Consider the following 228,395-nt stretch of genomic DNA (forward strand, 5'->3'; position numbering starts at 1 on the left):
ATGGCCGAGCCGACGTTGTTGAACGACGAAGCTCCTACCGCGTACGCGGGCGCCGTGACGGTGCCGTCGGCGGCAACGGCTGCGCCTCCACCGAGAGCCGCGGCCAGGCCGGCGCCCTGGTTGCCGACCCGCGTCTCATTGGCCGTGACCCGGCCGTCGAGCGCCGTGATGCTGCCCTCGGCGGCGCTGACCCGGCCATCGAGCGCCGTGACGCTGCCCTCGGCGGCGCTGACGCGGCCGTCGAGTGCGGTGATGCCGCCTTCAGCGGCCGTGACCCGGCCGGCCAGCGCGGTGACGTTCTGATTGGTGGCGTTCAACTGCGAGCCGTTGATGGCGTCGGTGCTGGTGGCCGAGATATCGCCAGCGGCAACGTTCACCACCTGGCGCTCGAGGCCCACGGCGCCCACGGAGACGGTATTGGTTTCGTTGGCCACGGAGCCGGCACCCAGCGCGACGCTGTTGGCAGCCGTCGCCGAGGCGCCGGTGCCCATTGCAATGGCGTCGACACCGCCGGCAGCGACGAACGCGTTGCGACCGATCGCGATGCCGTTGGTGGCTCCGGCCGCGACGGTCGTGCCGGCCTCGGCATCGCCGGAGTTTCCGAGCGTCAGCGAGTAGTCGCCCAGGGCGTTGCTGTTGGCGCCGAGCGCGGTGCTGTGGTTGCCGCTGGCCAGATTCTGGTAGCCCAGCGCAGTGCTGGCCGTGCCGCTGGCCTGGTTCTGGTGACCGATGGCGCTGCTGTCGATGCCGCTGGCCTCGTTGTCGAAACCGATCGCGGACGAGTCTTCGCCGGAAGCGACGTTGCGTACGCCGACAGCGCTGGAATCGTTGCCGAGCGCCTCGTTACCGTTGCCCACGGCAACGGCGTTTTCCTCTTCGGCCGTATTCTCGTGGCCCACGGCGACGGAAGCCGTGCCCGACGTGTAGTTCTGGTAGCCGACCGCCGTGCTGTCCTCGCCGTTAGCCTCGTTGTAGTTGCCGATCGCGATGCTCTCGTCTGCAATGGCGTCGTTGAAATGACCCACGGCGGTGCTGTTCTGGCCGATAGCGTAATTGTCGAAGCCGACTGCCGTGCTCTCCACGCCGGCTGCGTAGTTCGAGGTGCCCAGGGCGCTGCTGCGGTCTCCCTCGGCCACGTTCGCGAAGCCGATTGCGTTGCTGTCTTCTCCGGAAGTTTCGTTTGAGTACCCGATCGCGCTGCTGCTGCCTCCGATGGCGAGGTTCGAGAAGCCGATCGCACTGCTTTCCACGCCGTCGGCGCCATTGTCGTAACCCACGGCGGTGGTGAAATCGTTCCGCGCGCCGTTGAAATAACCCATGGCGCTGCTGTAAGCGCCGCCGGCGTAGTTGTCGTGGCCCACCGCGCTGCTGCCTTCGCCCTCGGCTTCGTTGCTGCTGCCCAGTGCATTGCTGCTGAGACCGTTTGCGAGATTTCCGCTGCCCAGCGCGCTGCTCGAGACGCCGCTGGACGTGTTGTACCTGCCGACCGCGCTGCTGTAATTGCCGCTCGCCGTATTCGAATAACCCAGAGCGCTGCCCTCGGTGCCGCTCGCACCGTTCCTCAGGCCGAATGCGTTGCTGCCGCTTGCGCCTGCACTGTTGAAAGCGCCGACCGCGGCGCTGTCGCTGCCGCTCGCAGTGTTGAAGCTGCCGACCGCGGAGCTCGAACCGCCGAGCGCCTGATTGTTGTAACCAAAAGCAGAAGAGAAAATGCCGGCGGCCGCGGTGTTGATGCCAACAGCGGTCGACGAGTCGCCGCTGGAGGTGGCGCTGATGCCGCAGGCGAGGCGGAAGGCGGCTCCGCCGGCGTCGTCGTTGCTGCCGCCAGTATTGCCGCCGTCGAGGTCGCAGATCGCAGCCAGCGCAGCGGGCGACGGCATCATCAGGACCAGTGCCAAGGCCATCGGGGACAGCGCCCACGACAGGGACCGACTCGGGCGGCTCCATCCATCGGCGTGCGAGCCGACCTCGAAATCACGGAGCGAGACACGACGGAACGAACGGTTGCGATTCATGACAGGCAGTCCCCTGGGAGAGGTGGGTTCAGGCTCTGGAACGACGTCCGCGCAGACTCGGCCTGGCTGCCTGCGGCGGGTTGAAGAAAAGGAAGCCGGCGCCGGGCGTGCGGCGCACTCGGCGCGGGACGCGAACTCGGTTCGGAGGTGAAGCAAGAGGGACAGGCAGTGGAGGCCGGGGGGATCGGCCCTGCGTGTCCCGGCGCGCGTCGCGCTGGTTCTTCATGTGTTCCCCCTCCCCGTGTAAGCGGCGCCTCGTGGCGAGAGGAAGACTAGTTACAAGATATTGTTATTACTAATAAATAATTGTTTCTGATTGTTTCTCGTCTGGCCCGGTTTCTTGCATTTCTTGCAATAACTGACAACCGAGTCGGCATGATTCGGGCTGATTGCAAGATGGAGCGCGCCATGGAAAACCGCAGCCCGGGTGAAACCCGGGGCTCATCTCGTAGTACGGGCGGGCATCCCGGGTTTCACCCGGGCTACCGGGGGCGTGCCGTCTTGCGGGTCGTCAGAAGCGGTAACTGACGTCTACGCCGACCTGCCTGTCGGGTTGCGGAAACCGCACGGCGATCCCCAGGCCGTTGAACCCGAGGCCACCGGTGGCGTATTCCTCGTCGGTGAGATTTCTCCCCCAGATCGCGAGGCCCAGACCGTTGCGGAATTCGAGCGCGCTGCGGGCGCCGAGCAGGCCCAGCGAAGGCTGCGTGAGCGCGCGCTCGGCGGCGTCCTGCTCGTTGGGTGCGAAGCCGCGGATGTTGGCCTGGGCGTTGTAGACCTCGTCGCGCCACGACCAGTTGAGGCTGTTGCGCCAGTCGGCGTGCGCCAGCCTGCGGGTGTGCGCGACGCTCAGCGTGTAGTGGGCCTGCGGAATGCCGGCGAACTCTTCTCCGGAGCGATCGATGCCGGTGAAATCGACATAACGTTCGTACCGGGGCCGCACGATGCCGAGCGATGCGCCCAGTTCGAGCGAGGGCAGCGGATACGCGCTCAGCTCGAGTTCGCCGCCGTGGGTGACGACTTCGGCGATGTTGCCGGTGAAGGTCGACGTGAAGCCATCCACCCGCAGCAGGATCGAGCGCTGGACGTCGTCGCTGTGCGTGCGATAGAGCGCGAGGTTGGCGCGCAGCTTTCCGCGCAGGAATTCGGTCTTCGCGCCGATCTCGATCTGGGTGACGTCCTCGGGCTTGAACGGCGCGAACGTCTCTTCCGACAGGCCGCGCAGGTTCTGTCCGCCGGCGCGGTATCCGGTCGTGAGCGTGGAATAGAGCATCACGCCGTCGTGCAGCCGGTAGTCGAGTCCCACCAGGTAATTGAGGCGATCCGAGTCGTTGTCGAAGCGACGCGCGCAAGGGGCATCGACCGCCACGCCCGGGACTGCGCAGCGCAGGCCCTCGGGCGCGTTGCCGACGCGATTGCGGGACAGCAGTGATTTGTCGTCGGAGGAATACCGCAGTCCCAGCGTCAGTCCGAGCTGATCGGTGAACCGGTAGCTGCCCTGCGTGTAGACGCCGAAGCTTTCGGCGCGCGCGTCGCCGTTGAAATCCGAGACGTTGGCGCTGCCGGTGATGCGGCTGTCGGTGGACTCCGATGCCTTTTCCTTGAATCCGTAGACGCCCGCCGCCCACTGCAGATGCTCGAACGCCTGGCCGGTGAGCTGGAGTTCCGCGCTGTGTTCCAGGTAGTCCGCGAGCAGTTGCGTTCCGATGATCGGGTACGGCGTGCTGTCGAAGTCGATCGTGTTGGCGACGTCGTCGGTATCGCGCCGGCCGAGGATCAACTGGATGCGGCCCCAGGCCCGTTCCCATTTCGCGATGGCGGACCACAGGCGCACACGCGCGGACGATTCCAGATCGGTGCCGGGATCGTTCTGCGCGCGGTAGGGCGCGCCGACGTAGTTGTCGATGGTGTCGGCGCCCTGCGACGCGCTGGCCACGATCAGCCGCGCGATGCCGTCGACCGGTGTCTCGGGCGTGCCGTCGCCGTTGGTGTCGGCGAATCGCGTCTGTGCGGCGAAGGCCAGTTCCGCCGGCCCGTTGCGTTCGTCGATGTCGATGACCTCGCCGGTCAGCGCAAGGCTGAAGCTCGCGTTGGGACGCCACAGCGATTTCACGCGCAGGAGTTGGTTGTGCTCGTTCCCCAGATCCTGATCGTTGGTCTGGTCCACCGCGTAGCCGTCGGCACGTGTGCGCTGGCCCACGACCCGCAAGGCCCAGTGGTCGCGCTGCAGCGGCACGTTGACGATGCCGGTTGCCGTGATGCGATCGTCGCTGGAAATCCCGGTGCGGATGCTGCCGCCCCAGGCCGAGAGTTCCGGATCGCGCGTGGTCAGCAGGATCGCGCCGCCGGTGGTGTTGCGCCCGAACAGCGTGCCCTGTGGCCCGCGCAGCACCTGCACGTCCTTGACGTCCACGAACGACAGGTTGGTGCCGAACGGACGCGCGAGGTAGAGCTGGTCCTGGTACACGGCGACCGCTGGATCGAGCGTCCCCAGGGTGTCGAACTGCGTCTGCCCGCGCATCTGGAAGATCAGTGCCGTGCCTTGGCCCGACGCCGGGCGAATGTAGAGGCCGGGCGCCGTCTGCTGAAGATCCTCGACCGTGTCCAGCACCGCGTCGCGGAGCTGTTCCTGCGTGCGATGCGTCACCGCCAGCGGCACATCCTGCAGCACTTCCTCGGTCTTGCGTGCGGTGACGACGATGCTGGGCACCGCGTCCGGAGCAGCTGCCGAGGTCGCTTCGGCGGGCGGCTCCGCTGCTGCGAGCGCAGACGCGAGGCCGGCCAGCATGAAGCCGAGCGCGACGAGCATCGGCGATATTCGCAGACCGGATGGCCTCATCGCGGTTCGTCCTGCGGCGCCGCGGGCAGCCGGATGGTGAAGAGCGCGCCACCGCCGGCCGCATTGCCTGCGCTCACCGTGCCGCCGTGGATTTCCGCGATGCGCCGGACCATGAACAGCCCGAGCCCGATACCGGGTTGACGCTTGACCGTCGCCGAGCGGTAGAAGCGCTCGAAGATCTGGCCGATGTCCGCCGATGGAATGCCGGGGCCGTGATCGCGCACGGTGATCAATTGATCGGTGCCGTCGCGCTGCGCCACCAGTTCGATGGCGGTGTTCGCCGGCGAATACTTGATGGCGTTTTCCAGAAGGTTGTCGAGCAGGATATTGAGCAGCATCGGATCGGCGAACAGCGACAAGCCCTGCGGCGGGCACTCGAACGTGATGTCGCGATCGCTGCCGCGTGCGTAGCGCTGGATCAGCTGCCGCAGGCTCGCGCAGAGATCGAGTTCGCGTGCATGGATCTGCATCGCCGACGATTCGAGCCATTCGTCCGCGAGCAAGGTGTCCACCAGCGCGTTCATGCGTTGCGCCGCGCGATCGATCTTGCCGGCTTCGCGCTGCACGTCTTCGGGGCGGGTGGGCAGTCGTTCGTCGACGATCATCTGCGCGGAGGCGCCGATGATGCTGAGCGGCGTGCGGAACTCGTGCGACACCATGGCCAGGAAGTTGCGCTGCTCGTCCATGGCCACGCGCAGCTGCGCTTCCGTGTTCTGCCGCTCGAGCACTTCGGCGTTCAGCGCGGTGGTGCGCTCGGTCACCGTCGCCTCCAGGCGCGCGCCGGCGATAAGCGAGTCCGCCAGCGCCTGGCGTTCGCGCAGGCGCACGCGCAGCCCCAGGCCGAAGAAGATGGCGATCAGGTGCACCATCATTCCGATCAGGTAGCTGTACTGGGTGAAGGCCGTGAACGGCAGCCAGTCCAGATTCTTGGCGAAGTGCACCGCACCGACGGTGCCGAACACCGAGTATCCGATAAGGTTCGGCCAGGCCGACGGTTGCCCGCGCCGGACCAGCACGACGCACAGCGCGATGACCAGCAGCGCGGTGAACAGACGTGTGAAATTGATGGCCGGCGCGATCACGTCGTACCGGCCGGCCAGCGCGATGATCAGACCCAGCGTCGTCAGCGCGATCAGGCCATGGAACAGCCGCGTGATGCGCGGGAACTGCGTCGGCATGTCCAGCAGGCTGCGCACGAACAGCAGTGCGGTGAGCAGGCCCAGGCACATCATCACGTTGTGGATGCGCACGGCCAGTTGCGGCTGCTCGGGCAGCAGCATCACCGCGATCAGATTTTCGGAGCATGCGAACAGCACCGCGCTGGTTGCCAGATACGCCGAGTACCAGAGGAACTTGCGGTCCGGCAGCGACAGCCCCAGCAGCAGCGTGACCACGGCCATCAGGATGACCATGCCGATGACGCCGGCGATTTCGAGCGTCTTGCGCTGCAGGTCGCTGGCCAGCGCATCCAGGCGCCAGACGCCGCCGGTGAGGCTCAAGGTGCGGTGACCGGACACGCGGATCCAGACGGTGTGCGGGCCGCCTTCGGGCAGCGGCTCAAGCCTCAGCACGCTGATCGGCGTGTCCAGATCGCGCTGCGACACCGGCCTCATTCCGCCCAGGGCGCGATGCCGCAGGCTGACCGTGCCATCCGCTGCGCGTTCGGGAATCCAGACGTCGACATAATCGACATAAGGCACGCCCAGCCGCAGCCACCACTCCTCAGCGAAGCCCGGCTGAACCTGCAGATCGAAACGCAGCCACCAGGCGCCGTGAGGCGTGAAGCCGCCGTTGAAGTTCGCTTTCAGCGGCGCGAATCGTTCCGCCATCTCCGGCGCCGAAACCTGTGCCTGCGACAGGCTGCCATCCGGGTCGTGCAGCGCCTGGAGGTGCCCGGCCAACTCCGCCGCGCCGCGTTCCTGCGCCGCGGCGTCGAGTTCCACGGGTATTTCCGCGGCGATCGGCGCCGCGGCGTGGGCCGCGAACAGCGTCAGCAGCAGAAATCCGACGGCGAGGGGCAACAACCACGAGGGACGTCTGGTGCGCAGGAGTAGGACCATCCGTCGAGGGGCATGCGTCTGATGATCCGGGAAGTGTGCCGTGCACGGGACCGAATGCCCACGAATAGGGGGACCACCCGCAATGCCCCGGAATTTGAACGGAATCGGCCGGGAGCAAACCTATCCGGGGGGATGCTTGACGCGGCGGGCGTTTGGGCTTTCTATCCGGTAATCGATCGCGAAGTGCCGTAACGGCAGTCGAGACTCGATCATGGGGAGAGCGCATCAACGTCAGGCCGCGGGTCCCGGACGTCTGTCTTGAAGCGAGGGCATATCGGGAGGCGGCCTCGTCGTGGTGACTCGACAGCAGTTCCACCTGCGTCATGGAAATAGCCGATGAACTCCTTCTTCCAGTTGGGTGCGTTCCGTGCGGTCGCGCTGGGTCTCGGCGCTCCGCTGCTCGTCTCTTGCGCCGGCGCTTTCCACTCCGCGGATCCCGGCACGGTCAGCCTCGGGACCTCGTCCGGTGTGGTGCTGCCCTCGGCACCGCTGAGTGGCAAGGCGCCGCCCTCGGTGAACTTCGATCTGTCGAACTGGAAGCTCATGCTGCCTTCGGGAGAGGCGATTGCGCCGGACACGCTGGTGAAGGGATATCAGCGCGAGGGTCTCTTCTACACGGATCCCGGCACCGGCGGCATGAGCTTCAAGGCGCCCAACCTCGCGGGCCAGGCGACTCCCGACAAATATTCGAGGACCGAACTTCGACAGGCGCTGGCCGTGCCCGATCCTGCGAAGGGCGATGCGAGCGACTGGACGACATCGGTAGGCGGAACGCTCAAGGCGCGGGTGCGCGTGGATGCGGTGTCGTCGAGTGGCGACGAGACCAAGACGGGACGCGTGATCCTCGGGCAGATCCAGGGCCCGGCGACGGAGGTCGTGCAGCTGTACTTCGAAAAGCTGCCGAACGAGGCCAAGGGCCGGGTCTACGTGGGGACCGACAAGGTGTGGATGGGCGCGACGGCCCAGTCCGAGGACATCATTTCGAATCGCGCTGGCGGCGGCATCGGCCTCGGAGAGGCCTTCAATTACGAGATCCGGCTCAAGGGTCTGTCGCTTGCCGTGATCGTCGAGCCGCCGGAGGGCGCCACGGCGGTGTTCACGCAGCGCATCGATCCCGGATACGAAGGAAAGGCGCTCTATTTCGAGGCGGGTGTCCTCAATCCGAACGATGCGGGCAATGCCGGCGACTTCGCGCAGGCGACCTTTTTCAATCTCGAGGCATCCAATCCCTGAGCCGGGACGCAGGCGGTGCCCGTTATACTGGCGAGACGACGGCGGGAGTGCCGACAGCCCTGTCCCGGGGACGCAGGCGACTGCGGATATCGGACCGGCCGCGTTCGTTTTGCGGGCGCATGGGTCCGTGCGAGCGAACGTTGTGCGACTCCCGTCAATACCTCCTCATGAGCTGGAAAGATTTGGATGAAGATTGAAGAAGAGATCCACCATTCCTTCTGCGAAGCCTATGCCGATGCGGTGTTGCGCTTCGTAAAGGACGGCGTCAACGGTGACGTCGTGTTCGACGAGAGCGCCAAGGCCTTCGTCGCCAAGACGGTGGCCGCCAACGTCCCGCCGATGAATTGCGACTGGTGGGTCGGAGACGACTGGCCGTCGTTCGTCGGTCCGCTGGCCTGCCGGACCAACGCATCGAGTCCGAAATTCAACGAAAAGATGTTGCATGACGAGATCGTCTTCGCGCTGACCAAGTCGACGACCGGCAAGCGCATGAGCCGGATCCTCGCCGGCCTGGACTGAGGCGCTCGGTGCCGCGGGCGCGGAGAAGAAGCGCATGACCGACGACGATGCGGCCGAACTGCAGGCCATGATCGACGACTTCCAGCCCGGTCTCTACCAGCACTACAAGGGGCAGCAGTATCTCGCGCTGTGCTTGGCCCGCGAGGACGCCACCGACGAGGTGGTCGTGGTCTACACGCGGCTCTATGCACGCGCCGGCCTGCCTACCAGCACGCGGCACCTGCGGGTGTGGAACGAGGAAGTCGACGTAGACGGCCAGCTCGTGCCGCGCTTCGCGTACTGCGGGCATGTGACGGACGAGGTCGACGCACGTGGAAAGCCGCAGCAAGCGCAGGGCCGGCGCGGCCTGTTGCGCTGGGTGAAGGACAATTTCTGATCGCGCCGCCGCACCGGCGCTAGCGCTGTAGCTTCGTCGCATTCCGGAGTCCGCCGGCCGGGGTGGGGCCGGTAGAATGGCCGACGATGTCCGACCTGCTCTCCGCACTTCCTCCGCGTGCCCCGACGCGCCGCGTCGCCGGCGTGGACGAGGTCGGCCGCGGCTGCCTGGCGGGGCCGGTCTACGCGGCCGCGGTGGTCCTGCCGCCGCGCTGCAGGATCAAGGACCTCGACGACTCCAAGAAGCTGAGCGCCGAGCGCCGGCAGGCCGTCGCGCTGCGTGTGCGCGAGAAGGCCATGGCGTGGTCGATCGGCCGGGCCGAGGTCGAGGAGATCGACGGCATCAACATCCTGCAGGCGACTTTCCTCGCCATGCGCCGGGCGCTCGAGCAGTTGAGCGTGCAGCCCACCGAATGCTGGGTCGACGGCAACCAGGATCCGCGGTTGGGGTTGCCGGTGCGCCTGATCGTCGGTGGTGACGGACTGGAGGCCTGCATCATGGCCGCTTCGGTCATCGCCAAGGTTGCGCGTGACGAGGAGATGGCGCGGCTCTGCGAGATCCACCCGGGCTATGGATTCGCAAAGCACAAGGGCTACGGCACGCCGCTGCATCTCGACGCGCTGCGACGCCTCGGACCCAGCGCGATCCATCGACGCAGCTTCGCGCCCTGCGCGGCGAGCCAGCTCGCGTTCTCGATCGCGCTGACGCCGGACTCGGTGCCATCCCTAGATGAGCTGCCGGTGGGCGCGGACCTCGAGATGGATCTGCAGGTGGATCTGCAAGACGACCGGGACGTTCGACTGGAACCGCAAGCCTGATGTTCGTTCACCTGCGGCTGCACACCGAGTTCTCGCTCACCGACGGGCTGGTTCGCGTCGAGCCGCCCAAGCGCAAGGGCGTGGAAGGCGCGACCTTGGCCTCGCACGTGGCCAAGCTCGGCATGCCGGCGGTCGCGCTGACCGATCGCATGAACGTGTTCGCGATGGTCAAGTTCTACAAGTCCTGCGAGGGCGCCGGCGTGAAGCCCGTCGTCGGTTGCGATCTGTGGCTGGCCGAGCGCGAGAAGGGCGAGGCGCCGGAGCGCCTGACCCTGCTGGTGCAGAACGACCTGGGCTACCGCAACCTCACGCGCCTGATCTCGCGCGGCTACACCGAGGGACAGCAGAAGGGAACGCCGTTGATCGAGCGCGACTGGCTGCGCGAACTCTCCGATGGGCTGCTCGCGATGAGCGGACGCGACGGCGCGGCGTTCCGCTCGGCGATGCAGCAGAACGTGAACGGCGCGCTGGAGGCGGTCGAGGAACTCTCGGCGATGTTTCCTAAGCGTCTGTACCTCGAGGTTTCGCGCTGCGGACGGCCCGGTGACGAGGAGTGGGTGGAAGCGGCGTCCGCGCTCGGGCGCCGTTGCGGCGTGCCGCTGGTGGCCACCAACGACGTACGCTTTCTCGAGCGCAAGGAATTCGAGGCGCACGAGGCGCGCGTCTGCATCGCGCAGGGCCGCGTGCTCGGCGACGACAAGCGCCCGCGCGACTACACCGATGAGCAGTACCTGAAGTCCACGGAAGAGATGTGCGCGCTGTTCGCCGACATCCCCGAGGCGATCCAGAACACGCTCGAAGTGGCGCGGCGCTGCACGCTGTCGCTGACGTTCGGCACCTACCACCTGCCGAACTACCCGGTGCCGCCGGAGCACACGACCAACTCCTGGTTGCGTGAGGAAGCGCATCGCGGCCTGACCGAGCGCGCGGTGCACATCCAGCTGTGCCAGCCCGAGACGGTCTACCGCGAGCGGCTCGACTACGAGCTGGCGATCATCGAGAAGATGGGATTCGCGGGCTACTTCCTCGTGGTGTCGGACTTCATCCGCTGGGCCAAGTCCAACGGCTGCCCGGTGGGGCCGGGGCGCGGATCGGGCGCCGGCTCGCTGGTGGCGTATTCGATCGGCATCACCGATCTGGATCCGCTGCCGTACAACCTGCTGTTCGAGCGCTTCCTGAATCCCGAGCGCGTGTCGATGCCCGACTTCGACGTCGATTTCTGCATGGACAATCGCGATCGCGTGATCGAGTACGTGTCGCAGAAATACGGTCGCGATCGCGTCGGCCAGATCATCACGTACTCGACGATGGCGGCCAAGGGCGTCGTGCGCGACGTGTGCCGGATCATGGGACACGGCTGGGGCTTCGGTGACCGCATCGCCAAGCTCATTCCCAACACGCCCGGCGCCACGCTCGCCGAGGCGGTGGAAGAAGTGCCCGAGCTGAAGAAGGCCTACGCGGACGAGGAAGACACGCGTGCCGTGCTCGACATGGCGCTCGAACTCGAAGGCCTGACGCGCGGTGTCGGTGTGCATGCCGGCGGCGTGGTCATCGCGCCGCAGCCGCTCACCGAGTACGCGCCGCTGCTGTGCGAACCCGGCGGCGCCGGCCTGCGCAGCCAGTTCGACATGAAGGACATCGAGAGCATCGGCCTGGTGAAGTTCGACTTCCTGGGCCTGAAGACGCTGACGATCATCGAAACCGCGGTGCAGACCATCGCGCGCGCACGCGGCGAGCACATCGACGTGCTCGCGCTGCCGCTGACCGACTCGAAGACCTACGAGCTGTATGCCAGCGGCGACACCAGCGCCGTGTTCCAGATGGAATCTCCGGGCATGCAGCGCGCCTCGCGGGATCTCAAACCCGACACCTTCGAGGACATCATCGCGCTGGTGTCGCTGTACCGGCCCGGCCCGATGGAGCTGATCCCCGAGTACTGCGCGCGCAAGCGTGGTGACTCCGAGGTGGTCTATCTGCATCCGGACATGGAGCAGGTGCTGTCGCCGACCTACGGCATCTTCGTGTACCAGGAACAGGTCATGCAGATGTCGCAGCGCCTGGCCGGCTACACGCTCGGCGGCGCCGACCTGCTGCGCCGCGCGATGGGCAAGAAGAACGCCAAGGAGATGGCGCAGCAGCGCGACATCTTCACGAAGGGCTCGCTCGACAAGGGCATCCGCGAGGACACCGCGACCGCGGTGTTCGACCTGATGGAGAAGTTCGCCAACTACGGCTTCAACAAGTCGCATGCGGCGGCGTACGCGCTGGTCAGCTACCAGACGGCGTGGCTCAAGACGCATTACCCGGCGGAATTCATGTCCGCGGTGATGAGCTGCGACATGGACCACACCGAGACCGTCGTGGCGATGCTGTCCGAGTGCCGCCGCATGAAGCTGACGGTGCACCCGCCGGACATCAACCGCAGCCACTTCCAGTTCACGGTGCCCAAGGCCGGCGAGATCGCTTACGGGCTGGGCGCGATCAAGGGCGTCGGCGAAGCGGCGCTGGCCGGCATCGTGGCGGATCGTACCGAGAACGGGCCGTTCCGCGACCTGTTCGATTTCTGCCTGCGCATCGACCTGAAGAAGGTCAACAAGCGCGTGCTCGAAGCGCTGATCTACTCCGGCGCGATGGACGCCTTCGGGCTGAATCGCGCCTCGCTGCTGCGCAATCTTCCGAAGGCGCTGGCCATGTCCGAGGCGGCCTCGCACAGCGCGAGCACCGGGCAGGAAGACATGTTCGGCATGAGCACGCACGGGCCGGCGGCGAGCGTTTCCGTCGAGGCGGAGATCGTGCCCGAGCTGCCGCAACGCGAACGGCTCGAATTCGAACGCCAGACCTTGGGCTTCTATCTCTCTGGGCATCCGATCGAGGCCTATGCGCCGATCATCGACGCGGTCTGCTCCGGCCGGCTGCGCGACCTGATCGCCTCGCAGGCCGCCAGCGCGCCGGCTCCCGGCGCCGACGGCAAGCCCGCCTGGCAGCCGCGGACCAAGGCTCTGTTCGCGGCCTGGGTGACCGACGTGCGCTTCTTCAAGGGCCGGCCGGACGGCGAGGGCCGCGCGTCTCGCGCCAGCTACAGGGTCACGCTGGACGATCGCGGCGCGCTGGTCTCGACCTGGGTCGACGTGGACATCTTCCAGCGCGTGCAGGACCTGCTCAAGCCGGACCGGCTGGTCTTCGTCATGGCCGATGTCGGCCAGTCGCAGGGCCGTGACGGACGCGAATCGGAGCCCCGGCTCTATGCGCCCGAGTTCCTGGGGCTGGACGCCATCTACGCCCAGTATCTGGTCCGGCTGGACATGACCTGGAAGGCCGGGCCGGTGGACGTCCTCAAGCTGCGCAAGCTGCTCGAGCCACTGCGCAGCGGCAGCGCCACCAGCGTGTCGGCGGCCGTCGATGTTCCGGCCGGCCGGGCCTTGCTGGATTTCGCGCCGGACTGGCGCGTCAAGTTCACCGAGGCCGCCATCCAGCAAATTCGCCAGATGCTCGGGGCGGACGCTATAAAATTGGATTTCAGGCGTTACCAGCCGCCGCATTCCGAGAGGCGTGGATCGCGTCCCTTCAGTCCCCAGTTCGACGACGAGTAGTCGTTGCGGGTCCCGAAGCGGCGGCGGGCTGCGCTACCCTGTCGATCATGTCTTCTTGATACCGAGTTTCGAGCTCCGCCAACTCCATGAACCTGAACTTCCTCGACTTCGAACAGCCCATCGCCGACCTGCAGCAGAAGATCGAGGAGCTGCGCTACGCCACGGCGGGCAGCGAGGTGAATCTCACGGAAGAGATCACGCGGCTCGAAGCCAAGAGCCAGGAACTGACGCGCCAGATCTTCAACAACCTCTCGGCCTGGCAGATCGCGCAGCTCGCGCGCCATCCGCAGCGTCCGTACGCGATGGACTACATCAAGACGATCTTCACCGAGTTCGACGAACTGCACGGTGACCGTCACTTCAAGGACGACCCCTCGATCATCGGCGGCATGGCGCGTCTCGACGGCCGCGCGGTGATGATCATCGGCCAGCAGAAGGGTCGCGACGCCAAGGAACGCGTCTACCGCAACTTCGGCATGCCGATGCCCGAGGGCTACCGCAAGGCGCTGCGCCTGATGAAGATGGCCGAACGCTTCAATCTTCCGGTGCTGACGTTCATCGACACGCCGGGCGCGTATCCCGGCATCGGCGCCGAAGAGCGCAACCAGTCCGAGGCCATCGCACGCAACCTCTTCGAGCTGGCGCGCCTGCGCACGCCGGTGCTCGCCACCGTCATAGGCGAAGGCGGATCGGGCGGCGCGCTGGCCATCGGCGTGGCGGATCACCTGATGATCGCGCAGTACGGCATCTACTCGGTGATTTCGCCGGAAGGCTGCGCGTCCATCCTGTTCAAGTCCGCGTCGCGCGCACAGGAAGCGGCCGAGGCGATGAAGGTCACTGCCAAGGACCTGTACGAGCACAAGCTGGTCGACGAGATCATCCCGGAGCCGCTGGGCGGCGCCCACCGCGACGTGGCGGCCATGATGGCGTCGGTGAAGAGCCGCCTGATCGCCAACCTCGAGCGCCTGCGGCGCGTCCCGGTCGCGCAACTGCTGTCGACGCGCTACGAGCGCCTGATGAGCATCGGCGCCTACGAAACCAAGCATTGAGCGCGGCCGCGACGAGGGTCCGACGAGGCCCTCGCGTGGTTGGCGTGGCGACACGATAGAAAAGCCAGCACGACGGTTCCCGTCGATGCCAGCCCCACAACAAGAAAGCGAGAGGAGATTTCATGCGGACCACGGCACTGGCGATCGTCACGGGCGTTGCGCTCGCATTGGGCAGCGGTCTTGCCGCGGCCGACTCCCCCACGCCCGGCATCGCGGCGGATACGGAATGGCCCAGCTACAACGGCACCGTGGACGGCCAGCGCTACGCGGCGCTCGACCAGATCAACGTCGGCAACGCCGCGCGCCTCGGTGAAGTCTGCCGCTACAAGGCGGAGGAGGCGGGCACGTTCCAGACCGGCCTTGTGCAGGTGGGCGGCGTGATCTATTTCGCCAGCCCTCTCGACACGCTGGCGGTGGACGCCACCGACTGCTCGGTGCGCTGGCGCCATCACTACACGCCGGAACAGACGCCGGTGTGGCTGATCAATCGCGGCGTCGCCTACTCCAACGGCATGATCTTTCGCGGGACGCCCGACGCGCGCCTGCTCGCCATCGACGCGCAGACCGGCAAGACGATCTGGCAGCACCAGGTCGGCGATCCGACGCAGGGTGAATTCTTCAGCGCCGCACCGCAGGTTTACCAGGGCCTGCTGATCATCGGCGCCGCCGGTGGCGACTGGGGCATCCGCGGGCGCGTCATGGCCTTCGACCAAGTCACCGGCCGCGAGGTGTGGCGCTTCAACACGATTCCGCGCGGCGACGAGAAGGGCGCCGAGACCTGGAAGAACGTCGGCAGCGCGCGCTACGGCGGCGGTGGCACGTGGACCACGTACACGCTCGACATGGCGGCCGGTGAAGTGTTCGTGCCGGTGGGCAATCCGACGCCGGACTTCATCCCGGGGCATCGTCCCGGCGAGAACCTGTACGCCGACAGCATGGTCGTGCTCGACGCCCGCACCGGCGCCCTGAAGTGGTACTACCAGCTCGTGTCGAACGACGGCCACGACCTGGATCTGGGCGCCTCGCCGATGCTGTACTTCAACGGCAAGGCCGAACCGATGGTGGCGCTGGGCGGCAAGGACGGTCACGTGTACGGCATCCATCGCGAGTCGCACAAGCGCCTGTTCCGCACGCCGATCACGACGATCAAGAACGAGCACGTGCTGCCCACCGTCGAAGGCATCCTGGCCTGCCCCGGGCCGCTTGGCGGCGTGGAGTGGAACGGACCGGCGATGGACCTGCTCAACAAGGCGATCGTCGTGGGCACCGTCGACTGGTGCGCGATCCTCAAGCGCGAGAAGGAATACGTCTACAAGCCCGGCGGCTTCAACCTCGGTGGCCACTGGGAATTCCAGGGCAAGGGCAAGGGCGCCGTCGTCGCCCTCGACCCGGACAGCGGCAAGATCCGCTGGAAGTACGAAACTCCGGGCCCGCAGGTGGCGGGCATCACGCCCACCGCGGGTGGCGTGACGTTCTCGGGTGACATGGCGGGCAATTTCTTCGCGCTCGAGAGCGCCAGCGGCAAGGAGTTGTTCAAGGCGCAGACCGGCGGTGCGCTGGCCGGTGGCGTCATCTCTTACATGCGAGCCGGCAAGCAGTACGTGGCGTTCGCGGCGGGCAACGTGTCGCGCCTGTTCAACGAATCCGGCAGCTCGGGCAGCCCGTCGCTGGTGATCTACGCGCTGGACGGCAAGAACGCGCCGGTCGCCGCGCCGGTGTCGACGGCCCTGGCCGGAACGCCTGATCCGGCCAAGGGCGGCAAGACCTACGCGACGCTGTGCGCGGCCTGCCACGGCTCGAAGGGCGAGGGCGGTGTGGGGCCCAAGCTGGTGGACATCCGCAAGAAGCTCGACTTCGACGCGACGGTCAAGTGGATCAAGAGCCCGTCGGCCAAGATGCCCACGCTCTACCCGAGTCCGCTGGACGCGCAGGCCGTGGCCGACGTCGCGGCCTACGTGCAGGGTCTGTAGGCGCTGTACCGGGACGAATGCCGACGTCCCGGTTGATTCCAGTGGTCGCGTTGCCCGGTAGCGGTCGCGTCCGGGTCGCTTTCAGCGGTGGACTGGATTCCACGGTGCTGCTGCATGCGCTGGCGAAGGCCGGCGTGAAGGATCTGGCGGCGATCCACGTGCATCACGGTCTGCAGGCGCTCGCCGATGACTGGGTCGCCCATTGCGAGCAGGTCTGCGCGGCCCTGGGCGTCGCGTTGCAGGTCGTACGGGTGAACGTCGAGGACGCAGGCCAAGGCGTCGAGGCTGCGGCTCGCGAGGCGCGCTACATGGCGCTGCGTGCCCGCCTGCAACCCGGCGACACGCTGGCCACGGCCCATCACCGCGACGATCAGGCCGAGACCGTCCTGCTGCGGCTGATGCGGGGAACCGGTCCCGCGGGACTGGCCGCGATCCGCCCGCTCACCGAGTTCGCCCCGGGCTGGTTGTGGCGCCCGCTGCTGGACGTGTCGCGCGAACAGGTGTTGGCCCACGCGCAGCGCCACGGCCTGAAATGGATCGAGGATCCGCACAACCAGAGTTCGCGTTTTTCGCGCAGCTTCCTGCGCGCGGAAATCCTGCCGCGATTGCGGGCGCGCTGGCCGGCGGCCTCGCGCAACCTCGCACGTGCGGCCGAGCTTTCGACCGAGACCGCGGAGCTGCTGCGCGAAATGGCGATCTCGGATCTCGACGGGATGGTCGAATCGAACGGCGCGCTGCCGATCCCCCGGCTGCTGCAATTCAGCGCCGCCCGGCGTCGCAACCTCGTTCGCGGCTGGATCGAAGGGCTGGGCTTGCCGACGCCGTTCCACGACACCTTGCTGCGCCTGGATCGCGAAGTCCTCGAAGCGGCGGAAGACGCCGATCCGGTGCTGGCCTGGCCGGGCGGCGAGTTCCGGCGCTGCCGGCAGCACCTGTTCGCGCTGCAGGTTCTGCCACCGGTGCCGAAGGCGTTCGAGGCCGACTGGGACGGGCGGGGCGATTTCGAATTGCCGGCAGGTTGCGGCCGGCTGCATCGAGCGGCCGATCGTGGCCGGCCTTGGCCCTGCACCGTGCGGATGGCGCGTCCGGGCGACAGGTTCAAGCCCGTTGGCTCGGCAAAGACCCGCAGCCTGAAGAACCTGTTCCAGGAGCGGGTCGTCCCGACCTGGGTCCGCCAGCGAACGCCGCTGGTGGCGCGGCAAGACCGGATTCTCTGGGTCGGCGGCTTCGGCTGGGCCGATGACGCCGATACCGGGGCGGCCCTTCGCAAGATCGAGTGGCTCGACCGGCCGGGCGGCGCTCCGCCGGCCTGAAAAGCGTCACCGCGTCCGGTTCGTCGGTTGCCGACTCCGACCTGCCGTATCGGCAGGCCGCTTGGTCTGATCTGCCCGCTCCGCTATCGTCGCGGTTTGCTGTACCCCCAAAGACCGTATCAGAGGAGAAACAGAAGCATGCTCGGCCAGATGATGGATATCCCGTTGTTGATCTCGTCGCTGATCGTCCACGCGGAGCGCTATCACGGGGATACCGAGATCGTTTCGCGCACGGTCGAGGGCGCGAGCGCCGACAACGGCAGCAATGTGGTCAAGGGCATTCACCGCTACACCTACGCCGACGCGCACCGGCGGGCGAAGAAGGTGGCCAACGTGCTGACCAAGCGCGGCATCGTGCTCGGCGATCGCGTGGCCACGCTGGCGTGGAACAACTATCGCCATTTCGAGCTGTACTACGGCATCTCCGGCATCGGCGCCGTGATGCACACGATCAACCCGCGCCTGCATCCGGAACAAGTCGCGTGGATCGCCAATCACGCCGAGGACAAGGTCCTGTTCTTCGACCTGACCTTCGCACCGGTCGTCGAGAAGATCGCGGCGCTGTGCCCCAAGGTCACGGCCTGGGTCGCGATGACCGACCGCAAGCACATGCCGGCGCTCAAGGTCGACAACCTGCTGTGCTACGAGGACCTGCTTGCCGAAGCGTCGGATGAATTCCGCTGGCCCGAGTTCGATGAGCGCTCGGCCGCGTGCCTCTGCTACACCTCGGGCACCACCGGCAATCCCAAGGGCGTGCTGTACTCGCACCGCTCGACGCTGCTGCACGCGATGGCCAGCATCCAGCCCGACGTGTTCGGAATGTCGGGCCGCGAGACCGTGCTGCCCGTGGTGCCGATGTTCCACGTCAATGCCTGGGGCGTGGCGTACTCGGCGCCGATGGTGGGTGCGAAGCTGGTGTTCCCGGGACCGGGCCTCGATGGTCCGAATCTGTGCGAACTGTTCGAGCAGGAGCAGGTGACCCTGTCCGCCGGTGTGCCGACGGTCTGGCTCGGCGTGCTGCAGTACCTGCAGGCCAACAAGAAGAAGCTGTCGACGGTGAAGAAGATGGTCTGCGGCGGCTCCGCGGTGCCGCCGGCGTTGATCAAGGCCTTCGAGCAGGACTACGGCATCAAGATCCACCAGGCCTGGGGCATGACCGAGATGTCGCCGCTGGGGACGTACTCGTCGCTGAAGAAGAAGCACGACACCTTGAGCAAGGACGAGCAGTTCGCCATCGAGGTCAAGCAGGGCCGCGGCATCTACGGCGTGGACCTGAAGATCGTCGACGGCGAGGGCAACGAGCTGCCGCGCGACGGCAAGACCTCGGGCGATCTGCTGGTGCGCGGCTCGTGGATCATCGATCGCTACTACCAGATCGAGAAGAGCCCGCTGGTCGATGGCTGGTTCCCCACCGGCGACGTCGGCACGCTCGATCCGGATGGTTACCTGCAGATCACCGATCGCAGCAAGGACGTCATCAAGTCCGGCGGCGAGTGGATCAGCTCGATCGATCTGGAAAATCTTGCGATGGCGCATCCGGCCGTCGCGATGGCCGCCGTGATCGGCGTGGTGCATCCGAAGTGGGACGAGCGGCCGCTGCTGGTCGTCGTCAAGAAGCCGGGCGCCGAGGTCACCGTCGCCGAGATGATCAAGTTCTACGACGGCAAGATCGCGAAGTGGTGGACGCCGGACGACGTGCAGTTCATCGATGCGCTGCCGCTGGGCGCCACCGGCAAGGTGCAGAAGAACAAGCTGCGCGAGCACTTCAAGGACTACAAGCTGCCCAGCGCGTAGATCCGGCGGCATCGGGCCACGGTCCGCACGGTCGCGATCGACGCGCCTGTGCGGATCGTCCACGTCTCGTCTGCTGAGGTGAGGCCGCCGCCCCACTGATTCTCCATAGTCCCCGCGAACATTCGCGGTGCTCGGAGAGCGGCATGTCGGAAAAGACCAAGGCGCTGGGACTGATCGCGTGGGCATACGCGGTCTGCATCGTGATCGGCGCGTCGGCGCTCGCGTTGTGGAAGCTGCCCGCGCCATGGAACGCGTTCGCGGCGGATGTGATCGCCACGCTGGTGATCTTCGCCTTCAGCTGGCGCTACCGGAACTCGAGTTTCTACGACGCGTACTGGAGCGTGATTCCACCGTTGCTGGCCGTGTACTGGTTCTGTGCGAACGAGGCGGCTGGGGTGAACACGACGCGGGCCGCGCTGGTGATCGGCCTGGTCTGGATCTGGGCAATCCGTCTCACGACCAACTGGGCCACGTACTGGGGCGGGCTGCAGCACGAGGACTGGCGCTACGCACTGGTGCGCCAGAAGGCCGGCAAGTCGGCCGCGATCTGGGTGGACCTGTTCGGCATCCATCTGTTTCCGACCGTGCAGGTCTTCCTAGGATGCCTGCCGATCTACGCGGTGATGACGCTCGGCCAGGCGCCTCTCGGATGGCTCGACGCGCTGGCCGTCGTCGTGACACTCGGAGCCATCGCCATCGAGACACTGGCGGACCTGCAGTTGCACGCCTTCATCGCGAAGCGGCAGGAAGGGGCGTTCATCCGCAGCGGCCTGTGGAGCTGGTCGCGTCATCCGAACTACTTCGGAGAGCTCGGCTTCTGGTGGGGCCTGATGCTGTTCGGTCTTGCCAGTGCGCCCGCCCAGGCGTGGTGGATCGTGCCCGGTGCGCTCGCGATGGCCGCGATGTTCTGGTTTGCCAGCATTCCGCTGATGGACCGGCGCAGCGTGGAGCGGCGACCCGCCTACGCGGCCTACATGCGCGAGGTTTCCGCGCTGGTTCCGCTGCCGCCCAGGAAGCGATAGCGGTCGTCGCGTCGTCTGTCATCCTGTCGCGGCCTATCCGGCCGCGCTCGGCCCGACCGGAACCCGACCTGCACAGGAGACGACCCGCATGAGCACTTCGATCAAACCCGTCTGCGCCATCGTCGGCGCGGGAGAAGGATTGGGCGCTTCACTGGCCCGCGTCTTCGCCGCCGATGGCTGCGACGTGGCGTTGTTGTCGCGCACGGCAGCGGGCTCTGCCGAAGCACAGACTGCGGCGAGACAGGCGAATCCTTCGGGTCGCACGCTGTACGTCGAGGCGGATGCCTCGAAGGCGGAGTCGCTGGAGGCAGGCTTGAAGTCGGTGGCGTCCCAACTGGGCGCCGTCGACATCCTGATCTACAACGTGCGCGGATCGGTGTCCTTCAAGCCGCCGCTCGAATCGAGTTGCGACGAGTTGCGCGAGATCCTCGATGTGGAGGTCGTCGGCGCATTCGCGGCGACGCGCGCGGTCCTGCCCGCGATGCTGGAGCGCGGCAGCGGCACCATCCTGTATTCGAGCGCTACGGCAGCGCTGCGGGGTTCTGCAAACGGGCTGCTGTATGCGACGGCGAAGTTCGGGTTGCGCGGCATGGCGCAATCGGTGGCCAAGGCCTACGCAGCCAAGGGCGTGCACGTGGCGCATCTGCGTCTGGATTGCGACCTCGACGTGCCGATCGTGCGGCAGATGCGGGGCGCGTCGTTCAAGAAGGAAAACACCGCGCAGACCGACGACGTGGCACAGACCTACCTGTGGGTGCACAAGCAGCCGCGTTCAGCGTGGAGCAACGAGGTGGAGCTTCGTCCGTACACGGAGACCTGGACGATCTGATCGGCGCTTCGAGAGGCGGCCGAAATGTTCACCGACCGTGTCAACCGATCCGAGGGTGGTGCGTTGTGGAGGGGGTAGTCCGAATAAATCACCCCGACGGAGAAACCTCATGAATCGCACCCGACTGTCGTTGCTCGCCGCGCTGATGCTGACGGCGGCCACGAGTTCACCCGCCTGGTCCGATGACCGCGGCGACCGCGCCAACGACCGCCTCGACGCTCGCGGTGAGCGCATCAATGACCGGCTCGACGAGCGCGGCGACCGTATCGACGATCGCCTCGACAAGAAGGGCGAGCGCATCGACGATCGGCTGGATCGCCGCGCCGATCGTGCCAAGGCCAGCGGACATGAGCAGCGCGCCGAAGCGCTCGACAAGAAGGGCGACCGCATCGAGAAGCGGCTCGACAAGCGCGGCGATCGGGTCGAAGACCGGCTCGACAAGCGCGGTGATCGGGTCGAGGAACGCCTGGATCGCCGGGGCGACCGGATCGAGGAGCGCCACGACCGCAAGCATTAATGGGGCGTTCGTCGGCGACGCCTAGATTGGCGGGATGCCGGATGCCCAAGCCGCCTCGCTCGACGCCTTCCTCGCCTCGGTGGAGCACCGTGCCTTCCGCATGGCGAGCGTCGTCACGCGAGACCGCGATGCGGCCCTCGACCTGGTTCAGGACGCAATGTTCAAGCTGGTGCGGCGTTACGCGCAGCGACCGCCCGAGGAATGGCGGCCGCTGTTCTTCCGCTGCCTCCAGAACCGGATCCGCGATTGGCAGCGCCGGCAATGGCTGCGTCGTCGCCTGTTCCTGCAGTCCGATGAAATCCATCGCGATGACGCGCACGACGATACGCGCCGTGAGGCGGGTGATGTCGCCGATCCGGCTGCGCTCGACGGGGCAGCCGAGGCTCAGCGCGAGCAGGCCATGAACGTACTGAAGCAGGCATTGCGTGAATTGCCGGCTCGCCAACGCCAGGCTTTCGAGTTGCGTGTGTGGGAGGGTCTGGACGTACGCGACACGGCCCTGGCGATGGCCTGCGCGGAAGGATCGGTGAAGACGCACCTGTCGCGAGCGCTGACGAACCTGCGTTCGAAGCTGGAGGGCGTGTGGCCATGAGCGACGTCAGCGACGACACGTTCGCGCGGGCGTTGCAGACGCGATTGCGCGAAGCCGAAATGCCCGACGTGGTCGTTCGCGCCCGGCTGTCGGCCGCGCGAGCCGGAGCGATCGCCGCGCGCACGCGGCGGCCCGCCTGGGCGTGGACGATGGCCGGCGCGGCCCTGGCCGCGAGCGTGGCGGCGGCGGTGCTGTTCTTCCATCCCTTCGGCCGCATGCAGGCTGTGGGGCAGGAGGAGATGGCCCAGGGCGAGATCTTCGAACTGCTCCTCGATGGCGATGAGGATCCGGTCCTCGAAGCCGAGCTTTACGAAGATCTGGATGTGCTGACCTGGCTGGCGGCGGAGGACGAGCGTGTTTGAATGGCGGGTGTGCGCGGCCAGCCTCGCAACGCAGGTCGCGAGCCATCCCGGAACGGCGGCAATCGAACAGGCGCCGGCGGATGTCCTGGAATTTCTCGCGGACTGGGGCGAGGACGAATCGATGGCGCGCGATGCCGATGCGCCGTCCGCGGCCGATGAGGACCTGACTGCACACCTAGGAGATCTGGTTGCCCGGCCGTCTTCGACGGGCACTGCAGCGGAGCTGCTTCGATGAGCAGGATGGCGACGATTCGAATGGCGCTGATCGTCGTGATGGCGATGCTCTGCGTCACCGCGGCCCAGGCGGCGCCTCGCTGGAGCGAGCTGTCGGGCGAGCAACGCCAGTTGCTCAAGGGTTTCGAGCCGAAGTGGGAGCAGCTTCCCGAGCAGCGTCGTGAAAAGCTCGCGCGTGGTGCTGCGCGTTGGAGCGCGATGACACCCGAGCAGCGCGACCGGGCCAGGACGCGATTTCAGCGCTGGCAGAAGCTCAGTCCGGAGCAGCGTGACCGTTTGCGGGCGCAAAGAGACGAGTTCCGCAAGTTGCCTGCCGAGCAACAGCAGCGGGTCCGCGAGCGTCTGCGCGAATGGCGGGCGCTGCCCCCGGTGGAACGATCGCGCATCCGGCAGCGCTTCCGCGACTACCGTGCCGATCCCGAGGCCTTCGAGCGGGACTGCGCAAGCAAGAATGCGCAGCGTCGCCTCGACTGTCTGGGCCCGTCTCGCGCGGCGAAGCCGTCCCGGTGAGCGTGCTCGAGCCCCAAGTCCTGCAACGAAAAATGTCTTGCCGGTGCGAGGGCCCTAGCGTCGCGTCGCGTTCAGATGGAACTCGATCGGTGGTGGAGGCGGGGGCACGAGTTCAGCGGGATCGATCTGGCGTGTGGCGAGCGCGCGGACGATGGCCTGTTCGCGTGAGGTGACACCCAGGCGCAGGCATGCGCGGCGAAGGCCATCGTCGACGGTCCGGGCATGCAGCCCCAGCGTGCGGGCGATTGATTTGACGCCCATACCCTGCATCAGCAGGACCAGGATCTGCCGCTGCTTGTCCGTGAGGGTTGTCGACGGCGGGCCGGGTAGACGCAAAAGCAAGGGGCGAAGGCTCGAGAACGCGGTCCACTGGAAACGGTACGTTGCTGCGTACATGGCCCAGCGTTCTTCGATGTCCGTCGTCAGCGCCGCGCCGGCGAGGGTCAGATGGGCCGACTCCCCGTTCGAACAATGCAGCGGAACCGTGAAGCCATCGACCAGGCCGTGAAAAGCGGCGTCCTCGAGATAGCGCCGGACCTCGATGTTCTGCCGATCGATCGCATCCCAGGCGAACGGCTCGTTCGCGTCGTCGAGCAGCGCGAGAACCGGATCGATCTTGGCGTAGTTGCATCTGCGATACCGATCGACCCACATGCGCGACAGGTTCGAGAACTCCACTCGCACGTAGTCGTTGGACGGTCTGCGTGCCTGTATGCACAGCCTGAAGTAGGACAGGCCGAATGATTCGGAGAAAGTCTGCAATTGACGCTGCGCGGACTCCACGCTGTCCCACGGTGACGGGACCAGGTCTCTTTCTTCACGTTCCGAAGCCTGGCATTTGGAGTCTGCCGAAGAAGGTACGCTGCGCTTGCGATGCTGATTCGAGCGATAGGAGCGCGAAGCTGCGCTTCCACTCTTATGGCAAGTTCTCACGATGGTCTCTCCGGTGATCCCTTCGCTCGCTTATTCGCTGCGAGTACCGTGAGACGCAGTTTCGGAACTTCGCCAGGGGTTGGCAATTGTGCAAACCCACAGGATTGAAAAGTTATTTTCGAGATGCAGAAGGCCGTTCAACCGGACTGAATGCGCAGGCACCAATCGCGTAGCTCTCCGGGGTACTTCAAGTCTTCGATGTCTCCACCGAGGAGCGCCCGCACGATGGCCTGCTCGCGCGTCGCAGCGCCCAGCTTTCGCATCGCGCCGCCAAGGTGATATTCGACCGTCCGCGAATGAAGTTCCAGCTTCTTCGCGATGTCACGAATGGACCAGCCTTGAGAGATCAGCGAGAGCGCATCTTTCTGTTTCGAGCTCAGGGGCGTCGCGGTCAGAGCGCCATCGTGCTGGAGATAAGTCCCGAATATTTCGTCGAGCAATTCGACGGTGAAAGACCAGGAATGCTCGAACACCTGCTTCTTGGCGGTTGCGCTCAGCGGCCGCTCGATGCCGCCCAGCCCGATCACGGCATGCTGGCCACGCGGTCCGTGGACGGGAACCGTGTAACCGTATTGCAGACCGAAGCGGGCCGCCTGCTTCCAGAACATTTTGTCCTTGGTTCCCGCTTCCTGAATTTCATCCCATGCAAACGGTTTGATGCTGGTGAGCAACAGCGCCGCGACCGGATCGATCCGAAGATAGCCATTGCTGTCGTACAGGTGCAGCCACTCGCGCGGATAGTTGGTCAGCGCGAACTGCACGGAACGTCCTTCCGCACGCGTCAGACGCAGCCCGAAGACGAAGTATCGGAAACCTTCCTGGGCGGCAAACTCCGCGCAACGATTGGCCCATGGATCGATGAAGGCGGACTGGCTGTCAGGCGCGGGCTTGCCGACGGAACGCGCTCGCGTGATCGGCCGGCTCGATGTCTTCGACGAGGCGGCACTAGACAGGGGCATACGCCGCTCTCCCGTGTCTTCGCGGAAATGGCGAGGCTGTGTCGGCGTCGACCAACGCGGCTCGGCTCGAGGCGTCCACCCCTGTGCGCATCGACATAGGTCTCCCCAATGACGTCTTATCGAGCGTTGACGGCAGAAACGACAAAAGAGCCGGTTTCTGCCGCCAAGGCCGTAGTAGTAGCTCGACCGGGGGCCAAGATCAAGCGAGCCACCGCGGTGTACGGTGCTTAACGCCCGGGCAGGCCAGCATTCGAAATGATGCTCTGCATTCGCACGATCGCATCGGCGGAAATGGCGACATAGAAACCTGAAATATCTTGTCCTGAGATGCTGCTCAGCGGCAGGCACGCTCTCTGTCGTTCGCCGATGAAGAGCGAAGACGTCACGATGCCGAATATCGCGCGATCGAGAACCGGCGTGACGAGGCGATGGCACCAGACGCTTCTGATCTTCAGGAGATTGGCGTCCTGAAGGTTGATCTCCGACATTCCCGGCGAGTCGACGATGCTCGACGCCTCGCGCGGGCGCTGCCGCAAGTTGTCGTTCGGCACCGCCTGTTGCCAGCTATCAGCGGACTGACCTTCGAATCGTGTCCATAAGGGCCTGCGGAAGCGCTCGTACATTTGCTGCGTGGGGCTGACGATCTGCACCCCGGTTCCCGGTGGGGCGAGCAGGGTGGCCGCGCGCTGACGCGCCAGCGCGAGACTCTCGGCGGATCGACCCGCTCCCATGAGCATGGGCGTCATGCCGTTCGCGAGTTCCGCATTCATCGCGTCGAGGCGCGCATGGTGAAGACTTCCGGAACGTGCCGCGGCGAACGTCGCGGTGTTGAGGACATGCTTGGCGCGGTAGATCCGCGTCATCTCGAAGACGCCGAGAAAGAGTCCTGCGAACAGCAGGAAGACCACGAGGAATTCGATGGTCCCGGTCCCTTCGCAGCGCATCACCGCGCTCCAGCCGGCCCCTCATGGCCAGCCAGCAACAAGGCGCGGTGCAGGTCCTCGATGCGGGTTCGCTGGGGACTCGCCGAGGGCAGGAGTTCGCTGGCGGTCTCCAGGGTTCTGATGGACTGCCTGAGTTCGAGCAGGGCCAGGTTGTGCCAGAGACGGCCGTCTTCGGGATTGAATCGCAGTCCCTGCTTGTAACTGTATGTCGCCGCTTCGAGTTGGGATTGCCGGGCGTAGATGTTGCCGAGTTGCAGCCAGACTTCCGGAAGCCGGGGATGGGATGTGGCCAGATCCCGATACAGGCTCTCGGCGTCGGTCAGTCGTGCCTCCCTGAGCGCCAGGTCCGCGCGATCCAGTTTCGATCGAAGGGAAGAGCGTTCGTCCGCTGCCGGCACGCTCTGAGGTCGCGAGGAACAGGCCACGGTCGTCATCGCGCAAATGAGAGCGAGCGAAGCGATCGGGGTTTTCATCGACGGACCTCCAGACGATTTCCGACCTCCAGACGCAGCGCCGCCGCAGCGCCTTCACGCAGCTCGACGACCTGATGTCCCGCCGCGCAGATCGAAATCCGCGAGGGTGGGACGGCTGCCGAGATGCGAAGAATTCGTCCCTCTCGGGACAGATGCAGGACGTCGATGGGGAAGCGCATTCCGAACGTGTGGATTGCCGAACAGGGTTTGAACCACCACGCATCCCGGAGATACGGGGCCTTGCGCCCGAGCAGACCGCGCAAGCGCTGGAGAAACGTCGAGGGCAGGAACACCCGTGTGAAGATCAGCTGGCCTTCCTGGTCATAGGCGCGTGCAACCACAGGTCGGGTCCTGTTCATCCGCTCACACGTGATGGAGCATTTTCATCGCGATGGGGAATCCCAGGATGATGAACGTCGTAGGGAAGATGAAGGCGACGAGCGGAAAGATCAGTTTCACCGGCGCCTCCATCGCGAGGCGCTCAGCGCGCTGGAAGCGGTCTACGCGCTGCTGCTCCGCCTGCACCCGCAGCGTGCTGCCGATGCTGCCGCCGCTGCGATCCGCTTGGGCGATGGCGGCGATGACGCAGGTCACCTGCGGCATGTCGAGTCGAGCCGACATGGCGTCAAGCGCCTCGATCCTTCCGGCGCCGGCCGTGATATCCCGCGTCACACGCTCGAACTCCTGGCTCAGCAAGCCTCGCGGGCCGTTGACGGTGGCTTGAACCAGCGCGCTGGAGAGACTCAAGCCGGCTTCCAGGGCCATCGTGATGAAGTCGAGGTAGGTCGGCAGCAGGCGCGCGATGGATCGTTCGCGCCGGCGGCGACGATCCCTGAGCTTGAGATAGGGCGCGCTATACCCGAACGCGAGCGCGATCATCCCGCAAGCGATGGACGAATCGCCGACCCAGGACAGGGCGCCCGTGAAAGCGAGCGTAAACGCCAGCGCGCTCACGATGCGCAGCGCGACAAACTGCTCGGCATTCATCCGATAGTTCATGCCGGCGCGCACCAGTTGGCCCTGGACGCGCTCGAGATAGTCGATGGTGCAGAAACGGCTGAAGTAGTACGAGAAGAACGAGACGAGCGGCCACAACAGCCGGAGGCTGACGGGGAGTGGATCCATGTACACGCGGTCCTGGGCCGGGAGCACGCGACGGAAACCCAGAAGCGCGGCGAACACCAGGGCGCAGGCCAGCGCGGCCATGAGAGGGATCAGTGCTCCGATCGTCGGCGTGATCATGCGGACTGTCCGCCGTGCGGGAGGTGACGTCGGACGCTAGACATCGATGTTCACGATTCGCTGTATGAAGTGATATCCCACTGCTTCCAGCAGCACGATGAGCGCGATCGTCGCCCAGCCGTACCAGGCACTGAACAGGAACTGCATCGCGCGGGGTTCGAGCTGATTCAGCGCGATCACGAGGAAGACGGGGAGGCCCGTCATGACCAGACCCTGGAGCCGCCCCTGCGCCGTCAGGCTGTGGATCTTCCCTTCCATCTGCAGTCGCTTGCGCAGGGTGTCCGAGATGCGCTCCAGCGTCTCGGCGAGATTGCCGCCGATCTCGCGAGAGATCTTCATCGCGGCTGTCAGCAGCTGGATCTCCACCTCGGGCAACCGGCGATGCAGATTGTCCATGGCCTCAGCGTGCGGAACGCCGATGCGCAGTTCGCGCAAGACCAGCGCGAGTTCCTGACCCAGAGGCGCCTGCTGGTGGGAGATCACCGTCTCCAGTGCCTGCGTGAAGCTCAAGCCGGACCGAAGATTGGTGGAAAGGGACAGCAGCATGTCCGGGAGTTGCGAAACCGCAGTGCGCAAGCGGCGCCGACGTAGCGTGGTGTAGACGAGCGGAGGCGATGCTCCCACCACCAGAGCGCTCAGCGTCGCCAGAAAGAGCCCGCCTCCGGCTATCGCGACGACGGCGAAGACGAGGATCAGCAGCATCAGATTGGCAGTGAACAGCGCGCGTGGATCGATGAACAGGAACATCTCGGAGAGATTTCGCTCCGCGGTGTCCTGAAAAAAGGTCTGGTATCGACGCCACGTGATGCGGCACACGTGACCTGCATGGAGCGCCATGCCGGCCGCGAGACTGGCCATCAGAACGACAAGGGTCGGCGGCGCGATCGTCATCCTGGCTCCATTGAGATGTGCTGCGGGCTGTCGTCGGTCAGGGCAGGGAAGGATCCGCCCCTGCTTCGAATCCAGTCTCGATTTGCGCTGTCGCCCCGACAAGCGTGCGGACGCGCAGCGATCGCGGGCGGTTCAGGCGGATGCCTGAAAGATGTTCAGATCGAGCCGCGCGCCTCGCTCGCGCAGATCCTCGTAGAACTCCGGAACCAGTCCGGTTGCGACGAAGTGGCCCCGCACACGGTGTTCGGCGTCATGCCCGCTCTGTACGAACTTGAAGATCTCGCCCAGCTGCAGCCTGCCGTTCTCCATGCCGGTGATCTCGGCAATGTTCGTCACCTTCCTCGCGCCGCAGGAGAACCGGGTCTGCTGGACGATCAGATGGATGGCGGACGCGATCTGTTCACGGATCGCGATGATCGGCAGATCCATGCCGGCCATCATCACCATGACTTCGAGCCGGGAAATGCAATCTCTCGGATTGTTCGCGTGCGCCGTCGTCAGCGATCCGTCGTGACCCGTGTTCATGGCTTGCAGCATGTCCAGCGCTTCGCCGCCGCGGCATTCTCCGACGACGATGCGGTCGGGCCGCATGCGCAGCGAATTGCGGACGAGGTCGCGAATCGTCACCGCGCCGCGACCTTCCTGGTTGGCCGGCCGCGCCTCGAGCGACACCAGATTGGGGTGATACAGGCGCAGCTCCGCCGCGTCCTCGATGGTGACGATGCGTTCCTGTTCCGGAATGAAGTTGGACAACACGTTGAGCAAGGTCGTCTTGCCCGAGCCGGTTCCGCCGGAGATCAGGATGTTGCGCTTGTAGCGGACCGCGAGATCGAGGAACGCGACCATCGCGTCGCTCATCGAGCCGAAGGCGACGAGGCGCTCCGACGTCAGCCGCTCTTTCATGAACTTGCGGATCGTCAGGCAAGGGCCCTTGAGGGCCAGCGGCGGAATGATCGCGTTGACCCGCGAACCGTCCTTCAGCCGGGCATCGACCATCGGCGAGCCCTCGTCGATGCGCCGGCCCAACGGCGCGACGATGCGCTCGATCGTCGACTGCACCGCCTTGTCGTCGGTGAACGCGACGTCCGATCGCTGCAAGCGCCCGCCGCACTCGAAGAAGATCTCCCGGGCGCCGTTGACCATGATCTCGCTGACGTCGTTGCGTGCGAGCAAGGGTTCGAGCGGGCCGAGGCCGACCGCTTCGGCGACGACCTGGAGTGTGAGCGCTGCGCGGTCGAGCGCGGTGGGGAAGTCCTTGGAGGCGTCGAGGATCTCGCTCACCAGGCGGGCTGTCGTCTCGCGCAACTCGGGGTCGGTCATCGCGCTGACGTTGATACGGCGCAGATCGATCTGCTCGTGCAACGTCTGGCGCAGGCGCACGCGCCAGCTGTGCATCAACGGCGTGTCTGCGGCCGACGCTGCGCTATTGCCGGCGCGCGGCTTGGAGGGGTGGGAGGCTTCTTCGACGGAGTGAGCATCCTTCGAAGCGGTGGAGGCATTGGACGGGGCATGGCAAGCGGGTGCAGACGCCGCACGCGGGACCACGTGCAGACGGTAATCGTGGATCTGGATCTCGTCGTCAGCGAGCAAGGGCCCGTAGGTTCTGACCGGCCGGCCGTTGACGCGCGTGCCGGTGCGGCTCTGCAGGTCGTGGACGAAGATGCCCTGGTTGTTCTGGTTCAGGCGGGCGTGACGACTCTCGACGTGCCAGTCCTGCAGAACCACCGCGTTCGCTGCCGATTTTCCGATCACGCAAGTCGGTTCCGAGATGAACACGTCGGCCACGCGCGTGCCGCGCAGCGTGCTCACGGTGATCTGGAACATGAGGCGCGTTCTCCCTCGCAAGCGGCGCGACGGAAGCGCCGAGCCGTGCCAGGAGTCTGAGGAACGCAACCAAAGCGGCAATACTGCGTACGCGGCAGTGGTGCCGACGGCAGGCCTGGGTGTGGGCGATACTGGCGGCGGAGACGACCGGCTCGCGGGCGTCCCGATATGTTCAGAAGCGCATGCTTTCATCACATCGACGCGGGCTCCGCCAATGAGCGTCGCGCAGTCCAGTTTCGATCGCGCCGGCCTGATCGCGCTTTGCGTGGCCGCTTTCGTCAGCATGTCGGCGATGCGCCTGTGCGACCCGCTGCTACCCGCGTTCGCGGCGGCGTTCGCGGTCACGACCGGGGAAGCGGCGCGCACGGTGTCGGCGTTCGCCGTCGCGTACGGATCGATGCAGCTCCTGTTCGGGCCGCTCGGCGACCGTTACGGCAAGTTTCGCGTGATCGCCGTCGCCGTTACGGTCTGCACAGCCGGCAACCTCATGGCCTTGTTCTCGGGCGACCTGCAGGGCCTCGTCATCGCGCGTGTGCTGTCGGGTGCCACGGCGGCAGGCGTGATTCCCTTGTCGCTGGCGTGGGTCGGTGACTCGGTGAGCTACGAGCGGCGGCAGGAAGTCCTCGGACATCTCATGGTCGCCACCTTGCTCGGCGCCGCGTTCGGCCAATGGATGTCGGGCGTGATGGCCGACACCGTCGGATGGCGCTGGGCATTCGGATTGATGGCGGCGATGTTCGCGCTGACCGGCACGCAGCTGCTGCGCATGTCGGCGGGGCGCACGCCGGTGGCCGGCAGTGCCCACGCAAGCGGCAACTTCTTTCGCAATGTCCAATCGGTGCTGCGGCTGCGCTGGGCGCGATGGATCCTTGGGCTGACCGCGCTGGAAGGGGCGTTCGCGTTTTCCGTGTTCGCCTTCGTGCCCGCCTATCTGCACGGCGAGTTCGGAATGTCGCTCAATAGAGCGGCCGCCGTCGCGGCGCTCTTTGCGGGTGGCGGTCTCGCATACGCATTTCAGGCACGACGGATGGTTGCGTGGCTCGGAGAGCCGGGGCTTGCGCTGGGCGGCGCAGGACTGATGGGCGCATGCCTGGTCGGGATGGCCTGCATGTCGTCGTGGGTGTTCGCGGTACCGGGCTGCCTACTCGCCGGTCTCGGATTCGCGATGTTGCACGCGACGCTTCAGACCCACGCGACGCAGATGGCGCCTGCGATTCGGGGAACGGCTACCGCGCTGTTCGGGGCCTGCATTTTTCTCGGCCAATCGGTCGGAATCCTGGGCGCGGCCTTCGTCGTCGATCACGGCGGGTATCGCGCCGTGTTCGTGATCGCCGGGTGTGTGATCGCGATCACGGGGGGCGTGTTTGCACGCTCCCTGCGCTCCAGGTGATGCGTTAGCGTGGTGACCTGCCCGGATTGACACGCCGGGACTGAAATTCGCCCGGGTTGCCCAAAATCGTCACTTTCCGATGCGTACTTCCGATCCGCCTGTCATCTCTCGAGATGAAACAAGTGTTCCCTTGACTCAGGCACTTGCGACGCCTGCGCTCCCATTTTGCGACGTACGCCTGGCCACGCTCGACGTGGGCACGCTTCTGGCCATGGAAGGTTCTGACATCCCTCCCAACTGGCTAGGTCCGGCGCATTCCATGGTTCGCCTTCTGCCCCGCATTCGAACGGATTTGTTGCCGCCCCCGCAGGCCTTGCCGCAGGTGCTTGCCGAATTTTCGACCGAGCCGAATCCGGGCTATCCGATGGAGGGACGGTGGACGCGGCTGCGTATCACGCAGACGGGCGGCGAGTACCTGTGCGAGAAGACACGCGGCCCGGACCCGATCGAAGAACGCTCCGCCACCGTCCCGACCCTGGAGAGCGCCAAGGCGTTTTTCGGCGGCGGATGGGTCGTGAAGGAATTGTTCGCCAAGCTCGATCCCCAAAGGTTTCCTCGCTGGCCTTGAGGAACGGGGTCGATACCCTTTTCAAAGACGTTGATCGTTGGTTGTTCGGAATCCGGATCCAGGAGTGAGGCAGCGATCCTTCCGGTCAGATGATTCTCGAGGCAGCAAGGTGCCGCAGCCTGTTCGAGGCGAAGCGAATCGAGCTTTGATGCAAACCCTCCGCGTCGATCGTTTCGACGACCAATCGTGCTGCCCCGAACTGGACGATTGATGGTCGGACACTGAGATTCGCCTGCCGTCCCTGGTCACCTCAGGCCGACTCAAAGAATTATCGGGATTGGCATTGAGGCGGTCCGTTCGCTTGGATATACTGCGCGCCCTTTCGAGGGGCTATAGCTCAGCTGGGAGAGCGCTTGCATGGCATGCAAGAGGTCGTCGGTTCGATCCCGACTAGCTCCACCAAAGTTTCAAGCAGCATCGCCGCGTCGATGCTGCGCGGCATCGTGATAGATGCCACCGCGTCCGCCTCGTTCCCATCGTCTAGAGGCCTAGGACACCTCCCTTTCACGGAGGTAACCGGGGTTCGAATCCCCGTGGGAACGCCACCGCAAGCCATGCTTACGGGCAGCTCGGAAGCGAAAACTCCCCGCCGGGGAGTGGGATCGATCCCTTAACGAATCGCCGCGTTCGGCGTGTGGCAGGCAACGTCGCGCCGCTCCATGTGCGACTGCCTGAATCAGTCGCCTCCGTCCCTGCATAGCGCGCTAGGTCGTCGACGATCTTCGTCTGGACGCGATCCAGGGATGTTCCGAACGTTCATCCCGGAGCAGGTCCACATCGACGTTGAACACGCGTCCGATGTTCGCCGCGGTAAGGACATCGCGTGCATTCCCGATCGTGTCGACCGTACCGTCCTTCATCAGCAGCACGCGGTCCGCGTAACGAGTGGCGAGGTTGAGGTCGTGCAGCGCCAGCGCGACACCCGCGCCCCGAGCGGCAAACCCGCGCACGGCAGTAAGCACCTCGTGCTGATGCGCGAGATCCAGGCTGGCGGTCGGCTCGTCGAGCAGAAGGAAATGCGTTCCGCGTTCGGGCGCTTCCCAGATCTGCGCAAGAACGCGTGCGAGCTGGACGCGTGCGCGCTCGCCGCCGGACAAGCTCGTGTACGGGCGCGCGGCGAATTGCTCCACGCCTGCTGCGCACATGGCGTCCTCGACGATTTGTTTTTCCTTGTCCGACGTCCCGCCGTTCCAGGGATACCGGCCGAGCCGTACCACTTCGCGGACCTCGAAGGCGAAGCGCAGAGAGTCGGCTTGAGGGAGCACCGCGCGCTGGCGCGCGAGTTCGACCGCGCTCCATTGGTCCAGGGCGCGCCCGTTGAGTTCGATCCGTCCGCTGGTCGGGGTGTTCTCGCGAGCCAGCACGCGTAGCAAGGTGCTCTTCCCGGCGCCGTTGGGGCCAAGGATGGCGAGGACTTCACCGGCGGTCAGCCGAAGATCGACCCCGCGCAGGACATTCCGGCCGTCGAGCACGCAGGAGACTCCTTCGGCGACAAGCATCACCAGGCCTCCGCGCGGCCGCGCAGATGGATCAGCAAGGCAAGGAAGAAGGGGCCGCCGATCAACGCGGTGAGAATTCCGATCGGTGTTTCCGCTGGCGCCAGCATGGTTCGCGAGGCGAGGTCGGCGAAGGCGAGGAGTGCCGCGCCCCCCAAGGCTGAAGCGGGAATCAACAGGCGGTGATCGGGTCCGAGCGTCAGGCGGAGCAGGTGCGGAACGATCAGGCCGACGAAACCGATGATGCCGGTGAGGGCAACACAGGTGGCGACGGCCACGACGATCAGCAGCGTCAGGCGACGGCGCAGCGCCTCGACGTTCACTCCCAGGTGCAGGGCTTCGGATTCGCCGAGCAGGAGGGCGTTGAGCGCGCGCGCGTCGCGGGGCAGCAGTATCAGCACTGCGACGAGGAGCGGCCCCGCTACCGACAGCTCGGTCCAGCCGCTCTTCGACAGAGAGCCGAAGAGCCAGAAAATGGCTTCACGTAGCGCAGCGTCTCCTGCGAGTTGCGTCAGCAATCCGATTCCCGCGCCGGCAATGGCATTGATCGCCAGACCCGCGAGCAACAGGGTCGAGCTGCGGCTGTAGCCAGCGGAACTGGCTAATCGCTCTGCGAGCGCAGCGGCGATCAGCCCGCCTCCGAAGGCGGCGAGCGGAGTGGTGAAGGGCAGCCAGGGGCCCGGTAGCGCGATGAACTGGCTCCCGACGATTGTCGCGACGGCGGCGAGCGCTGCGCCGCTCGCGACTCCGACGAGCCCAGGGTCCGCGAGCGGGTTGCGAAACAGCCCCTGCATGGTGGCACCCGCGCAGGCCAGTGATGCGCCGACCAGGAGCGCCAGCAGAACGCGAGGCAAGCGCAGATCGCGAATGACGGCGACCGTCGTGGCGTCAGTAGGCGATTCGGCGAGCCCGAGGGTGCCGAGGATGTCGGCGGGCGAGACCTGAATCGCACCGGTCGACAGACCGAGGGCAGCGGCGACGCAGATCAGCACTGCGAGGCCACCAAAAACGATCGAGGCACGGGACAAGGAGGCGGGGCGTGCGTCTGGCATGCCGCATTGTGCCGCGAGCCGGCTCCTGGTCTCTGGGCCGGCTTCCGTGCGACGAGGAATATCCTCGTCGCACGGTGTCGAGGCTTACTTGTTGAGGATCAGCTTGTCGTTGCGCGTCAGGCGCAGACGGTATTCCTGTCCCTGATGTTCGATGATCAGTTCGTGCGACGAGCGGAACAGATCCTCGCTGCGAAGTCGCGGCAGCTGGGGGCGGGAAGAGACAGAGGGACGAACGACGGTAAGCGTGGCGGTCTGCATGAGAAGCTCCACAGCGGGGCGGTGAGGCGGCGACTTGGTGTTAATGATAATGATTCGCAAATGCGAGTCAAGCGCCCGTGGAGCCGTTCCGTGCAGGACGGTTCCGGATGCTCCGATCGCACCTCGTCGTCGTGCCCTCCCCATGACAGACGGTCGCTGGTCGGGGACCGGAGTCATGCCAGGAAGCCGAAAATCGCGAGGCCGCTGATATACTCCGCGGCCGCGTTGCCTCCTGCGAAAGTGGCGGAATTGGTAGACGTCCGGGATTTAGGTTCCCGTGCCGCAAGGCGTGCGAGTTCGAGTCTCGCCTTTCGCACCAGGCCTGCATCCGCGGCGCAACGTGGACAACAACAAATCGCGAGATCTCTCGGTCTTCGGCAGCGGTGACCCCTCAAAGGTCCCCTCCGGCGATGAGAATCTTTGGTCGTCAGGCACTTACACGAAGAAAATTCATGGACGTCAATCTCGAAACCCCCGGCGGGCTCCTGCGCCAGATGCGCGTCACCATCCCGGCCGATCGCGTCTCGAAGGCCGTCGATGAACGGCTGCGCACGATGTCCCAGCGCGCCAAGCTTCCTGGCTTCCGTCCCGGCAAGGCACCGCTGAAGGTGATCCAGCAGCAGTTCGGCCCCAGCGCGCGCATGGATGCGGTTTCGGATCTCGTGCAGCGCAGCTATCCCGAAGCGCTGGTGAAGGTCGGCGTCCGTCCGGCAGGGCAGCCGCAGATCAACGTGACTTTCGAGAAGCCAGGCGAAGCGCTTGAGTACGTTGCGAGCTTCGAGGTTTTCCCGGAGATTCAGCTTTCGGGCCTGGATGCGCTCGAAATCGAGCAGCCGGTCGTCGAAGTGACGGAAGCGGACGTCGAGCGCCTCGTGCTGAACCTGCGCAAGGGACGCCGTGTGTTCAACACGGTGACGCGTGCGGCGGCCAGCGGCGACATGGTCAAGCTGGACTTCGACGGCAAGCTCGAGGGCGAGAGCTTCCAGGGCGGCAAGGGCGACGGAGTCGAAATCGAACTCGGCGCGGGTCAGTTCCTGGCCGACCTCGAGAACGGTGTCGTCGGACACTCTGCAGGCGACGAATTCGTGGTTCCGGTCAATTTCCCGGCCGATTATCGCGCCGAAGAGCTGAAAGGAAAGACCGCGCAGTTCGCGGTGAAGCTGCACGAAGTCAAGGAAGTAGTTCTGCCGGCCATCGAGGACGCGGAGTTCTTGGCTGCCCACAAGGTCGATTCGGTCGACGCCCTGCACGCCAAGGCGCGCGAGGCGCTCGAGAACGAGCGCGAGAAGGCGATCCAGCGGCGCAAGAAGAATCAGGTCATGGAGCAGCTCGCCACGACCAACCCGATCGAGGTGCCCAAGAGCCTGGTACAGCAGGAAGTGCCCAACCTGCGCCAGCAGGCCGCCCAGCGCATGAACATGCAGAACGTCCCGCCGGAGCAGCTTGCCGAGATGTTGCCGGCCCAGCTTTTCGAGGCCAACGCGAGCCGCAAGGTGGCCCTCGGCCTGCTGCTGGGAGAGGTCGTCAAGCAGCGAGACGTCAAGCTCGATGTGACCAAGGTCGACGTGGCCCTGGATGCGATGGCTCGTGATTTCGAGCAGCCCGAGCAGGTCAAGACGTACTACCGCTCGCGGCCGGAAATGATGGACGGGCTGCGCGCCATGGTGCTCGAAGACCAGGTCGTGGACCTCCTCCTCGAGGGCGCCCGCAAGGTGGACAAGCCGATGTCGCTGGAGCAGCTCTTGAATCCGCAGGCGCAGGCCTGAGGATTCAGTGCGGGGAAGGTCGCTTTTCGCGGCCCGCCAATAACAAACCGATCGCCAACCAAATGACCGACATTCGCAGCCGCGCTTCGACACTCGTCCCGATGGTGGTGGAACAGACCGCCCGCGGCGAGCGTGCGTTCGACATCTATTCGCGCCTGCTCAAGGAACGCGTCGTCTTCATCGTCGGACCGATCGATGACTACATGGCCAACCTGGTGGTCGCGCAGTTGTTGTTCCTCGAGTCGGAAAACCCGGACAAGGACATTCACCTGTACATCAACTCGCCGGGTGGGGTGATCACCTCTGGCCTGTCGATTTACGACACGATGAAGTTCATCAAGCCCGACGTGGCGACGATGTGCATCGGTCAGGCCGCCAGCATGGGTGCGTTCCTGCTGTCCGCGGGCACGAAGGGCAAGCGCTACTCGCTGCCGCACTCGCGCATCATGATCCATCAGCCCTCGGGCGGTGCTCAGGGCCAGGCGACTGACATCGAGATCCAGGCTCGCGAGATCCTGTTCCTGCGTGAGCGCCTCAACAAGCTGATGGCCGAGCATACCGGCCAGCCGATCGAGCGCATCTCCAAGGACGTCGAGCGCGACTACTTCATGAGCGCCGAGATGGCCAAGGAGTACGGCCTGATCGACCAGATTCTGGACAAGCGTGTACCGGTCGTTGCCACCGCCTGAGCAGGTCGTCGGAAACGTTTTGCGTAACGGCAACGCCGTGATATACAAGGCCATCCGAGCCAAAAGGGCTCGGGCAGAGGACCCATTTGATGAGCGCTGATCTGCGCGGCGGTTCCCATAACGGGCGAGTGTTGTACTGCTCTTTCTGCGGCAAGTCCGAGCATGAAGTGCGCAAGCTCATCGCCGGTCCGTCGGTGTACATCTGCGACGAGTGCGTCGACCTGTGCAACGACATTATCCGCGAGGAAGTCCACGCAAAACCCCAGACCAAGGGGCTGCCCAAGCCGCAGGAGATCCGGGCCGTTCTGGACGAGTACGTCATCGGGCAGGAGCAGGCCAAGAAGGTCCTCTCGGTTGCGGTCTACAACCATTACAAGCGCCTGTCCGTGAAGGGCTCCCAGGACGGCGTCGAACTCTCGAAGTCGAACATCCTGCTGATCGGGCCGACCGGCTCGGGCAAGACGCTGCTGGCCGAAACGCTGGCGCGCTTGCTGGACGTGCCGTTCGCCATCGCGGACGCCACCACGCTGACCGAAGCGGGTTACGTCGGCGAAGACGTCGAGAACATCATTCAGCGCCTGCTGCAGAAGTGCGAATACGACATCGAGAAGGCGCAACGCGGCATCGTCTACATCGATGAAATCGACAAGATCGCCCGCAAGTCCGAGAACCCGTCGATCACCCGTGACGTTTCGGGTGAGGGCGTGCAGCAGGCGCTGCTCAAGCTGATCGAGGGTACGATTGCGCAGGTTCCGCCGCAGGGTGGCCGCAAGCATCCGCAGCAGGAATTCCTGCAGGTCAATACGGCCGGGATCCTGTTCATCGTCGGCGGCGCGTTTGCCGGCCTCGATCGCGTGATCCAGAACCGCACGGAGAAGGCCGGCATCGGCTTCTCGGCGGACGTGAAGTCCAAGACCGACGTCACCCAGATCAACAAGCTGCTGTCGCAGATCGAGCCGGACGACCTCATCCGGTTCGGTCTCATCCCCGAGTTCGTCGGTCGCCTGCCGGTGGCTGCGGTGCTCGAGGAGCTCGACGACGCTGCGCTGATGCAGATCCTCAAGGAGCCGAAGAACGCGCTGGTCAAGCAGTACAGCAAGCTGTTCCAGATGGAAGGCGTACAACTGGAGTTCCGCGAGGACGCGCTGCGCGCAGTCTCGAAGAAGGCCAAGGAGCGCAAGACCGGCGCGCGTGGTCTGCGTACGATTCTCGAGAACATCCTGCTCGACGTGATGTACGACCTGCCGTCGATGCAGAACGTGAGCAAGGTGGTCGTCGACGAGGCCGTGGTACGTGGCGAGTCGAAGCCCTTCATCGTTTACGAGAATGTCGAGAACCGGCGCGAAGTGAAGAACTCCGCGTAGGACTGGGCGTCGCCGTGATTCCAGAAAAGAGGCCCCGCCCGCGCGGGGCCTCTTTTTTGCTGCGTTCTTGAAAGGCGGCCAAAGAACCGCATCTGCGATAATCGTGCACATTATTTGTGCACCTGACCGGAAACGAAAAACGTGCCTACCGCATCCGAAAAGCTGACGCCTGTCCTGCCGCTACGCGACGTGGTCGTGTATCCGCACATGGCGATACCGCTATTTGTGGGCCGCGAAAAGTCGATCAAGGCGCTCGCCGCCGGCATGCAGGACGACAAACGCATTCTGCTCGTCGCTCAGCGCACGGCGGACACGGACGATCCGGGCGCCGAAGACGTCTACTCGGTCGGCACGCTCGCCAGCATCCTGCAAATGCTCAAGCTTCCCGATGGCACCGTGAAGGTGCTCGTGGAGGGCCAGCAGCGCGCCGCCATCTTGCGCGTGGACATGAGCGGCCCGTACGTGTCCGCCGAATGCACGCCCCTGCCGCCCGATGAGGCCGGCGATGGCAAGGAAGTCGAGGCGCTCTCGCGCTCCACGCTCGCTCTCTTCGAGCAGTACGTGAAGCTCAACAAGAAAGTCCCCGCGGAGCTGCTGCCGTCCCTGGCGAGCATGGACAACCCCGGCCGTCTCGCGGACTCCATCGCGGCGCACCTGAACCTCAAGCTCGAAGACAAGCAGCAGGTGCTCGAGATCGCCGATCCCAAGGCGCGCCTGGAGCACGTGCTGTCGCAGCTCGAAAGCGAGATCGATGTCCTGCAGATCGAGAAGAAGATCCGTGGGCGCGTGAAGCAGCAGATGGAGAAGAACCAGCGCGAGTACTACCTCAACGAGCAGATGAAGGCGATTCAGAAAGAGCTCGGAGAAGGCGAGGACGCGCCCAACGAACAGGAAGAGTACGCGCGCAAGATCGAGAAGAGCGGCATGCACAAGGACGCCAAGACCAAGGCGCGTGCCGAACTCAACAAGCTCAAGCTGATGCCGCCGATGTCGGCAGAAGCCACCGTGGTCCGCAACTACCTCGACTGGCTGACCAACGTTCCCTGGAAGAAGGCGACCAAGTCGACCATCGACCTCTCGGCTGCGCAGAAGAAGCTGGACGAGGACCACTACGGCCTCGACAAGATCAAGGAGCGCATCCTCGAGTACCTCGCGGTCCAGAGCCGCGTGAAGAAGCTCAAGGGTCCGATCCTGTGCCTGGTCGGGCCTCCGGGCGTCGGCAAGACCTCGTTGGGTCGTTCGATCGCGGACGCGGTCAACCGCAAGTTCGTGCGCATGTCGCTCGGCGGTGTGCGCGACGAGGCGGAGATCCGCGGACATCGGCGCACGTACATCGGCGCGCTGCCGGGCAAGATCCTGCAGAACATGAGCAAGGTCGGCGTACGCAATCCGCTGTTCCTGCTCGATGAGATCGACAAGATGTCGACGGACTTCCGTGGCGACCCGTCGTCGGCGCTGCTCGAAGTGCTCGACCCCGAGCAAAACCACAACTTCAACGATCACTACCTGGACGTCGACTTCGATCTCTCGGACGTGATGTTCGTGGCGACCGCCAACACGCTGAATATTCCGGGACCGCTGCTCGATCGAATGGAAGTCATTCGCCTGCCGGGCTACACCGAGCCGGAGAAGATGGCGATCGCGCGGCAGTACCTCATCCCCAAGCAGCTCAAGAACAACGGCGTGAAGCCCAACGAGCTGGAGGTCGACGAGGGCGCCGTTCAGGGCATCGTGCGTCACTACACGCGAGAGTCCGGCGTGCGAAACCTCGAGCGCGAGATCAGCAAGATCGCGCGCAAGGTCGTCAAGCAGATCCTGCTCGCGCCGGATGTCGACAAGGTCAAGGTGACCGAGGCCAATCTCGACGAGTACCTGGGCGTCCAGAAATTCCGATACGGCCGCGCTGAAGAGAAAAATCAGATCGGCCAGGTCACGGGCCTGGCGTGGACGGAAGTCGGCGGCGAGTTGCTTTCAATCGAATCCGCGCTGGCGCCGGGCAAGGGCAAGCTCACGCAGACCGGATCGCTGGGCAACGTGATGCAGGAGTCCATCCAGGCTGCGCTCACCGTCGTGCGTTCGCGCGCGGCCAAGCTGGGTATCGACGCGGAGTTCTATACGAAGAACGATATCCACGTGCACGTGCCCGAGGGAGCCACGCCCAAGGACGGACCGTCGGCCGGTGTGGCGATGTGCATCGCGCTGGTTTCGGCGCTGACCGGGATTCCGGTGAAGGCCGAAGTCGCGATGACCGGCGAGATCACGCTGCGTGGCGAGGTGCTGCCGATCGGCGGCCTGAAAGAGAAGCTGCTCGCTGCGAGCCGTGGCGGCATTCGCACCGTTCTCATCCCACAGGAAAACGTCAAAGATCTCGCGGACATTCCGGCGAACGTTAAAGCGGAACTTCGCATCGAGCCTGTGCGTTGGATTGAGGACGCGCTCCGACATGCGCTCGAGCGCATGCCGGAACCGCGCGACCCGGATTCGCCGGCACCCGTGCCGAGCCCGAGTTCGGAAGCGGCAAGACCACACTGACGTCGGTACGCGACATTCGAAAACCCCTTTAAAAAAGGGGTCCCGGCCCCTTTTCCAGGGGCCGTTTTTATTGACGCTCGCAAGATGCGCTTGATATAAAAGCTGTGTCGCTGCTGGCGCGCGCGTTCGAATCTCTCAGCGCCCAGGACGCAATCCAAGAAGTGAATCGGGAACGAGCTGGGGAAAGGCGCGGTACGCTCGACTGCGGTTCGTCATGCTGTCGCCGTCACACCAAACAGGGGGATACGAACTACATGAACAAGTCTGAATTGATCGACGCGGTCGCTGCGCGAGTCGACATCTCGAAGGCTGACGCGGGCCGCGCGATCGACGCGATCATCGAAGTGATCGGCAAGGCGCTCAAGAAGAAGGACAAGGTCGCGTTGGTCGGTTTTGGAACGTTCATGGTGCGCGAGCGCAAGGCCCGGACGGGTCGGAATCCCAAGACCAACGAGCCCATAAAAATCAAGGCCAGCAAGACGCCTGCATTCAAAGCTGGCAAGGCTCTCAAGGACACGATAAAGTAGCGGACTCTGCAGGGCGCTGGATCGGTTCGGGGGCATTTGCAAAGGGTGCTTAGCTCAGTTGGTAGAGCGTCGCCCTTACAAGGCGAATGTCGGCGGTTCGAGCCCGTCAGCACCCACCAGTCGTAAGCAGAAACAAGTGGAGCGGTAGTTCAGTTGGTTAGAATATCGGCCTGTCACGCCGAGGGTCGCGGGTTCGAGTCCCGTCCGCTCCGCCACTAACAAGTAGTAACGCATGGGGCACCGCGAGGTGCCTCAGTCGTTTCTGGGTTCCGAAAAGAAGGCTCCTGCATGCTTCAGTCCATCCGCGACCGTCTCACTGGGCCTATCGTCTGGTTCGTGATCGCCCTGATCGCAATTCCGTTCGCGTTCTGGGGCATCGACAGCTTCAACACCGGTGGTGGCGACCCTGTGGTGGTCAAGGTGGGCGACCAGAAAATCACTCAGGCCCAGTTCCGGCAGACCTACGGGCAGCGTTATGAGCAGTACCGCTCCTTGCTGGGCGAAAGCTTTCGTGCAGACCTCTTCGACGAGAGCAAATTTCGGGAAATGACGCTGGACGACATGGTGCAGGAGTCCGCGATGCGTCAGTACGCGCGCAGCGAAGGTTATCGCGCGAGCGACGCAACCCTGCGCGATTTCCTGGTCAGCGTTCCGGCGTTCCAGAAGGACGGAAAGTTCTCCGCCGACACGTACCGCGAGTTGCTCAAGCAGCAGGGCATGAAGCCGGATGCCTACGAAATCCAGCTCCGCGATGCGCTGGCGATCGAGCAGCTGCGCGCCACCGTGCAGGCCACCGCATTCGTGACGCCGGCTCAGGCCTGGGATGCTCAGCGCCTCGAAAAACAGGCGCGGCGCATCACCGTGGTGCCGGTCTCGTCGAAGAAGTTCCGCGACGGAGTCACGGTCACCGACGCACAGATCGCCGATCGTTACGAGACGGACAAGACCCGGTACATGTCGCGTGAGCGCCTCAAGCTCGCGTACGTCGAGGTTGATCGCACGAAGCTGGCTGCTGTCGAGGCGCCAGCCCCCGAAGTGCTCAAGGCCATCTACGACAGCGAGAAGGATCAGCGCTTCGCGTCGGGTGAGGAGCGTCGCGCCAGCCACATCCTGGTCAGCTTCGGTGCGGACAAGGATGCCGCGAAGAAAAAGGCCGACGAGCTTCTCGCGAGGATCAAGAGTGGTAGCGATTTCGCGCAGCTCGCGCGCGAACAGTCGGACGACACCGGTTCCAAGGAGCAGGGCGGCGATCTGGGTTGGGTGCGCAAGGGCATGATGGCGCCGAAATTCGAGACTGCTCTTTACGAGATTCCTGCAGCCAACGGCATCACGGGTCCCGTGGAAACCGAGTTCGGCTGGCACTTGATCAAGCTCGCCGAGATCAAGGCAGCGTCCACGCGTCCGCTGGACGACGCGGGCGTGCAGGCCGAATTGCTCGACGTCTATCGCAATCGCGAAGGCGAAAAGCGCTTCCAGGAACTCTCGACGAAGCTCGAGCAGCTCGCCTTCGAGAACACGACGCTGGAGCCGGTAGCAGCCGAACTCAAGCTCGAGATCAAGACGACCGACTGGTTCACGCGCGAGGGCGGTGAGGGCATTGCCGCCGTCGATGCGGTCAAACAGGTCGCGTTCTCTCCCGAAGTATTGGAGGCGAGCGAGAACAGCAAGCCCATTCGGGCCAGTGCCGATGCCCTGGTGGTGGTGCACAAAGCCGAGTACGAGCCGGCGCGTCAGCAGCCGCTCGAGGAAGTGAAGGAGCGCGTGCGCGAGACCGTGGTGACGGACGCTGCCGTCAAGCTGGCCAAAACGACGGCCGATGAGTTGGTGGCTCAGGTCAAGGCCGGGCAGTCGTTGAGCGACGCCGCCAAGGCCAAGAATCTGGAGGTGCAGTTCGACGGTCCCGCCGCTCGCGGGCAGTCGGGCCTGGAAGGCGCAGTGGGAAGCGCGATCTTCCGGATGCCACGCCCGGCGGCGGGCAGCGTGCATGTGGAAGCCGTCGACAACGGAAATGGCGGCGTCTCGGTCATCGCCCTGACCGAAGTCATCGATCCGCCCAAGCCGGACGAGGCTCAGCTCGCCACCGCGGGCAGCAGCGCGCGCGACAGCGTGGCTGGCGCGGAATTCGGCGCCTATCGCAAGACGGTCGAGGATGCGGTGAAGGTGAAGCGCATCAGCGCGCCCGACACCAAGACGGAAAACCCGGAGCTCTAACCGGATGAGCACAGCCCCGGTGAGCGACGAATCACGGGGCTGGAAAATGCCTGCCTTGCATTGGCAGGTCGCCGCGGCGCTGGTTGCCGCCGCCGTCGCCGGATCGCTGATCGGGCCGCAGCCGGATTTCATCGCCGGCTGTACCTTCGTCGGCAAGATCTTTCTGAACGCGCTGAAGATGGTGGTCGTGCCGCTGATCGTCGCGGCGATCATCAGCGGACTTTCGAGCGTCGCCGATGCCGGCGGTCTCGGCCGCATGGGTCTCAAGACGCTCGGCTATTACCTGGGCACCGGCTTGTTGGCGATCGTCGTCGGCCTGTTGTTCATCAACCTGCTTTCGCCGGGCATCATCGATGGCAAACCCGCCGGCCCCTCGATCGGCCTTGCGCAGGACACACAGGCCGTTGTCGGCAAGATCGAAGATAAGGGGGCGGGCGAGTTCCTGAAGGTGTTCGAGCTTATGTTTCCTCCGAACATCATCGAAGCCGCCGCCGACGGCCAGATGCTCGGTCTGATCTGCTTCTCCCTGCTGTTCGGCGCCTTCATCATGAAGCTGCCGGAGAAGGCGGCCACCGTGCAGCGCCAGTTCTGGAGCGGTCTGTATGACGTCATGACGGGCATGACGCGCCTGATCATGATGTTCGCGCCGATCGGCGTGTTCGGACTTGTGTCGCCGATCATCGCGCAGACCGGCTGGGCGGCGGCGGGACCGCTCGCGAAGTTCGTCGCCGCGGTATTGCTCGCGCTGTCGACGCACATGTTCATCACCTTGCCGCTGGTGCTGCGCTTCGTGGCGCGCGTGTCTCCGTTGGCACACTTCCGCGCAATGTGGCCGGCCATCACCACGGCGTTCTCGACCAGCTCCTCGGCCGCGACCCTGCCGGTGACGATCCAGTGCATGGAGGACAAAGCAGGGGTCCCGAAGAGCGTCACCAGCTTCGTCCTGCCGATCGGAACGACGGTGAATACCGACGGCTCGGCGCTCTACGAGGGCGCGGTCGTGATGTTCATCGCGCAGTGTTACGGCATCGACCTGAGCTTCGGGGCGCAGTTCCTGATCGTGAGTACGGCGTTGCTAACGGCGATCGGGGTTGCGGGAATCCCGTCGGCGAGCCTGGTGGCGATCGCCGTCATCCTCGGCGCCGTGGGGCTTCCGCTCGAAGGCATCGGCCTCGTGCTTGCAGTCGACCGGGTCCTCGACATGTGCCGAACGTCCGTCAACGTCTTCGGTGATTCCTGCTGCGCCGTCACGGTCGCGCGACTGGAAGGAGAAGACGGCGTGCTGGGCGAGCCGTCGTTGCGTGCGTCGAGGCAGGCCTGACAGCAGTTCGGCACGAAGCATTCGTGCCGTGACCTGAATCTCGTCGCAGTTTCAGCGACCGGGTATCTGCATCGGCGCCGATGCCCGGCGCCAGATCACGATTCCCAAACCGCGCAGACGCGCGCGGCGGGGGTGAAAGTCAGCGGATCGAGACGCCGAATACGCAGAGCATCGCGACGGCCATGACGCCGGCGACGAACGTGATGGCGGGCAGGGTGTAGAGAGCGCTGGAGTTCATCGGGAAGTCCTCGGTGTCTTTCAGGGCGCCTCGTGAAGAGGCGGTCGGCGGTGCGGGTTCTTGACGCGGACCCACGTTAAAACGCTCGACAAACACCGTGCTGCAAGACAGGTACCAGCGGTTTTCGGCGCCCGCTATTCGGTCAGGTAGAACGTGATCGTCGTGACCACGCGCACGTCCTTCTCGATGTTCTTGGTGTCCCCGTATTCCTCGCCGACATCGCGAATCAGGAAGCCGCCCTGCTGCGCATCCTTGATGCCTCCGACCTTCACGCCGGCGTTCACCGCGAATTCGTTGGCGGCGATCCGTGCGTTGGTCGTCGCCTCTTTCACCATCTCGGGCTTGATCGCGTTGAGCTTCGTGAAGTGATACGCGGGCGGGTTGTTGGTGATGGCCAGCCCCTGCGCGACCAGTGTGTTGAGCTTCGAGCGTACCTCCGCGACCTTGCGCACCTTGGCGGTCTCGACGTCGATCGAGCCGATCAGCGAGATCTTCTTCTCGACCAGCTTCTGGTTCTCGTCACGAAATTCCTCGGTAGAGGTGTCGATCACGCCGGGAGACAGCTCCGTCGCCTCGAAGCCGCTCTCGAGCAGCAGCGCCACGATCTTCTTCTGATCGACTTCGGACTGCGCGTAGAGCTGCGCCATGTCGGACGTCGACGTGCCGCTGACGGTGTACTGGATCTTCCAGAATGCGCGATCGGCCTCGACGCGCTTCTCGGCAAGTCCCTTGACCTCGGCAGTGTTCACCGCGACCTGGGAGTTGTAGATCGTCTGGCCGACGAAGTAGCCCGCAGTGGCGATGCCGGCACCGACCAGCAGCGCGGCGGCGATCACGGCGGCTCCGTTGACGTGGGTCATCTGCGCGCTCCCTTGCCTGATGCGGTCTCGCGTATCGCTTATCGCGGCCCCGATGCGGGACCGCGACGGGTTACGGGTACGGCTTATTCGTCGAAGCTCATGCCCATGATGTTGTAGCCGGCATCGACGTACAGGATTTCTCCGGTGACGCCGGACGCCAGATCCGAGGACAGGAACGCGGCCGCGTTGCCGACTTCCTCGATGCTGACGTTGCGCTTGAGCGGCGAGGCGCTGGCAGCCTTGTTCAGCATGGTACGGAAGCCCGTGATGCCGGCGGCGGCCAGTGTCTTGATCGGTCCGGCGGAGATGCCGTTGACGCGGATGCCCAGCTCGCCCAGTTCCGCCGCCATGAACCGCACGTTGGCTTCGAGACTGGCCTTGGCCGGGCCCATGACGTTGTACATCGGGACGGCGCGTACGGCGCCAAGGTAGGTCAGCGTGAGCATGCTGGCGTTGCGCCCGGCCATCAGCGGGCGGGCGGCCTTGCCCAGCGCTGCGAACGAATACGCGCTGATGTCGTGCGAGATCCGATAGCCCTCGCGCGTCACCGAGTCGAGGTACTTGCCTGCGAGCTGCTCGCGCGGCGCGAAGCCGATCGAGTGCACCAGCACGTCGAGTTCGCCCCACTGGTTCTTCAACTCCTTGAAGACCTCGTCGATCTGCGCGTCGTCGGAGACATCCAGCGGCAGGACCAGCTTCGAGCCGCAGCTCGCCGCGAATTCCTCGACGCGGCTCTTCAGGCGATCGCCCTGGTAGGTGAAGGCCAGCTCCGCGCCTTCACGCTTGAACGCCTCGGCGATACCGGTGGCGATGGAGCGGTCACTGGCGACGCCGGTGATGAGCGCTTTCTTGCCGGCCATGAAACCCATGCGGATATTCCTCTTGTGCGTACGGATGAGCGCCCAGTTTCCCGGTTTGAGAGTGGGCACGCCAGTGAGACGGGCGGCTCGGCGGGACCTCGCGCTACCAGGCCCTGTTGCCGGTCTGGAGGAATGCCGGCGACGCCGCTATGAAACCACCCTCTCCTCGCGGGGCGCGAGGAGAGGGACTCCGATCGGATCAGGTGGGCAGGAAGACGATCGGGTAGTTCGGGTACGTGAACTCGGGAACGTTCTTCGGGCCGAAGTTCAGCAGTTTCACGCGCTGGATGACCTTCTGCTCGAGATCCGGATCGCCCAGTTCGCTCGAAACCAGTTCGCAGGCCGTGACCGAGCCGTTTGGCGCGATCGTCAGACGGACCACCACCTTGCCGCGCAGATCCGGGTTCTCGCGCAGGGCGCGATTGAACATCGAATAGAACGAGGCCTTGTTGCGATCGAACACGAGCTGGATCTCTTCCAGCGTGCGTCCGGCGAGCTTGGCCTGGCCCGACTGCCCCGGCTTGGTCATGTCGGGACCGACGCCCTTGGGCGCCTGGACGACCGTGGTGCGGCGCTGGCCCAGCCCGGCACCGCTCTGCGTGCGCGGAGAGGTGTTGGAGGCCGTCCCGATGCCGCCGCTACCGCTGGCCGCAGAGGACGCCACCGAAGCAGCTCCACCGCCGCCGGCACCCGGGCGGGCGGAGATCACTTCGTCGCTGAGCGGGCGCGCTGCATCCAGGCCCGACAGGGAGTTGTCACGCAGGTCGGCAAGCTGGTCGGCGAGCGCGTTGATGCCGCTGGCCTTGGCTACTTCACGCGCGGCCTGCTCGAGCTGCTGCTGCGTCGGCTCGGGCTTGGGCGGCGTGACGGCCTTCGGCGCGGGCTCCTTCTTGGGCTCGGGCTTCTTGACCTCCTTGACTGGCTCCGGCTCGGGCTTTTCTTCTTCTGCCGGCTTGGGCTCCTCGACCTGTTCCGCGATCTCGGCATCCGGAAGGATGTTCACGTACGTGGTGTCGGTGGTTTCACCGCCGCCTTCCTGTACGCCCAGCAGTTCGAGGAACGGAATGATGACCGCCAGGATCACGAAGATGATGCCCACCACCGTCGAGATGCGACGGAAGCGGCGATCGGCGGCCTCGTTGAAGGCCCAGCCTTCGGCTGAGAGCACGAACATGCTCATAGCGCTTCGGCCCCTTCCTTCTCGATCACGGCCAGCGAGATCTTGGCGAAGCGCGTGTCGCTGCACGTCGCCATGACTTTCTTGAGCACGTGAAAGGGAATGGACTTGTCGGCCATGATGTTGACGTCACCGCGGGTGAGCTGGCCCGCCCCGGCGCCATCGACCTGCATCAGCGTCTCTTCGTTGAGCTTGTACTTGAGATCCGGCAGCACCGTGGTGGTCGAGGCCGCGGCATCCGCCGTGCTCATCACCCGCTTGGTGTCGACGATGATGTCCTCGGGTGTGATGAGGATCAGCACCGTCTGCTTGGGGTCTTCCTTGGCGATCGACTCCGGCAACTGGAGCGCCTTGGGACTCGGAAGGATCTCGACGACCAGCGCGTTGACGAGCAGGTAGAAGACGAGAATCGCGAAGATGTCGATCAGCGAGACGACGTTGAGTTCGCCTTCGCGGGCTTCCCTGCGAAGTTCGCGGACGATCTTGCGGGCACGACGGGCACCGGCATTCATGGTGCGCCTCCCTGATCGAGCTTCTGGGCTTCGCCCACCGAGATGTTCGGGAACAGCTCGCGCGGAAGACCGGTAGCGCGTGCTTCGGCCGGCGTCAGACGGATGGCATCCATGATCTTGACCATGTCGTCATAGACGACGTCGGCTTCCATCATCAGCACGATGTTCTGTTCCGATGGCTTGGTTTTCTTGACCTCCACGAGCAGATCCGACAACGCGCTGAGGTTGTAGCCCTGCGGTGTGTTGACGATGTTGCGCACCGCACCCTGGCTGTCGGACACCTCGATGACGCCCTTTCGCACGACGGCGGTGAGCTGGAGCTTCTGCTGCTCCGGGATCGATTGCTTGTCGGGCGCCGGCAGGTTGAGGTTGATCACGTTGAGTCGTGCTGCGGCGAGCGACGAGCTCACCAGCAGGAAGAACACCAGCACGGCGAACACGTCGATCATCGACACGATGTTCAGGCGCACGACACGGGCGCCGAACTTGTGCTGGCGCTCCATGCGGCGGACGCGGCGCGTCATCTTCATGGCTTAAGGCCTGTTTCTGGACAGTGCGAAAGGCCTGCGCGGATCAGACGCTGCTCCGCGTGCGGCCGCAGACGGTGCTGACGAACTTGGCGCAGACGCCTTCCAGGCCGTCGACCAGGGCCGTCGTGCGGCTCTGCAGGTAGGCGTGGATCATCAGCGTCGGGATGGCGGTCATCAGGCCGAACGCGGTGCAGTTCATGGCCTCGGAAATACCGGCCGAGAGCAGGTCCGCCTTCTCCGCAGGGTCCGCGCTGCCCAGTGCTGCGAACGCACCGATCAGGCCGATGACGGTACCCAGCAGGCCCATCAGCACCGACATGTTCGAGAACGTCGCGAGGTAGTGCGTGCGCTTTTCGATCGCCGGAAGGACTTCCATCAGGCCTTCTTCGGTGGCTACTTCGACTTCGCTGCGCTTGTTCTCGACGCGCGACTGCGCGATGCCGTTGGACAGGATGCGGCCGATGGCCGTGTCCGAATCCTTGACCAGGCGCTCGGCGCCTTCGATCTCGCCGCGGCTCAGCAGCGGCTGCACAGCGGTCCACAGCTTCTTGTTCTCACGCTCGGTGCGGCCGAGGAAGACCCAGCGTTCGATCGTGATGCAGATCGCCAGTACGAGCACGACGGCGATCGGATACATGAACAGGCCGCCTTTCTGGAAGAAGGTGACGATGGCGGAGAGTAAGTCCATGGGGATTCTCGGTTGACGTTGCAGGAGTTGTATTGAAAAGCGCGAAAGCTGTTATTTGAAGCGTAAGTGTTACAAGCGGTGCGGCTCAGGGTTTTGCCGGTGCCGCAGCGGGCGCAAGCTTTGCGTTCGCAGCAGCGGTGAGAGCTTTGTGATACTCGACTTGGCGGGCGAAGACATCGCGATCGATCGGCGTCATTTCCACTTGCAGCAAGCGTGCCGGACGATCGATGTCCTGTTCCGCAAACGCGTTGCGCCAAGGCGTGATGTACAGGCCGATTGGCGATTCGCGTTCACCGACGATCGTGGTGCCGGAGTCGTCGCGCAGATCTTCGCGCGCGCCGCCGACCGCGACCGCAGGTTGTTCGTCACCGGCTTTCGGAGGGGCAGGCTTCGGCTGCTGCTGCGCGTTCGCCATCAGCGGTGCGCCGAGTGCCAGGACCAGGAGCAGACGTCGGAGCATCACTTGACCCCCTGTTCGGCTTGGCCCGCAGGGACGGCAGCTTCTTCAGCCTTGGGCTGACGCGCCTCGATCTCGGCGATCCACGGCAGCACGCGCAGGTCCTTGCCGCCGCTCAGACGGTAGTACTCACGATAGTGGGCAATCGCTTCGTTCGGCTGGTTGAGCTGATCTTCCAGCAGCAGACCCAGATTCAGGTGCGCGGCGGCGTAATCGGGCTTGACCGAGATCGCCTTCTCGTAGCTTTCCTTGGCACGCGGGAAGTTGCCGGCCTCGCGATTCACGATGCCGAGCCAGTTGAACGCCGATGCGTTCTGACCGTTGGCCGTGGCTGCGCGCGTGAACGCGGCAATCGCCTCGTTGCGACGATTGGACTTTGCGAACAGGATCCCGAGGTTCGTCTGCGGGCCCGAGAATTCAGGGAAATCCCGCGAGAGGGCCATGAACGCTGCCTCGGCTTCCTTGGTCTTCTTCTGCTTCATCAGCTCGAGGGCTTCGGCGAAGCGGCCTTCGGGATCGCCCTTGTCGGCAGCAGGCTCGGTGGGCTCGGACGGCGTTGCCGAAGTATCCGGCGTGGCCGAACGGTCCGGCCTCGTGGACGACTTGCCGCCGCAGCCGGCAAGGGCCGCGGCCATCACGAAGGCGAGTGCGATCTGGCGCAGCATCTGCGAACCCGTGTCAGCGCAGAGTGCCATACGTGTCCTCGCTCTGTTCGCGCTTCGAATACTTGCCCGGTGCGATCTTCACCAGCGCCGCGGCGCTCTGCTTGACCCAGGTGTCGTAACGGCCTTGCTCGATGCGCTTGATGTTCGCCTCGTGCGCCTGGATCGCCTTCTCCTCGAACGGGAAAGCCTGCTCCTCGAGAAGCAGATTGTACTGCTCGAGTTCGAGATCCTTGAGCTTGGCCGGACGCTCCGAGGTCATCAGCGACTGGCCGAAGTCCTGGTACAGGCCCGCGATCTCGAACGTCGCAGCGGTGGTCGTCTCGGCAAAGCCGTAACCCGCGGCCTGATTGAGCGAACCGATCGCGGTTTCCATCGCTTCCTTCTTCGCGGCGAGGCTCTTGTCCAACGGAGCGGTCAGGCGCAGCTTGCGAGCGTCGAGCGCAGCCATGCGGCCCAGTTCGAGACTCGATTTGGCAGCCAGCGTGCGGGTGGCATCGGTGCGCTGATTGCCCGCTCCCTGATCGGCCTTGACGATTTCCTTGAGCCAGTAGACCTGCGTCGCCGTGTCGCCACGCGCCAGCGACAAGTCCACCAGCCGCGAGCGGGCTTCCATGGCGCGGTCGAGAGGACGCGGGAACGCGGTCACGTACGCCTGGTGAGCGCGGAAGGATTCGGCCGGCTGCTTCGCACCGTCGTAGAGCTTGGCGGCCTGCCACGAGGCTTCGCGGCGCACCGGTTCGGCTTCGCTCGTGCGTGCGGCGATGCGCTCGTAGGCCTGCGCCGCCTGCGCCGGCTTGTTGTCGGCCTCGTAGGCGCCGGCCAGCTTCTTGTCGACGTCCGCGGACAGCGTGTTGGTCGGGAAGCGGGTGCGGAACGATTCCAGGACCTGTGTCGCGGCCGGCCAGTCCTTGAGTTCGACCAGGCTCGAGGCCGCGTCGTAATCCGCGTTGGCGCGGATCTTCGAATCGGGCGTGACGCGGCCGACGCGCAGGAAGTCGTCGACGGCCTTGCGCAGGTCCTTCGATTCCTTGGCAGCTTCGCCCTGCTTGTAGATGCTGGCGGCGAGCTGCTCGGTGACTTCGGAGCGCTCCGCCGTGCCGGCCGGGATCAACGCCAGTTCCTGCGCGTAGGCAACTTCGGCAGCCGGATAATTCTTCTGCTGGAACTGCGCGTCGGAGGTCACGCTCCAGGCGTTGCGTCGCAGCACCGGATCGACATTCGGGCCGGCGTCGAGCACGCGCTTGGCGACGGTGATCGACTCGTCCAGCGACTTCATCTCGAACAGGTCCTGCGCGGCCTGCGACAGCACCGGCAGACGCGACGGATGCTGCGGGTACGTATCGGCCAGCTTCAGGCCGGAGTCGACAGCCTGGCGCAGCGCGACCGGGCGCTGGGCCGCCGGAACTTCCTTCGCATTCTTCTCGTACGCCTGGAAGGCGGCGAGGGCGGCCTCACCCGATTTCGAGTGCGGCGGGTACTTGTACGCCGTCTCGGTGTACTGCTCCGCGGCGTCGAGCGTCTTGCCGCCATCGAGCAGGGCATCGCCGAGCAGGAAATTGATCTCCGCGATCTTCGGATCGTTCGGATAGATCTCGATCGTGCGCTTGTACCACTTGGCCGCAACCAGGAACTGGTCACGCTTGCCGACCTTGTCGGTCTGCGCCTGCGAGTGGTTGTACTTGGCCAGGTCCTCGAGGTGGCCGCGCAGCGCGGTCATCACTTCGGGCGTGGGTTTGGCGCCGGCCCAATACGGCGCGGCCGGATCGTACGTGGTGGCGTAGCGTTCCTTCTCGCGCGTCACCAGGTCGCCGAATCCGCCGCTGGCGTAGGCGTCGATCACGCGCGACTGGAACGTCGGCGCGAGTTCGTGCTTCGCATAACGCTGCGTGAAGGCCGTGAAGGCTTCGGCGGCATCGGTGAAGCGCTGCTTTTCGAGCAGCATGGCGCCCAGTGCGTTGTAGACCAGCGGGTAGAAGCGCGGGTCGCCGTTCTTGGCGAAGCTCTCGCTGACGGCCATGCCGCCGCCCAGCGCCGCGAACGACAGCGACACCACGCGCAGCGAATCACGCGCCAGGTCGGTCTTGCCACGCTCGACGCCTGCGAGCGCTTCCTCGACTTCGAGCGGAACCGGATCGTCGGGCAGCTCGCGATCCAGGATGTCGAAGAAAGTCGCGATGGCGGCGTCGAACTTGGACTGGCGGTACTGCGACCAGCCCTTCATGTACTGGGCCGGCTCGAAGAACGGCGTGCGATCGTCGTAGGACATGACAGTCGCAAACTCGGCTTCGGCCTCGGGAAAGCGGTCGAGCCGATAGAGCAGGTCGGCGCGGCGGAAGTGCGCGTCGCCGGTCAGCGCGGAATTCTTGAAATCCTTCGAAAGCTTGTCCAGCGTGGCGATCGCGTCTTCGCTCTTGCCGAGGTTCTGCTGGGCACGCGCAAGCTGGTACAGGATGCGATCGTTCTTCTCGTCCTGGGGCCGCTCGTTGAGCAGACGCTCGTAGGTGCGAACTGCCGAGCGCAGCTGCGTTTCGCTCTCGGTGGTTCCGCCCGCCAGATCGTCGGTCTGGACCTGCAGGTCGGCGAGTCGACGCTGCGCCTCGGCCTGGACGTTGGCGTCCGGCTTCATCGCCAGCAGCTTCTTGTAGTTCTCGAGGGCCTTGTCGGCATCCGGGGCAATCGGTTCCGACCGGATGACCGGGATCTTGGCCTCGTCAGGGTTCTCCTTCTTCTTCTCGGCCAACACGGAGCGAATCGACGGGGCAGGCTTGCCGGCACCATCACTGGCGCAGCCGACGAGCCAGACCGCGAGGCAGCTGGCGGCCAGCGTGCGCAGCATGTGGGGCGGAAGGGGAATCACTTGACGTCGACCTCGTCAGCATCGCCCGAGGGCGTCTTCTTGGCGGGCTTTCGGAGAATCTGCGGTTCCAGCGGTTTGGTCTTGTCGATCTCGGCTTCCCCTCGCTGTAGCTTCTGCTTGCGAATGGGCTTGCCTGCATCGTCCATCTCGACTTCGTCCTGGTCCTGTTCTGGCAGGGCGCCGTCATACATGCGCGCCAGCGCGAAGCGGGTCTCGACCAGATATTTGTCGATCGTCCCCTTCTGCAGGTTTAATTCTTCCAGCGCCATCTTCTGCAATTGCGCCGCGGCGTCGCGCTGCGACTTGGTGATGATCGGCATCATCGCGGAGCTGCGCGAGCGCACGCTCTGCAGGCGTTCGAACGGGCCGTCGAACTTCGAAGGCACCAGGCTCAGCTTGAGCGGCGGGACCTTGGCGGGTGCGCCCGGCGCAGGCGCGGTGTAGGAACCGGGGGCGGCGAGCGTGGTGGCTTCCTCGAGCTGCAGGTCGCCCTTCTCGTGCTCGGGCTTCCAGGTGCGCTTGGCGCGCTGGAACAGCGTGCGCGGCTCGATCATCGCGCGCGTGGAATCGTTGAACGAGGCGTCGACCTTGGAGATGCGACCCTTCCACCCTTCCAGGCTGCGATTGAGCATGCGCAGATCGCGGTAGTTCTTCAACGATTCCAGGTAACGGTGTTCGGCGATCAGCGACTGCAGATAATAGGTCTCGGGCGCGTCGGGCAGATCGCGCAGTTCCCACATCCAGCCGCTCTCGGAGTTGGCGTCGCGCTGGACGATCGTTTCGACCATGCGGCCGCTGTTGATCGAAGTGATCGCAGCATCGGTGCGTTTGCGCGCGGCTTCCAGGCGATCGGCAGCCTGCTCGTAGAACTGCGTAGCCTGCAGATGTGCCCCCAGGCGATCGAGCGCAAACGGCACGGCCAGCCAGGATTCCTGGACCGCGGGATCCTGCGGATCGCGGTCGACGAGCATCGACCACACCTGGAGCGCGCGACGCAGTCCGGCCTCTTCGTCCTTGGCAGCTCCACCGCGGCGGAAGTTGCGTATGCCGGCGCGATCGTAAGGATCGTCGAGGTAACCGCGGCGCAGCAGCACACCGAGCGAGGAGAACGTGTTGAACGGATCGTTCAGCTCGCGCAGTTTCTGATCTTCGGTCAGCTCGCCGCGGGTCTGTCGCTTGCCCTGCGGCGCGATTTCGGACCAGCCGATGCCCAGCAGCGCGCGATTGGCGTAGATGCCCTCGCTCTGCACGCGGACCAGCACCGGCTTGGCGGACCCGCCGAGCTGGTTCTGCAGGAAGTGCCAGCCCAGCGTGGTGTTGGCGCGATCACGCAGCGCCCGGACCAGTTCGCTCTTGCCGGTGTGGCGTCCCACGCGATCGAGTGCGGTGCGGCCTTCAGCGAGCCGACCGTCGTTGATCAGCGCGACGCCGAGGTTGTAGCGCATGAACGCCGCATCGTCGGTGTCGTCGTCCACACCTTCGAGAACCGTGATGGCCTCGTTGTAGCGACCCTGCGCCATCAGTACGCGCGAGTACAGATCCTTCCACTCGATTTCGAGTTCGGGCGGCAATTTTTCGCGCGCCCTCAGCAGGCTCGCGCGGGCCTCGTCGAGATAGCCACGCTGGTAGGAGAATTCGGCGAGGCGAATGCGCGCCTGGCCTCCGACCACGGGGTCCGCGGCGGCGGCGGCGACCGAGCGATACAGATTCTCGGCGCGGTCGCGCAGACCGAACGAGAGGCTGTACTCGGCGATCGCCGACCAGTATTCGGGTGAAGCTTCGAAATCCGGTCCGGCCGCCCGCTGCAGCTTCTGCAGCTCGGTGATGGCGGAATAGAAACGCTCGTCACCCCCCAGGAAGATCGCCGACCGCACATGCGGATCGTCGGCGGAGCCGGGGACATAGGTGTCCGCCAACGCGGCGAACGACAACAAGAGAGCCGACAGCGCCGTCGGCACGACCAGGCGACGCTTCATTCTTCCGCCGCCCTCCATTCCTTGAGCTTCATCGCCGGCTCGGACTTGTTACGACCGCGGAAGACCTGGAGTTCCACTTCGGCTGCTTCCAGATCCTTGGTGAACGTGGCCTCGAACTCGCCCGTTACCGGTATCGGCTTCTTGTCGCCCGCGACATAGTTGCCTTTGTAGCTGACACGCAGGCGATGAACCCCGCGTTCCACGTTGGTGAGCAGCAGACGTTGCAGCGCACCGTCGACAAGCAGAGCTCGTGAATCCTGGTCGCCGTAGTGATAGGTCACCGGCTGGCGATCGTCGAGCGTCAAGCTGAAGTCGGTCAGCAGCACGTTCTTCAAAGTATTGCTGACGTAGACCGACAAACGGGTCTGCGGCGGGTAGAGGAAGGCCTCCTCGGCCATCAACGAGTCCCGATTGAACTGGATCGTCTCGTCCTTGACCGCCTGGATCGTCTGGTCGAGCGTGATCGCGCCATCGTCGACCGGGACCGGCGCCACTGCGTGCGCACCCGTGACCGGAAAGGCCAAAAGGGCACAGACGCAAAGGTGTCTCAGAGCCGTTCGGCCAGAGAAATGAGGCATCAGGGGGTCGGGGTGCCGATGTTGAGCGAGCGAGTTTAGCAAATGATCTTCGCTGTCGAGGGTCGTGCGGCAATGACCCGAACGGCGCGTCGGATGGTCCGACAGCCGGTACACGAATCGGTTCTCAACCTGGCGTGAATCAAACCGATGCTGGCGGCCGGAATACATCCTTCCACGCGCGCAGGGTGGCGAAGGTCTCGATCGGGTCTGCCGTCTCGTGTCCGGCCCGCGCCGTCGCGGCCGCGCGCACGGAGGGGTGATCCGTGCGCAGGAACGGGTTGATACGTAGCTCGAGTTCGATACTCGACGGCAGGCTGGGACGGTCCTGGCCGCGAAGCTGTCGCACACGTGCCACGTGATCCTGCAGTGCCTGGTTGCCGGGTTCGACGGCCTGCGCGAACGCAAGGTTCGACATTGTGTACTCGTGCGTGCAGTAGACCTGCGTCGCCGGAGGCAGGGCCGCCAGACGCGAAAGAGAGTCGTGCATCTGCGCCGGCGTGCCTTCGAACAAACGCCCGCAGCCGGCGGAAAACAGCGTGTCGCCGCAAAGCAGGATCGGCCCTTCGAGGTCGTTCGCGGCGGCGAAGTAGGCAATATGCCCGAGCGTATGCCCCGGGACTTCGATCACCTCGAATCGGCGACCAATCAGTTCCACGTGGTCGCCCTCGACGAGTTCCACCGAAAGCTCCTTGATCGTCGTGGCTTCGCGCTTCGGGCCGTAGACCGGCACATCGTGGCGCGACCGCAGCGCCTTGACGCCTCCGATGTGGTCCGGATGGTGATGGGTGACCAGGATGGCCACCAGGCGCAGTCCCCGATCGGCCAGAGCTTTTTCCACCGGGACGGCGTCACCCGGGTCGACCACGACCGCGTCGATGCCGCGTACGAGCGTCCACAGATAATTGTCCGCGAAAGCGGGCACGGGAATGAGTTCGAGCGGTGCAATCGTCGGCATGGCGCTTCCCGAGGCGATGGGGCGTCGATGATAGCTCCGCAGGCGTAGAATCCCGGCATGTTCCGCCGATCCAAGCTCCGATGAGTGCCTGGCGTCCACCGCAGGGTGGCCGGCAGTTCACGCGCCCTGCGCTCGAGCAGTGGCTGGGGTCGCCACGGGGTCGGGAATTGCTGACGCTCGAACAGCGCGAACTGGGCCGTGTGCTGCCCGAGGTGTTCGGACGCCACGTGCTGCAGATCGGATCCTGGGGCCGGGGCCACGAGCTGCTCGAAGGCGCCGAGACCCTGCATCAGGCCGTCCTCGGAACCGTCGGGGATTTCGGCGCCACCGCGCTGAGCGAGACCGAGCGCCTGCCCATCGCCGCCAAGACGGTCGATGCGGTCGTGCTGCCGCATACGCTCGAGTTCACGCATACGCCGCACAACCTGCTGCGCGAGGCCAATCGCATCCTCACGGATCGCGGCCGCCTGTTCGTCGTCGGGTTCAATCCCTGGGGCGTCTGGGGATTGCGCCAGCGGCTGGGTCTTCGGTCCCGGGCCTTCCCGGCCGGCGCCCGCTTCTACAGTGTCGGCCGCCTGTGCGACTGGCTCGAACTGCTGGACCTCGAAGTCACCGAGGTGCGCCGCTTTGGCGTCGGCTTTCCGTGGAATGCGCCTCGGTCCGACGGCGAGCCCTGGAGCCTGGCGAGCCTGACCCGTCCCTTCGCGGAAACCTACCTGCTCAGCGCCAAGAAGCGGGTGTTGCCGATGAATTTCGTCGGCCGTGTGCAGCGCGCGCAGGTGCGTCAGCTCGTCGGCGTGGCCTCTCCGGCCGCACGGCGTGGCGAAAGTCTGCAATCGCGCAACGAAGCGCCGTCGGATCCCGCACCTGCCGCATGAAGGAGGTCGTGGCGTATACCGATGGGGCCTGCAAGGGCAATCCGGGCCGTGGCGGCTGGGGTGCCTGGCTGCGCTGGAACGATCACGAAAAGCGTCTGTGCGGCGGCGAAGCACTGACCACCAACAACCGCATGGAACTGATGGCCGCGATCCAGGCGCTCGAAGCGCTGCGCGAACCCTGTCGCATCGTGCTCAACACCGATTCCACGTACGTCATGAAGGGCATCACCGAGTGGATGCCCGGCTGGAAGCGCAAGAACTGGAAGACGGCGGACGGCAAGCCGGTGAAGAACGTCGATCTCTGGCAGCGCCTCGATGGCGCGCGGCTCAAGCACGAGGTCGAGTGGCGCTGGGTCCGAGGTCACAACGGAGACGTCGGCAACGAACTGGCGGACCAGCTCGCCAACGAAGGCATCACGACGCTGGCCTGAAGTCGCAAGCCTTCCGTAGGCCGCGTCCGGCGTTCAGCCGCCGAAGCGGACGGGTTGATCGACCACGATCACGTCATACCCCACGCAGTCCGACGCCGGGATCGGCGCGAACCGACCGATGCGGCGCACCACGTCCCGCGCCTCGTCATCCAGGCTGTGGTGGCCGGAACTCTGCAGCAGGGGGAATTCCAGTACGCGCCCGGTCCGCGCCACACTCAAACGCACGTATGCGGTGCCCATCTGTCCCAGCTGCCGCGCCTGTCCGGGGTAGTGCAGGCTGAAGCTGATGGCCTGGCTTACCAGGGTCAGCCACCCGGGGAGCTGGCAGTCTGGCGCTCGGCCGTTGCTGCGCCTCAGCTGCGCACCCACGCTCGGAACGGCAGGACTGGAAGGAGCCGCCATCGCCGTCGCGGGTGGCGAGGTCGACGGATCCGGCATGGGTGCAGGTCGGGGCGCCTGCTCGCGCACAATCAGTTCGGGCAGCAGGACACTCAGTTCGGGAAGCGCGGGTACGGCCTCCAGCGGAGCCGGTACCGCGAAGATCGAAGGCGCGCCCAGCAGGTGCACCGTCAGCGGCGGTAACGCAGCCGGTTCCTCGAGCGTTTCGCGAAATGGCTCCAACAGCGCGCACAGCAGCAGCACGTGCACCAGTAAGGTGAACGCTCCGCCCATGGTTCGTGCGGAAGCGGACGTCCGCGGTACCTCGGGACCTCCCATCGTCACGAAGAATGGAATGCGCATACCGCTGCGACGCAGCATGTGTGCCGTCGCGTTCCGGCCCGGTACCATCGCGGCTTCGCCTGCTGACAGCCCGACTGGAACCGCCGATGCGCCAACTCGTCCTCGATACGGAAACCACCGGTCTGTCGGTCGACCTCGGGCATCGCATCATCGAGGTTGGCGTCATCGAGCTCGTGAACCGCCGGCCGACCGGGAATCACTTCCATCGCTATGTGAATCCGGGCCGCGAAGTCGAGGCGGGCGCCGTGAACGTGCACGGCATCACCAACGACTTCCTCGCCGACAAGCCGAGTTTCTCGCTGGTCGCCAAGGATCTGTGGGACTGGCTCGCTGGTGATGAGCTGATCATCCACAACGCGCCGTTCGACGTCGGATTCCTGGATATGGAATTCCGCCTGAGCGGTGTCGGTCGCCCACTGGCTCAGATCTGCGCGATCACCGACACGGTGCAGATGGCGCGCAAACTCCACCCGGGGCAGAAGGCGAGCCTCGATGCGCTGTGCAGGCGCTACGAGGTCGACAACTCGAACCGCGAATACCACGGCGCGCTGCTCGACGCGCGCCTGCTGGCGGACGTCTACCTCGCGATGACCGGCGGGCAGTCGATGCTGACGCTGGACGCCGCGCAGGCACGTAGCGCCGACGGCGTGCGCATGTCCTGGGCGCAGCGTCTGGGGGTCAAGGAGCAGGTGCAGCTCGTCCTGTTTGCCGACCAGGACGAGCGCGCTGCGCATGTCGAGCGGCTCAAGTACATCGCGAAGAAATCGAAGCTCGTGTGGGCCGAGGAACTTCCGTAGCCGAGGCCAGACGCGGGGTTCCCCTCGATAACGGAGCGCGGCCTCGGGCTTCGACCGGGCGACGGTCGGACCGCGGGCTCAGCGACTCGCGAGCGCGGAGATCACTTCGAAATAGGGCGGGCGCTCCTCGCGCGAGGTGACGCGACACTCCTCGACCTTCAGGCCGGCGTCCTCCAGCAGCTCGCGCAGCTCATCGATCTCGAGCCCGAGATTCACATGGTCGTATGCGCGTTGCGTCTCCTCATGCTGGTGCCGATGCAGCACCGCGACGACGAGACGGCCACGCGGCCGCAGCAGGCGCGCCGCTTCGCTCAACAGGCGCGCGGGCTCGGTGCTGTAGCTGAGCGCATGCATCGCGAATACATGATCGAAGCTCGCATCGGGGAATGGCAGGCGATGCATGTCCCCCAGATGGAACGCCACGTTGGGGAAGCCGGCGAGTCGTTTTCGCGCGGCCTGGATCACGGCTTCGCTGACATCCACGCAGGTCACGCTGCCGGCGCGTGCGGCGATCAGTTCGGCGAACACGCCGTCGCCCGACGCCAGATCGAGCACGTCGCCGAGGCTGAGCAGGGTCATCAGCGCGCGGGACGTGGTCTCCCAGCTTCGTCCCGGCGAGTAGTGCAGTTCCATGCGACCGGCCACCGACTCGGCCCAGGTCTGCCCGAGCTTGCGGTTGCGGATCACTTCTCCGGCACGCTCGCGATCCAGCCGTGCCTGCGGATCGTCGAGCCGCGGCCGCAGCAGATTCCAGATCGCGCCGGCCGGGGCGAGGGGGTCCGTGTTGGTCGAATACAGCGCGGCGCCGCTGGTGCGCTCGTCACGCACGAGGTTCGCTTTCTTCAGACGCGCGAGATGCGTCGAGACGCGACTCTGCGCTAGGCCGGTGATCTCGGTGAGTTCGGCGGCGGACAGCGCCTGGGCCTCGAGCAGCATCAGCAGGCGGAGTCGACTGGCGTCCGCGAGCAGGCGGCAGGCCTCGGTGCTCAGATCGATCGACAGCGGCGTACCGGCAACGGTCATGCGATGGACACGGCCTGGAGAGGGACGCTCATTCTGAGCGAAGCGGACAGTGCCCTGTGCCGGCGCTGACTTGACCCGGCGCGGGACTGGGCATCGATGCAGCGCGCGTCGCGCCATCTCGGCGTGCCCCCAAACGGAAACCGCCGGCACAGGGCCGGCGGCGGAACCTCAACCCCCACTATTTTTCTTGCGTGGCGGCATCGTGCTGCCGGCCAGCGGCGTCTTCTTGGTGGGCTTCTTGGCCTTGCTCGCGGCGCGGGCGGCGCGCGACTCGGGCGAGGGCTTGGCGGTGACGGCTTTCTTGGCGACGGCGGGCGCAGCGATGTCGAGCACCGAACCGATCTTGTTCTTCACCACCTTGGTGAGCGCACGCGCCTTGCTCTCGGACTGCTTGATCGCGGCCTTGCCTTTCTTCTCCGCCGCCGCGACTTCCTTTTCGATGGTCTTCTTCATCTCGGCGGCGGTCTTGGCGGCAGATGCCTGCGCCTTGGCTGCCGCCTTCTTCACGTCCTCGATGGCCTTCTGTGCAGGTGCGGTGACCTTGGTCAGTGCCTTGCCATCGAGAGCGCCCCCGCTGGAACCGAGCAGCCGGGTGAGCTCCGTGCGTGTATCGGAAATGATCGTCAGCGATTCACGGGCTGCCGAGATGACCTTCTGCACGGTGTCCTGCAACAGGTCGAGCTGCTGCGATGCGAGATCGCCCGGGCCGCTGGCGGCCTTGGCGGAACTCACCGCGCTCTTGTAGTACTCGTTGAGCGCCTTGAGCTCCTGTTCCGCAAGTTTCTGCACGCCTTCGAAGACGATGCGGCTGGCGTTGGTCACCACGTCGAGAGAGTCGCGGCGCAGCCGCTCGATGTGGGCCTTGAGTTGATCGATCGTGTCCCTGGCAGCCATGACCTTCCCCTTGGAGACTTCTTATTAGTGAGTGGCGCTTCGCTTCAGTGAGTGGTGCTTCACTTCGAGAATAGACAGCGCTGCATTTGACTGTCAAACGAAGGATTTCACTGGATTTTCCCTCTCCGGAGGCATTCCGGGCTCGGTTTACGCTATGTGCTGGCGGCCGTTATGATCCGCGACCCCTTTCGTTTGCCGGCCCCTTGCGCCCTTGGCGTCGCCGCCGGCACCCCCCACCTTCTTTCCAATCGTCAGTAGAGGGCACCCTCCCCATGTACCAAGGCAAGTCGTTGAAAGTGGTTGTTAATAGCGAAGAGCAGATTGCCGAACTGATCTTCGATCGCGAAGGGGAGTCGATCAATAAGTTCGACGCCCGTACCGTCAAGGAACTCAGCGAAGCCGGCGCAGCGCTCGCTGCCGCCACGGGCATCAAGGGCCTGATCGTGTCGTCGGCCAAGGATGTCTTCATCGTCGGCGCCGACATCACCGAGTTCGGCGCCATCTTCGAGAAGTCCGAAGAAGAAATTGCCGCCTGGACCTGGGAGGCCAACAAGGCCTTCATCGCCATCGAGGACCTGCCGTTCCCGAGCATCACCGCGATCAACGGCATCGCGCTCGGTGGCGGTTTCGAGATGTGTCTGTCCACCGACTACCGCGTGATGGCCACCACCGCCCAGATCGGTTTTCCCGAAGTGAAGCTCGGCATCATCCCGGGCTTTGGCGGCACCGTCCGCTGCCCGCGCCTGATCGGCGCCGACAACGCGATCGAGTGGATCGCGCAGGGCAACCCGCAGAAGGCCGAAGTCGCCCTGAAGCTGCACGCCGTCGATGCGGTCGTCGCCCCGGACAAGCTCAAGGCCGCGACGCTGTCCCTGCTCAAGCAGGCCATCGCCGGCCAGCGTGACTGGAAGGCACGCCGCGCGCAGAAGACCGGGCCGCTCAAGCTCAACCAGATGGAAGCCATGATGGTCTTCGAGACCGCCAAGGGCTTCATCGCGGGACAGGGCGGCAAGTACTACCCAGCGCCGCTGGAAGCAGTGAAGGGCATCCAGAAGGGCGCGAGCAAGAGCCGCGACGAGGCGATCAAGATCGAAGGACAGGGCTTCGCCAAGATGGCCAAGACCTGGCAGGCGGACGCGATGGTCTCGCTGTTCCTCAACGACCAGATCGTCAAGAAGAAGTCGAAGGGCTACGCCAAGGTCGGCAAGCCGATCAAGCAGGCCGCGGTGCTCGGTGCCGGCATCATGGGTGGCGGCATCGCCTACGTGAGTTCGGTCAAGGGCACGCCGATCATCATGAAGGACATCAACGACAAGCAGCTCGACCTGGGCATCACCGAGGCCAGCAAGCTGCTGGCCAAGGAAGTCGAGCGCAAGAAGCTGACGCCGGGCAAGGCCGGTGAAATCATCGGTCATATCCGCCCGACGCTGAACTATGGCGACTTCGGTACCGTCGACGTCGTCGTCGAGGCGGTGGTCGAGAATCCCAAGATCAAGAAGGCCGTGCTTGCCGAAGTGGAAGCCGCGGTGAAGCCCGGCACCATCATCGCCAGCAACACCTCGTCGATCTCGATCGAGGATCTGGCCACCGCGATGAAGCATCCCGAGAACTTCCTCGGCATGCACTTCTTCAACCCGGTGCACCGCATGCCGCTGGTCGAGGTCATCTACGGCCCGCAGACCAGCAAGGAAGCGATCGCCACGATCGCGACCTACGCGAGCAGCATGGGCAAGACGCCCATCGTCGTGAAGAACTGCCCGGGCTTCCTGGTTAACCGCATCCTGTTCCCGTATTTCGCGGGCTGGGAATGCGCGCTCAACGACGGCGCCGACTTCGTCAAGGTCGACAAGGTCATGGAAGAGTTCGGCTGGCCGATGGGCCCGGCCTACCTCGAGGACGTGGTCGGCATCGACACCTCGCACCACGTCGGCGAAGTGCTCGCGGCCGGTTATCCGGATCGCATGGCGCGCACCAAGCGCACCATCATCGACGTCATGTACGAGCAGAAGCGCTTCGGCCAGAAGAACGGCATCGGCTTCTACAAGTATGAGACCGATCCCAAGGGCAAGCCCAAGAAGCTCATCGACCAGAGCACCTACGACCTGATCAAGCCGCTGCAGCCCAACGGCCAGGTCGACATGCCGGATCTCGAGATCCTCGAGCGCCTGATGATCCCGATGATCATCGAGACCGCGCGCTGCGTCGAAGAAGGCATCGTGGGCTCCGTCGCCGAGGCCGACATGGGCCTGATTATGGGTATCGGATTCCCGCCGTTCCGTGGCGGTGCGCTCAAGTACTGCGACCGCATGGGCATGAAGTACGTCATCGAGCGTTGCGCGGCGTACGCACACCACGGAAAGCTCTACGAACCCACCGCGCGCATGAAGGAAATGGCCGCGAAGGGCGAAACCTACTACCAGAAGTAAGTCGTCCAACCTGACTTGCTCGGAGACTCAAATGACTGAAGTCGTGATCGTCGATGCCGTCCGCACTCCCATGGGCCGTTCGAAGGGCGGCGTGTTCCGCAACGTGCGCGCCGAGGTGCTGTCGGCCGAACTGATGAAGGCCGTGCTGGCGCGCAATCCGGCGCTCAAGCCCGCGGATATCGAGGACGTGATCTGGGGCTGCGTGATCCAGACGCTGGAGCAGGGTTTCAACATCGCGCGCAACGCCGCGCTGCTGGCCGGCCTGCCCATCACGGTGCCGGGCCAGACCGTCAATCGCCTGTGCGGATCGAGCATGAGCGCGATCCACATCGCGCACGCCAACATCCTGGCCGGCAACGGCGACGTGTATCTCTGCGGCGGTGTCGAGCACATGGGCCACGTGCCGATGACGCACGGCTTCGACGGTGCGCCGGAACTCTCGGTGAACACCGCGAAGGCCTCGGCGATGATGGGCCTGACAGCCGAAATGCTGACGCAGACGCACGGGATCAACCGCGAGCAGCAGGACCAGTTCGCGCTGGCTTCGCACCAGAAGGCGCACGCCGCGTACAAGAACGGCGAGTACAAGAACCAGATCGTGTCCTTCGAAGGTCACGACGCGGACGGCGCGCCGATCATCGTGGACTTCGATGAAGTCGTTCGCGCAGAGGCCAGTCTCGCGGATCTGGCCAAGCTCAAGCCGGCGTTCAATCCGAAGGGTTCGGTCACCGCCGGCAACAGCTCGGCCATCTCCGACGGCGCCTCGTGCGTGCTGGTCATGAGCGCGGAGAAGGCCAAGGCCCTGGGCCTGAAGCCGATGGCCAAGATCGTCGCCACCGCGGCGGCGGGCTGCAACCCGGCGATCATGGGCATCGGCCCGGTGCCGGCGACGCAGAAGGTGCTGAAGAAGGCCGGCCTCGACATCAAGGACGTCGACTACTTCGAGCTCAACGAAGCCTTCGCCGCGCAGTCGCTGGCCGTGATGAAGGACCTCAAGCTGCTCGATCGCATGGACCGCGTGAACATCAAGGGCGGCGCCATCGCCCTGGGTCACCCGCTGGGCTGCTCGGGTGCCCGCATCACCGGTGCGCTCGCGCACGTCCTGCAGGAGAAGAACGCGCAGTTCGGCATCGCGACGATGTGCATCGGCATGGGCCAGGGCGTGGCCACGCTGCTGGAACGCGTGCACTGACGCGAATCGCCAACGCGACATCGGCGGTCAGGCAGGGCGACGGCAACGTCGCCCTTTTTTTGTCCGGCGCCCGAGCGCTCCAGAGGCATCGAACGGTGCCCATCGCTGCGGATTCGTTCAGCGGGCGTGGGCCTATTGGTGTGACAATAAGCTGCAGAAATCCACGGTTCGTCCCCTGAAGTCATGAACGCCCCAGCACTGCCGGTATCCCGCAAGACCTTCGACGAGGTCATGGTTCCCAATTACGCGCCCAACGAGATCGTGCCGGTGCGCGGGGAAGGGTCGCGGATGTGGGACCAGAACGGTCGCGAATACCTGGATTTCGCCTGCGGAATCGCGGTGACCGGCCTCGGCCACTGCCATCCGAAGCTGGTGGCCGCGCTCACCGAGCAGGCCAACAAGCTCTGGCATCTGTCGAACGTGATGACCAACGAGCCCGCCTTGCGCCTGGCCAAGCGGCTGACCGAACTGAGCTTCGCCAGCAAGGTGTTCTTCGCCAACAGCGGCTCGGAGGCCAACGAAGCGGCCTTCAAGCTGGCGCGCAAGCACGCCTCGTCGAGGCACGGGTCGGCCAAGCACGAGATCATTTCGTTCTTCAACGCCTTCCATGGACGCACCCTGTTCGCGGTGAGCGTCGGCGGCCAGGAAAAATACACGCAGGGCTTCGAGCCGCTGCCGGGTGGCATCACGCACCTGCCATTCAACGATGTCGCAGCGCTGACCAAGGCCGTTTCCTCGCGCACTTGCGCGGTGGTGATCGAGCCGGTGCAAGGCGAGGGCGGCGTCATGCCGGCCACGCCGGAATTCCTGAAGGCTGCGCGCGAGCTGTGCACGCGCCACGACTGCCTGCTGATCCTCGACGAGGTGCAGACCGGCAACGGCCGCTGCGGAACCTACTTCGCGTACGAGCAGTACGGCGTGACGCCGGACATCCTGACCACCGCCAAGGGTCTGGGCGGCGGAATCCCGGTGGCTGCGATGCTGACCACGGACGCGGTCGCTACCAGTCTGGCCTTCGGGACGCACGGTTCGACCTACGGCGGCAATCCGCTCGCCACCGCTGTGGCGCTCGCGGCGGTCAACGAGATCGCCCTTCCGGAGACCATGGCCAACGTCAAGGCACGCGGCGAACAGATGCGCGAGGGCATCCTGGCGATCGCGCGCCGTTACGGCGTGTTCGACGGGGTGCGCGGCATGGGTCTGCTGCTCGGTGCGCCGATGAGCGCAAGCTGGAAAGGACGCGCCAAGGACGTCGTGAATGCCGGATTGCGCCACGGTGTCTGGTGCCTGGTCGCCGGGGCGGATGTCGTGCGCCTCGTCCCTTCGCTGGTGATCGGTGAGGCCGACGTCGAGGAAGGCTTGCGCCGGCTCGATGCCGCCTGCGCCGAACTCGCCGGTGCATCACGTGCGGCCAACGCCTGAGCAATGATCAAGCTGTCCCGAGTGATACGACGACAGATCGGCGCCAGCGCTGCGGCTCTTGCCGCAGCGGGCTGCCTGTTCGCCGCCAACGCCGTGCTTGCGCAGCCGGAGATCCCGCCGGGTGTCGACCAGACCCCTGCGCGCGTGCTGGAGATCAAGCGCGTGTTCGGCGGTGTGGGCGTGCAACGCGGCGGTCGGACCGAAGCGCTGCGCCCCGGATTCCTGGTGTTCAATCAGGAGCGCGTCGTGCTGTCGGCGCGCGCGCGTGCGGATCTGGCGCTGTCGCGGTACGGCGATATCGGCATTGCGTCGTCGGGAGACGGGCTTGGCGCGCTGAGCCTCGAAAGGTTGCCGACTTCGAGCTGGGCGCCGGATCTCGAGACGCGATTGAAGCTGGAACGAGGCCTGTTGCGCGTTCACTGGGCTCGTTCGGGAGCGGACTGGCCGCTGCATGTGCTGATGGATCGCTGGGCCGCCCGGTTGGGCAACGGTGATTTCCTGTTCCGGAACGACGAGCGCGGCATCCTGGTCTGCAACGTTGCCGGCAGTCTCGAGCTGTCCGGTGCGGCCGACGGAAAGCCTCTGGAGATTGCGCGGGGCACCTGCACCCGGATCCTGCCGGGCGGGGCCGCCCAGGCCGCGACCCTCGTCGCGGCCGACTGGATGGAACTTCAAGTCGCGATCCTGCCCTCGGACGACGATGCTGTCGCGCAGCCGTCCGTCGTCGTCAGCCCCGCGACGCGGCCGCCGACGATGGCCGATCAGGTTCCGATCGTCTCGCCGCCGCTGCCGCCCGACCCCGAGGCGGTGACGCTCACCGAGAACCCTGCGCCCGTCTCCGAAGCTGCAGCGCCGGTTGCGACGGTCGAGATCACGGAGGTCGCACCTGTCGAGACCGCGGAGATCGCGCCGCCCGTCGCGCCGACCCCGCCCGCGACGCCGGAACTGGTGCAGGCACCCGTACCCGCTGCGCCTGCTGTTCCCGCGCTGCCTGAAGTGCCCGCCGCCACGGTTGCAGCCGTGGTTGTTCCGGCTCCTGTTCCTGCATCTGTAGCCGAGCCTCAGGCAGCTGCCGCCGAGGCGACGCCACCGCCTGCCACTGATCCCGCCCCCGAGGCGCCGTCCACCGGCACGGTCGTAGGGAAAGGCGAATCTCCGACGGCAGCGGCCAGCGCCGGAGCACAGCCGGAGTCGACGGGCCCGGAATGGATCGTCAACGTCATGACGGTGACCGATCCCGAGCTCGCGAAGCAGCACCAGGCCGTGCTCACCAGGGCGGGCTACCCGGCGACCGTGCGAATGGAAACGGTGCGCGGGCGTTCGTCGTACCGCATCGTCATCAGCGGTATCGGGAGCGAGCAGGGCGCGCGCCGCACGGCGCAGTTGCTCGCGAGCAAGATGGGTTACTCCGGCGCCTGGCCGCTGCAGAAGCGCTGAGTCCGGGCCGCGCCTGTCCGCTCAGTGCGGCAGGCGCAACCAGATTTCGGCGATGCGCTGGGCATCCATGCGCTTGATCACGAGTTCCATCTCGCCCAGCCGCAGACGATCGCCGACGACGGGGCGAGGGACCACCGACGAGAAGAACGCGCCGACGGATTTCTCGAGCGCGGTCTCGGGCAGGTTCACGCCGTAGCAGTCCACCAGAAGCTGGACCTCCGCATTCGGATCGATGCGGAATTCGCCGTAGAAGCGCTGCTCGGCTGCCGCGATCTTCGGCGCGACCGTGGACTGGAACATCTCGTCGAGCTTCGGCAGTTCGTCCTGCGAGGCCAGCAGCGAAATGTAATCGCCGGCACGCAGGGTTCCCCATTCGCGATAGCTGATGATCTTGCCGCGTCGCGCCAGGCACACGATGCGCGAGATGTCGTCCAGCGGAAGCTGTCTCGACTTCAGGCCGATCAGCGAGGACGACTCGCCGATGCGGTAGCTCACGATCTCGTAACCGCGCGTGCCGGGCAGGTCGAAGTCCAGACGGTTCACCAGCGCGCCCTGCGACGGCAACTGCAGTCGCAGGATCCGGGCGGCGGGTGCCAGGGTCCAGCCCTGCACCACCAGCGAGACCAGCACGATGAAGAATGCGATGTTGAAATAGACGGCCGCGTTCTCCATGCCGGCCAGCCACGGGAACGTCGCCAGCACGATCGGCACCGATCCGCGCAGGCCGACCCAGGACATGAAGGCCTGTTCGCGCAATGGCAGGCGGAACGGCAGCAGGCTCAACACGACCGCGGCCGGGCGCGCCACCAGGATCAGCGCGGCGGCGACCAGCAAACCCTGGCCCATGATCGGAACCAGCGCCGTCGGCGTCACCAGCAGGCCCAGTCCCACGAACATGCCGATCTGCGCCATCCAGGCGACGCCATCGTGGAAACGCAGGATGCCGGCGAAGGCGCGCGTGCGCTGATTGCCGACGACCAGGCCCGCGAGGTACGCCGCGAGAAATCCGCTGCCGTGCAGGATGCCGGTGATGCCGAAGATCAGCAGGCCGCCGAAGAAGGCGAGCAGCGGATACAGCGATTCACTGAGGTCGAGCCGGTTGAGCGCCCACACCAGCGCGCGTCCGCCGCCGATGCCGATCAGCGCGCCCAGGCCCATCTGCCGGACGAACAGCAGCAGCGAATCCAGCGCGCTGTAGTCGGCCGGAGCGAGCAGGTACTGCATGACGGCAAGGGTCAGGAACACCGCCATCGGATCGTTCACGCCGGACTCGATCTCGAGAATGGACGTGACGCGCTCGTTGAGCCGCACGGCACTGGTGTGCAGCAGCGAGAACACTGCGGCTGCATCGGTCGACCCCACGATGGCACCGATCAGCAGGCCTTCGGCCAGCGACAGGTCGAGCAGCCAGGACGCCACCCATCCCGTGATGCCGGCTGTCACCAGCACGCCGACGGTCGACAGGCTGATGGCCGGCCACAGGCCCACGCGGAACATCGCGAGCTTGGTGCGCAGTCCGCCGTCGAACAGGACCACCGACAGGGCCGCCGTCGCCGCGAGGTTGGCGAGCCCGAAGTCGTGGAACTCGACGTGCCCCGGACCGTCTTCGCCGGCGAGCATGCCGACGACCAGGAACACCAGCAGCAAGGGCACGCCCAGACGCGGGGTGATCACCGTCGCCAGGATGCTCGTCATGAAGAGCACGCCGGCGAGGAAGATGATCTGGTGCGTGAAATCCATCGGCTTTAGTCGAAGTACCAATCCCTGGAACGGCGGGGCCCGCACGGCCTGCGGGAGCGCTCCTCGCCCCGCATCGATTCATCAAAGCAAGAATACCGCCGGGGAACCGGGGCGCAGCGTCACCGCAGGACCGGCACTCCCGGTGTCGGTGTCAGCCGACCGCCTCGGGCACCGTCGCCGTGAACCCGCGGGAGGCCGAACGCAGTAGGCCTTCGAACGTCGGGTGCAGCTTGGGGGTTGCCGCCAGGATGTTGCCGGTGAGCAGCGGATCCGATTGCCCGTAGATCTCGCTGACCATGCCTCCCGCCTCGTGCACCAGCACGATGCCGGCCGCGATGTCCCACTGCTTGAGGTTGAGTTCCCAGAACGCATCGAGGCGCCCGGCTGCCACGTAGGCCAGGTCGAGCGACGCCGCGCCCGCGCGCCGCACGCCGGCGCTGTTGGCCGCCACGGTGCGCAGCATCGGGAGGTAGGCGTCGAGATTCTCTTCGCGAAGCGGCACGCCGGTGCCGACGAGCGCCTCGTCCGTGTCCTTGGCGCCGCTGACGCGGATCTTGCGGTTGTTCAACGTGGCGCCGGCGCCGCGGCTGGCGATGTACAGGTCCTGGGTGCAGGGCGCGTAGATCACGCCGTGCTCCAGGCGACCCTTCACCGAGATGCCGATGGACACCGCGAAATGGGGCAGGCCATGCAGGAAGTTGGTCGTCCCGTCGAGCGGGTCGATGATCCACATGACTTCGTTCTGGCCGATCTGGCCATTTTCCTCGCCCAGAATCGCGTGCGCGGGATAGGCCTTCTGGATGATCTTGATGATCTCCGATTCGGCGTTGCGGTCGACCTGGGTGACGAAGTCGTTGCGACCTTTGCGCTCGATCTGGAGATTCGGCACGCGATCCAGGTTGCGCATGATGTAATTGCCCGCGCTGCGCGCGGCCGAAACGGCGATGTTGATCAGAGGATGCATGCCTACAGTTTAAGGCAGCGACCGCGATCCCACTCGTCCCGGGCGGCATTCGACGTGTTCCTGCGCTGGTTCCGGCCTTCCTTCACATGACGCAAAACCTCACTGAAAAGCCTGCGGACGACGTGCTTTCGCGCATTCGCATCGTCCTGGTCGCCACCACTCATCCCGGCAACATCGGCGCCGCCGCGCGCGCGATGCTGACCATGGGCCTGGCCCGGCTGGTGCTGGTGGCCCCGCGCTCGTTCCCGGACGAGCAGGCCAGTTCCCGTGCCGCGGGCGCCGACTCGGTACTGGAATCGGCGCGGGTCGTGGCCACGCTCGAAGAGGCGGTGGCGGATTGCTCGTGGGTCGTGGCGTCCTCGGCGCGCCCGCGCCACCTGAGCGACGAGCCGATGCAGCCCACCGAGGCGGCCACCCGGCTGGTGGAGGCGGCGCAGGGCAGCGAGGTGGCGCTGGTGTTCGGCTCCGAGCGCATGGGCCTGACCAACGACGAGCTGGACTTCTGCCACGCCCAGACCATGGTTCCGGCCAACCCGGGCTATTCCTCGCTCAACCTGGCCGCGGCGGTGCAGGTGTACGCCTGGGAACTGCGCAAGGCCGCGGTGGGGGCCCCGAAGGTGTCCCCGAAGGACGGTCACCCCTGGTACGTGCCGCCCAGCCACGAGCAGACCGAGAACTTCTACACCCACCTCGAGCGGGTGCTGCTGGCCACGGGTTTCCTCGACCCGCTCAATCCGCGGCTGCTGATGCGCCGCCTGCGCCAGCTGTTCAACCGCGCACGCCCCGACCTCAACGAGCTGAACATCCTTCGCGGCATCCTGACGTCCGTCGAGGACCCCAAGGTGCGCACCCGCCGCACCCCCAAATCCGCAACCCGGCCCGACCGTACGTGAACGTCGTCATCGTCTTCCTGATCGTCAACCTCGCCGTGCTCGGGCTGCTGCTCGTCCGTTTCGGCCGCCTTCGCCGCGAAGTGGCGGAGTTGCGCAGCCGCAGCGAGACCCTGGCCGGCGGCGTCGCCCAGGTGCCGGAGGAACTGCGCCGCATGGCGCGCGAGGGCGCCTCGATGCTGTCGATCCGGATCCTGAATCCGATGGAACTGGCGGCCCAGAAGCACTGGGTGGCCGGCGTGGCGGGACGCCTGACGCCGGGGATCGTGCGGCGCATCGTGTCGCACGAGGCCGCCAAGATCGTGCGGCAGGAATTGCCCAAGTACGGCGTGATCGCCGAAGTCGAAGTGATCGGGCGTGATTGAGGCGGGGCTCGCGCTGGGCTTGCTGGCGGTCAGCCTCGCGCTGGCCGTTGCAGGCTGGAGGCTGCAGTCGCAACTGCGGCGCAGGCTGCCGGACCTGTTCTTCCGGGCCGAGGTGCTGCGATCCGAAGCCCTGCGACTTCAGCGTTCGCAGCGCCAGATCGCCGATGCGCAGCGGCTCGCCGAGACGGTCGTCTCGGGCGGCACCCACACGGTGCGCGCCATCCATCGCGGCATCGCCGCGATTCCGTTCGGGATTCTCGAGGCGATTCCAGCCACCCGCGACGTCACGCGGATCGTGCGGACCTCGCACGACCTGATTTCCGATGCGGTCTACGGCAGCATCCAGGCGGTTAACCGGGGCGTCGGCCACGGCCTGCGCGCGGGCTTGAACGCCGGCCTGCCGCCGGCCGCGCCCGATCCGGGGCTCGGGCCGCCGGGCTCAGAACCAACAGCGCTAAAATAAGGTTCGTTTCGACCGGCTGATCGCCATGTTGTCCCGCATCCGTGAAGACATCCGCAGCGTTTTCGCCCGCGACCCCGCGGCACGCAGCACGCTGGAAGTCCTGACCTGCTACCCCGGTCTGCACGCGGTCTGGGGCCATCGCGTGAGTCACTGGCTGTGGGTGCGGGGTTTCTGCTGGCTGGCGCGGCTGAACTCGCATTTCGCACGCTGGCTGACCGGCATCGAGATCCATCCGGGTGCGAAGATCGGGCATCGGCTGTTCATCGATCACGGCATGGGCGTCGTGATCGGCGAGACCGCCGAGATCGGCGACGACGTGACGCTCTATCACGGCGTGACCTTGGGCGGCGTGAGCTGGGACAAGGGCAAGCGTCACCCGACCTTGGCCAACAACGTCGTCGTCGGCGCCGGCGCCAAGATCCTCGGCCCGTTCACCGTCGGCGAGAACGCGCGTGTCGGCTCCAACTCGGTCGTGGTCAAGGAGGTGCCGCCGGGCGCCACCGTGGTCGGCATTCCGGCGCGCGTCGTGGCCAGCGAAACGCGTGAACCTTCGCCGGCGCTCAGTGCGGCGGCCAAGAAGCTGGGCTTCGACGCCTATGGCCTGACACGCGACATGACCGATCCGGTCGCCAACGCCTTCGCCGGCCTCGCCGAGCACATCGATCGTCTCGACGAGCGTCTCGTGCAGGTGTGCAAGGCGCTGCACGGGATGGACACGCGGCTGCCGGAGATGGAGCTGTCGCGTTACGAGCTGCCGGAGTTCTGCCGGGAAGGGAAAGTGCTCGATTCGCTTGCATCGGGTGAGTCGAGGCCGGAGTCGGTGGATACGCAGAAACCCTGACGTGCAGTCCCCTCTGTCCACGCAAACAACGCGTGGACAGAGGGAGCAATAGCGAAATGCCCACCTACCTCGACCACAACGCCACCACGCATCTCGATCCTCGCGTGCTGGAGGCCATGCTCCCGTACCTGTCGGGGCCGTCGGCGAATGCCTCGAGCCTGCACCGCTACGGTCGCATCGCGCGCGACGCGGTGGAGCAGGCGCGCGTGCAGGTGGCGCAATTGGTCGGGTGCGAGGCCAAGGAAGTGGTGTGGACCTCGGGCGGAACCGAGGCCAACAATCTCGCGCTGAAAGGTGCGACCGCGTCGGAGACGGCCTCGCGCGTGCTCTACGGCGCCACCGATCATCCGGCAGTGATGGAAGCGGCCGAATCGCTGGCGCAGGCGGGCTGGCGTGTCGAGGCAATCGCCGTCGACACCAACGGCGTGTTCGATTTCGCTGCGCTCGAAGCGCAGCTCGCAGACGGGCCGCTGCGTCTGGTGTCCGCGATGCGCGCGAACAATGAAACCGGCGTGATCCAGGACGTCGCCCGCGTGGCACAACTCGCGCATGCGAAAGGCGCGCTGATGCACGTCGACGCCGTGCAGGCGGTGGGCAAGATCGCGGTCGACATTCTCGAACTCGATGCCGATCTGCTGAGTCTCTCGGCGCACAAGATCTACGGGCCGAAGGGTTCCGGCGCGCTGGTCGTACGTAGTCACGTGGACCTGCGGCCGATCCAGCACGGCGGCGCGCAGGAACGTGGACTGCGCGGCGGCACCGAGAACGTGGCCGCGATCGTCGGCTTCGGTGCCGCCGCCGAACTCGCACGACTCGAGCTGGAAGAGCGTGCCGCTCATGTGCAGGTTCTGCGTCAGCGCCTGGAAGCCGGCCTGCGCACGCGGCCCGACACGCTGATCTTCGGCGGGAACGCGCGCGAGCATCTGCCCAACACCCTGCAGTTCGCGATCGCCGGATGGGATGGCGAAGCGCTGCTGATGGCGCTGGATCGCAAGGGCTTCGCGGTCTCGTCCGGCTCCGCTTGTGCCTCGGGCTCGGGTGAGCCCAGCCACGTGTTGCTGGCGATGGGCCACGATCGCGTCACCGCCAAGGGCGCGATCCGCGCGAGCTTCGGCAAGGACAACGTGCCCGGCGACGTCGACGGATTTCTCGCCGCGCTGTCGCAGATCGTCGCGAGCGCATGAGCCCCGACGACGTCATCGACGAGACGTTCGTCAGCGAACCCACCGAGGTGTTGCGCGTGACGCCGCGGCTCGCGGTGCCGCTCTGCGAGATCGAACTCGACGCCGTGCGCTCGCAGGGCGCCGGTGGCCAGAACGTCAACAAGACCGCCACCGCGATCCATCTGCGCTTCGACGTGCATGCGTCCTCGCTGCCGGAGGACTGCAAGGCACGATTGCTCGCGCGTCGCGATCAGCGCCTGACGCGCGAAGGCTCGATCGTCATCAAGGCGCAGCAGCATCGCAGCCAAGAACAGAATCGCGAAGCCGCGCTCGAACGCCTGCGCGAAATGATCGAGGCCGCGACGCACGTGCCACGCGTGCGCCGGCCGACGCGCGTGTCGAAGGCGGCAAAGAAGCGCCGCGTCGACGACAAGACGACGCGTGGCAAGACCAAGGCGCTGCGCAAGCCGGTGAGCGACCGCGAGTAAAGTCGTCGGTGGTTCGTAGCCCGGACGAAGTCCGGGATTCCCCTCGACTACGGAGCGCAACCCCGGACTTCGTCCGGGCTACGGTTTGAGCGCGGCCCTGACAGCGGCCAGCAGCGCCGGCCATGCGGACGTGCCCGGCAGTGCAGGTTCGAAATGCCCCGCGCCGGCGATCTCCTCGACCGTCACGGTATCGCCGGCATCCTTCGCCGCGCCGGCATACGCGCGCACGGTGGCCAGCGGAACGATCGGATCTTCGACGCCCTGGATCAGCCATTGCGGCACGCCCAGCGGCAGCAGTTCGCGCGGCGAGGCTTGCTGGTAGCGTGCGAGCTGGCGTTCGGGAGATCCGCCCAGCAGTTCGCCGACGGCGGCGTTGCAGCCGCCCTGCGGTCGGGAATAGGCGATCAGATCGGTGATCGCCGAAAGGCCGATGACACCGCGCAGCTTCAGCGGATTGGGCCGGTACGGCGCGCTGCCCGGCGCCAGTTGATCGCGCGCGGCCAGCCACAGCGCGAGCTGGCCGCCTGCCGAATGTCCGATGGCGACGACGCGATCCGTGTCCAGGTGATGCCGCGCCGCGAGCGCGCGAATCTGGTCGGTGGCGTTGGCGATGTCGAGAAAGCTGCCGGGCCAGCCGCCGCCCGGATCGCCGAGGCGCCGGTACTCGATGTTCCACGTCGCCGCGCCGGTTTCGCGCGTCAGCGCATCGGCCAGGTGCGAGAAGTACTGGAGATCGAAGCTGCGATGCCAGCAACCGCCGTGGATCAACACCAGCACCGGATGCGGGCCCGGCCCCGGCGGCACACGCAGTTCACCGAACTGCTGCTGGGCGCCGCCATAGGTCACGCGCACGCCGGGCGCGGGCAGCGGCCGCGCCTGCACCTCCGACCAGGTCATCGGCGCAGCAGCGGGCTGCGCGAATGCGGACGCCATGCAGACGGCGAGCAGCGATGACACCAGGAGTCTTGCGATCACGCGAGGGAAGCAGGGAGGGCCAAGCCAGGCCCGAGACTGACACGCGCTGCCGGCGACGTCATGCACGGAGCGTAGAATCGGCCGCCCCGATCCCTCGTTCCGACAGGAGCTGCAGATGTCACTCGGCATGTATCAATCCTCGATTCCCGCGCTGGTCCGTGCTCTGGGCAATCTGCGCCAGATTCTCGCCAAGGCGGCGTCGCACTGCGAAGCCAAGAAAATCGATCCGGCTGTGCTGATCGGCTTCCGGCTGTTCCCGGACATGTTGCCGCTGGCGTCGCAGGTGCGCATCGCCGGCGACATGGCGAAGGGTTCGGCGGCGCGCCTGGGCGGTCTCGAAGTGCCCAAGTTCGAAGACAACGAGACGACGTTCGCCGAACTCGATGCACGCATCGACAAGACGCTCGCCTTCCTCGCCACCGTCACGCCGGCGCAGATCGACGGCAGCGAGAAGCGCACCGTCACGATCAAGACGCCGCGAGGCGATCTGAACTTCGAAGGCCAGAGCTATCTGCAGTTCTTCCTGCTGCCCAACGTGTATTTCCACTGCACGACGGCCTACAACATCCTGCGCCACAACGGCGTCGAGATCGGCAAGATGGATTTCATCGGCGCGCCCTGATCGCCGCCGAGGCGACTTCCGCCAGATCCTGACCCGCGTTCCGATCCAACCGATTCGATGCCGATGAAAATTCCGCTTTCCGTTCTCGACCTCGCGCCGGTTCCCGACGGCACGCCGCCCTCGTTCGCAGCACGTCGTGTGGTCGATCTCGCGCGCCTCGCCGAGAAGCTCGGTTTCGAGCGTTACTGGTTCGCCGAGCATCACAGCATGCCGATGGTGGCCAGCAGCGCACCCGAGATTCTGATCGGGCACGTGGCGTCGGCCACCGAACGCATCCGCGTCGGATCCGGCGGCATCATGCTGCCCAACCATGCGCCGCTGCGGATCGCGGAGGCTTTCCACACGCTCGCGGCGCTGCATCCGGGTCGCATCGACATGGGCATCGGTCGCGCGCCGGGTTCGGAAGCCGGATCGAGCCGCGCGCTGCGCGCCTTCAACGGCGAGCAGTTCTCGCCGCTGATGTCGGAGCTGCTGTTCCTGTCGCAGGCGCGCTTCTCGGCCGGCCACCCGCTGGCCAAGGTTCGCGTGATGCCCGACGACGTGCGCCTGCCGCCGGTGTGGATCCTCGGCTCCAGCGGCGCGAGCGCCGGTGCGGCCGGCGCATCGGGGTTCGGCTACGCCTTCGCGAGCCACTTCAGCCCCGAGCCGCCGGAGCCGGCGATCGAGGCGTATCGCGATGCGTTCCAGCCCTCCGATCTGTTTCCGAAGCCGCACGCCGTGCTGGCCGTGGCGGCCATCTGCGCGCCCACCGAGGCCGAGGCCCAGCGCCTCGCGTTGACGATGGAACTCGTCTGGCTGCGGATGGCGCGCGGCGAGCACGCGGCGCTGCCCAGTCCCGAGGAAGCCGAGGCCTATCCGTGGAGCGAGTCGGAGCGTCTGCAGGTGCAGCGCATGCGCGGCCCGAGCTTCGTCGGCACGCCTGCCCAGGTATGCGCGGAGCTCTCCGACCTGCAGATGCGCAGCAAGGCGGACGAGCTGATGATCGTCACCAACGTCTGGAATCACGAAGCCCGGCTGCGCTCGTACGAGCTGATCGCCGAGGCGTTCGCGGACTGATCGCGGGAATACGATTTGCTGAGGCGCGTCGCAGGGCGGGTGTCGCAATAGGGCGCGTACCCGCATAGACGCCCTTACGATGAGTCTGTTTTCCTCGAAAGGGCGTACACACGGCCTCGCCCGGAAGGAAAACGTGGACATGAACCCTGTGCTGCTGCGGTTGGCGCTGGCCTTGCTGTTGCCCGTTGCAATCTCCGGGTGTTCGACGATGTCCATGGGCTCTCGTCCCGAGACACCCGACGGCGACAAGTGCCTGAAGCTGTACGAGCAGGTCGATGCGCGCATCGATTCCGCGGGCGTGGGCGACGCGAGCTATCACCGCATTCCCGGCTTCCCCTATCTGCGCAGCGACCGCTACTCCGCGTCGTTCGCGCAGCAGATCCCGACGATGGACGCGTTCTGGGAATGGGTGGGCTATCTGCGCGCCAACGAGGACGAGTCGCGCGAGGTCGAGCTGCGCAACCTCAAGATGACCAAGGAGGAGTCCGCCTCGCTGCTGCTCGACATGCGCGCCTGCGGCGGCTGGCTGCGGAGCTGGGAACTCGAGGACGCGGATTTCCGCGACAAGCTCGTCAACGCAGCCGCGGTTCCCGACGACTATTCCACCGCGCAACGCGTCGCCGGCCTGTATCCGCTGGCGGTGCCTTTCCTGAAGCGCTCCATTGAAAAGGAACGCGAGGCGACCAGGTCCGCGTTCGCCGCGAAGCTCGAAGATCCCGCGCAGCCTTCCGGCATGATCCTGTGGAAGCCGCAGGCCAACCCGGAGGCCGAGTACGAGGCCGGCACCATCGATCTGCGCAACAAGCCGCGCGACCTGCTGGGTCGTATCGGCCTGTTGTGGTCGGAGGTGGTGCACATCGCCTACACGCACGCGCCAGAGATGTGGATCGAAACCGTCGGCGATTACGACAAGGTCGGCGCGCCGGTTCACACCGCCAACGGGCCGGACGTCGATGTGCACAAGCCCACCGTGTACTACCTGCCGGGACTGACGCGCTTCGGCGGCAAGAGCCTGCTGCAGATGAGCTACTTCATCTGGTTCTCGGAGCGGCTGCCGCAACAGAAGAGCGATGGCCGGGCGGGCACGATGGACGGCCTGATCTGGCGTGTGACGTTCGACGAGCAAGGCCGGCCGTTGATGCACGACAGCGTTCGCGTCACCGGCGACGATCATTTCGGATTCGTGGCGCAGCCGGTGCTGCAAGCGCGCGACGATGCGTTGCCGTCCGTGATGTTCCCGCAGAAGCAGATACCTGCGGGCGAGATGGCGGTGCGGCTCAGGACAGGAACGCATGCGGTCGTTCGTCTGGTTCCCGCGGACGAGGCGAAGGCGAGCAAGCAGGCCTCGTACGATCTCAGGCCTTACGACGAGCTGCTGAATCTGCCGGATCCTGCAGGCGGTACCCGCAGCCTGTTCGATGTCGCCGGCTTCGTGCCGGGCACCGAGCGCAGCGAGCGGTTCTGGATCTGGTCGAGCGGCGTGCGCAACGCGGGTGCCCTGCGGCAGTGGGGACACCATGCGACGACCACCGTCGGCCGCGCGCATTTCGATGATCCCTTCTTGCTCGAGCAGCTGTTCGTGGTTCCGCCCGGCGCGCCGGCGCCGGTGACCGGCGTCGTCAAGGGCGGCGTGCTCGCGCCGTAGCGATCTCGCGACGAACCCCGGCGCGTCGCGCCGGGGTTCCATTTACTGGGGTTCGGTCAGCGGCGCGGCAGAAGACGGATCGGAATGAGCGGCGACGCGATACGCGAGACTCGCGCCGGCGATCGACAGCGCGATCAGCAGGATCGGCCCCATCACGATCAGCACCGGCATCACGCGCCGCATCCGCGTGTTCATCGAACCGGGACCGACGGGGACGCGGCGGGAAATGACCCAGGCCACGGCGAGCGTGATCAGGATCGCCACCACCATGCCGGCCATCGTACCCAGGGACACCAGCGCCCAGGTCTGCATCGCAGCGCCTCGATCGCTCTGGTGCCGGCTACGACGAGCAGCTCACGCTGATCGCGCGCGCCCACTCCGGCGGCTGCGCGGCGTAGGACTCGAATTCCGGCTGTTCGTCGAACGGCCGTGACAGCAACTGGAACAGGCGATCGACTTCCGTGTCGATGCCGTGCTCGGACTGCTCGATGGCGGCCTGCAGCAGGTGATTGCGCAGCACGTACTTCGGATTCACGCGGTTCATGCGAACGGCGCGCGCAGCGTCGTCGGTGCTCTCGGCCTGCAGCCGGGCGCGATAGCTCGAAAGCCAGGCGTCGAACGCGGCCACGTCGGTGATCTCGTCGCGGATCGCGGGCGCCGCGTCGCTCGTCGTGGACACCTGGGCCAGGCCGCGGAAGCAGCGCGTGAAGTCGTTGCTGCCGCGATCCAGGATGTTCAGGAACAGATTGACGAGATCGCGGTCGCCCTCGCGCACCTCCTGGAACCCCAGCTTCGCGCACCAGCCGCCGAGCACGGCATCGGCATAGGCCGCCGGATAGCGGCCGAGAATGCCCTGCGCGATCTCCACCGCCTGCTCGGGCTGCTCGTGCAGCAGCGGCAACGTGGCCTGCAGCAGTTTCGAGCTGTTCCAGTAACCGATGCGCGGCTGCTGCTCGTACGCGTAGCGCCCGGCTTCGTCGGAGTGGTTGCAGATGTGTCCGCTGGCGAATCCGTCGAGGAATCCGAACGGGCCGTAGTCGATCGTCAGCCCCAGCGCCGACATGTTGTCGGTGTTCATCACGCCGTGGCAGAAGCCCACGTTCTGCCACTGCGCGGTCAGTCGCGCCGTGCGCTCCACGACTTCGGTGAGCCAGGCGGCGTACTTGTTGGGGAAGTCCGCGAACTGCGGGAAGTGATCGCGGATCAGATGATCCGCCAGCGGCGCAAGCATCTCGTTGCGCTGCTGGTAGTAGAAGAATTCGAAGTGCCCGAAGCGCACGAAACTCGGCGCGATGCGGCACACGATGGCCGCACCTTCGATCTCTTCACGTCGCACCGGATCGGGCGAGGCGCTCAGGCTGAGCGCGCGCGTCGTCGGAATGCCCAGTGCGTGCATCGCCTCCGAGCACAGGTATTCGCGAATGCTCGAACGCAGCACGGCGCGGCCGTCGGCAAAGCGCGAATACGGCGTATGGCCCGCGCCCTTGAGCTGGACCTCGAACAGTTCGCCGCCGGCGTTTCTCACCTGGCCGAGCAGCATCGCGCGGCCATCGCCGAGCTGCGGCACGAACGTTCCGAACTGATGCCCCGCGTAGACGGTGGCGATCGGCGTCGTGTCCGGGCGCGTCGCGTTGCCGGACAGCATCGCCAGCAGGTCGGCGTCGCCCGCCGACGAAGCGGGCAGGCCGAGTTGCGCCGCGAGCGGAGCGTTGAAATGCACCATGCGCGGTGCGGACAGCGGCTCGGGCGCGACGCGCGAAAAATAGGCGTCCGGCAGCTTCGAAAAATGATCGACCCAGTCGAGGCCCAGCAGGGGATTGCTCATGCCCGCATTCTGCGCCAGCGTCGCCACCTGCGATACGATTTCGCCATTCCGATCCAGGTGCGTCGCATGACTCTGAACAAGCTTTCGCTGTGGGGGATCCTTGTCCTGATCGCGGACATCTACGCGATCATCAGCATCGTCGGCAGCCGGTCCGAGCCGCTGAAGAAGGCGCTGTGGATCGTGCTGATCCTGCTGCTGCCGGTCGTCGGATTCGTGATCTGGTACCTGCTCGGGCCCAAGACCCAGAAGTAGCCCGGACGAAGTCCGGGGCGCCGTTCACAGGTCGACACCCCCGGACTTCGTCCGGGCTACGGTCTGCGATACGGCTGCACGCAGCTCGGCCGGCGTGATGTGCGCGGGCGTACGACTGGCCCCGATCATCTCCACCAGCTTCGCGTTGACCGGCGTCGCAAACCCGCTGTCCCGCCCGAGCCGCACGACTTCGCCGTTGAGCTGCTCGACCTCGGTGGCCTTGCCTGCCTCGACGTCGGACACCATCGACGGATACGCGCCCTCGCGCACGCCGTTGCGGTACTTGGCGAACCACCAGGGCAGCGGTCCGCCGTGCAGCAGCGCCCAGCGGTACGCGCCGTAGGGCAACACCAGCGGCAGCTTCCACGGCAAGTGGGATGCATCGAGTGCGCCGGTCGCCTCGTCGAGCACGGCGACGTAGACGCGACGCAGATCAGGGTCGAGGAACAGGTCCTTGAACGTCGTGCGCGTGAGCGCGCAGATGGCGTTGGCCAGATTGATCAGCAGCTTTCCCCAGACGGCCGCGTCGCCCGGAGCGGCCTTCACGATCATGCCGGTGCCGCCGAATGCAGCGAGCAATGCGGCGTCGGCGTCTCCGAGCACGATTTCCGCACGCGTCGTGAGACGTGCGTGCAATGGGCCGAGCAGCTGGCCGTTCATCATCACGCTCATCGGCACCACGCGCGCGCCGGGACGGCGCTCGCGCAGCAGCCGCAGCGGCGCGTAGCCGTTGAGCGTGGAGACCAGCGTGCACGTGGACGGAATCGGATCCGGCAACTGATCGACCAGTGCTGCGAGATCGGGAAACTTCACGCCGATCACCAGTGCCTGCACGTCGCGCAGGTCGAGCGTCGTCACCGATGCCGGACGCGCGGCGGTGAGCGACGGTCGTGCATCCGGAAAGTCGGTCCGCACCTGCGCGATCGCGTCGAAGCGCGCGACATCCCTGGCGCGGGCGTACAGGCGCACGTCGCGGCCGGCGGCGGCCAGATGCGTCGCCAGGATCGTGCCGACTGCGCCGGCGCCGACGATCAGGATCATGTGCCGTCCTCCTCCCCTAAGATGTCGCCATGATCGCCTGTCCTGCTTGCGCTGCCGACAACCCGGACGGGTCGCGCTTCTGCAACCAGTGTGGTGCGCGCCTGGGTGACTCCCCCGCGCCGAGCGCCGCGCGGGCCGGCTACACGCCACGCCATCTCGTCGATCGCGTGCTCAAGGACCGCTCGGCGATGATCGGCGAGCGCAAGCGCGTCACGGTCCTGTTCGCCGACATCAAGGGCTCCACGCGCCTGGCCGAGCAGGCAGGGGTCGAGGCCTGGCACGCGATCCTCGACCGCTTCTTCGGATTGCTCGCACACGCAGTACATCGCTACGAGGGCACGATCAACCAGTACACCGGCGATGGCGTGATGGCCTTGTTCGGCGCGCCGATCGCGCACGAGGACCACGCGCAGCGCGCCTGTCACGCGGCGCTGGAAATGCAGGCCGCCGTGCGCGGATTCGCCGATGAACTGCGTCTCGAGCGCGGCCTGAACCTGACCTTGCGGGTGGGCCTGAACACCGGCGAGGTGGTCGTCGGGCGCATTGGCGACGACCTGCGCATGGACTACACCGCGCAGGGCGCCACGGTGAATCTGGCGGCGCGCATGGAACAGATCTGCGAGCCCGGGCAGGTGTACCTGTCGCGCGCCAGCGCGATCCAGGTTGAAGGCGCGTTCGCGCTGCGCAGCCTGGGCGCCACGCGCGTCAGCGGTGTCGAGCAGGCCGTCGAGGTGTTCGCGCTCGAAGGCCGCGGCGAACACGGATCGCGGCTGGCGCGTCGCCTGGCCGACGGCGTCGCCCCGTTCTTCGGCCGCGAGGCGGAACTCGCACGCCTGCAGGCCTGCATGGCCGAGGCCGCGAGCGGTTTCGGTCGCGTGGTGGCGCTGACGGGTGCCGCTGGCATCGGCAAGTCGCGCCTGTGTCACGAGTTCCTGGCCTCGGCCGAGAAGCGCGGTGTGCGCGTGCATCGCGCCGCCGCGTCGCCGTACGCGCGACATCAGCCGATGGCCGCCCCGCGCGCGCTGTATCTGTCGCGCATCGGCTGCGAGGTGGGCGCGGACCCCGAGGACGTTCGCCGCTGCATCGAGTCCGATCTTCCCGAATCGGTGCGCAACCGTCCGGGCGCTCTGGCGTTCGCGATGGAATTCGCCGGCGTGGGCAAGCCGGGCGAACTCAACGAAACACTGGCGGCGAGCCTGCGCGATTCGATGATGAGCCTGCTCGCGCACTACCTGCCCAAGGTGACCGAACCGCAGATCCTGCTGTTCGAGGACGTGCAGCACCTGGACGAACTCACGCTGGATTTCGTATGCCAGCTCGCGGAGGCGGTGGCCGGCACGCCGACCTTGCTGCTGCTGAGCTGGCGCGCCGACGCAGCGCCCGGAAAGCTGCTGGAGATGGGCGAGACGCTGACCCTGGGCCCGCTCGACGGCGGTGCCCTGAAGCGACTGGCGGCCGCTTCGCTCGGCTCCGACGCCTCGGTGGGGCCGCTGGTCGCCCGCATCGCGGAACGCAGTGGCGGCAATCCCTTCTTCGTCGAAGAGGCTGTGACCGCGCTGGCCGAGACCGGGCAGCTCGCCGGATCGCCCGGCGCGTATCGACTGGTGAAGGCGGTCGATCAGCTTCCGATTCCGGATTCGGTGCATGCGCTGATCGCCGCGCGCATCGACCGCTTGCCGGAATCGCACAAGGCCTGGTTGCAGGCCGCGTCGGTCGTCGGCGCCGACTTCGATGCGGCCCTGCTCGCGGTCGTCAGCGAAGGCACGGACGACGCGGCCAGCGCGCTCGACGCGCTGGAGTGCGCCGGCTTTCTGCAGTCGTCGGGCGGCAATGGACGCCGCTTCGCGCAGCCACTGCTGCGCGAGGTCGCCTACGGCATGCAGCTGGAGAGCCGTCGCGCGCGCATGCACGCACGCCTGGCCGAAGCCCTCGAAGCCCGCTGCGGCAACAACCCGGTGCAGGGCAGCGCGCGCAGCATCGCCGAGCATTGGGCCTTGGCGGGCAACTGGGCGCGCGCCGGACAGTGGAATCTGCACGCGGCGCGCTGGTTCGCCGCGCGCGACACCCGCGTCACGGCGGAACAGTACCGGCAGGCGCTGGAGCATCTGGATCGCGCGCCGTTCTCACCCGAGGTGCGGCGGCTGCGCATCGCCGCACGCGCCGGCCTGATCCGCCAGGCGCAGTTCACGCTGCTCGACGAGGACTCGGTCAACCGCGCCTACGCCGAGGCGCGTGCGCTGGCCGAGGAGTGCGGCGATCCGTTGTGTGCGGCGGAGCTGTCGATCTCGTACGGCGCCGACCAGCTCCAGCGCGGTCGTGCCGAGCTGGCGGCAAAGCTCGTGGAGGAGGGCGTGCGGCTGTGTCCGGACGATCAGCGCGCCGCGGTCGCAGCGCGCTTCCGGCTGCCGATCCTGCTGTCGTTCGGATCGATTGGCCGTCTGCGCGAAGGCATCGAACTCGCCAACTGGGCCAGCGGCGACGCCTGGCTGACCGGTCCCGTGGAGCTGGAAAACACGCTGTCGCGTGGCTTCGTGTCGATCCAGTTCGCCTGGGGCGGCGAGCTGCAGCGCGGGCGCGACGACCTGGATGCCGCCTTGCGCCTCGCCGAGCGCGACGGGCGCATCGCGAGCTGGATGCACGGGCTGCGCGTCGAGATGGCCTGGTTCTCCGGGAATCTCGACGGCGTCCTCGAGGAGGCGGATCGCGCCGTGGAACAGGCCGACGTGGTCGCCACCGCGTATTTCCGGGCGCTCGCGCTGCGCGGGCGCGGGCAGGCGCTGACGTTGCTCGGCCGGCACGAGGAAGCGATCCGCACCTTGCGCGAATCGCTGCCGCTGACGAGTCGCGGTGCGGGGGCGTTCCAGTTCCGGGCGCATCACCGTGCCGTGCTGGCCGAAGCCCTGCTCGGCGCCGGGCATATCGACGAGGCTGCGCAGGAAGCACAGGCGGCGGTGGCCAACGCGCAGGCGTCCGGCGCCAAGCTGTGGGAGCTGCGCGCCTGGATTGCGTTGCTTGCCCTTCCGGCCGAGGTGCTCGACGACGCTGCCGCGCAGGCGGGATTCGCTCGAGCCTACGAACTCGCGCGAACCATGTCCGCGCGCGGCGTGGAGCCGCGGCTCGACGAATGCGCGGCCCTGCGGCTGCGGGATCACGCCGAACGGACGCGCGCGCTCGAAGCCGTCGCGCAGGGATACGAGCGGATCGGAGCGTTCGCGCACGCGCGGCGCGTCCGCGCACGCCACCCGTAGCCCGGGTTTCACCCGGGCTACGCTGCCTCGCGCATCTCGCCGAAGCGGCTTCCAAGTCAACGGCTAACGCAAAGGGAACGGAAAGGCGCAGAGGATTTTCCGGATGTTCCTTTGCGCCTTTCTTGGCTGTTCTCTGCCTCCTTGCGATAGCCGTTCTCGCTTCCAGGCCAACGGCAATCCGTAGCCCGGACGAAGTCCGGGGCCCCGCCTCCGGAGCGCACCCCGGACCGGCTCAGCGCTGCATCTGCTCCAGGATTTCCGCGACGCGCTCGCCGAGGAACTTGTTGGCGGACTTTTCCAGCGCCCGCGAAACCTCGGCCTCGACCGCCATCATGGCCAGCGGGCGCAGCCGCCAGATCGTTTCCGCCAGCTTGGGTACGTCCTCCGGCGGCGGAAGCTGGCCTTCGCCGTAATGGTCGAGCAGGCGGGCGATGAGCTGCACCATCTGGTCGGCCACGCGCTGCACGTTGGCACGCAGGCCCTCGATGACCTTGAGCAGGTCCTCCAGCGGCATGCCGGCCTTGGCCAGTTCGGCGCCGGCGATCAGCATCTTCGGGCTCGGCGCCCGGTAGCGCAGGCCGTCCGGCTCCAGCAGGCCCAGCTCGATGACCTTCGCCAGCGTGCGCGGATTGAACACGATGCCGAACATCTTCAGCAGCTCGGGCAGCGTGAAGTGGCGCGGCTGCTCGGCCGACCAGGGACTGGCGATCGCGCGTTCCAGGCCCACGATCTGGTGCAGATCATGACCGCGCTCCAGGGCGTCCAGCAGTTCGGCGATGTTGCCCAGCGTGTAGCCGCGCGACAGCAGGCTGTTGATCAGGCGCAGGCGCGCGAGGTGATCGCGGGAATACCAGCCGGTGCGTCCGCGCTTGAGCGGAGGGGGAAGCAGTCCCCGGTCCTGGTAGGCCCGCACGTTGCGCACGGTCGTACTGGCCTCGCGCGCGAGTTCGTCGATCGTGAATTCGAGTTCGTCGCCGCCGTGGGACGTGGACTTCTTCGTGGACGGCGTGCGGCGCGCGGCGATCGTGCTGGATTTGGGGGCCATGCCGGAAATGTAAGCGCTGGCCGCTTCGCTTACCAAGGCTCTCGTCTTTCCGGATAGCGGGCCGGCGCATGGGGGGAGCCGAGCGGATCCCTCGACACCAGACCGCCTGGCGGCGTTATCGGGCACCCACGGAGGCTGCGAGCGCCCGGGAAGGATCAAGGACACCCTGGACGACCGCGGCCTTCCATTCGCCGGCCGCCAGAGGCGGACGGCGTCCCGCCAGCTGCCAACCCGCAAGCCGGCCCGCAGCCGGTAAGCTCTGCGCGAGGGAAGGGAAGGTACCCAAGGGATCGATCGCATGCGGACACTCGTCACGCTTTGTCTGGTATTGCTCGGTGTGCTTCCGGTACGCGCCGCCGACACGGTCGAATCCATCACGGCCTGCATGAAGGCCAACATTCCCGAGGCACTGCAGGTTCGCGAATTCGAGCTGGCCACCGCCGACAAGACGGGCGGCACGCGCACCCTGGTCGGCAAGCTCCACGCGCGGCTCGAGAAGGGAAAGATCAACGCGATGATGCGCATCCTGGCGCCGTCCGACATGCGCGACGCCGCCTACCTGGTGCGGGAGTCCAGCGAGCCGGGCAAGGAAGAGGAGATGTACGTCTACATCCCGGCGCTGCAGAAAGTGCGGCGCATCACCGGCGGCATGAAGGACAGCTCGCTGTTCGGCACCGATCTTTCGTATTCCGACGTCAAGCAGATCACCTACGCGCTGTCCGGCGGAACGCTCAAGCTCGAGCGCACCGAGAACCTCGAGGCGCGCCCGGCCTGGGTGCTGTCGATGGCTGCGGACGTCTCCGCCGGCGCGCGCTTCGACAAGGTCTACGCCTGGATCGACCAGAAGAGCTGCATGGTGCTCAAGGCCGAGTTCCAGCAGGGCGGCGTGGTGCGCAAGCGCTTCACCAGCGCCGCCAAGTACCTCGCCCAGTCCGGGCCCTACTGGTACATCACGCAGGCGCGCATCGAGGACCTTCAGGAAAAGACGCACACCGAGTTCAAGATCACCGGCCTGCTGAGCGACAAGGACCTGGCGGACCGGCTGTTCAATCCGCGGGCGTTCTACCTGGGGAATTGATCTGAGCGGATCCGCGCGCCCTTGAACACCTTCGACAAGCTGCTCGAGCTGGTGGCGCGGCGGCCGGCGTTCATCCTGCTGCTGGTCGTCGCGGTGTCGATCTACTCGGCGTTCCGGCTGATCGAACTGCCGGGCTTCACATCGCGCCTGAAGCTGGATCCGTCCACCGAGACCCTGTTGCCCCAGGACGACGAGGACCGCCAGGTCTTCGAGCGTGTTCGCGACACCTTCGGCGATGCCGACGCGGTGCTGATGTCGGTGCGTCTGGAGCCGATGTTCACGCCGGAGAACATGGCGCGCATCGACGAACTCACGCAGCGGCTGCGCAAGTTCCCCGGCGTCAAGAGCGTGTTCTCGCTGGGCACGGCGCCCAACGTGCTGGCCGAAGGCGACGATCTGGAGGTCAGCACGTTCACGCAGCAGGCCGCCAACGATCCGGCAGCGGTCAAGCGCTTTCCCGAACAGATCGCCGCCAATCCGATCTACCGCGGCGTGCTGGTGGCCGACGATGGCGTGCATACCGCGCTGGCGATAGGCCTGGACGCGCAAGGCGAGGAGCTGTTCCGCAAGCAGGACTACGCGAAGCAGTTCCGCGACATGGCGCGCCAGATCACCGGCAGCCAGGAGGTGTGGCTGGCGGGCAGCCCGGTGGTGAAGGCGGCGAGCACCAAGGCGATGCTCGACACGCTGGTGTTCAGCGTGCCGATGATCTACGCCATCACGGTGCTGATGCTGTACCTCGCGTTCCGCAGCGTGCGCGCCACGCTCGCGGTGGTGACGACGGTGACCGTCGGTCTGCTTTGGACGGCCGGCACCGCGGTGAACCTCGGATATTCGCTGAACCTGGTGTCCATCATCACGCCGCCGCTGGTGATCACGCTGGGCCTGGCGTACTCGATCCACCTGCTGTCCGATTATTTCTCCGTCGCCGCGAACAGCGCCGAAGAGCGGCGCCAGCGCGTGCTCCACGTCATGGGGCGCGTCGGGGCCGGCCTGCTGCTGGCCGGCGCCACGACGATCGCCGGCTTCCTGGCCCTGATGCCCAACGCGCTGCCGGCGATTCGCGAGTTCGCGATCCTGTCGAGCATTGGTGTCGTCTATCTGAGTTTCCTGATCCTGCTGTTCCTGCCGGCGCTGCTCGACCTGATGCGCTGCGGCAGGCATCCGCGCGAACTCGGGGAGAAGACGGCGCAGCGCTGGGCCGACAAGATCGCGCTGTTCGACATCAAGTGGCGGCGGCCGATCATCTGGATCGCGCTGATCATGGTGCCGCTGAACCTGTGGCTGGCGTCGGGCATTCCGATCGGGACGGATTACATCAAGGCCTTCCGCGAAGGCAATCCGGTACGCGAGGAGTACGAGGCGATCAATCGCAGCTTCAACGGCGCGAACATCGTCTCCGTCGTCATCGAGACGCACGTCAACGACGCCCTGACCGATCCGGAACTGGTGCGCGGCATCGATGACCTGCAGTCCTGGCTGCGCAAGCAGCCCGAAGTGGGGCAGACGATCTCCTACGTGGATCACCTGAAGCTGCTCAACCAGAGCCTCAACAACGGCGATCCCGCGTATTTCTCCATTCCCAACGATCCTGCGGCGATCAAGCAGCTGCTGGTCTTCGCCGGTGGCGACGACATCCGCCGCGTCATCGATGCGCGATTCCGTTCGGCGCTGGTCACGGTGCGTATCAAGGTGGGCGACTCGATCGAGATCACGCACTTCATCGAGCGCGTCGAAAAGCGGCTCGCGCAGCTGCAGCCGCCGCTCAACGGCGCCATCACCGGAACGCCGGTGCTCGCCACGCGCACCGTCAACGCGATCGGCCAGGGACAGTGGATGTCGCTGGCCATCGCCTGCGTTGCGATCTGGGCGATGCTGGCGCTGATGTTCACGTCGGCACGAGCCGGCCTGTGGGCGCTGTTGCCCAACCTCGTGCCGGTCTCGATCTATTTCGGCACCTTGCGGCTGCTCGACATTCCGCTGAATCCGACGAACAGCCTGATCGCGAGCATCGTGCTGGGCGTGGCGGTGGACGACACCGTGCACTTCCTGACCCGGTTCAATCGCGAGGCGCGCGCCACCGGCAGCGAGACCAAGGCGGTGCAGGCGGCGCTGCGCGAAACCCTGCGGCCGACCACGTTGACGACGGTCGCGCTGTGCCTGGGCCTGCTCGCGCTGACCGGCAGCGAGCTTCGCAGCCAGGTGCAGTTCGGCATGCTCGCCTCGTTCACGCTGTTCCTGGCGTGGATCTCCGAGATCGCGCTGACGCCGGCGCTGGGCTCGCGCCTGCGCATCGTCACGTTGTGGGACCTGCTGCGCCTCGATCTGGGCCAGTCGCCACAGCACACCATTCCGCTGCTGTCCGGCCTGTCGCTGCGCCAGGCCCGCGTGTTCGCGCTGATGTCCAAGTTCGAGAGCTTCAAGCCCGGCGAGACCGTGATCCGCCAGGGCGATTTCTCGCGCGACATGTACGTGATTGTCGACGGCAACCTCGAGGTCTGGATCGAACGCGGCGAAGACCGCAAGGTGCTGGCCACGCTCGGCCGCGGCGCGGTGATGGGCGAGGCGGGTTATTTCGGCCAGCGCCGCACGGCGAGCGTGAGCTCGGTGACGCCGGTGCGGCTGCTGCGGTTCGACTCCAACGATCTCGAACGCCTGCGCCGCCGGTTCCCATGGATCGCGGCGACGGTGTTCCGGAATCTCAATCGCGTGCAGGCGGAGCGCCTGGCGCGAGCGACGGCGATGCTGCAGTAATCGCGCACGCTCGATTCCAGAGCCTTGTAGCATCCGCAATGAAATCGCTGCCGCTTGCGGAGTCGTATCGGCCGCCCGGCTTCAACGCACCCTTCGTTCGTCCGGTCGAGGCCCGTTCATGAATCCTGCTTTCACGCTGACGCTCGACGACGGCGCGGTCCAGATCGAAGGTTGCGCGGTCCGCATCGAACCGGGCTTGACCAAGGCAGCGGCAGCGAATGCATTCGCCCGGTTCTACAAGAGCGCCGTCGATCACAAGAACGGCTACGAGTGGATCTATCTCGACGGCCTGTCATTCGGCGGCGTGCCGGGCGCGATGGCGCTGTGTTTCCACGAAGGCCTCATTCGCGAGATCAACTGGAGCGCCGACGCGCCGGGCGGCCAGCTCGAGGATGGCTGGCCGACGCAGGAGGCCATCGACCGCGAGATCGCGTTCGTGCGCCGCGTGCTGGCGAAGCTGATGGGCGAGAAGACGTTTTCCGGACACCGGAAATTCGCCTGGGGCGAACTCTGGTCCACGTTCGATGCGAAAGGCTTCACCGCCAGTTCGGGCCTTCGATACAAGGCGGGCGCGGCTCCCGCCTGAGGGCGGGTCGTGGCGCGTCGTTCCTCGGCGGCCGTGCGCGGCCCCTCCTGCACCTTGCGTCTCCAGGTTCCACCCGGGGAACCGCGCGACTGACGCCGGCAAAAAAAGCGTGTAATCCTTGGCCTTCGTATCAGGCACAAAGGACAGCACGATGGAACACACCGAAGACTTCTACATCGACGGCGCCTGGGTGCGCTCCGCTTCGAACAAGACGCATGACGTCATCGATCCTTCCACGGAGAAGGTCATCGCGACGATCCGCATGGGCACGGCCGAGGACGTGGATCGCGCGGTGAAGGCGGCGCGCAAGGCCTTCGAGACGTTTTCGCAGACCACGCGCGAAGAGCGCGTCGCATTGCTGCAGTCGATCCTGAAGGTCTACAAGCAGCGCATCCCCGACGTGGCGAAGGCGATCTCGTCCGAGATGGGCGCGCCGATCGACCTTGCCAACGGCGCACAGGCGCCGTCGGGCCTCGGGCATCTGTACGCGGCCATCGCGGTGCTCAAGGAGTATCCGTTCGAGGAGCTGCGCGGCACGACGATGATCACGCGCGAATCCTTCGGCGTGTGCGGCTTCATCACGCCGTGGAACTGGCCGATCAACCAGATCATGTGCAAGGTCGCGCCCGCGATCGCCGCCGGCTGCACCTGCGTGCTCAAGCCCTCGGAGATCGCACCGCTCAATGCGATCCTGTTCGCCGAAATTCTCCACGAGGCCGGCGTGCCCAAGGGCGTGTTCAACCTCGTGCACGGCGACGGGCCGACCGTCGGCGAGGCGCTGGTGTCGCATCCGGAAGTCGACCTCGTGTCGTTCACGGGTTCGACGCGCGCCGGCGTGCAGGTCGCCAAGCGCGCGGCGGATACGGTCAAGCGCGTGGCGCAGGAACTGGGCGGCAAGTCCGCCAATCTGATCCTCGACGATGCCGACATCGAGCGCTCGGTGAAGAGCGGCACGCTGCACATGATGCAGAACAGCGGCCAGTCCTGTAACGCGCCCTCACGCATGTTCGTGCCGCGTGCGCATTATGAGAAGGCGGTCGAGGTTGCGAAGAAGACGGCGGAATCGGTGAAGGTGGGGCCCGCGTCGGAAACCGGCATCGCGATGGGCCCGCTCAGCAGCAAGCTGCAGTTCGAGCGCGTTCAGGGTTTCATCGAGAAGGGCGTCGCCGAGGGCGCGCGCGTGGTCACCGGTGGTCCGGGACGCCCCGAAGGTCTCGACAAGGGCTACTTCGCGCGGCCGACCGTGTTCGCCGACGTGCGTCCCGACATGACGATCAGCCGCGAGGAAATCTTCGGGCCGGTGCTGTGCATGCTGCCGTACGACACCGAGGAAGAAGCCATCGCGATGGCCAACGACACGCAGTACGGCCTGTCCGGCTACGTGTCGTCCAAGGATCTGCAGCGCGCGCGTCGCGTGGCGTCGAAGCTGCGCACCGGCATGGTCCACATCAATGGAGCGGCGCTCGATCCGTCCGCCCCGTTCGGTGGCTACAAGCAGTCCGGCAACGGGCGCGAGTGGGGCGAAGCCGGATTCGAGGAATTCCTCGAGATCAAGGCCGTGATGGGTTACCAGCCAGCCGAGAAGAAGGCCTGACGCGGCAGGTCCCGCTCATCCTGGTCGCCTCACCACGGAGTCTCGTGGTGAGGCGTATCGAGGACGGCCGTGCCTCGATACGCCGCGGACCGTCGCCGTTGGCTACCCGTAACGGACGGCGGGCGAAACCGGCGCTCTTTCCAGGCTCACGGTGTGGTCGGTAGCGCGGCAGGGTGGGCGAGATAGGCGTTGAGACGGTCCTGGAACTGGCCGCCGTCGGTCGTGATGTCGGTCTGGTTGTCCTGCCCCGCGCCGAATACCGCGACGGCACCGCCGACGGCGACGAGCCGCGCGGCGTTGTTCAGAAAATACCGGACGCGATTGTCCCGGAAATGCTTTGTCGTGCCGAACGAATTGGACGGTACGCCCAGCGGCGTCTGCCACCACACGATCGGCAGGCCGCCGATGCCCTCGTGGTACTGCCGGGTCTCGTCGAGGTGAGTCTCGAACGCTGCATCGTTCCAGTACGGATTGATCTCGGGGCGGCCCGTGCACGCGCCGTCGCTGGAGAGAGCCTCGAAGCAGCCGGCATCGCGATCCAGGGTCTGCTTCACGATGAAGTCGGCGTTCTGCGCCCCGATGCGGTTCATGAACTGCACGGTGTTTGCCGTGCCGGCCCCGAAATCGCCTGGCGGAAATCCGACGAGCGCCTTGGGTGCCCGGTTGCGGGCGATTCGCAGCAGACACTGCGCCACGCCGACGGCGGTGTTGGGCAGGCTCGTGCAGTCGGACGTGACGTTGACCCAGGCGAAACGCTGGTTCGGATCGTTGGCGGTCGCCTGGTTCTGCACGTAGCCCCAGAAGTCGGGTTCCAGGTTCACGAGGACCGGCTTGTTGTAGACCGCGAGGCGATCGAAGAGCAGGACGACGTGGCTCCAGTAGTAGCGCATCAGGTCCTTGGAATCGAGCGTCGACAGAACGCCGTCGCCGCTGAGGGCCATGGCATAGAGCGTGAACATCGGAACCGCGCCCACACTGTCGGCCTGCTGGGTGACGATATCCACGTAGGTGCCAGGCGGGCTGTCGAACTCGGTCCAGTTCGCTCCGGGACCGAAGTCGGGCAGGTAGCGTTCGAACACGTCGATGGAGAGGCGCTGCGATATGACATCGGACGTGGCGGTGCCACCCAGGCCCACCAGCAGGCGATTGGATGATCGGCCCATCGCGGCAACCAGTGCCGAAGCCGAAGGGTCTCCGGTGACCGGCGGCGGCGTTCCGCCCGAATCGCCCCCTCCACCACCGCCTCCGCAGGCAGCTACGATCAGCGCGAGGCCCAAGCCATAAAGAAGACGACGCATCGAAGATCCTCGGTGACCGGTTGGCCGAACGCAGGGGGCGCGCGACGCGTGGCCCGTCGATCGATTGGGGACAAGCATATCCTGCTGCTCGTGCGCCGCCAGGGGTCCCGGGGCCGCGAGAGGGGTGGAAGGGGCCATTGGGCCGACGATGGAACCGGGTCCGGATGGGACCGTTCGAGGAGCATGTTTGCGTGGCGCGTGGATGGGGCAAGGAAGAAGATTTCGAGGATGCCGAGGACGGTAGCGAGCGGTTTCGCGAAGCGCCGGCCAAGGCATCGCCGTACGTCACGACCGAGGGCTATGCACGCCTGAAGGCCGAGTACGAGGAACTCTGGAGCGTGCGTCGGCCCGAGACGGTGCGCGCGCTCACGGCTGCCGCGGCCGAAGGCGACCGCTCCGAGAACGCGGAATACCAGTACCGCAAGAAGGAGCTGCGCGAGATCGATCGCCGCGTGCGCTATCTGCAGAAGCGCATTCCCGATCTCAAGGTCGCCGGGCAGAAGCCGGCGCGTCCGGAGCGTGTGTATTTCGGAGCGGTGGTGGAACTGGCGCCCGAGCAAGGCGACCCGAAGACCTACCGGATCGTCGGCCCGGACGAGACGGATGCGACGCAGGGACGCATCAGCATCGACTCGCCGCTGGCGCGTGCGCTGTTGAACCACGAAGTCGGCGACGTGGTGCTGGCGAAGCTGCCGGGTGGGGCCATCGAGTTCGAGATCCTGTCGGTCGGTTATCCCTGAGTCGGTCGATGGGGTCCGGGCAAGATCCGGCCCGCCGGCGCCGGCGGTGCTGCAGCGGGTGGACGCCGACGACCCGCCGGCGCATTTGTTGATCGGCACCGACACGCCGCGTTTCGCCAAGCCCGGGATTGCCGCTGGATCCCCGAGGAGTCACGGGCTGCGCGCGGGCTACGGGTGCGGCCTCAAGTTCCGCCGCGGCGCGCCGATAACCCTGATACAGCGACGCCGGGAATCCGGCGCCAGATTGCTGGAACAGGAGTTGCTCGAAGCCGGGGGTACCGACTCCGCCCCCCGCGCATGTCCGAGATCGACGTCCGTAGCGTTCTGTCACAGATCCGCGCCCTGCAGACGCAGGCCACTGCGGCTTCGCGGCCCGCCACCCCTGGCACCGAAGTCGCGCCGGCTTTCGGCCGCGTGATGGCCGCGGCGATGGACAAGGTCAGCCTGACGCAGGCGACCGCCGCGGACCTGCAGACGAAGTTCCAGCTCGGCGATGCCAACACGGACCTGGCGTCGGTGATGCTCGCCTCGAGCCGCGCGCAGGTGGAATTCAAAGGCCTGGTGGAGACGCGCAACCGCATGGTGCGCGCCTACCAGGACATCATGAACATGCCGCTCTGAGATCTGATCCGTGGCCGCCCTCGACACGCCTCAGTCCCAGCCTCTCTCCGTGCCGATGCACCTGCGTGCGCTCAAGGAGCTTCCGATCGTGCGGCAGGTGCTGCTGCTCATCGGGCTGGCTGCCGCGATTGCCGGCGGCATCGCGATCTTCAGTTGGTCGCAGCAGCCGGGCCGCACGGAGCTGTATCCCGATCTCGCTGGCCAGGATGCGTCGGCCGCCGCCGAAGCGCTGCGCGCCGCCAACATCGACTACGAATTGGACCCGATCACCGGCAGGCTGACGGTGGACGGCTCGAAGGTCCACGAGGCGCGGATGCTGCTCGCCTCGCAGGGCCTGCCTCGCAGCGCCGACAGCGGCTTCGAGACGATGCAGCAGGACCCAGGCATGGGCATCAGCAGCTTTCTCGAAGGCGCGCGCTACAACCACGCGCTCGAAACGGAACTCGCGCGCAGCGTCGGCCGGCTCGCGCCGGTGAAGGGCGCGCGCGTCCATCTCGCGATTCCCAAGGCCTCCGCGTTCGCGCGGCCGGGCGATGGTGCGAGCGCCTCGGTGCTCGTCGAACTGCATCCGGGCCGCAGCCTGGAGGCCAACCAGGTGCAGGCGATCGTGCACATGGTGGCGTCGAGCGTGCCGAGCCTGGTCCCCGCCAAGGTCACCGTCATCGACCAGTTCGGCCGCCTGCTCAGCGGCAAGGACAACGACGAGCTCGCGGTTTCCGCCGAGCAGTTCGAGCACGCGCGCCGTGTCGAAGCGGATTACGTGCGTCGTGTCGAATCGCTGCTGGTGCCGATCACCGGCGCGGGCAAGGTCAGCACGCAGGTTTCCGCCGATCTCGATTTTTCGGTGACCGAGGAAGCCAAGGAAACCTACGCGCCGGACAAGACCGTGGTGCGCAGCGAGCAGACCAGCGAGCAGACCACCAGCGGCCCCGGCGGCCCGCAGGGCATCCCGGGTGCCACGTCGAACCAGCCGCCGCAGCTGCAGCCGCAGCTTCCGGTGAACCAGTTGCTCGACCAGCCGGCGACCGCGGCCGTGCAGCTGCCGACGAACCAGTCACGCAACGCGACGCGCAATTTCGAAGTCGATCGCACGCTGTCGCATACGCGCCAGGCCGTCGGCCGCCTGAAGAAGCTGTCGATCGCGGTGCTGGTCGACAACCTGCCGCGCCCGGACGGCAAGGGCGGCATCGTCGTGCAGCCGCTGGCCGCCGAGGATCTGAAGAAGATCGAGTCGCTGGTCAAGGACGCGGTCGGTTTCGACGAGACGCGCGGCGATCGCGTGAGCGTGCAGAACGTCAGCTTCCTGCCTGCGGCGACGGTGGACGCCGAAGCCGAAATGCCGATCTGGCAGCGCCCGCAGGCCCAGACGCTGATCCGTCACGGCTTCGGCCTGCTCGCGATCCTCGTGCTGATCTTCGCGGCGCTGCGACCGGCGCTGAAGGTGTTGCTCGCACCGCCGGCGCCGCCGGTGGTGCCGGTGATCGGCGGTGTGCTGGTGCGCGACGACCAGGATGAAACCGGTGGACGTTCCGCTTCGGGCCGCGGCGCCAAGCGCGCTCGCGCGGACGAAGAGGAAGAAGAGGGGGAGGTGATCGACACCGCCGGACCCTACGAGAAGAAGCTGGCTGCGGCGCGCAACGCGGTGGGCCAGGACCCCAAGCGCGTCGCCCAGGTCGTGAAGTCCTGGCTGGCCGAAGAAGGAGCGAGCTGACATGGCTGACGGAACCCCTGGACCCCAAGCGCAGCCCGCGATCCCCGGGCCCGAGCGCGCGGCGATCCTGCTGATGTCGCTGGGCGAAACCGAAGCGGCCGAGGTGCTCAAGCACATGGGTGCCAAGGACGTGCAGAAGGTCGGCCAGGCGATGGCCGCGCTGAGCAACGTCTCGCGCGATCGTGCGGCCGTCGCGCTGGAAAGCTTCGTGCACACGCTCAACAGCCAGACCTCGCTGGGCGTGGGCGCCGATGATTACGTGCGCCGCGTGATGGTGGGCGCGCTCGGAGAAGACAAGGCCGCAGGCCTGATCGACCGCATCCTGCTGGGCCGCAACAGCAAGGGCCTGGAAGCGCTCAAGTGGATGGAAACGCGCGCGGTCGCCGACCTGGTGCGCAACGAGCATCCGCAGATCGTCGCCATCGTTCTTGCGTACCTGGACTCCGACCAGGCCGCCGAGGTGCTGCTGCTGCTGCCCGAGCGCATGCGTGCCGACGTGCTGATGCGCATCGCGCGACTCGACGGCATCCAGCCGGCCGCGCTGCGCGAACTCGACGAGATCATGGAGAAGCAATTCTCCGGCGGAAACAACCTCAAGTCGTCGAGCGTCGGTGGCGTCAAGAAGGCGGCGAACATCCTCAACCTGATGGACTCGACGTCCGAGCAGGCGATCAGCGGCCGCATCACCGAGGCCGATTCCGAGCTGGGCAATCGCATCCAGGAACTGATGTTCGTGTTCGACGACCTGGGCAGCGTCGACGATCGCGGCATCCAGACGCTGCTGCGCGAGATCGGCACCGAGACGCTGGGCATGGCGCTCAAGGGCGCGGATGCCAAGGTCAAGGAAAAGATCACGAAGAACATGTCGCAGCGTGCGGCCGAGATGCTGATCGAGGACATGGAGGCCAAGGGCCCGGCGCGCGTCGCCGACGTCGAGGCCGCGCAGAAGGAGATTCTCGCCGCGGCGCGGCGCCTGGCCGAGGCCGGCACGATCGTGCTGGGCGGCAAGGGTGAGGAAATGATGTGAGCGCGGTTCCGGATTCCGCGAACGGCTTCGCCTCGATCCTGTCGGCCGAGGCCTACGCGGCACAAGCTGCCGCGTGGACGCTGCCGAATTTCGACGAGGGACTGCGACGCAAGAACACGCCGCCGCCGTCGGCGGCGCATCTCGAGGACCTCGAGGCCGAGGCCGCGCGCGAAGGTCACGAACGCGGCTACGCGGACGGCTACGCCCAGGGCCGCGAGCAGGGCATGGCGGCCGTCGCGGCAGAGGCGCAGCAACTTCGCGCGGTGCTCGCGCACATGGCCGCGCCGGTGGCCGAACTGGACGCCAAGACCGAGCAGGCGCTCGTTGCGCTGATGCTCGAACTCGCGCGTCGGCTGGTGCAGCAGGAACTGGTTGCCGACCCCGCCAAGATGCTCGGCATCGTGCGCGACGCGGTCAGCCACCTTGCGCAGCCGGTGCGCGGCCTGCGCGTGCGCCTGCATCCGGACGATGCCCGCGTCGTCGGTGAACACCTGACGTCCGAGGACATCGGCGAGAGCTGGACCCTGGTGGCCGACCGCAAGATGATGCCCGGCGACTGCATCGTGGAATCCGACACCTCGCGCGTGGATGCGCGCCTGGATACGCGGCAGGCGCAGCTGGCGCAGCGGTTGCTGGGGGATCCGGCATGAAGAACTTTTCCTTTTCTGGTGTCCAGGCGTTTTCACCGCAAAGGCGCAAAGGGAAAAGAGAGGACGCAGAGAAAATCAACAAGAAAACCTTTGCGACCTTTCTTTTCCCTTTGCGCCTTTGCGGTGAAGACTTTTCGGGGACCGCATGAACGCCTTCGCTTCCATCCGCAACGCACGTCTGCTGCGCACGCTCGAAGACCGCACGCGTCGCGCGCGCGAGCACGACACCGTCGTCGTCGAAGGCACGCTCAAGCGCGTCGTCGGCCTGACGCTCGAAGCGGCAGGCCTGAACATGCAGATCGGTGGGCGTTGTCGCATCGACGCCGCGGATCATTCGAGCATCGAGGCCGAGGTCGTCGGCTTTTCCGGTGACCGCACCTTCCTGATGCCGGCCGGCGACATGCATGGCCTGCTGCCCAACGCGCGCGTCGTGCCGTTGACGCGTCGCGCCGAGTTTCCGGTCGGCGACGGGCTGCTCGGGCGGGTGCTGGATTCCGAAGGCCAGCCGCTCGACGGCCTCGGCCGCCTGCGCGACATCACGCGCAAGTCGCTGCGCGCGACCAGCATCAATCCGCTGTTGCGCGAGCCGATCCGCGAGCCTCTCGACGTCGGCGTGCGTGCGATCAATTCCCTGCTCGCCGTCGGACGCGGCCAGCGCCTGGGCCTGTTCGCCGGCACGGGCGTCGGCAAGTCGACCTTGCTCGGGATGATGACGCGCTTCACGCAGGCCGACGTCGTCGTCGTCGGGCTGGTCGGCGAGCGTGGCCGTGAAGTTCGCGAGTTCATCGACAAGAACCTCGGTGCCGAAGGTCTCAAGCGCGCCGTCATCGTCGCGACGCCGGCGGACCGCCCGCCGCTGCAGCGCATGCGCGGGGCCTGGCTGGCGACGTCGATCGCCGAAGCCTTCCGCGATGAAGGCCGGCACGTGCTGCTGCTGATGGATTCGCTGTCGCGCTTCGCCCAGGCGGCCCGCGAGATCGGGCTGGCCGTGGGCGAGCCGCCGACGACGCGTGGCTATCCGCCGTCGGTTTTCGCGCGCCTGCCGGCTTTGGTGGAACGCGCCGGCAACGGCATGCCGGGCGGCGGTTCGATCACCGCGGTCTACACGGTGCTGACCGAGGGCGACGATCCGAACGATCCGATCGCCGACACCGCGCGCGGCATCCTCGACGGCCACATCGTGCTGTCGCGTTCCGTCGCGGACGCGGGGCTGTATCCGGCCGTGGACATCGAGGCCTCGGTATCGCGCGTGGCCACCGACATCACGACCCCCGCACAGCAGGCGGCCGCACGCCGCTTTCGCCAGCTCTACTCGGCGTATCGCCAGAACCGCGACCTCATCGCGATCGGCGCGTACCAGAAGGGCTCGGATCCGCGCGTCGATGCCTCGATCGCCGCCTGGCCGGCCATGGAGGCCTTTCTTCAGCAGAACGCGGAGGAGGGCGCCGGGACGGTCGAGAGTCACGCCCGTCTGGCTACGCTTTTTGGACCGCCTGCTTCCGGTCCGGTGCCGCCGGCCGCCGCGCCCGCCGCACCCCGATAGGTCGCCGCACCCCATAACAGGACCCCACACAGAAGGATCCCGACATGACGATGAGCACCCAGCGCCTCGACGTGCTGACCCGCCTCGCCGAATCGCGCACCGGGCAGGCCGCCGAGGAAGTGGCCCGCAGCCGCAGCGGACTCAACGAGCAAGAGAGTCGCCTGCTCGAACTGCGCCGCTACGTCGAGGAATACCGCGCGCGTCCGTTGCCGCAGAAGCCGGGGCTGATCGCGAATCGCGAACTGTTCCTGGCGCGGCTCAGCGAGGCGGAACGCCAGCAGTCGCGGACCGTCGAGGCGGCCGCCCAGACGTTGCGCGAGTCCACGAAATGCTGGCTCGAGCGCCGTGCCGGGCAGCGCAAGTTCGACGTGCTGCAGGTCGCCGCAACGCACCGCGAGGCGCGTGTCGCCGAAGAGCGTTCGCAAAAGCAGCTCGACGAATTCGGCACGCTCGCGTTCGGCCGGTCGCCCGATCTGTCGTCCAACTGAGGGACCGATGGACGCTCCACCGATCAACGCGGCGGCGGTCGCGACGCCTTCTCCGACGGCCCTCCCTGGAACGCCGGGCGCGCTGCCGGTCTGGAGTCCGCTGTCGACCGGACCGGCGAAGCCTGCCGATTTCGCATCCGACTTGGCGCACCTGATGGCGCTGCTGACACAGGGTGGCGGCGAATCTTCCGATGCCGAATTGCCGACGCTGTCGGAGCGATCCGCGCCGGCCGCTCCGGCGGGGTCCGAAGACGCCGTGTCTTCGTTGTGGGCCGAACTCGGCCTGAGCCTGCAGCGCGAAGTGCCGCCGCCGATCGCAGGCGTCCCCGCACCCGCGGCGCCTGCGACGGCGGGTGGCGCGCTCGAAGCTGCGACGTCATCCGCGTCGCCGGCAGCACCGAATCCGCTCCTCGCGGCCGCGCCCGGATCCTCTGCCGGCGACATCGCGGTCGCGACCGAAACGGACACCGATGTGGACGCGATCCAGCTGATGGCCGCCGGCGGCGCCTCGCAGGCGCCGTCCGACGACGCGCCTGCACCGACGATCCAGAATCTGGCTTCTCTCGCGGCCCTGGCTCCCGCGGAGCCGCTGCGTCATGCCGCTGTCGCCTCTCCGCCGCCGCCGGCGGCCGTCGACATCCTTCACCCTCAGGCGCCGCAGCAGCTGGCCGAGACCGTGGCCTGGCACGTGGGCAAGGGCGTGTCCGAAGTCCGGATACGGCTCAATCCCGAAGAGCTCGGGCCGCTCGACATCCAGCTCAAGCTCGACGGCGACAAGGTCAGCGTGCGTTTCGACATGGCCGACAGCAGCGTGCGTGATGTCGTGCAGACCTCGCTGCCGAGCCTGTCGTCGCTGCTCTCCGCGCGGGGGCTGCAGCTCGATCAGGCCCAGGTGTTTTCACAGAGCCGCGGTCATGGAACGCCGCAGCATCCGCAGTCCTCGCCCTCGTCGTTCGCGCAGCAGAGTGCGGAAGGCAACGCAGAAAATCCGGTCGTCTCCGCGGTGCGCACGTTCGTGCGTCGCGGCCTGCTCGACGATTACGCCTGACGACCGTAGCCCGGGCGAAGCCCGGGGCTGCGCTCCGGATGCGAGGGGAACCCCGGGCTTCGCCCGGGCTACGGAGCAGACGGCGTAGGCTGGGATGGAGCGCAGCGAATCCCAGCGTCGCGTTTGGGAGTCACCTTGTTGCTGGGATTCGCTACGCTCCATCCCAGCCTACGGGGCGCTTCAGCTTTTCGAGATGCCGTCGTACAGCGCGATGTATTCCTGTGTCACGCGGTGCGATGCATCCAGATGCACCAGCGGCCGATGCTGCTCGTGCGATTCACGCACCCGCACCGAGCTCGACAGCGTCTGCGGCAGCACCGGCAGCTTCTCCGCACGCAGTTCCTCGATCATCCGCGTCGGCAGCTTGGCGCGCGGCTGGAACTGGTTGACGACGATGCCTTCGACTTCGAGATCCTCGTTGTGGTCGGCACGCAGTTCCTGCAGGTTCTCGAGCAGCGTGTAGAGCGCCTGGCGTGCGAACTCGTCGCAGTCGAACGGAATCAGCACGCGGTCCGCGGCGATCAGGGCCGAGCGCGAGAAGAAGTTGAGGGCGGGCGGCGTGTCGATGAACACGGCGTCGTAGCCCTTCAGCTTCTTGAGCGCATCGCGCAGCTTGTAGATCTTCTGCTTGGCTTCGAGCTTGACGATCAGCTCCTCGAGTTTCGGACTGGACACCACCACGTCGAGATTCTCGAAGCCGCTGCGCGTCGCGTACGACGCGAACGCCGGCGCCTGCAGGCTGAACGACAGCGTGGATTCGAAGAAGTCCGCGATGCTGCGGTCCGCCGAGCGCACACCGGCGCCGAGCAGGTACTGCGAGGCATTGCCCTGCGTGTCGAGGTCGATGACGAGCGTGCGCAGGCCGCGGCTGGCGGCGATCGCCGCGAGATTGCAGACGATGGTGGTCTTGCCGACACCGCCCTTCTGGTTGAACACGACGCGGCGCATGTGCGGCTCCGGATTTCGAAGCGCGGGATGCTAGCGGATCGATCTGCCCCGGGATACCGCGCAAGGTGCAGCAAAACTAGATGTCGCGGGCGTCGATCGACAGGGCGTGGATGTCGGTCTGCATCATGTCGCCGAGCGCGGCGTATACCGCGCGATGGCGGGCGATGGGATTGAGTCCCTTGAACGCGGGCGAGACGATCTTCAGTCGAAAATGACCGCGTCCGGTGCTCGCACCGGCATGGCCGGCATGCAGGTGCGACTCGTCTTCCAGGCTCAGCGTCGCGTCGGGAAAACCGCGCAGCAGGCTCTCGCGGATGCGCTCGATGCGCGTCACAGACTCAGCTTGATGAAGGGGCGCACTTCGACCGTGGCGTAGACGCCGGCCTTGCTGAACGGATCGGCGTCGATCCAGGCGCGCGCTTCTTCCAGGCTGCCGAATTCCGCCACGATCAGGCTGCCGCAGGCGCCGGCTTCCATCGAGGGCGCATCGACCTTGGGGAACGGACCGACCATCGCGATGCGGCCCTGGTCGTGCAGCGCCTTGACGCGCTCCAGGTGGGCCGGGCGGTTGGCGGCGCGCTTGGGAGCGGAATCGGGGGCGTCGGTTCCGAAGATGACGTAGAGCATGAGGGGCTTATCCGGCTTTGGGCGGCGCTTCATCCGTCTGCATGTAGCGCGACAGGAAGGGCAGGTGGGCGAGCATGAACACGAACATCAGGCCGGTCACGCCGAAGGTCTTGAACAGGCCCCAGGCACGGTCGTCGAAGTTGTGCATCACATAGAGATTGAGCACCGCGACGACGACGAAGAAACCGGCCCAGGCCAGGTTCACGCGACGCCAGACGCTGTCCGGCATCACCATCACCTGCTGCGGGATGCGCTGCAGCAGCACCTTGTCGCCGATGAAATGGGAGCCCACGAACACCAGCGCGATGATGCCGTTGACCACGGTGGTCTTGTACTTCACGAAGCTCGAGTCGTGGATCAGCAACGTGGCGCTGCCCAGGATCAGCACCACGACGGCGCTGAACGTATGCAGCTTGTGCGGCTTGCCATCGCGCCACCAGTACCAGGCCGCGAGCAGGACCAGCGAGGCCATCAGCACGGCCGTGGCCTTGTAGATGTCGCCCAGGTACAGCGCCGCGAGGAAGAGTCCCGCGGGCAGCATGTCGATCAAGGATTTCATTGGGGCATTATAGGAGGCTGTCCGCCCGGGAAAGGTTCGCCTCGGCATTCAGCCCGCTCACAGGACCGATCAGGAAGATGCACACGTGGCCGACTGGTACGAGATCCACCCGGTAAATCCGCAGAAGCGCACCTTGGCGCAGGTCGCCGTGCGCCTGAGGCAGGGAGCGGTCATCGCGTATCCGACCGACTCCTGCTACGCCCTGGGGTGCCAGCTCGAGGACAAGGACGCGACCGAGCGGCTGCGCAAGATCCGCCAGTTCGATCGCCATCACCAGTTCACGCTGGTGTGCCGCGATCTGTCCGAGATCGCCACCTACGCGCGGGTCGACAACTGGCAGTTCCGGATGCTGCGCCAGCATACGCCCGGGCCGTATACCTTCGTCCTCAACGCGACCAAGGAACTGCCCCGGCGCGTGGCGCACGAGAAGCGCAAGACCATCGGCATCCGCATTCCGGAGCATGTGGTCGCGCAGGCCCTGCTGGAGACGCTGGGCGAACCCCTGATCAGCTGCACGCTGATCTTCCCCGGCGAAACCGACCCCGTGGCCGAGCCCGGCGACTGGCGCGCGGCGCTCGATGCGGCCGTGGATGTTGTCATCGACGGTGGGCATTGCGGCACCGAGCCGACGACGATCGTCGACCTGAGCGGCGAGGCGCCCGTCCTGGTCCGCCAGGGGAAGGGCGATACGGAGCGGCTGGGACTCTGAGCCCGAGGCAGTCGTAGCCCGGACGAAGTCCGGGGTTCGCCCCTTGAAAGAGTAAAGAAGCCCCGGGGCTTTTCCCCTCCACGGGCCAGGTCCCCGGACTTCGTCCGGGCTACGGTGGAGGCGGTCGCCGACCGCATAACGGCCGATTGCGCAGCCCCGGCCCGGCTCGATGGGCGATAATGGGCGATGCCCGATTTTTCTCTCCTGGCCCAGCAGATCGCGATCTGGGCCGTGCCGGTTCTGCTCGCCATCACCGTGCACGAGGCCTCGCACGGATTCGTCGCCCGACACTACGGCGACGATACGGCTGCGCGTGCCGGACGCCTGACACTCAACCCGATCAAGCACATCGATCCGATCGGCACGGTCGTGCTGCCGCTGGTGCTGCTGCTGTTCGGCAGTCCGTTCCTGTTCGGTTGGGCCAAGCCGGTGCCGGTGAACTTCGGCAACCTGCGCTCGCCGCTGCGCGACATGGCGGTCGTCGCCGCCGCGGGCCCCGCCTCCAACCTGATCATGGCCTTCGGCTGGGCGGCGATCCTGTGGGCGTATCTGACGATGGGCGCCGCGCCGGGCGGCTGGACCTTGCTGCGCGACATGTGCATCGCGGGCGTCGGCATCAACGTGATCCTGATGGTGCTGAACCTGATTCCGCTGCCGCCGCTGGATGGCGGCCGCATCGCCGTGGGCCTGCTGCCGCGTTCGCTGGCCCTGCCGCTGTCGAAAGTCGAACCCTGGGGGATGGTGATCCTGGTCATGCTGCTGGCCACCGGCGTGCTCGGGCAGGTTCTCTCGCTGCCGCTGTCCCTCGTCGAAGGCCTGATCTACCAGTCGATCGGCATCAACGTGACCGAATCCTGATCCATCGCATGAGCCCCATCGCCGCTTCCTCCGCCCAGTGCCCCGTCGTCCTTTCGGGGATCCAGCCGTCCGGCCGCCTGACGCTGGGCAATTACCTGGGCGCGATCAAGAACTGGGTGCCGCTGTCGGACACGCACGACTGCCACTACATGCTGGTGGACCTGCACGCCATCACCGTGCGCCAGGACCCCAAGGTCCTGCGCGATCGCTGCTTCGAATTCATCTCGCTGTACCTGGCCTGCGGCCTGGATCCGGTGAAGAACGTGCTGTTCGTGCAGAGCCACGTGCCGGCGCACGCGCGCCTGTCCTGGGTGCTCAACTGCTACACGCAGATGGGCGAACTCAGCCGCATGACGCAGTTCAAGGACAAGAGCGCGAAGAACGTCGACAACATCAACGCCGGTCTCTTCGACTACCCGGTACTGATGGCGGCCGACATCCTGCTGTACGACGCCACCGGCGTGCCGGTGGGCGACGACCAGAAGCAGCACCTGGAGCTGACGCGCGACGTCGCCATCCGCTTCAACAACGCGCATGGCACCAAGGAGAAGCCGATCTTCGTGGTGCCCGAGCCGATGATCCCGCCGGTGGGCGCGCGCATCATGGGCCTGCAGGATCCCACCGCGAAGATGAGCAAGTCCGGCGACGCCGAGACCGACGCGATCTACCTGCTCGACCCGCCGGACACGATCACGCGCAAGCTCAAGCGCGCGGTCACCGACCTGGGCAGCGAGGTGCGGTTCGACATCAAGGAGAAGCCCGGCATCTCCAACCTGATGTCGATCCTGGCGGCTACCACGGGACAGTCGATCGACGCCATCGGTGCTGCGTACAACGGGCAGGGCTACGGCAAGCTCAAGGGCGCGGTGGCCGAGGCGGTCGTCGAATGTCTCAAGCCCGTGCAGGAGCGTTACCAAGCCCTGCGCGCGGACGAAGCCGGCCTGATGCGCGTGCTGCGCGACGGCGCGGCCCGCGCACAACTCAAGGCCGACGCCACGTTGAAGCGCGTGCACGAGGCGCTCGGGTTCATTCCCGAATGAAGCTGCGTCTGATCGAGATCGGTGCGGATGGAACGCCGGCGCGTTGCCCCGGCACGATTCCGCCGGCGGGCCGTGACGTGCTCGAGGGCACGGCGAACCTCTACGAAGCCACCGGTTTCCATCCGCCGTGGATCGGCTATCTGGCCGATCGTGACGGCGACGTCGTCGGCGCCTGCGCGTTCAAGGCGCCGCCGCAGGATGGACGGGTGGAGATCGCCTACATGACGTTTCCCGAATACGAAGGTCGCGGCATCGCCGCCGAGATGGCGCGCCAGCTGGTGCAGGTTGCGCGGAGCGCGGACCCGGCACTCACGGTGATCGCGCAGACGCTGCCGCAGGAAACCGCATCGACCGCCATCCTGCGCAAGCAGGGCTTCACGTTCGAAACCGAAGTGCAGCATCCGGATGACGGTCTCATCTGGCAGTGGATGCTGACGCCGGAGCAGCGCGCATGAACGAATCCGACGCGGTGGTCGAGAGCCCGGCGGATCTGCCGCTGGCCGGTGACGCCGACCGCCATGTGAAGGTCAACGGCCAGCCGCTGGAGAAGATGCCGGAGGATCTGTACATCCCGCCGGATGCGCTCGAGGTGTTCCTCGAAGCCTTCGAAGGGCCGCTCGATCTGTTGCTGTACCTGATCCGGCGCCAGAACCTCAACATTCTCGACATCCCGGTCCTCAAGATCACGCAGCAGTACATGCAGTACATCGGGCTGATGCAGGACATGCGGCTGGAGCTCGCGGCCGAGTACCTGCTGATGGCGGCGCTGCTGGCGGAGATCAAGTCGCGCATCCTGCTGCCGCGGCAGATGACCGAAGAGGAAGACGTCTCGGATCCGCGCATGGAGCTGGTGCGCCGGCTGCAGGAATACGAGCGCTTCAAGACGGCGGCCGAGACGCTCGACGGGCTGCCCCGGATGGGGCGCGAACTCCATCGTGCATCCGCACGTCCCGAAGTGATTCCCAGCGACGCGCCGCTGCCGCGACCGGGTTTGCGCGAGTTGATGCTGGCGTTTCGCGAGGTGATGCTGCGTGCGGAATTGTTCACGCGTCATCAGGTCACGCGCGAGCCGCTGACGGTGCGCGAACGCATGACGCACATCCTGGAGCGCGTGAGTGCCGGCACGGCTCGATTCGCCGATCTGTGCGATCCCGAAGAGGGCCGCATGGGCGTCGTGGTGTGCCTGCTGGCGCTGCTCGAGATGGTGAAGCTGTCGATGATCGACCTCGTGCAGGACGGTCCGTTTGCGGAATTGATGATTGGGGCGGCCAAGCCGCGCGAATACGTCGAGGTCAGCCAGGAACTCGACGATGACTTCAACAGCCAGTGAGGCCCGACGTCTCCGCCAGCGGAGAGCCGGACCCGAGATCGGAAGATCCAGATGAACGACACCCCGCCTGAAGAAGACGCGAACCAGGCCGAGCTTCCGGTCTCGGAAGCCGCGACCGATCCTGCCGTTCTGACGCGCCTCGAGCACATTCTCGAGGCGCTGCTGCTGGCGTCGGATTCGCCGCTGTCGCTCGAACAGCTCTCGCGCCTGCTCGGGCCCGAGCTGGGCGTGACCAAGAAGGACCTGCGCGCCGCGCTCGACCAGCTCGCCGAGCGCGTCGCCCACGGCGCCACCGAACTGCGCGAAGTCGGCAGCGGCTTCCGCTTGCAGGTGAAGGCCGACTACGCCGAGTGGGTCGGCCGCCTGTGGCAGGAGAAGCCGCCGAAGTATTCGCGCGCGCTGCTCGAGACGCTGGCGTTGATCTGCTATCGCCAGCCGATCACGCGTGGCGAGATCGAGGACGTGCGTGGCGTCGCCGTGTCGACGAACATCCTGCGTACCCTGCTCGAACGCGGCTGGATCCGTGAGCTCGGCGTGCGGGAAGTGCCGGGTCGTCCGGCGCTGTTCGGCACGACGCATCAGTTTCTGGACGACTTCAATCTGCGTTCGCTCGACCAGCTTCCTTCGCTGCCCGAGATCAAGGATCTCGATCAGCTCGACGTCGCGCTCGCGCGACTCGGAGAAGCCGCGGAGCAGGCGGTGGCAGGTGCCGCTGCCGAAGCAGAGGACGAAGCCGCTGCGGTGACCGATGCCCCGGCGACGGAGTCGGCTGCGCCGGACGACGTTCCCTCCAACACCCGACTTCACTGAGTACGCCGAACCCGTGACCGAACGCATCCAGAAACTGCTCGCTACCGCCGGCATCGCCAGTCGCCGCGCGATCGAGGACTGGATCGCCGAGGGGCGCATCACCGTCAACGGTCGCCCGGCCGAGATCGGACAGAGGGTCAATCACGACGATAACGTTCGCGTCGATGGACGCCTCGTGGCGCTGGCGCGCAAGGCCGCGCCGGTGCGCGTGATCCTGTTCCGCAAGAAGACCGGCGAACTGGTGACGCGTGACGATCCGGATGGACGCCGCACGGTGTTCCGCAAGCTGCCGGAACTGCAGACGGGGCGCTGGATCGCCGTGGGTCGTCTCGACATCAACACCTCGGGCCTGCTGCTGATGACCACCGACGGCGAACTCGCGCGCCGCCTGACGCACCCGAGTTTCGAGGTCACGCGCACGTACGCGGTACGTGTGCTCGGCGAGATGACCGACGAGATCCGCAGGCGCCTGCTCAAGGGCGTGGAACTGGAAGACGGTCCGGCCAAGTGCGAATCGCTGAAGTCCGCGGATCCGCCGGACGCGGAGGACGCCGAGGGCGCCGCCAACCGCTGGTACGAGATCACGATGCGCGAGGGGCGCAACCGCATCGTGCGACGCCTGTTCGAGGCCGTCGACATGCAGGTCAGCCGCCTGATCCGCATTGCCTACGGCCCGGTGCAACTGGGTCGTGGCATCAAGGCGGGAAGTTATCGCGAGGCCACGCCCGACGAGATGCAGGCCTTGCTGCGCGCCGTGAAGCTCGACGAGGAAGGCGCGAGCGCGCCGGCCGGCGGCGCGCCGGCGCGGCACTACCCGACGCGTGCGCCACGAAGAGAAGACGAGGACGCGCAGTCCGATCGACGTCCGCCGCATGCGGAGAAGCGGCCGCGCACGTCATCAGCGGACGGCAGGCCGTCCGATCGCAAGTCTCCGGATGCGCGTGCCGCGAAGGGAAGGCCGTCTGCAGCCGCCAAGCCGTTTGCTCGGCGTGAGCGGCACGAGGACGAGCAGGCCGATCGGCGCAAACCTCATTCTGGGAATCGGTCGCGGACGGGATCACGTGATGCCGCGCCGACCGATCGCAAGCCTTCCGATGCGCGCGGTGCAAAGGGAAGACCGCCCGCAGCCGCGAGGCCATTCGCGCGGGATGAGCGACGCGAGGATGCGCAAGGCGATCGGCGCAAGCCGCATGCAGAGAAGCGGTCACGCACCGGATCACCGGACGCCAGGCCGTCGGACCGCAAGCCTTCCGATGCACGTGCCGCGAAAGGAAGACCGCCTGCAGGCGCGAAGCCGTTCGCTCGCGAAGAGCGCAGCGAGAAGAAGCGTTCGGGCGGGACGTCCGATTCGAAGCGCGGCGAAGGCAAAACCTCCGCTCGACCGTCATCGGGTGCCAAGAGGCCTTTCTCCGCGGCACGCCCGTCGTACCCGTCCAGCGGGAAACATTCGGTGCGGCGCGGCGGGCCCAAAAAGGCGAAGTAGCGTCGGGTTCCTGGGGAACGCCGCACGGGCTCCAGACGGCAAACGGGGCTGACGCCCCTCCTACAAAATCGAGATGTCTGTAGGAGGGGCGTCAGCCCCGACAAGACCTGCGCAGCTTACGCAGACTCCGCTAGAACGCCTGTCCGCTGACGCCGCGGCTCTCGGGGCCGAGCAGCCACAGCAATCGCGCCAGTCGCGACTCGGGTGTCGGCGTCGCGGCCGCCGATTCCCCGGCGTAACCCTTCGTGCGGAAGTCGGTCCGCATCGGGCCCGGGTCGAAGCTGTTGAAGCGCAGGCCGGCCTCATTGCGCAGTTCCAGTGCGAACTCGGCAATCAGCGTTTCCGCTGCATGCTTGGCGATGCCGTAGATGCCGTGGAATGCGCGCACCCGGCGACCACCGTCGTCCGACACCTGGACCACGGACGCGTCGGGCGACTTGCGCAGCAGCGGAAGGCACACGCGCGTGAGCGTGTACGGCGCCGTGAGATTCACCTGCAGCGAGTCGAGCCATTCGCGCGGCTCGAGGTCTTCGAGCGTCGCGAAACCCTTGAAGTGCGCGGCGGCGTGGACGATGCCGTCGAGGCGACCGAAGTTCTGCTCGATGGTCGTGGCAAGGGCCTCGTACTCGCCCCAGGTCGCGGTCATCAGGTTCATTGGCAGGATGGCGGCCTGCGTGCCGCCGGCGGCCTCGATGCGGTCGTAGACAGCCTCCAGCTTCTTCACGGTGCGCCCCGTCAGCACCACGGTGGCGCCGAGCGTCGAGCAGGCGACGGCGAGCGCGCCGCCGAGGCCACCGCCAGCGCCGGTGATCAGGATGACGCGGTCGCGCAGCAGGTTGGCGGCCGGGGTGTAGTCGAATTCGAGAGTCACGTCGTCGCGATGATGAGTACGGAAAAAATGAAGATCGACGGCAGCGGAGCGATGGCTCAGCCGAGCAGGCCGATCAGGTCGGCGACCGTCGGCGCGAGATAGTCCGCGTTCCACTGGTCGATGGGCGTGCTGCCGGTATAGCCCCAGCCGGCACCGACGGAGCGCATCTTCGCGGCCTTGGCGGCGTCGATGTCGCGCAGGTCGTCGCCCACGTACACGCAGTCCCGCGGCTCCACGCCGAGCTGCTCGCAGGCCAGCAGCAGCGGATCGGGTGCGGGTTTCGGGTTGGGCGTGCTGTCGCCGCTGATGACGCAGGCGGCGCGCGATGCCAGGTGCAGTTCGGTCATCAGCGGCTGCGTGAGCCAGCCCGGCTTGTTGGTGACCACGCCCCAGCGCGCGCCCTGGAGTTCGATGGCCAGCAGCAGTTCGAGGATGCCGGGGAACGGCTTGGAGGCGCGGGCCAGGCCTGCGCGGTAATGCGCGAGGAAGCTGTCGCGCCGCTGCGGAAACTCGGCGTGGTCCGGCGTCATGCCGAGGGCCACCTTGAGCAGCCCGCGCGCACCGGAGGACGCGGCGGGCCGGTAGTCGATCAACGGCAATGGCCCGAGGCCGCATTCCTGCCGGACCAGATTGGCGGCGTGGCCCAGGTCCGGCGCGGTGTCGACGAGCGTGCCGTCCAGGTCGAACAGCCAGGTTGCGGCCTTGATGCGGTCCTTCATGCGGCGCGCCGGCAGTGCAGCAGGTAGTTCACGTCCAGATCGTCCGACAAACTCGCCGATTTCAGGAACGGGTTGTAGCGCAGGCCGCGCAGCGACACGGCGTCCAGGCCTGCTTCGCGACACCACTGGGTCAGCTCGGAAGGCCGGATGAACTTGGCGTAGTCGTGCGTGCCGCGCGGCACCAGGCTCATCACGTATTCCGCGCCGACGATGGCGAGCGCGAAGCTCTTCGGGTTGCGGTTGATCGTGGAGAACACGACGTCGCCGCCCGGCTTCACGAGCTGGGCGCAGGCGCGCACGACGCTCGAAGGGTCGGGGACGTGCTCGAGCATCTCCAGGCAGCAGACCAGGTCGAATGCGCCGGCCTGTTCGACGGCCAGCGCTTCGGCTGCGCTGCTGCGGTATTCGATCTCGAGCCCGGACTTCACGGCGTGCTGGCGCGCAACGTCCAGCGCGGCCTCCGCCAGATCGATGCCGAGCGCCCTGGCACCCTTGGCGGCGAGCGCCTCGGTGAGGATGCCGCCGCCGCAGCCGACGTCGACGGCGCGCTTGCCGGCAAGTCCGCCGCTTGCCTGCTCGATGAAGCGCACGCGCGGCGTGTTGAGCGTATGCAGCGGCCCCATCTCGCCCTTGGTGTCCCACCAGGTGGCGGCGAGACGGTCGAAGTGACCGATCTCCTGGCTGTTGACGTTGCTCATGGTGCGGGCTTGATCCGGGTTCGCCACTGCATGGCATTGGCGACGACGGCCTCTTCGTCGAGGGTCGTGAGGCGACGCTCGCGCATCAGCGGGCGACCCGCGACGTAGACGTCGCTGACGTCACCGCGACCGGCCGCGTAGACCAGGTGCGAGATGACGTTGTAGACGGGCTGCAGGTGCGGTGCGTTCATCTCGATGGCGATGAAGTCCGCCGCCTTGCCGGCGACGAGCGAGCCGATCTCGCCATCCATGCCCAGCGCCTTGGCGCCGCCGAGCGTGGCGGCGTGCAGCGCCTTGGCCGCGGGAAAAGCCTGTGCATCGCCCGAGATGCCCTTGGCGATCAGCGCCGCGGTGCGCATCTCGCCGAACAGGTCGAGATCGTTGTTGGACGCTGCGCCGTCGGTGCCGATGCCCAGGTTCACGCCGGCGGCGAGCAGCTTCGTCGTCGGGCAGAAGCCGCTGGCGAGCTTGAGATTGGACTCCGGGCAGTGCGCCACGTGGACGCCGAACTGCGCGGCCTCGGCGATCTCCTGGTCGGTGAGCTGCGTCATGTGCACGGCGATGAAGTCCGGCCCCAGCATTCCCAGATCCTTCAGCCGCTGCCACGGACGCTTGCCGGTCTTCTCCACGGCATCGGCCACTTCGAACGCGGTCTCGTGCACGTGCATGTGGATGCCGATGCCCAGCTCGTCGGCATAGGCGCGCGCCTTGCGAAGCGCATCGTCGCTGACCGTGTAGGGCGCATGCGGCGCGAAGACGGTACGGATCAGCGGATCGCCGCGCACGGCGTCGTGCACCGCAATTCCTTTTGCGAAGTACTCGTCCGGGCCCGCGGCCCAGGCGCTGGGGAAGTCGATGATGATCAGGTTCACCACGGCCCGCATGCCGGCGGCGGAGAAGCTCTCGGCCGACGCGTCCGGGAAGAAATACATGTCGTTGGCGCAGGTGACGCCGCCGCGGATGAATTCGGCTGCCGACAGGCGCACGCCGTCGAGGCAGAAGGCCCGCGACACATGCGCGCCCTCGGCCGGCCAGATGTGGTTCTGCAGCCAGTCCATCAACGACAGATCGTCGGCCAAGCCGCGCAGCAGGCTCATCGCCGCGTGCGTATGCAGATTCACGAGCCCCGGCATGACGACGTGGTGCGGCAACTCGCGCAGTTCACGTGCCGCGTAGCGTGCGCGGGCATCTGCCGCCGGCAGGATGGCCAGGATGCGGCCGGCGTCGACCGCGATGGCGTGATCGGTCAGTACCGTGCCGGCGGGTTCCACCGGCACGACGGCCGAGGGAATCACCAGCAGGTCGATCGCTTGAGGAGCGTCGGGAGAGGCCACAGGGAGTTCACGCGCGGTCGTTACAATTCCAGCCCCGAATTCTAGCGGCATGCACGGAGATGCATTCATGAGCGACGCGGTCAGGCCCATCGTCTGGAGTGGCGACCACCTTCGCCTGCTCGATCAGCGTGAGCTGCCGGCGCGTGAAACCTGGGTGGAGTGCCGGTCCGCGGCAGACGTGGCGGCGGCGATCCACGGCATGGCCGTGCGCGGCGCGCCCGCGATCGGCATCTCGGCGGCGTATGGGCTGGCGCTGGATGCGCTGATGGGCCGCGACTATGACCATGCCGAGCGCGTGCTGGCCGAATCCCGTCCCACCGCCGTGAATCTGCGCTGGGCGCTGGATCGCATGCGCAGGCTCCCGGATCACGGCGCATCGGCCCTGCTGGCCGAGGCGCAGGCGATCCACGTCGAGGATCTTCAGCAGAACCTGCTCATGGGTGAACTGGGTGCAGCCCTGCTGCCGCTGAAGGGCGCGCGCGTGCTGACCCACTGCAATACCGGCGCACTCGCCACCGGTGGTCATGGCACCGCGCTGGGCGTGATCCGCACGGCCTGGCAGCAAGGACGCATCGCGCAGGTCTACAACACCGAGACGCGGCCCTGGCTGCAGGGCGCACGCCTGACGGCGTGGGAACTGATGCGCGAAGGCATTCCGACCAAGCTCATCGCCGACGGCGCAGCCGCGCACCTGATGAGCCGCGAGAAGATCGACTGGGTCATCGTCGGCGCCGATCGCATCGCCGCCAACGGCGACACCGCGAACAAGATCGGGACCTACGCGCTGGCGATCGCCGCAAAGCACCACGGCGCGAAGTTCATGGTGGTGGCGCCGAGCGGGACGTTCGATCCGTCATGCCCTGATGGCGCGCACATTCCGATCGAGGAGCGCACCTCGATTGAATTGACGGAGTACCAGGGCCGGGCGCTGGCGCCCGCGGGCATGCAGACGTGGAACCCGGTATTCGATGTGACGCCGGCCGCGCTGATCGATGCGATCGTCAGCGAGCGCGGCGTCAGCCTGCCGGGCGAGGCGGTCCGCGGCTGATCGGCACCGCGACGTTCGAATCCAGCACGAAACGCTGCGAAACGCCGTCGCGGTCCTGCCAGGCGACGGTCACGCGCAGGGCGAGAAGGGCAGGCTGAGGCGGCGACGGGTCGCTCGCGCAAGGCGTGATCGAGGGCGGTGCATCGGGGTCGCAAAAGTATTGTCGCGAGACGGTCCAGCTCCGATGGAAGGACGCCACGCCGGCGACGTCGTCTGATTCATCGATACCGCGCGTGCCGGTCGTGAGCGGCGAATAGGCGCGAAGCTCGTCGAGCTTGGCCCGGGCGAGCAGCGCCGCCTCGCTGCGCGCCCTGGCTTCGGCGGCTTCCCGCAGGGCCACCGCCTGCAGCTGCGCAAGGCCTGCCACCGCGCCGGACAGCACGAGCATCGCGACCAGCACGTCGATCAACCCGCTGCCGAGTTGCGCACGGCGGAGCGGTCGAGCGCGGATCAGCGGTGATCGGTCCACGAGCCCGGTATCTCGATCAGCCGGCCGGGCAGCTGCGCCAGCCGCTGCAGCAGTTCCGGGTCGTACTCCACCGACAGTCCTCCGGGAAGCAAGGCGATTTCCCGATCCGCGATCAACGCTCCGTGAATGAGCGAAGGTTCGCTGGCGTCCAGTGGATCCGTCGTCGCTTCGCCCGTGCGCGGCAGCACCAGGATGCCGTGAATCTCGGCCGAGGCCTCCACACGCAAGAGGCCCCGCTCGATCACCACGACGACCGGTGCCTCGGCGGTGCCGACCGTAGTTGCCGAAGGCAGGACGCAGGACGTGCCGGTAATCCACACCACGCCCTGCGACTGCGGGCCCAACGACGTGCAGTCGTCGTGGATTTCGGACGAGGTCCGCAACGCGTCGATGTCGGCCGCGTAGGCTCCGAACACCTGCGTCAGCGCGTTGCCGGTCGTCGGGTCCGATATCGTCACTGGGATATCCGGCACTCGTGCGATCAGCGGCAGCAGCTGGTAGCTGCGACGCAGGCGCGCCTGTGCGGTGCCGTCGCGCGATCGTCCCTCGGCGATGAGGTGCAGCGTGGAGAAGGCCGGCATCGCCGCGCCGGGGTGCTCGGCGCGCGCAACGACCTGAGTGGTTGTCGACTCGGCGCCCGACTCTGTCGGCGTGAACAGGCGGACGGGCAGGGCGTAACGGCTCCATCTCGAATCGAATGTCTCCTGCTCGCGGCTGTCCGCAGGAAAGCAGGGCGAATCGGGTGCCCGTTCGTCGCAGGGACGCCAGCGTTCGCGGCCGGGTTCCATCCAGCCACCGGGCCCGGTCGCGCGGATGCGGCGAAGGTTGAGGTGGAGCCACAGCGCCGCGCGATCGAGCGCGCCTTCGGTCACCGCCTCGGCCTCCAGCGCGCGAGCCAGGTTGGTCACGCGACGCGCTTCCCCCATCACGACCTCGACCACGCCGATGCTGATCACCGACACCGCGACCACGATCGACAGCGACAACAGCAGCGCCGCCTGTCCGCGCTGACGGTTCGTCCGCGCAGTGTCTTTGTGTGGGCAAAGACGTCGCGCTTTCATGGCGGTGCCGGGTTTCGTGTCAGCACCACGTGGCGCAGGCGTCGCGTCAGGTTGGGCTCGCGCGCGAGGCGCGCCTCAAGCATGAGTTCGTAGGCGGCGGATGCGCCTTCGGGCGGAGCGGCGTCGGCGCTCAGGCGGTGTATGTCGAATCGGGCGATGCGAAAAAGAGCCGGGTCGGTCACCGCGTCCCAATTGCCTGCGGTGCAGCTCGTCGCGGTGGTGGACGACTGGATCGCCGTTCGCCCCGAATTCAGACGAAATCCGAAATGCTCCTCGTGGCCCTGGACGCCGTCTCCATCCAGGTCGTAGCGCAGCAGCACACAGGTTCCGTCCTCATTCACCGTGACGCCGGCAAATGGATTGCGGACCGACCAGCGTCCAGCGGATACCGTCATCAGGTCCAGCGTCACGCCGTCCGGAATCGAGAGCGTCAGGCGATCCGGGCCCGGCACGCCGGTGATCACGAGATCGTGACGATGGACGGCTGCGCCCTCACCGTGCCACGCCACGAGCGTGGCGCCGCGCAACGACGCGGCGGCGTTCGCGAATCCGAAAGCCTCGACCGGCGCTGTCCCGCCGGAAGAAACGGCGCGCGCTGTCACCGATCCGCTGACGGCGTCGAAATGCAGGTCGGCGGTGGCCGAAGCCAGCAGCGCCTCGTCCGCGAGTGCCCACTCTCCGGCGCGCACGAGATCGCGCGAGATCCCCGCGATCACCGACTGCAGGTCCTGGTGCATGCGCACCCGCAACAGATTCGCCGTGGCGGTGCTCAGCGTCCCGGAAAGGAAGGTGACGCCGGCTGCGACGACCGTCAGGCCGGTCGACATCGCGATCAGCAGTTCGATCAGCGTCACGCCGAGCGAACGGCGGGACAGCGATTTTTCGCGACGCTTCAGCATGGCTCGAGCGAGACCAGGCGCTGGTCGCCTGCGGGCGAGCACAGGCGAACGCGCCCGGTCGACGCCACGCGGACTTCTGCCTGACCGTGGGCAGATGCGAAGCGGGCCGAGCCGGCCGTCAGCGTGGGACGTGCGCCGGGGACGATCAGTCGTCCGCCATTGAGCGCAAAGGGCAGCGCCGCGGATCGCACGCCAGGGCTGTCCGCGCCGGTGACGCGCGTGGAGACGCCCTCGTCGAGCTCGCATGCTCCGGGCCCCGACGCGATCCGGCAGTCGCAGCGATCCGCCAGGCTCAACCCGTAGCACCACTCCTGGCCGTCTTCGCTGCGATGGAAGCTCAGGACGACGGTGCGGTGCCGTAGCAGGGCTTCGGTGTGGGTCAGCGTGATGTCCGCGCGCAGCCGTTCGACGACGGTGCGCAGGCGGCTGCGCTCGACGATCGCGGCGAACGACGGCGCCGTGCTCATGACGATCAGCAGCAACAGCGCCATCGTCGTGACCAGTTCGATCAGCGTGAAGCCTGCAGGCGTGCCAGCGCGGCGAGATGCGTGCGCATCTGCGTTCGATGGGTTCGGCTTTTCCATCGCGGGCTCCGGCAGTGGGGTCCGTTCCACTCTGAGAGGGAAGCAGGGGCGGCGCTACGTGCGTTTGCCCGTGACGTGTGAAAGCACCGACTGGTGAAATGCCGGGGCTGCCTGCGCACGGGAGATCCGGTCCGGATTGCCAAGGCTCGGGTCTGCGGATCAAAGCCGCGAGTGAGCGCCGAGAAGAGCCGCTAGGGAGGCGTCATCCATGCGTCGCAGAGGATTCACACTCGTCGAACTTGCGATCGTGCTGGCAGTGGCGGCCGTGCTCGCGAGCCTGGCCCTACCTTCGTATCAAGGCGTGGTGCGCAAGTCGCGGCGTGCCGAAGTGCAAGCGGTGCTGCTCGAAGCGGCACTGCGGCAGGAGCGCTGGCGTGCGGACCACCCGGAATACGCGACGACGGCGGCGGATATCGGTGCGGCGGGGCCGCAGGATCGATCGGCGCGCTACTACCGCATCGAGGTCGTCGACAGCACGTCGACCACTTTCAAGGTTCGGGCCGAGGCTGTTGCAGGTCAGGGTCAGGAGCACGATCGCCAGGATGGGGTGATGTGCTCGCTGTTGCAGATCGATCAGAGCAGGGTGCGATCGCCCGTTGGGTGTTGGTGACCGGCGGTGGCCGTGTGCGATTTCCGGCCAGCAGCGCCGAGTGACATTCACCGGGCCGCGAGATTCGCGGCCCAGCTGGAAGCCCCTCTAACGTCTCCAGCAATCAACAGGTGTCGTCGGACCTTGGGCGCCGCTGGAAGCGAGCGTCAGGGTTCCGCAGCGGTCTCCTGATTGCCCCCCTGACGGCGCTGCACTGAGCGTGTAGGTCGTCGCTGTGGACGTGATGCTGAGAGCATAGGTCTGGGCGCCAGACTCAAGCGGCACACGGGCGGGATACAGCCCTGCGGTAATGACGTCCCGATAGCCGTTGTTCCGGAGGAAATCGCGCTCCATGACGGCGGCCAGGCCGGTCAAGGCCGCCTGCGCATCGGTCCGATTTCCCTTGCGGACGCTCTCCCGATAGGACGGATACGCGATCGCTGCGAGGATTCCGACGATCGAGACCACGATCATCAACTCGATCAAATTGAATCCGGCCGATTTCACACGCGCTCTTTCCCGCATGGTCCGTGTTCTCACTGGCGCTTGATCCAATAGGTCTTCTCCGTGCCCAGATTGAACAGTTCCAGGCACTCCGTACCGGAGCAGACGAGCGCGTTGTTGGGCAGGTTGCCGGTCGTGCTCGTGAGATCCGGAAACAAGATGACAGGCGTCGGAGACAAGCCGCCTTGAGCGAGTTCGGTATAGCGATCCGTCTGCGTCAACTCATTGGGATCGCCAACTTCGTCGAAGTTCTGCACGGGCTGGCCATCGATGATGCTGAATAGGTAGAACCTCGAAAGGCCCGACGAAGCCCGGCAGTTCTGACCGGTCGAACGCGCCGCAGGCGTGAACGTGGTGAACAGCACCTGTCCGTCGAACGTCTGCGCGTCCGACAGCACCTTTTCACCAACTTGCGCGTTGCTGGTTTCCTGCAGCCGGACATAGAAACCATCGGCGTTGTTGAGCGTCACCTTGGCTGCTTGAGCCGTCGTTTCGTTGGTCGAGCCGATGGCGTTGGTCGTCGCGTCGTAGAGATTGGCGTTGGTGATGGACCCGCTGGTCCCGATGCGGGTCGGCAGCGATGTTGCGGACTTGGCCACGTCTGGATCCCGCAGGACATAGAAACGCTCCTCCGTCTGCGTCTCCAACGGATGGCCTCGATAGCCCGACCCGATGGCGATCGAGAGATAGCGCGTGGAGGAGCCGGGCGCACGGGTGATGGTGACGTCCGGAGATTGGTAGAACCGGCGGGCGGTGGCGAGCGTCGTGCCGCCCAGCGTCGCGATGCGCGTTGCTGTCGCCAGGTTGGCCGCGCCGCTGTTGGCCGGGTTCAGATCGATGCGGAAGATCTGACCACCCGTGTCTGCTACGTAGATGCGGTCGGATAATCCGTCGCCGTCGAGGTCGATGACAGCGGGCGTTCCGGGGATGGAGTACTGCATCGTCGTCACGGCGAGATCCGGAGCGCCGTTGCCATCGCCAGGATTCTTCCCGCCCCACCAGATGCGCTCGCCGGTGTTGGCATCCACGATGAACACGGCTCGTCCCATGGAGTCGGCCGTCGGGACATCTTCTAGATCCTGCTTGATGTCATACCCACCCGAGAGCACGATCACGCTGCGCACCGCGCCGTTGACGGTAATGCGGGCCGGGACTGCACGACCCCAGCTCTGGCCGAGCTCGCGATACAAACCGGTGCCGCCTCCGCGGATCACCCATTTCAACGTGGGAGCGGTACGGGTGGTGACGTCCATCGCGTAATACTGGCGACCCCCCATGCGAAGGCCGAAGTAGAGCAGTACGGAACGGCCAGACGCGAAGAACGAATAATGCTTTCCCGCGCTGTCCCGGAACAGCGTCGTGATTGGTCCGTCAACACCGTAAGGCCGGTTGCTGTAGTTACCAGTGTTGTAAGCATACCGGCGCAGGTTCGGCAGCAGTTCTTGGGGAATGAAAGACCACAGTTCCACGCCCGTCTGAGCGTTGATGGCATGCAAACCGCCTTCGTTCGTTCCGACGAACGCCGTGATATCGGGCGCAGCTTCGGTGCCTCCGTACGTGACCAGCGCCGGTTCGGAATGCAGCGGATCGCCGAACGCGTACCGGGCATCGGTCGTCGAGCCGTCCTGATCATCGTCGAGTGCATCGATGCCGCGCGCGTAATTGATGATGTTCGTGCGATCGCCGTCGGGCATCGTGCTGTCGCCGAGCAAGGCCTTGGTCACCGCGGTATTGGTGGTAACCATCGAATTTGCGGTGGCCGAGAGCGTGACCGCGGTGGGTGCCGCAGCCGGTCCTGCATTCAAAGCCGAAGCCGTTCCAGTGTTGGTGTACACCGTGCGAGAGGCCGGGAACTTGTCGAGGATGCCGCCTTCGCCGACGTTGTTTCCGTCCGCGGTGGTGCTCCAGAAGCTGCGGGCCGAATCGCGGAAGAAGCCGGTACCGGAATCCACGGCCACGGCATTGTTGACGTCCAGGACCGTTCCCTTGCCGTCGGCACCAGGGCCGATCTTGTAGCGCTTGAAGTTGCCCTCCCAGCGCGTTTCCAGCTTGGGACGGAACAGCGCGAAGTAGATCTCGTTGCGGTCTGTCAGTCGATTGAACGAGTTGACGCTGACCGCCGGTGCCACGAACGTGGTCGGAATGTCGAGGATGCGCTGGACGATGCTGCTGAAGGCGTTGACCAGATCATCCGTGGAGTTGGCCGCAAAGAAGGATCCACCGCCGGCCGTCGCGACCGAGCGCAGGAACGCGGCGCTGGAAAGATCCGCCAGGCCGACGGTGTACGTCGTGACGGTCTGAGTCCCATTGAGCGTGCTCGACTGGTCGTTGTTGCGCAGCAGCGCCGCAATGTCCGTTGCGCAAGCCGGGTCGCCAGAGCTTGCACAGGCTGCGTTGTTGAGCAGGTTGTTGCGAATCAACGTGACCGAACTGGCCTGCGTGTTGTTCGGCTGACCGTCGGACAGCAGGATCTGCGCGTTCGTGGAGCATGCCAGATCGGTGAACGGCGACTTGTAGATCGCGTTATTGGTGATCCTTTCGTCGGCACACTCCGCGGCGCCCGGGTCGGCCGCGGTGCAGCCGGCTGGCGTGACGATCGTCGGCGGCGCGGTGAAGGTTGCGCGGCCGCTGATCCGATGCGCAGATGATGTCGAGAACCCGTCGCTGTCCGGCGTGACGTTGCCGTCGCCGCGAGTCTTGCCGAAGTACGCCGCGCCGCCGCGCCAGTACTGGGCGGCCTCGTACAGCAGTTCAGGCACCGGCGTGTTGCCGTTGGCCGGGAAGTCGGCGATGAGTTTCTTCAGGTATTCGCGAACCTTGAGTCGCGCGGTCGGCATCTCTGCCGTGATGACGAGGCGAGGCGCACTGGAAGCTCCGGTGTCGTAGGAGCGCGGGCGCCGCCGGTTGTTGCTGCCGGTCGCGCTGGGCGCATCGATGATCAGGGCCAGGGCATTGCCATTGACCCAGTCGGTACGGTTGACGATTTCCTGGACGATGGTCGACAGGTCTGGCGTTCGGTACAGGGTGCCGGACGTCCAGGCTTCCGGACTCCAGCTCACGGTGGCTGCCGTACCGAAGCTCGAGCGCCGGTTGCTGATGTTGTTCAGGCCGGTGACGAAGGGTGCCGCACTGGCCGTGCTCTGGCCGGTGATTCGCAACGGCAACGTCGTGCTGTCCGAGGAGTTGGCCGTGAATTCGACGTAGGCCGACAGGATGCGAGACCCTGCAGGAACCTGCAGCGTGTCGAAACGCAGGCCGACGATCTGCGCGTTGGAGCCGCTGAGTCCCAGTACGGTCGGATTGGCGTTGACGGTCAGCGCGCCGTTGCTGGCTTGTTCGTTGGCGTCGTTCTCGCTCGCCGTGATCTGGCGACTGGTCGATCGGGTCGTGCAGCTGTTGTCGAGAGCGGCGTCGCCGTCGCTATAACTGAAGGACAGCGTCGGGCCATTGCCGGCGACAACACCGGTTGCGAACGCGCGCAGGCCTGCCGGCGTACCGGTGACCTTGAACGTGAAGTTCATCGAATGACCGCCACACCAGTCCGACTGCGAAGTGCGGGCGCCGATCAGGCTGACGAGGCTGGGCGTATCGATGGTGCCCACACCCGCTGGCATCACCGGCACATTCCACGTCAGTTCGGTCCCAGTGGTTGCGTTGGAGACGGCGTTGGCGCCGGTGGTGAAGGCTGTGGACGCCGAGGTGACACCGATCTGCACGGCCAGCGCGCCGCCGGCCTGCGTACGACCCGGGTTGATGCCCGGCAGGCCGCGGAACTGGATGCGCGCCGACGTGAGGGCAACGCCGCGCGGAATCATGACGTTGTCGAAGCGCAGGCCGAACATCTGGTTGGCCGTTTGCGACGTCGTGTAGGTGAGTTGCAGGCGTGGCGCCAAGGTGTTGCTGCCACCCTGGAACGCCTTGACGGTTCGGCGGGCGGTGCTGGTGCCCTCGGTGGGCAGATCGAGCAGGAACGTCATCGCGTTGCCGTTGACCCAGCCCGCTCGGCCGCGGACGGCTGTCACGATCGTGCTCAGGTCGGGCGTCTCGATGGACGAATTCGTGGAGGTGCAACGGCCCGCGGCACCGGTGGGCTTCCAGTTCACCGAAGCGGTGGTGCGGGCGCGGTTCCAGACGCCGCTGGTCGTGGTGTCGAACGCGAGCGAGTCGTCGTTGTTCTGGCCGTAGACGACGATGTTGGCGCTCGCATCGGTGGTCTGGTTCGTCACGTCGCAGGTGAAGACGATCTTGGCGCTGGTGACGGTGGCATCGGTGGGCAGCGCAACACCTTCGAAGCGCAGACCCACGTAGCGCGTGGTCTTGTTGGGCGTGCCATCGCCGATACGAGCCAGTTCGATATCGGCGCTCTGGCGGGTGCCTGCTCCGGCATCCGAGTCGACGGCGTTGTCGGAGTACTGTTCGGCCTCGTTCTTCACCGCGTTGATCACGTACGTGGCCGTGACCGGCGTGGTGGCGCCGCGGCTGCCGACCAGCAAGACCTGGTTGGCGGCCGCAGGACCGAGCGTCACGGTGGAGCCGTTCTGGTAGGCCTCGCCGCCGCTGCTGGCGGGTGAGTTCGACAGATCGATGGATTCACGCAAGCTCGTATCGACATCGCTCGCGGCCGCTTCAAGGTCCGCGGTCGGGAACAGGATGGCACCGCCTTCGCTTCCGGACAGGCGCCCGAGCCCGACGTTGATGTTGGCGCCCAGGCTGTTGATCACCAGCGTGAGCGCATCCTTCATGCGCTGCAGACGGGAAATTCCAACGTCATCGGTATCTGCCATCGAGCCTGACGTGTCCATCAGGAACAGCAGATTCGGACGCACCACGGAGTCGTCGTCCTGGATGACCACATCCGGGAAGAAGATCTCGGTGTCGTCGGCGACGACCTGTCCCGTTCCCGAACCCAGGACGAGGCCCAGGATCAGCGTGGAGAGCCGGATAGCGAGGTTGCGGGAGGGCGAGACGGTATTCATGGGTTGCGACCTTGCCGAGTTACGGCCTGGGTGCGATGCGGGCTAGGCCCTGTTGGTGATCGGACGCTGCGTTGGTGTTGCGCAGGGTGCTGGTGGCGCGAATCGTGAAGCGATAGGCCGTCGTATCGCCTTTGAGCGAGAAGTTCTCGAGCGGCGGCCCGCTTCCGTCAGGGTTGTCGGAGGTCAGGAAGGCGACGCTCGTAACCGCGCCGGCCGTGAGGTACGGCGGCACGATATCCACGCTGCGGGTCGGCCGGCCCGCCAGGTCCGTCGCGTTGACGGCCGCGACCAGAATGTTTGTTTCCCCGGCAGGCGCAGCAACTTCTCCGCGGACTTCGGCCATCACCCGTCGGATAGCGGACTCCGCGCCCTGAAACGTGACGGTCTTGAACTGATAGTTGGCCGCCTGAAGCGTCTGCGACGAGGTCACGCGGATGGCCGCCAGCCCCATGATCGTGATGATCACCAGGAAGATCAGGCCGACCGCCAAGGCGACACCGCGCTGAGCCGTCGGAACGGGATATCGCCTCATATGTTCGTCCGGTTGCGGATCATGATGGTGGTGACGAAGACCCGGCGTGCGAACAGCCGCTCGTCCAGCGGAGTGGTCGTGATGTCGCTTGCTTGTAGAGGGGCCGCGTCGAGAACCGCGTACCACGTCGTGTCCGGGCTTTCGTAAACCGGCTCCTGAGAATTCAGAAGCAGACCCACGCGCACCGCGACGACATTGGGCCAGCCGCCGCCGACCTGATCGGCACGACGATAGACGTTCGGCACGAGGTCCTCGTCGGTATCGACTCCGTACAAGATCTGCATGGATTCGACACCGGAGATGATCGGCTGGGGATTTGTGAGGTCGCCGTTTCCTAGGCACATCAGGTTGCCATTGGCGACCCAGTAACGATTGATCACGGTGGCTCCCGCTGCAGCTCCGAGACAATCGCGGCCACTGTTGGCGAAAGTGTTGTTCTCGGTGACTTGGGCCTGAAGACCCGCAGGCACGCCGTCGACATTCACGACGGTTCCGAACGAGTTGTATTGGACTTCGATCTGGTCGGAGCCGCCCGTGCCGCCATCCGTGGTCTGCACTGTATTGAAGCCGGCCAGCACTCCCGATAACGCCCCGCCAGGACCCTGCTCGCGCGGGAAGCCCGCCATGCGAATGTCGCGCTGCAGGAAGAACAGCGCGAATCGACCGTTCTCTTGCATGCCGCCGAAGCCGGTTTGCGTCCTGTAAGACTGGCGCCCGGAAACATAGATCTGGCCCACGACGAGAACCACGACCAGCCCGAGCACCAGGGCAATCATGAGTTCGATAAGCGTGAAGCCCTTGTTGGTCGTCCAGCGGAAAGGAAGTCGCGCGCTCATGGCTGGATGGTCAGTGCCAAGTCTTGCGTGATCACATCATTTGGATTGTCATCTGGATTAACCACGCTAGAACGATTGCTGGCGTTTTTTATCTGTTCACTCCAAGTCATGACGACGCGATAGCGGGCACCAGCAGGGCAGGGGGGGGGCACCGCCGCTCCCGGCGTGGTGGCGTCGAGACAATCCACCCTCATTCGTCCATTCAGCAGAAGGTTCTGGACGCCGCCGACCCTTCCGCCGGGTGCACTGGCTGCGGCGTATCCGCAGGCCACGATGTATTGGTCGTACTGGGCCAAGGCGGCCGTGTCGCAAAGAGCGGGAGTAGGAACGTCGCTCTGCGTGCCACAGATGGTGGTCGGGGCGGTCCCGCATACGACTGCGGCCGAGTCGAAACCCGTGTAGTCGTTGTTCAGCACCCCGGGGCGGTTCGCATACATCCGCTCGATATAGTCATTGGCGAGCATGACCGCCTGCGATCGGGCGTATGAATCGAAGTTCTGTCTTACCCCCTGGATCTGCAGCGCGGCAACAGCGAGCAGGCCGATGGCGAGGACGGCGACCGCAATCAGCACTTCGATCAGGCTGAATCCACGACCTTCCACCGATTGGGCTACGAACGTTTTCACGAACAAGTTCCTGCGGTAGGGGGAAGCGAACGACCCGTGACCACCACGACGATCTGCCTGGCGACTCGCCTGTGCGTATCGCAAACCGTGAAGGTTCCGTTGAAACCCGGCGACATCCCCTGGTCTGTGAAAGTGATCCTGTCGGCGACGTTGGTGTTGCCCCGCATCGTGTAGGCCGCTGTCCCGAAGTCGCCTTTTCCGCGCAGCCTCGCTTCACCGGTGTCCGCGGCGCCGTTGCTGTTGGTGTCTTCGAACACGAACCACCCGTTTTCCCACCCACCGCCTCCGGTCTCGCATATCCAGCCCGATTCGGCTCCGGACCCGGCGTTCGCACTGCGACAAAGCGTGACCGGCCGGCCTCGCTTTATGGCCTCGCTTCGCGCAAAAGAAATCGCAGCGACCATTTCATTGGCCCGGCCCGACAGGCGACCATTGCTGACGACGGCGCTGAAACTCGGAATGGCAATCGCCAACAGCACCCCCGCGATGGCGACCGTCACCATCATCTCGATCAGCGTGAATGCAAATTGCTTCTTCATGACCTTGCAAACTACGGGGTGACCACCGGTTCACTTTTCGGATGGGGACCAGTGGTACATGCCGACCGATGAACGGCAAAAAGCCTCCGCTCGTCCGCCGGATGAGCGGGCAAGGCCATGTGCGACTGATCACATTTGCGCCAACCCAGGGAATCTAAGCCGGCGCCCGAGCGGGAGGCGGGTCGGCGGGATGAACGGCCGATTCGAGCCGATCTCGACGAAGACGATTGTTTGCGACTATTCAAAAACCTATAATCGCGCCCCCGCCGGGATAGCTCAGTTGGTAGAGCGGCGCATTCGTAATGCGTAGGTCGCAGGTTCGATTCCTGTTCCCGGCACCAGCTTCAGTCAATACCTTGGTGCTTTTGGCCGTCTTTCCGCGGAGAGGTGGCAGAGTGGTCGATTGCGGCGGTCTTGAAAACCGCTGAACCGCAAGGTTCCGGGGGTTCGAATCCCTCCCTCTCCGCCATCCTTGCCGGGCCCCAGGCACGTTTGATGTCAGTGGGAGGGGTTTTGGGCGGCGCATCCGTGCCCGGACCCGGAGGGAAATCCCTCCCTCTTCGCCAACCTTCACTGATCGAGGTCCTCGATGAACCAGAACACCCTTCAAGAAACCGCCCAGGCCATGGTTGCGCCGGGTCGCGGCCTGCTGGCCGCCGACGAGTCCACCGGCACCATCAAGAAGCGCTTCGACAAGATCGGCGTCGAGAACACGGAGCCGAACCGCCAGGCCTACCGTGACCTGCTGTTCACGACGCCGGACTTCGAAAAGCACACGTCGGGCGTGATCCTGTTCGAGGAGACCCTGTTCCAGTCCAGCCTCGCCGGCCAGCCGTTTCCGAAGCTGCTCGCCTCCAAGGGCGTGATTCCGGGCATCAAGGTGGACGCCGGCGCCAAGCCGCTGCCGTTCGGCAAGCCTGAAGAAACCATCACCGAGGGCCTCGACGGCCTGCGCGAGCGCCTCGTGAAGTACCGCGAAGCCGGCGCCCGCTTTGCCAAGTGGCGCGCGTTGATCACCATCGGCAACGGCGCGCCCAGCTACAACGCGATCCAGTCCAATGCGCACGCGCTCGGCCGCTACGCCGCGCTGTGCCAGGAAGCGGGCATCGTCCCCATCGTCGAGCCCGAAGTGCTGATGGACGGCGACAACACCGCCGAGGTCAATGAAGAAGTCACGACCTGGATCCTCAAGGAGACGTTCCAGCAGCTCTATTTCCAGAACGTGCTGCTGGAAGGAATCATCCTCAAGCCGAACATGATCGTCTCGGGCATCAAGTGCCCGACGCAGGCCGGCGTCGCCGAAGTGGCCGAGCGCACCCTGCGCGTGCTGCGTCGTTGCGTCCCCAGCGCGGTGCCCGGCATCGCCTTCCTGTCGGGCGGACAGGCGGACGAACTGGCGACAGCCCATCTCGATGCGATGAACAAGATCGGCAACCTGCCCTGGAAGCTGACCTTCTCCTACGGCCGCGCGCTGCAGGCGGCGGCGCAGAAGGCCTGGGGCGGCAAGAACGTGGAAGCCGGCAAGGCTGCCCACCTGCACCGCGCCAGGATGAACGGCCTCGCGGCCCTCGGAAAGTGGGACAAGAGCCTCGAAAAGGCCTGATCTCCGCTTCGCTTTTTCAGGCCCGCGTGTCGGCACCCCCGACCCGCGGGCCTTCTCGTTTCTGGAGGGCGGCATGACGCAGTTGCGCGACAAGGTGGTCTGGATCACCGGGGCGAGCTCCGGTATCGGCGAGGCGATGGCGATCGAAGCGTCGCGCAAGGGCGCGAAGCTGGTCCTCAGCGCACGTCGCGAGCCGGAGCTGCAGCGCGTGCGCGCCGCGTGTGCCCATCCGGACCGCGTCGCGATCCTGCCGGTCGACCTGACCGCCTTCGATGCGGACGCGACGGCGTTGGCAGCTGCGTCCTTCTTCGGCCCGGTGGATCTGCTGGTCAACAATGCCGGCATCTCGCAGCGCGGCCTCGTGCTCGACACCTCGATGGAGGTCTACCGCCGCATCCTGGAGCTCGATTTCTTCGCCTGCGTGGCGCTGAGCAAGGCCGTGCTGCCCGGCATGGTGGCGCGAAAATCCGGGCACCTGGTCGTGATCAGCTCGGTCGTCGCCTACCTCGGCACGCCGTTGCGCTCGGGATACTCGGCGGCCAAGCACGCGCTGCACGGGTTCTACGACGCGGCGCGCGCCGAACTGTGGCGTGACGGCGTGAAGGTCACGCTGATCTGCCCCGGATTCATCCGCACGCAGGTGTCGGTCAATGCGATCACGGCCGGCGGCGGCTTGCACGGGAAAATGGATCCGGCCACCGAACGCGGCATGGCGCCTGACGAATGCGCGCGCCAGACGTGGCGGGCGGTGGAGCGGGATCGTGACGAGGCGTTCGTCGGGACCAAGGAGGCGATGCTGGTGCGCTTGAAGCGCTACGCGCCGGGCCTCGTGCGATACGCGATCGGTCGAGCCAAGGTGACCTGACCGTAGCCCGGGTGCAACCCGGGATTGCCACTCCGACAACCGATGAAAACTCGGGCTTTGCGTCATCAATTGGAGAGACAACCCCGGGTTGCACCCGGGCTACGGGATCTAGCCCTTCTGCGCCGACTTGAGCAGCTCGCGCGCCATCGCCTCGCTCGCGGCGGTCGTGCTCTTGCCGCCGATCATGCGGGCGAGTTCGGTTACGCGGGCCTTCGCGTCGAGTGGCTCCACGTTCGTGTAGGTCTGGTTTCCCTTCACCGACTTGGCGACCGCCAGGTGCTGCTGCGCGCAGGCCGCGACCTGCCCGAGATGAGTCACGCACAAGACCTGTCGGTGCTTGCCGAGCGCGCGCAACTGGTTGCCGACCGACTCCGCCACCGCGCCGCCGATGCCGGCATCGACCTCGTCGAAGATCATCGTCGGGGCACCGCCGTCCTGTTGCGCCACCACTTGCAACGCGAGCGACACGCGTGACAACTCGCCACCGGAGGCCACTTTCGCCAACGGGCGCGGCGGCTGGCCGGGATTGGCGCTGAAGTCGAAGCAGAGATCGTCCTCGCCGATCGCGCTCGGGCGTTTGCGATTGGCGGCCTCGATGCGCACTTCGAATCGCGCATTGGGCATGCCCAGCTCGCGGACGCGCGCGCTCACCGACTCACCGTATCTGGTTGCGCACTTTCGACGCGCCTTGCCGAGCTTCTGCGCGCTGTCGCGATAAGCGCTCAGCACGGCCGCCTGTTTCGCGAGCAGCACGTCGACGCGCCCGCCGGCCGCTTCGGCTTCGTCGAGTTCAACGCGCAGGGCATCGAGTCGCGACGGCAGTTCCTCGGAACGCACGCGATGCTTGCGCGCCAGATCGTGGATCGCGGCCATGCGTGCTTCGACTTCGACCAGACGCTGCGGGTCCAGGTCGAGCTTGTCGAGCAGACGACGCAGCGTATCCGCGGCTTCGCGGACCTGGGTCTGCGCCGATTCGACCAGGGACTCCACGTCGGCGAAGCCGGCGTGCAGCGCGGACAGCGTTCGAAGCGTTCCCAGGCTCGCGGAGAGCTGGTCGTGCGCCGCACCGTCGCCGCCGTAGAGCTGTTCCTGCACCGCACCGCCGTCCTGCATCAGCCGTCCGCCGTTGGCCAGGCGCTTGTGCTCGTCGGCGATGTCGCCGACTTCGTTCGGCTTCAGGCCCAGCGCGTCGAGTTCACGAACCTGGTGGCGCAGCAGTTCGATCTGCGCGGGATCGCGCGCAGCAGCTTGTCGCGTACGCTCGATTTCTTCCTCGAGTGCCTGCCACTCGGCCGCGCGCGCGGCGACTTCGCGCACGAGGTCGGCGAGTCCGCCGTATCCATCAAGCATCTGGCGCTGCACGTCGGGCAGCCGCAGGCTGTGGCTCTCGTTCTGGCCGTACACATCGATCAGCCGCTCGCCGAGTTCGCGCAGCGAGCCGGCCGCCACCGCCGTGCCGTTCACGAACGCGCGCGCACGGCCTTCGCTCTGCAGGACGCGTCGCACCAGGCACTGGGTGGGGTCGCTCTCGTCGGTCAGCGCGCTCTCCTCGAGCCACTGCGCAGCCGAAGAATTCTTCTCGATGCGAAAGCTTGCCGTGATGTCGGCGCGATCGCTGCCGCCACGCACCAGCGCGGGATCGGCACGAGTCCCCAGGACCAGTCCCAGGGCATCGATCAGGATCGACTTGCCTGCTCCGGTCTCGCCACTGAGCACGGTGAAACCCGGTTCCAGTTCGAGCGTCAACGCCTCGATGGTCGCGAGGTTGCGGATCTGCAACTGTTCGAGCATCAGACTCGTTCGTGCGCCGAAGAAGGACCGCTACCCCAGCGCAGCTTGTCGCGCAGGATGCGGAAGTAGCTGTAGCCGACCGGATGGATCAGGCTCAGCGGGTGCGCCGCGCGGCTCACCTCCACGACGTCGCCCGGCTCCAGCGTCTCGCTGGTCTGCCCGTCGAACGTGACCATGGCCTGCGCGCGATCGACGCCGCGGATGACGATGCGGATCGGGCGCTGGCCGTCGACGACGATCGGGCGATCCGACAGCGTGTGCGGACAGATCGGCACCAGCGCGATCGCCGACAGGCTCGGGTGGAGCAGGGGACCGCCGCCGGACAGCGCGTACGCCGTGGAGCCGGTGGGCGACGCGATGATCATGCCGTCCGCGCGGTGGTTGCTGATGAATTCGCGGTCCAGCCAGGTTTCGAACTCGATCATGCGGATCGTCGCCTGGTTGCGGATGACGACGTCGTTGACGGCCAGGCGCGTGCCGCCGTCGCGCGATCCGCCGCGCTCTACGCTGGCCGACAGCAGCAGGCGCTCTTCGGTGACGTAGTCGCCGCCGATGACCGCCGCGAGACCCTCGTGCATCGATTCGGGGGGCACGTCCACCATGAATCCGAGGCGGCCCTGGTTGATGCCGAGCAAGGGCTTGTGCGTGGCGGCCAGCGTACGGCCGGCGTCGAGCAGCGTGCCGTCGCCGCCGACGACCACGATCAGCTCGCAGCGCTGCGCGAGCTGGTCGCGGTCGACGCGCGTCGCGAGTTCGCTGCTGCCGAACGCGGCGTTGTCTTCGATCAGCACGTCGCAGCCCAGGCGACGTAGCGTCGCGCAGACCTCGCGCAGCAGTTCTATGTTGGGTTCGCGGCGCTTCCCGATGACGCCGACGACACGGAAAGGTTTCATGGACCGGTCGACCAGTGTGGCCCGAGCACTGTACACGCTCGGCCCCTGGTTTCGACCCTCCTTGACACGACAAAACAGGACCCCTAGCGTCGGACCGACCTTTCGCTCCACACGTCCCCGATGTCGACCCCGCTCGACCCCCGCGCCGCCGAGCTTCTGAAGCTGCTGGTGGAGCGCTATATCCACGACGGACAGCCGGTGGGTTCGCGCACGCTGTCGCGCGCGGGATCGCTGGACCTGTCGCCGGCTACGATCCGCAACGTGATGGCGGATCTCGATGAACTCGGCTTCGTGGTCTCGCCGCACACCTCGGCCGGTCGCGTGCCGACCGCGCGCGGCTATCGATATTTCATCGACCAGTTGCTGACGCCGGAGCGGCTGGGCGACGCCGAGCAGATGCAGATCGCCGAGACGCTGGCCGGCCCGCCGCGCAAGACCGACGACCTGATGCAGGCCGCGTCGAGTTTGCTGTCCCGGCTCACCGCGATGGCCGGTGTGGTCACCCTGCCGCGCCGCAACCTGTCGATCCTGCGGCGCATCGAATTCCTTCCGCTGTCCGGAAACCGCGTGCTCGCGATCCTGGTGGTCAACCAGCGCGAAGTGCAGAACCGGGTCATCCACACGGATCGTTCCTACGGCGCCGACGAACTCGAGCACTACGCGAACGCGCTCAACGAGACATTCGCGGGTCGTGACCTGGTGGGTCTGCGGCGCGCGCTGCTCGACGAGGCGCAGGACGCGCAGAATCGCGTGAACATCGTCCTGCGCGAAGCCGCCGCCATGGCGGCTCAGGCGGTGGACGACGAGATCCCTCGGGGCGACTACGTGCTCGCCGGCGGCGCCAACCTGATGGGCTTCCAGGAACTCGGCGACGTGATTCGCCTGCGTGGCCTGTTCGAGATCCTGGACCGCAAGCGCGAACTGCTGAACCTGTTCGACCAGTGCCTCAATGCCGACGGCGTGCAGATCTTCATCGGCGAGGAGTCGGGCTACCGGGTGCTCGACGAGGTCAGCGTCGTGACGGCGCCGTACTACTTCAATGGACAGGTCGCCGGCCGGCTCGGGGTCATCGGACCAACGCGCATGGCCTACAGCCGGATCATCCCGCTGGTGAACCAGACGGCCCGGCTGCTGACGGCCGGCCTCAGCGAAGACCGCTGAAGGCATCGCGGTGCTCCCCTCTCCCACAGGGAGAGGGGCCGGGGGGGAGGGAGAGTCTTTCCCCTGGCCTGAGGTCTCCAATCGATAGACTCTCCCTCATCCGCCCCTTCGGGGCACCTTCTCCCTGCGGGAGAAGGAACGGCAGCCGCCGATTTCCCGTCCCTCGTCGCGCGAAGCGCGCAATTTCCGAAAATGGAATTTACTTATATCGTTTCTGGAATTTGACCCTCTGACATTGAGAGGAAAAACACCGGACCCATAAACTGTTCGACCCAATCGATATGCAGGCACCGGCGGCCAACCAGGGCCGGTTATACCCACATGACCATGGAAAAAGCGCCCACCTTCGCCGGGCTGAGTGAAGCCCAGATCCAGGAGCTCAACGAGCGCTACGCGCCGCTGAACTTCGAGCAGCGCCTGCGCCAGCTCTATCTGGATTTCGCGCCGGAAAAGGTCATGTTCACGTCCTCGTTCGCGGCGACCTCGGCCTATTTTCTGCACATCGTGTCGACGATCCGGCCGGACCAGGTCGTCCATTTCATCGACACTGGCTACCACTTCCCGGAAACGGTCGCCTACCGCGACTACCTCGTCGACCTGTTCAAGCTCAAGGTCGTGGACATCAGGGCCGAGGACTGGAAGCACCAGTTCACGCAGCAGGAACAGACCTATCTCAAGGACCCCGACTTCTGCTGCTCGGTGAACAAGGTCGAGCCGCTGGAAGCGGTCAAGCCCAATTTCCACGTCTGGGTGTCGAGCCTGATGCACTGGCAGACGGACCACCGCGCCGGCCTGCCGATCTTCGAAATCCGCCGCGGCATGATCAAGTTCAACCCGATGATCGACGTGACGCGCGAAGAGCGCGACACCTACATCCGCGATCACAAGCTGCCGTTCCACCCGTTGGTGGCCAAGGGCTATCAGTCGATCGGATGCACCCACTGCACCGTGCCGGGCGAAGGCCGGGCCGGTCGTTGGCTCGGCAAGCCGAAGACCGAGTGCGGGCTGCACACCTGACGCCCCCGTAGCCCGGGTGAAACCCGGGAGCTTTTACGAAAGGTGACGAACCGCCCCGGGCTTCACCCGGGCTACCGTGTGGTCGGCAGCAGGTCCTTCAGCGCCTTCCATCCGCCGTCCACGCTCGTGACCTGCGTGTAGCCCATCCTCTGCAGGTTCTGCGCCGCCAGTGCGGACCGGAATCCGCCGCCGCAATACAGATAGAGCGGCTGCGCGCGATCGGGATGTCGCGTTTCGATGTCGCGCTCGATGACGCCCTTGCCCAGATGCTCTGCGCCCTGCACATGGCCCGCGGCGTACTCGCTCTCTTCGCGCACGTCGATCAGCGCTGCGGTCTTGCGCGCCTCGAGCTCGCCGCGCAGGTCGGCAGCGGAAATTTCGCGTACCTCGCGTCGCGCCGCTTCGACCAGCGCGAGAAATCCGGGTGAATGGGCTGCTGCCGCCATGGAACGCTCTCCGGTTCTAGTCCGTTCGGTGGGTGGATTTTAACGGCGTGGGGTGGGCAAGATGCCCCGAACGAGGAGACAAGAAACGGTGCGCATGAAATTCAGGCGAGGCTGGACGTGTGCATTGCTCATCACCGCGCTCGGCACTGCGGTGGCCCAGACCGATCCGATGGGCAAGGCGATCGACGCCACGGTCGAGTCCAACCGCGCCTCGCGCGCCTCGCAGGACAAGATCGACAAGCTCGACGATCAGACGCGCGCGATGCTGGACCGCTACCGTTCGGCGAGCTGGCAGGCCCAGCAGCTCACCGTCTACGCCAACCAGCTGGGCGAGCTGGTCTCCGCACAGGACGCCGAGAAGGCTTCGTTGAACCGCCAGATCGACGAGATGGAACGCACCGAGCGCGAGCTGCTGCCGCTGATGCTGCGCATGGTCGAGGGGCTGGAGAAGTTCATCGCGCTGGACCTGCCGTTCCTTGCCACCGAGCGTCGCGAGCGGCTCGAGTCGGTCAAGAAGCTGATGGGCGATCCGGGCGCGAACAACGCGGACAAGTTCAAGCGCGTCCTCGAAGCCTGGCAGCTGGAAGCCGAGTACGGCCGCTCGCTGGGCGCCGAGCGGATGGAAGTCGAGAACCGCACGGTCGATGTGCTGCGCGTCGGCCGCACGGCGATGTTCTACCTGAGCGCGGACGGCAAGCAGGCCGGCGCCTGGGACGCCGAGCAGAAGAAGTGGGTCGAGCTGCCGCACGAGCACGTCAGCGAAATCCGCCACGGCTTGCGCATGGCGCGTGAGACCGCGGCGCCGGATCTGTTGCGGCTGCCGATGCCCGCGCCGAGGGCGGGCTCGTGAAGGGTCTGCATGCGTGGGCGGCCCTGATGCTGGTGTTCGGCGCCACGCCGGCGCTGGCCCAGCAGAAGGGCATGGATGAGCTGCTCAAGCAGATCCAGCAGGGCTCGCAGCAGGCGTCGCAGCTCAATGCGGAACGCGAGCAGCGTTTTCTTCGCAACAAGAATGAACAGGCGGCGCTGCTCGGCAAGGCCGAGAGTGATTTCGCCGCCGCCAATGCGCGCGCCAACCAGGCCAAGGCACGTTTCGCAGCCGGGCAGGGCGAGATCGCGGAGCTCAAGAAGCGGCTCACCGAACGGGTCGGCGACACCGGTCAGATGTACGCGGCCATCGCGCAATCGGCAGGCGAGTTCCGCGGCCAGGTCGCCGGGTCGCTGGTGACCGCACAGTTTCCGGATCGCATCGGCTTCCTCGACCGCATTGCGCAGGCCGGAGAAATTCCGAGCGTCCAGGACCTCGAGAAGCTGTGGTTCCTGTATGCGCAGGAAGCCGCGGAGAGCGGACGCGTGGCGCGCTTCCCGGCCGAGATCGTCGATGCGCTCGGCGAAAAGGAGAAGGTCGATGTCGTTCGCGTCGGGCTCTTCACCGCGCTGACCGCCGACGGCTACCTGAGCCTGCAGCCGGACACCGGACGCCTAGCATTGCTGGCGCGGCAGCCCGAAGGTCACGGCGGCCTCGCGCGTGATTTCAGCGAGGCCAAGGAGGGCGTCCACCCGGTCGTCATCGATCCGTCGCGCGGCGATCTGCTGCGGCTGATCGCCGAACGTCCGACGGTGGCCGAGCGCGTCCACCAGGGCGGCCTCGTCGGCTACGTGATCATCGCCATCGGTGTGCTCGGCGCCGTGCTCGCGGCCTGGCAATTCGTCTACCTGCTGCTGGTCGGCATCCGCGTGCGCCGACAGCTCGGCAATGTCGGGCAGCCGCGCGAAGACAATCCGCTGGGTCGTGTGCTGGCGAGTCTTCGCGGCGACACCACGCAGGATCCGGAGATTCTCGAGACGCGTCTGTCCGAGGCGGTGCTGCGCGAAACGCCGAAGCTCGAACGCTTCCAGTCGCTGCTGCGCATGATCGTCGCCGCGGGCCCGCTGCTGGGCCTGCTCGGCACGGTGATCGGCATGATCATCACGTTCCAGGTCATCACCGAGGTCGGCGCCGGCGATCCCAAGCTGATGGCCGGCGGCATCTCGCAGGCGATGATCGCGACGGTGCTCGGCCTGATGATCGCGATTCCTCTGTTGTTCGTGAACAGCTTCCTGATGGCGCGCTCACGCACGCTGACGCAGATCCTCGACGAGCAGGCGGCGGGTTTGCTGGCGCAGCGGCTCGAATCCGCCGGGGCGACACGTGCTTGATCTGGTCGTCGAGTCGTTCGCCATCCAGTACGACACGCTCGGCGACTTCCTTGATTCCGGCGGCTGGGTGACGCGCTGGATCCTCGGCGCCTGCGCGGTGCTGATCACCGTGGCGCTCGAGCGCGCGTGGTACCTGTGGCGCATCTATCCGAAGGCACGCGCAGCCGCGCTGGCGCAGTGGAACGCGCGCGGCGAGCGGCATTCGTGGACCGCCCAGCGCATCCGCATCGCGCTGATCTCGCAGCTGCGCGTGGGTCTGGAGTCGGGCCTGCCGATCATCAAGGTGATGGTGCCGATGGCGCCGCTGCTCGGGCTGCTGGGCACCGTGATGGGCATGCTGCAGGTCTTCGATGCGATGGCCATGAGCCGGGGCGGCGATACGCGCGCGATGGCCGACGGCATCTCGCACGCGATGATCGCGACGATGACGGGGCTGGTGGTCAGCGTGATCGGACTGTTCTTCTCGAACCTGTTCGCTTCGCGCGTGCGGGTCGAGGCCGAGCGGCTGAATGATTTGATTGCGCCGGGTTGAACGGGATGACGATCTCAGTTGCCACGCTCTCCCTCACCCGGCGCTTCGCGCCTCCCTCTCCCCGTGGGAGAGGGTTTCTGCTTTCTTCTTCCGTGGGGAGTGGGGCTGGTGGTGAGGGACCGTCGGCCCGGAGTGCGCGCACATGAAATTCCGCCGTCACAACCCGCCGCCCGAAGACACCGGCATCGACCTCGCGCCGATGCTCGACTTCGTCATGAACCTGCTGATCTTCTTCATCATCGCGGCCGCGTTCGTGCAGGAGTCCGGCATCCGCGTGAACAAGCCGTCGGCCAAGACCGCGACGCAGGAGGACAAGACCAGCATCTTCGTGGCGATCTCCGCGCAGAACGAGATCTGGATCAACCGCGAGCACGTCGACATCCGTCGCCTGCGCACGGAGATCGAGCGCATGCGCCGCGACAAGCCCAAGGCGGTCGTCGTCATCCAGGCCGACCAGGATGCGCGCGCGGGCCTGATGGTCGAGGCGATGGACCAGGCGCGGCTGGCCGGCGTGCCGGATGTTTCGATCGCGGCCACGCCCCGATAGATCACGGCGATCGGGCTCCCCACGCATTCATGAGCATTGCCACCCAGCAGGAGCAGGCCGGCGTCCGCTGGGTCGTTCTGCCCCTGCTCGGGCTGTTGCTGACCGCGCTCTTGTTCCTGCTGCTCGGCTGGATCATTCGCGGGCCCGAAGGTGAGGGTCTCGGGCCGCAGCGTGTGCTCGACGCGATCGACATCGCGCGCGTGGAGCCGCCGTCCGAGCAGCCCAAGGACGTCATGAAGACGCTGGAGAACGCGCCGCCGCCTCCGCCGGCCGCGCCTCCGGCGCTCGGCCGGCCCGACCTGCCGGCGCTCGATGTTCCGACGCTCGCGATCGAGCCGGTCGCCGTCGGCAACATCGCCGTGCCGGTGGCACTGGGCGCTTCGGGTTTGTCGCTGGGCAAGGCCGGTTCGTTCGGCGGATTCGGCAGCGGCGGTGCCGGCAGCGGAGCAGGGGCGGGAGGCAGCGAATACGGCGGTGGCGGGTGGAAGGGCAAGCCGCTGACCCCGCTGTCGACGGCGCGCCCGCAGATGCCGGACTGGGCCTGCAAGCAGAAGCTCAACGGCTGGGTCGAAGCGGTCTTCATCGTGATGCCCAACGGCCGCGTGCAGAACATCCGCATCGTCGATGCGGATCCGCGCGGCGTCTTCGAGGCTGCGGCCGTCGAGAGCATCACGAACTGGATCTACGAACCCACCGGCAAGGCCGCCGAAGTGAAGCAGCGCGTGCCGATGAACCACGAAGACTGTGCGTACAACTGGAATTAGTCCGGACGCACCAGCGCCCCAACCCGTAGCCCGGACGAAGTCCGGGAGGGCGGCCCGGATCCGGCTCCCTTTGTGCGACCGAGGCCCCGGACTTCGTCCGGGTTACCTGGCGGGCGTCGGTCTGCTGATGTTGGCCTCGTTTTGCGCGCACGCCGAGCAGTACAAGAGCGAGGTGCGCGAAGTCGCGGCGCCGCCCGAGCAGACGAAGTCGCAGGATCCCGCGACGCTGCTCAAGTCCACGACCGACCCCTACGCGCGCGCGATGCTGCTGCGTGACCTCGCGGCGAGCGCCGTCGAGAAGAAGGACTACAAGGAAGCGCAGCGATTGCTGCAGGAAGCGGTGAAGCTCGGCGCGCTGTCGGGGCCGGCCGCGGAGATGATGAAGAAGGATCTTGCGTCGCTGACCTTGGCGACGGGCGACATCAAGCAGCAGGTGCCTCAGCTCGAAGCGCTGGTGAAGTCCGGTAGCGCAACGCCCGAGATCTTCGTGGCTCTCGGCGCGGCTTATCTGGAAAACAAACGCTACAAGGAGGCCGTGCCGCTGCTGCAGAAAGGCATCGCAGCCACGCCCAAGCCAGATCCGACCTGGCGCAAGGCGCTGGTCGCGGCGCTGATCGGAGCGGGGCAGGAGGCCGACGCGGCCAAATTGCTCGAACAGCAGTTGCGCGGAAATTCGGCGCAGCGCGAGGCTTGGCTGCAGCTGGCGGCGCTGTACCTGAAGGCGGGCAACAAGGAGCGCGCGCAGGCCACGATGGAGATCGCGAGCCGTCTGGGCTATCTGTCCAGCGCTGAAGATCGCCTGCGCCTGGTCACGCTGACCGGACAGATCGGCGCGCCGTTCGAGGCGGGTTCGGTGCTGCAGGGCTGGCTGCAGGGCGGCCAGCTGCCGAAGAATGTCGACAACCAGAAACTGCTCGCCGCGCTGTGGGTTCGAGCGCGCGAACCCAAGCTCGCGCTGGTCGTGCTCAACGACCTGGTTGTCGTGCGTCCGTCGCGTGAGCTGTACGAGCAGATGGCGCAGCTTCACCTCGAACGCGAGGACTACCCGCGCGCCGCGCAAGCGCTGAGCCAGGCGCTGCAGCTCGGCGGGAAGAACGGTCCGCTGTTGATGAGCCTGGGGATGGCGCGCTACCAGCTGGCGGACATCGACGGCGCGCTCGGCGCGTTCCGCGATGCGGGGCAGTTCGCACCGCAGAAGAAGCTGGCGTCGGACTGGATCACCTATCTCGAATCCGGACGCGCGCGCGAGCAGGCGCTGGCATCGGCCGCACAGGCCGCGCGGCGCGAAGCCGACGATGTGGCCTTGAGCCATCGCCTGCTCGGGCCCGGCGTGAACCTGCCGGCGAACGACGCCGCCGTCGTCGCATCGGCCGGCGTGACCCGTGGCACCGTGGCCTCCGCGCGCAGCGCGAGCGGCGAACTGACGCCCATCGGCGCCGAGCGCGACGGCAATGCCGCGGGTTCGATACCGCCGTGGACCGGCGGACTGACGCCTTCGCAGTGGCCCGCCGGCTTCACCAAGGGCCAGCGGCTGATCGATCCGTATCCGTCGGATCGGCCGCAGTTCACGATTACCGCCGCCAACCTGGGCGAGTACAAGCCGCTGTTGTCGATCGGGCATCAGCAACTGCTGGCGCGCTATCCGGGCTATCGACTGCCGGTGTACGTCACGCGCCGCGGCGTGGCCTATCCGCAGGCGATCTACGACGCGAGCCAGGCCAATCTCGGTCGCGCCAAGCTCACCGGCTCGGATGCACTGACGGGCGCCAAGCTCGGCGTGCCGTTCCCCAAGCCGCAGTCCGGCGTCGAAGTGATGTGGAATCACCGCACGCGCTATCGCGGCAATACCGCCGAGGCGCGCAGCCGCCAGTACGTCATCGGTGCCGACGGCAAGCAGACGCTGGACGTGCGCCTCGACGAGCGCGTGTTCTTCCGATACGGCAACACCGCGGATCCGGTGGACATCAGCGCGCAGAACATCCTGCTGTACTACCTGCTGCGCTTCACCGGCGTGGGCATCAACAACTTCGTGGCGCTGGCGCACGAGACGGCGAATTCCGAGAAGGACGCGCGCGCGATCTGGGTCGGGCCGCCGGGAACGGGCAAGCTGTTCCGCGTACCGCCGGTGGGCTACGACCAGCCGTTCCCGGCCACCGACGGCATGTACTTCGTCGACATGATCGACATGTACAACGGCGCGTTCGATCGCTACGTGTGGAAGCTCGTCGGCAAGCGCGAGCTCTATCTGCCGTACAACGGCTATCGGCTTTCGGACGGCAGCCGCAGCTACGCGAGCCTGCTGACGCCGAAGTTCTTCAACCCGGAGGCCACGCGTTACGAGCTGCATCGCGTATGGGTCGTCGAGGCCACCGAACGCGGCGGCAAGAAGCACAGCTTCGGACAGCGCGTGTTCTATGTCGACGAGGATTCGTGGAACGTCGTGCTGGTCGAGAACTACGACCGCGCGGGGAAGCTGTGGCGGTTTCAGGAAGGGCATCTGATTCCGCTGTACGACGTGCTGGCCGCCAACTGTCTGCCGGTGATCACCTACGACCTGCAGGATGGCCGCTACTTCGCGAGCCGCCTGGTGGGACAGGAGACGCCGACGCGCTACGACGTGCCGATGAAGAAGTCGGAGTTCAATCCGGCGGCGGTCGAGGCGCAGTACCTGCGCTAGCGAAAATCCGTGTAGCCCGGGTTAAACCCGGGGATCTCTCGAATACCAAGCGTCATCCCGCTCTTTGGCTTCGCGAAATTCAACGCCCGGGTTACGGGTGAATTCAGGCCGCGGGCGGGGAGCCGCCACCCACGAGCTGCAACGAGGGTCGCACCTTGTTGTCGGCCCATTCGCGGACGCAGTCGCGCTGGTCGTGCTTGGCGCGGTAGAGCGCGACATCGGCCTGGCCGACCATCGCTTCCATCGTGACCGAATCCAGCGGCGTGGCGGTGGCCACGCCCATGCTCACGGTGATGCGTACCTTGCCGGGAATGTGCAGGGCCTTCACGGCTTCGCGCAGATCCTCGGCGCGCGACAGGGCGCTTGCGCGATTGGTGTCGTAGAGGAAGATTGCAAACTCCTCGCCGCCGAGGCGGCCGGCCAGATCGAGCGGTCGCCGCGCGTGTTCCAACACGATGTTCGCGACCTGGCGCAGGCACTCGTCACCCGCAAGGTGTCCGTAGACGTCGTTGAAGCGCTTGAAGTAGTCGATGTCCACGCCCAGCACCGCGACGTTTCGACCTTCGCGGCGCGCCTGGCGAATCAGCTTGTCGCCGCGCGAATAGAACGTGCGGTGGTTGTAGGCGCCGGTGAGGGGGTCGCGCTCCGACATCGACTGCAGCAGTTGCTCGCGCAACCAGGCCACGCGCTGCGTGCGCTCCTGCAGATGGCAACCGATGCTGCTGAGGATCGCGACGCTGGTGATGAAGAACGTGAAGTCGAAGACTTCGAGCGAACTGCGCTGCAAGGTCATCATCAGCATCGGCGCCGTGCTGACCGCCAGCAGTGCCAGCACGTTGGCCTCCGACCACACCAGTCCGAGCAGGAAGAAGTCGTAGAGCAGCTGGATGATCAGGAATTCCAGCGGGATGTCGGCGCCCCGGTGGGCGGCCATGGCGCTGAGCAGCAGCATGCCGGTGGTGTGGAACAGCGCGCCGATGCGCGCGACGATCAGCGTGTAGCGCCAGGATTCGCGCAGGAACGTCGCGATGAAGAGGGCCAGGTTTCCCGGCACCGCGAACGCCACCATGAGGCCCCAGACCTGGGGATCAGAAAATTTTCGCGCGGTGAAGAAGTCGTGGGTGAAGTAGCCCGTGTACAGCAGCATCCCGATGATCATCGCCAGGCGCTGCAGGGTCACCACCGATTCCGCGCGATGCCGCAGGAAGGCGGGTTCCAGATTGCCCGTGAAGGCCAGCGACAACCTCCGGGGCACGCTTCCGCGCCCGCTGTCCAGCCGGTCCAGTTCGGCTTGAACGCCGTTGGGCTCGAGCGTGTTATCGGCGAGGAAATCGTGTCGCATGTACTCGATCGCACAAGAACTGTGCCGCTGTTTCCAGGAAAGGGTGAACGGGATCACAGGTCACGTTTCGGCCGTATCGAACACCCGCTGCGTGCCCGCGCAGCGCCTTCGGTCGGGGCCGACAAGCCGCTGATCTGTTGATCATAGATGACAGTATTGTCGGGTAAAGAAATTGATGGGGCCGCGCGCGGATGGATCTGTGCCCGTGTCCCGGCGTCGGGCCCATGGCGGTTCGGGGAAGGGCCGGCGCCGGCGCCGGGAAACCGCCGTGATCGATGCGACCCTCGACGTGACAATCGTGGTCTATTTTGGACCATTCGAGCCCGAATTCGGGCGAAACGCAATGATCGAAGGATCAGTGCCCTTGTTCGGACCGTGATTTGCCGGCCTCTGCTGCAGATCGCACGAGGGCGAACCCTTAGGAGCAGACCCTGGTGGTGCGCTCAGCCCGCCCGGAGGGCTTCGGCGACCGGCATGCGCGCAGCGCGCAGCGCAGGAAACAGCCCACCGAAAAGCCCGATGACGGCCGCCCAGACGATGCCCTGGACCAGCAGGGCCGGCGTCACGCGAAAATCGAACGCGACCTGGCTGAAAGTCTGACCGTTGAGTGTCGAGATCGTGTAGCCGTTGAACAGCACGAACGCGATCAGGGCGCCGAGAATGCCTCCGGCCAGCGCCAGCACGATCGCCTCGAGCATGATCGAGACCACCACCGGCGCGGCACCGAATCCAAGCGCACGCAGCGTCGCGATCTCGACGCTGCGCGTCGACACCGCGGCGTACATCGTGTTCAGCGCGCCGAACAGCGCACCGATCGCCATGACCACGGCAACGAAGTAGCCCAGTCCGTTGATCAGGTTCGACAGCATCTTCGAGCGCGACGCGTAGTACTTCGGCTCGGACAGCACGTCCACCGTCATCGACGGATCCTTGGTCAGGAAATCCTTGAACGGCTGCAGCTGGCTCTCCGATTCGAGCTGCGCGATCACCGAGGTCGGCGCGCCGCGATTGGCCGCCGACATGATCGCCTCGGCATCGGTCCAGATCTCCGACTCGTGCACGTTGCCGCCGGACTCGAAGATGCCCACGACCTTCCAGCCGTCGCCGCGCACCGCCACGCTGCCGCCGATCGTCAGCCCCTCGAACTCGGCCGCCGCGCCGCGGCCGGCGATGATCTCGCGCATGCCGGAATTGAACATCCGGCCCTCGACGATGCGCACCTCGGGGCGCACAGCCAGCACGTTGGGCTGAGTGCCTCGAACCACCACGTTGGTCGGATCGGTGGCGCCGCGCCGCGGCAGGCTGGTCAGCATGAAGACTTCCGCGGCTGCGATCGGCTTGCCGTCCGCGTCCTTGCGGATGCCTGGCGCCTGTTCGATGGTCGGCACCTGGCTGCGGTAGATCACGCTGGAGAGTTCGTCGTTGGCGCCGCCCCGCAGGACCAGCACGCGATCGGCACGCCCGGTCGACGAGAGCGTCGCGCGAAAACCCTCGGCCATCGCGAGCAAGGCCACCAGCACGCCGACCACGCCGGCGATGCCGATGACGATCACCATCGACGGTCCCAGGCGCGACGGCACGGTGCGCAGATTCAGGGCGGTGACGGCGGTCACCTGGGCAAAGGCGCTGGCCATGGCGGATTCTCGGCTCAGTGGCCCGACAGGGCGTTGACGATGTTCAGCCGCATTGCGCGCAGCGACGGAATCGCGCCGACCACCAGCGCAAGAACGATGGCCGCGCCGAGCGCGAGCGTCCAGACGCCGAGGTTGACCTCGAGCCCCGGCAGGAAGGGCTTCAGGAATCCCGATGCGAACGTCGACAACAGCACGCCGATCACGGCGGCGATCAGGCACAGCAGCGCCGACTCCGCCAGCACCAGCGCCAGCACGCCGCCATCGCGAAAGCCGATCGTCTTGAGCACGGCGAGCTCGGGCACGCGTTCGCGCACCGACTGCATCATCGTGTTGCCGGTGATGATGATCAGGCTGAAGAACGAGGCGCCGATGATCGATGCGATCAGGAACTGGATGTCGCCGAACTGCTTGATGAAGGCGGCGTTGAAGGCCTTGTCGGTTTCGGTCAGCGTTTCCTTCGGCGAGTTCGCGAACAGCTTGTCGATCGAACGGCCGACCGTTTCAGCCTCGGCCGGATTGGCGACCTTGACGTTGTACCAGCCCACGGTGCCCTGGCCGAACGCGCGCGCCTCGTCGAAGTAATCCCATCGGAAGACCATGAAGTCCTCCTGGCCCTTCATCGTCTCGTCGCGTGCGTCCATGACGCCGACGAGCTGGAATTCCCAGGCGTTGCTGCCGCCCTTCTTCGGCCAGATCGTGGCCTGGATCGGAATCGTGTCGCCGATCTTCCAGCCGAACTTCTCCATCAATCCGCGACCGACGATGCAGCTCGTGCGCTCGCGCTTGAACGTCGCGACCTGATCGTCCGCGACGACGAACTCGGGATAGACGTCGTAATAGGTCTCCTGATCGACCGGCATGATCGGGAAGAAATTCGCCTCGCTCTGATACCGCCCGCCGAACCACGTCGCATGCGAGACCTTGTCCACGCCGGGCACCGAGCGGATCTGCTGGTAGTGGCCGTAGGGCAGGATTTCGGTGAACGAATACTTGCCGTGCGTGATCAGGCGGTCGGCGCCCGACATCTCCACGCCCTGGTTGAAAGCGACGTTTACCGCCTGCAGCAGGCCGAACAGCAGGAAGGCCACGACGATCGACAGCATCGTGAAGATCGTTCTCGGCTTGCGGCGCCACAACGTGGCCCACAGCAGCGGAAAGAATTTCATCGGCGTGTTTCGCTCATGCCTGCGCGCCTGCTTCGATCAGCCGGCCCTTGTCCATGTGCAGCTGATGGCCGGCGTATTCGGCAGCGCGCGGATCGTGAGTGACCATGATCAGGGTCTTGCCGTGTTCGCGATTCAGCGTCTGCAGCAGCCCGAGCACTTCGTCGGCGGTCTTGCGATCGAGATCGCCGGTGGGTTCGTCGCAGACCAGCAAGGTCGGATCGGCGACGAGCGCGCGGGCGATGGCGACGCGCTGCGCCTGGCCGCCGGAAAGCTCGGACGGCTTGTGCTTGGCGCGATCCTCGAGCCCCACCACGGTCAGTGCGATCTGCACGCGGCGCGCTCGCTCGGACTTCGAAAGGTGGGTCAGCAGCAGCGGCAGCTCCACGTTCTGGGCGGCGGTGAGCACGGGCAGCAGGTTGTAGAACTGGAAGACGAAGCCGACGTTGCGCGCGCGCCACTGCGCGAGACGTCCACCGGACAAGGTGTCGATGCGCTGGCCGGACACGGTGATCGTGCCGGCGCTGGGCTGATCGAGCCCGCCGATCAGATTGAGCAGCGTGGTCTTGCCGGAACCCGAAGGTCCCATCAGTGCAAGGAAGTCGCCCTGTTCGATGTTCAGCGAAAGCTCGTGCAGGACTTCGATCTTCTCCTTGCCGCGCACGTAGTGCTTCGAGATCCGGTCCAGCGCGATCAGCGTTTCAGCCATGCTCACTACTCCTTGGTCTTGACCGCGACCCTCGCGCCATCGGCGAGCTTCGCGAAATCGCCGATCACCAGCGTCTCGCCGCCGGACAGGCCGGCCGTCACCTCGATGTCGTTGCCGCGGGTGTCGCCCAGCGTCACCGCGCGCCGCTCGGCGGTCTCTCCGCGCAGCATGAAGACGACCGCCTCCTGGGCCCCGCGGTTCACCGCCGATTTGTCGACCAGCACGATCGGACGCGCCGGCTTGCCGCTGTCGTCGGCTTTCTCGGCCATGAAGCTGACGCGCGCGCCCATGTCGGGCAGCACGCGGGGATCTTTCACCTTCAGCGCGATGCGGACTTTCACGGTGGCCTTGCTGCGATCGGCCGTCGGGATCACGGCGATGACTTCGGACGGGATCTTCCAGTCCGGATAGGCATTGAGCGTGCTCTGAGCCTCCTGGCCGGCATGCACGCGATTGATGAAGTTCTCGTTGACGTCGACTTCGACTTCCAGCGATTCCATGTCGACCAGCGTGCCGATCCCGGTGCGGGTGCCGTCGCCGCCGGCGGACAGCGGCGAGATCATCTCGCCGGGCTGCGCGTTCTTCACGGTGATCACGCCGGCGAACGGGGCGCGCACGATCGTGTCGTCGAGTTCCTGCTGCTGCACGGAGACGCTGCGTTCGGAGACGGTGACGTTGCGGCGCGTGCTCTCCAGACGTGCGCGCAGCGAGTCGGCATTGGCCTGTGCGTTGTCGAGCGCCGACTGGCTGAGCAGCTGACGCCCCGCCAGCTCCTTCGTGCGCTTGAGATTGCGGTCGGCCTCGACGAGTTGCACCTGCACTTCGGTGAGCTGCGCCTTCGAGGCTTCCATCTGCGAACGCGACAGCTCCAGTTGCGCGCGCAGATTCGAATCGTCGATGCGCGCCAGCACCTGGCCCTGCTCCACGCGAGTGCCTTCCTCGATCATCAGCTCGACGACCTTGCCGGTGACCTTCGACGAAACCGTGGCGCGGCGGCGTGCGACGACATAGCCCGACGCATCGAGCACCGAACCGGCACCGGCAGCGCCCGAACCCTGAGCGCGGGCCGTCGTCGTCGTGACGGGGATGGCCGGGTCCGGGCGCAGGAACCATCCACCGAGGCCCACGAGCAATGCGATCACCACGACGATCGCGACGAGGCGGCCTTTTCCGGAAGACGGTTCCTCGAGCGGGCCGCGGTCGATCTTGAGGCTGCCGAGCAGCGCCGACTTGTCTTGCATCGAAACGTTTCGGAAAGAAAGTCTGGCTAGCTTGGCAGCTTCAGGTGGGCTTTCCCAATGCGCCGCAATCCCGTGGCCCCGTAGCCCGGGCGAAGCCCGGGGTCGCGCGCCATCTGCGAGGGGACCCCCCGGCTTCGCCCGGGCTACGTCTGTTGCTCAGGTATCGAAGTCGACGCGCACGCTTTCGCCGGTTTCGAGCTTCACATTGGCGCCCTCGAAGAAGTCGATGTCCTCGTCCTCCGACGGCAGGCGGCCGTTCTCGAACTGGCCCTCGCAGGTGAATGCGAGCGTGTAGTCGCCGGGCGGAAGATAGTCGAGCAGATAGCTGCCGGCCGCTCCGGTACCGCGGCGTACGATGGGTGCCGTGGCGTAGGGCTCCACGCCCGCGCCGTCGCGCTCATCCGGTTCGATGTCGCGTCCGGCGAACGCATAGACCAAGGCCGTGCCCGTACGGCAGGCGGCGTCGGAGAATCGTGAGGCCGGGATATTGCCGCTCACGCTCGAGGCGTCGCCGACCTCCATCACGCGGATCAGCGGGTCCAGCGTGAAGCCGGCCTCGTCCTCCTTTTCGGAAAGCGACAGCACCAGGTCGAGTGCGACGACCAGCGATGTCGTCTTGTCGTCGTCCTTGTCGATGTTGAAGGACACCGGCGAGAACAGCACGGTGGCCGTACCGGCCTCGATCGCTTCGTCCGGCCGTCCCGGGCGGGTGACTTCGCCCAAGTCGTCGTCGTCCGCCAGCAGCAGCTTGAAACCGTCGTAGCGACCGCCGTCGATCTTGCTGTCGGACAGCAGGTCTTCTGGAACCGGATCGACCGTCGAGTCCACCAGGTACACGCCGGTGGAGCTGCGCGTCAGCTTGTCGGTGTTGCCGTCGGTCTTGCGCAGCTCCACGCCTTCGAGCCGCAGCGTGACCTTGGCGTCCTCGTCGGCCAGCGGCGTGGCGACGAGATCGACGTTGAACGAAGGCTCGCAGCCGGCGAGCAGGACGGCGAGGGCGGCAAGGGCGATTCGTAGGCGCATGCGGGGGAGTGTGGCAGTCGGACGACTCAATTCAAATGGTGGAGCAGCGGTCGGAAAAGGGCGGCCGAGACCGCGGCCCGTAGCCCCGGCGAAGTCTGGGATTCCCCTCGCATGCGCAGCGCGCCCCGGCTCTTTCGCTTCGCGAAATTCGACGCCCGGGCTACGCGTTACGCGCGATCGCGTGCCGAGGCGGCGTGGGCCTGCAGGCCTTCGGCGTCCGCGATGGTCCCGGCGATCTTCGCCATCACCCGTGCGCCATCCGGCGAGCACTCGATCAGGCTCGTGCGCTTCTGGAATTCGTAGACGCCCAGCGGGTTGGAGAAACGTGCGGCACGCGATGTCGGCAGCACGTGGTTCGGACCTGCGCAGTAGTCGCCGAAGGCTTCGGGCGTATGGCGGCCGAGAAAGACGGCGCCGGCGTGACGGACGCGATCGAGCAGCGCGCGCGGATCGTCCACCGCCAGTTCGAGATGCTCGGGCGCGATGCGGTTGGAGACGTCCACCGCCTCCTCGAGCGAGCGCGCCCTGATCAGCGCGCCGCGATTGCCGATCGACGCGCGCACGATCTCGTGACGCGGAAGGGTGGTGACGCGCTCGTCCATCGCATCCGACACCTTTTCGAGGAAGGCCGCGTCGGGCGAGATCAGCACCGACTGCGCGTCCTCGTCGTGCTCGGCCTGGCTGAACAGGTCCATCGCGATCCAGCGCGGGTCGCTGCCGGCATCCGAGATGACGACGATCTCCGAAGGCCCTGCGATCGAATCGATGCCGACCTGGCCGAACACGATGCGCTTGGCCGCGGCCACGTAGGCGTTGCCGGGCCCGACGATCTTGTCCACCGCGGGGACGCTCTGCGTGCCGTAGGCCAAGGCCGCCACGGCCTGCGCACCGCCGATGCGGAACACGCGATCCACGCCCGCGAGATACGCGGCGCCGAGCACCGCGGCGTTGGTTTCGCCGTTGGGCGTGGGCACCACCATGATGATTTCAGGGACGCCGGCGACCTTCGCGGGCACCGCGTTCATCAGCACCGAGGACGGATAGGCCGCCTTGCCGCCCGGAACGTAGATGCCGACGCGATCCAGCGGCGTGATGCGCTGGCCCAGGCGATTGCCGTGGCTGTCGCCGAATTCGAAGGGCTGCAGGGGCTGGCGTTCCGCGTACGCGCGGATCCGGGCATGCGCCTGCTCCAGCGCGGCCTTCAGCTCGGCCGACAGGCCGAGCCATGCGGCTTCGAGTTCCGCGCGGCCCAGTTCGAGCTGCGCCGCCGAGTTCCAGGCGGAGCGGTCGAAGCGGTTGGTGGCCTCCAGCAGCGCCGCGTCTCCGCGCGTGCGCACGTCGGAGACGATGCGCTCGACCGCCTGCGTGACCTGCGGGTCCTGCGTCGGCGCGCGATCCAGCAGGCGCCCGAGCCGCTCGTCGAAATCGGCGTCCGCCGTGTCGAGACGGTTCGTCTTCATGGCCTCAGGCCGCCGCCCTGAGCGTCTGCAGCCGCGCCAGCAGGTCGCGCAGCGCGGCGTGCTTCATCTTCATCGAGGCCTTGTTGACGACGACGCGCGAACTGACCTGGCAGATGATCTCGGTCTCGACCAGACCATTGGCCTTGAGCGTGTTGCCGGTGGCGACCAGGTCCACGATCAGGTCGGCCAGGCCCACCAGCGGGGCCAGCTCCATCGAGCCGTAGAGCTTGATGATCTCCACCTGTTCGCCGCGGGCGGCGAAGAAGCGGCGCGTGATCTCGGGGTACTTGGTGGCCACGCGCACGCGGCGGCGCAGCGTCGTCGGCGTGCCGGGCGGCCGGTCGAACGGCGAACCCTTGACGACGGCGATCGACAGCCGGCACTTGGCGATATCCAGGTCCATCGGCTCGTACAACGCCTCGCCGCCGTGCTCCATCAGCACGTCCTTGCCGACGATTCCCAGGTCGGCCGCGCCGTGCTCGACGTACGTCGGCACGTCAGTGGGGCGGATGATCAGGAAGTGCAGGTTCGGATCGCGCGACGGCACGCGCAGCAGGCGATCGATGTCGCCGGCCGGCGCAAGGCCGAGGCGGTCGAGCATCGGCAGGCAATCTTCGAGGATGCGGCCCTTGGAGAGGGCCAGCGTGAGCGAGGTCATGAGGACCGCGGAGCGTCAAAAGGGGCGCAATTCTAGCGGGGAATGGACCCGTGGCGCGGCGTGATCGTCCGGCCCGCCCGGATGGAGCCGATCATGAATCGACCGGGGCCCCTGCATTCACGGATTTGTCAGAGCCGGCTAACCATCATCGCGCCCGTCACCTAGCCAGTCCGGGCCGCCGATGCGTCGCACGTGGAAGATGATTCGCGGATCGATCGCGGCGGGCGCCTCATGGAAGGTCGTACGCCTGCCGGAGCCGGTCGCGCCGGCCGCGCGCGAGCACTACCTGGTGTTCGCCGCGGCCATCAAGAACGAGGCCGACTTCCTGCCCGAATGGATCGAATTCCACCGGCACGTCGGCGTCGACCGGTTCGTGCTCTACGATAACGGCAGCACCGACCACACCGTCCGGGTGCTGGAGCCTTACGTCCGCAGCGGCATCGTGCAGCTCATCCCCTGGCAGAACTTCTCGTACTGGATGAACCAGCAGCGCGCCGCCTTCGCGCATGCGCTGGCCAACTTCGGTCCGCGCACGACCTGGATGGGTTTCTTCGACGTCGACGAGTTCGTGTTTCCCACCCATCGTGCGCAGCTACGCGATGTCCTGCATCCGCGCGAACACCTGCCGGCGCTGTGCGTGGCGGGCGTCAATTTCGGGACTGCGGGCCATCTGGTGCGTCCGGCCGGCAGCGTGCTGCGCAACTTCCGCATGGGCGTGCCGATGGAGCGGCAGCGCGAGGTCGTCGCGCTGATGAACACCAAGTGCTTCGTGCGGCCCGAGCGCGTGGCCGCGGTGCCCAGCGTGCACTGGTTCGAGCTGCGCGGCGACGCGGCGCGCGCGTATACCGAGCATGGCGTGCCGCTGCGCCACCGTCCTTACGATCAGCCCGAAGCGCTGAGCGTGGACGTCATTCGATACAACCATTATTTCTCGAAGGCGCGCGAGGATTTTGCGCGCAAGATCGCCGGTACCGACGCGCGCGGGCCGATGTGGAACGGCAACGCGGCGTCGAAGACGCGGATGCTCGACGCCATCGAGGCACTGGCGGTCGAGGACCATGCGATCGATCACGTGCTCGATGGGTTCGCGTGGCTGAATGCGGTGGAGTCTTCGGCGCTGCGGCCGCGCACTTTCGACTTCGCCGCCGCCAGGGCCGCATAACCCGTAGCCCGGACGAAGTCCGGGATTGCGCTCCGTATTCGAGGAGAACCCCGCTCTTTCGCTTCGCGAAATTCAACGTCCGGGCTACGGTTAGCGCAATTGCTTCCACAGAAAGCTGTACGACAGCGCATCCATGTAGGCCTTCTGCCGATTGTTCGCCGCGCCGCCGTGGCCGCCTTCGATGTTCTCGTAGTACAGCACCGGCTGGCCCAGCTCGAGCAGGCGCGCCGTCATCTTGCGCGCGTGCGCCGGGTGCACACGATCATCGCGCGTCGATGTCGTGATCAGCGCGTTCGGGTATTTCACGCCGGGCCGCAGGTTCTGGTACGGCGAGTAGCGCGACAGGTATTCCCATTGCGCCGGGTCGTCCGGGTTCCCGTACTCGCTCATCCAGCTCGCACCCGCCAGCAGCAGGTGATAGCGGCGCATGTCGAGCAGCGGAACCTGGCAGACGACCGCGCCGAACAGTTCGGGATGCTGGGTCATGGCCACGCCCATCAGCAGGCCGCCGTTGCTGCCGCCCTGGATGCCCAGGTGCCGCGGGGACGTCACGCCGCGCTGGATCAGGTCCTGCGCGATGGCGGCGAAGTCGTCGTAGGCGCGCTGGCGGTTCTGCTGCACCGCCGCCTGGTGCCAGGGCGGGCCGAACTCGCCGCCGCCGCGGATGTTGGCCAGGACGAAGGTGCCGCCGCGCTCCAGCCAGGCCGCGCCGACGGCCGCGTGATAGCCCGGCGTCAGCGCGATCTCGAAGCCGCCGTAGCCGTACAGCAGCGTCGGATTCCTGCCGTCGGTCTTCATGCCGGCGCGGCCGACCTGGAAGTAGGGGACTTTCGTGCCGTCCTTCGAGACGGCCTCGCGCTGCTCCACCTCGATACCGTCCGCCTTGAAGAACGCGGGGAGCTGCTTGAGCGTGCGGTGCCCGTCGCGGCCCAGCACGCCGTCGAGAAGGCGCGTTGGCAAAGTGAAGCTCTCGGTGGTCAGCAGGTAGCTGTCGGACTCCTCGTCGTTGAGCGCCGCCGCCTCGGCCTCGCCGAACTCGGGCACCGCCACCGGCCGCGCACTCCAGCGGCCACGGGCGTACCTCATCTCGGTGACGCGGCCGCGCACTCGGTCGAGCTGGTTGAGCAGCAGACCGCTGCGGACCTTCGAATAGCCGATCAGCGAAACTTTCTCGCTGGGCGCGAACAGGATGTCGAACCTGCGCTGACCCTCGATGAACGCGACCAGCGGAATCGCGATCAGGCTGTTGGCCACGTAACGATGGCCGATGATCTCCCAGTCGCTGCGCAACTGGAGCAGCAACTGGTCCTGGAACAGGCTCAGGTCGGCGTCGACGGGAACGTCGAGCTTCGCCAGATGCTCCCCCGAGCGCAGGAAGTACTCGAACTCGAAGAACGTGATTGCGCGCTGCACGATTTCACGCTGCCGCCCCGGCTCGTTCTGAACGTCGATGCCGACGGCGACATCCTCGACCTTGGCTTCGTAGACGACGCGCGCCGCCGGCAGCGCCGTGCCGCGCTTCCATTCGCGCACGATCCGCGGATATCCCGACGAGGTGAGATCCGAGGGCGTGGTGTCGGTGGCGACCAGCACGCTGTCCACGTTGCGCCAGACGATCTCGTGCTTGCCCTCCGGCAGTTCGAAACCCTTGGCGACGAAGCGGCGCGTACCCGTGTCGAATTCGCGCAGGACGTGCGCATCGGCGCCGCCGCGCGACAGTTTCAGCAGGCAGCGGTGATATTTCGGATACAGGCATTCCGCACCCTTCCAGACCCAGTTCTCCTTTTCCGACGTCGACAGCGCGTCGAGATCCAGCACGGTCTCCCAGCGCGGTGTGGCTTTGCGGTACTCGTCCGGCCGGGTGCGACGCCACAGGCCGCGCGGGTGCTGCGCGTCCTTCCAGAAGTTGTAGAGCCAGCCATCGCGCAGCGAGACGGCGGGAATCCGCGCGTTGGAGTCGTAGATGGCGAGCAGGCGATCGTAGATCGGCGTGAAATCGGGCGAGGCCTCGAGTTCCTTCTGCGATATCGCGTTGCGCGCACGGACCCAGTCGAGCGACTTCGCGGCCTCGACGTCCTCGAGCCACAGGTAGGGATCGGCGGACTCCGCGGCGTGGCCGGCGGATGCCGACAGCACCAGCAGGAGCGCGGCCGCGACGGTGTGCAGGAACCTCATGATCGACCCCCGGAGAAGATCGGTCGACGGTAGCGGGCAAGGCGCTTGCGTAGCAAACCGCGGGAATGCGCCATTGCCGCACCCCGAGATCGTCGCCGCTGTTCCCCGTCGTCCAATTACGGACACAATGTTCCATGGCCTACACCTCCCGCATCGGTGTTCGCGGATATCGCTTCGAGAGCCTCGGCGAGCTGCTGGCCAAGGCCTCGCCCGAGCGCTCGGGCGATCATCTCGCTGGCATCGCCAGCGCCAGCGCCGAAGAGCGCATGGCCGCGCGGCTCGCGCTCGCCGAGGTGCCGCTGCTTCGCTTCTGCGAAGAACTGCTGATCCCGGCCGAAGACGACGAAGTCACGCGCCTGATCTGCGATCGCTTCGATCGCGCTGCTTTCCAGCCGATCGCCAGCCTCGACGTCGGCGCGTTCCGCGATTGGCTGTTGTCGGATGCCGTCGACGGCGCCGTGCTGAATGCGCTCGCGCCGGGACTGATGCCCGAGATGCTGGCCGCCGTGAGCAAGCTGATGCGCAACCAGGATCTGGTGCTGACCGCGCGCAAGGTCCGGGTGGCGACGCGCTTTCGCAACACGCTCGGCGGCGCCGGCGTGCTGTCGGTACGCCTGCAGCCCAATCACCCCACCGACGATGCACGCGGCGTTGCGGCATCCATCCTGGATGGCCTGATGTTCGGTTGCGGCGATGCGTGCATCGGCATCAACCCGGCGAGCGACGAACCCGAACGCCTCGCTCCGCTGTGGCGCCTGCTCGACGAGCTGATCGCCCGCTTCGAGATTCCGACGCAGTCCTGCGTGCTGGCGCACGTGACGCGCCAGATCGCGGCGATCGAGGCGGGTCTTCCGCTGGATCTGGTGTTCCAGTCCATCGGCGGAACTGAAGGCCTGAATCGCAGCTTCGGTATCGATCTGGCGCTGCTGCGCGAAGCACATGACGCCGGACGATCGCTGCGTCGCGGGGCCGTGGGCGACAACGTGATGTACTTCGAGACCGGGCAGGGCAGTGCGCTGTCCGCCGGTGCGCATCACGCCATCGATCAGCAGACGCTGGAAGCCCGCGCGTACGCCGTTGCGCGCGAGTTCGAGCCGCTGCTCGTCAACACCGTCGTCGGCTTCATCGGGCCCGAGTACCTGTACGACGGCAAGCAGATACTGCGCGCGGCGCTGGAGGATCACTTCTGCGGAAAGCTGATGGGGCTGCCGATGGGCGTGGACGTCTGCTACACCAACCACGCCGAGGCGGACCAGGACGACATGGACACGCTGCTGACGGTGCTCGGCACGGCCGGCGTGAACTACATCATGGGCGTGCCCGGCGCCGACGATGTGATGCTCAACTATCAATCGACCAGCTTCCACGACGCCCTGTATGTGCGTCGTGCGCTGGGATTGCGGCCGGCGCCCGAGTTCGAAGCCTGGCTCGAGAAGCAGGGCATCGTCGACGCCACCGGCACGCCGATCGCGGATGGCCGCATGGCGGCGCTGAGCGACCTGCGTGCTTTCGTCGACGGACGCAGCGCATGAGCGATCAGAAGAAGCCGCTCGCGGTGCCGGTGCCCGGCGTCATCGAGCCGTCGCCGGCCTGGGCGGAACTCGCGGGCCTGACGCCGGCGAGAGTCGCGCTGGGCCGCAGTGGCGTGAGTCTTCCGACGCGCGAGGTGATGTCGTTCGGCGTGGCCCACGCCCGTGCACGCGACGCGGTGCACGCGGAGCTCGATGTCGCGAAGCTTCGGGAAGAGTTGGCGGCCGATGGCTGGACGGCGATCGAGGTCACCAGCGCCGCGACGACGCGCACCGCCTTTCTCGCGCGGCCGGACTGGGGACGCCGGCTCGACGACGAATCGAACAAGAAGCTGGCAGCGATTCCGCGAGAAAAGCCGGACCTGGTCTTCGTGTTGAGCGACGGCCTGTCTGCGCTGGCGCTGCACAGCCACGCCTCGCGTTTGCTGCGCACGCTGAAGCCCAAGCTTGCCGATCTGCGCGTCGCGCCGATCGTCATCGCCACGCAGGCGCGCGTGGCGCTCTCCGACGAGGTCGGGCAGTTTCTCGGGGCGGGTATCGCGGTGAGCCTGATCGGCGAGCGTCCGGGACTGTCCACCCCCGATAGCCTGGGCGCGTATCTCACGGCCGACCCGCGCGTGGGTCGCAGTGATGCGCAGCGCAACTGCATCTCGAACATCCACGGCGCGGGCCTGAGCTACGAGACGGCTGCCGCGCAGATCGAGGCGTTGATTCGTACCGCCCACGCCTCCGGCGTCAGCGGGGTCACATTGGCCAAGCGCCTCGCCGCCCCAAGGGAGTCCCCGTAGCCCGGACGAAGCCCGGGGTTGCGCTCGGTTTGCGAGGGGGAACCCCGGGCTTCGCCGGGCTACGCGATGTTGCCGGCTTCGGACGCTTCGGAGATCCAAACCGGAAACTTTCGCTCGCTTCCAATGATCTGCGTGAGCACGCGGTCAGGGTTCCGACGTCATCAGCGAACGCGCCATGCTATGGCGATTCAGCCCCCGTAGCCCGGGTGAAACCCGGGGCTCCCCTCGCAATACGCAGCGCAACCCGGGGTTCACCTGGACTACGGGGTTCAGCCGTTCCGAAGATCGAGCACCGGCAGCTTCGGCTTGCTCCCGATGATCTGCGTGAGCACATGGGTCAGTGTCACGACGTCGTTGTCGAACGCGCCGTGCCACGGTGGTTCGGTCTTCAACGCCTGGCCGGCAGCATCGACGCGCGTGATCACCGGCGCATCGTGGATCACGATGCGGGGATGCGCGCCGTTCTTGTCCAGCGGCCACTCCTGCTGCAGCCGGTTGAGCGAGTGCAGCGTGTCGGCCAGCCCGTTCCAGCGCCCGTTGCTGCGGCGATCGAAGCTGCGCGCCAGACCGAGGATCGGCGTCTGCCGGTCGGCCTCGAGCGCGTTGGCCACCAGGAATAGCAGCGACTTGCCGTACGCCGACGACACCTTGTCCGCCAGTTCGGCGCGATCGCTGAGCAGGTGCAGCCAGGTGATGTCGGACCAGGGTTCGTAGATGTCGTTGGCGAAGGCCACGGTGCAGGCCGGCGCGTAGAGATGGATGCTCGTCGGCTTCAGCTCCTTGCCCTTCTCGAGCCGGCGGATCAGATGGCCGAGCAGGATCGAGCCGGCGGAGTGGCCGACCAGGTGCAGTTCGAGCGTCGACGGGCAGCGCTTCACGAGGTCTTCCAGGGCGCGTGCGAGCAGGTCCAGGCCGTGGCGTTCCTGCGCGGAACGCCGCGCGTTCTCCTTCATCTCGCTCCACAGCGCGCGGACCGGGCCGCGCGCGACGTTCTCGACAGCGGCGTCGCGCGCCTCGCGCAGCTTGTCGCCCATGCCGCCGGCGCGAGGCGTGCCCTCCCGCGCGAGCTTGTTCCACGCGTCCTCGAGGATGTGCTCGTGGGTTTCGAAACCGCCGGTCTTCCAGGCCAGGACCAGCGGGTAGAGACCGTTGCCGAGGAAGTACGGCGCCAGCGTCGCGGTCTTGCGCTGCGCGTCTTCGAGACTCGTCAGGCCACCGTGGGCGTACAGCACCAGCTTCCACGGCTTGCCGGCGGGCGTGTTCTGCGCGAACCACGCGGCCGGCAGTTCACCGGCCTGTCCGCCCAGCGTGCGCAGCCGCTCGTCGCCGGCGTAGAAACTGTCGACGCGGCCGTCGTTGCCCATCTGCACGGTGTAGCGGCGCGCATCGAGCGAACCGGCGCTGGCCGTGCCGTCGCCGGCATCGCTGAAGCGCCGCAGGTTGACCTCGCGTGGCAGCACGCCCGGCACGCCGAGCGACAGCACCCAGGCATCCATCGCGTTCTCGAGCCAGTCGGTGTAGCGGATGCGGGCGAAGCCGTTGGCGCCCCAATCCGCTTCCCAGGAGTTCTGCAGGATGAAACCGTCGCGGTCGAAACCGACCAGCGCGAAGGCATGTCCATTGCCGTCGTGCGCCGAAGGCCACTGCAGCGTCGGCAGCTTCGCGAGCTTGAATTTCGCGTCGATGGTCCTGGTCGGCAGGCTCGCCCAGCCGGCGTGCGTGCGCGTGGAGACGAACACCGCGCCGGCCTCGACGATCGCGGCCTGCAGGTCGGCGATCACCTTGGTGTCGACGCGGTAGTAGACGCCCAGCGTGACCTCGCGTGCGCGCTCGGCCCAGTCGGCCACCGGCTGCGTCGGACGACTCGGTTCGTAGGGCCAGTGCGCCTCGCTGCAGACGCCGTTCTGGTGGAAGCCGCGGATCGCGCCGCGACATGACGAGCCCTCGTAGTCCTCGCCTTCGTATTCGTCGTAGCGGCGCGACATCTCGTAGAGCATGCGCGGGCTCACCGATTCGAACTTGCGCGCCGGTGCGCCGGCCAGCACCCAGCGCTGGAAGTTGACGACGCAGGCCAGGCCAAAGCCGGTGCAGGAGCATTCGCTGCCCTGGTGTCGCAGCAGCCCGGTGCGCTTCACGTAGTGCACGAGGTGGCGCGCGAGCTGGTCCGGCGGCGGGTATTCGAACGGCAGCGGACTGACGCGGGGCTGGTAGGGACGGTCACGCAGGTCGAGCGGATCGGGCTTGGCGCGCAGGCGGTGCGTCGTCTTCGCGGCCGCCGGCTGGGTCTTCGGTGCGCGCTTGCGCTTGCTCGCACCGGCGCGCGGCGTGGTTGCTGCGACGTTATCGAGCGCGGCCATGCCCAGGCCGTAGGCCTCGCTGTAGCGATCGAGTCCGTGGCTGCCGCCGTTCACGACGCGGCGTGCGGCGCGAAAGTCCGGCGGCGTGCTGCGCAGGCTCGCGAGCAGCTTGTCGGCCTTGGCCGCGATGAATTCCGCCAGCAGGCTGGCCGCCACCTCCGGGCTGTTCGCCAGTTCGAACTGCGCCAGCAGGTCGACGCCGACGAGCTTGCCGAAGCGCTGGTAGTTGCTGCGCCCGGTGAGCTGGATGAAACCGCGGCCGCAGTAGTTCTGCGCATCGGACAGGCTCTGGTTGCCCAGCGTCTTGCCCAGCTTCGTGTAGTAGAGGCCGAACGGCGCCTGGCCGGGTTCGGTGTTGTACTTCGAACGGCCCTCGGTGAGCGGGATGAAGCCTTCGGTCTCCGCCCGGATCGTCGCGAGCGCCGACAGCACGATCTCAGCCGGCACGCGGCCCGTTTTCGCGCCGGGCGCGACCGCGCGCAGCGCCGCGAGCACGTACGGCAGATAGCGTTCGATGTTCGAGCGCCGCGTGTACGGAAACATCTGCTGCACGACGGCGATGCCCAGGCCCGGCGGCAGCGCCGGCCATCCACGGTCCAGGCCGAGCTCCAAGAGGGTCTGCGGACCGATCACTCCATCGGCGACCAGCCCACGTCGCGACTGCAGTTCACGTACCGCGGCCACGCACTGCGGGCCGTGGCCGAACGCCGGATCGGTGCACTTGGGGAAGCGCGCGATGTCGGCCCCGAGTTCGCGCTTGAGCGCGGCCTTGACCGCCTTCAGCGCCGCACTGGCGGGCGCACCGGGAACGATGATGGTCGTGGCCAAGGTCTCTCCCCCCGTTGGCATTGAGGGTCAGAGACTCCGGCTGTGCGCGGCTCAGGTCAATCGGCCGGCGTGCGCGGGGTCACGTGAGGCTTCGGGGGTGGAGACTTTCGAAGGGCCGACAATTACCGCAAAGGCGCAAAGGGAAAAGAAAGGACGCAAAGGTAAGGAATTGAAGCGAGTGGCTACCGCAACGCGGAGATGCGGATCGAATCAAGATGACCAGCGGTGCGTGCTTTTCCTTCTTCGCCGTTTTTCTTTGCGTCCTTTCTTTTCCCTTTGCGCCTTTGCGGTGAAATGGCCTCGATGCGAGGAAGCTAGGAGATCAGCTTGCCCACGCGCTTCATCCGCGCACCCAGCGCCGCGAACTTGCCTTCGATGTTCTCGTAGCCGCGATCCATGTGGTAGATGCGGTCGATGAAGGTCTCGCCGTCGGCGGCGAGCGCGGCGATGACCAGGCTCGCCGAGGCACGCAGGTCGGTGGCCATGATCGGGGCGGCCGCGAGGCGCTCCTTGCCGGTGATGATCGCGGTGTTGCCTTCGATGCGGATGTCGGCGCCCAGGCGCAGCAGCTCCTGCGCGTGCATGAAACGGTTCTCGAAGATCGTCTCGCGGATCGTGCTGGTGCCTTCGGCCAGGCAGTTCATCGCCATGAACTGGGCCTGCATGTCGGTGGGGAAACCCGGGTGCGGCATCGTGTGGATGTTGATGCCCTTGGGCCGCTGGCCCTGCATGTCCACTTCGATGAAGTCGACGCCGGTCGAGACCTTGGCGCCGGCCTGCTGCAGCTTGACCAGTACGGCGTCGAGCATCGACGGGTCGGTCTTGTTGACGCGCACCTTGCCGCGCGTGGCGGCGCCGGCGACCAGGTAGGTGCCGGTCTCGATGCGATCGGCGATGACGCGGTGCCTGGCCGCGTGCAGGTCCTTCACGCCGCGGATGCGGATCGTCGTGTTGCCGTCACCCTCGATCTGCGCGCCCATCGCGCGCAGGCAGCGCGCCAGGTCCACGACCTCGGGTTCGCGTGCTGCGTTCTCCAGCACGGTGTCGCCGTCGGCGAGCACGGCGGCCATCATCAGGTTCTCGGTGCCGGTGACGGTGACCGTGTCGAACACGATGTGCGCGCCCTTGAGGCGCGTCGCCTTGGCGTGGATGAAACCGCCTTCGAGCTTGATCTCCGCGCCCATGGCCTCGAGGCCCATCAGGTGCAGGTTCACCGGGCGCGCGCCGATGGCGCAGCCACCGGGCAGCGACACATGGGCTTCGCCGCGCTTGGCCAGCAGCGGGCCGAGCACGAGGATCGACGCACGCATCGTGCGCACCAGCTCGTACGGTGCAACGCAGGTGGTGATGGGCTTGGCGTCGATCACCCACTCGTGCTCGCTCGGATGCTGCACGTCCACGCCCATCTGCGAAAGCAGCTTCTTGGTCGTGCCGATGTCCCACAGCTTGGGCACGTTGGTGACGTGCAGCGGTTCGTCGCTGAGCAGTGCCGCGCAGAGGATCGGCAGCGCGGCGTTCTTGGCGCCGGAAGCGTCGATCTCGCCGTTGAGCGGGCCGTTGCCCTCGATGATGAATTTGTCCATGGGTCCGTCGGGGAAGAAGCGGTGGAGCGATAGGAGCTGTGCAGCCCGGCGGGTTATTCCGGAACCGGGGGCGTGAGCCCGGATGCGCTCAGGATGACGAGGGCCGGTGCCGGGGTGACGGCAGGGTCGTGCAATTACGGTGCAGCGCGGGTCGTGAGCTGCAGCGCGTGGATGTCGCGGCCCATCTTGTCGCCGAGCGTGGCGTAGACCATCCGGTGCTGCGCGATCGGCATCTTGCCGGCGAAATCGGGGCAGATCACCACGGCCTCGAAATGCTGGCCGTCGTCGCCCCGGACGTCGACCTGCGCGTTGGGCAGGCCGGCCTGGATCAGGTCACGAATCTGGTCTTTGGTCATCGCATCGTCCTCAGAAGGCGGCGGATTGTAGGGGGCCGGGCGTATCCGTGGCGGTTCCGCCGATCAGTTGCGCAGCCGGTAGCCGCGGCCGAGCAGGAACAGGCAGAACGCCGACGTGGCCAGGAAGAACCCGCCGCTCCAGGCCAGGCTCATCGCCGGCGACACGTCCGCGTGGCCGAAGAAGCCGTAGCGGAAGCCGTCGATCATGTAGAAGAACGGATTCACGTGCGACACGGTGTACCAGAGCGGCGGCAGCGAGTGCACCGAGTAGAACACGCCCGAGAGGAACGACAGCGGCGTGATGAAGAAATTGGTGAACGTGGCGATGTGGTCGAACTTCTGCGCCAGGATCGCCGCGATCAGCCCGAGCACCGCAAGGCTGCCGCCAGCGAGCAGGAAGTGCGCGATGGCCACCAGCGGCGCCTCGAACGGCAAATGCACGAACGGTGCGGTGACGACGAGCATCGTGATCGCCACCAGGGTCACGCGGAACAGCGCGGCGAGCACGTACGCGCCGAACCATTCGAACGCGCCCAGCGGCGACATCAGCAGGAACACGATGTTGCCCATCATCTTGCTCTGGATCAGCGACGAGCTCGTGTTGGCGAAGGCGTTCTGCAGCACCGCCATCATGATCAGGCCCGGCAGCAGGAACTGCGTGTAGCTGATGCCCTCGTAGGCGGAGGGGCGGCTGCCCATCGCCTGCGCGAACACCAGCAGGTAGAGCACCGCGGTGATCACCGGGGCGGTCACGGTCTGGGCCAGAACGGACCAGAAACGCATGACTTCTTTCTTCAGCAGGGTCCGGAAACCCAGGGTATTGGCGGACATCGTTCGTTCGGGGATCAGATCCAGTACTTCACGGCGGCGGCGCCGGATTCCTTGAGGCGGTCGAGCCAGGGACGCTGCTGCCATTGCTCCAGCGTGACCTGCGTGGAATGCGACAAGTCCTGCTCGAACAGCGTCTCCATCTCGCCGCCGAAGGCGCGGCCCATGACGATGGCGTTGGCCTCGTCGTTGTGGATGAAGCTGCGGAAGTCGAGATTGCTCGAGCCCACCGTCGACCATACCCCGTCGATGACGGCGGTCTTGGCGTGGATCATCACCGGCTCGTATTCGTAGAGTTTGACGCCGGCCTTGAGCAGGCGCTTGTAGTAGTGGCGCGCCGCCAGCGGCAGCAGGCCCACGTCCGACTGTCCGGGCACGATCAGGCGGACGTCGACGTTGCGCTTCGCCGCTTCGCCCAGCAGATCGACGAAGTCGTCGTCGGGCGCGAAGTAGGCCTGCGTCAGCCAGACGCGCTTCCTCGATTCCTGGATGGCCGAGAAGTACGACAGGTAGATGGGGTTGGATCGTTTGCGCTTGCGCAGCAGCTTGTTGACGAGTTCCTGCGGCACGCCGAGTGCGAGCCCGAGAAAGTCGGCGCCTTCGTTGCTCACCACGCGCATCAGGTTGTCGCCGCGCGGCGGATTGGCCGGCCAGTATTCTGGCGAGACTTGGATCTGACCTTTGCCGCTTTCCCAGGCGCGCAGGAATTCGCGCTGGAATTCGGCGACGGCCGGCCCTTCGACCTGGATGTGGGTGTCGCGCCAGCCGAGGTGAGGCGACGGACGACCCTTGCCGCCGCTGCCCGAACTGCTGCCGCCGGAGGAACCGCGCGAGCCGGAACTGGCGGTGGCAGCGCTGCCCGGCGAGGACTCGGAATACTCGTCCATGATGTTGACGCCGCCGGTGAAGGCGACGCGCCCGTCGACGACCAGCAGCTTGCGATGGCTGCGGCGGTTGAGGCGCCAGACGCGCGGCTCCTTGAGCGGGTTGACGCTGTTGATCTCTTCGATCTCGACGCCCTCCTTGCGCAGTTCATCGCGGTACTTCGCGCCCGCGCCGAGCGCGCCCACGCCGTCGAACATCAGGCGCACCTTCACGCCGGCGCGCGCCCGCTCGGCCAGTGCCTCGGCGTACTCCTGGCCGATCTTCTCGTCGGTCAGGATGTAGACCTCGAGGTGAACGTGGTGCTTGGCGCTGCGGATGGCCTCGAGCTGCGCGGTGTGCGTGGCCGGACCATCGATCAGCAGGTGCACCGAGTTGCCGGCCACCATCGGTCGGCGCGTCACCACGGTCTCGAGGCCGCCGACGCGCCGCGCGAAGTCGAGCGCCGCGGGGTCGTCGCCCACCGCCTGGCGCAGCGCGGATTCGGCCGAGGGCGGCTCGCAGCCGGGCGCCACGGTACGGATCCACTCGACGCCCTCGGTCGGGATGTTGTCCGCGTTGGGCAGCGAGGCACAGCCTGCGATGCAGGCCGCCGCCAGTGCGAAACCGACGAGGCGAATCCCGCGGCTAGCTCGTGAGCTCGACAAAGATGTCCTCGAGATCCGGGTCGCGCGTGTGGACATCCTCGATGGCGACGCCTGCGCGGCGCAGCTTCTCGAACACGCTGCCGATCGGATGCCTGGCCGTTTCCAGCCGCAGTTCGACGGTGCCGTTCGTTTCGCTGGCGACCAGCTCCCGCATGTCCTCGGGCAGCGAACTGCCCTCGGCGAGCTTGATGCGCAGAAAGCGGAACGGATGGCGCGCCAGCAGCTGCGCGGTCGTCTCCAGCGCGCGGACCTCGCCGTGATCGATGATCGCGATCCGCTCGCACATCTCCTGCGCTTCTTCGAGGTAGTGCGTGGTCAGCACCACCGTCGTGCCCTTGGCGTGCAGATCGCGCATGAAGGCCCACAAGGTGCGGCGCAGCTCCACGTCGACGCCGGCGGTGGGCTCGTCGAGGATCACCAGCGGCGGCTTGTGCACCAGCGCCTGCGCGATCAGCACGCGCCGCTTCATGCCGCCGGACAAGGCGCGCATCGAGGTGTTGCGCTTGTCGTCGAGCTCGAGGCGTTCGAGCATCTCGTCGATCCACGGCCAGTTCTCGCGGCCGCAGCCGTAGTAGCCGGCCTGGATGCGCAGCATGTCGACGACCTTGAAGAAGGGGTCGAACACGAGTTCCTGCGGGACCACGCCGAGCATGCGCCGCGCGGTACGGAAGTCGCCGACCGTGTCGTGACCCATCACCCGCACGATGCCGCGGTCGTACCGCACCAGGCCCGCGATGATGTTGATCAGCGTCGACTTGCCGGCGCCGTTGGGTCCGAGCAGGCCGAAGAACTCGCCGCGCCGGATCGAGAAACTGACGCCCTTGAGCGCCTCGACTTTGCCGTAGGACTTGGCGACGCCGTCGATCAGCAGCGCTTCCTGGGAGGAGGGGGTCATGGGCCGCGGATTATACGGACCCGCGGACCGTCGCTGGCTCGATCGACAACCGTAGCCCGGGCGAAGCCCGGGCTTCCCCTCGAACACGGAGCGCAACCCCGGGCTTCGCCCGGGCTACGGGGCTGTCCCTAGATGCCGGCCGAAGGCAGCGTGACCGGCACCGGCGCGCATGGATCGGCGATCGCCGGTTCGCGCTCGCAGATGGCCTCGAAGACCGGCACCGGCTCGGTGACGCCCTTGAACACGGCGCGGCCGCGGGGACGGCAGGCGAAGAAGCGATGCACCAGCGTCCAGGTGCTCTCGTGCATCAGCACGTGGCCGGGCTCGCAGGCGGACTGGATGCGCTCGGCGAGGTTGGTCTGCAGGCCGATGCACGAATACAGCTTGCGCCCCGGCGGCCCGAAGTCGCCGACGCTGGCCTCGCCGGTATTGATGCCGATGCGCAGCCGGAACGGCCGCGACCAGCCGTGCTCCTGCCACAGCGCCGCGAGCTGCTGGGCGCGCTGCTGCATTTCCAGCGACATGCGCACCGCGCGCAGCGCATGGTCGCGATCGTTGGTGACGTTGGGCGCGCCGAAGAACACCAGCAGGCCGTCGCCGATGATCTGGTTGACGGTGGCGCCGTGGCGGTCGGCGATGGCCATCATCTCCTCGAGATAGCGATTGAGGACGCAGTCGAGCACCTCGCCGGACAAGGCTTCCGAAGCGGCCGTATAGCCCTCGATGTCGATGAACACGATGCTCAGGCGTCGACGCCGGGGTTTCGAAGCCTCTTCATAGGCGCCGGCCAGGATCTGGTCGGCCAACTGCGCCGGCACGTAGCGCCGGATCAGCCGGTTGGCTTCGGTGATCGCGGCGCCCGCCTCGCGCAGGCGCTGATCCTGCAGGCGCCGGCTGGCCAGGAACAGCACGCACAGCGACAGGCAGACCGACAGCAGCAGCAGGATGTGGAACAGCACGGTGCCGAACCAGACGCCGCTGCTCTGCGAGTCCAGCGTGCGGTCGCGCAGCAAGGGCGCATGCGGCAGCACCCCGTAGGCCTCGAGCACGCCGACCACGACGATCAGTCCGCTCATCACCGCCATGCCGCAGAAGCCGAGGCGCTCGTCCAGGCACAGCGTCCACAGGATCACCAGCGCCGGGAACACCGCGACCATCGGCGAGCTCATGATGCCGAACAGCTGCAGCAGTCCGACCATGAAGATCGACTGCACCACGACGAAAAGATAGGCGGCGCGCCGGCCCTCGCGTCCGGCGCGGGCCTCGGCGATCGCGGGCAGCGTGCTCAGCACCTGGAAGACCGTCCAGATCGCGATGTAGCCGCTGATCATCCCGACGCGCATCACCGAGTGTTCGGCGAACGCGTGGGCGACCGCGTTGACGACCCCCGCCAGGGGTGTGACCGCCACGCCCAGCATGCCCAGCAGCACGATCTTCCGGCTGACCGGCCAGGCGACATATGAGCTGAAGCGGTCGATTAACTGCATGCCCGGACTGTACGCCAGTGCAGGCTGCAACGAAGATAGATTGCGGGGTCCGCGGCGGTGCTTCGCGCAGGCCAGCGGGACGTGCGTCACACCAGCGGGTCGGGAGAGGAGATTGGGCCGCAAACCACATCTGCTGCAGCGAGCGCCGGGCTGGCCGCGAAAGCTTCCGGTGGAGGATGACTGATGGCGCGCTCGGGCCCCATCACCGCGCAGCAGTGGGCACAGGTCCAGCGCCTGCTCGACGAACTCGAGCTGCTGCCCCGGATCGAGCGGCGCGAGGCGCTGGCAACGCGCGAAATACTCGACGCGAGGGTACGGATCGAAGTCGAAGGACTGCTCGAAGCCGAATTGGGCAGCGACGGCTTTCTCGAAGACTCGCCCTGGCAGGAACCGCCGACACGGACGGCGGCCCCCGCGCTGCCGCCGGGAACCGTGCTGGGATCGTTTCGCGTCGAGGACCTCATCGGTCGCGGCGGCATGGCCGAGGTCTACCGCGCCCAGCGCATCGGCGACTTCGAGCAACGCGTCGCCATCAAGCTGATTTCCGGCAGCGCCAGCAAGCAGCTCGACGCCTTCCAGCGCGAGCGCCGGATCCTCGCCACGCTCGAGCACACCGGCATCTCGCGCATCGTCGACGGTGGGATCACCGACGGTGGCCGCTCCTACATGGTGATGGAGTACGTCGAGGGCACCGACCTGATCCGCCACGCGCAGGAGCGTGGGCTGGGCCTGTCGGCGCGACTGGACCTGTTCCGGCAGGTCTGCGAGGCGGTCTCGTTCGCGCACCGTCACCTGGTCATCCATCGCGATCTCAAGCCCGGCAACATCCGCGTGACCCCTGAAGGGCAGGTCAAGCTGCTGGATTTCGGCGTCGCCAAACTGCTGCTGCCCGAAGGTCGCACCGAGGACTTCGAGACTGCGACGATCCTGACGCCGGAGTTCGCGGCGCCCGAGCAGCTCTACGGTCTGCCGGTCACGACCGCGGCCGACGTCTACGCGCTCGGTGCGGTGCTGTTCCACCTGCTGTGCGGCGTGCCGCCGTTCCGCACCGAGGGACGCGCGATGCACCTGGTGATCGACCAGATGCTGCGCAGCGAAGTGCCGCAGCCGAGCAGCGTGGCGGCACAGCAGGCTGAGCCGCCGATTCCGCCGCGGCTGCTGCGCGGCGATCTGGATGCGATCGTCGCCCGCGCCACGCGCAAGAAGCCGGCGGATCGTTATCCGACGGTCGATGAACTGTGGGCCGACCTCGCGCGCTATCTGGCGCATCTGCCGGTCGCCGCTCGCCGTGGCAACACGCTCTACGAGATCAGCCGCAGCCTGCGTCGCCATCGGGTCGCGGTGCTGGCAAGTGCGGCGATCGCACTGGCCGTCATCGGTGGATTGGTCAGCACGATGTGGCAGGCGCGCGTGGCGATGCGCGCGGAACGCGAAGCGGTGGCGCAGGGTGACCGCACCCGGCGCATCAAGAATTTCTTCGTCGCGACCTTCGCCGGCGCCAGTGCCCTGCATCGCAAGGACGGCACGCCGGCGACGCTGGACGATGCGCTGGACGATGCCTTGCGGCGGATCGAGACCGAGCAGGGCGACGACCCGCGACTGCAGGCCGACCTGTATTCGGATTTCGGCGAGATCCGTGTCGGGCAGGGCGACATCCACGGCGCCAAGACGCTTTTCGAGCGGGCGCTGGCGATCCACGAGAAGGTGCTGGAGTACGACGACCCGGCGCTGGCCAACTCGCTGCAGAACCGGGGCGTGATCGAGACCTACCTGGGCGAGACCGAAGCCGCGATGCCCTATCTGAAGCGCGCCCTGGCGATCCGCGAACAGCATCCCGAGGACGTCGAGGAGCTGATGAGCGCGCGCCTGGCACTGGTCACGGCCGAGATGAACGGCGGGCAGTTCCAGTCAGCGATCGATCGCCTGAAGCCAGTGATCGATTTCGGTCGCGATGCCCCCGAGGCGCGCCGCCAGATGCTCGGCGATGCACTGGTCCGCGCCGCGTATTCGGCGCTCCAGATCGCGCGCCTCGACGACGCCAGGACCTGGGCCGGCGAGGCGCTGGCGCTGTACGAGGCGCACTTCGGTCGCAACTCCGCGTTCACGGTGACGCCGCTGCGCCTGCTGGCACGGGTGGCGGCGACGCAGGGGGATGCCAGCGCCGAGTCGGGGTTGCGTACTCGCGCCCTCGAGGTTGCGCAGAGCAACTACCCGGATGGGCACCCTGATGTCGTGGCGGCCCTGGTCGAACTCGGCTTGCTCGAGCTGCGCACCGGCGATCTGCCGTCGGGCGAAAACCATCTGACGGAAGCGATCCGCGTCGCGGACCGTTTGAAGATCGACGACGGCAATCTCGTGCGCGCCCATATCGGCCTGGTCCGCAGCTCGCTGCGCCGGAATCGCCTGGACGTCGCGCACACGACGGCGGACGACGGTATCGCGCGCTGCCAGGGCGAATCGCTGCGCGACGAGCAGGCGCTCTGCTCGGCGTTGCGGGGGCTGGCGGCGCGCGTGTCGCTGGCGGCCGGCGAGCGGCCTGCCGACGCGCTGCTGGCCGACGCACAGGGGGCCCTGAAACGCGTGCTCGAGATCCGGACCCTGGGAAGTGCCGGCAACGACACGGAGTTCGACGTCGCGGACGCGCGGATGGCGGTGGCCGAGATCCTGGCCGCGGCGGGGCGGCATGCCGAGGCGGTCAAGACGCTGCGCGACGTCGTGGCCACCCGCCGGAAGAGTCCCGGCGGGATCGGAGAGGACATCGACGGCGCCCGTTGGCGGCTGGCGGCCGAGCTGGCCCAGCTCGGAATCCCGGACGGACTCGTCGAGGCGGAAAAGCTGCTGCGGGCCGAGAAGGCCGGTGACGAGGCCGACCAGGCGCGTCGCGAACTGGCCTGGGCCGAACTGGAACGTGCGCGGGGGCGCATCGAGGTCGCCAGCGCACACGCCCAGAATGCAGTCCGGGGTTTCGCCGCGCTGGGCGATGCCGAGGCGCGTTCGCAGGTCCTGGCCGGACAATTCGCGGCGACCTTGCACTGACCCGCGAGTGGCCCGATCGGGGAACCGACTCACGCGATCGGACGATTTCCGGGTGCTTGTGTGATCTGGGTCATGGTTGGGCCTGACATTCATGTCGGGTTGCGGCGACGCTTCTCGTGTCACTGCATGAAGGCCGAAAAACAGGCCGCGCAGGCAAAGGAAACGCAATGAACGGGGCGGGCAACGAATATCGGGCGAGCGAGGACGTTTTTGCGTCCGACCTGCTGCGACGGGTGGGGCAGAAGGAGCGCTCCGCGATGGAGCAGCTCTACGGCCTGTTCCAGGACGCGGTCTATCGCCTGGCCCTGGTGCGGATCGGAACCCCGGCCGTGGCGGCCCAGCTGCTGCAGCAGCAGATGCTCTCGATCTGGACGGGAGCGCGGACCTGGAACGACGCCACGCGTCCGCGCATCGGACTGCTCCGCCAGGCCGCACGGGCGGCCGCCGGGCACATCCCCGCGACGCCGGACGACCCGGATGCCGCCACGCTGGAGCTGCTGCCGGCCATCGATCGCAACGGCATCACGGAAAACCTGCACACCGCGTTGCGCCGGCTGCCCGAGCGCTATCGCACCGTGCTGCACCTGGCCTATTTCGAGCACCTGTCCGACGCCGAGATCGCGGACGTTCTCGACGTGTCGCCGGACGCCGTCGCCTGGCATCGCCGCCAGGGACGCGATGCGCTCTCCACGCTGGTCAGGGGACCCGGCGCACAGGACGAACGGGCCCGCGATCTGTTCCTCGATGCCTGGATGCGCCGCGAGCTGCGCATGGCGCCGGACGCCTCGCCCTGCGACTTCGGCCTGGATCGGCTGAAGGTCGCCATGCGCACGGCGGAGCAGAACCGCTGGCGCCGGCAAGCGCGGCGGCGCTGGGTGCGAAAGCCGCTGGCCCGTCTGCGCCGCTGGTTCGGCCTGAGCGCGTCGACGCGGCCGGCCCCCGCATCGGTGACGAACGCATAACCGTAGCCCGGGCGAAGCCCGGGATTTTTCTCGAATTGCGAGCGGAACCCCGGGCTTCGCCCGGGCTACGGGTTGAGCCGTCGGGTCGCTACTCCGGCGACTGCAGTTCCCGGAACAGCCAGGCTTTCGCCCGCACCCAGTCGCGCTGCACCGTGCGCTCGGTGATGCTGAGCGCCACCGCCGTCTCCTCGGCCGTGTAACCGGCGAAGTAACGGCACTCGACGACCCGCGCCAGGCGCGGATCCAGTTCGCCCAGGCGATCCACGGCGGCATCGAGTTCGATCAGGGATTCTTCCGGCACCGCCAGCACGTCGTCGCCTTCCTCGAGGCTGACGATCTCGTGCTTGCCGCCGCGCTTGGCGCTCAGGCGCGCGCGGGCGTGATCGATCAGGGCCTGGCGCATGGCCGCGGCTGCGGCATTCATGAAGTGTTCGCGGCTGTTCCAGGCGCCGCTCTGGTAGAGCTTGAGGTAGGCCTCGTGGATCAGCGCCGTGGTCTGCAGCGTCTGGTTCTCGGAACCGACGCGGCGCTGCACGCCGCGCACGCTGCGCGCCACGCCGCGCAGGTCCTGGTAGAACGCGGCCGCAAGTTGACGCGTGGAGTCTTCCACCGGTCGCTCCGATCCGTCGCTGTGCCTGGGCGCCGACATGTGCGCGGGTCCTGGGTTGTGCCGCTCTTCGTTCGTAATTTTTCGCGGTAATCGCGGCGGCCAGCGAGGGATGGGCCGTTCGCGCTTACCATCGTCACATGAGTATCGCCCTGCTGTGGTTCCGCCGCGACTTGCGCCTGGGCGACAACCCGGCGCTGTGCGCCGCGCTGGAACGCCACGAGCGGGTGGTGCCGGTCTACATCCACGATCCGCAGGCCGAGACGCCCTGGGTTCCGGGTGGGGCGAGCCGCTGGTGGCAACACCATTCGCTGGTCGCGCTCACGCAGGCGCTGCACGAATGCGGCAGCACGCTGGTGATCCGCCAGGGCCCCGCGCTCGAACGCCTGCGTGCGCTGGTGCGCGAGACCGGCGCCGAGGCGGTCTACTGGAACCGGCTGTACGACCCCGGGTTCGTCGAGCGCGATCGTCACGTCAAGGAAGCGCTGCACGAAGACGGCCTGATCGCCGAGAGCTTCAACGGCGCCTTGCTGGTCGAACCCTGGACCATCAAGACCGGCGCCGGCGAGCCGTACAAGGTCTTCACGCCGTACTGGCGCACCGCGCAGGCGAACCTGGCGACGCAGCTCGCCAACGGACGTGCGCCGCGCGCCGCGCCGGAGGCCATTGCATCGCCGTCGGATCTGCCGGCGTCGATGCCGATCCCCGAACTGGGCCTGCTGCCGCGCCTGGACTGGGACCGCGGCCTCTACCAGGCCTGGACACCGGGAGAGACGGGCGCCCATGCGCGCCTGGAACGCTTCGCCGACGAAGCCGTCGCCGACTATCGCGCGCAGCGCGACGTGCCTTCGGTGAACGGCACCTCCGGCCTGTCGCCGTCGCTGCATTTCGGCGAGGTGTCACCGCTGCAGCTGGTCGTGCGCATGGAGCGGCTGGCGGCCGAAAAGACCTCGGCGGGGGTTCGCGCGAATGCCGACTGGTTCGTGCGCGAACTGGGCTGGCGCGAGTTCGCGCATCACCTGCTGTTCTACTACCCCCGCACCGCCGAAACGCCGATGCAGGAGAAGTTCGACGCGCTGCCGTGGCGGCCGCTGCGCGAGTACGCACTCGACATGATCGCGTGGCAGCGCGGCCGCACCGGCATTCCGATCGTCGACGCCGGCATGCGCCAGCTATGGACCACGGGCTGGGTGCACAACCGCGTGCGCATGATCGTCGGCAGCTTCCTGACCAAGAACCTGCTGATTCCCTGGATCGAAGGTGCGCGCTGGTTCTGGGACACGCTGGTCGACGCGAGCCTGGCCAACAACACACTCGGCTGGCAATGGATCGCCGGCTGCGGTGCGGACGCTGCGCCGTACTACCGCATCTTCAATCCGGTGCTGCAGTCGCAGAAGTTCGACGGGCAGGGCGACTACATCCGCCGCTGGGTGCCCGAACTCGCGAAGGTTCCTGCCGACGCGATCCATGCGCCGTGGCTGGCCAGGAGCGGTGTCCTGGCCAAGGCCGGCGTGACCCTGGGCAAGCAGTATCCCGAGCCGATCGTGGATCTGGCGGCTTCGCGTGAACGGGCGCTGGCCGCGTACGAGCGCGTGAAGGCGGCGTGACCGCGTAGCCCGGGCGAAGCCCCGGGTCGTCCCTTTTCAACGGGCATCCATCCTGGACTGCATCCGGGCTACGAGGGGATCGGAAACAGCCGCGGGATCGCCTCGCTCGCCGCGGCGCGGACGCGCTCGTCGTACAGCTGCGAGGCTTCGTTGTCTTCCGGGTTGATCTCGATCATGCGGGCGCCGGCGCGGCGTGCCTGCTGCGCGAAGCCTGCGGCCGGCCACACCGCGCCGGAGGTACCCACGGAGACGAACAGGTCGGCATGCGAAACCAGCGCGCCGGCTCGCGCGAAGACGTCGGCATCGACGTTGTCTTCGAACCACGTGATGTCGGGTTGCAGCCAGGCGTCGCAGTCCGCGCATCGGCGCTCGAGGAACGCGCCGCGTTCTTCGTCGGAGCGGATGCCGTGGCGCGCGCAGCGCAGGCGCCACAGCGAGCCGTGCAGTTCGGCCGCCACGCGTACGCCGGCGCGCTGGAACATGCCGTCGATGTTCTGCGTGATCACGTCGACGTGCGCGAAGGCGGCTTGCAGTCGCGCGAGATGATGGTGGCCCGCGTGCGGTGGGCAGGCGAGCACCGTGCTGCGGCGCAGCTCGTGGAAATCCAGCACCTTCACCGGGTCGGCGTCGAACGCGCGCTGGCAGGCGTAGGCCTCGTAGTTGTACTGGCTCCAGATGCCGCCGCTGCCGCGATACGTGGGCACGCCGCATTCGGCGCTCATCCCGGCGCCGGTGAAGAAGACGACATGCTGGAACGAAGCAAGGTCGATCGGGGTCATGGACTCATGGTAGCCGGCGCGTCCGGCAACCCGTACGGGCCCGCAGGGGAGGCCCGCTTATACTGCCGCTGTTTTACGGAACCCTTATTTCATGCCTCAGGACCCGGACTTCCAGACACTCGGCCGACGCACGCTCGAAATCGAGCGCGACGCCGTGTCGGCGCTGATCGAGCGCATCGACGCGAGCTTCTCGCGCGGCTGCGCGCTGATGCTCGCGTGCAAGGGTCGCGTCGTCGTCACCGGCATGGGCAAGTCCGGGCACATCGGCGGGAAAATCGCGGCGACGCTGGCGTCCACCGGCACGCCCTCGTTCTTCGTGCACCCGGGCGAGGCCAGTCACGGCGACCTGGGGATGATCACGCGCCAGGATGTGGTGATCGCGATCAGCAATTCGGGCGAGACGCCGGAAGTACTGACGATCCTGCCGCTGTTCAAGCGCATGGGCGCACCGCTGATCGCGATGACCGGCAAGCCGGCGTCCACGCTGGCGAAGGCCGCGGACGTCCATCTGGACGTCTCGGTGGAGCAGGAGGCCTGTCCTCTGAATCTCGCGCCGACGGCGAGCACGACTGCCACCCTGGCGATGGGCGACGCGCTGGCCGTGGCCCTGCTCGAGGCGCGCGGATTCACGTCGGAGGATTTCGCGCTCTCGCATCCGGGCGGCGCGCTGGGCCGGCGCCTGCTGCTGAAGATCCGCGACGTCATGCGCACCGGCGATGCCCTGCCGCGTGTGGCGCCAGGCACCCTGCTGACGGGTGCGCTGCTCGAGATGACGCGCAAGGGCCTGGGCATGACAGCGATCGTGAAACCCGATGGTGTCGTCGCCGGCCTCTACACCGACGGCGATCTGCGCCGCACGCTCGACCAGGGCATCGATGTCCGGACCGCGAAGATCGACGAGGTCATGACACCCGGCGGCAAGTCGGTCGAGGCCGATCACCTGGCCGTGGAAGCGGTGGCGCTGATGGAGAAGCACAAGATCAGCGCGCTGCTGGTGAAGGATGCGCAAGGTCGTCTCGAAGGCGTCATCCACATGCACGACCTGCTGCGCGCGGGAGTGGTCTGATGAGCGCGCGCCGATTCGATTCCACGGCGATTCAGGCACAGGCGGCGAAGATCCACGGCCGCTTCGTCGATATCGAAGGTGTGATGACCGATTGCAAGCTGTGCCTGATGCCCGACGGCGAAGAGATCAACATCTTCGCGGCGCAGGGGCTCGGCTGATGAATCGCCTGGTCGTTCCGGGAATCGCTGTGTTGCTGCTGGCGCTCGCATTCTTCGGGTTCCGGGGCGAAGACAGCCCGAGCGAGGGCAACGCCACCACGTCGGAGCAGCCGCGCTACGTGCTGCGCGGCGCCGAGTGGAGCAGCTTCAACGAGAACGGTGTGCTGGAATTCCAGGGCAGCGCCACCAATATCGATTACTTCGACGACGAGTCAGCGCGGCTTCGCACGTTCGCGCTGTCGGTGTTCGGCGCCAAGGGTGCGCCGTGGACGGCGACGGCGCCGGAAGGCTATTCCCCGCCGGGCCAGCGCGAGCGCCTGCAGCTTCTGGGCGGTGTCGAAGGCAAGGGCCGCTGGCCCGATGGCGAGGAGATGGTGTTCAGCACGCCGCAACTCTGGGTCGACACGAAGGCCGAGACGATCACGACGGACGAGAAGGTCGATCTGAAGAGCAAGTCGCGCACGGCCAGTGCGCGCGGCCTGAAGGTGACCGGCCCCAAACAAGAGATGTCCCTTCTGCATGAGGTGGAGATGCATTATGTCCCGCGCTGAGCGTGTTGCCGCAGCGTTCGCGCTCGCGTTTCTGATGTCGTCCACCGTGTTCGCGGCGGCCAAGGGAGAAAGGGAGCAGCTGCGGCCGACCAGCCCCGTGAAGATCAACGCCGATCGTGCCGAATGGCAGAAAGGCGGATCGATGGTCTACACCGGGAATGTCCGCCTCGAGTCCGGCGATCTCAAGCTCAGTGGCGACCGGCTCAACCTCACGCAGTTCGACAACGGCGAGTTCGAGGCCAAGGTCGACGGCAAGCCGGCCAAGCTCGATCACGCCGGTCTTGCTGCTGCCGGTACGCGCGGCGACGAGCGACCGCCGGTGACGGCGCGCGCCTCGACGCTCACCTACGACTCGCGCAACGACATCGTCGAGGTCGCCGGCGATGCCCTGCTCACGCGCGGCACCGATGAGATCCGGGGCCAGAACATCCGCTACGACGTCACCGAGCGCCGCATCGAGGCGCAGGGCAAGGAAGGCTGCGAGGGCGCGTCCACCAAGGCCGGATGCCAGGTCGAGATCGTGATCCAGCCGCCGCCGCGAAAGGGCAAGACCGAAGGTGGCGCGGCCGCGCCCAGCCCGGGCAAGGCGGCGTCCAATCCATGAGTGCGACCGAAGCCACTCCGGCGAACCCGAAGCCCGTTTCCGTTCTTTCCGCCACCGGCCTGGTCAAGCGCTACAAGAAGCGCACGGTCGTGCGCGACGTGTCGGTCAGCCTGCGCGCCGGCGAGATCGTCGGCCTGCTCGGCCCCAACGGGGCCGGCAAGACGACGTCGTTCTACATGATCGTGGGCCTGGTGCCGGCGGACGGCGGCAAGATCGAACTCGATGGCAAGGATGTGACGCGGCTGCCGATGCACGCGCGTGCACGCCTGGGCGTGGGGTATCTGCCGCAGGAAGCCTCGGTGTTCCGCAAGCTCACGGTGGCGGACAACATCCGCGCCATTCTCGAATTGCGGTCGGATCTGAACAAGGCGCGGCGCGAGGAAGAACTCGAGCGGCTGCTCGGCGAGCTGCATATCGCGCACATCCGCGACGGCATCGGCGAATCGCTGTCGGGCGGCGAGCGCCGGCGTGTCGAGATCGCGCGCTCACTGGCGGCCAATCCGCGCTTCATCCTGCTCGACGAACCCTTTGCGGGTGTCGACCCGATCGCCGTGGGCGACATCCAGACGATCGTGCACCACCTGCGCGATCGGGGCATCGGCGTGCTGATCACCGACCACAACGTGCGCGAGACGCTGGCCCTGTGCGAGCGTGCCTACATTCTCGCGGAAGGGAAGGTCATCGCAGAGGGCAGGCCCGCGGAATTGCTGGAAAATCCCACGGTTCGCAAGGTGTATCTGGGCGAGCAGTTCCACCTCTGAAGGGGCGCCGGCCCGCGCAGGAAAGCCCGGGCCCCTAGGGCCAATTCCCAAGTTGTTGAAGCAAGAGTCGTACCGGCGTATAGAATCGGCTTATGCGCCCTTTCTGCAGTTCCCCGATCCGTCGTCCATGAAGCAATCGCTGTCTCTTCGTCAGGGGATGGGCCTGACCATGACCCCTGCGCTGCAGCAAGCCATCCGGCTGCTGCAGCTATCCAGTCTCGATCTGCAGATGGAAATCCAGCAGGTGCTGGATTCCAACCTGATGCTCGAACAGGACGCCGAGGGGCCCGAACTGGAGACGCCCGAGGTCGCGGCGGCCGCGGAAGCCGCGGCCATCGCGGACGACACCGCCGGCATGCTCAAGGAGGTCACCGCCGAGGAGACCATCCCCGAGGACATGCCGGTCGACGCCGATTGGGGCGACGTGTTCGAGGACCATCTTCCGGCGTCCACCTCGTCCGGCGACGACGATGGCCTGCAGGACTACCTGCAGGCCAACCTGCACACGTCCACCAGCCTGCTCGAGCATCTGATGATGCAGGCCCGCGCCGCGCCCTTCGACGAGGAGGAGGCGGTGGTGGCGGCCCACGTGATCGACGCGATCAACGATGACGGCTATCTCGAGGACTGGCCGGGCATCTGCGAGCGTCTGGCCGAGGCGCACGGCATTTCGCAGGCCTGCCTGGAAGCGGTGCTGGCCAAGGTCCAGGAGTTCGATCCGCCCGGCGTCGGTGCACGCGACCTGCCGGAGTGCCTGACCTTGCAGCTGCGCCAGATGCCGCGCTCGCGCGCCGGCCGCTGGGCCGCCATGGAGATCGTCGAGACCGGCCTGCTCAACGTGGCCCGCAAGGACGAGACCGCGATCATGCGGGCCACCGGCCTGACCGCCGAGGACGTCCGCCTGGGCCTGGAGCTGATCCGCAGCCTGCAGCCGCACCCGGGGCGCCCGTTCCAGGCGCACGAGTCGGACTACCTGATGCCCGACGTCATCGTCACCAAGAAGAACGGACGGTGGCGGGTGGCGCTGAACCCGGAGCACATGCCCAAGCTGCGCATCAACGGGCGCTACCAGGGTTTCATCAAGCGCGCGGACCAGTCCAAGGACCAGCTCCAGCTCAAGCAGCACCTGCAGGAGGCCCGCTATTTCATCAACAGCCTCGAGTCCCGGAACGAAACCATCCTGCGCGTGTCCCAATGCATAGTTGAAGAACAGCGAGCATTTCTGGAGTATGGGGAGGAAGCGATGCGCCCCCTCGTGCTCCGGGACGTCGCGCAGACATTGGGGATCCACGAATCAACCGTGTCCAGAGCCACCGCCAACAAGTACATGTTGACCCCACGCGGTCTCTACGAGCTCAAGTATTTCTTTTCCAGCCACGTGTCGACGACGCAGGGTGGTGTGGCTTCGGCCACCGCCATCCAGGCCATGATCAAGCGCATGGTCGGCGGCGAAGACCCCGCGCGTCCGCTGTCGGATTCGACGCTGGCAGAACTCTTGCTGAAGGAAGGTATCCAGGTTGCGCGCCGCACCGTCGCGAAGTATCGCGAGGCACTCAACATTCCGCCCTCGCACGAACGCAAGGCGGTGGCGTAACCAGGAACGTCAGTTGTTCCCGGGGTCGCGAGACCCCAACTACAGGAGGCACTGTGCGATGAATCTGAACATCTCCGGCCATCATCTCGACCTGACACCGCCGTTGCGCGAGTACGTGACGTCGAAGCTCAAGCGCATCGAGCGCCACTTCGATCACCTCATCAACGCGGACGTGATCCTCTCGGTCGAGAAGCTGCGGCACAAGGCGGAGGCGACGGTTCATGCGAGCGGCGCGGATCTTCATGCCGAGGCGGTCGTTGAAGCAGACATGTACGCCGCCATCGATTCGCTGATCGACAAGCTCGACCAGCAGACCCGCAAGCACAAGGAAAAGCTGCGCCATCACCACGTGAAGACCGCGGTCAAGCGCACGCTGCAGTAAAGCAGCCCTGGAATCGAAGCCCCGTCACCGCCGGTGACGGGGCTTTTTTATTGGAGCGTGTACGCCGCCTGACGGCAAAACCCGTTGCGCCGCTGCAGCCAACGTAGCCCGGGTGAAACCCGGGGTTCCCCTCGCATAGGGAGCGCAACCCCGGGTTTCACCCGGGCTACGAGTCGTGCTCTCCCGGGCAATCCGCGACTAGGCGATGACAACCAACAAGACAATCTCCGCGGAAGAGCGAAGAACCTTTTTCATCGGGAAGCGCCCATAATTCGTCGCCTCAGAACATGATTCGCGAAGAACCGGAGTCGAACCGATGAAGTTGACCGAGATCCTCAGCCCGGAGCGCGTCGTCAGCGGCGCCGCGGTCACCAGCAAGAAGAAGGCACTCGAAGAACTTTCCAACCTGCTGGCCACCGGCGCCGCCAACCTGGGCAACGGCGAAGTGTTCAACAGCCTCACGGGGCGCGAAAAACTCGGCAGCACCGGACTGGGACATGGCGTCGCGATTCCGCACGGCCGCGTCGCCGGCGTCGATCGCAGCGTGGGCGCGTTCATGCGCGTCAAGCATCCGGTGGATTACGACTCGCACGACGGCAATCCGGTCGACCTGATCTTCGGCCTGCTGGTGCCGCAGACCGCCACCGAGGCGCACCTCAAGCACCTGGCCGCGGTTGCCGAGATGTTCTCCGACGATGCCTTCTGCTCGAAGCTGCGCGCCGCGCAGGACAGCGCTTCGCTGTACGCGCTCCTTTCGGGCTACACGCCCTCGCGCTGATCCCTTTTCGCGACGCGCGCCGACCGGTCCCGAGCGCGTGTCCAGCACCGCTGCAAAAGTCACTCTTCACGGCGTCTTCGTCGAGATCTTCGGTCTGGGCGTGCTGCTGGCCGGCAAGAGCGGCGTCGGCAAGAGCGAACTCGCGCTGGAAATGCTGGCGCGGGGCCATCGCCTGATCGCCGACGATGCCGCCGAATTCGAGCTGGCCCACGACGGCCGCGTCGTCGGGCGCTGCCCGCCGCTGCTGTACGGATTTCTCGAAGTGCGCGGCCTGGGCATCCTGCACGTGGGGCGCATGTTCGGCGAACCCGCGTTGCGATCGAGCAAGGCGCTGGATCTGATTCTGCGGCTCGATCCCGCTGCCGAATATTCGGATCCGCCGGACCGTTTGCGCGGTCGTCGTTTCGATACGGACGTCTGCGGCAAGCCGATCCCCGAGATCTCGTTGCCGGTGCGCGTCGGCCAGAGCCTTGCGACCTTGGCCGAGGCGGCCTGCCGCGATCAGACGCTCAAGCGCGACGGCTACGACGCGGCCGAGGATTTCATGGCGCGCCAGATGCGCTCGATCGAGTCCGGCCGATGAAGCTGGTCGTCATCAGTGGACTGTCGGGCGCCGGCAAGACCGTCGCGCTCAAACAGTACGAGGATCTGGGCTACACCTGCATCGACAACATCCCGCTCGCGCTGCTCGGGCCGATGATCACGCGCATGCTCAAGGGCAGCGGTCCCTCCGGCCGGTACGAGCGCGTCGCCATTGGCGTGGATGCGCGCGAAACCCCGCGCGAGATCCGGCGCTTCCCGCAGCACCTCTCGCGGATCAAGGCGCGCGGCGTCGACGTGGATCTGTTCTTCCTGACGGCGTCCGATGAGGTGATCCTGCGCCGGTACAGCGAAACCCGGCGTCCGCACCCGCTGGCCGACGAGAGCACGTCGCTGGTCGAGGCCATCGAGCGCGAACGCGCGCTGCTGGCGCCGATCGCCGATCTGGCGGACGACGCGCTCGACACCAGCAGCATGAACCTGCACGAGCTGCGCGAAGCCATCATGCAGCGACTGCCCGAGGCCACGAAGGGCAAGCTCGCCGTGCAGTTCGTCTCGTTCGGATTCAAGAACGGGGTGCCCGGCGGCTGCGACTTCTTGTTCGACGTTCGTTGCCTGCCCAACCCGCACTGGAACCTCGCGCTCAAGGATCTCACCGGACGCGATGAGGCCGTGGAACAGTGGCTGGATGCTCGAGAGGACGTGCAGCGCATGCTGCGCGACATCCGCGATTTCCTGGAACCCTGGCTCGGCGCGTTCCGCCGACAGGACCGGGCCTATGTCACGATCGGCGTGGGCTGCACCGGGGGACAGCATCGCAGCGTCTATCTGGTCGAACGTCTCGCGCGGCACTTCTCCAAGTCCTTCGAGCCGGTGATCGCCAACCACAAGGAGCTGCGGTGAGCGTCGGCATCCTGCTGGTCACGCACGGCAAGCTGGGGCACTTCCTGCTCGACTGCATGCGGGACATGATTGGCGAATTGCCGCTGACCTCCGACGTGCTCGAGGTGCGGCGCGTGCAGGCGCACGAAGTGCTCATCGGGCAGGGCAGCAAGATGATCGAGCGGCTGAATTCCGGTGACGGCGTGCTGGTGCTGACCGACGCTTTCGGCTCCACGCCCAGCAATATCGCCAACAAGCTCTGCGCCATTCACGGCTCGCCGGTGGTCTCCGGCGTGAACCTGCCGATGCTGGTGCGCGTGTACAACTATCCGCGCGCCGCCGTCGACGAAATGGCGAAGCTGGCGGTCGAGGGTGGGCAACGGGGAATCATTCTGTGTCCGAAGAACTGAACGTCGTGCCGCCCGCCGCGCGGGCAACAGACACTGGCCTGGCTGCGCGAGGGGAGCTTTGATGGAACGCAACGTCGACATCGTCAACCGCCTCGGGCTGCATGCCCGTGCGGCCGCCAAGCTCGTCACGCTCGCGAGCAAGTTCAGCAGCGACGTGCGCGTGCGCAAGGACGCGCGCGAAGTCAGCGGCAAGTCGATCATGGGCGTGATGATGCTGGCGGCCGCTCAGGGCAGCCAGATCACGCTGATCGCCGAAGGCGAGGACGCCGAGAACGCACTCGACGAACTCGCGGGCCTGGTGGCCGACCGCTTCGGTGAAGAGGCGTGATGCCATGAGCCTCTGGCTCTCCGGCATCGGAGTCTCGCGCGGAATCGCGATCGCGCGCGTGCAGAAACTGCACGGCGGCGATCTGGAGATCGCCGAGTACACCGTTGCGCCGGAAGAGCTCGAACGCGAGATCGAACGGTTCCGCGATGCCCAGCAGCAGGCGCTGGCGCAGTTGCGCGAAGTCCGCAGCAAGATTCCGGCAGGCACCCCGGGCGACATCGCGGCGTTCATCGACACGCATCTGCTGATGCTCGACGACCGCTCGCTGGTGGACTCCACGGTCGCGAACATCCGCAGTGCGGGCATCAATGCCGAAGCGGCGCTGCGCCGCTCGCGCGACGCGCTGGTGGCGGTGTTCGAGCAGATGGAGGACCCGTATCTGCGCACGCGGCGCGACGACGTCGAGCACGTCGTCAGCCGCGTCCAGCGCGTGCTCACGCGCACCGAGCGCGAGTTGCCCGGCGGCCAGGTGCCGCTGACCGAGCCCACGGTGATCGTTGCCGACGACATCACGCCGGCCGACATCATCCTGCTCTCGCAGCAGGCGGTGCTGGCCTTCGTCACCGAATACGGCGGCCCGTTGTCGCACACGGCGATCCTCGCGCGCAGCCTCGGCATTCCGGCGGTGGTGGGTCTCCACAACGCACGCCGGCTGCTGCGCGAGAACGAACTGGTCATCGTCGACGGCGAGCACGGACACGTGCTGGCCGATCCCGACGACAAGGCGCTCGAGCATTACCGCCGCAAGCAGGACCAGCAGGCGCAGGACCGTCGCCTGCTGCAGACGCTGCGCGACAAGCCGGCGATCTCGGGCGACGGCGTCGAAGTGCGTTTGCAGGCGAACATCGAGCTGCCGGAAGACGCCGCAGTCGCCACGGCCAACGGCGCGGCCGGTATCGGCCTGTATCGCACTGAATTCCTCTACATGAACCGCAAGGGGCTGCCCACCGAGGAGGAGCAGTACCAGGCGTATTCGCGCGTGGTGTCGGCGGTCAGGGGACCGATCACGATCCGTACCCTGGATCTGGGCGCGGACAAGCAGGTCGATTCCGGGCAGCGGCAAGGACCCACGCCCAACAATCCTGCACTCGGCCTGCGGGCGATCCGGCTATGCCTGAAGGAGCCGGAACTCTTTCGCGTCCAGATGCGCGCGCTGCTGCGCGCTTCGGCGCACGGGCAGGTCAGGATCATGCTGCCGATGATCTCGAGCCTGAGCGAGCTGCGACAGGCCAAGGCCCTGATGGCCACGTGCCGCGCGGAACTGATTCGCGAGGGCAGGGTGGTGGCCGACCGCATTCCGGTCGGCGCGATGATCGAGGTGCCGGCCGCCGCGATTTCTTCGTCGCTGCTCGCGCGTGAAGTCGACTTCTTCTCGATCGGAACCAACGACCTGATCCAGTACACGCTGGCGATCGATCGCGTGGACGACGAGGTCAACTATCTCTACGACCCGCTGCATCCGGCGGTGCTGCGGCTGATCCACATGACGATCGAAGCCGGGCACAAGGCCGGGATCGAAGTGTCGATGTGCGGCGAGATGGCGGGCGATGCGTGCTACACGCGCCTGCTGCTGGGCCTGGGGCTCACCGACTTTTCGATGCATCCGGCCAACGTGCTGGAAGTGAAGCGCGCCGTGCGCGAGGCGCAGGTCGGCGAACTGCGGCGCAGGGTCGCCGACATCATGCAGGCGGCGAGCCTCGACGATTTCGCGAGCCTGCTGGCGGCGCTGTGAAGTAGCCCGGCCGAAGTCCGGGGTTTCTTCCTCGCCAACATGGATACACCCCGGACTTCGTCCGGGCTACGACCGGGTGGCTACTCTTCCCAGGCGATCTGCGACCGTATCGCGCCTTCCTTCTCGATGATCGCCGCGTAGCGCTTTTCGATTTCGTTGCGTTTGACCTTCATCGTCGGCGTCATGACGCCGTTGTCGATCGTCCACGCTTCCTTGACCACGACGAGCTTCGCGATCTGCTCGTGTGCTTCGAGGTTCTCGTTGACGATCTTCATGTCGGCGATCAGTTCCTTGTCGAGCTGCGCGCGCGGCTTGTTCTTCGCCACGCCGGGCAGCAGCGACACCAGCATCAGCGGCTGCGTCAGACCGCTGCCGACCAGGCAGAGCTGGTCGATGTCGACGTTGCGTGCGAGCTGGCCTTCGATCGGCGCGGGCGAGACGTACTTGCCCTTCAGCGTCTTGAAGATGTCCTTCACGCGACCGGTGATGTAGACGTAGCCGTCGGCGTCTTGGCGGCCCTTGTCGCCGGTGCGCAGGTAGCCGTCTTCGGTGAACGTCTCCTTGGTCTTCTCCGGCTCCTTGTAGTACCCGGCCATCACGCCCGGATGCTTGAACAGGATCTCGCCTTCCTCGGACAGCTTGAACCCGGAGTCCGGCATCGGCTTGCCGACCGAGCCGAGCCGGTTCTGGTGCGGCAGGTTGGCCGTGGCGTAGATGCTGTTTTCGGTCATGCCGTAGCCCTGCAGCAGGTCGACCTTCAGGTACTGCTTGAACCAGTTCATCACCGGAATCGGCAGCGGCGCGGCGCCCGAGAAGATGTAGCGCGCGTTGTGCAGGCCCAGGCCCTTGAGAATCTTCTTGCGGATGAAGCCGCCGAGGATCGGAATGCCGGTGAGTCGCGCGAGCTTGTCCTGCGGCATCTTGCGCAGCACGCCGGACTGGAAGCGCCCGTAGACCAGCGGCACACCGTAGAAGCGCGTCGGTCCCACGCGCGGAAGCTGCTCGGCGAGCTTGTCGAGGTTCTCGAGGAAGTGGACCTCGGCGCCCAGGTACGTGCTCAGGCCCAGCACCGCGCCGCGCTCGAAGGCGTGCGCCAGCGGCAGGTAGGAGAAGAAGCGCTCCTCGCCCTGTGAAGGCATCACCTTCAGCGTCTGCTCGGCGGCGAACGTGACGTTGCCCCAGGTGATCATCACGCCCTTGGGATTGCCGGTCGTGCCGGAGGTGTAGATCAGTGCGGCGAGATCGTCACGTGCAGGACGCTGATAGCCCTCGACCGGCGTGCCCTTGGACACTACCTCGTCCCAGGTCTGCTGCGCGGTGGGCGCATCGGCGTACGGAAAGCCGATCGTCGGGATGTCCTTGGGCACCGCGCCGATGAATTCGGCGCCATCCATCATCGGGCCGAGGAACAGCACCTTGGCCTCGCTGTGCTTGAGGATGAACGTCACCGCGTCGGGCGATTGCTTGGGATACAGGCCGACGGCGACGAGTCCCGCCAGGCCGCAGGCGCAGTCGACGAGAAACCAGTGCGCGGTGTTGCGCCCGGAGATCGCCACGCGATCGCCGCGCTTCAGGCCCATGGCGAGCAGCGCACCCGCGAGCTTTCGCGATTCGGCTTCCGCCTGCTTCCAGTTCCAGCTCAGCGTCCGGGCGCCCTGGGGCTGCACCAGCCAGGTCTTGTCGCCGCGCTCGCGCGACCACTTCATCAGCATGTCGACCGGCGTGATCATGTCGCTCATCGCGAGGCTCCCCTGTAGGTTTTATGGGCCGAACTCCGGCCGAGTTTAACCTCGCGTTCGTGGACCTCGCGCGCGGGGGCCCACACAATCCGATTCCCGTATGCGTCGCATGGAGTAGAGGCTTTGGGCACACGTTTGAAACGAATGTTCTGGTTGATCCCGCTGACCCTGGTCGTCTACCTCGTGGGCTGGCCGGTGGACATCACGCCGGTGGCGTGGAATCCGCCGGTCGCGCCCTCGCTGAAGGAAGGCTTCTACGCGAAGGACGATGCGCTTCGCGGCGTGCAGCGCATCGTCGACGGCGGCCTCGCCGGCCCCGAGGCCATCGCCTTCGACGCGCAGGGCCGGCTGTACACGGGCCTGTCGGACGGGCGGGTGGTGTCGGTCTCGGCCGACGGCTCCGACTGCCGCGTGCTCGGCAACACCGGCGGCCGGCCGGCCGGGCTGCAGGTGCAGGCCGATGGCAGCCTGGTGATCGCCGATGCGATGAAGGGCCTGCTGCATCTGCGGACCGACGGGACGTTCGATTCCTGGGTGACGGCCGTCGACGGCGTGCCGCTCGGGCTGACCGACGATCTGGCCGTGGACGGGCGCGGGCGCGTGTTCTTCAGCGATGCCTCGTGGAAGTTCGGCCTGCCGGAGCACCGGCTCGATGCCCTCGAGCATGGCGGCCGCGGGCGCCTGATGCTGCACGATCCGGCCAGCAAGGGCTCTGCAACGTTGCTGGCGGATCTGCAGTTCGCCAACGGCGTGGCGCTCGGGCCCGACGAGCAGTTCGTGCTGGTCAACCAGACCACGGATTACCGCATCACGCGCTACTGGATGAAGGGCGAGCGTTCGGGGAAGGTCGAGACGTTCGCCGAGAACCTGCCGGGGTTTCCGGACAACATCACGTTCAACGGCTCCGACCGTTTCTGGGTCGCGCTCTTTGGACCCCGAGATCCGCTCCTCGACAAGCTCGGCCCCATCCCGTTCCTGCGCACGGTGATCGCGCGGTTGCCGATGTCGTGGCTGCCGGACGGCGGTCGCCAGGGCTTCGTGCTCGGGCTGGATCTGGACGGCAAGGTCGTCGAGCAATACCGCTACGACGGGCCGGGTGCGTTCGGGCCGGTCACCAGCGTGCGCGAGCATGACGGCGTGCTGTATCTGGGCAGCCTCGACGACACGGCGATCGGACGGATCTCGCTGGCCGATCTGCGCAGCGGCGTCGTGAAGGATCCGCCGCCGCCGGTGAAGTCGACCTGCAAGCCGTAGCCCTTAACCCGGACGACGTCCGGGAGCTTTTCCGTCAACGGAGAGAGAACCCCCCGGACTTCGTCCGGGCTACGGTTACGGCTTGATCCCGAAGAAACACCGCGCGTTCGACGCCGTGTCGTGCGCCACGTCCGCCGCTTCGCGTCCGCAGGCACGAGCCACGGTCGCGACGACGTAGGGCAGGAACGCCGGCTCGTTGCGACGCCCGTCGCGCGGGAGCAGGGCCTTAGGAATCGTGCGCGGCAGCAAATACGGCGCATCGGTCTCCAGCAGCAGCCGATCGCGCGGAATCAGCGGAACGATCTCCAGCAGATGCCGGCCGCGTCGCTCGTCGCAGATCCATCCGGTGATGCCGATGTGGCAGTCGAGCGCGAGGTAATCCTCGGCGGCCGCGCGCGTGTCGGTGAAGCAGTGCACGCAGACCGCGCCGAGGCGATCGCGGTGTTCGCGCAGCATCGCCAGAAAATCCGCATGTGCGTCGCGCTGATGCAGGAACAGCGGCTTGCCCAGCTCCGCCGCGAGCGCGAGTTGCGCTTCGAAGGCCCTGCGCTGGGCATCGCGCGGAGCCAGATCGCGGAAGTAATCCAGACCGCATTCGCCCAGCGAGACGAGCGACGGATTCGTCGCGAGTTCGCGGAACAGCGCCTCGTGCGCGGCGTCCCATTCGGCAGCGTGATGCGGATGCAGGCCGGCGGTGGCGAACACGCGGCCGCGATGCTGGTGCGCAATCTCGACGGCGCGGCGTGCGCTCTCGGCCGAACTGCCGGTGATCACGATCGCTTCGAGTCCTGCATCCCAGGCGCGCTGCAGCACGGCGTCACGATCGGCATCGAAACCGTCGTGGGCGAGATTGGCCCCAATGTCGATCATTGGGTCCAATCTCCGGGGGCGGGGCCCCAGCCCCGCCCGTTCGCCGGGCATCGATTGCCACCGGCAATCGATGAAATCCCCGGCTCACTGGCCCCGATGTCGATCACGTGCGGCGCAGCCCGACTACGGTGACGATTCTTCTGCGCGGCATTCGTGACGCAGCAGCACGCGTTGCTCGGCGATCTGCGCGCCGGCTTCGCGCACCATCAGCGTGACGCGCACGCGCGCCAGCGCTTCGGAATGCTGTTCGCACAGGAAGCGCGCGAACGCGAGGCGTTCGATCCGTGCCCCGGGTTGGGCCAGCGCGTTCTCGTACTGGCGGCCACGCTCGCCGGAAAACCAAGGCAACGTGCTCAGGCCGTAGTTCGGCGGCGGCAGGCTTTCGGACAGGGCATCGACTTCGGTGCCGTTGCTGCGCTCGCCCGGTACGGCGATCCAGCGCTGTGCCGCACCCGCGGCCGGCAGCAGGTCGATCCACGATCGATCGAGCGCCAGCGGCCTGAGCACGATGCGCGCGCCGCTGGCGAGTGCAGAGGGCAGTACACCGGCCGCACCGAACTGCACCACGACCAGCAACAGCAGCAACACACTGGCGAGGATGGCGATGCGCGACGAGGTCGCACCGCTCGCGTCGGTCGGCGAATGTCCTGCGCAGCGACCGGACTTCGCCATTCCGCGGAGGCGCAGCAGCAGGGAACCGAGCGAATTCGCGAACCCGCCGTTCAACAGCCCGCGCAGCGGGCGCAGCAGCGGAGAGCGGCGCAGCAACATCGCCACCGCGGCGCCGTCCAGGTACGCCTCCTCGTTGCGATCGATGACGATCAGCGATGCGCCGTTGGCCAGCAGGCGCGAGGCGCGCGGGCTGTCCTGCGCGTTGGCGACCTGCGTGTGCTGCAGGCACAGCAGCTCACGCGCCAGCAGCGCCATGCCCAGCGCACCCGGCGTGTCGCCATTCGGATGGACCCGCAGATCGGGCAGCGCAGGGTCGCCCGCCAGGCGATCCCACAAGGCGCCGTCGATCAGCAGCGCCCCAGCCAGCAAGCCCAGCAGCGCGAGCGCGACCGGCGCGACGCTGATCAATGCGAAAGCGCAGAGCAGCACGGCGAACACGAGTGCGGCGCGACGCGCATACGGACGCGCCCACGGGACCAGTGCCAGTGGCAGGATCAGCCAGGCCGCGATCCGCAGTCCGATCTCGAGCGTCGGCAACAGGGAAGGCAACTTCACGAGCGCGCTTCCGGGCAGGTGCGCCGAGGGCGATGACAGCAGCCCGAGCAGGCCCTCGGGCGCATCGGAGGCCAGCGCCAGGCCGATCGGCAGCAGGCAGGCGAACAGCAGCAGCGCGATGCCCGGCCACGACAGGTGCGACGGCCCGGGGCGCGCGGGGGCGAACGCGGCGTCGACGCTCCAGCGTGCGTTCCACGGCAGCATCAGGCCGAACGCGAGCAGGGCCAGCGCGAGGGCGTCGCTTGCATCGAACATCGCCGGATGGCGCGCGATCGCCGATACCAGCAGCAGGCCCAGCAGCGGCCCGGCGATACGGCTGCGCCAGCCGAGGGCCAGCGCGGTCGCCGCGAGCACCTGCAACAGCGACAGCACGATGGCGAAGAACAGGCCGCCGTTGGCCAGATGCAGCGACCAGCGGCCGGCCTCGATCGCGCCGATCGCCAGATCGCGCGGCAACAGGCCGTCGTCGGTGTAGAGCAGGCCTGCGTGCAGCAGCCGGCTCAGCGAATCGATCAGCAGGAAGAGGGCGAGGCCGGCGCGCAGCAGCGCAAGACTGCGCAGATCGACGGCGAGACGGGAGCACAGCGGGTGGGCCGGGCTCGGAGCAGGAAGGATCATGGGGGGACGACAAAGCGAGCGGAGCAAGGCTCGCCGCTTCCGCCTCAAACGGCAAGGGGCAATCGTGCGAGCTGCCTGCTGCGGACGGGACAGGCGGCAACGGCTTCTCTCCGGGCGCAGCGCGCGCAAGGCGTCGGCCGATCGGCCGGCTCCATCCGGAGCAGGCCGCGGGCGAACGCGCTGCGACGGCGGCAACGACCGGAAGATGTTCGGAATTCTCCGCGAGTCGCAGGACAGCCGGGTTAGACTCTCGCCGCCGAAAGACACACGGTTCCAAACGCCCCCATGCACGCTCGCGCCATCGCTGCCGCCCTGCTGTGGATGACCGCGCCCCTGGGAGTCCACGCAGGCGATTCCGACACGCGCTACATCAGCGACGAGACCGCCGTGACGCTGCGCGAAGACAAGGGGATGAGCGCGCCGGTCGCTGCGCTGCTCAAATCCGGCGCCAAGGTGCAGTTGCTCGAGAACGACGCCGACAGCGGCTACTCGCGCGTGAAAGTTGCGCCCGGTCGTGATGGCTGGGTGCTGACGCGCTACCTGTCGACCGAGCCCGCTGCGCGCGAGCGGCTGGCCGCCACGTTGTCGGAGTTGACGCAACAGCAGGCGATGGTGCGAAAGCTCGAATCCGAAAACCTGCGGCTGCGCGAGTCCGCGAAGAAGACCGGTGCTCCGGCGCCGGTCGTCGCCGCGGTCGAATCGCCGGTGATGGCGGGCCCCGGAAGCAGCACGCTGAGCCAGGGTTCCGACGCCGTGTTGATGGGGACCGGCGCGGGCCTGTTCATCGCCGGCCTGTTGACCGGCTTGCTGATCCCGATGATCCGGCGCACGCGGTCGCCGCGCTGGGGCACGCAGTCTTGAGTCCGCTTGCGGCATTGCCCAACGCGGGCGAGTCCGCGCTGGGTACGCTGGCCGGACCCGCAGGCGATCTCGAATGCTTCGTGGCGGTGCCGCGCGGCGAGATTCGCGGCATCGCGGTGGCGTGCCATCCGCATCCGCTCTATGGCGGCGCGATGAGCAACAAGGTGGTCTACGCGCTGGCGTCCGCCGCGCTCGCGCAGGGACTGGTCGCGGCGCGATTCAATTTTCGTGGGGTCGGGCAGAGCACGGGCACCTACGACGCAGCGCGTGGCGAGACCGACGATTGCCTGGCCGTCGTCGATTGGCTGCGCGCGCAGCAGCCCGGCCTGCCGTTGCTGCTCGCGGGTTTCTCATTCGGCGCGTATGTGAGTCTCAAGGCGGCCGCGACGGCGCAACCGGCGGCGCTCGTCAGCATCGCGCCGCCGTTCGGCCGATATTTCGATGACGCCGAGCTGCCGCCGCACCCGGGTTGTCGCTGGCTCGCGGTCCACTCGCGCGACGACGACACCGTGTCTTACGACGAGACCGCCGCGATCCTGCGCGACTACGACCCGGCGCCGACGCTCGTCACCGTGGATGGCGCGGGGCATTTCTTCCATGGCCGTCTGCAGGACATCAAGGAAGCCGTGGCACCGTTCCTGCAGGAGCTGTTCTGACGCGAGTGACATCGTCCCCCCGCATGTCCGCGCGGGGTGCATCGTGGCGCCTCATCCCTATACTGGCGGCAACCCGAACCCGGAGCCGACATGCGCCAACTTCCCGTTCTTGCCGTTGCCTCGCTGCTCCTGCTGTCGCCGACTGCCGAGGCGGTCGATTTCGACTTCGAGATCCAGCCGGGTGCGACGCAGCAGGACTTCAAGACGGTCGTCAAGGATGTCGCGGCAATCCTGAATTCCAAATCGCTGACTCCGGCGGAGCCTTACGGCGTAACCGGGTTTGGTCTGGGCGTCTATGCGTCGTACGTCGAGACCGATGATCCGCGCGCCTGGCAGCGACTCACCGGCGAGGACATCGACGAGATCGGCATGGTGGGCCTGGTCGCCCAGAAGGGTCTGCCGTTCGGCATCGACGTGGGTGCGAGCTACGCCTGGGTGCCCGGCGCGGACGCCAGGTTGTTCGGTGCCGAGATCCGCTACGCGCTGCTCGACGGCGGCGTGGCCACCCCTGCCATCGGCCTGCGCGGCAGCTACTCGAAGCTCAGCGGCATCGACGACATCGACAACGACTCGTACGGAATCGACATGTCGATCTCCAAGGGCATCGGCCCGTTGACGCCGTACGCCGGCGTCGGCCACGTGTGGAGCAAGTTCGAGGTCGATCCGCAGTTCGGGCTGGACGACGAGGATGTCGACGACACGCGGTTCTTCCTCGGCCTGCGCCTGTCCGCGCTGTTCGGCATCACGCCCGAGTACGAACGTATCGGCGATCGCGACGTCTTCAACCTGCGTGTCGGATTCGCGTTCTGAGTCCGGCGTCGTAACGTCTCTTCAACGGAGTTGCCGGTTGCCGGCCCAGGACCTGATCGATGTGGAAGCGCTGGCTGTCTCGACTTGATGCGACCGGGACGGAGGCGCATCCGCCGCGCGACGTAGCCGTCGCGGTGCTGTTGCTGGAGTGCGCGCGTGCCGATTTCGAGAATCAGCCCGCCGAGCTCGAGGCGGTCCGCCGGGCCTTGCGCGATCAGTTCGGGCTGACCGATCAAGCGCTGGACAAGCTGGTGGGCGACGCCACCGTCTCGGCGCGGGAGGCGGTGTCGTTTCACGGTCCGGTCTCGCGGCTCAACGCCGAACTCTCGCCGGACGAAAAGAGCGAACTCATGGCGTGGCTCTGGCGCGTGGCCGTCGCGGACGGTCGCATCGATCCGCAGGAGGAAGGCCTGCTGCGAAAGCTCGCCGACCTGCTGTACATCCCGCACGCCGACTACCTTCGGGCCAAGCTCGCCGTGATCGACGGCGGGTCCGCTTGAGCCAGGAAAAACCTGGCTGGTTCGAATCGCTGGCGGTCCGAGGCAAGCTCGGCGCCGTCTTCGGCGTGCAGCTCGCGGTGCTCAGTCTGGGTACGGCCGCGGTCCTCGCTGCGCTGACGCAGATGCGCGAGGCGCGCCGATGGACCGATCACACGCACAACGTCATCGAACAGATCGAAGCGATGCGGGGCGAGGCGGTGGAGCAGCAAGCGGGCCTGCGCGGCTACATCATCACCAGCGACCGGCGCTTCCTCGAGCCCTATCGTTATGGGGTCGTCGAATTCGAGAACATCTCGCAGCGGCTGGGTGTCCTGGTTCGCGACAACCCGGCGCAGTACGAGCGCTATTCGCGCGTGCTCGCGCTGATGGGCGAATGGCAGACCGATGTCGCCGCGCGCGACATCGCCTACACGGAAAATCCGGCTACGCATCACCTCGCCGTCGAAGCCACGATCGGTGGCGGCGGACAGCGGCGCATCGACGCGATCAAGCGACTGTGCGAAGAGATGATCCGCGAGGAACGCCGTCTGCTGGTGTCGCGTTCCGGAACGATGGAGCGGGTCGAGAGCCTGTTGCTCAGCCTGATCGTGGGGCTGATGCTGGCCGGCTGGTTCACCGGCGCGTACGCCGTGGCCCTGGTCAATCGTGTCCTTGGCACTCCGCTGTCGCGGCTGGCGGACCTGGTTCCACGCCTGATCACCGGCGAATCGGTGGACGTTCCTTACCTCGAGCGGCGCGACGAGGTGGGGACGCTGGCCCGGGCATTCGAGCGTCTGCGCGATTCGAGCGCCGAGCAACGTCGCGCCGACTGGGTGCGCGAACAGGCCGCGCGGGTGCTGGGCGCATTGCAGCACTGCGACAGCGACGCGACGTTCAGCGATACCTTGATCAATCGCCTGTGCGGCGTGCTCGAAGGCGGATACGGCCTGGCCTACCGATGGAACGAGCAGTCGGCGGTGCTCGAATGGTGCGCCGGCTTCGGTCTTCCCGACGCCTCGGTGACACGCCGTCGGTTCCGTCTGGGCGAGGGCATGATCGGCCAGTCCATGGTCGAGCGCCGCATCATCGAGATGATGCCGGTGCCGGCCGGATATCTGCAGATCGTCTCCGGGCTGGGCGCCGCGGCCCCGGCCAGCGTGCTGTTCGCACCGCTGACCGCGCGCGGTGAAACGGTCGGCGTCGTCGAGATCGGCATGCTCAAGCCGATGACGACGGCGCAGCGTGAACTGCTGGAGCAGGTGATCGTGACATCCGCGCTGGCCTGGCATTCGGTATCGCGCAGCGTGCGCACGAGCGAGCTGCTGGAAGAAAGTCGGGGGATGACCGACGAACTGCAATCGCAGCAGGAGTCGCTGCGCGCGCAGGGCGAGGAACTGCGCAGCGCCAACGAGGCGCTGCGAGGGCGCGGCGAACAGCTCGAGGAGCAGGGACGCCGGCTACGCGCGTCCGAAGAAGAACTGCGCGCCCAGGCAGAGGAGCTACTCATCACCAACTCGGCGCTCGAAGAGAAGACCGGCGCGCTGCGCATGCGCCAGGACGAACTCGAGGCCGCGCGTATCGATCTCGAGCGCAAGGCCAGCGATCTGGAACAGGCCAGCCACTACAAGAGCGAGTTCCTCGCGAACATGTCGCATGAGCTGCGCACGCCGCTCAACTCGATGCTGATCCTGTCGAAGATGCTGGCCGACAACAGTGACGGCAATCTCGACGCCGAGCAGGTCGAGTCCGCGCGGATCATGCACGACAGCGGCCGCAGCCTGCTGAGCCTGATCAACGACATTCTCGACCTGTCGAAGGTCGAGGCAGGCAAGATGGGCGTTGCGCTCGAAACGGTGAACGTGAGCACCAGCCTGAATGCATTGCTGCAACGCTTCCGCCCGCTCGCCGGCGAGCGCGGCCTGAAATTCACGGTGCGCATCGAACCCGACGCGACGCGGGAACTGGAAACCGATGGCGCGCGCCTCGCGCAGATTCTCTCGAACCTGCTCTCCAATGCGTTCAAGTTCACGCACGAGGGCGAGATCGAACTGCTGGCCGAGAAGGCGCAGCTCGGCGCCGTTCCGGCCGTCGCACTGAGCGTTCGCGATACCGGCATCGGCATTCCCGCAGGCAAGCTGGATCGCGTGTTCCAGGCCTTCGAACAGGCCGACAGCAGCACCAGCCGGCGCTACGGCGGCACCGGGCTGGGACTGTCGATCGTCAGCGGCATGACGACCTTGCTCGGCGGTCAGGTCAAGGTGCGCAGCGAGGAAGGCAAGGGATCGACGTTCACTATCGTGCTGCCCGAGCGCTCGCCGCAGAGTCAGACCGCGACGACGACGGCCGGCCCGCCGGGTGTCGACACCGGTGCTGCGCCCTCGCTGATCGCCGAGCCCGAACCCGGAGAACCGCCGACGGGTACGCCCGCGCTGCTGATCGTCGAGGACGACCGCGCGTTCGCCAAGGTCCTGGCGGACATCGCCACGCGCCGCGGCCTGGACGTGGTGACGGCCCACACCGGGCGCGACGCGCTGGCGCTTGCGCGCAAGCGAAAGCTGTTCGGCGTCCTGCTCGACATCGGTTTGCCGGACATCAGCGGATGGGAGGTGCTGGAGCGCCTGAAGGCCAATCCGTTCACCGCCGGGGTACCGGTGCATGTCGTGTCGGGTGGCGACGACTCCGACCGGGGAAAGGAGCTGGGCGCCGTGGGCTTCCTGCGCAAGCCGGTCGATCGTGAAGCGGTGGTACAGGCGCTGGAACGCGTCGGCGCCGGCAACGCGCCGCGCCGTCGTCGGCTGCTGCTGGTCGACCACGACCCGGCGTCGCGCGCGGATATCGTTGCGCTGCTATCGGCCGAGAATGCCAGCATCGTCGAAGCGGGCTCGGCGGCCGACGGCCTCGCACATCTGCAGGCCGAAAACTTCGACGGCCTGATCGTGGATCCCGATCTCGCCGACATGCCGAACTTCGAGTTCCTGGCGCAGGCCTCGGACAGGGCGACCCTGCCGCCGGTGGTGATCTATTCGCGGCGCGAGCTGACGCCGGACGAAAGCCTGCGCCTGCGCGAGTACACCGGCAGCATCGTCATTCACGGCGCCCGCTCGCCGGAGCGCCTGATCGACGAGGTTCATCTGTTCCTGCACGCCATCGAGCGGCCGGGAAAGCCGCCTGCGGCGCCCGAGCCGCGGACGCCGGGCGCGGATCTCACGGGAAAAACCGTGCTCGTCGTGGACGACGACATGCGCAATGTCTTCGCGTTGTCCAAGACGCTGCGGATGCGCGGCCTGAACGTCGTGATGGCACAGGACGGGCACAAGGCGCTGGCGCAGCTCGAAGCCCGCAGCGATATCGACATCGTGCTGATGGACATCATGATGCCGGGCATGGACGGCTACGAGACGATCCGCCGCATCCGCAGTGCGGCCCAATGGCAGCGCCTGCCTATCATCGCGGTCACCGCCAAGGCGATGAAGGGTGATCGCGAGAAATGCATCGAGGCGGGCGCGAACGACTACTGCGCCAAGCCCATCGACATCGACCAGCTCGTGTCGCTGCTGCGGGTCTGGGCGTGACGAATGCGGAATTCGGCACCATCGACACTCGGGAGCGCTGTTTTCTCGCGGCGTTATTCGGCTGCCACGGATTTCACGGATGAGCACGGACAGAGGACAAGAAACGCATTCAGCTGTTATCCGTGTTTTTCCGTGAAATCCGCGGCGAAAGAAAAAAGTCGGAATCGCCTGCGGTCCGCGGTGCAAGCCTGATGCACACCTCCGACCGTCACGACATCGAGATCGATCTGTTCCGGCGCGCATTGATGCTGCGGCATGGCTACGACTTCACCGGCTACGCCCCGGCCTCGTTCAAGCGCCGTGTGCTGGCGCTGCAGGCCGCGGTCCAGGCGCCGACGGTCAGTCGTCTCACCGAACGCCTGCTGCATGAAGACGGTTTCGTGCGCACCGTCATTGGCCGGCTGTCGGTTCCCGTGTCGGAGATGTTCCGCGATCCATCGGTGTTCCGCGCGCTGCGCGAGGACGTGATGCCGGTGCTGGCGACCTGGCCGCAGATCAACATCTGGCAGGCCGGCTGTGCGCACGGCGAAGAGGTCTACTCGCTCGCCATCGTGCTGCGCGAGTGCGGCCTGTACGAGCGCGCGCACATCTTCGCGACCGACTTCAGCGAAGAGGCATTGGCGCGCGCCGAAGAAGGGATCTATCCGCTGCACGAGGCGCGCGCGTACTCCGACAACTATCTGCGCGCCGGCGGCACGGGCTCGCTGTCGGACTGGTACGTCGCGCGCTACAACCGGATCAAGCTCGACGAGTCACTGCGCAAGCGCGTCACGTTCGCGCGACACAATCTGGTCAGCGACGGCGTGTTCGGCGAGATGCAGCTCATCGTCTGCCGAAACGTGCTGATCTATTTCGGCGATGACCTGCAGGAGCGCGCGCTGGGCCTGTTCCGGGACAGCCTCGTCCACGGCGGCTTCCTGTGCCTGGGCAATCGCGAATCACTGGCGTACTCGGCGATGGCGGACGATTTCGAGCGGCTGAGCGAAGAAACCGCGATCTACCGGCGGGGGATCCGTGCGCGCCGGACGATATGACGCCATCGTCATGGCGGCCTCCAGCGGCGGCATCGATGCGTTGCGGATCGTGCTGGGCGCGCTGGATGCGCGCCTGCGCGCTCCCGTCCTGATCGTGCAGCATACGGCGTCCGAAAACGGCCACGCACTGTGCGAATTGTTTGCGGCGGCCAGCGTCATTCCGGTGATCGAGGCCGAGCCGCGTCAGCCCATCGTCGGCGGCTGCGCGTATCTCGCGCCGCCGGGTTATCACCTGCTGGTCGAGGCCGGTCCGCGCGCTGCATTGAGCGTGGACGACAAGGTGTGCCATGTGCGACCTTCGGCCGACGTCCTGTTCGAGTCGGCCGCAGACGTGTGGCGCAGCGCACTGATCGGCGTGGTGCTGACCGGGGCCAACGACGACGGCGCCGCCGGCATGCTGGCCATCCGCAGCAGGAAAGGCCTCGGGATCGTTCAGCTCCCGGACGAGGCCGAAATGCGAGAGATGCCCGAAGCCGCGTTGCGGCTGGCCGGGGCGGATCATGTGCTGAGGCTCGCCGCCATCGGCCCGCTGCTCAACCAACTGTGCGGCTAGGCCGCTCAACGTTTCCTACGTCATGTCGAATACCGAAGCCCCTCCTGCAGCAAGCGCCCCCGACCTGGCCGATCTGCCGAAAATTCTGGTCGTCGACGACACCGCGGCCAACCTCGTGGCGATGCGTCGCCTGCTGCGCAACTCCGGTGCCCAACTGGTGGAGGCCAAGTCCGGCAACGATGCGCTGGCCGCCTGCCTCGATCACGAGTTCGCGCTGATCCTGCTGGACGTGCAGATGCCGGACATCGACGGTTTCGAAGTCGCGGCGTTGCTGTCGGAAGAAACGCGTACGCGCGAGACGCCCATCATCTTCGTGACGGCCGCGTACGGCGACGACCTGAATCGTCTCAAGGGCTACAAGCACGGCGCGGTCGACTACATCGCCAAGCCGGTGAACGACGTGGTGCTGCTGTCGAAGGTGCGCGTGTTTCTCGACCTCTACAACGGCAAGCGCATGATGCGCGACCTGCTCGACGTGCTCGGGCAGCGCAACGCCGAACTCGAACGCGAAGTCGCGGAGCGCAAGCGCCTGGAAGAACTCGCGCGGCATCAGGCGGGGCACGATGCGCTGACGGGACTGCCGAATCGGCTGCTGTTCATGGACCGCTTGTCGCAAGCGGTCTCTCGTTCGGACCGCCGCCAGGATCGCTTCGCGCTGCTGTACCTGGATCTGGATGGCTTCAAGCCCATCAACGATCGCTACGGACATTTCGCGGGCGATCTGACGCTCAGGCAGATCGCGCAGCGTCTCCAGCAGGGCGTGCGGCGTTCCGACACCTGCGCCCGCATCGGGGGCGACGAGTTCGCGATCATCATGGATGGCGCGCCGGACGGCGAGGCGCAGCGCATCGGCGAAAAGCTCTGCGAGATTCTCCGCCAGCCGTTCAAGCTGGAGCTCGCGGAAGCCGGGAACCCGGAAGTGCAAGTCGGCGCGAGCATCGGCATCGCGCTGTTTCCCGACTACGCCAGCGAGCCTGCTTCCCGCCAGAATCACGACGAGCGCCTCGAGGAATTGATCCGGGTCGCCGACGAGGCGATGTACGCGGCAAAGCGTGCGGGCAAGAACCGGGTGGTGGTGGCGGCGCGTCCCGGGACGACGGAAGGCCAGGTCCAGGGTTCGCCGTAGCGCGGGCGAAGCCGGGATCCCGCTTCGACCGGACGCGAAAAGCGCCGGGCCACGGTGGGGACTAGGTGTCGTCCTCGAGCATGTACAGCGCCACCTCGGCGAACAGATTCGGCCACGCCGTGATGCGCTTGCCCTGACGCAGCGCGCGGTCGAGCAGGCTGCGGCGCACGCAGGTCCAGCGGCGCGCGGTACAGAGCGCTTCGAAATCCTGGACCGTGCACAGGTGAATGTTGGGCGTGTCGTACCACTGATCGGGTAGCGACTTGGTCAGCGGCATGTGCCCCATCAGCAACTGCGTGCGCACGCGCCAGTGGCCGAAATTGGGGAACGTCACGATGGCACGACGGCCCACGCGCAGGATCTCGGTCAGCGCCAGGTCCGGTCGCACCAGGGCCTGCAAGGTCTGCGTCAGGACCACGTAATCGAACGAATCCGTCGCGAAGTCCTTGAGCCCGTCGTCGACGTCGGCCTGGATCGCGTTGACGCCGCGCGCCACGCAGGCACTGAGCTTGTCCGGGTCGATCTCCAGGCCGTAGCCGCGAACCTGACGCGTGCGGGCCAGGTGGTCGAGCAGAGTGCCGTCGCCGCATCCGAGGTCGAGGATGCGGCTGCCGGGTTCGATCCACTCGCTGATGACCGCGAGGTCGGGTCGCAGCGAGCCGTCGACGAGCGGAGAGGGCGGCGTCATGCGCTGACCTGCTCGTCGGCGACGCGGGCGAGGTAACGGCCCAGCACGTCGTGGTAGGCCGGAATCGGCATCAGGAAGTCGTCGTGGCCCAGCTGCGATTCGATCAGCGCGTAGCTGACGTCGCGATCGGCCTCGACCAGGCTCTTCACGATCTCGCGCGAACGCGCCGGCGAGAAGCGCCAGTCGCTGGAGAACGCGATCACCAGGAATCGCGCACGCGCCTGGCGCAACGCCGTGACCAGCGAGTCGCCGTAGTCGCGCGACGGATCGAAGTAGTCCAGCGCCTTGGTCATGATCAGGTACGTGTTCGCATCGAAACGATCGACGAACGCCGAACCCTGGTGGCGCAGATAGCTCTCGACCTCGAACTCGACGTCGAAGTTGAACGAGGGCGCCGCGAGCTTGAGTTCAGAGCCGAAGCGGCGGCGCATCGCGGCGTCGGACAGATACGTGATGTGGCCGAGCATGCGTGCGAGCTTCAGGCCGCGCGAAGGCACGACGTTGTGCTCGTAGAAGCGGCCGCCGTGGAATTCGGGATCGGACAGGATCGCCTGGCGCGCGATCTCGTTGAACGCGATGTTCTGCGCGGACAGCTTGGGCGCCGCGGCGATGACGCAGGCGTGGCGGATGCGATCGGGCAGATCGATGGCCCACTGCATCACCTGCATGCCGCCCAGCGAGCCGCCGATCGCGGCCGCCCACACGCGGATGCCGAGCGCGTCGGCGAGCATGGCCTGCGAGCGCACCCAGTCGCGCACCGTCAGCAGCGGGAAGTCCGGTCCCCAGAGGCGCCCGGTTTCCGGGTTGAACGTGTTGGGGCCAGTGGAGCCGCGACAGCCGCCGAGGTTGTTCAGGCTGACGACGAAGAAGCGGCGCGTGTCGATCGGCTTGCCCGGGCCGATGCAGTTGTCCCACCAGCCCGGCTTGCGGTCGTCGGCGGAATTCACGCCGGCGGCGTGGTGATCGCCCGACAGCGCGTGACAGACCAGGATCGCGTTCGAAGCGTCGGCGTTCAGACGGCCATAGGTTTCGACGACCAGATCGAAGCGCGGCAACGTGCGCCCGCAGTCGAGCTTGAGCGGCTGCTCGATGGCGATGCGGCGCGCCTCGACCACGCCGACGGAGTCGGCCGGCAGGACACCCGGCGGCGACGAGTCACTCATCAGCCGAGAATTCCGGCGCGGAAGAAGATCGGCAGCGGCACCAGCATCACGACCACCTGCATCAGGATGATGGCGAGCAGCGGCGACAGGTCGAGACCTGCAATGGACGGAACCAGCCGACGGATCGGGCGCAGGATCGGCTCGTTCATGCTCCACAGGATGTTCGAGGCCGGATTGTTCACGCCCGGTCCGAACCACGACAGGATCGCCTGGAACGTCAGCGCCACGGTGTAGAGGTTGGCGGCCAGCACCACGATCTTGAGCACCGCGAACAGCGGCACCGCGAACGTCGATACACCGATGCCGAACATCCACGCCACGATGTAGATGTAGATCACCGCGAGCACGAGCAGGTAGGCGGTTGCGGCGGTATCGAGCCGGCGCCAGCGGGGGATCGCCTTCTGGAACGGCCCGAGCACCGGCTGCGTGATCTTCCACACGAGCTGCGAGACCGGGTTGTAGAAGTCGGCGCGCACCCAGCCGAGCACGATGCGCAGGATCACCGCGCACAGGTACAGGTTGAGCAGGGTCGAAACCAGGTAGTTCAGTGCGTTGCTGGCGTTGGCGCCCATCTGGTCGAGTGCGGGTTGGTGCGGCGTTGGATTCGGATCGGGCGGACTACTGGGCGCTGCCGAGTTGGTCGCCCAGTTCCTTCGAGCGGCGCGCAGCCGCCGCGAGGGCTTCCCGGAACATGGGGCGCAGGCCGGCGCTTTCCAGATGCTCGAGCGCGGCCTGCGTGGTGCCGCCCTTCGAGGTCACCTGGACGCGCAGCTCGGCCACATCGGTGGTGCCGGCCTCGATCATGCGCGCTGCGCCGATGCAGGTGCGCGCGGCGAGCTGGGCGGCCGTCGCCGGCGCCAGGCCCAGGGCGACGCCGGCTTCGCGCATCGCCTCGACCAGCAGGAAGAAATACGCGGGACCGGACCCCGACACGGCGGTCACCGCATCGAGCTCCGCCTCGTGATTCAGCCAGACGGTCTGGCCGGCGGCGCGCAGGACGGTCTCGGCGCGCTGGCGCGCTGACTCGGGCGTGCCGGGCTCGGCATACAGGCCGCTGATGCCGCAGCCGTACAGCGCCGGCGTGTTCGGCATGCTGCGCACGTAGTGCAGCGTGGGTCCGAGCGCGGCGCGCAGGAAATCCAGGCGAATGCCCGCCGCGATGGACACCACGCAGGCGCCCGCATCGGGCTTCAGCCCGCGCAGGGCTTCGCCCATCTGCTGCGGCTTGACCGCGAGCACCAGGGTGCCGGCTCCGGTCACGATCTCGGCCGCCGAGGGCGCCACGCGCACGCCGAGGCGGTCGCGCAGGGCCTGCGCGCGCGTCGCGTCGGGCTCGGCCACGTGCAGCGAACCGGGTGCGTGGCCGGCGGCGATCAGGCCGCCGATCAGGCTCGTGGCCATATTGCCGCCACCGATGAAGGCAATGACGTCGGACATGGACGTGCAGGGTTCCAGGACAGGGCCGAGTGGGAGGGCCGCTATCATACGGCCCCCGCAAGTCCCTGAAACCGGCTCGAAGTCCCTCGTGAAAGCCAAGCCTCGCAAACCCGTTCGCCGCGGCTCGTCCGCGCCCTCGACCCTGGTCGCGCGATACGCGCGCCGCATCGAGGAAGCGGCCGGGCGCGTCTACGAGGTCGCCGACGTCACGCCGCTGCTGGCCGCGCCGAAGATGTCGGCGCGCCTGGGCAATCGCCTGCTGCTCAAGCGCGAAGACCTGCAGCCGGTGCACTCGTTCAAGCTGCGCGGCGCCTTCAACAAGATCGCCGGGCTCACGCCCGATGCGCAGGCGCGCGGCGTGATCTGCGCCTCGGCGGGCAATCACGCCCAGGGCGTGGCGCTGGCCGGCAAGACGCTGGGCATCCCGGCCTGGATCGTGATGCCGCGGACCACGCCGAGCATCAAGGTCGACGCGGTGCGCGCACTTGGTGGCAAGGCGATCCTGCACGGCGATGCCTACGACGATGCGCAGGCGCATGCCTCGCAGCTCGCAGCGGAGCGCGGCATGACGCTGATCCACCCCTACGACGACGCCGACGTCATCGCCGGGCAGGGCACGGTGGCGCGGGAGATCCTCGAGCAGCTCGACGACCTCGACATCCCGCAGCTCGACGCCATCTTCGTCTGCACCGGCGGTGGCGGCCTGCTGGCCGGCATCGCGGCCTGGATCAAGCACGCGAGTCCGCGCACGAAGGTGATCTCGGTCGAACCGGAAGACTCCGACTGCATGGCGGCCGCGCTCGACGCGGGCCGCCGCGTGAAGCTGCCGCAGGTCGGGCTGTTCGCCGACGGCGTGGCCGTCAAGCAGGCGGGCAAGGAGACCTTCCGCGTGTGCCAGCAACTGGTCGACGGCTGGATGCGGGTGTCGATCGACGAGATCTGCGCCGCGATCCGCGATGTCTTCCACGAGCAGCGCGCGGTGCCTGAGCCTGCGGGTGCGCTGGCGGTGGCCGGCGCCAAGAAGTGGGTCATCGAAAACGGCGTCAGCGGCAAGACGCTGTGCGCGATCGTGTCCGGCGCCAATGTCAATTTCGATCGCCTGCGCCATATCGCGGAGCGTGCCGAACTGGGCGACGAGGCCGAAGGCCTGCTGGCGGTCACGATCCCGGAGCAGCCCGGCAGCTTTCGCAAGTTCCTGCGTCAGCTCGGCCGTCGCGTCATCACCGAGTTCAACTACCGCTATTCCTCGGAAGCCGCGGCGCACGTGTTCGCCGGCATCAAGCTCGCAGACGGGCATGCCGAACGCGAAAGCATCGTGAACAACCTGCGCGACCACGGCTTTGCCGTCGTCGACATGTCCGGCAACGAGATGGCCAAGATGCACGTGCGCTTCATGGTCGGCGGCCGCGTGCCGGGGCTGGCCGATGAGCGCGTCTATCGCTTCGAGTTTCCCGAACGTCCGGGCGCACTGGTGGATTTTCTCAACGCAGTGGGCGGGCGCTGGAACATCTCGCTGTTCCACTACCGCAATCACGGCGCGGCCTACGGGCGCGTGCTGTGCGGACTGCAGGTGCCGGCCCGGGAGCGCGCGGAACTCAAGCGTTCGCTGGACGCGCTGGGTTATCCGTATTGGGAAGAGACCGGCAATCCCGCGTACGAGCTGTTCCTCGGCGCGGAGTAAGCCCCGTAGCCCGGACGAAGTCCGGGATGCCACTTGATCGAACCGGAAAATCCCCGGGCTTCGCCCGGGCTACGGGACTCAGGCCTTCTCGCCTGCCAGCTTCAGAATGGCCTTCCAGTGCGGCGCCGACACCGGCGTCACCGACAGCCGCGTGCCGCGCTCGAGAATGCGCAGGCCCGTGAACTTCGCTTCGTGCTTGCGCAGCTCGTCGAGCAGCACCGGGCGCTCGAACTTGGACTTGAACTTCACGTCCACGAGCAGCCAGCGCGGTTCCTCGCGCTTGGAGCGCGCATCGTAGTGCTCGTGCTTGGGTTCGAACTGGGTGGGATCGGGGTAGGCGCGCGAGACGATCTCCATCAGGCCGACGACACCCGGCTGAGGGCAGCTCGAGTGGTAGAAGAAGGCGAGATCTCCGGGCTGCATGTCGTCGCGGAACATGTTGCGCACCTGGTAGTTGCGCACGCCGTCCCACGGCGCCGTCTTCTTCGACGCGAGGTCGTCGATCGAGAAACAGTCGGGTTCTGACTTCATCAACCAGTAGGCCATGGCGGCTCCTGCGGCGGGATTCGTGTGCGTGACGACGATTATCGCCGCCAGATGATTATCGCCGCGAAAAGTAGCGCAATCCGCGTTCCGTGCAGACCGCATCCAGCGGCTGATCCCAGGGTTCGCGCGGGAGCGCATCCACTTCCTGCAAGGCGTAGGCGAAGCCCACGCAGAACGGCCGCGGACGCTGTCGTGCGAGCCAGCGATCGTAGTAGCCGGCGCCGCTGCCCAGGCGCGTGCCGGAGCCGTCGAAGCCACGCAGCGGCAGCACCAGGACATCGATGCGCGATCGCGCGACGCGGCGACGTCGCGCGGGCTCCCGGATGCCATGACGGCGTCGCCGCAGCGGCGCGTGCGGATCGAGCGGGATCATGCGCATCGCCGTATCCGGTCCCGGTGCGATGGCAGGAACCAGGACGCACTTGCCTGCGCGATGCAGCGCGCGAATCAGCACGTTGGTGTCGAGTTCGGAGCCTGCGGCGAGATACACCGCGACGTGGCGCGCGCGCCGAAGCGAGGGCAGCCGCATCAGGTTTCGCGCCGCACGGATTGCGTGCTGATGCGCGGCTGCCGATGTGATCGTCGCGCGTGCGGCGCGGAGTTCGCGCCGCCGTTGCGCTTTTTCCAGCGCAACGGATACCGCTGAATTCAAGGTGCCCCCCGCGGCGCCGTCAGCTTGCCCGGGTCCTTGAGACAAAGGTCTCAAGTGGGTGCCGCGCCAGATCATCGGGCTTCCCGCCGACATCGCGGGCCTGCACGCCAGAAACGGGTAAGGCTCCCTGGTGGTGAAAATAGGCTCAAGGGGCTTGGAGCACGCTTGGGCGCTACGAGAGGCACGACCCAAGAATAGCACCTGATCGCGGAATCCCAAGGGGGTCCGTCGGCTCGCGATGCGCGTTGGTCGCGTTACTCGAGTGCGAGCGTGGAATCGATATCCAGACGCAGTTGCTTGACGCGCTCGACCGACGCGTTGCTCGGCGGACTCACCTTGTCCGATCCGCGCGCTTCGAGCAGTTCGCGCGTGAGATTCAACGCCGCCATCACGGCGATGCGTTCGGCGCCCAGCGCCTTTCCGCGTTTGCGGATGGCCATCATGCGGTCGTTGAGGAAGTCCGCGGACGCGACCAGCGCCTCGTGCTCTTCCTGCGCGCAGACGACGGTGTATTCGCGGCCCATGATGCGGACCGTGACGCTCATGCTTTCTGCTTCAGCCGCAGACGCTTTGGGGCTCATACGTTCTCCTCCGAACCCTGCTCGGTTTCGAGCTTGCGGACGCGATCCACGACGCCTTCGATGCGTCGGCGCAGTTCGGCGTTGAGGGCGGTGAGGCGATCACGCTCCTGGATGGCGCGCTTGGTTTCCAGCTTCGCCTGCCGGTAGGCAGCGACGAGCCGTTGCACGCGTTGTTCGAGCTGTTCGAGTTCCGCTTCGAGCACGTGAGCCGCCGGGGTTCGGGTCCACGGCGAGTATAGCCCCGCGAAAGCGGGAGCGACGATGCTCTCCCGCCTGCGAGGCAGGCGGGAGAGGTGCGTCGATTATCGAAGAATCTTCGCCGCTTCAGCGGACGATGATGAACAGCGCGCCGTTGCCGCGCTGGACGTGCATCAGCAACTGGCCATCCTTGACGCCGGCGAGCTTGTTGAACTTCGCCATGTCTTCGACGCGCTCGCGATTGACCGCGATGATGATGTCGCCGTCGCGCAGGCCGGCACGGGCCGCCGGCGAACCGGGTGCCACCTTCTGCACCAGGATGCCCTTGGTCTGCGCGCTCTTGGCCGTGGCTTCATCCAGCGGCGCGAACATGGCGCCGGCCAGCGACGGATGCAGACCCTCGGCGGCGGCCGCTTCTTCGCTGTCCTTGCCCACGACGACGGTGACGTTGCGCGTCTTGCCCTCGCGCAGCACCTTGAGTTCGACCTTCTCGCCCACGCGCATCAGGCCGACCGTGTTGCGCAACTGCGCCATGTTCTGCACTTCGCGACCGTTGGCCTCGAGCACGATGTCCTCGGGCTTCAGGCCGGCCTTGGCGGCAGGGGAATCCGGCATGACCTGCGCCACGACGGCGCCGCGCGCCGACGGCAGGCCGAAGGCCTTGGCCAGATCCGGCGTGACGTCCTGACCCACGACGCCGATGCGGCCGCGCTGCACCGAGCCGTGCTCGATGAGCTGGTTCATGACGCCGCGGGCCTGGTTGATCGGGATCGCGAAGCCGATGCCGATGTTGCCGCCCGAGCGCGACAGGATGTTCGACGGGATGCCGACGAGTTGGCCGTTGAGATTCACCAGCGCGCCGCCCGAGTTGCCCGGGTTGATCGAGGCGTCGGTCTGGATGAAGTCCTCGTAGCCGCCTTCGCTGATGCCGGTGGAGCGGCCGGTGGCGCTGATGATTCCGGAAGTGACCGTCTGGCGCAGGCCGAACGGCGAACCGATGGCGACGACGAAGTCACCGACCTGGGCCTTGTCCGAATCCGCGAGCGGGATGGCGGTGAGCTTGTCGGCCTTGATCTGCAGGATCGCGACGTCGGTCTGCGGGTCCTTGCCGATCAGCTTGGCCTCGTACTCGCGGTCGTCCGACAGGCGCACCTTGATCGATTCGGCCGTCTCGACGACGTGATTGTTGGTGATGACGTAGCCCTTGGCGGCGTCGACGATCACGCCCGAACCGGTGGACTGCTCTTCGCGCTCTTCGGGTTCCTGCTGCTGCGGGGCTCCGGGCCCTTCGAAGAAGCGGCGGAAGAACGGGTCCTGCATCAGCGGGTTCTGCATCGGCGCCTTGGACGTCACGGCGATGTTGACGACGCCCGGCATGACGGTCTTGAGCATCGGCGCCAGCGACGGCACGCCTTGCTGCATCGGAACGCTGATGTCGGCCTGGCTCGGCACCGGCGCAGTCGACATCAGGGCGAAGGAGAACACGCCAACGGACACGGCCACGGGAGCCGCAATCTTCAGAAGTAGGGAGCGGGACATCGGTTCCTCGATATGGATGCACTGCCTGGAGGCAGCGCCGGCTAGGACCGCGCGGGTCGCACAGAGTTTCGCGCGGTCCAGGGTTGTACGTGCGCTACAGCAGGCGGATGCGCGGGTTCAGGCTGAAGCGGCCGGTGATGCTGGCGCTGCCCAGCACATGGCCCTGGATGGCTTTTTGAACATCGGCCGCCGTGAACGAGCCTTCCACGGCGCAGCGCTCCACGTCGAGGGCATGCAATTCGAAGCGGTAGTGATGCACGACGCTGTCGTTCCACGGCGGGCAGGGGCCGTCGTAGCCCAGGTAATCGCCGCCCATGTCGGCGTCGCCCTTGAACCAGCCGGTGTAGTCGTTGATGCCCTGGCGCGAGCCTTCGGGCCCTGCCGGCGCACGCTTGCCGCGGGCGGTCACGCCGCGCGAGAAGGCGCCTTCCTCGATCTCGGTGACGTCCGCGCCGATGTCCACCATCGCCCAGTGCGTGAACGTCGTGCGCGGCAGCTTGAGCGGGACCTCGCGGTCTTCCTTGTTGACGTCGTCCGGCTTGGTCGGCACGTCCGGGTCGATGCACAGCAGCACGAAGCTCTTCGTTCCAGTGGGCGTGCCGGTCCAGCTCAGCTCCGGATTGAGGTTGTCCGAAAGACGGACATGCCCTCTGGGCGCCTTGACCGCAAACGCGCAGCGACCTGGAATCACGCCGCCGTTTTCGAACGATTTGCTGCTGAGCTTCATCGCCATGGTCCCGTTCTGGTTGTTTTGTGGCGGCAATCCCGGCCGCCGTGCCGCAGGTCGATCGTCTCGATGACCGGGCGGCGCGCGAGGGCTAAGGGTAACAACCCGCACCCGCGGGCGTCAGCCTGTCGAAAGCTACAGAGCGATCCGGCTCCCAAAAGAGTCTGCAAATCGCGCGATCAGGGCACGTCGGGCGCGAAGGCCTTGCGTCCAAATGCCGAGGCGATGCGGGCAAGTCCCAGGCCCAGGCGCTCGGACCACGGCTTGCGGGCCTGGTAGCGCACTTCGAAGACGTCGGCGTCCTCGACCCGCTGCAGGAGGTAGTCGTCGCTGCTGCGGATCTCGTCGATCAGCTTGAGCTCCGCCGCGCGGGTGCCGAACCAGTGCTCGCCGGTGGCCACGCGTGCCAGGTCCAGCACCGGTCGGTGCTCGGCGACGAAGCTCTTGAACAGCGCGTGCGTCTCGTCCAGCTCCTCGCGGAACTTGGCACGCGCCGCGTCGGTGTTCTCGCCGAACAGGGTCAGCGTCCGCTTGAATTCACCGGCCGTGTGCAGCTCCAGGTCGATGGCGTTCTTGCGCAGCAGCCGGTTGAAGTTGGGGATCTGGGCGACGACGCCGATCGAGCCGATCACCGCGAACGGCGCCGCCAGGATGCGATCGGCTACGCAGGCCATCAGGTAACCGCCGCTGGCTGCGACCTTGTCCACGACGACCGTCAGCCGCAGGCCGCGAGCGCGCACGCGCGTGAGCTGCGACGCGGCCAGGCCGTAGGCGTGAACCAGGCCGCCGGCGCTCTCCAGCCGCACGAGCACCTCGTCCTCCTTTCGCGCCACCTGCAGAACCGTGCTGACTTCCTCGCGCAGGCTCGCCACGGCGTGTGCTTGCAGGTCGCCCTCGAAATCCAGCACGAACACGCGCGGCCGGGACACGGCGCCCTTCTTGGCCTGGGCCTTCTTCTTCGTCTTTTCTTCCGACTTGCGCGTCTTCGCCAGTTTCTTGCGCTCGCCCGGATCCAGCATTTCATCGCGCAGGGTGTCGGCCATGTCGCGCAGGCGCTCGTTGACGTTGCGCACCTCCAGGCCCTTGCCGCCGTGCGCACGTGCGCCGCGCGCCAGCGCAAACAGATTGGCGGCCACCAGCAGGATCGCGATCACCAGGGTGACCGACTTGGCCAGGAACAGTCCGTAGTCGGACACGAACTCGATCACGCGAAGACTCCAGAAAAGGGCGGGGTGAGGCGCGACATGCGGGCGACGGCTCGCGACGGCGGCCGTCTGATTGTCGCGTGGGGTAATGCGACGCCTATAATAACCTCGCTGATTTGCTTGCCGAATTTGCGTTTTTGATTGTCAAACCAGCAGGGGAGTGGGCGCATGAAGAAAGTGACGGCAGCGGGGCTGACCGCATGGGCGATGCTGGCAGGCGCACCCGCGCACGCCGACGACGCCTACAGCGAGATGCGCCCCTACGTCTCCGGCCTCTTCAGCTATGTCGCCCAGCAAGACGAGCGCGGCGATCTGGTGGGCATTCCCGATCGCGCCTTCACCGAAGGCAAGGGCCTGCAACTGAGTTTCGGCAAGGCGATCAATCGCTGGCTGGGCTTCGAAGTCGCCGCGTTCGGCCACAACTACTCGCGCGACACCGGCAATTCGAGCATGCGCGACTACGGCGGCAAGATCGACGGCCTGTTTTTCTACAGCCGCGATCCGAATTTCTCGCCGTACTTCGGCGTCGGCGTCGGCGGCATCCGGACCGACATCAAGAACGGCGGCAACTCGTCCGATGATCCGTTCGCGGACGTCGGCCTGGGCTTCATGAAGCTCTTCGAGATCGGAGGGCATGAGCTTGGCGTGCGCGGCGACGTCCGGTATCGCCGCATCTTCTTCGGCGAAGACGCGCTGGGCGGGTCGGCGCAGGACGACGTCGGCGAAGCGGTGATCAAGGTGGGCATCGTCGTGCCGCTGGGCGCCAGGCCGGGCCGCGCTGCGCCGACGCCCGCGGACTGCCCCGACAGCGACGGTGACGGCGTATGCGATGCCGCCGACCTTTGCCCTGAAACCCCGGCCGGCACCACGGTGGACGACAAGGGCTGTCCGGTCGAGAAGTCCGCAAAGGGCGATCCGAACCAGAAGTTCGAAGACGTGCACTTCGCCTTCGACAAGTCCGACCTGACCGACTACGCGATGGCGCTGCTCGACAACGCGGCCAAGGTCATCAACGGTCTCGCGAAGAATTATCCGCAGCTCAAGATCGACGTCGGCGGGCATACCGACTGGGAAGGCACGGACGGCTACAACCAGGCGCTGTCCGAGCGGCGTGCCAACGTCGTGAAGCAGTATCTGCAGCGCAAGGGTGTCGATGCCGCCCGCGTGAACACACAGGCCTACGGCGAGGCACGGCCCAAGGCGACGAACGAAACCGATGAAGGCCGGGCGTTGAATCGTCGCGCGGAAGTCCGCGCCCGCGAGAAGTAGACCGTCGACGGCGGGCTGTCATGGAAGCCCCGCCGTCGCGGCGGCGCTTCTTTGTTTCTGCCGATTTGCCCAGACTCGAATCCCGAACCCTTTCACCGGATCACGCCTGCATGAGCACCCGATCAATGATCGTCGTCGGAGGTCTGCTCGCAGGCCTGATGGCGGGCATCGCCCAGGCCGCGGCCAGGCCGGTGCCCGACACCGATGGGGACGGCATTGCGGATGCGACCGACGACTGCCCGCAGTCGCCCGCCGGCGCGAGAGTGGATGCCAAGGGCTGTGCGCTCGACGAGGACGTCGATGGCGTTGCCGACGGCCTGGATCTCTGCCCGACATCGGCGTTCGGCGCCGTCGTGAACGCCGAGGGTTGCGCTGCGGGACAAAAGCCGCAGGCGGGCCTGGCCGCTCGAGCGTCGGCCGGCGCAACGAAGCCGGGGGCGGCTGCGACGCCCTCACGTCCTGCAGGGCCGCTTCCGGTTCTCGCGCGCCCTCCTGCGCCGGTGTTGCCCAAAGCGCCGGTCGGTGCGCCGTCGGACGCTGCGGCGGAGCCCTCGGAGATCGTCATTCTTTCGGAGCCCGAGCGGACGTTCTATTTCCATGAGGGGGACGCCGAGCTGTCGTGGGCGGCCCGGCGCTCCATCAAGCAGAGCGCGCAGGAACTGTTGCCGGAACTCGAGAAGAACGCGTCGATGAATCTCGTGCTCTCGGGCCACGGCGACACCAAGTCCGACGGCACGATGGCGCCGCGCCTGGCCACGTCCAGAGCACGAGCCGTGCGGGATTTCCTCGTCGCCAGCGGCGTGCCGCAGCAGCGAATCTCGATGCGTGTTCCGGGCGCGGGTGAGCCGCGTTACTTCGGCGCGAGTCTGGGCCGCAACTGCCGCGTCGAATTGCGCGTCGTGAACGGTCCTGCGCCGGTCACGCAGATACCGGTCTTCCAGATCCGCAAGGGGACATCAGGTGCGCCGCCGGTGACGCCTCCGACGGCCGTGCCGGTTCCAGTCCCGGCGCCGGTCGCGGTCGCCAAGCCGGCGCTCCCGCCGCCGCCCGCTCCCGTTGCGGCGCCGAAGCCCGCTGCACCGGTCGCAAAGCCGGCCCCGCCAGCGCCCGCAGCCGTGTCCGCGGAACGCAGCGTGTCCAGGACCTCGATCAACTTCGCGCCCTACAGCGCGGTGCTGGATGCCGACTCGGTCAACGTGCTCGAAGACTTCATCAAGAGTGGTGCTCGCGTGATGCGGTCGGATACCTCGGCGCGTGTCGTCGTCACCAGTGGGGTCGATGCGAGCGAGATCGGTCCTCCCGCAACACAACTTGCGGAAAGTCGCGCGGCGACGGTTCGCGCGAAGCTCGTGGCGCTGGGCATTGCGCGCAATAGCGTGGATGTGTCGACGAAAACGCCGACGGCGGCGCGACGCGCCGACGTGAGCATCGTCGTGCGCTGAGGCGATGCTGTCGTTCTGCGGGAGCTAAGGGTTCAGGCGTAGCGTCAGCGCAGGCTGGGCGAATCCAGCGTCGGACCGATGGCCTCGACGCGCTGAAGACGGGCGGCGATTTCCGCCGCATCTTCGGCCGGCGTTTCGAGCCATCCCTGCAGGTGCTGCCGGCAGAGTTCGGCCAGTGCCGCGATATGCACCGGTTGCGCGTTGAGCGCCGGGATGTAGCGCAGCGTCTCGCCACCGGCAGCGGCGAAGTCGGCCGCATAACGGATCGCGACCTCTTCCAGCGTCTCCAGGCAGTCCGCCGAAAAGCCGGGGCAGACGACGTCGAGCCGCCGAACGCCGCGCGCCGTCGCCAGCTGCGGGATCACGATGTCGCTGTACGGCATCAGCCAGGGTTGCCGGCCCAGACGCGATTGAAAGCTCACCGACCAGGCACCGGTTTCGAGTCCGAGCCGCGCGGCCAGCAGGCGTGCGGTTTTCTGGCACTGGCAGAAATACGGATCGCCGGCCTCCACGTACGCCCGCGGGATGGAGTGGAACGAGATCAGCAGATGCTCGCCGCGGCCATGTGCCTGCCACCAGGACTCGATGCTCGTCGCGAGCGCTTCGATATGCGCGGCATCGTCGTGATAGCTGCCGATCGTGCGGAGTTCCGGCATCCAGCGACGCTGGCGGAGCGCCGCGAACAGGGCATCGAACGCAGCCGCCGTCGTGGTGCCCGAATACTGCGGATACATCGGCAGCACGAGCATTCTGCGAACGCCTGCGCTTTCGAGTTCGGCCAACGCATTCTCGATCGACGGCTCGCCATAGCTCATCGCAAGACCCACGACGACGTCGGCGCCGAACGTGGACGCCAGCGCCTGCTGCTGGTCGCGCGAGATCGCCAGCAGCGGCGAGCCACGGGCCGTCCACACTTTCTCGTAGGCGTGAACCAGGCGTCGCGGGCGGAACGGCAGGATGAACAGGTACAGGACGGCGAGCCACAAGGCGCGCGGGAATTCCACCACGCGACGGTCCGACAGGAACTGGCGCAGGTAGCGGCGGATCGCACCGGCAGTCGGCGCGTCGGGTGTTCCGAGGTTGATCAGCAGCAGGCCGGTGCGGGCCGGCGTTCGATGCGGTGTTTCCATGTTCATCGGGCAATCGTCTTGCGAGGCGGCAGTGCGATCTCTCCGCGTTTGAGGCGGCGGAAGTAGTCGTGCCAGGCGCCCATCGCGCGCGTGCCCAGCAACAACATCACGGGAAGATTCACCGCCAGCATGAAGCCGAGCGCAACCGTCGACAGCGTGTCCACTTCACGGGACGTGCGGATGAAGCCCAGGCAGGTGAGCGCCACGAGCGCACACCACAGCAGCCGGTAGACGAGCACGCCGCGGTCCTTCACGCCGAAGTAGCGCATGCCCTGCTCACCGTAATACCCGTAGGTGATGATCGTCGACAGCGCGAACAGCCAGACGGCCGTCGTCACCATCCACTTGCCCAGACCCGCGTGCGCGGTGTCGAAGGCCTTGGCCGCCAGCGTCGAGCCGCGGTAGTCGGCGAACAGGCCGGGTTCGACCAGCACCGGCGTCGACACGCCGACGTGCCGCTGCCAGCGCAGGCCGATGCCGTTTTCGAGCACCGCCACTTCGCCATGGAGACGTGCGCGCTCCCCGTCGATCTCGAGCATCACGAACACCGGGTCGCCGGGTCGAAAGGTTTCGGAGGACTGCGTCGGCAGTTCGCTCACCGCCGGCTCCCACTCGCCTGGCTGGATCTGCGTCATCGCGGGCGGCACGTTCCAGGTGCCCACCGGACCGCGGTTCCACACACCCGAAGACAGGATCACCAGCGCGGTGATCGTGCACACCACCAGCGTGTCGATGAAGGGCTCGAGACCCGCGACCACGCCTTCGGTGACCGGCTCGGGCGTCTTCACGGCGGCGTGCGCGATCGGCGCCGTGCCCAGGCCGGATTCGGACGAGAACAGTGCACGTTTCATTCCGAAGATGAAGGCCATGCCCAGGCTCGCGCCGCTGAAGGCGCCGACCGCCTCGGCAGGCGCGAATGCGCTGCGAAAGATCAGGCGAAAGATGTCGGGCAGGGTCTGCGCATTGACGCTGAGCACGTAGACACCCGCGATCACGTAGATCAGGCACATCAGCGGCACGAGCTTGTCCGCCGTCTGGCCCAGGCGCTTGACGCCTCCGAGCACGACCAGCGCGACCAGCAGCGCCAGCACGACACCGCTGATCCACTGGGGGACGCCGAAGTAGGCCTGCGTCGTGTCGGCCACGCTCCAGGCCTGGAACATGTTGCCGCCAGTGACGGCGAACGTGAGCATCGCCACGCAGAAGAAGGCGCCCGCGACCTTGCCCAGCGCACCCCACAGCGGCCCCATCGCGGCGAGGCCACGACGGCATACGTACATCGTGCCGCCGTGCGGATCGTCTGGGTTGCTCATGTCGCGATAGAGCATCGCGAGCGTGACTTCAGTGCTCTTGAGGGCCATGCCGACGATGCCGACGACCCACATCCAGAACACGGCGCCGGGCCCGCCGAACTCCACCGCGATGGCGACGCCGGCAATGTTGCCCAGCCCCACCGTTCCCGAGAGGGCAGTCGACAAGGCCTGGAAATGCGAGAGCGCGCCCTGACCGCCGCGCGTGTCGATGCCGCGCCCCGCGACCAGCGCGACGCCGTGCGTCAGCGAGCGGTACTGCGAAAACCCGCTCCAGAGCGTGAACAGCACGCCCGCGCCCAGCAGCGTGGCGAGCACCGGAACGGACAACATGACCGCATTGAGCTGTTCGAGCAGCGCGAAGAAGGAACTCATCAGCCGGTAAGGTGCCCGTGCACGATCAAGCTGAAGCCGTTGCCAGGGTGCTGTGGCGATGCGAGTAGCCGAAGTACACCAGCATGCCAACGCTGAACCACACCGAGAACGCGATCCAGGTCATCAGCGGCAGGCTGATCATCAGCCACGCGCAGAAGAGCATGCCCAGGATCGGCAGCACCGGCGAGAACGGCACGCGGAACGGCCGCACCAGATCCGGACGCGTGCGGCGCATGATCATCACGCTCGCGCAGACCAGGAAGAACGCGCCGAGCGTGCCCAGGTTCACCAGCTCCGCGACCTTGCCGATCGGGAAGAAGCCGGCAACTAGCGCGATCAGCACGCCGCTGCACAGGATCAGGCGCACCGGCGTCTGCGTGCGCGGATTCACCGCCGCCATCGATGCCGGCAGCAGACCGTCGCGCGACATCGCCAGCACGACGCGGGTCAGGCCGTAGTAGAGGACCAGCATCACGGTGGTGATACCGAAGATCGCGCCGGTGGCGACGGCGCCCTTGGCCCAGCTCACGCCCAGACCGCTCATGGCTTCGGCGACGGGCGCCTTGATATCGATCTGCTGATACGGCACGACGCCGGTGAGAATTCCGGACACGACGATGTACAGCACCGTGCAGATACCCAGCGATGCGAGGATGCCGATGGGGAGGTCACGCTGCGGCCGCACGCATTCCTCGCCCGCGGTGGAGACGGCGTCGAATCCGATGTAGGCGAAGAAGATCAGCGCGGCAGCGGTGGTCACGCCCATGACGCCGTAGTGGCCGTGTCCGTCGGCGTCGATGACGCGCTCCGGAATGAACGGATGCCAGTTGTCGACGTTGACGTGCTGGCCGGCGATGAAGATGAAGGCCAGGATCGTCGCGAGCTTCACGAACACCATGACACCGTTGAATCGGGCCGATTCCTTGACGCCCCAGGACAGCAGACCCGCCAGCGCCAGCACGATCAGCATCGCCGGCACGTTGGCGATGCCGCCTTCGGCCGGCGCCGAGATGTACTGCGCGGGCAGATGCACGCCGAAGAAGGCATCGAGGATGCTCGACAGATAGCCCGACCATCCGATCGAGACGGTGGCCGTGGCCACCGCGTATTCGAGGATCAGCAGCCAGCCGATGATCCAGGCCACGAACTCGCCGATTCCGGCGTAGGCGTAGCCATAGGCGCTGCCGCAGCCGCCGACCGCGCTGGCCAGCTCCGCGTAGCACAGCGCCGCGAACCCGCAGGCGGTGCCGGAGAGGATGAAAGACAGCACGATGGCAGGCCCGGCGTGCTGCGCCGCGGCCACGCCGCTGAGAACGAAGATGCCGGTGCCGATGATGCAACCGATCCCGAGCAGCGTCAGGTCGAACGCGGTCAGGCAGCGCTTGAGGCCGGTGTTCGCATCGACTGCGACCGGCTTGGTTCGCATCAGGCTCATGCAGGCTCCGTGGGCTGTCATTGTCCCTGTGGTGCTTCGCGTCGCGGTGGGAGCGGCCCGCGCCGCACCGGACCTGATCCGGGATCAGGCTCGATGCGATAAGTATGCCGTCTGGCGACGCGGAGGTCGCGACTTGCGGATCGGGTCCGAGCAGACGGGGGCGCTCGTGCAGCGCCAGCCTCCGGTGAGGCGCAAGGCGTAGCCCGGACGAAGTCCGGGATTCCGCTCGCCCATCGAGCGAAACCCCGGACTTCGTCCGGGCTACGGGAGCGTTAGCGCTCGACGATCGCCGTGATGCCCAGGCCACCCGCGGCGCAGATCGAGATCAGCCCGCGCCCACCGCGGTTCTCGTCGATGATCTTCGCGAGCGTGGCCAGGATGCGGCCGCCGGTGGCCGCGAACGGATGGCCCAGTGCCACCGAGCCGCCGCGGATGTTCATGCGCGATCGATCGATCGTGCCCAGCACGCCCGAAAGGCCGAGCTGTTCCTTGCAGAATTTCGGATCGTTCCAGGCCTTGAGCGTGCACAGCACCTGCGCCGCGAAAGCCTCGTGGATCTCGTAGAAATCGAAGTCCTGCAGCTTGATGCCGGCGCGCGCCAGCATGCGCGGCACGGCGTAGGCAGGCGCCATCAGCAGGCCTTCCTTGCCGGTGGCGAAGTCCACGGCCGCCGTCTCGGCGTGCGTCAGGTAGGCCTGCGGCTGCAGCCCGCGTGCCGCGGCCCACTCCTCGCTGGCGAGCAGCACCGCCGAGGCGCCATCGGTCAGCGGCGTGGAATTGCCGGCGGTGAGCGTGCCGTTGGCACGGTCGTAGGCGGGCTTGAGCGACGACAGTTTTTCCAGGCTGGTGTCGCCGCGCAGGTTGTTGTCACGCTCCAGGCCGCGGAACGGAACGATCAGATCGCTGTAGAAGCCCGACTCGTAGGCGGCGGCGGCCTTCATGTGCGATTCGAACGCGAGCTGGTCCTGCTCTTCGCGCGCGATGTTCCAGGTCTTGGCCATCAGCTCCGTGTGCTGGCCCATGCTCATCTTCGTGCGCGGCTCGGTCACCGCCGGAATCGACGGGGCCAGCATGCTCGGGCGGAACTTGGCCAGGGCCTTCAGGCGCTGGCCGCCGGTCTTCGCGCGGTTGGCTTCCAGCAGGATCTTGCGCAGCTTCTCGTTGACGCCGATGGGGGCATCCGAGGTCGTATCGACGCCGCCCGAGATGCCGACTTCGATCTGGCCCAGCGCGATCTTGTTGCCGATGTTGACCGCCGCCTGCAGGCCGGTGCCACAGGCCATCTGCACGTCGTAGGCGGGCGTCTCGGCCGACAGGCCGGAAGACAGCACGGATTCACGGCAGAGGTTGAAGTCACGCGAATGCTTGAGCACCGCGCCGGCCGCCACTTCGCCGAGGCGCTCGCCGTGGAGCTGGAACTTGTCGACCACGCCGCGCAGCGAGGCGGTCAGCATGTCCTTGTTCGAGGCTTCCGCATACGCGCCATTGGAGCGGGCGAACGGAATGCGGGCACCGCCGAGGATGGCGACGCGCTGGATGGTCTGCTTCATGGGATCAGCTCCGCGCTGGAAGGAAAGATGATGCGCGGATTCTAGGCGTGCCTCCGTGAAGCTCATGCGGCCGCAGCGCCACGGGGCGGGGCGCGGAGGCTTCCGTCATCCCGGCCGTAGCCCGGGTGAAACCCGGGGTTCCTCTCGGCGGGATGACGGAACCCCGGGTTTCACCCGGGCTATGGTTTACGACGGGTTACTTCGGCGCCATGCGCAGCGCGCCGTCGAGACGGATCGTCTCGCCGTTGAGCATCGTGTTCTCGAGGATCGACTGCACCAGGTGCGCGAACTCGTGCGGACGGCCCAGGCGCGACGGGAACGGCACGCTCTTGCCCAGCGAATCCTGGATCTCCTTGGGCAGGGTCGCCATCAGCGGCGTCTCGAACAGGCCCGGTGCGATGGTGACGATGCGCACGCCGATGCGGGCGAATTCACGCGCGATGGGCAAGGTCATGCCGATCAGGCCGGCCTTGGAGGCCGAGTACGCGGCCTGGCCGATCTGGCCGTCGTAGGCGGCGATCGAGGCGGTGTTGACCAGCACGCCACGCTCGCCTTCCTCGTTGGGCTGCTGCGCGTTCATCACTTCGGCGGCGAAGCGGATGACGTTGAAGCTGCCGATCAGGTTGACGTTGACGACCTTGGTGAACACTTCCAGCGCCTGCGCCGTGCCGTCCTTGTTCAGGACCTTGGCGGGCGCACCGATGCCGGCGCAGTTGATCGCGCCGTGCAGGCCGCCGAACGCGCTCTTGGCGAGCTGCACCGCGGCGCGGGCATCGTCTTCGTTGACGACGTTGCACTTGATGTAGCGGGTCTGCTCGCCGAGTTCGGCGACCAGGGCATGGCCGCCCACCTCGTTGAGATCGGCGACGACGACGCGTCCGCCGAGCTTGACGAGGTTGCGTACGGTGGCAGCGCCCAGGCCTGACGCGCCGCCGGTGACGACAAAACTGTTGTTCTCAATCTTCATGTGACCCTTCGTTCTTTATTTGACGGTGATGGTGATCTTGTCGGACGCCAGCGTCGGATTGAACGCCTGGTGTTTCCAGTCGCCGAGGACGAGCTGCAGCGTGTGCTTGCCCGGCTTGAGCTTGAGCGTGGTCTCGGTCTGACCCTTGCCGAAATGGACGACCTGCTCGCTGGTGGGCAGCGGCAGCGCGAAATCGACCGTGGGATCGTCGATCAACAGGTGGTGGTGGCCGGTGGCCTCGATCTGTGTGCCGGCGGGTGCGATGCCCATGCCGGACAGGCCGAACACGACCGTGACCGGGCTGGTCACCGTGGCGTCGTTGGCGGGCGAAATGATGTACACCTTGGCGCCGGCCGGAGCGGCACTGGGCAGGTTGAATTTCTCGGCCATCTTGTTGCTGGCCTGCGCCTTGGCTGCTTCCTTGATTCCGGCGAAGGCATCGTCCTTGGCCAACGCCAGAACGGGCAGGCCGGCTACGGCGAGCGACAACGTCAGCGAAGAAATCAGCGGAAAGCGCATGGTCCGGCTCCGAAACGAAAGGGATCAGGGGGCAACGAAGGTGAGGCCGCGATGATAACGGGCGACGCGAAGTGGGACAGGCATTGGCTACACTTCGTTCCGATTGATCCGCGTGACGATGGCATGACCCAGAAGAAGCCCACACCGACCAAAGTAGGGGATGCGGAGCCGGCGCCCGACGCCGTTGCCCCCAAGCGCAACGCTGTCGCCCGCAAACCCAAGGTCGTCGCTCCAAAGGCGGAGGCGGTCGCTCCGAAGGCGAAGGTCGTCGCCACCAAGCCCAAGGCGGTCGCGCCAAAGCCCGAGGCCGTCGCTCCGAAGACGGAGCCGGTGGCCCCGAAGCCAAAAGTCGCTGCCAAGCCGAAGGCCATTGCCTCGAAGCCGGATCCCGTTGCGCCGAAGGCCGAGGCTCCGGTCGCGAAGCACGAGCCGGTCGCGCCGAAGCCTGAGGCCGTCGCCCCGAAGCCCGAGCCCACCCCGCCGAAGCCGCCCGAGCCCAAACGTTCGGCGATGAAGCTGCCGGAAGGTCTCGTTCCGAGAGCTGCCGCCGGCCCGCGACAGGGTCCGGGCTGGGATCGCAATGCTTCAGGCAGGCCGCAGCGGGACGCGGCGCGAAGGGCGGGGAAGTCGCGGAAAGTCCATTAAAGGACGATCTGCGTGGGTCCTGTCGGGGCTGGCGCCCCTCCTACAGGATCGAAATGCTCATGCAGGAGGGGCGTCAGCCCCGACAGCCCGTCACCGCGCCGCCTTCAACTCCTGCACGCCCTTCGGTCCGCCCAGGATCAGCAGGTCGGCCGGCCGGTGCGCGAACAGTCCCACCGTCACGACGCCGGCGATCATCGAGATCTGCTGCTCCAGCTCTAGCGGCTTTTCGATGCGCAGGCCATGGATGTCCAGGATCGGGTTGCCGTTGTCGGTCGTGAAGCCGGCGCGCAATTCGGGCTGGCCGCCGAGCTTGACGATCTCGCGCGCCACGTAGCTGCGCGCCATCGGCAGCACCTCGACCGGCAGCGGGAACTTGCCGAGCGCGGGCACCAGCTTCGATTCGTCGGCGATGCACACGAACATGCGCGAGGCCGCCGCGATGATCTTCTCGCGCGTCAGCGCGCCGCCGCCGCCCTTGATGAGCTGCAGGTGACGGTTGGTCTCGTCGGCGCCATCCACGTACAGCGACAGCGAACCGGCTTCGTTGAGATCCACCACCGGGATGCCGAGCGCCTTGAGCCGGGCCGTCGATGCTTCGGAACTGGAGACCGCGGCCGGAATGTCCGACTTGTGCGGCGCGAGCAGATCGATGAAGTGGTTCACCGTCGAGCCGGTGCCGATGCCGATCGGCTCGCCGGGGCGCAGATATTTGAGAGCGGCACGCGCGGCTTCGCGCTTGCCTTCGTCCTGGGTCATGTGGGAATCCGTTGTCCAAAAATGGCAGTGCCGACGCGCACCAGCGTCGAGCCTTCGGCGATCGCGATCTCCAGATCGTCGGTCATGCCGGCGGAAATGGTATCCAGCGGCAGGCCGGACGCGCGAATGTTTTCGAACAGCACGCGCAATTCGTGGAACGGCGCGCGCGCGTCGCGGGCATCTTTGATCGGAGCGGGGATTCCCATCAGGCCACGCAGCCGCAGCCGTGGCAGTTTCGCCACGGCGGCGCACAGCGCCTGCGCCTGCGCCGGGTCACAGCCCGACTTGCTGGCTTCGCAGGAGATGTTCACCTGCACGCATACCTGCAGCGGCGCTGCGGCGGGATCCCGTGCATCGGAGAGGCGCTGCGCCACCTTGAGCCGATCCACGCCATGCACCCAATCGAAGTGGGCGGCGATGTCCCGCGTCTTGTTCGACTGGACCGGACCGATGAAATGCCATTCGAGCGCCAGGTCGGCCAGCGCAGCCCGCTTGTCCAGCGCCTCCTGCACGTAGCTCTCGCCGAAAGCAGACTGGCCCGCCTCGGCCGCCGCCCGGATCGAATCGGCCCCGAAGGTCTTCGAAACGGCGAGCAGTCGGGCTGCGTCGACAGGGCGCCCCGAGGCCGTGCAGGCGCGCTCGATCCGGGTGCGCACGAGCGTCAGGCTTTCCTTGAGGTTCTGCATCTAAGTCTGTTGCTTTTCTGCCGGTTTTGCCGCTAGTGTCGGTCGCCTTGGGGGGCACGCGTAAACGCTTTACGGGGACTCATGGATATCGCGCAGCTGTTGACGTTCGGCGTCAAAAACGGGGCTTCGGACCTTCACCTGTCGGCGGGGGTCGAACCCATGATCCGTGTCGACGGCGAGATGAAACGCATCAACCTGCCACCGCTTGATCACAAGCAGGTGCACGGCATGGTGTACGACATCATGAACGACAAGCAGCGCAAGGCCTACGACGAGTTCTTCGAAACGGACTTCTCGTTCGAGATCCCGGGCCTGGCGCGTTTTCGTGTCAACGCGTTCACCCAGGCACGTGGCTCGGGCGCGGTGTTCCGCACCATTCCGACCAAGATCGTCTCGCTGGAAGATCTGAACTGCCCGCCGATCTTCAAGGAGCTCGCCGACCTTCCGCGTGGACTGGTGCTGGTCACCGGTCCGACGGGTTCGGGCAAGTCGACCACGCTGGCGGCGATGGTCAACCACAAGAACGAGTCCGAGCACGGTCACATCCTGACCATCGAGGACCCGATCGAATTCGTGCACCAGTCCAAGCGCTGCATGATCAACCAGCGCGAAGTGCATCGCGACACGCTGGGCTTCAACGAAGCGCTGCGCTCGGCGCTGCGTGAGGATCCGGACACCATTCTGGTCGGCGAAATGCGCGACCTGGAAACCATCCGCCTGGCGCTGACCGCCGCGGAAACGGGCCACCTCGTGCTCGCCACGCTGCATACGAGTTCGGCGGCCAAGACCATCGACCGCGTCGTCGACGTCTTCCCCGCGGCCGAGAAGGACATGATCCGCGCGATGCTGTCGGAAGGCCTCAAGGCCGTGATCTCGCAGACGCTGCTCAAGAAGCGCGGCGGCGGTCGCGTGGCCGCGCACGAGATCATGATCGGCACGCCGGCCATCCGTAACCTGATCCGCGAGAACAAGGTCGCGCAGATGTACTCGTCGATCCAGACGGGCCAGAAGGAAGGCATGCAGACGCTCGAGCAGTGCCTGAAGGATCTGGTGAAGAAGGGCCTGGTGGATGCGGGCGATGCCCGTCGCAAGGCCAACAAGGCACTGGAGCTCTGAGCCATGGAGCGCGACCAGGCCATTCGACTCGTCCAGCAGCTGCTCACTCTGCTCAAGGCCAAGAACGGCTCCGACCTGTTCATCACGGCGGGTTTCCCGCCGGCGATCAAGGTCGATGGCCAGGTCACGCCGGTGATGGACAAGCCGGTGTCGTCGGAGAACGCCGCACTGATCGTGCGCAGCCTGATGGCGGATCGGCAGATCAAGGAATTCGAATCGACCAACGAGTGCCAGTTCGCGATCAGCCCGCCGGGCATCGGGCGTTTCCGCGTCTCGGCTTTCGTGCAGCAGGGAAGCGTCGGCGCCGTGATGCGTGTCATCACCACCACCATCCCGACGTTCGAACAGCTCGGCCTGCCCGAGCAGCTCAAGAACATCGCGATGGCCAAGCGCGGCCTGGTCATCATGGTCGGCGCCACGGGTTCGGGTAAGTCGACGTCGCTGGCGGCGATGCTCGGCTACCGCAACGTGAACTCCAAGGGCCACATCATCACGATCGAGGATCCGATCGAATACGTGCACGCCCACGCCGGCTGCATGGTCACGCAGCGTGAAATCGGCATCGATACGCACAGCTGGGACAACGCGCTGAAGAACACGCTGCGCCAGGCGCCGGACGTCATCCAGATCGGCGAAGTGCGTACGCGCGAGACGATGGAATACGCGGTGCACTTCGCGGAAACCGGTCATCTCGTGCTGACCACGCTGCACGCGAACAGCGCCAACTCGGCGCTCGATCGCATCATCAACTTCTTCCCCGAGGAGAAGCGCGAGCAGTTGCTGATGGATCTGGGCCTGAACCTGCGCGCGATCATCTCGCAGCGCCTGGTGCGCCGTGAAACCGGAGGCCGCGCCGCGGCGATGGAGATCCTGCTCAATACGCCGCTGGTGGCTGACATGATCTTCAAGGGCGAGGTCGCCGAGCTCAAGGAGGTCATGGGCCGCTCCAACGAGCAGGGCATGATCACCTTCGATCAGTTCCTGTTCGACATGTTCGAGCACAAGGTCATCAACTACGAGGAAGCGATCCGCAACGCCGATTCGCAGAACGAGGTGCGCCTGCGCATCAAGCTCGAATCCAAGCGTGCCGCGCAGAACCTGCTCGAGGACGAAGTGGTGAAGAAGATGACGATGCAGAAGGACGAGGACGCAGGCCAGATCCTTCGCCGGTAAGCCTGGGGCTGCCGCCCTGGGCGGAGCGAAGGGTCTTCGCTCCGGCAGGCGTCACGTCGGAAAGAAGCTCCAAACACAAAGCCGTCGCCGCATCGCGGCCGCTGCGCCAGGGAAAGTTCGCGATGCTCAAGATTCTTCCGTACCTCAAGCTCTGCGTCGAGAAGAACGCTTCCGACATCTACTTCACGTCGAATGCGCCCGCGATGCTGCGCATCGAAGGCGAGATGCTCGCGATCGGCAAGACGCTGATGACCGGCGAGTTCATCAAGGAACTTGCCTACTCGATTCTCACCCCCGAGCAGCAGGAGCATCTGGTCCAGAAGAACGAGATCGATCTGGCCTCGCAAGCCGGCGGCCTGGGGCGATTCCGCGTCAACGTCTTCACGCAGCGCGGCCAGCTGGCCATGGTGATGCGCTACGTGAAGTCGGACGTGCCCACGCTCGATTCGCTGGGTGTGCCGGAGATCCTCAAGGATCTGATCATGCAGAAGCGGGGCCTGATCCTCGTGGTCGGCGCCACCGGCAGCGGCAAGAGCACGACGCTCGCGGCGATGATCAATCATCGCAACGAGAATTCCTCGGGCCACATCCTGACGATCGAGGACCCGATCGAGTACGTGCATCCGAACCGCCGCTCGATCATCAATCAGCGCGAGGTCGGGCAGGACACGGAAAGCTACGATCGCGCGCTGATCTCGTCGCTGCGCGAAGCACCGGACGTGATCCTGATCGGCGAGGTGCGTCGACGCGACACGATGGACGCCTGCATCCAGCTCGCCAACACTGGCCATCTGGGCCTGACCACGCTGCACGCGAACAACGCGTATCAAGCCCTGCAGCGCGTCATCAACCTGTACTCCGCGGACGGGCGCCAGCAGCTCTACATGGATCTGTCGCTGACCCTGCGCGCGATCGTCAGCCAGCGCCTCGTGCGCCGGAAGGATGGCCGCCGCTGCGCCGCGGTCGAAGTGATGCTGAACACGCCCTACATCCAGGAACTGATCCTTTCCGAGCGCATCGACGAGATCAAGGCGACGATGGAGTCGTCCTCGGAGAAGGGCATGCAGACGTTCGACCAGGCGCTCTACAACCTCTACAAGCGCGGGATCATCGATCTCGAAGAGGCGCTGCACAACGCCGATTCGCGGACCAACCTCGAAGCGAAGATCAACTTCGGCGTTTGAGGTTTTCTGTAGCCCGGACGAAGTCCGGGGCCCCGTGAAGTTGAGGATTCCCGGACTTCGTCCGGGCTACGGGGGCGCTCAGCGTCGGATCAGGCGCCGCCACAGCAGGAACAGGCCCACGATCCCGGCGCCGACCCACAGCTTGATGGCATTGGACTGCGAGGTCTGGCCCGGCACGACTTCGGCCGCGTTCTCGCCGTAAATAAGCCAGGCCTTCACGAACAGCGGATCGAGCTTGTGCGGCGTGCCCAGCGTGATGTCCACGCGCACGCCCTCGTCGGCGGGCAGGCGGTAGCTGAAGGCGTCGCGACCGATCGCGAGCGCCGCCGCCGAGTCCTTGAGCTTGATGAGCAGTCGCGACATCAGGTCCGCGTGATACATCAGCACGCTCTTGTTGGCCGGGATGGCGCACTTCAGCGGCTGACCCATGCACTCGATGCCGATGCGCACGCTGCCGTCCGAGCCCGTGAGCGCCTTGACCGAGGCCGCGTAGTCGACCACGAGCGTGACGGGACCTTTGCTGCCATCGACGACGAAGCTGCCGACCACGACGCTGTCGCCCAGCTTCACCTGGTGATCGGGTTCGATGAGACCCTTGAAGTCGTCGGACAGGCCGTCGGTGACCACCCACCAGTTCGCGGCGATGATCTGGATGGGTTTCGCCGGATCGGCGCTCAGCAGCGGGGCGTTGATCACCGCCTCGAGCTCTTCGCGCGTGGCGCCGAGCGCGGTGGCGGCGCTCAGGCACGCGAGAACGGCGAATGCCCACCGTCCCGACGTGCGCGCAGACAGAAGACCGCGCGCCGCGCGATTCGCCATCAGCCGTGGCGCGCGATGCGCTCGTCGAGGTCGCGTGCGCGCAGGCGCTTCTGCACGTTGCGCAGCACGCCGGCGGTGTCGAGTCCGATCTGCGCCAGCAATTCCTCGCGCGAACCGTGCTCGACGAAATGATCGGGCAGGCCCAGGTTGAGCGCCGGAACCGTGTGGTGCTGCGCCACCAGCACTTCGTTGACACCGCTGCCGGCGCCGCCGGACTTCACGTTGTCCTCCAGCGTGACGATCAGGTCGTTCTCGTTGGCCAGCTCCAGGATCAGTTCGTGATCCAGCGGCTTGACGAAGCGCATGTCGGCGACGACGGCGTCGAGGATCTCGGCGGCTTCGAGCGCGGTCTGCACCATGCTGCCGAACGCCAGGAACGCGACGCGCGGGCGGCGACGGCCATGCGCTTCGCGAACAATGCGGCCCTTGCCGATCGTCAGCGGCTTGGCATCGGCTTCGAGCGCGGTGCCGTTGCCGCTGCCGCGCGGGTAACGGATGGCCGAAGGCTGGTTGAGAACAAGGCCGGTGGCGAACATGCGACGGCATTCGTTCTCGTCGCTGGGCGCCATCACCACCATGTTCGGGACGCAGCGCAGGTACGACAGGTCGAACGCGCCGTGGTGCGTGGCACCGTCGGCACCGACCAGGCCGCCGCGATCGAGTGCGAACACGACGGGCAGGTTCTGCAGCGCCACGTCGTGGATGAGCTGGTCGTAGGCGCGCTGCAGGAACGTGGAATAGATCGCGCAGACCGGACGCAGGCCTTCGCAGGCCAGGCCCGCGCTGAGCGTCACCGCATGCTGCTCGGCGATGCCGACGTCGTGGTAGCGATCAGGAAAGCGCTTGGCGAATTCCACCAGCCCCGAGCCCTCGCGCATCGCCGGCGTGATGCCGACGACACGGGGATCCTTCGCGGCGGCGTCGCACAGCCAGTCGCCGAAGATCTGCGTGTAGCTGGGACGGCCGCCCTGCTTGGCCGGCGGGAACTCGCCGGTGACCGGGTCGAACTGCGTGACGCCGTGATACTTGATGGGGTCGATCTCGGCGGGCTCGAAGCCCTTGCCCTTGACCGTCAGCACGTGCAGCAGGTGAGGGCCGGGCAGGTCGCGCAGCTTTTCCATCGCGCGGGTCAGCGCGCCAAGATCGTGGCCGTCGACCGGGCCGTGATAGCCGAACCCCAGCGTGCGGAACAGCGCGGCCGGATCGTCGAGGTGGGCTTCGTTGACTTCGTCGTCCTGCGGCAGCCGCGTCAGGTGCGGCGCCACCAGGCCCAGCCGCTGTGCCAGCCTTGCGGTGCGATCCCGCAGCGCGCCGACGTTCTCGCTGATCGACATGTCGTTGTCGTTGTAGACCACCAGCATGTCCAGCTTCTGGTGGCCGGCGTGGTTCAGGGCCTCGTAGGCCATGCCGGCGGTCATGCCGCCGTCGCCGATCACGGCGACGACGCGGCGCTTTTCCTTCTTGATGCGCGCGCCGGCGGCCATGCCGGCCGCGGCGGAGATCGAAGTGCTCGAGTGGCCGACGCCGAAAGTGTCGTACTCGCTCTCGTCGCGCCAGCAGAACGGATGCAGGCCGCCGAACTTGCGGATGGTCTCGAGCTGGGCGCGGCGGCCGGTGAGCATCTTGTGCGGATAGGCCTGGTGGCCGACGTCCCAGACCAGGCGATCGTGCGGGGTATCGAAGCAGCGGTGCAGGGCCAGGCTCAGCTCGACCGTGCCCAGGTTGGCGGCGAAATGCCCCCCGACGCGACCCAGGGTTTCGATCAGGAACCGCCGCATTTCCACGGCCAGATGCGGTAATTCCTCGGCGGGCAGCCGACGCAGGTCGGCGGGCTGCTGAATGCGGCCGAGGATGGAGTACCCAGGGATTTCGGTCATGCGGGCAGTGTCGTCCAGCGATGCACGGGTCGTGTGCGGTCGGTGCGTCATTATCGTGCAATTGCTGCAGTGCAGGACGAGTCTGTTCTCCGGCGTGGGTCTCCGGCATTGGCACGAAGGCCGGACGCGGGCCGGCGACAAGCCATGGCCAGCGTTGCGGGAGGGAGTCGATGGCAGCGTCGTAGCCCGGACGCAGTCCGGGATTTCGGCCCGCGGATCGAGCGAGGATCCCGGACTGCGTCCGGGCTACGCGACGACGAGATGAGCGCGGCGCCCCACGCAAGGGTGGGGGCGTTCCGGATTGACTGTGCGAGGCTGCGTCGGCAGTTTTGTCGGACCAGAAAACCAGGGCGCGGCCATTCGGCCCGGGCTCATAACAAGGTAGGAGACAACATGAGATTGAGCGCGCGCGGCCTTGCCGTTGGCGTAACCCTGTCCCTCGCTATCGCGCTACCCCTCGGGTTCAACGCCGCCAGGGCCGCGACCACGACGGTGGACGCCGCGGCGTTGAGCGACCAGGCGCAGGGCAAGAACTGGCTGGCTTACGGCCGCAATTTCTACGAGCAGCGCTACAGCCCGCTGACGCAGATCAACACCGAGTCGGTCAAGCGCCTGGGCCTTGAGTGGAACATGCCACTGCCCAAGGACCGCTCGCTGCTGGGCACGCCGCTGGTGGTGGACGGGGTGCTCTACTTCTCCGGCAGCTGGAGCGTGACCCGCGCCATCGAGGCCAAGACCGGCAAGCTGCTGTGGGAATTCGACCCGAAGTCGATCGAGCACGCGGGTGACCGCCTGCGCGTGATGTGGGATTCCAACCGCGG

Annotated in this window: 208 protein-coding genes, 7 tRNA genes, 1 other RNA gene and 3 pseudogenes (1 of these 219 running past the window's edge); 118 read left to right on the forward strand and 101 right to left on the reverse strand. The window is 66.5% G+C overall.

All coding sequences use genetic code 11. From position 1 onward, the window contains the following. From DFR24_RS00060 to DFR24_RS00070, 3 genes and pseudogenes are all read right to left on the reverse strand, one after another. Positions 1–2,015, reverse strand: a pseudogene (locus tag DFR24_RS00060) (hypothetical protein); the annotation flags it as partial. A gap of 511 nt (positions 2,016–2,526) precedes the next feature. Beyond that, positions 2,527–4,824, reverse strand: a complete 2,298-nt coding sequence (locus DFR24_RS00065) for a TonB-dependent receptor (RefSeq protein ID WP_162850942.1) — start codon at positions 4,822–4,824, stop codon at positions 2,527–2,529. A 26-nt stretch (positions 4,825–4,850) separates the two neighbouring features. Further along, the gene (locus DFR24_RS00070; protein ID WP_162850943.1) at positions 4,851–6,878 is read right to left on the reverse strand and encodes a sensor histidine kinase; all 2,028 of its coding nucleotides are present in this window, start codon (positions 6,876–6,878) and stop codon (positions 4,851–4,853) included. Positions 6,879–7,250: 372 nt separating this feature from the next. Between DFR24_RS00070 and DFR24_RS00075 the strand changes: the two genes are divergently transcribed. The 16 genes and pseudogenes from DFR24_RS00075 (at position 7,251) to DFR24_RS00150 (ending at position 23,642) form a co-directional block, all read left to right on the forward strand. Next, positions 7,251–8,147 carry a polysaccharide lyase family 7 protein gene (locus tag DFR24_RS00075; RefSeq protein ID WP_133879330.1) on the forward strand — a complete coding sequence of 299 codons (897 nt, stop codon included), beginning with the start codon at positions 7,251–7,253 and terminating at the stop codon, positions 8,145–8,147. A 186-nt stretch (positions 8,148–8,333) separates the two neighbouring features. Continuing rightward, a complete protein-coding gene (locus tag DFR24_RS00080; protein ID WP_133879331.1) occupies positions 8,334–8,666 on the forward strand; it encodes a hypothetical protein in 333 nt (110 codons plus the stop codon). 67 nt (positions 8,667–8,733) lie between these two features. Next, positions 8,734–8,967 (forward strand): annotated as a pseudogene (locus DFR24_RS00085) (DUF1653 domain-containing protein); the annotation flags it as partial. 161 nt (positions 8,968–9,128) lie between these two features. Further along, a pseudogene (locus DFR24_RS00090) lies at positions 9,129–9,758 on the forward strand (ribonuclease HII); the annotation flags it as partial. A gap of 101 nt (positions 9,759–9,859) precedes the next feature. Continuing rightward, on the forward strand, positions 9,860–13,450 hold the full coding sequence (gene dnaE / locus DFR24_RS00095; RefSeq protein ID WP_133879333.1) for a DNA polymerase III subunit alpha: 3,591 nt from the start codon (positions 9,860–9,862) through the stop codon (positions 13,448–13,450). Between the two features lie 86 nt (positions 13,451–13,536). Beyond that, positions 13,537–14,499 carry an acetyl-CoA carboxylase carboxyltransferase subunit alpha gene (locus DFR24_RS00100; protein ID WP_133879334.1) on the forward strand — a complete coding sequence of 321 codons (963 nt, stop codon included), beginning with the start codon at positions 13,537–13,539 and terminating at the stop codon, positions 14,497–14,499. Positions 14,500–14,621: 122 nt separating this feature from the next. After that, positions 14,622–16,469 carry an outer membrane protein assembly factor BamB family protein gene (locus DFR24_RS00105; protein WP_162850944.1) on the forward strand — a complete coding sequence of 616 codons (1,848 nt, stop codon included), beginning with the start codon at positions 14,622–14,624 and terminating at the stop codon, positions 16,467–16,469. 17 nt (positions 16,470–16,486) lie between these two features. Further along, positions 16,487–17,782 carry a tRNA lysidine(34) synthetase TilS gene (tilS, locus tag DFR24_RS00110; protein WP_133879335.1) on the forward strand — a complete coding sequence of 432 codons (1,296 nt, stop codon included), beginning with the start codon at positions 16,487–16,489 and terminating at the stop codon, positions 17,780–17,782. Positions 17,783–17,920: 138 nt separating this feature from the next. Next, positions 17,921–19,576: a 3-(methylthio)propionyl-CoA ligase gene (locus tag DFR24_RS00115; RefSeq protein ID WP_133879336.1), complete on the forward strand. Its 1,656-nt coding sequence runs from the start codon at positions 17,921–17,923 to the stop codon at positions 19,574–19,576. Between the two features lie 143 nt (positions 19,577–19,719). After that, positions 19,720–20,598: a DUF1295 domain-containing protein gene (locus DFR24_RS00120; RefSeq protein WP_133879337.1), complete on the forward strand. Its 879-nt coding sequence runs from the start codon at positions 19,720–19,722 to the stop codon at positions 20,596–20,598. Positions 20,599–20,686: 88 nt separating this feature from the next. After that, the gene (locus tag DFR24_RS00125; RefSeq protein ID WP_133879338.1) at positions 20,687–21,427 is read left to right on the forward strand and encodes an SDR family NAD(P)-dependent oxidoreductase; all 741 of its coding nucleotides are present in this window, start codon (positions 20,687–20,689) and stop codon (positions 21,425–21,427) included. 109 nt (positions 21,428–21,536) lie between these two features. After that, the gene (locus DFR24_RS00130) at positions 21,537–21,944 is read left to right on the forward strand and encodes a hypothetical protein (protein WP_133879339.1); all 408 of its coding nucleotides are present in this window, start codon (positions 21,537–21,539) and stop codon (positions 21,942–21,944) included. Positions 21,945–21,978: 34 nt separating this feature from the next. Beyond that, positions 21,979–22,536 (forward strand): RNA polymerase sigma factor, encoded by a 558-nt coding sequence (locus DFR24_RS00135; RefSeq protein WP_133879340.1) that lies wholly within the window; start codon positions 21,979–21,981, stop codon positions 22,534–22,536. Next, positions 22,533–22,898 carry a hypothetical protein gene (locus DFR24_RS00140; RefSeq protein ID WP_133879341.1) on the forward strand — a complete coding sequence of 122 codons (366 nt, stop codon included), beginning with the start codon at positions 22,533–22,535 and terminating at the stop codon, positions 22,896–22,898. Before DFR24_RS00135 ends, DFR24_RS00140 begins: the two co-directional genes overlap by 4 nt. Further along, positions 22,891–23,133 (forward strand): hypothetical protein, encoded by a 243-nt coding sequence (locus DFR24_RS00145; protein ID WP_133879342.1) that lies wholly within the window; start codon positions 22,891–22,893, stop codon positions 23,131–23,133. The genes DFR24_RS00140 and DFR24_RS00145 overlap by 8 nt, the downstream gene beginning before the upstream one ends. Before the next feature lie 20 nt (positions 23,134–23,153). After that, entirely contained in the window at positions 23,154–23,642 is a 489-nt protein-coding gene (locus tag DFR24_RS00150) for a DUF3106 domain-containing protein (protein WP_162850945.1), read from the forward strand. A gap of 54 nt (positions 23,643–23,696) precedes the next feature. Here DFR24_RS00150 and DFR24_RS00155 read toward each other — a convergent pair whose 3' ends face one another. The 8 genes from DFR24_RS00155 to DFR24_RS00190 all read right to left on the reverse strand — a co-directional run bounded on the left by DFR24_RS00155 (position 23,697) and on the right by DFR24_RS00190 (position 30,908). Continuing rightward, positions 23,697–24,575: a LuxR family transcriptional regulator gene (locus DFR24_RS00155; protein WP_366518883.1), complete on the reverse strand. Its 879-nt coding sequence runs from the start codon at positions 24,573–24,575 to the stop codon at positions 23,697–23,699. A gap of 137 nt (positions 24,576–24,712) precedes the next feature. Further along, complete coding sequence (locus DFR24_RS00160; RefSeq protein ID WP_133879345.1) at positions 24,713–25,534, reverse strand: LuxR family transcriptional regulator; 822 nt, start codon at positions 25,532–25,534, stop codon at positions 24,713–24,715. Positions 25,535–25,761: 227 nt separating this feature from the next. Further along, positions 25,762–26,478, reverse strand: a complete 717-nt coding sequence (locus DFR24_RS00165) for a TadE/TadG family type IV pilus assembly protein (protein WP_133879346.1) — start codon at positions 26,476–26,478, stop codon at positions 25,762–25,764. Continuing rightward, entirely contained in the window at positions 26,478–26,951 is a 474-nt protein-coding gene (locus DFR24_RS00170; RefSeq protein ID WP_133879347.1) for a tetratricopeptide repeat protein, read from the reverse strand. The genes DFR24_RS00165 and DFR24_RS00170 overlap by 1 nt, the downstream gene beginning before the upstream one ends. After that, positions 26,948–27,310, reverse strand: coding sequence for a DUF192 domain-containing protein (locus DFR24_RS00175; RefSeq protein WP_133879348.1), 363 nt, complete (start codon positions 27,308–27,310; stop codon positions 26,948–26,950). The genes DFR24_RS00170 and DFR24_RS00175 overlap by 4 nt, the downstream gene beginning before the upstream one ends. Before the next feature lie 4 nt (positions 27,311–27,314). Continuing rightward, positions 27,315–28,157 carry a type II secretion system F family protein gene (locus tag DFR24_RS00180; protein WP_162850946.1) on the reverse strand — a complete coding sequence of 281 codons (843 nt, stop codon included), beginning with the start codon at positions 28,155–28,157 and terminating at the stop codon, positions 27,315–27,317. A 72-nt stretch (positions 28,158–28,229) separates the two neighbouring features. Then, a complete protein-coding gene (locus DFR24_RS00185; protein ID WP_133879350.1) occupies positions 28,230–29,084 on the reverse strand; it encodes a type II secretion system F family protein in 855 nt (284 codons plus the stop codon). Positions 29,085–29,216: 132 nt separating this feature from the next. Further along, positions 29,217–30,908, reverse strand: a complete 1,692-nt coding sequence (locus DFR24_RS00190) for an ATPase, T2SS/T4P/T4SS family (RefSeq protein WP_133879351.1) — start codon at positions 30,906–30,908, stop codon at positions 29,217–29,219. Between the two features lie 214 nt (positions 30,909–31,122). Between DFR24_RS00190 and DFR24_RS00195 the strand changes: the two genes are divergently transcribed. The 4 genes from DFR24_RS00195 (at position 31,123) to DFR24_RS00210 (ending at position 33,411) form a co-directional block, all read left to right on the forward strand. After that, the gene (locus tag DFR24_RS00195) at positions 31,123–32,298 is read left to right on the forward strand and encodes an MFS transporter (RefSeq protein WP_162850947.1); all 1,176 of its coding nucleotides are present in this window, start codon (positions 31,123–31,125) and stop codon (positions 32,296–32,298) included. Positions 32,299–32,428: 130 nt separating this feature from the next. Next, complete coding sequence (locus DFR24_RS00200) at positions 32,429–32,866, forward strand: hypothetical protein (protein WP_133879353.1); 438 nt, start codon at positions 32,429–32,431, stop codon at positions 32,864–32,866. Positions 32,867–33,192: 326 nt separating this feature from the next. Next, positions 33,193–33,268: transfer RNA gene (locus tag DFR24_RS00205), tRNA-Ala, on the forward strand. A gap of 67 nt (positions 33,269–33,335) precedes the next feature. Further along, positions 33,336–33,411: transfer RNA gene (locus DFR24_RS00210), tRNA-Glu, on the forward strand. Positions 33,412–33,570: 159 nt separating this feature from the next. On the opposite strand, the gene DFR24_RS00215 is transcribed toward DFR24_RS00210, so the two are convergent. The 3 genes from DFR24_RS00215 to hemP all read right to left on the reverse strand — a co-directional run bounded on the left by DFR24_RS00215 (position 33,571) and on the right by hemP (position 35,672). Then, a complete protein-coding gene (locus DFR24_RS00215; RefSeq protein WP_133879354.1) occupies positions 33,571–34,365 on the reverse strand; it encodes a heme ABC transporter ATP-binding protein in 795 nt (264 codons plus the stop codon). Then, positions 34,365–35,390: a FecCD family ABC transporter permease gene (locus DFR24_RS00220; RefSeq protein ID WP_246051445.1), complete on the reverse strand. Its 1,026-nt coding sequence runs from the start codon at positions 35,388–35,390 to the stop codon at positions 34,365–34,367. The genes DFR24_RS00215 and DFR24_RS00220 overlap by 1 nt, the downstream gene beginning before the upstream one ends. Positions 35,391–35,498: 108 nt before the next feature. After that, positions 35,499–35,672, reverse strand: a complete 174-nt coding sequence (hemP, locus tag DFR24_RS00225) for a hemin uptake protein HemP (RefSeq protein WP_133879356.1) — start codon at positions 35,670–35,672, stop codon at positions 35,499–35,501. 234 nt (positions 35,673–35,906) lie between these two features. On the opposite strand from hemP, the gene DFR24_RS00230 reads away from it, so the two are divergent. The 10 genes from DFR24_RS00230 to DFR24_RS00275 all read left to right on the forward strand — a co-directional run bounded on the left by DFR24_RS00230 (position 35,907) and on the right by DFR24_RS00275 (position 46,082). Continuing rightward, a tRNA-Leu gene (locus DFR24_RS00230) sits at positions 35,907–35,991 on the forward strand. A 133-nt stretch (positions 35,992–36,124) separates the two neighbouring features. After that, positions 36,125–37,438, forward strand: coding sequence for a trigger factor (tig, locus tag DFR24_RS00235; protein ID WP_133879357.1), 1,314 nt, complete (start codon positions 36,125–36,127; stop codon positions 37,436–37,438). A gap of 62 nt (positions 37,439–37,500) precedes the next feature. Beyond that, complete coding sequence (gene clpP / locus DFR24_RS00240; RefSeq protein WP_133879358.1) at positions 37,501–38,127, forward strand: ATP-dependent Clp endopeptidase proteolytic subunit ClpP; 627 nt, start codon at positions 37,501–37,503, stop codon at positions 38,125–38,127. Between the two features lie 89 nt (positions 38,128–38,216). Then, a complete protein-coding gene (clpX, locus tag DFR24_RS00245; protein WP_133879359.1) occupies positions 38,217–39,491 on the forward strand; it encodes an ATP-dependent Clp protease ATP-binding subunit ClpX in 1,275 nt (424 codons plus the stop codon). A gap of 207 nt (positions 39,492–39,698) precedes the next feature. Next, positions 39,699–42,023: an endopeptidase La gene (gene lon, locus DFR24_RS00250; protein WP_407075113.1), complete on the forward strand. Its 2,325-nt coding sequence runs from the start codon at positions 39,699–39,701 to the stop codon at positions 42,021–42,023. Positions 42,024–42,277: 254 nt separating this feature from the next. Beyond that, positions 42,278–42,550, forward strand: a complete 273-nt coding sequence (locus DFR24_RS00255; RefSeq protein ID WP_133881396.1) for an HU family DNA-binding protein — start codon at positions 42,278–42,280, stop codon at positions 42,548–42,550. 43 nt (positions 42,551–42,593) lie between these two features. Beyond that, positions 42,594–42,669, forward strand: a tRNA-Val gene (locus DFR24_RS00260). A 19-nt stretch (positions 42,670–42,688) separates the two neighbouring features. Further along, positions 42,689–42,765: transfer RNA gene (locus DFR24_RS00265), tRNA-Asp, on the forward strand. Between the two features lie 73 nt (positions 42,766–42,838). Further along, positions 42,839–44,761 carry a SurA N-terminal domain-containing protein gene (locus DFR24_RS00270; RefSeq protein ID WP_133879361.1) on the forward strand — a complete coding sequence of 641 codons (1,923 nt, stop codon included), beginning with the start codon at positions 42,839–42,841 and terminating at the stop codon, positions 44,759–44,761. Positions 44,762–44,807: 46 nt separating this feature from the next. Next, entirely contained in the window at positions 44,808–46,082 is a 1,275-nt protein-coding gene (locus tag DFR24_RS00275) for a dicarboxylate/amino acid:cation symporter (protein WP_133879362.1), read from the forward strand. Positions 46,083–46,454: 372 nt separating this feature from the next. Here DFR24_RS00275 and DFR24_RS00280 read toward each other — a convergent pair whose 3' ends face one another. From DFR24_RS00280 to gloB, 12 genes are all read right to left on the reverse strand, one after another. Continuing rightward, positions 46,455–47,180 carry an SIMPL domain-containing protein gene (locus DFR24_RS00280; RefSeq protein WP_133879363.1) on the reverse strand — a complete coding sequence of 242 codons (726 nt, stop codon included), beginning with the start codon at positions 47,178–47,180 and terminating at the stop codon, positions 46,455–46,457. Between the two features lie 83 nt (positions 47,181–47,263). Continuing rightward, the gene (locus DFR24_RS00285) at positions 47,264–48,049 is read right to left on the reverse strand and encodes an enoyl-ACP reductase FabI (RefSeq protein ID WP_133879364.1); all 786 of its coding nucleotides are present in this window, start codon (positions 48,047–48,049) and stop codon (positions 47,264–47,266) included. A gap of 190 nt (positions 48,050–48,239) precedes the next feature. Further along, entirely contained in the window at positions 48,240–49,214 is a 975-nt protein-coding gene (locus tag DFR24_RS00290; protein WP_246051446.1) for an AgmX/PglI C-terminal domain-containing protein, read from the reverse strand. A gap of 2 nt (positions 49,215–49,216) precedes the next feature. Further along, a complete protein-coding gene (locus DFR24_RS00295) occupies positions 49,217–49,729 on the reverse strand; it encodes an ExbD/TolR family protein (protein WP_133879366.1) in 513 nt (170 codons plus the stop codon). Next, the gene (locus DFR24_RS00300; protein WP_246051447.1) at positions 49,726–50,259 is read right to left on the reverse strand and encodes an ExbD/TolR family protein; all 534 of its coding nucleotides are present in this window, start codon (positions 50,257–50,259) and stop codon (positions 49,726–49,728) included. Before DFR24_RS00300 ends, DFR24_RS00295 begins: the two co-directional genes overlap by 4 nt. A gap of 43 nt (positions 50,260–50,302) precedes the next feature. Then, a complete protein-coding gene (locus tag DFR24_RS00305; RefSeq protein WP_133879367.1) occupies positions 50,303–50,947 on the reverse strand; it encodes a MotA/TolQ/ExbB proton channel family protein in 645 nt (214 codons plus the stop codon). Positions 50,948–51,032: 85 nt separating this feature from the next. Further along, a complete protein-coding gene (locus DFR24_RS00310; RefSeq protein ID WP_133879368.1) occupies positions 51,033–51,362 on the reverse strand; it encodes a hypothetical protein in 330 nt (109 codons plus the stop codon). A gap of 44 nt (positions 51,363–51,406) precedes the next feature. Further along, complete coding sequence (locus DFR24_RS00315) at positions 51,407–52,099, reverse strand: tetratricopeptide repeat protein (protein WP_246051448.1); 693 nt, start codon at positions 52,097–52,099, stop codon at positions 51,407–51,409. After that, positions 52,083–54,926, reverse strand: coding sequence for a tetratricopeptide repeat protein (locus DFR24_RS00320; RefSeq protein ID WP_246051449.1), 2,844 nt, complete (start codon positions 54,924–54,926; stop codon positions 52,083–52,085). The genes DFR24_RS00315 and DFR24_RS00320 overlap by 17 nt, the downstream gene beginning before the upstream one ends. Beyond that, positions 54,923–56,902 (reverse strand): tetratricopeptide repeat protein, encoded by a 1,980-nt coding sequence (locus DFR24_RS00325; RefSeq protein WP_162850948.1) that lies wholly within the window; start codon positions 56,900–56,902, stop codon positions 54,923–54,925. The genes DFR24_RS00320 and DFR24_RS00325 overlap by 4 nt, the downstream gene beginning before the upstream one ends. Further along, a complete protein-coding gene (locus DFR24_RS00330; RefSeq protein ID WP_133879370.1) occupies positions 56,899–57,396 on the reverse strand; it encodes a hypothetical protein in 498 nt (165 codons plus the stop codon). The genes DFR24_RS00325 and DFR24_RS00330 overlap by 4 nt, the downstream gene beginning before the upstream one ends. A 223-nt stretch (positions 57,397–57,619) precedes the next feature. Then, entirely contained in the window at positions 57,620–58,435 is an 816-nt protein-coding gene (gene gloB / locus DFR24_RS00335) for a hydroxyacylglutathione hydrolase (protein WP_133879371.1), read from the reverse strand. A gap of 80 nt (positions 58,436–58,515) precedes the next feature. Between gloB and DFR24_RS00340 the strand changes: the two genes are divergently transcribed. Together DFR24_RS00340 and rnhA are read left to right on the forward strand one after the other, a co-directional pair. Then, positions 58,516–59,313, forward strand: a complete 798-nt coding sequence (locus DFR24_RS00340; protein WP_133879372.1) for a class I SAM-dependent methyltransferase — start codon at positions 58,516–58,518, stop codon at positions 59,311–59,313. Beyond that, positions 59,310–59,744, forward strand: coding sequence for a ribonuclease HI (gene rnhA / locus DFR24_RS00345; RefSeq protein ID WP_133879373.1), 435 nt, complete (start codon positions 59,310–59,312; stop codon positions 59,742–59,744). Before DFR24_RS00340 ends, rnhA begins: the two co-directional genes overlap by 4 nt. A gap of 33 nt (positions 59,745–59,777) precedes the next feature. Here the strand turns inward: rnhA and DFR24_RS00350 are convergent, their stop codons facing one another. Then, positions 59,778–60,503, reverse strand: coding sequence for an energy transducer TonB (locus DFR24_RS00350; RefSeq protein ID WP_162850949.1), 726 nt, complete (start codon positions 60,501–60,503; stop codon positions 59,778–59,780). 68 nt (positions 60,504–60,571) lie between these two features. Here DFR24_RS00350 and dnaQ point away from each other — a divergent pair, with 68 nt between their 5' ends. Next, entirely contained in the window at positions 60,572–61,282 is a 711-nt protein-coding gene (gene dnaQ, locus DFR24_RS00355) for a DNA polymerase III subunit epsilon (protein WP_133879375.1), read from the forward strand. A gap of 78 nt (positions 61,283–61,360) precedes the next feature. Here dnaQ and DFR24_RS00360 read toward each other — a convergent pair whose 3' ends face one another. After that, entirely contained in the window at positions 61,361–62,305 is a 945-nt protein-coding gene (locus DFR24_RS00360; protein ID WP_133879376.1) for an ArsR/SmtB family transcription factor, read from the reverse strand. 168 nt (positions 62,306–62,473) lie between these two features. Further along, positions 62,474–63,199, reverse strand: a complete 726-nt coding sequence (locus DFR24_RS00365) for a phasin family protein (protein WP_133879377.1) — start codon at positions 63,197–63,199, stop codon at positions 62,474–62,476. Between the two features lie 272 nt (positions 63,200–63,471). Between DFR24_RS00365 and fadB the strand changes: the two genes are divergently transcribed. The 4 genes from fadB to DFR24_RS00385 all read left to right on the forward strand — a co-directional run bounded on the left by fadB (position 63,472) and on the right by DFR24_RS00385 (position 69,676). After that, positions 63,472–65,625 carry a fatty acid oxidation complex subunit alpha FadB gene (gene fadB / locus DFR24_RS00370; RefSeq protein ID WP_133879378.1) on the forward strand — a complete coding sequence of 718 codons (2,154 nt, stop codon included), beginning with the start codon at positions 63,472–63,474 and terminating at the stop codon, positions 65,623–65,625. Between the two features lie 31 nt (positions 65,626–65,656). Beyond that, positions 65,657–66,817, forward strand: a complete 1,161-nt coding sequence (gene fadA, locus DFR24_RS00375; RefSeq protein ID WP_133879379.1) for an acetyl-CoA C-acyltransferase FadA — start codon at positions 65,657–65,659, stop codon at positions 66,815–66,817. A 183-nt stretch (positions 66,818–67,000) separates the two neighbouring features. Then, positions 67,001–68,239, forward strand: coding sequence for an acetylornithine/succinyldiaminopimelate transaminase (locus DFR24_RS00380; RefSeq protein ID WP_133879380.1), 1,239 nt, complete (start codon positions 67,001–67,003; stop codon positions 68,237–68,239). Between the two features lie 3 nt (positions 68,240–68,242). Next, positions 68,243–69,676: an SPOR domain-containing protein gene (locus DFR24_RS00385; protein ID WP_133879381.1), complete on the forward strand. Its 1,434-nt coding sequence runs from the start codon at positions 68,243–68,245 to the stop codon at positions 69,674–69,676. 21 nt (positions 69,677–69,697) lie between these two features. Here DFR24_RS00385 and DFR24_RS00390 read toward each other — a convergent pair whose 3' ends face one another. Next, positions 69,698–71,416: a potassium/proton antiporter gene (locus DFR24_RS00390; RefSeq protein ID WP_133879382.1), complete on the reverse strand. Its 1,719-nt coding sequence runs from the start codon at positions 71,414–71,416 to the stop codon at positions 69,698–69,700. 151 nt (positions 71,417–71,567) lie between these two features. After that, positions 71,568–72,380: an inositol monophosphatase family protein gene (locus tag DFR24_RS00395; protein WP_133879383.1), complete on the reverse strand. Its 813-nt coding sequence runs from the start codon at positions 72,378–72,380 to the stop codon at positions 71,568–71,570. Between the two features lie 122 nt (positions 72,381–72,502). Here DFR24_RS00395 and DFR24_RS00400 point away from each other — a divergent pair, with 122 nt between their 5' ends. The 6 genes from DFR24_RS00400 to arfB are packed head-to-tail and all read left to right on the forward strand — an operon-like array spanning position 72,503 to position 76,590. Next, entirely contained in the window at positions 72,503–73,273 is a 771-nt protein-coding gene (locus DFR24_RS00400; protein ID WP_162851163.1) for an RNA methyltransferase, read from the forward strand. Continuing rightward, complete coding sequence (locus DFR24_RS00405) at positions 73,270–73,635, forward strand: hypothetical protein (protein ID WP_133879385.1); 366 nt, start codon at positions 73,270–73,272, stop codon at positions 73,633–73,635. Before DFR24_RS00400 ends, DFR24_RS00405 begins: the two co-directional genes overlap by 4 nt. A gap of 19 nt (positions 73,636–73,654) precedes the next feature. After that, on the forward strand, positions 73,655–74,098 hold the full coding sequence (locus tag DFR24_RS00410) for a hypothetical protein (protein WP_133879386.1): 444 nt from the start codon (positions 73,655–73,657) through the stop codon (positions 74,096–74,098). A gap of 25 nt (positions 74,099–74,123) precedes the next feature. Continuing rightward, positions 74,124–74,939, forward strand: coding sequence for a serine O-acetyltransferase (cysE, locus tag DFR24_RS00415; protein ID WP_133879387.1), 816 nt, complete (start codon positions 74,124–74,126; stop codon positions 74,937–74,939). A gap of 56 nt (positions 74,940–74,995) precedes the next feature. Continuing rightward, positions 74,996–76,123 carry a cysteine desulfurase family protein gene (locus DFR24_RS00420; protein WP_133879388.1) on the forward strand — a complete coding sequence of 376 codons (1,128 nt, stop codon included), beginning with the start codon at positions 74,996–74,998 and terminating at the stop codon, positions 76,121–76,123. A 47-nt stretch (positions 76,124–76,170) separates the two neighbouring features. Next, positions 76,171–76,590, forward strand: coding sequence for an alternative ribosome rescue aminoacyl-tRNA hydrolase ArfB (gene arfB / locus DFR24_RS00425; RefSeq protein ID WP_133881400.1), 420 nt, complete (start codon positions 76,171–76,173; stop codon positions 76,588–76,590). 78 nt (positions 76,591–76,668) lie between these two features. Here the strand turns inward: arfB and DFR24_RS00430 are convergent, their stop codons facing one another. Continuing rightward, positions 76,669–77,565: an alpha/beta hydrolase gene (locus tag DFR24_RS00430; RefSeq protein WP_210772586.1), complete on the reverse strand. Its 897-nt coding sequence runs from the start codon at positions 77,563–77,565 to the stop codon at positions 76,669–76,671. Positions 77,566–77,680: 115 nt separating this feature from the next. Here DFR24_RS00430 and DFR24_RS00435 point away from each other — a divergent pair, with 115 nt between their 5' ends. The 3 genes from DFR24_RS00435 to DFR24_RS00445 all read left to right on the forward strand — a co-directional run bounded on the left by DFR24_RS00435 (position 77,681) and on the right by DFR24_RS00445 (position 80,888). Beyond that, a complete protein-coding gene (locus DFR24_RS00435) occupies positions 77,681–78,187 on the forward strand; it encodes a DUF1993 domain-containing protein (RefSeq protein WP_133879389.1) in 507 nt (168 codons plus the stop codon). Positions 78,188–78,250: 63 nt separating this feature from the next. Then, positions 78,251–79,243, forward strand: coding sequence for an LLM class flavin-dependent oxidoreductase (locus DFR24_RS00440; protein WP_133879390.1), 993 nt, complete (start codon positions 78,251–78,253; stop codon positions 79,241–79,243). A 139-nt stretch (positions 79,244–79,382) separates the two neighbouring features. Continuing rightward, entirely contained in the window at positions 79,383–80,888 is a 1,506-nt protein-coding gene (locus DFR24_RS00445) for a hypothetical protein (RefSeq protein WP_133879391.1), read from the forward strand. A gap of 42 nt (positions 80,889–80,930) precedes the next feature. Here the strand turns inward: DFR24_RS00445 and DFR24_RS00450 are convergent, their stop codons facing one another. Both DFR24_RS00450 and DFR24_RS00455 read right to left on the reverse strand, forming a co-directional pair. Beyond that, positions 80,931–81,200: a hypothetical protein gene (locus tag DFR24_RS00450; protein WP_133879392.1), complete on the reverse strand. Its 270-nt coding sequence runs from the start codon at positions 81,198–81,200 to the stop codon at positions 80,931–80,933. Positions 81,201–81,228: 28 nt separating this feature from the next. Continuing rightward, on the reverse strand, positions 81,229–82,713 hold the full coding sequence (locus DFR24_RS00455; protein WP_133879393.1) for a protein adenylyltransferase SelO: 1,485 nt from the start codon (positions 82,711–82,713) through the stop codon (positions 81,229–81,231). A 66-nt stretch (positions 82,714–82,779) separates the two neighbouring features. On the opposite strand from DFR24_RS00455, the gene DFR24_RS00460 reads away from it, so the two are divergent. Beyond that, positions 82,780–82,965 carry a PLD nuclease N-terminal domain-containing protein gene (locus DFR24_RS00460; protein ID WP_133879394.1) on the forward strand — a complete coding sequence of 62 codons (186 nt, stop codon included), beginning with the start codon at positions 82,780–82,782 and terminating at the stop codon, positions 82,963–82,965. 24 nt (positions 82,966–82,989) lie between these two features. Here DFR24_RS00460 and DFR24_RS00465 read toward each other — a convergent pair whose 3' ends face one another. Next, positions 82,990–84,006, reverse strand: a complete 1,017-nt coding sequence (locus tag DFR24_RS00465; RefSeq protein WP_133879395.1) for a ketopantoate reductase family protein — start codon at positions 84,004–84,006, stop codon at positions 82,990–82,992. 29 nt (positions 84,007–84,035) lie between these two features. Between DFR24_RS00465 and DFR24_RS00470 the strand changes: the two genes are divergently transcribed. Further along, positions 84,036–87,254 carry an adenylate/guanylate cyclase domain-containing protein gene (locus DFR24_RS00470; protein WP_133879396.1) on the forward strand — a complete coding sequence of 1,073 codons (3,219 nt, stop codon included), beginning with the start codon at positions 84,036–84,038 and terminating at the stop codon, positions 87,252–87,254. Between the two features lie 232 nt (positions 87,255–87,486). On the opposite strand, the gene DFR24_RS00475 is transcribed toward DFR24_RS00470, so the two are convergent. Then, positions 87,487–88,299, reverse strand: a complete 813-nt coding sequence (locus DFR24_RS00475; protein ID WP_133879397.1) for a MerR family transcriptional regulator — start codon at positions 88,297–88,299, stop codon at positions 87,487–87,489. Positions 88,300–88,597: 298 nt separating this feature from the next. On the opposite strand from DFR24_RS00475, the gene DFR24_RS00480 reads away from it, so the two are divergent. From DFR24_RS00480 to DFR24_RS00495, 4 genes are all read left to right on the forward strand, one after another. Continuing rightward, the gene (locus tag DFR24_RS00480) at positions 88,598–89,377 is read left to right on the forward strand and encodes an outer membrane lipoprotein-sorting protein (protein WP_133879398.1); all 780 of its coding nucleotides are present in this window, start codon (positions 88,598–88,600) and stop codon (positions 89,375–89,377) included. Between the two features lie 21 nt (positions 89,378–89,398). Continuing rightward, complete coding sequence (locus DFR24_RS00485; protein ID WP_246051451.1) at positions 89,399–92,131, forward strand: MMPL family transporter; 2,733 nt, start codon at positions 89,399–89,401, stop codon at positions 92,129–92,131. A gap of 118 nt (positions 92,132–92,249) precedes the next feature. Next, entirely contained in the window at positions 92,250–92,717 is a 468-nt protein-coding gene (locus DFR24_RS00490; RefSeq protein WP_133879399.1) for a hypothetical protein, read from the forward strand. 151 nt (positions 92,718–92,868) lie between these two features. Beyond that, positions 92,869–94,311 carry an aldehyde dehydrogenase family protein gene (locus DFR24_RS00495; RefSeq protein WP_133879400.1) on the forward strand — a complete coding sequence of 481 codons (1,443 nt, stop codon included), beginning with the start codon at positions 92,869–92,871 and terminating at the stop codon, positions 94,309–94,311. A 146-nt stretch (positions 94,312–94,457) separates the two neighbouring features. Here DFR24_RS00495 and DFR24_RS00500 read toward each other — a convergent pair whose 3' ends face one another. Beyond that, a complete protein-coding gene (locus DFR24_RS00500; protein ID WP_210772588.1) occupies positions 94,458–95,609 on the reverse strand; it encodes a hypothetical protein in 1,152 nt (383 codons plus the stop codon). Positions 95,610–95,800: 191 nt separating this feature from the next. Between DFR24_RS00500 and greB the strand changes: the two genes are divergently transcribed. The 9 genes from greB to DFR24_RS00540 all read left to right on the forward strand — a co-directional run bounded on the left by greB (position 95,801) and on the right by DFR24_RS00540 (position 103,437). Continuing rightward, positions 95,801–96,349: a transcription elongation factor GreB gene (greB, locus tag DFR24_RS00505; protein ID WP_246051453.1), complete on the forward strand. Its 549-nt coding sequence runs from the start codon at positions 95,801–95,803 to the stop codon at positions 96,347–96,349. Positions 96,350–96,646: 297 nt separating this feature from the next. After that, positions 96,647–96,970, forward strand: coding sequence for a flagellar hook-basal body complex protein FliE (fliE, locus tag DFR24_RS00510; protein WP_133879402.1), 324 nt, complete (start codon positions 96,647–96,649; stop codon positions 96,968–96,970). Positions 96,971–96,980: 10 nt separating this feature from the next. Then, on the forward strand, positions 96,981–98,681 hold the full coding sequence (fliF, locus tag DFR24_RS00515) for a flagellar basal-body MS-ring/collar protein FliF (RefSeq protein WP_246051455.1): 1,701 nt from the start codon (positions 96,981–96,983) through the stop codon (positions 98,679–98,681). A gap of 40 nt (positions 98,682–98,721) precedes the next feature. Further along, positions 98,722–99,708, forward strand: a complete 987-nt coding sequence (gene fliG, locus DFR24_RS00520) for a flagellar motor switch protein FliG (RefSeq protein WP_162851164.1) — start codon at positions 98,722–98,724, stop codon at positions 99,706–99,708. Next, positions 99,705–100,358 carry a FliH/SctL family protein gene (locus DFR24_RS00525; RefSeq protein WP_133879404.1) on the forward strand — a complete coding sequence of 218 codons (654 nt, stop codon included), beginning with the start codon at positions 99,705–99,707 and terminating at the stop codon, positions 100,356–100,358. Before fliG ends, DFR24_RS00525 begins: the two co-directional genes overlap by 4 nt. Further along, positions 100,355–100,507: a hypothetical protein gene (locus tag DFR24_RS24260; RefSeq protein ID WP_162850950.1), complete on the forward strand. Its 153-nt coding sequence runs from the start codon at positions 100,355–100,357 to the stop codon at positions 100,505–100,507. The genes DFR24_RS00525 and DFR24_RS24260 overlap by 4 nt, the downstream gene beginning before the upstream one ends. Then, positions 100,504–101,901, forward strand: a complete 1,398-nt coding sequence (fliI, locus tag DFR24_RS00530; protein ID WP_133879405.1) for a flagellar protein export ATPase FliI — start codon at positions 100,504–100,506, stop codon at positions 101,899–101,901. Before DFR24_RS24260 ends, fliI begins: the two co-directional genes overlap by 4 nt. Positions 101,902–101,945: 44 nt before the next feature. Then, a complete protein-coding gene (locus DFR24_RS00535) occupies positions 101,946–102,389 on the forward strand; it encodes a flagellar export protein FliJ (protein ID WP_133879406.1) in 444 nt (147 codons plus the stop codon). Positions 102,390–102,396: 7 nt separating this feature from the next. Then, positions 102,397–103,437 (forward strand): flagellar hook-length control protein FliK, encoded by a 1,041-nt coding sequence (locus tag DFR24_RS00540; RefSeq protein ID WP_133879407.1) that lies wholly within the window; start codon positions 102,397–102,399, stop codon positions 103,435–103,437. A 180-nt stretch (positions 103,438–103,617) separates the two neighbouring features. Here the strand turns inward: DFR24_RS00540 and DFR24_RS00545 are convergent, their stop codons facing one another. The 4 genes from DFR24_RS00545 to DFR24_RS00560 all read right to left on the reverse strand — a co-directional run bounded on the left by DFR24_RS00545 (position 103,618) and on the right by DFR24_RS00560 (position 105,571). Next, positions 103,618–104,385 (reverse strand): ParA family protein, encoded by a 768-nt coding sequence (locus tag DFR24_RS00545; protein ID WP_133879408.1) that lies wholly within the window; start codon positions 104,383–104,385, stop codon positions 103,618–103,620. 76 nt (positions 104,386–104,461) lie between these two features. Next, a complete protein-coding gene (locus tag DFR24_RS00550; protein ID WP_133879409.1) occupies positions 104,462–104,719 on the reverse strand; it encodes a BolA family protein in 258 nt (85 codons plus the stop codon). Further along, positions 104,716–105,012, reverse strand: a complete 297-nt coding sequence (locus tag DFR24_RS00555; RefSeq protein ID WP_133879410.1) for a YciI family protein — start codon at positions 105,010–105,012, stop codon at positions 104,716–104,718. The genes DFR24_RS00550 and DFR24_RS00555 overlap by 4 nt, the downstream gene beginning before the upstream one ends. 7 nt (positions 105,013–105,019) lie before the next feature. Then, positions 105,020–105,571: an inner membrane-spanning protein YciB gene (locus tag DFR24_RS00560; protein ID WP_162850951.1), complete on the reverse strand. Its 552-nt coding sequence runs from the start codon at positions 105,569–105,571 to the stop codon at positions 105,020–105,022. An 85-nt stretch (positions 105,572–105,656) separates the two neighbouring features. Here DFR24_RS00560 and DFR24_RS00565 point away from each other — a divergent pair, with 85 nt between their 5' ends. From DFR24_RS00565 to DFR24_RS00595, 7 genes are all read left to right on the forward strand, one after another. After that, a complete protein-coding gene (locus DFR24_RS00565; RefSeq protein ID WP_133879412.1) occupies positions 105,657–106,280 on the forward strand; it encodes an L-threonylcarbamoyladenylate synthase in 624 nt (207 codons plus the stop codon). A gap of 186 nt (positions 106,281–106,466) precedes the next feature. Continuing rightward, positions 106,467–107,138, forward strand: coding sequence for a site-2 protease family protein (locus tag DFR24_RS00570; protein ID WP_133879413.1), 672 nt, complete (start codon positions 106,467–106,469; stop codon positions 107,136–107,138). 8 nt (positions 107,139–107,146) lie between these two features. Then, positions 107,147–108,178, forward strand: a complete 1,032-nt coding sequence (gene trpS / locus DFR24_RS00575; protein ID WP_133879414.1) for a tryptophan--tRNA ligase — start codon at positions 107,147–107,149, stop codon at positions 108,176–108,178. Continuing rightward, positions 108,175–108,633 carry a GNAT family N-acetyltransferase gene (locus DFR24_RS00580; protein ID WP_133879415.1) on the forward strand — a complete coding sequence of 153 codons (459 nt, stop codon included), beginning with the start codon at positions 108,175–108,177 and terminating at the stop codon, positions 108,631–108,633. Before trpS ends, DFR24_RS00580 begins: the two co-directional genes overlap by 4 nt. Beyond that, complete coding sequence (locus DFR24_RS00585) at positions 108,630–109,508, forward strand: segregation and condensation protein A (protein ID WP_133879416.1); 879 nt, start codon at positions 108,630–108,632, stop codon at positions 109,506–109,508. The genes DFR24_RS00580 and DFR24_RS00585 overlap by 4 nt, the downstream gene beginning before the upstream one ends. A 51-nt stretch (positions 109,509–109,559) precedes the next feature. Beyond that, the gene (gene scpB, locus DFR24_RS00590; protein ID WP_133879417.1) at positions 109,560–110,318 is read left to right on the forward strand and encodes an SMC-Scp complex subunit ScpB; all 759 of its coding nucleotides are present in this window, start codon (positions 109,560–109,562) and stop codon (positions 110,316–110,318) included. 13 nt (positions 110,319–110,331) lie between these two features. Beyond that, complete coding sequence (locus DFR24_RS00595; RefSeq protein WP_133879418.1) at positions 110,332–111,801, forward strand: pseudouridine synthase; 1,470 nt, start codon at positions 110,332–110,334, stop codon at positions 111,799–111,801. A gap of 130 nt (positions 111,802–111,931) precedes the next feature. On the opposite strand, the gene DFR24_RS00600 is transcribed toward DFR24_RS00595, so the two are convergent. The 4 genes from DFR24_RS00600 to DFR24_RS00615 are packed head-to-tail and all read right to left on the reverse strand — an operon-like array spanning position 111,932 to position 115,423. Next, positions 111,932–112,672 (reverse strand): SDR family NAD(P)-dependent oxidoreductase, encoded by a 741-nt coding sequence (locus DFR24_RS00600; protein WP_133879419.1) that lies wholly within the window; start codon positions 112,670–112,672, stop codon positions 111,932–111,934. Between the two features lie 56 nt (positions 112,673–112,728). Then, on the reverse strand, positions 112,729–113,391 hold the full coding sequence (gene gph, locus DFR24_RS00605) for a phosphoglycolate phosphatase (protein ID WP_133879420.1): 663 nt from the start codon (positions 113,389–113,391) through the stop codon (positions 112,729–112,731). Next, positions 113,388–114,089, reverse strand: a complete 702-nt coding sequence (ubiG, locus tag DFR24_RS00610) for a bifunctional 2-polyprenyl-6-hydroxyphenol methylase/3-demethylubiquinol 3-O-methyltransferase UbiG (RefSeq protein ID WP_133879421.1) — start codon at positions 114,087–114,089, stop codon at positions 113,388–113,390. The genes gph and ubiG overlap by 4 nt, the downstream gene beginning before the upstream one ends. Beyond that, entirely contained in the window at positions 114,086–115,423 is a 1,338-nt protein-coding gene (locus tag DFR24_RS00615; protein WP_246051457.1) for a TRZ/ATZ family hydrolase, read from the reverse strand. The genes ubiG and DFR24_RS00615 overlap by 4 nt, the downstream gene beginning before the upstream one ends. 67 nt (positions 115,424–115,490) lie before the next feature. Between DFR24_RS00615 and mtnA the strand changes: the two genes are divergently transcribed. Then, positions 115,491–116,471, forward strand: coding sequence for an S-methyl-5-thioribose-1-phosphate isomerase (gene mtnA / locus DFR24_RS00620; protein ID WP_210772589.1), 981 nt, complete (start codon positions 115,491–115,493; stop codon positions 116,469–116,471). Here mtnA and DFR24_RS00625 read toward each other — a convergent pair. The 4 genes from DFR24_RS00625 to DFR24_RS00640 form a co-directional block, all read right to left on the reverse strand. After that, on the reverse strand, positions 116,440–116,880 hold the full coding sequence (locus DFR24_RS00625) for a type IV pilus modification PilV family protein (RefSeq protein WP_133879424.1): 441 nt from the start codon (positions 116,878–116,880) through the stop codon (positions 116,440–116,442). The genes mtnA and DFR24_RS00625 overlap by 32 nt on opposite strands. 41 nt (positions 116,881–116,921) lie before the next feature. Continuing rightward, complete coding sequence (locus DFR24_RS00630) at positions 116,922–117,926, reverse strand: hypothetical protein (RefSeq protein ID WP_133879425.1); 1,005 nt, start codon at positions 117,924–117,926, stop codon at positions 116,922–116,924. A 71-nt stretch (positions 117,927–117,997) separates the two neighbouring features. Then, positions 117,998–118,900 (reverse strand): hypothetical protein, encoded by a 903-nt coding sequence (locus DFR24_RS00635; RefSeq protein WP_133879426.1) that lies wholly within the window; start codon positions 118,898–118,900, stop codon positions 117,998–118,000. Then, complete coding sequence (locus tag DFR24_RS00640) at positions 118,894–119,484, reverse strand: GspH/FimT family pseudopilin (protein ID WP_133879427.1); 591 nt, start codon at positions 119,482–119,484, stop codon at positions 118,894–118,896. Before DFR24_RS00640 ends, DFR24_RS00635 begins: the two co-directional genes overlap by 7 nt. 208 nt (positions 119,485–119,692) lie before the next feature. On the opposite strand from DFR24_RS00640, the gene DFR24_RS00645 reads away from it, so the two are divergent. Further along, on the forward strand, positions 119,693–120,094 hold the full coding sequence (locus DFR24_RS00645) for a type IV pilin protein (RefSeq protein ID WP_133881405.1): 402 nt from the start codon (positions 119,693–119,695) through the stop codon (positions 120,092–120,094). A gap of 87 nt (positions 120,095–120,181) precedes the next feature. Here the strand turns inward: DFR24_RS00645 and DFR24_RS24790 are convergent, their stop codons facing one another. The 6 genes from DFR24_RS24790 to DFR24_RS00675 are packed head-to-tail and all read right to left on the reverse strand — an operon-like array spanning position 120,182 to position 128,086. Further along, a complete protein-coding gene (locus DFR24_RS24790; protein ID WP_281280130.1) occupies positions 120,182–120,580 on the reverse strand; it encodes a type IV pilin protein in 399 nt (132 codons plus the stop codon). 29 nt (positions 120,581–120,609) lie between these two features. Continuing rightward, positions 120,610–125,553, reverse strand: coding sequence for a PilC/PilY family type IV pilus protein (locus DFR24_RS00655; RefSeq protein WP_133879429.1), 4,944 nt, complete (start codon positions 125,551–125,553; stop codon positions 120,610–120,612). A gap of 19 nt (positions 125,554–125,572) precedes the next feature. Beyond that, positions 125,573–126,043: a pilus assembly PilX family protein gene (locus tag DFR24_RS00660; protein ID WP_162850952.1), complete on the reverse strand. Its 471-nt coding sequence runs from the start codon at positions 126,041–126,043 to the stop codon at positions 125,573–125,575. A 38-nt stretch (positions 126,044–126,081) separates the two neighbouring features. Then, complete coding sequence (locus DFR24_RS00665) at positions 126,082–126,921, reverse strand: PilW family protein (protein WP_133879431.1); 840 nt, start codon at positions 126,919–126,921, stop codon at positions 126,082–126,084. Next, on the reverse strand, positions 126,918–127,547 hold the full coding sequence (gene pilV, locus DFR24_RS00670) for a type IV pilus modification protein PilV (protein ID WP_162850953.1): 630 nt from the start codon (positions 127,545–127,547) through the stop codon (positions 126,918–126,920). Before pilV ends, DFR24_RS00665 begins: the two co-directional genes overlap by 4 nt. After that, positions 127,544–128,086 carry a GspH/FimT family pseudopilin gene (locus DFR24_RS00675; protein WP_133879433.1) on the reverse strand — a complete coding sequence of 181 codons (543 nt, stop codon included), beginning with the start codon at positions 128,084–128,086 and terminating at the stop codon, positions 127,544–127,546. Before DFR24_RS00675 ends, pilV begins: the two co-directional genes overlap by 4 nt. A 265-nt stretch (positions 128,087–128,351) precedes the next feature. Between DFR24_RS00675 and DFR24_RS00680 the strand changes: the two genes are divergently transcribed. The 4 genes from DFR24_RS00680 to DFR24_RS00695 all read left to right on the forward strand — a co-directional run bounded on the left by DFR24_RS00680 (position 128,352) and on the right by DFR24_RS00695 (position 130,554). Further along, positions 128,352–128,427: transfer RNA gene (locus DFR24_RS00680), tRNA-Thr, on the forward strand. Positions 128,428–128,467: 40 nt separating this feature from the next. After that, a tRNA-Ser gene (locus DFR24_RS00685) sits at positions 128,468–128,555 on the forward strand. 120 nt (positions 128,556–128,675) lie between these two features. Continuing rightward, on the forward strand, positions 128,676–129,689 hold the full coding sequence (locus DFR24_RS00690) for a class I fructose-bisphosphate aldolase (protein ID WP_133879434.1): 1,014 nt from the start codon (positions 128,676–128,678) through the stop codon (positions 129,687–129,689). A 73-nt stretch (positions 129,690–129,762) separates the two neighbouring features. Next, entirely contained in the window at positions 129,763–130,554 is a 792-nt protein-coding gene (locus DFR24_RS00695) for an SDR family NAD(P)-dependent oxidoreductase (RefSeq protein ID WP_133879435.1), read from the forward strand. 108 nt (positions 130,555–130,662) lie between these two features. Here DFR24_RS00695 and recN read toward each other — a convergent pair whose 3' ends face one another. Together recN and DFR24_RS00705 are read right to left on the reverse strand one after the other, a co-directional pair. Then, entirely contained in the window at positions 130,663–132,345 is a 1,683-nt protein-coding gene (gene recN / locus DFR24_RS00700) for a DNA repair protein RecN (RefSeq protein ID WP_133879436.1), read from the reverse strand. Beyond that, positions 132,345–133,238: an NAD(+) kinase gene (locus DFR24_RS00705; protein ID WP_133879437.1), complete on the reverse strand. Its 894-nt coding sequence runs from the start codon at positions 133,236–133,238 to the stop codon at positions 132,345–132,347. The genes recN and DFR24_RS00705 overlap by 1 nt, the downstream gene beginning before the upstream one ends. A gap of 120 nt (positions 133,239–133,358) precedes the next feature. Here DFR24_RS00705 and hrcA point away from each other — a divergent pair, with 120 nt between their 5' ends. Together hrcA and DFR24_RS00715 are read left to right on the forward strand one after the other, a co-directional pair. Beyond that, positions 133,359–134,399 carry a heat-inducible transcriptional repressor HrcA gene (hrcA, locus tag DFR24_RS00710; RefSeq protein ID WP_133879438.1) on the forward strand — a complete coding sequence of 347 codons (1,041 nt, stop codon included), beginning with the start codon at positions 133,359–133,361 and terminating at the stop codon, positions 134,397–134,399. 321 nt (positions 134,400–134,720) lie between these two features. Then, a complete protein-coding gene (locus tag DFR24_RS00715; protein WP_133879439.1) occupies positions 134,721–135,416 on the forward strand; it encodes a phosphoadenylyl-sulfate reductase in 696 nt (231 codons plus the stop codon). A 71-nt stretch (positions 135,417–135,487) separates the two neighbouring features. On the opposite strand, the gene DFR24_RS00720 is transcribed toward DFR24_RS00715, so the two are convergent. Further along, a complete protein-coding gene (locus DFR24_RS00720; RefSeq protein WP_133879440.1) occupies positions 135,488–135,862 on the reverse strand; it encodes a rhodanese-like domain-containing protein in 375 nt (124 codons plus the stop codon). 94 nt (positions 135,863–135,956) lie between these two features. Between DFR24_RS00720 and DFR24_RS00725 the strand changes: the two genes are divergently transcribed. The 6 genes from DFR24_RS00725 to DFR24_RS00750 all read left to right on the forward strand — a co-directional run bounded on the left by DFR24_RS00725 (position 135,957) and on the right by DFR24_RS00750 (position 142,581). Continuing rightward, positions 135,957–136,712 (forward strand): DUF3450 domain-containing protein, encoded by a 756-nt coding sequence (locus DFR24_RS00725; RefSeq protein ID WP_133879441.1) that lies wholly within the window; start codon positions 135,957–135,959, stop codon positions 136,710–136,712. Continuing rightward, the gene (locus DFR24_RS00730) at positions 136,709–138,061 is read left to right on the forward strand and encodes a MotA/TolQ/ExbB proton channel family protein (RefSeq protein WP_246051459.1); all 1,353 of its coding nucleotides are present in this window, start codon (positions 136,709–136,711) and stop codon (positions 138,059–138,061) included. Before DFR24_RS00725 ends, DFR24_RS00730 begins: the two co-directional genes overlap by 4 nt. Beyond that, entirely contained in the window at positions 138,054–138,593 is a 540-nt protein-coding gene (locus DFR24_RS00735; RefSeq protein WP_246051461.1) for a MotA/TolQ/ExbB proton channel family protein, read from the forward strand. Before DFR24_RS00730 ends, DFR24_RS00735 begins: the two co-directional genes overlap by 8 nt. A 142-nt stretch (positions 138,594–138,735) precedes the next feature. After that, positions 138,736–139,140 carry an ExbD/TolR family protein gene (locus DFR24_RS00740; protein ID WP_133879442.1) on the forward strand — a complete coding sequence of 135 codons (405 nt, stop codon included), beginning with the start codon at positions 138,736–138,738 and terminating at the stop codon, positions 139,138–139,140. Between the two features lie 29 nt (positions 139,141–139,169). Beyond that, entirely contained in the window at positions 139,170–139,904 is a 735-nt protein-coding gene (locus DFR24_RS00745) for an energy transducer TonB (RefSeq protein ID WP_133879443.1), read from the forward strand. A 127-nt stretch (positions 139,905–140,031) separates the two neighbouring features. Continuing rightward, on the forward strand, positions 140,032–142,581 hold the full coding sequence (locus DFR24_RS00750; protein ID WP_133879444.1) for a DUF1329 domain-containing protein: 2,550 nt from the start codon (positions 140,032–140,034) through the stop codon (positions 142,579–142,581). Positions 142,582–142,684: 103 nt separating this feature from the next. Here the strand turns inward: DFR24_RS00750 and DFR24_RS00755 are convergent, their stop codons facing one another. The 8 genes from DFR24_RS00755 to hisG all read right to left on the reverse strand — a co-directional run bounded on the left by DFR24_RS00755 (position 142,685) and on the right by hisG (position 151,811). After that, positions 142,685–143,923, reverse strand: a complete 1,239-nt coding sequence (locus DFR24_RS00755) for a GGDEF domain-containing protein (protein WP_133879445.1) — start codon at positions 143,921–143,923, stop codon at positions 142,685–142,687. Positions 143,924–144,366: 443 nt separating this feature from the next. Beyond that, on the reverse strand, positions 144,367–145,557 hold the full coding sequence (locus tag DFR24_RS00760; RefSeq protein WP_133879446.1) for an ABC transporter permease: 1,191 nt from the start codon (positions 145,555–145,557) through the stop codon (positions 144,367–144,369). Positions 145,558–145,571: 14 nt separating this feature from the next. Continuing rightward, complete coding sequence (locus DFR24_RS00765; RefSeq protein WP_133879447.1) at positions 145,572–146,723, reverse strand: ABC transporter permease; 1,152 nt, start codon at positions 146,721–146,723, stop codon at positions 145,572–145,574. Between the two features lie 13 nt (positions 146,724–146,736). Then, positions 146,737–147,429 (reverse strand): ABC transporter ATP-binding protein, encoded by a 693-nt coding sequence (locus DFR24_RS00770; RefSeq protein WP_133879448.1) that lies wholly within the window; start codon positions 147,427–147,429, stop codon positions 146,737–146,739. Positions 147,430–147,434: 5 nt separating this feature from the next. Next, positions 147,435–148,670: an efflux RND transporter periplasmic adaptor subunit gene (locus DFR24_RS00775; RefSeq protein ID WP_133879449.1), complete on the reverse strand. Its 1,236-nt coding sequence runs from the start codon at positions 148,668–148,670 to the stop codon at positions 147,435–147,437. A gap of 156 nt (positions 148,671–148,826) precedes the next feature. Next, positions 148,827–149,693: a carboxypeptidase-like regulatory domain-containing protein gene (locus tag DFR24_RS00780; RefSeq protein ID WP_133879450.1), complete on the reverse strand. Its 867-nt coding sequence runs from the start codon at positions 149,691–149,693 to the stop codon at positions 148,827–148,829. A 167-nt stretch (positions 149,694–149,860) separates the two neighbouring features. Then, positions 149,861–151,153, reverse strand: coding sequence for a histidinol dehydrogenase (hisD, locus tag DFR24_RS00785; RefSeq protein WP_133879451.1), 1,293 nt, complete (start codon positions 151,151–151,153; stop codon positions 149,861–149,863). A 4-nt stretch (positions 151,154–151,157) separates the two neighbouring features. Next, positions 151,158–151,811, reverse strand: coding sequence for an ATP phosphoribosyltransferase (gene hisG, locus DFR24_RS00790; RefSeq protein ID WP_133879452.1), 654 nt, complete (start codon positions 151,809–151,811; stop codon positions 151,158–151,160). Between the two features lie 181 nt (positions 151,812–151,992). Here hisG and DFR24_RS00795 point away from each other — a divergent pair, with 181 nt between their 5' ends. After that, positions 151,993–152,973 (forward strand): glycosyltransferase family 92 protein, encoded by a 981-nt coding sequence (locus DFR24_RS00795; RefSeq protein ID WP_133879453.1) that lies wholly within the window; start codon positions 151,993–151,995, stop codon positions 152,971–152,973. A 90-nt stretch (positions 152,974–153,063) separates the two neighbouring features. Here DFR24_RS00795 and DFR24_RS00800 read toward each other — a convergent pair whose 3' ends face one another. Next, entirely contained in the window at positions 153,064–155,148 is a 2,085-nt protein-coding gene (locus tag DFR24_RS00800; protein WP_133879454.1) for a prolyl oligopeptidase family serine peptidase, read from the reverse strand. Positions 155,149–155,282: 134 nt separating this feature from the next. Here DFR24_RS00800 and DFR24_RS00805 point away from each other — a divergent pair, with 134 nt between their 5' ends. Further along, entirely contained in the window at positions 155,283–156,680 is a 1,398-nt protein-coding gene (locus DFR24_RS00805; protein WP_133879455.1) for an ethanolamine ammonia-lyase subunit EutB, read from the forward strand. Then, the gene (gene eutC / locus DFR24_RS00810; RefSeq protein WP_133879456.1) at positions 156,677–157,465 is read left to right on the forward strand and encodes an ethanolamine ammonia-lyase subunit EutC; all 789 of its coding nucleotides are present in this window, start codon (positions 156,677–156,679) and stop codon (positions 157,463–157,465) included. Before DFR24_RS00805 ends, eutC begins: the two co-directional genes overlap by 4 nt. A gap of 269 nt (positions 157,466–157,734) precedes the next feature. On the opposite strand, the gene DFR24_RS00815 is transcribed toward eutC, so the two are convergent. The 7 genes from DFR24_RS00815 to DFR24_RS00845 all read right to left on the reverse strand — a co-directional run bounded on the left by DFR24_RS00815 (position 157,735) and on the right by DFR24_RS00845 (position 167,328). After that, a complete protein-coding gene (locus tag DFR24_RS00815) occupies positions 157,735–160,650 on the reverse strand; it encodes a C1 family peptidase (RefSeq protein WP_162850954.1) in 2,916 nt (971 codons plus the stop codon). Between the two features lie 314 nt (positions 160,651–160,964). Continuing rightward, the gene (gene murA / locus DFR24_RS00820) at positions 160,965–162,233 is read right to left on the reverse strand and encodes a UDP-N-acetylglucosamine 1-carboxyvinyltransferase (RefSeq protein ID WP_133879458.1); all 1,269 of its coding nucleotides are present in this window, start codon (positions 162,231–162,233) and stop codon (positions 160,965–160,967) included. Between the two features lie 134 nt (positions 162,234–162,367). Beyond that, positions 162,368–162,589, reverse strand: coding sequence for a BolA family protein (locus DFR24_RS00825; protein ID WP_133879459.1), 222 nt, complete (start codon positions 162,587–162,589; stop codon positions 162,368–162,370). Positions 162,590–162,652: 63 nt separating this feature from the next. Then, entirely contained in the window at positions 162,653–163,420 is a 768-nt protein-coding gene (locus DFR24_RS00830) for an ABC transporter permease (RefSeq protein WP_133879460.1), read from the reverse strand. 14 nt (positions 163,421–163,434) lie between these two features. Next, a complete protein-coding gene (locus DFR24_RS00835) occupies positions 163,435–164,946 on the reverse strand; it encodes a phospholipase D-like domain-containing protein (protein ID WP_162850955.1) in 1,512 nt (503 codons plus the stop codon). Next, complete coding sequence (locus DFR24_RS00840; RefSeq protein ID WP_133879462.1) at positions 164,927–165,841, reverse strand: ABC transporter ATP-binding protein; 915 nt, start codon at positions 165,839–165,841, stop codon at positions 164,927–164,929. The genes DFR24_RS00835 and DFR24_RS00840 overlap by 20 nt, the downstream gene beginning before the upstream one ends. Positions 165,842–165,969: 128 nt before the next feature. Continuing rightward, a complete protein-coding gene (locus tag DFR24_RS00845) occupies positions 165,970–167,328 on the reverse strand; it encodes an adenylate/guanylate cyclase domain-containing protein (RefSeq protein WP_133879463.1) in 1,359 nt (452 codons plus the stop codon). Positions 167,329–167,511: 183 nt separating this feature from the next. On the opposite strand from DFR24_RS00845, the gene DFR24_RS00850 reads away from it, so the two are divergent. Beyond that, positions 167,512–170,364, forward strand: coding sequence for a serine/threonine-protein kinase (locus DFR24_RS00850; protein ID WP_133879464.1), 2,853 nt, complete (start codon positions 167,512–167,514; stop codon positions 170,362–170,364). A 167-nt stretch (positions 170,365–170,531) separates the two neighbouring features. Then, positions 170,532–171,326 carry an RNA polymerase sigma factor gene (locus DFR24_RS00855; RefSeq protein WP_133879465.1) on the forward strand — a complete coding sequence of 265 codons (795 nt, stop codon included), beginning with the start codon at positions 170,532–170,534 and terminating at the stop codon, positions 171,324–171,326. Between the two features lie 88 nt (positions 171,327–171,414). On the opposite strand, the gene DFR24_RS00860 is transcribed toward DFR24_RS00855, so the two are convergent. Then, a complete protein-coding gene (locus DFR24_RS00860) occupies positions 171,415–171,936 on the reverse strand; it encodes an ECF-type sigma factor (protein WP_162850956.1) in 522 nt (173 codons plus the stop codon). A gap of 137 nt (positions 171,937–172,073) precedes the next feature. Here DFR24_RS00860 and DFR24_RS00865 point away from each other — a divergent pair, with 137 nt between their 5' ends. Then, complete coding sequence (locus DFR24_RS00865) at positions 172,074–173,540, forward strand: cryptochrome/photolyase family protein (protein ID WP_133879467.1); 1,467 nt, start codon at positions 172,074–172,076, stop codon at positions 173,538–173,540. A gap of 68 nt (positions 173,541–173,608) precedes the next feature. Here DFR24_RS00865 and DFR24_RS00870 read toward each other — a convergent pair whose 3' ends face one another. Further along, positions 173,609–174,319 (reverse strand): SIR2 family NAD-dependent protein deacylase, encoded by a 711-nt coding sequence (locus tag DFR24_RS00870; protein ID WP_133879468.1) that lies wholly within the window; start codon positions 174,317–174,319, stop codon positions 173,609–173,611. A gap of 91 nt (positions 174,320–174,410) precedes the next feature. Between DFR24_RS00870 and DFR24_RS00875 the strand changes: the two genes are divergently transcribed. The 13 genes from DFR24_RS00875 (at position 174,411) to ptsP (ending at position 184,105) form a co-directional block, all read left to right on the forward strand. Next, positions 174,411–175,385, forward strand: coding sequence for a KpsF/GutQ family sugar-phosphate isomerase (locus DFR24_RS00875; protein WP_133879469.1), 975 nt, complete (start codon positions 174,411–174,413; stop codon positions 175,383–175,385). Further along, positions 175,385–175,543 carry a hypothetical protein gene (locus DFR24_RS24265; protein ID WP_162850957.1) on the forward strand — a complete coding sequence of 53 codons (159 nt, stop codon included), beginning with the start codon at positions 175,385–175,387 and terminating at the stop codon, positions 175,541–175,543. Before DFR24_RS00875 ends, DFR24_RS24265 begins: the two co-directional genes overlap by 1 nt. Continuing rightward, positions 175,543–176,094: an LPS export ABC transporter periplasmic protein LptC gene (gene lptC, locus DFR24_RS00880; protein ID WP_162850958.1), complete on the forward strand. Its 552-nt coding sequence runs from the start codon at positions 175,543–175,545 to the stop codon at positions 176,092–176,094. The genes DFR24_RS24265 and lptC overlap by 1 nt, the downstream gene beginning before the upstream one ends. Beyond that, positions 176,081–176,698 carry a lipopolysaccharide transport periplasmic protein LptA gene (lptA, locus tag DFR24_RS00885; protein ID WP_162850959.1) on the forward strand — a complete coding sequence of 206 codons (618 nt, stop codon included), beginning with the start codon at positions 176,081–176,083 and terminating at the stop codon, positions 176,696–176,698. Before lptC ends, lptA begins: the two co-directional genes overlap by 14 nt. After that, a complete protein-coding gene (gene lptB, locus DFR24_RS00890; protein ID WP_133879472.1) occupies positions 176,695–177,459 on the forward strand; it encodes an LPS export ABC transporter ATP-binding protein in 765 nt (254 codons plus the stop codon). Before lptA ends, lptB begins: the two co-directional genes overlap by 4 nt. A gap of 127 nt (positions 177,460–177,586) precedes the next feature. Next, the gene (locus tag DFR24_RS00895) at positions 177,587–179,053 is read left to right on the forward strand and encodes an RNA polymerase factor sigma-54 (protein ID WP_133879473.1); all 1,467 of its coding nucleotides are present in this window, start codon (positions 177,587–177,589) and stop codon (positions 179,051–179,053) included. A 58-nt stretch (positions 179,054–179,111) separates the two neighbouring features. Next, entirely contained in the window at positions 179,112–179,435 is a 324-nt protein-coding gene (gene hpf, locus DFR24_RS00900; RefSeq protein WP_133879474.1) for a ribosome hibernation-promoting factor, HPF/YfiA family, read from the forward strand. A gap of 316 nt (positions 179,436–179,751) precedes the next feature. Next, entirely contained in the window at positions 179,752–180,213 is a 462-nt protein-coding gene (gene ptsN, locus DFR24_RS00905) for a PTS IIA-like nitrogen regulatory protein PtsN (protein WP_133879475.1), read from the forward strand. Between the two features lie 37 nt (positions 180,214–180,250). Beyond that, complete coding sequence (locus DFR24_RS00910) at positions 180,251–180,796, forward strand: hypothetical protein (RefSeq protein WP_246051464.1); 546 nt, start codon at positions 180,251–180,253, stop codon at positions 180,794–180,796. Further along, entirely contained in the window at positions 180,793–181,656 is an 864-nt protein-coding gene (gene rapZ, locus DFR24_RS00915) for an RNase adapter RapZ (protein ID WP_133879477.1), read from the forward strand. Before DFR24_RS00910 ends, rapZ begins: the two co-directional genes overlap by 4 nt. Next, positions 181,653–182,045: a PTS sugar transporter subunit IIA gene (locus tag DFR24_RS00920; protein WP_133879478.1), complete on the forward strand. Its 393-nt coding sequence runs from the start codon at positions 181,653–181,655 to the stop codon at positions 182,043–182,045. The genes rapZ and DFR24_RS00920 overlap by 4 nt, the downstream gene beginning before the upstream one ends. A gap of 58 nt (positions 182,046–182,103) precedes the next feature. Further along, positions 182,104–182,373, forward strand: a complete 270-nt coding sequence (locus DFR24_RS00925) for an HPr family phosphocarrier protein (protein ID WP_133879479.1) — start codon at positions 182,104–182,106, stop codon at positions 182,371–182,373. Positions 182,374–182,377: 4 nt separating this feature from the next. After that, positions 182,378–184,105 carry a phosphoenolpyruvate--protein phosphotransferase gene (ptsP, locus tag DFR24_RS00930; RefSeq protein WP_133879480.1) on the forward strand — a complete coding sequence of 576 codons (1,728 nt, stop codon included), beginning with the start codon at positions 182,378–182,380 and terminating at the stop codon, positions 184,103–184,105. An 80-nt stretch (positions 184,106–184,185) separates the two neighbouring features. On the opposite strand, the gene DFR24_RS00935 is transcribed toward ptsP, so the two are convergent. Then, the gene (locus DFR24_RS00935; protein ID WP_246051465.1) at positions 184,186–185,844 is read right to left on the reverse strand and encodes an AMP-binding protein; all 1,659 of its coding nucleotides are present in this window, start codon (positions 185,842–185,844) and stop codon (positions 184,186–184,188) included. A 144-nt stretch (positions 185,845–185,988) separates the two neighbouring features. Between DFR24_RS00935 and DFR24_RS00940 the strand changes: the two genes are divergently transcribed. Next, positions 185,989–187,098: an SMP-30/gluconolactonase/LRE family protein gene (locus DFR24_RS00940; protein WP_133879481.1), complete on the forward strand. Its 1,110-nt coding sequence runs from the start codon at positions 185,989–185,991 to the stop codon at positions 187,096–187,098. Between the two features lie 75 nt (positions 187,099–187,173). On the opposite strand, the gene DFR24_RS00945 is transcribed toward DFR24_RS00940, so the two are convergent. After that, positions 187,174–187,968 (reverse strand): TatD family hydrolase, encoded by a 795-nt coding sequence (locus tag DFR24_RS00945; RefSeq protein ID WP_133879482.1) that lies wholly within the window; start codon positions 187,966–187,968, stop codon positions 187,174–187,176. Positions 187,969–188,091: 123 nt separating this feature from the next. Continuing rightward, positions 188,092–189,813 (reverse strand): hypothetical protein, encoded by a 1,722-nt coding sequence (locus tag DFR24_RS00950; protein ID WP_133879483.1) that lies wholly within the window; start codon positions 189,811–189,813, stop codon positions 188,092–188,094. 285 nt (positions 189,814–190,098) lie between these two features. On the opposite strand from DFR24_RS00950, the gene DFR24_RS00955 reads away from it, so the two are divergent. The 8 genes from DFR24_RS00955 to DFR24_RS00990 all read left to right on the forward strand — a co-directional run bounded on the left by DFR24_RS00955 (position 190,099) and on the right by DFR24_RS00990 (position 198,904). Further along, entirely contained in the window at positions 190,099–190,674 is a 576-nt protein-coding gene (locus DFR24_RS00955; RefSeq protein ID WP_133879484.1) for a TIGR04211 family SH3 domain-containing protein, read from the forward strand. Further along, positions 190,671–191,330, forward strand: coding sequence for an alpha/beta hydrolase (locus DFR24_RS00960; protein ID WP_133879485.1), 660 nt, complete (start codon positions 190,671–190,673; stop codon positions 191,328–191,330). The genes DFR24_RS00955 and DFR24_RS00960 overlap by 4 nt, the downstream gene beginning before the upstream one ends. A gap of 90 nt (positions 191,331–191,420) precedes the next feature. After that, entirely contained in the window at positions 191,421–192,140 is a 720-nt protein-coding gene (locus tag DFR24_RS00965) for a hypothetical protein (protein WP_133879486.1), read from the forward strand. Between the two features lie 59 nt (positions 192,141–192,199). Then, positions 192,200–192,640 carry a tellurite resistance TerB family protein gene (locus DFR24_RS00970; protein WP_133879487.1) on the forward strand — a complete coding sequence of 147 codons (441 nt, stop codon included), beginning with the start codon at positions 192,200–192,202 and terminating at the stop codon, positions 192,638–192,640. Further along, on the forward strand, positions 192,637–196,191 hold the full coding sequence (locus DFR24_RS00975; protein ID WP_133879488.1) for a response regulator: 3,555 nt from the start codon (positions 192,637–192,639) through the stop codon (positions 196,189–196,191). The genes DFR24_RS00970 and DFR24_RS00975 overlap by 4 nt, the downstream gene beginning before the upstream one ends. 191 nt (positions 196,192–196,382) lie before the next feature. Then, entirely contained in the window at positions 196,383–197,225 is an 843-nt protein-coding gene (locus DFR24_RS00980) for a CheR family methyltransferase (protein ID WP_133879489.1), read from the forward strand. Between the two features lie 10 nt (positions 197,226–197,235). Further along, the gene (locus DFR24_RS00985) at positions 197,236–197,778 is read left to right on the forward strand and encodes a chemotaxis protein CheB (RefSeq protein ID WP_133879490.1); all 543 of its coding nucleotides are present in this window, start codon (positions 197,236–197,238) and stop codon (positions 197,776–197,778) included. Between the two features lie 22 nt (positions 197,779–197,800). After that, positions 197,801–198,904 carry a diguanylate cyclase domain-containing protein gene (locus tag DFR24_RS00990; RefSeq protein WP_133879491.1) on the forward strand — a complete coding sequence of 368 codons (1,104 nt, stop codon included), beginning with the start codon at positions 197,801–197,803 and terminating at the stop codon, positions 198,902–198,904. Positions 198,905–198,965: 61 nt separating this feature from the next. Here the strand turns inward: DFR24_RS00990 and metW are convergent, their stop codons facing one another. The 4 genes from metW to proC are packed head-to-tail and all read right to left on the reverse strand — an operon-like array spanning position 198,966 to position 202,192. Then, positions 198,966–199,592 (reverse strand): methionine biosynthesis protein MetW, encoded by a 627-nt coding sequence (gene metW / locus DFR24_RS00995; protein WP_133879492.1) that lies wholly within the window; start codon positions 199,590–199,592, stop codon positions 198,966–198,968. Then, positions 199,589–200,755, reverse strand: coding sequence for a homoserine O-succinyltransferase MetX (metX, locus tag DFR24_RS01000; protein WP_133879493.1), 1,167 nt, complete (start codon positions 200,753–200,755; stop codon positions 199,589–199,591). Before metX ends, metW begins: the two co-directional genes overlap by 4 nt. Further along, entirely contained in the window at positions 200,755–201,327 is a 573-nt protein-coding gene (locus DFR24_RS01005; protein WP_133879494.1) for a YggT family protein, read from the reverse strand. Before DFR24_RS01005 ends, metX begins: the two co-directional genes overlap by 1 nt. 46 nt (positions 201,328–201,373) lie before the next feature. Then, on the reverse strand, positions 201,374–202,192 hold the full coding sequence (gene proC / locus DFR24_RS01010; protein WP_133879495.1) for a pyrroline-5-carboxylate reductase: 819 nt from the start codon (positions 202,190–202,192) through the stop codon (positions 201,374–201,376). 142 nt (positions 202,193–202,334) lie between these two features. Here proC and ilvA point away from each other — a divergent pair, with 142 nt between their 5' ends. Then, positions 202,335–203,873 carry a threonine ammonia-lyase, biosynthetic gene (ilvA, locus tag DFR24_RS01015; RefSeq protein ID WP_133881409.1) on the forward strand — a complete coding sequence of 513 codons (1,539 nt, stop codon included), beginning with the start codon at positions 202,335–202,337 and terminating at the stop codon, positions 203,871–203,873. Positions 203,874–203,951: 78 nt separating this feature from the next. On the opposite strand, the gene DFR24_RS01020 is transcribed toward ilvA, so the two are convergent. From DFR24_RS01020 to sohB, 8 genes are all read right to left on the reverse strand, one after another. Further along, entirely contained in the window at positions 203,952–204,419 is a 468-nt protein-coding gene (locus tag DFR24_RS01020; RefSeq protein ID WP_133879496.1) for an EVE domain-containing protein, read from the reverse strand. 55 nt (positions 204,420–204,474) lie between these two features. Beyond that, a complete protein-coding gene (locus tag DFR24_RS01025; RefSeq protein ID WP_133879497.1) occupies positions 204,475–205,071 on the reverse strand; it encodes a 5-formyltetrahydrofolate cyclo-ligase in 597 nt (198 codons plus the stop codon). Further along, a non-coding RNA gene (gene ssrS, locus DFR24_RS01030) (6S RNA) lies at positions 205,072–205,256 on the reverse strand. It lies immediately after the preceding gene. A 69-nt stretch (positions 205,257–205,325) separates the two neighbouring features. Next, positions 205,326–205,616, reverse strand: coding sequence for a cell division protein ZapA (locus tag DFR24_RS01035; protein WP_246051466.1), 291 nt, complete (start codon positions 205,614–205,616; stop codon positions 205,326–205,328). Positions 205,617–205,648: 32 nt separating this feature from the next. Beyond that, entirely contained in the window at positions 205,649–205,855 is a 207-nt protein-coding gene (locus tag DFR24_RS01040; protein ID WP_133879499.1) for a hypothetical protein, read from the reverse strand. Between the two features lie 121 nt (positions 205,856–205,976). After that, on the reverse strand, positions 205,977–207,353 hold the full coding sequence (locus DFR24_RS01045) for a DegQ family serine endoprotease (protein ID WP_246051467.1): 1,377 nt from the start codon (positions 207,351–207,353) through the stop codon (positions 205,977–205,979). A 130-nt stretch (positions 207,354–207,483) separates the two neighbouring features. Further along, a complete protein-coding gene (locus DFR24_RS01050; RefSeq protein WP_133879501.1) occupies positions 207,484–208,116 on the reverse strand; it encodes a YbhB/YbcL family Raf kinase inhibitor-like protein in 633 nt (210 codons plus the stop codon). A gap of 179 nt (positions 208,117–208,295) precedes the next feature. Then, positions 208,296–209,324 carry a protease SohB gene (sohB, locus tag DFR24_RS01055; protein ID WP_210772591.1) on the reverse strand — a complete coding sequence of 343 codons (1,029 nt, stop codon included), beginning with the start codon at positions 209,322–209,324 and terminating at the stop codon, positions 208,296–208,298. Between the two features lie 165 nt (positions 209,325–209,489). Between sohB and DFR24_RS01060 the strand changes: the two genes are divergently transcribed. Together DFR24_RS01060 and DFR24_RS01065 are read left to right on the forward strand one after the other, a co-directional pair. After that, entirely contained in the window at positions 209,490–210,590 is a 1,101-nt protein-coding gene (locus DFR24_RS01060) for an OmpA family protein (RefSeq protein WP_133879502.1), read from the forward strand. Positions 210,591–210,700: 110 nt separating this feature from the next. Next, complete coding sequence (locus DFR24_RS01065; protein WP_210772592.1) at positions 210,701–212,032, forward strand: OmpA family protein; 1,332 nt, start codon at positions 210,701–210,703, stop codon at positions 212,030–212,032. Between the two features lie 44 nt (positions 212,033–212,076). Here the strand turns inward: DFR24_RS01065 and hemH are convergent, their stop codons facing one another. The 6 genes from hemH to DFR24_RS01095 all read right to left on the reverse strand — a co-directional run bounded on the left by hemH (position 212,077) and on the right by DFR24_RS01095 (position 219,189). Next, positions 212,077–213,168 carry a ferrochelatase gene (hemH, locus tag DFR24_RS01070; protein WP_133879504.1) on the reverse strand — a complete coding sequence of 364 codons (1,092 nt, stop codon included), beginning with the start codon at positions 213,166–213,168 and terminating at the stop codon, positions 212,077–212,079. Continuing rightward, positions 213,165–214,847: an alanine/glycine:cation symporter family protein gene (locus tag DFR24_RS01075; protein ID WP_133879505.1), complete on the reverse strand. Its 1,683-nt coding sequence runs from the start codon at positions 214,845–214,847 to the stop codon at positions 213,165–213,167. The genes hemH and DFR24_RS01075 overlap by 4 nt, the downstream gene beginning before the upstream one ends. A gap of 25 nt (positions 214,848–214,872) precedes the next feature. After that, entirely contained in the window at positions 214,873–216,282 is a 1,410-nt protein-coding gene (locus DFR24_RS01080; RefSeq protein WP_133879506.1) for an amino acid permease, read from the reverse strand. A 272-nt stretch (positions 216,283–216,554) separates the two neighbouring features. Then, positions 216,555–217,832, reverse strand: coding sequence for an acetyl-CoA C-acetyltransferase (locus tag DFR24_RS01085; RefSeq protein ID WP_133879507.1), 1,278 nt, complete (start codon positions 217,830–217,832; stop codon positions 216,555–216,557). A gap of 196 nt (positions 217,833–218,028) precedes the next feature. Continuing rightward, positions 218,029–218,799 carry a 3-hydroxyacyl-CoA dehydrogenase gene (locus DFR24_RS01090; protein WP_133879508.1) on the reverse strand — a complete coding sequence of 257 codons (771 nt, stop codon included), beginning with the start codon at positions 218,797–218,799 and terminating at the stop codon, positions 218,029–218,031. Positions 218,800–218,814: 15 nt separating this feature from the next. Beyond that, positions 218,815–219,189: a DUF4399 domain-containing protein gene (locus DFR24_RS01095; RefSeq protein ID WP_366518893.1), complete on the reverse strand. Its 375-nt coding sequence runs from the start codon at positions 219,187–219,189 to the stop codon at positions 218,815–218,817. Between the two features lie 252 nt (positions 219,190–219,441). On the opposite strand from DFR24_RS01095, the gene DFR24_RS25100 reads away from it, so the two are divergent. Next, positions 219,442–219,963, forward strand: coding sequence for a hypothetical protein (locus DFR24_RS25100; protein ID WP_133879510.1), 522 nt, complete (start codon positions 219,442–219,444; stop codon positions 219,961–219,963). Positions 219,964–220,053: 90 nt separating this feature from the next. On the opposite strand, the gene rpiA is transcribed toward DFR24_RS25100, so the two are convergent. After that, positions 220,054–220,719: a ribose-5-phosphate isomerase RpiA gene (gene rpiA / locus DFR24_RS01105; protein WP_133879511.1), complete on the reverse strand. Its 666-nt coding sequence runs from the start codon at positions 220,717–220,719 to the stop codon at positions 220,054–220,056. Next, the gene (locus DFR24_RS01110; protein ID WP_133879512.1) at positions 220,716–221,405 is read right to left on the reverse strand and encodes a YggS family pyridoxal phosphate-dependent enzyme; all 690 of its coding nucleotides are present in this window, start codon (positions 221,403–221,405) and stop codon (positions 220,716–220,718) included. The genes rpiA and DFR24_RS01110 overlap by 4 nt, the downstream gene beginning before the upstream one ends. 81 nt (positions 221,406–221,486) lie before the next feature. Between DFR24_RS01110 and DFR24_RS01115 the strand changes: the two genes are divergently transcribed. From DFR24_RS01115 to DFR24_RS01125, 3 genes are all read left to right on the forward strand, one after another. Beyond that, the gene (locus DFR24_RS01115; protein WP_133879513.1) at positions 221,487–222,521 is read left to right on the forward strand and encodes a type IV pilus twitching motility protein PilT; all 1,035 of its coding nucleotides are present in this window, start codon (positions 221,487–221,489) and stop codon (positions 222,519–222,521) included. A 3-nt stretch (positions 222,522–222,524) separates the two neighbouring features. Then, positions 222,525–223,694 carry a PilT/PilU family type 4a pilus ATPase gene (locus tag DFR24_RS01120; protein WP_133879514.1) on the forward strand — a complete coding sequence of 390 codons (1,170 nt, stop codon included), beginning with the start codon at positions 222,525–222,527 and terminating at the stop codon, positions 223,692–223,694. Between the two features lie 122 nt (positions 223,695–223,816). Next, positions 223,817–224,878, forward strand: a complete 1,062-nt coding sequence (locus DFR24_RS01125) for a PilT/PilU family type 4a pilus ATPase (protein ID WP_133879515.1) — start codon at positions 223,817–223,819, stop codon at positions 224,876–224,878. A 78-nt stretch (positions 224,879–224,956) separates the two neighbouring features. Here the strand turns inward: DFR24_RS01125 and DFR24_RS01130 are convergent, their stop codons facing one another. After that, the gene (locus DFR24_RS01130; RefSeq protein ID WP_133879516.1) at positions 224,957–225,697 is read right to left on the reverse strand and encodes a hypothetical protein; all 741 of its coding nucleotides are present in this window, start codon (positions 225,695–225,697) and stop codon (positions 224,957–224,959) included. Further along, on the reverse strand, positions 225,697–227,574 hold the full coding sequence (gene dxs / locus DFR24_RS01135) for a 1-deoxy-D-xylulose-5-phosphate synthase (protein WP_133879517.1): 1,878 nt from the start codon (positions 227,572–227,574) through the stop codon (positions 225,697–225,699). Before dxs ends, DFR24_RS01130 begins: the two co-directional genes overlap by 1 nt. A 393-nt stretch (positions 227,575–227,967) precedes the next feature. Between dxs and DFR24_RS01140 the strand changes: the two genes are divergently transcribed. Continuing rightward, on the forward strand, positions 227,968–228,395 hold the 5' end (the start) of the coding sequence (locus tag DFR24_RS01140; RefSeq protein ID WP_133879518.1) for a PQQ-dependent dehydrogenase, methanol/ethanol family. Its footprint extends 1,711 nt past the window's final position; 428 of the gene's 2,139 nt are visible here — the first part of the coding sequence; it begins with the start codon at positions 227,968–227,970; its stop codon lies off the right edge, out of view.

The organism is Panacagrimonas perspica, from assembly GCF_004364935.1.
Classification (GTDB): Bacteria; Pseudomonadota; Gammaproteobacteria; order Nevskiales; family Nevskiaceae; genus Panacagrimonas; species Panacagrimonas perspica.

Excerpts from the sequence above, each read along its gene's own strand:
- DFR24_RS00065 (WP_162850942.1), bottom strand. The coding sequence starts at position 4,824 with ATGCTCGTCGCGCTCGGCTTCATGCTGGCCGGCCTCGCGTCTGCGCTC.
- DFR24_RS00075 (WP_133879330.1), top strand. The coding sequence starts at position 7,251 with ATGAACTCCTTCTTCCAGTTGGGTGCGTTCCGTGCGGTCGCGCTGGGT.
- DFR24_RS00080 (WP_133879331.1), top strand. The coding sequence starts at position 8,334 with ATGAAGATTGAAGAAGAGATCCACCATTCCTTCTGCGAAGCCTATGCC.
- dnaE (WP_133879333.1), top strand. The coding sequence starts at position 9,860 with ATGTTCGTTCACCTGCGGCTGCACACCGAGTTCTCGCTCACCGACGGG.
- DFR24_RS00100 (WP_133879334.1), top strand. The coding sequence starts at position 13,537 with ATGAACCTGAACTTCCTCGACTTCGAACAGCCCATCGCCGACCTGCAG.
- DFR24_RS00105 (WP_162850944.1), top strand. The coding sequence starts at position 14,622 with ATGCGGACCACGGCACTGGCGATCGTCACGGGCGTTGCGCTCGCATTG.
- tilS (WP_133879335.1), top strand. The coding sequence starts at position 16,487 with ATGCCGACGTCCCGGTTGATTCCAGTGGTCGCGTTGCCCGGTAGCGGT.
- DFR24_RS00115 (WP_133879336.1), top strand. The coding sequence starts at position 17,921 with ATGCTCGGCCAGATGATGGATATCCCGTTGTTGATCTCGTCGCTGATC.
- DFR24_RS00120 (WP_133879337.1), top strand. The coding sequence starts at position 19,720 with ATGTCGGAAAAGACCAAGGCGCTGGGACTGATCGCGTGGGCATACGCG.
- DFR24_RS00125 (WP_133879338.1), top strand. The coding sequence starts at position 20,687 with ATGAGCACTTCGATCAAACCCGTCTGCGCCATCGTCGGCGCGGGAGAA.
- DFR24_RS00130 (WP_133879339.1), top strand. The coding sequence starts at position 21,537 with ATGAATCGCACCCGACTGTCGTTGCTCGCCGCGCTGATGCTGACGGCG.
- DFR24_RS00135 (WP_133879340.1), top strand. The coding sequence starts at position 21,979 with ATGCCGGATGCCCAAGCCGCCTCGCTCGACGCCTTCCTCGCCTCGGTG.
- DFR24_RS00140 (WP_133879341.1), top strand. The coding sequence starts at position 22,533 with ATGAGCGACGTCAGCGACGACACGTTCGCGCGGGCGTTGCAGACGCGA.
- DFR24_RS00150 (WP_162850945.1), top strand. The coding sequence starts at position 23,154 with ATGGCGCTGATCGTCGTGATGGCGATGCTCTGCGTCACCGCGGCCCAG.
- DFR24_RS00160 (WP_133879345.1), bottom strand. The coding sequence starts at position 25,534 with ATGCCCCTGTCTAGTGCCGCCTCGTCGAAGACATCGAGCCGGCCGATC.
- DFR24_RS00165 (WP_133879346.1), bottom strand. The coding sequence starts at position 26,478 with ATGCGCTGCGAAGGGACCGGGACCATCGAATTCCTCGTGGTCTTCCTG.
- DFR24_RS00170 (WP_133879347.1), bottom strand. The coding sequence starts at position 26,951 with ATGAAAACCCCGATCGCTTCGCTCGCTCTCATTTGCGCGATGACGACC.
- DFR24_RS00175 (WP_133879348.1), bottom strand. The coding sequence starts at position 27,310 with ATGAACAGGACCCGACCTGTGGTTGCACGCGCCTATGACCAGGAAGGC.
- DFR24_RS00180 (WP_162850946.1), bottom strand. The coding sequence starts at position 28,157 with ATGGCCGCGCTGGCCTGCGCCCTGGTGTTCGCCGCGCTTCTGGGTTTC.
- DFR24_RS00185 (WP_133879350.1), bottom strand. The coding sequence starts at position 29,084 with ATGACGATCGCGCCGCCGACCCTTGTCGTTCTGATGGCCAGTCTCGCG.
- DFR24_RS00190 (WP_133879351.1), bottom strand. The coding sequence starts at position 30,908 with ATGTTCCAGATCACCGTGAGCACGCTGCGCGGCACGCGCGTGGCCGAC.
- DFR24_RS00195 (WP_162850947.1), top strand. The coding sequence starts at position 31,123 with ATGAGCGTCGCGCAGTCCAGTTTCGATCGCGCCGGCCTGATCGCGCTT.
- DFR24_RS00215 (WP_133879354.1), bottom strand. The coding sequence starts at position 34,365 with ATGCTTGTCGCCGAAGGAGTCTCCTGCGTGCTCGACGGCCGGAATGTC.
- hemP (WP_133879356.1), bottom strand. The coding sequence starts at position 35,672 with ATGCAGACCGCCACGCTTACCGTCGTTCGTCCCTCTGTCTCTTCCCGC.
- tig (WP_133879357.1), top strand. The coding sequence starts at position 36,125 with ATGGACGTCAATCTCGAAACCCCCGGCGGGCTCCTGCGCCAGATGCGC.
- clpP (WP_133879358.1), top strand. The coding sequence starts at position 37,501 with ATGACCGACATTCGCAGCCGCGCTTCGACACTCGTCCCGATGGTGGTG.
- clpX (WP_133879359.1), top strand. The coding sequence starts at position 38,217 with ATGAGCGCTGATCTGCGCGGCGGTTCCCATAACGGGCGAGTGTTGTAC.
- lon (WP_407075113.1), top strand. The coding sequence starts at position 39,699 with ATGGCGATACCGCTATTTGTGGGCCGCGAAAAGTCGATCAAGGCGCTC.
- DFR24_RS00255 (WP_133881396.1), top strand. The coding sequence starts at position 42,278 with ATGAACAAGTCTGAATTGATCGACGCGGTCGCTGCGCGAGTCGACATC.
- DFR24_RS00270 (WP_133879361.1), top strand. The coding sequence starts at position 42,839 with ATGCTTCAGTCCATCCGCGACCGTCTCACTGGGCCTATCGTCTGGTTC.
- DFR24_RS00275 (WP_133879362.1), top strand. The coding sequence starts at position 44,808 with ATGCCTGCCTTGCATTGGCAGGTCGCCGCGGCGCTGGTTGCCGCCGCC.
- DFR24_RS00280 (WP_133879363.1), bottom strand. The coding sequence starts at position 47,180 with ATGACCCACGTCAACGGAGCCGCCGTGATCGCCGCCGCGCTGCTGGTC.
- DFR24_RS00285 (WP_133879364.1), bottom strand. The coding sequence starts at position 48,049 with ATGGGTTTCATGGCCGGCAAGAAAGCGCTCATCACCGGCGTCGCCAGT.
- DFR24_RS00290 (WP_246051446.1), bottom strand. The coding sequence starts at position 49,214 with ATGTTCGTGCTCTCAGCCGAAGGCTGGGCCTTCAACGAGGCCGCCGAT.
- DFR24_RS00295 (WP_133879366.1), bottom strand. The coding sequence starts at position 49,729 with ATGAATGCCGGTGCCCGTCGTGCCCGCAAGATCGTCCGCGAACTTCGC.
- DFR24_RS00300 (WP_246051447.1), bottom strand. The coding sequence starts at position 50,259 with ATGAAGATGACGCGCCGCGTCCGCCGCATGGAGCGCCAGCACAAGTTC.
- DFR24_RS00305 (WP_133879367.1), bottom strand. The coding sequence starts at position 50,947 with ATGGACTTACTCTCCGCCATCGTCACCTTCTTCCAGAAAGGCGGCCTG.
- DFR24_RS00310 (WP_133879368.1), bottom strand. The coding sequence starts at position 51,362 with ATGGCGAACGCGCAGCAGCAGCCGAAGCCTGCCCCTCCGAAAGCCGGT.
- DFR24_RS00315 (WP_246051448.1), bottom strand. The coding sequence starts at position 52,099 with ATGGCACTCTGCGCTGACACGGGTTCGCAGATGCTGCGCCAGATCGCA.
- DFR24_RS00325 (WP_162850948.1), bottom strand. The coding sequence starts at position 56,902 with ATGAAGCGTCGCCTGGTCGTGCCGACGGCGCTGTCGGCTCTCTTGTTG.
- gloB (WP_133879371.1), bottom strand. The coding sequence starts at position 58,435 with ATGCCGACGATTGCACCGCTCGAACTCATTCCCGTGCCCGCTTTCGCG.
- DFR24_RS00340 (WP_133879372.1), top strand. The coding sequence starts at position 58,516 with ATGAGTGCCTGGCGTCCACCGCAGGGTGGCCGGCAGTTCACGCGCCCT.
- rnhA (WP_133879373.1), top strand. The coding sequence starts at position 59,310 with ATGAAGGAGGTCGTGGCGTATACCGATGGGGCCTGCAAGGGCAATCCG.
- DFR24_RS00350 (WP_162850949.1), bottom strand. The coding sequence starts at position 60,503 with ATGCTGCGTCGCAGCGGTATGCGCATTCCATTCTTCGTGACGATGGGA.
- dnaQ (WP_133879375.1), top strand. The coding sequence starts at position 60,572 with ATGCGCCAACTCGTCCTCGATACGGAAACCACCGGTCTGTCGGTCGAC.
- DFR24_RS00360 (WP_133879376.1), bottom strand. The coding sequence starts at position 62,305 with ATGACCGTTGCCGGTACGCCGCTGTCGATCGATCTGAGCACCGAGGCC.
- DFR24_RS00365 (WP_133879377.1), bottom strand. The coding sequence starts at position 63,199 with ATGGCTGCCAGGGACACGATCGATCAACTCAAGGCCCACATCGAGCGG.
- fadB (WP_133879378.1), top strand. The coding sequence starts at position 63,472 with ATGTACCAAGGCAAGTCGTTGAAAGTGGTTGTTAATAGCGAAGAGCAG.
- fadA (WP_133879379.1), top strand. The coding sequence starts at position 65,657 with ATGACTGAAGTCGTGATCGTCGATGCCGTCCGCACTCCCATGGGCCGT.
- DFR24_RS00380 (WP_133879380.1), top strand. The coding sequence starts at position 67,001 with ATGAACGCCCCAGCACTGCCGGTATCCCGCAAGACCTTCGACGAGGTC.
- DFR24_RS00385 (WP_133879381.1), top strand. The coding sequence starts at position 68,243 with ATGATCAAGCTGTCCCGAGTGATACGACGACAGATCGGCGCCAGCGCT.
- DFR24_RS00390 (WP_133879382.1), bottom strand. The coding sequence starts at position 71,416 with ATGGATTTCACGCACCAGATCATCTTCCTCGCCGGCGTGCTCTTCATG.
- DFR24_RS00395 (WP_133879383.1), bottom strand. The coding sequence starts at position 72,380 with ATGCATCCTCTGATCAACATCGCCGTTTCGGCCGCGCGCAGCGCGGGC.
- cysE (WP_133879387.1), top strand. The coding sequence starts at position 74,124 with ATGTTGTCCCGCATCCGTGAAGACATCCGCAGCGTTTTCGCCCGCGAC.
- DFR24_RS00420 (WP_133879388.1), top strand. The coding sequence starts at position 74,996 with ATGCCCACCTACCTCGACCACAACGCCACCACGCATCTCGATCCTCGC.
- DFR24_RS00435 (WP_133879389.1), top strand. The coding sequence starts at position 77,681 with ATGTCACTCGGCATGTATCAATCCTCGATTCCCGCGCTGGTCCGTGCT.
- DFR24_RS00440 (WP_133879390.1), top strand. The coding sequence starts at position 78,251 with ATGAAAATTCCGCTTTCCGTTCTCGACCTCGCGCCGGTTCCCGACGGC.
- DFR24_RS00445 (WP_133879391.1), top strand. The coding sequence starts at position 79,383 with ATGAACCCTGTGCTGCTGCGGTTGGCGCTGGCCTTGCTGTTGCCCGTT.
- DFR24_RS00450 (WP_133879392.1), bottom strand. The coding sequence starts at position 81,200 with ATGCAGACCTGGGCGCTGGTGTCCCTGGGTACGATGGCCGGCATGGTG.
- DFR24_RS00455 (WP_133879393.1), bottom strand. The coding sequence starts at position 82,713 with ATGAGCAATCCCCTGCTGGGCCTCGACTGGGTCGATCATTTTTCGAAG.
- DFR24_RS00460 (WP_133879394.1), top strand. The coding sequence starts at position 82,780 with ATGACTCTGAACAAGCTTTCGCTGTGGGGGATCCTTGTCCTGATCGCG.
- DFR24_RS00465 (WP_133879395.1), bottom strand. The coding sequence starts at position 84,006 with ATGATCCTGATCGTCGGCGCCGGCGCAGTCGGCACGATCCTGGCGACG.
- DFR24_RS00470 (WP_133879396.1), top strand. The coding sequence starts at position 84,036 with ATGATCGCCTGTCCTGCTTGCGCTGCCGACAACCCGGACGGGTCGCGC.
- DFR24_RS00475 (WP_133879397.1), bottom strand. The coding sequence starts at position 88,299 with ATGGCCCCCAAATCCAGCACGATCGCCGCGCGCCGCACGCCGTCCACG.
- DFR24_RS00480 (WP_133879398.1), top strand. The coding sequence starts at position 88,598 with ATGCGGACACTCGTCACGCTTTGTCTGGTATTGCTCGGTGTGCTTCCG.
- DFR24_RS00490 (WP_133879399.1), top strand. The coding sequence starts at position 92,250 with ATGAATCCTGCTTTCACGCTGACGCTCGACGACGGCGCGGTCCAGATC.
- DFR24_RS00495 (WP_133879400.1), top strand. The coding sequence starts at position 92,869 with ATGGAACACACCGAAGACTTCTACATCGACGGCGCCTGGGTGCGCTCC.
- DFR24_RS00500 (WP_210772588.1), bottom strand. The coding sequence starts at position 95,609 with ATGCGTCGTCTTCTTTATGGCTTGGGCCTCGCGCTGATCGTAGCTGCC.
- fliE (WP_133879402.1), top strand. The coding sequence starts at position 96,647 with ATGTCCGAGATCGACGTCCGTAGCGTTCTGTCACAGATCCGCGCCCTG.
- DFR24_RS24260 (WP_162850950.1), top strand. The coding sequence starts at position 100,355 with ATGAAGAACTTTTCCTTTTCTGGTGTCCAGGCGTTTTCACCGCAAAGG.
- fliI (WP_133879405.1), top strand. The coding sequence starts at position 100,504 with ATGAACGCCTTCGCTTCCATCCGCAACGCACGTCTGCTGCGCACGCTC.
- DFR24_RS00535 (WP_133879406.1), top strand. The coding sequence starts at position 101,946 with ATGACGATGAGCACCCAGCGCCTCGACGTGCTGACCCGCCTCGCCGAA.
- DFR24_RS00540 (WP_133879407.1), top strand. The coding sequence starts at position 102,397 with ATGGACGCTCCACCGATCAACGCGGCGGCGGTCGCGACGCCTTCTCCG.
- DFR24_RS00545 (WP_133879408.1), bottom strand. The coding sequence starts at position 104,385 with ATGCGCCGCGTCGTGTTCAACCAGAAGGGCGGTGTCGGCAAGACCACC.
- DFR24_RS00555 (WP_133879410.1), bottom strand. The coding sequence starts at position 105,012 with ATGCTCTACGTCATCTTCGGAACCGACGCCCCCGATTCCGCTCCCAAG.
- DFR24_RS00560 (WP_162850951.1), bottom strand. The coding sequence starts at position 105,571 with ATGAAATCCTTGATCGACATGCTGCCCGCGGGACTCTTCCTCGCGGCG.
- DFR24_RS00570 (WP_133879413.1), top strand. The coding sequence starts at position 106,467 with ATGCCCGATTTTTCTCTCCTGGCCCAGCAGATCGCGATCTGGGCCGTG.
- trpS (WP_133879414.1), top strand. The coding sequence starts at position 107,147 with ATGAGCCCCATCGCCGCTTCCTCCGCCCAGTGCCCCGTCGTCCTTTCG.
- DFR24_RS00580 (WP_133879415.1), top strand. The coding sequence starts at position 108,175 with ATGAAGCTGCGTCTGATCGAGATCGGTGCGGATGGAACGCCGGCGCGT.
- DFR24_RS00585 (WP_133879416.1), top strand. The coding sequence starts at position 108,630 with ATGAACGAATCCGACGCGGTGGTCGAGAGCCCGGCGGATCTGCCGCTG.
- scpB (WP_133879417.1), top strand. The coding sequence starts at position 109,560 with ATGAACGACACCCCGCCTGAAGAAGACGCGAACCAGGCCGAGCTTCCG.
- gph (WP_133879420.1), bottom strand. The coding sequence starts at position 113,391 with ATGAAGGACCGCATCAAGGCCGCAACCTGGCTGTTCGACCTGGACGGC.
- ubiG (WP_133879421.1), bottom strand. The coding sequence starts at position 114,089 with ATGAGCAACGTCAACAGCCAGGAGATCGGTCACTTCGACCGTCTCGCC.
- mtnA (WP_210772589.1), top strand. The coding sequence starts at position 115,491 with ATGAGCGACGCGGTCAGGCCCATCGTCTGGAGTGGCGACCACCTTCGC.
- DFR24_RS00635 (WP_133879426.1), bottom strand. The coding sequence starts at position 118,900 with ATGCTGAAGCGTCGCGAAAAATCGCTGTCCCGCCGTTCGCTCGGCGTG.
- DFR24_RS00640 (WP_133879427.1), bottom strand. The coding sequence starts at position 119,484 with ATGGAAAAGCCGAACCCATCGAACGCAGATGCGCACGCATCTCGCCGC.
- DFR24_RS00645 (WP_133881405.1), top strand. The coding sequence starts at position 119,693 with ATGCGTCGCAGAGGATTCACACTCGTCGAACTTGCGATCGTGCTGGCA.
- DFR24_RS00655 (WP_133879429.1), bottom strand. The coding sequence starts at position 125,553 with ATGAATACCGTCTCGCCCTCCCGCAACCTCGCTATCCGGCTCTCCACG.
- DFR24_RS00665 (WP_133879431.1), bottom strand. The coding sequence starts at position 126,921 with ATGAGCGCGCGACTTCCTTTCCGCTGGACGACCAACAAGGGCTTCACG.
- DFR24_RS00675 (WP_133879433.1), bottom strand. The coding sequence starts at position 128,086 with ATGAAGAAGCAATTTGCATTCACGCTGATCGAGATGATGGTGACGGTC.
- DFR24_RS00690 (WP_133879434.1), top strand. The coding sequence starts at position 128,676 with ATGAACCAGAACACCCTTCAAGAAACCGCCCAGGCCATGGTTGCGCCG.
- DFR24_RS00695 (WP_133879435.1), top strand. The coding sequence starts at position 129,763 with ATGACGCAGTTGCGCGACAAGGTGGTCTGGATCACCGGGGCGAGCTCC.
- recN (WP_133879436.1), bottom strand. The coding sequence starts at position 132,345 with ATGCTCGAACAGTTGCAGATCCGCAACCTCGCGACCATCGAGGCGTTG.
- DFR24_RS00705 (WP_133879437.1), bottom strand. The coding sequence starts at position 133,238 with ATGAAACCTTTCCGTGTCGTCGGCGTCATCGGGAAGCGCCGCGAACCC.
- hrcA (WP_133879438.1), top strand. The coding sequence starts at position 133,359 with ATGTCGACCCCGCTCGACCCCCGCGCCGCCGAGCTTCTGAAGCTGCTG.
- DFR24_RS00715 (WP_133879439.1), top strand. The coding sequence starts at position 134,721 with ATGACCATGGAAAAAGCGCCCACCTTCGCCGGGCTGAGTGAAGCCCAG.
- DFR24_RS00720 (WP_133879440.1), bottom strand. The coding sequence starts at position 135,862 with ATGGCGGCAGCAGCCCATTCACCCGGATTTCTCGCGCTGGTCGAAGCG.
- DFR24_RS00725 (WP_133879441.1), top strand. The coding sequence starts at position 135,957 with ATGAAATTCAGGCGAGGCTGGACGTGTGCATTGCTCATCACCGCGCTC.
- DFR24_RS00740 (WP_133879442.1), top strand. The coding sequence starts at position 138,736 with ATGAAATTCCGCCGTCACAACCCGCCGCCCGAAGACACCGGCATCGAC.
- DFR24_RS00745 (WP_133879443.1), top strand. The coding sequence starts at position 139,170 with ATGAGCATTGCCACCCAGCAGGAGCAGGCCGGCGTCCGCTGGGTCGTT.
- DFR24_RS00750 (WP_133879444.1), top strand. The coding sequence starts at position 140,032 with ATGTTGGCCTCGTTTTGCGCGCACGCCGAGCAGTACAAGAGCGAGGTG.
- DFR24_RS00755 (WP_133879445.1), bottom strand. The coding sequence starts at position 143,923 with ATGCGACACGATTTCCTCGCCGATAACACGCTCGAGCCCAACGGCGTT.
- DFR24_RS00760 (WP_133879446.1), bottom strand. The coding sequence starts at position 145,557 with ATGGCCAGCGCCTTTGCCCAGGTGACCGCCGTCACCGCCCTGAATCTG.
- DFR24_RS00765 (WP_133879447.1), bottom strand. The coding sequence starts at position 146,723 with ATGAAATTCTTTCCGCTGCTGTGGGCCACGTTGTGGCGCCGCAAGCCG.
- DFR24_RS00770 (WP_133879448.1), bottom strand. The coding sequence starts at position 147,429 with ATGGCTGAAACGCTGATCGCGCTGGACCGGATCTCGAAGCACTACGTG.
- DFR24_RS00775 (WP_133879449.1), bottom strand. The coding sequence starts at position 148,670 with ATGCAAGACAAGTCGGCGCTGCTCGGCAGCCTCAAGATCGACCGCGGC.
- DFR24_RS00780 (WP_133879450.1), bottom strand. The coding sequence starts at position 149,693 with ATGCGCCTACGAATCGCCCTTGCCGCCCTCGCCGTCCTGCTCGCCGGC.
- hisD (WP_133879451.1), bottom strand. The coding sequence starts at position 151,153 with ATGAAGACGAACCGTCTCGACACGGCGGACGCCGATTTCGACGAGCGG.
- hisG (WP_133879452.1), bottom strand. The coding sequence starts at position 151,811 with ATGACCTCGCTCACGCTGGCCCTCTCCAAGGGCCGCATCCTCGAAGAT.
- DFR24_RS00795 (WP_133879453.1), top strand. The coding sequence starts at position 151,993 with ATGCGTCGCACGTGGAAGATGATTCGCGGATCGATCGCGGCGGGCGCC.
- DFR24_RS00800 (WP_133879454.1), bottom strand. The coding sequence starts at position 155,148 with ATGAGGTTCCTGCACACCGTCGCGGCCGCGCTCCTGCTGGTGCTGTCG.
- DFR24_RS00805 (WP_133879455.1), top strand. The coding sequence starts at position 155,283 with ATGGCCTACACCTCCCGCATCGGTGTTCGCGGATATCGCTTCGAGAGC.
- eutC (WP_133879456.1), top strand. The coding sequence starts at position 156,677 with ATGAGCGATCAGAAGAAGCCGCTCGCGGTGCCGGTGCCCGGCGTCATC.
- murA (WP_133879458.1), bottom strand. The coding sequence starts at position 162,233 with ATGGACAAATTCATCATCGAGGGCAACGGCCCGCTCAACGGCGAGATC.
- DFR24_RS00825 (WP_133879459.1), bottom strand. The coding sequence starts at position 162,589 with ATGACCAAAGACCAGATTCGTGACCTGATCCAGGCCGGCCTGCCCAAC.
- DFR24_RS00830 (WP_133879460.1), bottom strand. The coding sequence starts at position 163,420 with ATGTCCGCCAATACCCTGGGTTTCCGGACCCTGCTGAAGAAAGAAGTC.
- DFR24_RS00840 (WP_133879462.1), bottom strand. The coding sequence starts at position 165,841 with ATGACCCCCTCCTCCCAGGAAGCGCTGCTGATCGACGGCGTCGCCAAG.
- DFR24_RS00845 (WP_133879463.1), bottom strand. The coding sequence starts at position 167,328 with ATGCAGTTAATCGACCGCTTCAGCTCATATGTCGCCTGGCCGGTCAGC.
- DFR24_RS00850 (WP_133879464.1), top strand. The coding sequence starts at position 167,512 with ATGGCGCGCTCGGGCCCCATCACCGCGCAGCAGTGGGCACAGGTCCAG.
- DFR24_RS00855 (WP_133879465.1), top strand. The coding sequence starts at position 170,532 with ATGAACGGGGCGGGCAACGAATATCGGGCGAGCGAGGACGTTTTTGCG.
- DFR24_RS00865 (WP_133879467.1), top strand. The coding sequence starts at position 172,074 with ATGAGTATCGCCCTGCTGTGGTTCCGCCGCGACTTGCGCCTGGGCGAC.
- DFR24_RS00870 (WP_133879468.1), bottom strand. The coding sequence starts at position 174,319 with ATGACCCCGATCGACCTTGCTTCGTTCCAGCATGTCGTCTTCTTCACC.
- DFR24_RS00875 (WP_133879469.1), top strand. The coding sequence starts at position 174,411 with ATGCCTCAGGACCCGGACTTCCAGACACTCGGCCGACGCACGCTCGAA.
- DFR24_RS24265 (WP_162850957.1), top strand. The coding sequence starts at position 175,385 with ATGAGCGCGCGCCGATTCGATTCCACGGCGATTCAGGCACAGGCGGCG.
- lptC (WP_162850958.1), top strand. The coding sequence starts at position 175,543 with ATGAATCGCCTGGTCGTTCCGGGAATCGCTGTGTTGCTGCTGGCGCTC.
- lptA (WP_162850959.1), top strand. The coding sequence starts at position 176,081 with ATGTCCCGCGCTGAGCGTGTTGCCGCAGCGTTCGCGCTCGCGTTTCTG.
- lptB (WP_133879472.1), top strand. The coding sequence starts at position 176,695 with ATGAGTGCGACCGAAGCCACTCCGGCGAACCCGAAGCCCGTTTCCGTT.
- DFR24_RS00895 (WP_133879473.1), top strand. The coding sequence starts at position 177,587 with ATGAAGCAATCGCTGTCTCTTCGTCAGGGGATGGGCCTGACCATGACC.
- hpf (WP_133879474.1), top strand. The coding sequence starts at position 179,112 with ATGAATCTGAACATCTCCGGCCATCATCTCGACCTGACACCGCCGTTG.
- ptsN (WP_133879475.1), top strand. The coding sequence starts at position 179,752 with ATGAAGTTGACCGAGATCCTCAGCCCGGAGCGCGTCGTCAGCGGCGCC.
- rapZ (WP_133879477.1), top strand. The coding sequence starts at position 180,793 with ATGAAGCTGGTCGTCATCAGTGGACTGTCGGGCGCCGGCAAGACCGTC.
- ptsP (WP_133879480.1), top strand. The coding sequence starts at position 182,378 with ATGAGCCTCTGGCTCTCCGGCATCGGAGTCTCGCGCGGAATCGCGATC.
- DFR24_RS00935 (WP_246051465.1), bottom strand. The coding sequence starts at position 185,844 with ATGAGCGACATGATCACGCCGGTCGACATGCTGATGAAGTGGTCGCGC.
- DFR24_RS00940 (WP_133879481.1), top strand. The coding sequence starts at position 185,989 with ATGTTCTGGTTGATCCCGCTGACCCTGGTCGTCTACCTCGTGGGCTGG.
- DFR24_RS00945 (WP_133879482.1), bottom strand. The coding sequence starts at position 187,968 with ATGATCGACATTGGGGCCAATCTCGCCCACGACGGTTTCGATGCCGAT.
- DFR24_RS00950 (WP_133879483.1), bottom strand. The coding sequence starts at position 189,813 with ATGATCCTTCCTGCTCCGAGCCCGGCCCACCCGCTGTGCTCCCGTCTC.
- DFR24_RS00955 (WP_133879484.1), top strand. The coding sequence starts at position 190,099 with ATGCACGCTCGCGCCATCGCTGCCGCCCTGCTGTGGATGACCGCGCCC.
- DFR24_RS00965 (WP_133879486.1), top strand. The coding sequence starts at position 191,421 with ATGCGCCAACTTCCCGTTCTTGCCGTTGCCTCGCTGCTCCTGCTGTCG.
- DFR24_RS00970 (WP_133879487.1), top strand. The coding sequence starts at position 192,200 with ATGTGGAAGCGCTGGCTGTCTCGACTTGATGCGACCGGGACGGAGGCG.
- DFR24_RS00980 (WP_133879489.1), top strand. The coding sequence starts at position 196,383 with ATGCACACCTCCGACCGTCACGACATCGAGATCGATCTGTTCCGGCGC.
- DFR24_RS00985 (WP_133879490.1), top strand. The coding sequence starts at position 197,236 with ATGGCGGCCTCCAGCGGCGGCATCGATGCGTTGCGGATCGTGCTGGGC.
- DFR24_RS00990 (WP_133879491.1), top strand. The coding sequence starts at position 197,801 with ATGTCGAATACCGAAGCCCCTCCTGCAGCAAGCGCCCCCGACCTGGCC.
- metW (WP_133879492.1), bottom strand. The coding sequence starts at position 199,592 with ATGACGCCGCCCTCTCCGCTCGTCGACGGCTCGCTGCGACCCGACCTC.
- metX (WP_133879493.1), bottom strand. The coding sequence starts at position 200,755 with ATGAGTGACTCGTCGCCGCCGGGTGTCCTGCCGGCCGACTCCGTCGGC.
- DFR24_RS01005 (WP_133879494.1), bottom strand. The coding sequence starts at position 201,327 with ATGGGCGCCAACGCCAGCAACGCACTGAACTACCTGGTTTCGACCCTG.
- proC (WP_133879495.1), bottom strand. The coding sequence starts at position 202,192 with ATGTCCGACGTCATTGCCTTCATCGGTGGCGGCAATATGGCCACGAGC.
- DFR24_RS01020 (WP_133879496.1), bottom strand. The coding sequence starts at position 204,419 with ATGGCCTACTGGTTGATGAAGTCAGAACCCGACTGTTTCTCGATCGAC.
- DFR24_RS01035 (WP_246051466.1), bottom strand. The coding sequence starts at position 205,616 with ATGAGCGTCACGGTCCGCATCATGGGCCGCGAATACACCGTCGTCTGC.
- DFR24_RS01050 (WP_133879501.1), bottom strand. The coding sequence starts at position 208,116 with ATGAAGCTCAGCAGCAAATCGTTCGAAAACGGCGGCGTGATTCCAGGT.
- DFR24_RS01060 (WP_133879502.1), top strand. The coding sequence starts at position 209,490 with ATGAAGAAAGTGACGGCAGCGGGGCTGACCGCATGGGCGATGCTGGCA.
- DFR24_RS01065 (WP_210772592.1), top strand. The coding sequence starts at position 210,701 with ATGAGCACCCGATCAATGATCGTCGTCGGAGGTCTGCTCGCAGGCCTG.
- hemH (WP_133879504.1), bottom strand. The coding sequence starts at position 213,168 with ATGAACATGGAAACACCGCATCGAACGCCGGCCCGCACCGGCCTGCTG.
- DFR24_RS01075 (WP_133879505.1), bottom strand. The coding sequence starts at position 214,847 with ATGAGTTCCTTCTTCGCGCTGCTCGAACAGCTCAATGCGGTCATGTTG.
- DFR24_RS01080 (WP_133879506.1), bottom strand. The coding sequence starts at position 216,282 with ATGAGCCTGATGCGAACCAAGCCGGTCGCAGTCGATGCGAACACCGGC.
- DFR24_RS01085 (WP_133879507.1), bottom strand. The coding sequence starts at position 217,832 with ATGAAGCAGACCATCCAGCGCGTCGCCATCCTCGGCGGTGCCCGCATT.
- DFR24_RS01090 (WP_133879508.1), bottom strand. The coding sequence starts at position 218,799 with ATGAAGATTGAGAACAACAGTTTTGTCGTCACCGGCGGCGCGTCAGGC.
- DFR24_RS01095 (WP_366518893.1), bottom strand. The coding sequence starts at position 219,189 with ATGGCCGAGAAATTCAACCTGCCCAGTGCCGCTCCGGCCGGCGCCAAG.
- DFR24_RS25100 (WP_133879510.1), top strand. The coding sequence starts at position 219,442 with ATGACCCAGAAGAAGCCCACACCGACCAAAGTAGGGGATGCGGAGCCG.
- rpiA (WP_133879511.1), bottom strand. The coding sequence starts at position 220,719 with ATGACCCAGGACGAAGGCAAGCGCGAAGCCGCGCGTGCCGCTCTCAAA.
- DFR24_RS01110 (WP_133879512.1), bottom strand. The coding sequence starts at position 221,405 with ATGCAGAACCTCAAGGAAAGCCTGACGCTCGTGCGCACCCGGATCGAG.
- DFR24_RS01115 (WP_133879513.1), top strand. The coding sequence starts at position 221,487 with ATGGATATCGCGCAGCTGTTGACGTTCGGCGTCAAAAACGGGGCTTCG.
- DFR24_RS01120 (WP_133879514.1), top strand. The coding sequence starts at position 222,525 with ATGGAGCGCGACCAGGCCATTCGACTCGTCCAGCAGCTGCTCACTCTG.
- DFR24_RS01125 (WP_133879515.1), top strand. The coding sequence starts at position 223,817 with ATGCTCAAGATTCTTCCGTACCTCAAGCTCTGCGTCGAGAAGAACGCT.
- DFR24_RS01130 (WP_133879516.1), bottom strand. The coding sequence starts at position 225,697 with ATGGCGAATCGCGCGGCGCGCGGTCTTCTGTCTGCGCGCACGTCGGGA.
- dxs (WP_133879517.1), bottom strand. The coding sequence starts at position 227,574 with ATGACCGAAATCCCTGGGTACTCCATCCTCGGCCGCATTCAGCAGCCC.